Below are 230,686 nucleotides of genomic sequence, written 5' to 3' on the forward strand. Positions count from 1 at the left end.
TTAATAGAATATCAACCGTTCCAGCCTGCCGATTCCTTTATTTGCGACAATGAAATGACAGAAATGGTGATCACTTATCACTTCGGGATTGATGGCGGTGGCACTGGATGCCGTGCAATCGTTGCAGATCAGAACGGCAGAGTGCTGGGTGAAGGCGCATCTGGGCCTGCGAATATAGGGGCAGACCAAGAGAATAGCATTCTTCATATATGTAAGGCAGCAGACCGAGCGCGCAAGAATGCCGGTTTGGGCTCTTCTATATATGAATCGGCGAGCGCCGTGTTGGGGCTGGCTGGTGCCAACTCTCTTCCTGATCATACTCTTATATATGAGCGTCTACCGTTCAAAGTGAGCAGAATCGTTTCAGATACGCTCACAGCATTGCAAGGAGCGATGGGGGATGGCGATGCCGCCATCGCGATTCTGGGAACGGGATCAGCCTTTGTAAGGCGAACCGACGACACAATCCGCATAATCGGCGGGCGCGGCTTTATGCTGAGCGATCACGCTGGAGGCGCACGACTCGGTCGCGAACTACTGGAACAGGTACTGCTCACAGTTGACGGATTCGCGCAGCACTCAGATTTGTCTCGCGCGGTTCTTGCGAGATTCGACAGTAACCCGCGCGATATCACAGTTTTCTCCCGGACAGCTAGCGCCGCTGACTATGCCGCTTTTGCTCCAATGCTCTTCGAATTTGCAGTGCTGAACGATCCGCTCAGCTTACGAATCCTTGCCGACGCTTGTGAAATGATCCGTAGGGGATTGGATAAATTGGGAATCGAAGAGCTTCAACGTTTCAGCATTACGGGTGGGTTGGCGTCATCCTACGCTGCACTGCCATTCTTTCCTTATAAGGAGTTCTATCGGGAACCCCTCGGTGACAGCCTGCAAGGTGCGCTAGCACTGGCGTTAAAAAAGGCGACGCCGACATAGTGCGACGTGAAAGTAACTTGCCGGAATAGCCGTAACTCCCTAATTCTTATTATATATACGATCACCAGGGAAATTAGACCGTCCGTTGGACATTGCAGCAGGGATGCCATGCTAACCAAAAAAGGCAAATACGGCCTGAAAGCCATGGTGCACCTGGCCAATATATCGGACGGTCAGCTGGCTTCAGCGAGCGAGATTGCCGAAAGGCATCATATCCCGCGGAAGTTTCTCGATAATATTTTCATCGAGTTGCGAAACGCAGGCTTTGTATTGAGCCGCAAAGGCAAAGGCGGTGGATTTTGCCTTGCCCGCCCCGCCAGCGAGATCCATATCGGCAATATCATTCGGGCACTGGATGGGGCGCTTGCGCCTATCGCCTGCGCCAGCAAAACCGATTATCAGCCTTGCGACGATTGCGATGAAACCGAATGCGAAGTGCGACACATGATGTTGGACGTGCGCGAAGCGATCGCCAATGTGCTTGATCACCGCACCCTTGCCGACAGCAGGATATCTGAAATTACCGCGCTGTCGGCTGAATAGGATCTGGGTTAGGCTGCCGCTGACCAATTTGGAAACGGGTCAACCAGTTTTTGCCAGTTTTGCGGCATAAAGAACTGCTCAGGCACCAGACAGGTATCGAGTTCAGCAATCATATTAGCCTTATCCATCGGACTAACTCCGATAAATACAATTTCCTGCCTGCGGTCTCCCCACTCAGCATCAAGATAAGGCTGCATCGCCTGATGCCATTCCGGTTCGACCGGCCAATAGCTGCGAGGAACAGCCGACCACCAGCGACCGCGCTTGTTGGTGCGGACCAATGCGCCGGCCTGACTCAACTCGCCCACATAATCAGGACGCGTTGCCAGCCAGAAAAAGCCCTTTGCGCGAACCACACCCGGCCAGCTTCGATCAATAAAACTTTGAAAGCGTGCTGGATCAAATGGACGACGGGCACGATACACAAATGAATGGACGCCATACTCCTCTGTCTCCGGCACATGCTCGTGGAAACCGTGGAGTTCTTTATACCAAAGCGGATGTTCGTGGGCGCGATTGAAATCGAACAGGCGTGTGTCGAGAATCGAATCAAGCGAGACCTGTCCGAAATCGACTTCCTCTATTTTTGCGTCGGGATTGAGTGACTTGATCACCTTGCGCGCAAGATCACGTTCTTCCGCGCTTGAGGTGGAAACCTTGTTGAGCACGACAACATCTGCAAACTCAATCTGCTCGACCAGCAGATCAACCAGTGTCCGCTCATCCTCATCTCCTAGAGATTCGCCACGGTCGCGCAGGAAATCGCTGGAAGAGTAGTCTTTGAGCAAATTGGCGGCATCTACAACCGTAACCATCGTGTCTAGACGGGCAAGGTCGGAGAGACTTTCACCCTTCTCATCGCGAAATTCAAATGTGGCGGCAACTGGTAGAGGTTCAGATATGCCGGTCGATTCGATCAGGAGATAATCAAAACGATCCTGCGAGGCGAGTTGAGCCACTTCTTTCAGAAGATCATCGCGCAATGTGCAACAAATGCAGCCATTGGTCATTTCAACGAGTTGCTCTTCGGTGCGCGATAAATCGGCACCTCCCTCACGCACCAAAGCAGCATCAATATTGATTTCGCTCATATCGTTGACGATCACCGCGACACGCCGATTTTCGCGGTTGTTGAGCACGTGGTTAAGGAGCGTGGTTTTTCCTGCTCCGAGAAAGCCCGAAAGAACGGTGACTGGAAGCCTTTTCATGGCATCTCCTTTGCTGCGGTTGATACAAAAGCTGCTAGCGCAGTATGACTGGATAATTAATGTTATATCATTACATCTACTGGACTAAAAAGAGGCGGCAAAGCCACCTGATTGAGAAACTTAAACACGTCTTAGAAAAGCTGGATAGCTTTTCCAAAGTACGTTGAGAATCGTTGGGTCGGACCATCGGAGAAATCAAACAGCCCGACCCTAAGAACTGGCCACTTCCGGGTGGGGTTCCAGAACAAGGGCGCGACCAGTGCTACTCTGACAGACAGCTCTTCAGTGAAGCTGCCAGATTACGAATGAGTTGCGGATAGAGATCAGGACCGTCCTTCAATTCTGAACCGAGTGGATCAAGCACACCCGTTTTGGCCTCGGTGCCGTCAATCACAGTGTTGACCAGCTTTGGTTCAAACTGCGGTTCGGAGAACACGCATACAGCGCCGAGCGATTTGATCTTCTCATGGATGTCCTTGATGCGGGCTGCACCCGGTGCTTTGTCAGGGCTGACAGTAATCGAACCCGCAGCTTTTACGTCGAAGCGGTTCTCAAAATACTGATATGCATCGTGGAAGACGATAAACGGCTTGTCTTTGACAGGTTGAAGTTCGCTGTCAATATCTTTGGTCAGTACATCCAGCTTTTCGGCATAATCGGCTGCATTCTTTTCGTATTGCGCCGCATGTTCAGGATCGCTTTCGCTCAGAACCTTGGCGATATCACCAACGAGAACCTTGCCATTCTGCGGGTCGAGCCAGAAGTGGAGGTCGAATTCGGCATGGTGGTGGTGTTCCTCTGCCTTTTCAGCACTTTCCTTTGCGTGGTCATGGCCATCGTGAGAGCCAGCTCCCGCACTATGGTCATGACCCGCCTCACCATGCTTTTCGTGCTCATGACCTTCATCGCCATGATCATGTGCCTCGAATGGCCCCCCTTCGCGGAATTTGAGCTTCGTCAATCCATCGGCTTCGCCCAACGCTACAACTTTAGCGCCCTCGCCCAAGGTATCGAATGGCTTATCGAGAAAAGTCTCCATCGAAGGCCCGGCCCAGAAGATGACCTTCGCGTGCTCGATGGCTTGGGCATCAGATGGTTTGAGGCTGTAAGAATGTTCCGACCCTGCACCCTGAACGATCAGTTTTGGCTCGCCTACACCCTGCATTACAGCAGCAACCAGGGAATGCAGTGGTTTGATCGAAACGACAACGCCGCTGCGCTCGGCGGCAGAAGCCGCCCCACCCAAAACAGCCATAAATGCGGATGCCAACAGCAGGGATCGGAAGTGTTTCATGATATTTTCTCGGGTTCTCTCTTGAGAGTCAGCAAAAGCGAACAACATATACAAGTGATATGTTATTCTATTACATCATTTGCGTTATGCTATAACGTCTGCGATAAGGAGACACAACCTCTTTTTGGAGAATTGTTCACAGTGCTTAACCGGGCAACGCAAATGAACACGAATCGGCATATCGTTCACACATCTTGAGACAAGAATTTCGAGAGCGCCTTTTGTCCCTTAAGACAAAGTGTTGATGCTCTCATAAAGGCAGCGAAAGCTCATTTTATATGGCCCGTAAAACCGCCCCCCCCGTACATTCAAAGCGGGAACCATTGATCGACCTGAAAGGTGCCGGCGTTTATCGTGACGGGCGATGGCTTGTGCGCAATGTTGACCTGACGATCCATCGCGGTGAGATCGTCACACTTATCGGCCCCAACGGTGCGGGTAAAAGCACCACAGCCAAAATGGCGTTGCACATTCTCAAGCCCGATGAGGGCGAGGTGCATCATATAAAAGGTCTGCGGATCGGATATGTGCCGCAGAAGATCAATATTGACAGGACCATGCCGCTTTCTGTTGAGCGCTTGATGACACTGACCGGCCCCCTACCCAAAGCTGATATTGTGCGTGCACTGGATGCCGTCGGAATCACACATCTTCTCAAAGCAGAGATTACCAATCTGTCGGGTGGCGAGTTTCAGCGAGCATTGATGGCCCGTGCACTCGCACGCAAGCCCGATATCATGGTGCTAGATGAGCCAGTCCAAGGCGTCGATTTTTCCGGTGAAGCGGCCCTTTACGAGCTGATTGCTAAATTACGTGATGACACGGGCTGCGGTGTACTGCTGATCTCCCACGATCTGCATCTTGTCATGGCGGCAACCGACCGCGTCATCTGCCTCAATGGTCATGTCTGCTGCAGCGGAACGCCGCGCGATGTGACTGCCAGCCCGGAATATTTGCGCCTGTTCGGGAGCCGCGCAGTCGGGCCTCTCGCCGTTTATGAACATCATCACGATCACACACATCTGCCTGACGGTCGTGTCATGCACGCCGATGGCACGGTGACAGATCACTGCCATGCCGAAGATGGTCATCACCATGACGGTGAACATCATCACCATCATGAGGAAGGCAAACCCCATGCTTGACGATTTTTTCACCCGCGCTTTGATTGCCGGGATAGGCCTGGCACTGACCACGGGCCCGCTTGGCTGCTTCATCGTGTGGAGGCGGATGGCCTATTTTGGTGACACCATGGCCCATTCGGCATTGCTGGGCGTGGCCTTGGCACTGATCCTTGATATCAATCTGATGATCGGTGTTTTTGCCGTAGCCGTCGCCATTTCAGCCATCCTTTTGCTGCTGCAAAAAAGGCATTCGCTTTCGGCGGATTCGCTGTTGGGTATTCTTTCACACGCAACACTATCGCTGGGACTGGTCATCGTCGCCTTTATGACATGGGTGCGTGTCGACCTGCTGTCATTCCTGTTTGGCGATCTGCTCGCAGTTTCGCGTCTCGACATCGCTTTTATCTATGGCGGCGGAATTCTGGTGCTCGCCGTGCTTGCATGGTTGTGGCGCCCACTGCTTGCAGCTACCGTCAGCGAAGATATTGCGCGGGCTGAAGGCTTGAATCCCGCCTTGTCGCGCATCATCTTCATGCTGCTGCTGGCAATTGTTATCGCCATTTCAATGAAGATTGTCGGTATTTTGCTGATAACGTCGCTTCTGATTATTCCTGCCGCGACAGCCCGCCGGTTTGCTTCAACGCCTGAGCAAATGGCTATCATGGCTTCCATCATCGGGGCAGTTGGCGTTATCGGCGGGCTTTACGGTTCTGTTGAATTCGATACGCCATCGGGCCCATCAATCGTCGTTGCCGCACTGGCTATTTTCATTTTAAGCCTCCTGCCATTAAATAGGAGAGAGGCTTCACCGAAACGGACCGCTGGACAATGAGCAATCACCACGACCATCATCACGCGCATAGTCACCCATCGCATGATCTGACCCGCAATCAGACACTGGTTTTCGATGTGTTGTCCAAGGCGGATGGACCACTGAGCGCCTATACGATTCTCGACCAGCTCCGCGATGATGGCTTTCGCGCTCCGCTGCAGGTTTATCGCGCTTTGGAAAAGCTGCTTGATTACGGGATGGTGCACCGCCTCGAAAGCCTGAATGCCTTTGTTGCCTGCGCGCACCCGCAATGCCACCAGCACGGCCTTATTGCTTTTGCCATTTGCGAACAATGCGGACAGGTGACGGAATTTTCCGATCCAGCCATCGAAAATCTCGTCAGCGCGTGGAGCGTCCAAAGTGGCTTCAAATCACGCAAAACAACACTGGAATTGCGTGGTCGCTGTGAAAAATGCGGCGAACATTGAACTTAGGTAACGCTTACTAAAGTGATGCCTGCTATATTTTGCCTTCAAGGGGAAAATATAGCAGGCAAAATTTTATGGTGCGCAACAAGCCATCTCACGAGCGACGTAGGGAAGAGCGACAGCGCACGCGGCTGCGATCAGGTAAGATAATCGACCTTGATGGGCGCTTTATCATTGAGTGCCAGTTCTGCGACATTGCTCCGCATGGTGCAAGACTAAGGATAACTGACGTTCCGAGCCTCCCCGAACGCTTCTGGCTGTTTGACGACTTCTATGCGCGTGCGCTTCTGGCCCAGATCGTCTGGCGAGAGAAACGCGAAATCGGAGTCCAGCTCATCACAGACCCCTCCATACCCACGCTTGACGAAGAACGTTTGAGCCAGCTGGCGGGAAAATACTACTCGCTGTGAGATGAAGCGGCTGCCGCCTGCTTGCCAGCGATTTCCGACGAAGCACCGCCGCGCATATTCATGGCGCGAATCTCTGCCGCCGAAATGTAATTGAATTGTTCGACCAGCAGATCCTTGATCACTGGTTCTGGGAAGCGCGCATTCAAATCGGTGATGACCGATGCCCGCACAGCCTCGAAGTTCACTTTCTCGACTTCTTTGGTGTCCGAATAACTGCCGTAAAACTTACGGAAAATCTCATCACTGATGAAATATTCAAGCGGCACAGTGAGCTTTTTGCGAATGTTCGAATCGACCGTATAGACCAGCTGCGCCACGACATAGCCTGCAACGCTGCCATTGGAGATGATCGGCACACTCATCACGTCGGTCTTGACGTAATCGAGCCCGCCAAACGCGCCTCCATTCGCTTGCACCTCGCCTGAAGGCCCATCGTTCTGGCGCACAGCAAAGAACAGCGATCCGAGGGCCACTGCACATATCCAAAGGCCGATTGCGAATATGCGGATCATCGGGCGTGACCGAGCCTCGCGCTCTGCATGCTGTAGGTGCCGTCTGCATCCTGCGTTTCCAGCGCGCCACGGATAAGATCAGCCAGTTCACCAACCGCACGCAGGTGCAGTTGCAACGCTTCGCAATTCTTCTCCAGCTTCTGCTTGAGACTATCAAGCAATGGCTGCAATCCCTTCATCGTGGCAGGTTCGGCAAGGCTGGCAGCCTTTTTGATTGCCTTATTGAAGTCATACAGGCCACGGCTCTTGCGCGAGTTGATGTCGGCAAGGTCCGGATGTCCGCCCTCAAGCAAAAGACGGGTTTCCGTATCAATGACGTCCTCAAGACGCTGAATAGCCCGCACAACCGGCTTAAGTGCGGGCTGCTGCTCCAGTTCCTCTGCTGGATTGACATCCAGTGCTACTTCCGGCGCTTGCGGCAGCAGGCTGATTTCGGAGCTTGTGTCGGTCATGTTCGGGTTTCCTCAATTATATGTATCAGCGGGTCGCGCTCTCGTTCACTCGCTAGAGCGGTTTCGGTAAAGGCGGATCAGCCTTAAGCGCGTTCTCCACTTTCATTGTTTTCCAGTTGCTTCTGAATGAGTTGGCGTTCAAATCCGTGAATGATATCCTTCGACACGGCGTCCTTGCTCATTCCCTGTCCCAGATCGTTAACGACGTCTCCCAAAGCCAACGTTGCCGAATTCTCCGCTCGCTGCTTCATTGCTGCTTGCGCTTCGAGCATACGGGCGATGCCTACACCGCCCGTATCTGCCATTTTATTGGCCATGGCCTCAGCCATCATCGATTTCCAGTACTCACCTGCGATGCCCTTGCCAAAAGTGGCCGTTGTATCGCTGGTAAACATCGACTGGACGAAAGACTGCAGCATGAAAGCTTCAAACTTTCGATAGGCCGGGTTGGTTGCGTTCTGGCTTTCGGGATTGACCCTAACCCCTGAACCCAGACTTTCAGAAAAGCTCACAAAATTCCGCGGCAAACCTGTATCGGCACCAGCCCCCGTCGGACCTGTGTTAGCCGATATCGACTTCAGACGTTCCGCCGCCAGGCGATAGGCTTGCGGATCGGCCGCCCGCGCCACGTCCATCACCAGGTCTGACGGCGGATTGATCGCCATACAACTCGTCCTTCTTCATCTCTTGATTGCACCATAGTTTGCCAAACTTGACTGAAGCTTGCGGTACGAATCAGCGTCAGTTTTATGACAGACACAGGGTCAATGTCGCCTGGATAAGTCCACCAGATTTCTTGTAAATACTTGTTATAATAAGGAATTAACTGTCAGTACCCGCGATATCATCGATCAAGCCGTAGATGTTTTCCGGCAGATAAGCTCTTCAATGAGGCTTGCGAGTTCTCGTCTTTCGGTATCATTTCGTACCGTTTCCAGCCGATCTTCCAAAAGTTCTACCCGACGTTGTTCTTTCAGGAGACCGCTGCGCTGTGATTCGAGCTGCTGTTCGATGCTCTCGCTTTCTAAGGCATTGCCTCCAAGACGTTTGATAAGCAGTGCGGGGTCGACTGTGAATGAACTGCCATCGTATCGCCGATCCTGCATAGCGATCAGCGCTTCACGCTCTTCATCAAGCACAGCCTTGCGATTATTCGTGACCGCAAGAGATACTTCCAGCCGAGCGGCGCCCAGCTTTTGCAATGCAATCAGCTTTTTGAGATTACGGGCATTGGTTTGAGCCATGAAATCCTCAGAACAGATTGCGCATCTGCGTTGACGTTTCGCCGATAAAGAAACGCAGCAGTTCCGGCAAAATGAAATAGACGACCAGCAATCCACCGCCGAGGACAAATGGCATCGACACAAAATAGATAGGAATCGTCGGCGTCAGCTTGTTGATCAGTCCAATGGCGAAATTGACCAGAATCGCAAAGACAATAAACGGCGCTGCGATGCGCAAGGTTGCCAGAAATGCCCCGGAAAGCGCGTCGCTGATATCGATCATCGCGGCATCGGGTCTGAAATGACCTTCAACGGGTATCGCTGTGTAGGAACTCAGCAGCGCCCGCAGAATCTCAAGATGCATGTCCGTGACGAAAAACAGAAACAGCGCGCTGAAAGTGACAATGGTCGCAAGCGTTGCCTGCGGTTCAGGTTCAGTAATCGCATCGGCTGGAGTGCCGGAATAGCCCACTGCCATCGCCATCATATTGGCCATGAATTGCAGCGCCCAGAAATAAATATGCGCCAGAATCCCAATCACCGCACCAATAAACATTTCGCTCAGCATAAGGCGAAACATCGCCAACGGATGTGTGCCATCAAGGCTGGGTGTGATGGTCTCAATCACCAGTGGAAGCACGGCGAATGAGCAGGCGAGCGCGATGAACAACCGCACCTGCAGCGGTATCCGCCCGCTTGAGATGCCCGGCATCAGCATCAGACATGCCCCGACACGGCAGAATGCGAGCATGGCTGCGAAGACAAGCTCGTTGATCGGCAGTTGGGTGATGGGCAACGGGTTCTCTCCCCGTCAGGAAATCGCGCCAAGCGATTTCACTTCGACACCACGTGCGATCTCGACATGCGACAGAACAGGCAAGGTCGCGAAAAGGCGCTCGATGATCATGCGGATATATGGGCGCGCTTCAGGAGAAGAGACCAGCACAAACCGCTCGCCGCTATCAAAATGCTTGCGTATGGCTGCCGTGGCTTCGGTACCAAACTGCTCAAGCTGGCGCGGATCGATATCAAACTCGACGATTTCGCCCTTGTTGTCCCGCTTGAGGCTCTGATGGAAGACCAGATCCCATCGGTTGCCAAGGCGCAGGACGTTGAGCACGCCATTATCCGACAGATCACCGCATATCTGCTGCGCCATCCGCATGCGAACATGCTCGACAATCATTTCAGGACGGCGGACGAGAGGCGCAATCTCCGCAATCGATTCAAGAATCAGATGCAGGTTGCGGATTGAAACACGCTCCGCAAGCAGCAGCTTCAAAACAGCCTGAAGCCCTGAATAGGAGATATTTGCCGGACAGATATCCTCAAGAAGCTTGCGATATTCCGGCCCAAGACGATCAAGCAGAATCCGCATGTCTTTATAGGATAGGAGCTGCGCCAGATTGTTACGCACAATCTCGCTCAAATGTGTCAGCAACACCGACAGATTATCGACGGTCATATAGCCATCGCGACGCAGGTCGGACGTAAATGTTTCCGGCACAGAATAGGCACGCATACCAAAAGCCGGTTCGCGCACTTCTTCGCCCGGAATAGACGGGATTGGACGTTCACCCAACACGACGAGAATTTCACCAACCCGCAATTCATGGCTCGCAACCGCAGTACCGTGGATCTTGATACGATAGCTCTTTGGTGGCAGCGAAATATCGTCCGTTACCTTGATCTCAGGGATAACGAAGCCGTATTCCTGCGCAAACTTCTTACGCATCTTGGCGACGCGATGTGCCAGTTCCTGCTGCGATGCAATAAGGCGGGCGGAGAGCTGCTTGCCAAGGCAAAGCTCGATCTGTGTGGTTTCCAGCGAAGCCTTGACGGAATTGCGCTCCTGCTCTTCCACATCTCGCTGCTTGGACTGTTCTTCTGCTGCCTCAGCCTCGCGCTGGCGGGCCTGACGGCGCGGCACTGCGATACCGACAAACGCCATGGCGCCGCCCAACAGGAAGAACGGAAATGCTGGCAATCCAGGCATGATACCCAGCACAAACAGCAGGAATGATGCAATCAGAAGGGCTTTAGGATAAGCGCCAAGCTGTCCGAAAATCGCCTGATCGGCCGAGCCGCGTGTACCACCCTTGGAAACAAGAAGACCGGCTGCAAGCGAGACGATCAGCGCCGGGATCTGCGTAACCAGACCGTCGCCAACAGAAAGCTTGGTGAAAACGTCGGCTGCTTCGGAAATATCCATACCATGGCGGGTTACGCCAATGATGATGCCACCGAAAATATTGACCGCCGTGATGATCAGACCGGCAATCGCATCACCGCGCACGAATTTCGAAGCACCATCCATCGAACCGAAGAACGAGCTTTCCTCTTCCAGTTCACGACGACGATGCTGTGCCTGTTTCTCATCGATCAGACCAGAGGAGAGGTCGGCATCGATTGCCATCTGCTTGCCGGGAATAGCGTCGAGCGTGAAGCGTGCACCCACTTCTGCGATACGCGTCGCACCCTTGGTGATGACAAGGAAATTGACGATGATGAGGATCGAGAAAACGACAAGGCCGATGACGAAATCGCCACCCATCACGAATTGCGAGAAGCCGTGGATCACATGGCCCGCTGCCAGATAGCCTTCATTGCCATGTGTGAGGATCACACGCGTCGTCGCAATATTGAGAGACAGACGCATCATCGTTGCGATCAGCAACACGGTTGGGAAAGCCGAGAAATCGAGCGGGCGCTGAATCCACAGCGAAACCATCAGGATAAGAACGGAAAAGGCGATCGAGAAGGCCAGACCGATATCCAGCACAACTGCGGGCACAGGCAGGAAAAGCACGGTCAGAATAATGACAATGCCAGCAGCAAGCCCCAAGTCGCTGCCTGTCAGAATTCCACGCTTTGTTAATGGCTTAGCCGCTGCCTGCTGCACGTCCGTCTCCTATTGTCGGACGGAACATAAACGGCGAAGCTTGCGCGAGGGCTACGTCAGAAAAACAGCAGCCTCTTCTGGAATAGGTTCTAAAATCCTTTTTCGATGCGCGAATAGGCCAACAGCGTAAAGGAGTTGATCTGCGCTCCGACAAACGGCGCGGTAAAGGCCAGAACGACAAAAATGACGATGATTTTCGGCACGAAAGTCAGCGTCATTTCCTGAATCTGTGTCAAAGCCTGAAACAGCGCAATACCGATGCCCGCAAGCATTGCTGCAAGGACAGCTGGGCCGCTGGCCATAAGCACGGTCCAAACCGCCGAATTGACGATATCGAGCGCATCAGCTTCGTTCAAAACCGTTTTCCTTAGCTAATCTTGACGCCTTGGCCGATCAGCATCGTCTTGCCGTCTTCCAGTTCGGCGAGCATGCCCGACGACTGAATGGTCACGGATTTGACGACACCGGAAACTGTTCCGTCAGCGCTTGTCAATGTGCGGCCAATCCAGCCTTCCGCCTGCGATAGAGATGAATTGGCAATCAGCGTTTCAAGCTTGCTGTTCATCTGCACGGCCTGCTCCACATTGGAGAAGGTGGCAAGCTGGGAAACATATTGCGTCGCATCCATTGGCTGCGTCGGATCCTGATTCTGCATCTGCGTAACCAGAAGTTTCAGAAAGGAATTGTAATCCACACTGGCCTTGGCAGCAGCATTGCTGCTCGACGAGTTGGCTGTGTTGTTCGTCGTATTGTTCGCACCGACTGTCGATGTGGTGGTCATAGACTTGCCTCCGCAGGCTTTTCGGATTGTTTGACAGGCACGACCGGGACTGTTTCGCCCATCAGCTCGGCCTCGCGCTGATATTGCGCACGAATTGTCTTCAATGCTTCAAAAACACGTCCGTTGTGAACCAGCTCATCAACAAGCTTGAGTGCGTTGAGGATTTCCGCATCCTTGAATGCCGCAAACATGCCTTTCAGCATCTGCGCAAAGGTATTGCGGGCCTGTTCTCTCAGCGCTGGCTCGATCAGGATCATCTGTGCCGCAAAGTAGAGCTGGCGCAGCGGCGTCGTTGTCTCATCAGGTTGCAGAACATGGTTTTCCAGCAGAAAGGTCGCGTCGTTCAACAGCTCAAGCGATACTTTCCGGTCTGCTTTCAGAACCGCGCCGTTGATGTAGATCTTCTCACCCGCACGCAGCGAAAGACGAATTGCCGATTTGCCACTATTGGTCGTCATATCACAGACCATCCCGGATGGATTCGGTGATTTCGATCAAGGTATCGTAATCACTGCTTTCGCCCTGCCGAATGAGTTCCATTTCTTTGAGAATGAAGATGCCAACTGAAATGATGGCCGCCTTGAGTTCCTTCGGGAGCACATTCTCGTCCGACCCTAAATCGTCGATGATCGTGGTCCAGAGTTTGGTGGTGAAGTAGGCAGCATCGATGCCTTCGCGCGATCCGGCTCCATTGGCCCTGGCAGCGGCAAGCATCTCGATCGAACGGTCAAAAAGCATCCGCTCCCGTTCCTTGGCGCTCGCCATATCATCATTCATGACGTCTTCGTAGCGCAGCTGATACATGTAGTCTCCGTTCTCCGGCATCACACTTACAGGCCGCCTCATGCTGCCCGGTGCGTGATGTTCAACTTCGGGGCGGATAAGCGCCCCACAGCATCGCCCAAAAATCGGAACCGATTTTTGGAAAGAACAATGCGTCGATTTAATAGTCCAGAGCGTCATTTGTGCACCCTAAAGGGTGCACGGCGCTCTAATGATCTAACTATTTCAAATAGTTCAGCAGGCTCATATTCTGCAGCTGAACTGTCAGCGCATAGGATGTCTCGATCTGTGTCATCAATGCATTAACGCGTGTTGCAGCCTCGTAAGGGTCGACTTCCTCAAGATTAAGAACCGATTCATTGAGAATCTTCTGCTGGGCTGCAATGCGTGTTGTGGCTGCATTCGTACGCTGCTGCGCAAGACCAAGCGTCGTCTGCTCTGAGGTCATCCCCGTGACACCCTGCGTCGTTGTCTGCATAGCCTGTGTGGTGAGCGCCTGAAACGCGGAATTGTTCAGACCGATGGTCGCAAATTCAGAAACCATCACCGCCGACATGATTGTCTTGCGGAAACCGTCTGCGTTGGCAGAGATCGATGTCGCAGCCGTTTCGCTGGGTGAAATACGGCTCTTAATCACCGTGTCAGACGCATTCGACCAATTAGCATCCCAGTTGGCATCATTGAACTGTTCAGCAAAATCGCCTTCGAGAAAGGATTTCATTTCATCGCCGGTAATATTGGCAACCCGCGGATCATTCATGCCGAAACCGAAATGATCTTCAAATGCCTGGCGCACCGCTGTCTGGGCGGCACTACCTTCTGTATAGTCGGCAATCGGCTTCACATCGGTGTTCACACCAGAGAAAATATATTCGCCATTATAGCTGGTATTAAGCAAACCGGTGACGGAATCGAGCAAAGACTGCGCAGATTTTGCAGCCGTTTCAGCAGCTTCAACGGTGCTGTTGGCTCCCGTCAGATCGCCGAGAAAATCCTGCGTATTTTCGATAATGGTCGTGGTCGCACTCTGCGTCGTCGTCATCCGCTGCTGCAGCAGTTTGTTCATATCGGTCAGAACAGTCAGACGATCATATTCCTTGCGCAAGGATATGGTCTGGCCAGACTTGGAACCGAGCGCCAAACCAACATCGAACACCATACCAGTGGTTGCTTCCTGTTGGGCTTTCCCAAGCTCAGCCTTAGTCTTCGCTACGAGGACCTTGAGAGCTGAAGCTGCACCATAAGTGGAAATCGATTGCGCTTTCATAAGCCTCACACCGCGTTGAGAAGATCGTCGAGCATGGAGTTGATCGTCGTCAACACCCGGCTCGAGGCCTGATAGGAATGTTCAAGATCAAGAAGCAGCGCCATTTCAGTGTTGATATCGACACCATTGGCATTGGAAAGCGCCTGATCGGCCTGAACAGCGACAGTCTGATTGTAGGAGAAATTGGAATTAGCCGTTTTCCGCTTGCCTTCCAGCCAGCTGATCGAAGAAGCGCTGTAATCAATAAGGCTTGCACTGGAATTAAGCCCTGCAGACGACGCAAAAGTCAGTGGCTCCGTGAAAGCTTCGTTCAAAGCGCGCAGGCGATCACTAAAGCCGGCCGCACCAGTTGCATTATATTTATAATTGGCACCATTCGCACCGCCATCACGCAAGAGAAGCGAGCTGCCGCCTTCTGATGCAACAAATGCGGACGACACCTTGATCGTGCCCGCAAGGCCAGCTGTAACGCCCGTACCCGGAACAGCTGGCGATCCGGCCCAGCCGAACAGACCGGTCTGATTTGGGCCTGCTCCAGTCTGATCAGTTTCCGCGAACATCGACACCAGACCGCGTGCGATCTCATCAAGCTGCATCTGGTATTGCGGTGCAATCTGATCACGCAACTGCAAGAGTCCACTCAAGCGGCCTGTACCGTAAGGCTGATCGAATGTGTCGTGCGTCAGTGGCACACCGTCGACCAGAACAGCGTTGCCTGCAACACCCGCTGCGAGACCGCCGGAGGATTCGAAGCTGACTTTACGTGCCGTTGTTTCAAACAGCGTTACACCGTTTTCTGCGAAAATGACCATGTCATTGTCGCCGCGCACCATGGTCGTGATGCCCAGTTCGCCGGAAAGCTGCTTCAGCAGTGAATCGCGCTGATCAAGAAAATCAGACACATCACTGCCTGCACGCGTGCCGCTGACGATCTGCTGGTTCACCTTTTCGAACTTGGCCAGCACGTCGTTGATGTTGGCAACAGAGTCCGCGATTTCATTATCTGCATCGGTGCGCAGAGACTGGATCTGCTTCGTGCCATCGTTCAGGGCATCGGCCAGCGCCTGCGCAGTCGATACGACGCTATCGCCAAGTGTCGAATTGGAGGGCGAGGCAGCAAAGGTCTGGAGCGCATCGCGCAAATCGCCGATCAGGGCCGAAGGCGAACCTGAAAAATTATCCACCGAATAAAGCGACGAAAGGCGGTCAAGCCCGCCTGCAAGAATAGAAGAAGAGGATGCCGTGCTGTTCGACTGAATAAAGCGGTTGAACAACGCCTCATCAGCGGACCGGCTGATATTCACATAAAGCGAGCCATACGGCCCGGAAGCCAGCGAGGCCGTACGCCGCGAATAATCAGGATCATTGACTCCCGCAATATTGCGAGAGACGACTGACGTCTGCTTGGACGTTGCCGCAAGCGAACTTTTGGCCGTCAGAAGAGCAGAACTAAGCGACATCTTATCCCCATCCTACGTCGAACCGTTTTTGTTGCGAAAACAGTCCAGTTTTAAAACTGCAATTCCGGGGAGACTGACCACCTCCCCGGAACCGCTTCAATTTATCTTTTCAGGTTAACCAGTACGTCCATCAGTTCGGAACCGGTCTGGAAGACCTTCGAATTGGCGGTGTAGCTGCGCTGAGCTTCGATCATGTCGGTCAACTCTTGCGCAATATCAGCGTTGGATTCTTCCAACGCGCCGGACGAAATCTTGCCCATGCCGCCGCCTTCAGGGAACCCAAGCTGGATGTTGCCGGATTCGGCACTCGGCGAAAACACATTGCCGCTGATAACCGACATGCGATCAGGGCTGGCAACCGTTCCGAGCGGAATACGGTAAAGGAGCTTCTGCGCGCCATTCTCATAAAGCGCCACGACGGAACCGTCTTTGCCAATATCCACGCCCTTGATGGACGAAGGCGCCTGACCGTTGATAACGGCTTCACTGATCGTATAGTCTTTGGCAAGCTGCTTGGATGAACCAAGGTTAAGATCCAATGACTGGCCATTATAGGCGGTGAGATCAACAGCAACGTCGCCGCCGGAAAGCAGCTTACCGTTCGTGCCGTCAAAATTCAGAGTGGTTGTTCCGACTTCCACGCCATCCGCCGCATTCTTGATCGAAACGTCCCAGGTGTTGTCGCCGGTCTTGGTGAAATAGACATCCAGCGTGATCTTGCCACCAAGGTTGTCATAAGCGATCAGCGATGTTTTGTGATTAAACTCGCCGGTAGCAGGCACTGTATCCGTCGAAGGCAGATTGACCGTGAAATTGCCAGATGTACTTGGCGTAGCGACCAGATCGGACTGCTTGACGTTCACACGCTCCAGACCGTCGAAGCTGTTGGCCACTGTAGTAACATTGCCATTCGCGTCTGCTGGATAGCCCATCAGGTAGTAGCCGGACGTATTGACAAGATTGCCATACTGATCAGGAACGAACGAGCCAGCGCGCGTAAGGAAAGGCGTGCCGTCAGCATCGCTAACTACAAAATAACCGTTACCATCGATAGCAAGATCAGTGGTTGAAGACGTCGGACGAATGCCGCCCTGATCGGAAATACCGTAGCGAATATTGGTTTCCACGCTGCCAGAATTATATTGACCTGCGGTGTTGGGCAGAACCAGAGACGAGAACTGCGCATCAGCGCGCTTGTAACCGACCGTGCTCGCATTTGCGATGTTATCCGCGACTGCAGACAAGCGGTTGGCCTGCGCGTTCATACCCGAAACGCCGGTCCGCATCATACCGTAGAGGCTCATTGGCAACTCCTGAGAATTTGAGAATCCGCAGACAAGCTAACGGGCCACGCTTGCGTGAAACTGTAGCCTTTAGGATTTTTACGCTTTTACTGAGGACTCGATCAGTTTCAGGGGTGCCCGGAAGGGACTACCTTTAAAAACCGCGAATTACTGGATTTGAGCTTTTGAAAGCCCGACAGACCGGATACGAATCTCATTCGATATTGATTGAGTATCCAAGAAAACGTTTTGAATCAACAGGATCAAAACCAAGCTTTTCGCGCAATTTTTTGCGGAGCTTGCTGATATGGCTTTCGACGACATTTTCTTCGACTTCACTGTCGAAAATGCCGTAAATCGCACTGAAAATCTGCGCCTTGTTGAGGCGGCGACCACGGTTTGCGATCAGATATTCAAGGATGCGGCGCTCACGACGAGGCAACGGGAAATCCACACCATTTATCTGTGGATCACGACCATCGGAGAAAACCCGGATCGGTCCAAGCTCGGTCCCATCATTGCCTGATGAGCCAGACGCACCGGTACGGCGACGAATTGCATTGATGCGGGCGAGGATTTCGCGGACATGAACCGGCTTGCGGACCACGTCATCAACTCCGGATTGAAAAAGCTCCAGAGTGTGCTCCAGTGACGGGCGGTCATTTACCGCAATCACCGGCGCCTTACAGCGTTCACGAATTCGGGCTGGAAGTCCGTTCTGGGCTTCACATTCGCCGATCAGAAAGGCTTCAACTGCCAGAATATCCTGATGGGGGACGCTCTCGACCCATTCATTGAAATCATCTGGTGTAAAGCCGGTTGTCGTGATGCCTTCTCGACTGAACCAAGAGGAGTACCCCTCAGTCACAATATTCCGCTCATCTACGACTACGATCATCGGCCCGCCTTCCGAATCAATATGTTAACCCAAGCAAGACAGAAGTAACGGGCAGGAGGAGTCGGCGGCAATGACAAAAAGTTGCCCGCAATATATTGGGAGGTAATTTAGAAGTATCTAATTTAAAGGGAATCGCGATGATTGCATCGCCCGCCCACTCTTCGTCTGAAAACCTTAACGATTGGTTAATGCGCTCACGAAGTTTTACGATTCTTTACAAGCACTTAAAATTTTACTCTCTAAAACACCTCATCCAAACCTTTGCAACCAAAGATTGAATGCCAAATCCGCGCGTGTATAGAGCACCCCTCTACAACCGGCATTTTTCCTGGATTCACAATCAGCCTGCGCAAAAACCTTTTGCCTGCGGCGTCCAGTTTCCGAAGCCTGCAGCGATCATATTTGTCATCACGCGACAGACATACCGCTTCTGCGCAGGATCATTATTGGGACCTGCATGATAGCGCGCGACTGCCATCGTCCAGTTGCCTTCGCGTTCACGCAGACGCTTAAGGAAGCGTGCAGCATAATCAACATTGAGGCTTGGTTGCAGCATCGCGCCAACCGACGGAAATTCGCTCGAATGATAATAGTGATTGATCTGCATGCAGCCCAGATCGATCAGTTTTGCACCTTCGGCGTGTACCTGGTTAAAGCGCCTTAGAGCTGCAGCCTGAGACGGAAAAAACTCGGCCCTTCCTTCAATGTTCATTGCATAGGGCTGAAGCGAGTTTTTGCGCCCGGTTTCGGTTAAGCCAACGGCATAAAGAATACCAAGTGGCACGCCATAACGGGCGGATGCTCGATGCATTTCCCGTTCGCAAGTATTCTCTGCTTTAGCTATTGATAAATTAAACGACCAGGCCGCGATTACGGCCACCAGGACCGCCAGACATTTCACGCTCATTGGCTTCAGTCGACATGCGAGCGCGGGCATTATTGCTTTCTGCCTGACCGGATTCGCCATTCTGCCTGCCCTCTCCGCCCATGAACTGCGCTTGCGACTGTCCCTGCGCATTGCCCCGACCGTCCGAGCCGTTTTGCATGTCAAAGGTTTGCTGGCCTTGCTGTTGAGAGCTTGCCTGCTGATGCCCGGCGCTCTGACTTGCTGAACTATGCTGAACAGCACTGACTGCTCCTCGTTCTGTGACCGTCACCGAGATTTTAGCATCGTCGGCGATCCCAGCAACTTTGAGTGCCTTTTCAATCATTGAACGATCAGCTGCCAGCGCCTCCGCCCCATGAGCCTTGTCAGCCACAAGATGAACTTCGACGCTATTATCAGCGACTAAGCGAATACGCGCAGTCACAGCGCCAAGCTCCACCGGATCAAGCCTGATCTGCAAGGTCTTTACCGCACCGAAGCTCCGTTCCGATACCAGCTGAATGTCTGCTATGCGTGCTGCCGCTGTTGAAGCCGTTGGCAAAGGAGACTTAACATCAACCACGGAAGGCGATTTCGCGGACTGCTGTTGTGGCTGCACATTTGGACGGTCTGGTTCTGCGGCATTGTTCGACTGAGCCGAAAGCTCTGGCTTGGGTAACACGGACGAAGCTTCTTCCGGACTATCAGCCTGCTTAGCTGCTGTTGCAGCAGGCTGATTGTGACTGACAACATTTTCAGCCTTTGTAGCACCCTTGGGATCAACAGAAGCCGGGTTCTTCTTGCTTGCCTCAGCGCTGTCCTTCTGATCCTTCTCTGGCTGATCCTTCCCTGGCTGGCCCTTCTTTGACAGCGCTTCCGGCATTGGCATGTCGGATACGTTATCGACAGCCATTCCCTGATCAACCGCCGCCACATCAGCCAGTGCGGATATATTTGCCCCCGGCTTGGCCGCATTGCTGGCTGCTGCGACCTGACTATCTCCACTCGAACTGGTCAATCCTGCTGCCAAAACAAGCAGGTTCTGCGATGCGCCATAGACCGGAGATTGGGAAGGAGATTGCGCCTGTGCTTCGCGTTCTGTCTTATCGCTATCATCCGACCCTGTATCGCCGTCCTTCTGTTCGCCATCCGGCGACAGCTTGTTCTGGGGCTTTTCGAGAAGTGCGCCGAACAATTTTGCAGGCTCGGATTGTTCCTGATTTTCACCATTCACTTTCGCCACAGTGCCCTGCTGCGCACCATTTCCCTTGGCAAGCGAAGCCAGCCTTCCAGCCGCATTCAGCAAAACATCTACGCTCATTGAATGGTCTTCCCTAGCAAGGCATCAATCTCTGCAAGCTTGCGCCGCGCGTCATCCATGGTCTTCTGCAAATCGTCTTCGGGCTGTGCGGGCTGGGATGGCTTCCAGCCAACTGCTGGCGCAACTTCCTGAGCGGCAGCCGGCGCTGGCTCTTCTTCCGCATCCGCAATTGGCATTGCGGGGATGTCAGTCTCAGTCTTAACTGGCTTCGCCTTATCCGCCATGCTGGCAGGCGTACGCGTGACAACTGAACCGACAGCCTCGGCCGCTTGCAAAAGCTGCCTGTCGCGCTCCTGCAGTCGATCCGGTGAAATCTGCGACAGTTCCCGCAAAGCATTTCCGGCAGAATCAGATGCAACATCGCTTGCAGCCGCATAGAGATTGGCGCGACTTGGATCGGTCTTCAGATGATCCGCCAGTTTACGTGCCTCACCCGACATGAAACGGGCGCGTTCAGTCTGGCCATTTACCAGAGCACCACGCGCAATCTGCAAATACAGCGAATACTGCATAACGGGATCAGCCGTACCAATCAGCTTGGTCAGTTCGGCATTGCCGATCCGATCATTGAGTTTTAGCGCAGCATCGACGAACTGCTTCATGAAATCGCGCATATAGGGCGAGCGCGGGAAGCGCTGCAGATAATTGCGCGATAGCGTGCGTATCTTGTCAGCATCGCCCAGCTTGGCCGCAATCGGCATTGAGCGGCGAATAGCAGCTTCTTCAAAAAGCGTCCCTGGGCTCTCAAGCCGAACCTGATCAAGACGCAGAAGTGCGGTGGCAGGATCAAAGGCTGTCATCTGGCTTGCAGTAACCAGAATAATGGAGGATCGCAGCTCGGCCGGAAGCTGCTGCGACAACGGAACTGAAAACAGCTTCACAACCTCAATGTTCTGGCCCGAAGCATAAGCCAATGCGCCTTTGACAAGCTCTTGCGGGACTGTCTCGCCATCCAGACCAGCCAGCACCTTGCGCACTGCTTCCGGATTGCCGCCATTAAAGAGATAGATAATCGCCGCATAGATATTCTCAGGCTTTTCCCAGAGTTCCTTAGGAGCACGCTCCATGTCGGAACTGACGAAAATGAGAAGCCTGTTGAGCATGACGACTGCTTCAGGCTTCCCCGAAACCAGCTGATCCTGCAACATGCGCAGCGAACGAACGAGCTTATATGGCTCAAGCACCGGCAAGCTCTGCCGTTCTTCCGCTACCACTGTCTGGGCATAGGAAACCGCTCCCCCGCTTATCAGCGGCAGGCTCGCAGCAAGTGCCAGCAAAGAGCGCGTTACCAGTTTCTTCATGGGGTGGACTTGAGGAAGATGTCGATGCGACGGTTTTCAGCAGCGTTCGGATCGGCTGCATTTTTAGGCTGACGGTCTGAATACCCCTCAACACGCAACACGCGTTTTTCATCCAGCCCGCCACGCACCAGCATGTAGTAAGCCATTTGCGCACGTGCCGAAGACAGACGCCAGTTATCATAAGTCGCGCTCTTGAAAGGACGTGCATCGGTGTGGCCACTGATGATAACTTCGCCCGGCTGCCGCGAGATAACCTGCGCGATGCGTTCGAGCATCTGCACAACCCTTGCGTCGGGCTTGGCGGAGCCAATCGTGAACATACCAAAATCGACCTTGTCGGTCAGCTGGATCATGACGCCGCCTTCGACAGGAACAACCGTCACATCAGGCATAAGTTCAGCTTTCGCTGCCTCCCCGCGTTCTGACTGAGCCTCTCCGTCTGCAGCTTTCTTCAGATCCGCAATCAGCTGCTCCTGGCTTTCAGCAGGTTTTTCAGCGTCCTCTGGCTTTGTCTCGACCTTCGCGTCAGCAGTCTGCTGCGGCGGTGTTGCAGGCGCTGCTTCTGGCTGCGTCAGTTCTTCTGCAGCCTTGCTCGACCAATAGTCCGGGCTGAATGGATCACGATAAGCGTCGCCACCATCAGCGCCAGTTTGCATGCCAGCCTGAGAACTGCCGCCGTCGCCCTTGGTGGACTGGTTTTGCAAAACGCCCGTCTCATGTGCAAGTTCGGACAAGACCGCATAAGGCTCGCGGAACATGCGGCTCTCTTCCTGCTCAATCGGCAGAGAGGTTGTATTGTCGTTGATGACCTTGGTGCTGTTTTCTATCTGTTTGTCGCTCTCGAAGCGAACCTTGCCGTTTTTTCTCGTCAATATCCTGCACGCCCTTGGGACTCGAATGACGGTCCATCAGCTTGACAGGGTTGAAGTAGCTGGCAACAGCAGCCTTGCTCTCCTCGTTTGCGGCATTGATGAGCCACATGACGAGAAAAAAAGGCCATCATCGCAGTCATGAAGTCGGCATATGCAATCTTCCAGACGCCACCATGATGACCGTCATGATCATCGTGCCTGCCGCGACGAACGATAATGATTTCGCGTTTGCTTTCCGGATCGATGCTCATCTGGCGGCAGCCCTTAATTCTTCCAGAACCGGCGCAACACGCGTTTCAAGCACGCGCTCACCAAAGGAAAATGAGAGTTCGCCGGATGTGGTTTCTGTGAACCGGCATCCAGCTGGCAGGAGATCGGCATGCTCCCGGAGCGGCTCAAGAAGATGCAGCGGCCCTGCGATTTCCGGCGCGCGCGCCTCAAGAGCAATTGTGCTGATACGCTGCGCGAAACCGGAAACGGCATCCCGTTCCAGCTTGGCTGCAAGAAGCGGCGCCAAAACATCGGCAATCTGCGCAGAAAGGTTCTTTTCCAGTCCACTCAGAGCCTCGGTCAATGCGCCCGCCAGCAAAATTGCCTGTTCGCGGGAGAAGCTGGCGCGCAATGCCTCGGTTTCAGCTTCGTGTTCACGCAAAAGTCTGGCCTTTTCGGCCTCATACAGAGCCTCGGCTTCCTTGTGGCCGTCTTCTCGACCGGCCTCGAATGCGTTTCGCTTTTCTTCCTCAACAGCAATAGCGTGAGCGACTTCGGCCTGCTCGGTAAACGCCGCTTTTTCTGCCGCCGACGTCTCTGATGCATCTGCCCGCTTGGGGTGCTCGGAAAGCGGCAGGGGATGCGCAGGCGCCGCAATGATCTCGACCGCATCATCGGCAATCGGATGCGTTGAAAAATCGGGAAGGTAGCGGCTAAGCGTGAGCGTGCTCATAATCAGGCTGCCTCAAGCTCCGGCATCGCAGATCGCTGGGCCGACCGCTGCGTCGATGCGGCCTCCTGTTTGATGGCAGTTTCATGAATCCATTGCTTGAGAACGGCAGCCACACGCTCCTCGTCCATCTCGATCATCTGTTCGAGGCGCAACTTGGCAGGCATGCGCATGCGCTGACGCAGATCGCTGAGGCTCGTCTTCATCTGATCGGCATAGGCTTCCGGCCCACCGATCACCGCTTTGGCGCCCTCACCTGCGATGGCCTGCTGTGTATCGCCAACAAAGTTTGGCACACCAGCTTCACCGGCTTCGCGCAGAGCAACTTCAGTTCCTGTCGATTTGGCATTCTGATCGCGCAGCAGCGGACGCACGCCGAACCAGATCAGGAGGGCAACAGCACCGAGAATTGCCAGCGCATTAACGTAAGAACCGCTCTGACGCATCAGCTGTTCTGACCATGGCGTCGAAACCGGGTCCATATCCGCGCCTGCAGGATTGAGGAAATTGACAGCAGTCACGTTGATAACGTCACCGCGATCAGCGTTGAGACCGGCGGCGGTGGCAACGAGATCACGGATCTTCAGAATCTGCTGGTCAACAAAATCGGCGGGCGGCGGGGTCGTACCGGCAGTTTCAAGCAAACGCGCCTGATCAATAACGACAGCAATAGACAGACGTTTAACGGCATAACCATCGCTGACCGTAGACACCGTTTTGGTGTTCATTTCATAATTGGTCAGTTCTTCACGACGGTCGGTTTTTTCCGTGGAGCTATCACCATTACGGCTCTGAATTTCTTCCTGCGGAATATTCTGCTCAACACCCGTCGCGTTGTCATTGCGGGAATTGCGGGAATCGCCGCTTTCTCGAACCACACGCACGGAACGCTCGACGCGCGATTCAGGATCAAAGCTTGTCTCGTTGATCTGGCGGCGGTCTGTATCGAGTGACGCCTGAACGCTGCTCTGGAAATGGCCAATACCAAGATAGGGAGCGAGCGCCTTACGGATGCTTTCATCAACGTTCGCAGCCACCTGCTGCTCAAGCGATGCGGTCATAAGCGCTGCGCCATTGGCGGCTTCACCAGCGGATGCCAACAGGCGTCCATTGGTATCGAGAACGGTCACGGAAGATGCATCAAGCGAAGGAACTGCGGCTGCAACCAGCTGGCGGATCGATTGGGCAGATTCAGCGGCAAAGCCACCTTCAGCACGAATGACAACGGAAGCCGATGGTTTCTGATCACCACGACGGAACGAGCCTTTTTCTGCAAGTACGATATGAACGCGTGCGGCCTTCACGCCGCGAATTGCCTGAATGGTGCGGGCGATTTCGCCTTCAAGCGCGCGAACGTGAGTGATTTCCTGCATGAATGATGTGAGGCCGAGCGAACCCATATTGTCGAACAGCTCGTAACCGGCATTGTTCGAGGTCGGCAAACCTTTTTCAGCCAGATACATGCGTGCTTGCTCAGCCTTGCCAATCGGGACAAGGATCGACGAACCGTCGGATTTGACGTCAAAAGCAATACCAGCTTCACCAAGTGCCAGACCCATGCGGTTTACGTCATCGCGTGAGAGGCCAACATAGAGCGTTTCATAGGAGGGGCGGCTCAGATAAACGCTTGTGTACAGGATCGCGCCCATCAATGCCGCTCCCACAAGTCCGAGCGCTATAAGTTTTCGCGCGCCAAGCTTGCCGAGCGTTGCCTTAAGCTGTTCGAGTAATTGCTGGAAATTCTGCTGCATCAATACCACCGCCATCCTGATGCGAGCAAAATAGATCGCGAAGCTTGCGCGAAAGTGTCGGCTTGGATGACGGGGGCATTTTAAAAAAGAAGAAGGGCGCGGAATGAACCCCGCGCCCTCCAAATATAAGCCGTATCAGCTAAGCTATTAGCCGCGGAACAGCGACAGGATCGACTGGCTCGACGAATTAGCGATCGAGAGAGCCTGAACACCGAGCTGCTGCTGAACCTGCAGAGCCGACAGACGAGCCGATTCCTTGTTCATGTCGGCATCAACGAGCGTACCAACGCCCTTTTCGATCGAGTCGGAAAGACCCGAGAGGAAGCTCTTCTGGCTGTCGATCTGCGACTTGGCAGCACCAAGCTTAGCAGCACCGGTAGCCAGTTTGCCAAGCGAATCTTCAACAGCGTTCAGAGCGGTGTTGATGTCCGCGTCGGATACGGCTGTGCCTGCAGCTGGTGCAAAGAAGGTTGCTGACAACAGGCCGCCAATCATGCCGCCCGAAGCTGGCGTACCGGCAGTTCCTGCAGTCGTTGCAACTGCAGTGTCAGCTGCTTCGAGGCTGATGGTGTCAACAGTAACTGTTGCGCCTGTGCGGTTGTAAGAAGCAACGACATTGAGATCACCTGCTGGCGCGTTCAGAAGATTAGAACCAGCGTAGTTGGCATTGGAAATTGCCGAACCAATGGTCTTCTGAATTGCTTCGATTTCAGTTGAAATCTTCAGCTGATCTTCTGCGCTTGCGCCCATAGCGGAAACAAGCTTGGTCTTCATCTTGTCGACTTCTTCGCGGATCTTGTTGATCGCGGAGTATGCAGTGTCAACCTTGCCAGCGCCAAGGCCGAGAGCGTCCTGAACAGCCGAGTTGGCCTTGTTGTCGGACTTCATCGAGGTCGCAATCGACCAATACGATGCATTGTCAGAAGCTTCGCCGATCCGCAGGCCGGTCGAAATACGGTTCTGCGTGGTTTCCAGCGACTTGTTGGTCGAGGAAAGAGTCTGAAGAGCGGTGAGAGCTGAAGAGTTGGTAAGAATGCTAGCCATTGTATTGCCCCTTGGGAAAATAAACTGAGGGACAGGCCGGATTGAATATTACCGGCATAGGGGAGCGGCATCATGCCTGTCTCCACGAAACGCGTGGAGACCCACTATGGCTGCTAGCACTATAACCCAATTGTTAAGAATATATTAATATAATGCGGACGTTTTTAACGAACCACGGTTTTCGGGAGGCGCATCTCGTCAGGATGCTTAACGACCCGTTGAGATAGAACCACGGGCGCCCCGAAACACCCCTTTGCCCCAGGGCATCGTTTACGAGAATGATCGTATCAGGCTTCCCACGAGGATGTTCCAGCCATCGATCAGCACGAAGAACAATATCTTGAACGGCAAGGATATAACCGTCGGTGGCAGCATCATCATGCCCATCGACATGGTGAGTGTTGCAACCACAAGGTCGATCACCAGAAACGGCAGAACGATCAGAAAGCCTATTTCAAAGCCGCGACGCAGTTCCGAGATCATGAAGGCCGGGACCAGTACACGGAAATCCACAATGCCATCTTCACCTGTACGGAAAGCCGGGTCCGCGAGATCTTCAAACAGGCGCAAATCCTTGTCTCGCACTTCGCGCATCATGAATTCACGAAACGGAGTGGAAATTTCACGGAAAGCCACCTCTTGCGTGATCTCGTTGCGCATCAATGGCTGAACGCCATTGTTCCACGCGCGATCAAAAACCGGTGCCATAACGTAAAACGTCATAAACAATGCCAGCGAAATCATAACCATACTGGCGGGAGCAGTCTGTAGCCCAAGTCCCGAACGCAAAAGCGAGAACGCAATTGCGAAACGCGTGAAACTTGTAACCATGATCAACAAGCCAGGCGCTACCGACAGTACCGTCAGAAGCCCGAACAGCTGAACAATCTGTCCACTCGCCGTACCGCTTCCCGCAGGCAACAGATTATCCAGCGACAAGGCCTGCGCATGAGCGGCAGAAACAAATGCCAGCGTCAGCAGGCTTGTAAGATTGATAATCTTTTTCATTCTACTACCAGCGTCGAAATGAAAACGCGGTCCACCGCGCCTTCCGAACGCATGCGCGCCCTCTCTTCAAGATCAGCACGCAAATAAGCCAGCCCTGCCGCACCCTGCAATTGCATGAGATTGACGCTGCGCAGGAAGCTCATAAAATCATCGCCCACACTTGCCGCCACACCTGCAGGAATCTCTCGTCCCGGCTTCGCGACAAGAGAGGCTTCAAGCCGAACCCATGTGGTCTGCGGGATGCCGAGATTGGTGACAATCGGCGGCAACGGGACGATTGTACCGATGGAGCGGGATTCGAAGTCGCCCTGCTTCGGCTTGTCATCTTTCGTTGTCGATTTGGCGGCAACTTGCTGATCGGCAGAGATTACCCCGCCAAGATACCAGCCGCCGCCGCCAGCAATTGCGGTCAGCACAGCGACAGCAGCCAGCAGCCCCACTATGGAGGTCCTTGCTTTTCCGTCTTTATCAATTGCCGTATCGCTCATGCCTGCTCAACTTCAGAACGGAGAAACCTGATCGAGAATCTGCTGGCCATAGGGTGGCTGCTGAACCTCACTCAGACGCCCGCGCCCACCATAGGAAATGCGGGCTTCGGCTATTTTGTCATAGGAAATCGTATTGTTTCCGGAAATATCGCGCGGACGCACGACACCCACGACATTCAGGACGCGCAACTCGAAGTTTACGCGGACTTCCTGCGAGCCCCGAATAATCAGATTACCATTGGGCAGAGTGTCAGTGACGATGGCAGCGACCTGCAGGCGGATGTCTTCGCTGCGTTCAATCTTACCCTTGCCCTTGGACGCGCTGTTGGAACGGGTATTGACCGATGCATCAATATCGCCACCGCCTGCTGCGCCAGAAAGGCTGCTGGTATCGAATGAAGCGCCCGCTCCATAAAGGCCTTTCGACACACGCTCACGGTCGGTCTTGTTATCCATATTTGCCCGATCATTGATCGAGATGATGACGGTCAGCACATCCCCAGGCTCAGCCGCACGCGGGTCCTTGAAGAAATTGGTCGAACGCTGATCCCACAATGAATATGACGCTTTGCTCGGACGAATGGGGTAGCCGCTATATTGTGGATTGTTGTTCATGCCGAGATTGGCAGCCACAGGCGACAGGTCTGGCGCACGGCCGATTTCTTCGGGCTTGGTGGCACAACCAGCCAGAAGAGCCAGCATCGCAGTTGCAAGGATTGCTTTGTTCATGCTTCTCGTCATTGCACCGTATTCCCGGTTTCAGCCTGAGCGCTCTGAGCCCTGTTGGATTGAGGTGCCGCAGCCGTGCGCTGCGAACCAACAATGACCCGTGCAAGCTTGGCCGCCTTCTCAGGCGGCATTTCATTGAGAATGATACTCGATACCCGTGGGTTGAGTTTGAGGATCAGAGCGGCAGCAGCCTCGTCGCCGATAAGCGACATCTGAGCTGCCGCAGCATCGGGTTTCATCTTGGAAATGATATCGACCAGTGAATCCTGCGCCTTGCTGACGAACTCGTCACGACGCTTCAACCACATCTCATATTCCTTGCGCTTGTCTTCCAGCGCACGCATACGAGCTTCCACATCGGCTTTGAGGTCGTTGAGCTGCTTGGTCTGAAGTGCAAACCGCGCATCTGCCGCCTGATCATCAATATTGCCGCAAAACTTGCGGATTTCATCGAGGTTGCCGACCGGCGCAGAAGCCGCAAGCTGCTGCGCGGCAGTTGCCGACGCTTCTGCCTGTGCAGTCGTTGGGACAGGCGGAAGTGGCTGCTGTGCGAAAGCCGAAACGCTTGCACCTACGAGCATCGCAAAAGCTGAACCATAACGGATGATGTTTCTAACCATAGTCATTGCACCACCAGTTCTGCATGAAGTGCGCCGGACGTCTTGATGGCCTGCAGAATGGCAATGATACCGTTCGGCTTGACACCAATCTGGTTCAGGCCTTTCACGAGATTTTCGAGATTGGCCCCCGTCAGAATACCAATCTTGGCGTCAGCCTGATTGACTGCGATATCAGTATTCGGCTCAACTTCGGTCTCGCCATAGCTGAAAGGTTCAGGCTGTACGACCATGGGCGTTTCTGTGACCCGCACCGTCAGGCTGCCATGGCTGATTGCCACTTTGGAAATACGCACCTTCTCGCCGATAACGACTGTTCCAGTGCGCTCATCCACCACCACACGGGCCACTTCATCGGTCGTAATTGGCAGACCTTCAAGTTCGGCAAGGAAGCGCGCCGCGGGAACATTCTTCGGCCGTTGCAGGCGGATGGTCTTAGCATCACGCGCAATCGCCACCCCACGTCCGTAACGACGCTTGGCGAACACATTGATCGTATCGGCGGCGCGTACGGCGGTCGTGAAATCAGGATCACGCAACTCGACAACCATTTCGCTGTCTTTGCCGAAATTGCCAGCAACCTCACGCTCGACCAGCGCGCCATTCGGAATACGGCCCGATGTCGGAACGCCTTGGGTTATGCTTGCGGCCTCGCCCTCGGCTGAAAAGCCCGAAACGATCATGTTGCCCTGCGCCACCGCATAAATCTGATTATCAGCACCCATAAGGGGCGTCATGACCAGCGTTCCGCCCTGCAGCGACGTCGCATCGCCAAGCGACGAGACGGTCACATCGATACGCGAACCAGTTCCCGCAAATGCGGGCAGATTGGCCGTCACGATAACGGCTGCGGTATTCTTGGAACGGGTCGAATTGCGCGGTGCGCTGATGCCAAGATTATCGAGCATGGCACGCATGGACTGCTCGGTAAAAGGCGAATTGCGCAGACTATCGCCGCTGCCCTTCAGACCGATAACAAGACCATAACCGACAAGCTGGTTTTCACGTACGCCCTGAATGGTCGCAATGTCTTTCAGACGCGCAACCGCACTACCCCTGCCAAGTTCGGCATAAGCCATTTTCGACGGATCACCGCCAGAGCCAAGCCAGTCCGCGTCAGCTTCAACAGCGTTGCCAAACTCACGTGCGTTTTTCGAAGACTCGTCGGCAAAACCAGCGATGGGCTGGAGTGCTATGGCCAAAAGGGCGATCAGGGCTGCGCGCACTTTTTTCACTGCATCCCCACCTGAATGCGGCCATCGGCAAGCACTGTGCCAGACACGATGATGCCGCTGTCGATATTGCGGATTTTGATGAAGTCGCCAGCCGCACCCGATTCAAGCGGCGTTCCCATAGCGGTGATAACCAGCGTGCCGGACGTGAACACCAGCGGCGCGGGAACGCCGCGCTTCACCAGCGATGGTTCGCCAAGAGCGGAAACGAGAATGGGCTTGCCCGGAAGTAGCGTCTTGCGTGCGACTTTGCCCGTAGCCTGATCCTGCGAAAGGACGTATTGGCTCGCGGCAGGCGCACTGATGAAAAACTGCTTTTCGAGAAGTGCCGTATCACTCACAATCTGGCCGGGATAGACAGTCGCCGAAGGCATGACGAAGGCAATGCGGTCGGCAGCGCTCGCACCCGTTACTGCCGCCCCAGTGAGTGCGAACAGCAGAAGGCCGGCAGTGATTGCCAGCCTTGTATTCCGGGAAATTGCCTTCGTATAACTCATCGCCATCACCGTTGGAGCACATCCCGAAAAGTGGGAACCGGTTTTCGGACCAGGATGTGCGTAAAAACCAAAAGATAAAGCATTTCTATGCTTTAGCGAAGGTTCTTCGATACGGTCGCAGCCATTTCATCGGCTGCCTGAATGACCTTGGAGGTTCATCTCATAAGCACGCTGTGCCGTGATCAGATCGGTGATTTCCTTCACTGGATCGACGTTGGATGCTTCGAGATAGCCCTGCTTGATCGCGCCATAGCCGGGATCACCGGGAACACCGACAAGTGGTCCGCCAGATGCTTCCGTTTCGCGGTAAAGGTTGCCGCCCAATGGTTCCAGACCAGCTTCATTGGTAAAGTTTGCAAGTGTAAGCTGGCCAAGATCGACCTGATTGATCTGATCCTGCAATTTGGCAAAGACCTGTCCGGTTTCGGTAATCGTTACCTCAATAGCGTCAGGCGGAATAGTGATGGCTGGCTCTATCGCGTTGCCATCGAGCGTTACCAGCTGACCGTCAGCATTCTTGTTGAATGCGCCAGCGCGTGTGTAAAGCGTTTCACCTGTCGGGCTCTGAATCTGGAACCAGCCACGGCCCGTCAAAGCCACGTCGTATGGATTGCCGGTCTGATTGAAGCTTCCCTGAATATGAAGATTGCGTACCGCTGCAGTCTGTACACCAAGCCCGACCAAAGCACCTTCAGGCACAATTGCCTGATTGGCCTGATTGGGCACGCCCGCCGTCCGTTCCGATTGGTACAGAAGATCAGAAAACTCTGCGCGTGCACGCTTGAAGCCCGTTGTGTTGATATTGGCGATATTGTTCGCAATCACTTCCAGATTGAGCTGCTGGGCGTTCATGCCGGTGGCGGCTATCGTCAGGGCTTTCATGGCAGGTCCTTATTCAGTGAGAGCACTCAAACCGGCATGCGGCTGATTTCGAGATAGGCCTGCACGATCTTGTCACGGATGGCGATCGCCGTCTGAAGCGACTGCTCAGCTTCCATGACAGAGCTGACCACATCGCGCAGCGGAGCATCACCCTTGATGCCCTGAATAGAATTGGCTTCAGCGGCCTGCAGCTTCTGACCAACCGAATCCGTCATTTGCGACAGGACTTCACCAAATGAGGCACCCGGAGTAGTGGGAATAGCCTGCGGGGCAGAAGTCGAGCCAACGCTCTTTTCGGCAACTGTTTCAGAAAGGCGCGACAGGGCGTTGCGCGCCGAAACGCTCATAATTGAGTCGTACATTAAGTGCTCCTCAGGAGATCGATGGTCATCGAGATCAGCTCACGCGCTTGTTTGACGACCTGCAAATTAGCTTCATAAGAACGGTTGGCTTCACGCATGTCCGCCATTTCGACGACCATGTTGACATTGGGATATTTCACATAGCCGCGCGCATCCGCAGCCGGATGGCTTGGATCGTATTCTTCGATGAAAGCGGAGGTATCCTTGCCGACTTCTGCAACCCGCACCTCGGCAGCGCCTGTGCCCTGCTCGACTTCCGTGCGGAAAGATACAGTCTTGCGACGATAAGGATCGGCATCTGCCGTCTTGGCTGTCGCCTGCGCATTGGCGAGGTTTTCTGAAACAATGCGCAAACGGGTCGATTGTGCGGAAAGGCCCGATGCGGCAATCTTCAACGTATTCTGCAAAGCATCCGACATAGCTTACCCCCTCGCCACGGAGAGCATCATGCGGTGAAACGCCTTCACGATGCTTGTGTTGAGCGAATATTCACGGGCAACCTCGCCGGCCTTCATCATTTCACGTTCAACATCAACCGTATTGCCCGAATGGGTCTGCTCAGTGATATCTTCGGGACGCAAACGTGCACCAGCAATACCATTTGCTTCGGCTTCCAGATGCTGTGGACTTGTTGCAGCCATGGTGAGCTGGGTCTTGTCGAGCACATCCGCAAAGGGCTGAACATCACGCGCCCGGAAATCCGGCGTGTTCGCATTGGCAACATTGCCCGCAACAGTGGCCTGTCGTACCGACAACCACTGTGCCTGCCTTGCAGCCAGATCGAAAAGATGAATGGAGCTCATGGAGTTTCCCGCCTTTATAGTTTGTTAACTTAAAGGTCGGAACTTGCGTCAAGCTTGCGTAGCTTAAGCCATAAGACGTAGGCGGAAAGAGAAACTACCGCTTTTGATGAAACGCGCGCAGAAAACAGCCTGTCCCGCGCTCTATTTGCGCATCTCAATCACATCGCCAGCGGACGTCGTAAGCTTCCATGTTCCTGCTGAATTACCGCGCCCTATTGAAACGAGATGGCTACCATCAGGCAGAAGCGAGCCTTTTTCAACGAACCAGTAGCCTGATGTGTCTTCGATCATCGCCATGCCGCCAACCACTTCGCGCAGAGCGAAAACCGGCTTTGGAAGCGATTGACCTTCGCCATTACCATCGCCACCGTTACCAGCGCCTGTTCCGGGCAATCCCTTGCCATTGGACATGACCGAACCGGTTGTCGTGGTATCGATGCTCTCATTCGGCGCAACCTGATCATTCGGGCGAAACGATGGAAAGCTGCGCACAGTCTTCTGTCCCGAACGGTCGAGCGGATCGACAATTTTACTATCGGCCTTTTTGTCTGGGCCGAGATCGACACGTTGCAGATAGGTGATGAAAGGAAGCATCGCACAGCCAACAGCGAGCGTGATCGCCGCGATTTTCAGATAGCGGTCAACCTGACTTTGCGGCTTTTTGGTTTCACTTACGGTGGCGGCTTCTACCTCTGCCGCAAGATCGGCGAGAATATCCTCTTCCCGTCTGTTGCGAGAACCCTTCATCATGTTCTTCATGTCTGCTTTTCTCCGCGTAACGCTGCGGCAAGGTCATGATAAGGATCGTCCGACAGGCCCGTTTCGGGTGATTGTTGCAGCGCATCGTAAATGCGTGGAACCAAATCGACCGCCTGATCCAGCAACCCGTCATTGCCCTTCTGATAAGCGCCAATCGCGCGCAGATCGCGCGTTTCTTCAAAACGCGCCACCATGCTGCGCAACTGGCCCGCAAGCTTGCGCTGTTCCGGCGTCCAGTTGTGCTTGGCCAGACGCGATACCGACGCAGGAATATCGACAGCCGGAAAACGTCCCTGAGCGGCAATCGCACGGTCGAGAACAATATGCCCATCCAGCGTGCCACGAATGGTATCGGAGACTGGATCATTGTGATCGTCACCATCGACCAGCACCGAATAAATGCCGGTGATGCTACCACCCGCCTCCGTGATACCCGGTCCTGCACGCTCAAGAAGGCGGGGTAGCTGGCTGAAAACACTTGGCGGATAACCGCGCGAAACCGGCGGCTCTTCAGCGGCAATCGCCACTTCGCGCGCCGCATGTGCAAAACGCGTAACAGAATCCACAATCAACAGCACGTTCTGGCCAAGATCGCGAAAATATTCGGCTATCGCAGTCGCCGTATTCGGCGCAAGGCGACGCATCATCGGACTTTCGTCGCCTGTGGCAACTACCGTAACAGTCTTGTTGAGATGCCCGGCCATAGTCTCTTCAAGCATCTCGCGCACTTCACGACCACGCTCGCCAGTCAGAGCCAGAACCACAGTGTCAAAATCGCCAGCGCGGGTCATCATCGCAAGCAATGTCGATTTGCCCACACCAGAACCCGCAAAGATGCCGATACGCTGTCCGAAACAGAGCGGCGTGAAAATATCAATCACATTGACGCCAGTGCGCAATCCGCGATCCACGCGTGCGCGCCGCAATGCGGCTGGAGCAAGATTCTCGGACGCCATGGGCCGTGTGCCGGGCTGAAGAGCGCCTTTGCCGTCAACCGCTTCGCCAAGAGCATTGATAACCCGTCCACGCCATTCCGGCGCCGGGCGGATACGCAACGGGCCTTCCTCGAAAACAGCAGCTCCAAGTGAAGGGATGATGCGGTCGTCGAAAGGCTTCACCAGCACCTGACGGTCTGCCACACGGATGATTTCCGCCAGACTTTGCCCGCCATCAGCACGGATGGCCACCGCATCGCCCAAACGCGCATTGCGCGACAGCCCACGTACAGCAATTGCCGAACGTGACACATCACTCACCGTGCCACCAATGCCGGTCAGCGGCTTTGGCGCTATCGATTGCTGACGTGCAAAGGCGGCAAGCCGCGCGAGCGGAAGGTCAGGCGTCATCCGTTTTTGGAGCCCAGCGTTCTGATGGCCTCAGCGACTGTGTTTTCCTGCTGGCCAAGCAGATTGTTGACCTGCTCGAAAGCACGACTGACGCTGATCAGGCGCGTCATTTCCGTCATGCCATCAACATTGGAGCCTTCAATCATGCCCTGCACAACGCCTGCGCTCATATCGTCGACGACGGGCTGTGCCGGCTTGTTTGGCACAACGCCGGAATTGCCCGCATAACTCAAATCCGCATCGGCAGGAATTGAGAACAGACCAATTGCACCAATCTGCGCACCGTTCTGATAGACCGCACCATCGCTTGAAATTTTGGGCGCGCCACCATCCGGATTGAGCACAATCGGCGCGCCGCCGACATCCAGAATGGAGTTTCCGGTTACAGACACCAGCTCGCCAGTCGGCATCATTTTCATGCGCCCGTCACGCGTGTAGACCAAACCCTGTGGTGTATTCACGGACATCCAGACATTGCCTTTGACGGCAACATCGAATGGATTACCGGTTTCAAGCATCGAGCCAGCTTCGGTTCGGATGAAGCTCTTGCCAGCCGTGGCAAAGTTTACATCTTCGCTGGCTTTGTTGGAAACGATGGTATCGAACTTGGTGCCTTCGCCACGAAAGCCCGGTGTCGAAATATTCGCCACATTATGTGCAATGGCGTTCATCCGACGCTCGAGCGTTACGAGCGAAGAAAGCCCGACATAGATGGAATTATTCTGCATAGATCAGCGTCCGCCCGGCTTGAAGTTTTGCAATGTGGTCAGAATGCTGGCCGATATGCCAACTGACGACGTTCCACCCAACAAGAGTGACGCAATGGAAGCGGGGCTGCTTCCCGTTGGGTTGTTCATCTCATGCATGGCTGTAAAGCGTGAAATCAGCTTCGACACATAGTCTGGATCGGACATCTTGGAGAAATCGACCTTAGCTTCGATCATCTTGGCCTGCTTGTCGATGTCGGCATTCGACATGGCTGAAGGCCAGCCAAAGGTCGTCTGCATCATCGTAAGCAATGCTTTGTCGCCAAGGATTTCATAGGCATTGGTGATGGTAGATGCCTTGCGCTCGAAATAAAGCGCCAGACGAACACCTTCATTCTGACTGCCCGCTTCCGTTTCCAGTGTCTGGCGGAGATATTTATCCATCACGCCCTGCTGCGCATCAGTGCTTTCGGTCGCCTTGTCGCCTTTACCTTCAAAATCAAACGTTGTTGCAAATTCTTTATAACGTTTGTCCGTCAGCTTGTTCGCCATGGCGTCATCGCTTTTGACGCCTTCAGTGAGGATCTTGCGAACAAAAGCTTTTGCATAGGCCATGTCTTCGAGGCCAAACGCCTTCATCGCATAATTATAAAGCCGGGTATCGGACATGAAATCGTCAATCGATTTCACCTTGCCGATATTCTCTTTGTAGTAAGCCGTTTCCCGCTCAACCACAGGCTCCTTCGAGACGCGCTGCAACGACCGCGTCATATCGGACGCGATCAGCCGATAACTCATCATCGTGTTGACCATGCGAGAACCCCCTGCAATTTTTCTCTCCCTTTATGCGGTCTCAAGCTTGTCCGAAGCTGATGCATTCCGGTGTCATGTGACAAGCTTCGCGCAAGGCGCATTCCTTAAGGTGCAAAAATAAGTTCGAACCAACGGGAGTCTTGCGCTTTGGGTATTCTCATCGGCCTCGCCATCACACTGGGCTGCATGCTCGGCGGTTTCATCGCCATGGGCGGTCACGTCAGTGTGCTTATTCAGCCGTGGGAATTCGTCATTATTCTGGGCGCAGCACTCGGCACATTCTTTGTCGCCAACCCCCTTTCGCTTGTGAAGGATACGGGCAAGGCCTGCATGGAAGCCTTCACCAATAAGGTGCCAAAGCAGCGCGATTATCTCGACGTTCTGGGCCTGCTCTATAGTCTGATGCGGGAATTGCGCGCAAAATCGCGCAACGAGGTGGAAGTCCACATCGACAACCCAAAAGAGTCCGCAATTTTCCAGGCCTATCCAAGCGTTCTGAAAAACGACGACCTGATGCACTTCATCTGCGACTATTGCCGCCTCATCATTGTCGGTAATGTGCGTCCGCACGAAATTGAATCACTGATGGATGAAGAAATCCACACGCTCTCGCGTGACAAGCTGAAGCCATATCAGGCGATGGTGACGATTTCGGAAGCGTTGCCGGCGCTGGGCATCGTGGCCGCAGTCCTGGGTGTTATCAAGGCTATGGGGGCGCTCAATCAGTCACCGGAAGTGCTTGGCCATCTGATCGGTGCGGCACTTGTCGGAACATTTGCCGGTATTTTCTTCTCTTATGGTGTCGTCGGTCCAATCGCTACCAAGATCAAGTCGACCCGAGACAAACAAAACCGCCTCTATACCGTCGTAAAGCAGACGCTGCTTGCCTACATGAACGGTTCGCTGCCGCAGATCGCGCTCGAATATGGCCGCAAGACCATCTCGGCCTATGAGCGCCCAAGCATCGACGTGGTTGAACAGGAAACCATGGCGACCACGCCGATCCAGCAGGCGGCGTGATATGACTTCTCTGGACCAGAACCGCAAAAACGACGTGCTTGCAGAAAACCTTTTACGTGCGGCCGGACTTTCCGGCGACGATCTCAAATCGCTCGCACATGTCTTCAAGGATGCATCATCTCATTTTTGTGGCCGTCTCAAGCAGGGAAGCGCTGCTGCGTTTGATGCCGAAGCTGGTCAGGTAGAAACGGCTGATGATGCCGCGATCAATGCTATTCTCGATCAGGCTGCAATCATTGCACCGCTCAAAGCCGACCGCTGGGGCTGCACGCTTTATCTGACAGCCGACGCAACATTGGTGTTTTCTGTGATCGAAACCATGTTCGGCGCGCAGGGTAATCTTGGCAGTTTTGATCTTGAACGGCCCTTTGGCATGCTCGAACGCAAGATTTCCAACCAGCTGACATCCCATATGTCGGCGGCACTGGATCAGGTCTTTACAGGTGGTGGACAATCGCTTTTCACACCCGGCGAATGTATGGATACAGCCGAATTCAATAGTGAAGACCTTGACCGCTCGCGCCTCTTTGTCTGTCGCATCGATGTTGTCGCTGCGGGCAAGACCAGCGCACTGCATCTTCTTCTCCCCAGAGCCACACACAAGCCAATGCAGGATGCCGTCGCTGCTTTTCTGCGCCGTCCAGTGAACCAGGCTGACCCTGCCTGGTCGAAGAAGATGCGCAATGAAGTCAGCCGTGCACGCATTGAGCTTGAGACATTCATTCAACAGGGCAGCATGACGCTGGACGCCCTTTCAAAGCTTGAAATTGGACAGGTGCTGAAACTCCCCGTCGATGCGATGGAGCAGGTACGGCTGCGTGCTGGCGATCAGCAGCTCTTCAAATGCACGCTCGGCAAGTCCGGCATTCACTTTACAGTCAAGGTTGGCGATCCGGTCAATCAGGAAGAGGACCTCATCGATGAGCTTGTTGCTGGCTAATTTACTATCGACGCTTATGGCCCTCGGCTCGCTTGGCGCACTCATCATCGTGGGTCGCAAGGCCAACGAGACCATCAAGCTTGGCAAACTGTTGACGTTGCGTGTGGCTGCGGCCTCCAACGGTCTGGAGCGTGTGGCCAAATCGTTGCAGAACCAGCGCGCCGACTTGTCAGACGAGACACTCAAGCTGGAAGCCCGCCTTGCCGAGACAAGCCGTGTACGCCGCGAGATGGACGAAGCAATCGAAGAGTTGAACCGACTACGTAAAGCACTCACGCGCGATATACGTCAGGCTCGTAACGTCACGGAAACTACAGCACGTATCGATGAGAAGGTGTTTTCGCCCGCAAGCGAACCCGCACCAAAAGGAAAAAACGCCTTGCCGGTCTTCGTGCGCCGTGCGGTCAAGAAGGCAACCGTTGAAATTGCGGGGCAGGCATGAGCACCGAGAACAAGGACGAAAACATGCAGCATGAGCTGGAAGAGGCGATTGAAGAATTGCGCGAAGATAAACCGCGCAGCGCCAAAGCTGGTGCGTCAAAGCCCAATCTCGAACTGATCATGGGCATCCCGGTTGATGTTCAGGTGGTTCTCGGTGGCACGACCATGCCTGTCGCAAACCTCATGAAGCTCGGTCGCGGTGCTGTCATCACGCTCGACAAGCAAATCGGTGATCCAGTCGATATCGTCGTCAATGGACGTGTAATTGCGCGCGGTGAAGTCATCGTGCTCGAAGACGATTCCTCGCGGTTCGGCGTCAGCCTCACCGAAATCATCGGTAAGTAACGGATCGACCATGGCCGATAATGAAGCACAAAAGCCTTCCGACGACAGCGTAAGCGGATTGATCGATACACTCACCGGTCCACAGAAAGCGGCTGCAATCCTTGTCGCCATTGGCCGTCCATCCGCATCACGTCTGCTCAAGCATTTCAATGCGGAAGATTTGCGCAAGCTTGCCGGTCATGCCCGAACGCTTGAACCCATTTCGCCGCTTGATTTCGAACAGCTCGTAAAGCAGTTCGAAGATTCCTTTGCCGAAGGTGCGCCCGTCTCTGAAGCAGCTCAGCGCTTTGAAGGTCTGCTGCGCGAAGCGCTCCCACAGGATGAAGCAGACGCCGTGTTTGAAGAGCGCGTTCAGCCGCAGCTCGTTCAGGAATCTGTATGGGCAGGGCTTGCAAGATTGCCGATAGAAGGGCTGCAAGCCTATCTCGCGGATCAGCACCCGCAGATCATCGCCTACATCGTTTCCAAACTCCCCTCCGATCTCGCAGCACGCATTTTCGTCGGACTGCCTCCGCAGCTGCGGAGTGCCGTGGTCCAGCGTTCGTTGCATATCGGCAATGTTGCCCCTGCGGCAGCTGATCTCCTGGAAGATGTGCTCCGTCGCGATCTTCTCGGACGCAGTGATGCCGGCCCAGTCAAGGCTCATCACGGCCAGATTGCCAACATCTTCAACCAGCTCGACCGGCAGGAAATGGAAGAGCTCATGGCGAGCCTCAAAGATCTCAGCCAGGACGATATTTCCCGCATCAAGGCAAAGCTCTTCAACTTCGAGGATATCGAACGCCTGTCGCAACGTGCCCGTCTTCTGCTCTTCGATGACGTACAGACCGAGCAGATCGCAACAGCTTTGCGCGGCGCAGACGCAGCCCTTCAGGAAACCGTGCTCTCGTCACTTTCCGCGCGTGGACGCCGGATGGTCGAAAGCGAACTGGCCGCCGAACAGGGCAATATCACCAGCCAGAACATCGCAGATGCAAGGCGAGCGGTTGCCCGCATCGCAATCGATCTGTCAGAGCGCGGCATCATCACGCTCGATACAGGTGAAGGTACGGAATAGGCACTCCCGACTGTCCTGAAAAACTATAACTCTTTGTTTTCACGCATTATCCTCATGCCAAGCTGTTTCAAACTTTTGCAGGAAATGCTCCCAGAACGCGTGTGACACATGTCCGATGATACCGACAAAGAGAGTAAAACAGAGGAAGCGAGCGAGAAGAAAATCCGCGACGCTCTCGATAAGGGCAATATGCCCTTTTCCCGCGAAATGCCCATTCTTGCTGGCATCGCTTCCTTTCTGGTCATCGCTGTCTTTGTCGCCGCTCCCGCAACGACAAAACTCGCTGTCTTTTTGCGCGAGTTGATGGATCGTCCGGAGGATTGGACACTCAATAGTGCAGAGGACGCAAGCCATCTGTTTGGCATTCTGGCCCTGTCAGTTGGTATGGCGCTCATTCCGATCTTCATCATTATTCCGCTGGCGGGCATAGCGGCTTCAGCCTTTCAGAACGCACCGCGCATGGTGGGCGAGCGTATCCGCCCCCAGGCTTCCCGGATATCACTCATCAAAGGCTGGCAGCGCATTTTCGGCCGGGCTGGTCAGGTGGAATTTCTGAAGTCGCTGGCGAAATTTCTTGCCGCCAGCGTCATTGTTTTCTTCGTCTTCTTCAAGAGTAACAATCTTTTCACCGATGCCGTCGCGACCGATCCGAGCGCACTGCCAGAGTTTCTGCGAGAAAATCTGGTCAGGCTTCTCGTCGCCAATGTGCTGGCAATCACGGCAATTGCTGGTTTCGACCTTGCATGGTCGCGCATTCACTGGAAGCAGGAATTGCGCATGACCAAGCAGGAAGTAAAAGATGAGCACAAGCAGTCGGAGGGCGATCCGCTGGTAAAAGCACGTCTGCGTTCTCTGGGACGAGATCGTGCGCGCCGCCGCATGATCAACGCCGTGCCAACCGCTACACTTATTGTCGCCAACCCGACCCATTTTTCCGTGGCGCTACGCTATCGACCCAATGAGGACGCGGCCCCAATTGTTGTTGCGAAAGGACAAGATTTGATCGCTCTTAAAATAAGAGAAGTAGCAGCCGCAAATTCGATCCCGGTTTTCGAGGATATACAATTGGCACGCGCACTTTATAAACAGGTGAATGTCGATCAGATGATTGCACCTGAATTCTACAAGGCTGTTGCCGAACTCATCCGTGTCATCAATGCTCGCCATGCATTACATTGATAGGTTTTGAGATGACTTTAGGATATTCTGATATACTATATCCCTGTTCTTCCGGATCGGTGGTAGCAAGATGAAGAGCCTGCAATTCTCAAACGAACGTGAAGCAATCATTGCCGAGAACATTCGCGAAGTTGTTGCTGAACTTCGGCTGGTCGATCCGGCCGACTATATCGCTTTCATCCGCTGCGAGCTGTTCGCCAATATTGCAGATATCGTCCACTCGGCAACTGAGTTGCACTTTTTCCCCGGCACGCTCGAACTCGGACATGGCGGTGAGTTTCAATGTGACTGGTTCACAAATCCGTCCATCGTTCTCGACATGGAGTTTCGCAATAAGGGCGTCTACGCTTATTTCCGCCTGACACTATCAGGCAAGACGGCAAGCGTTGAACTAAGCCACATCGTATTTGAGAACCCGGATGACGATCCGGCACAGAATACCGCCCGTCTGATTGACGCCATAGACAATGCCCGGTTGCCTATGCTGAAGACGGCTTAACCCAAACCAGACTGTATTGCAGAAATTACACCGGAAGTTTTAAGCATCCGGTGTAATTGTGGTTCTCGTACAAGCGTGACATCACATCAAATGCTGCACTTCCGGCATTTCAATAATGCCGAGCGAAAGCGCTGTCGCCACCGCAGAGGTGCGGTTTGAACAGTTAAGCTTGATCTTCGCGTTCTGAAGGTAGGTTACGACCGTCCAGCGAGCGATGTTGAGAATTTCAGCGATTTCACCGTCGGTTTTGCCATTGGCCGCCCATCGCAGACAATCAATCTCACGTGGCGTCAGAAGAGATGCTGCTGATTTTGTATTCTCACAACCGCACAGCGTATTGTGAATAATACCTGAAACACTCAACAGACGTGGTCGAATCTTGAGAAGAAATTCTTCCTGTGTAGCTTGATCCTCAAGCTCAAAGCAGAAAAGTGTACAGCCGACAGCGCCCTTAGGATTGCGTGCCGAGACCGCTATAAAAGTATTTCCCAGTCCATGCTTTTCAGCATCCTGCAGCATGTCGGCGATATCGGGGCATGCTGCAGCATCTTCCTTCAGATCGCGAACGATGCCACTGGAATCATTTCGATAATAGGGAGCGTCATCCTGGAAAACAGGATCAATTGTGAAGTAATTCTTTGCTGAATATCGGGTCGCCCAGCTGGATGGAAAAGTCATCACTACAGTAAGATCGGACGAGTTTGTCTTTGTACAATCCCCCATACGCCCGCGATATGTGTGCATAATGTACTTGCACCCAATCTCATCACGGATCCGCGTTAGAAGCGCAAGCGTGTCGCCCTGGAACGAGGTGCCAAAGAAGGTCTTTTTAAAATTCGGAAAATGAATCAAGTCGAGAGTCATTGCGTAATATCCTTGGTAATAAAGGAAAAAGAGCTTCATCTGATGCCACAAAAAATGGGTGGCGAATCGACTCCTTCGGGCCTTCAATCACTTATAAGTCACATAAAAAATGGGTTGCGTTGCAACCCGCAATAAATTGATTGCTACCTATTACACACAAGAACCGTGCCTAAATATGGCTCCCGCAAATGAAAACTGCGTTACCGACATTATTATACGTGTTTAGCCCTTCGCTCGAAGGGCGGATGTACTATTTTGAAACATCCGGGCTTCGTTTGCCGTAAGCCCTGAAGAAAAAATCGAGAGCAGATTCGACATTTTTAACAATTGCCTGCCTCGAAGGAGGTTCGCTTAATACGCCAAAAAGGCGCGGCCGATAGAGGCCGGAAAGAAAAAGATCCGAAAGCTGATAAGCCTTCTCCAGTGGGTCAAATGGTTCCAGTTCGCCTGCCTCGATCATTTTGGAAAGATAATCCGCCATGATCAAATGACTGCGTTTGGGACCACGCTCATAAAAGCGTGCCGACAACTCAGGCTTGCGATCGCTCACACCGAGAATGATGCGTTGCGCACGAATTGCAGTGGTCGATGTTATGAGCGTAACCAGCGTGACACCGAAGTCAGCGAGTTCCTCGCGGGTCGAAAATCCCTGGTCTATTTTGTCGACAAGCTTGCTGAAAGTCGTCATGCGATAGTGTTCGCACAGGGCGACGAACAGATCTTCTTTGCTGTTGAAATAGACGTAAATTGTGCCCTTGGAGACGCCCGCTTCGCGCGTAATGTCGTTCATGCTCGCAGCATCAAACCCCATACGCAGAAACACATTTTGCGCACCCTCAAGAATCTGCTGGCGCTTTATTGGGTCTCGACCTGCGGCCAGACGGGTACGTCCGCCGTCCGCATCGGGTTCGACCGCAAATGCACTGGCCTCATTGCTATCCAAGGCAGCTGCAGCGCTCTGTTCTATCCGATGTTCACGATTCATTGTACAAAACTCATAATTTTCTCGAACCAATCGGTTCGATGTCACTTGATATGGTCAACTTATTGCTCTAAGTCAACATCGAACCAAGCGGTTCGTTGAAGCGGTTATAAAGAAAGTTTCCAAATGTCCGCCCATAAGTCTGTTGATACGGCTGATATCCGCCCATTCCCAACGCCTACGGCTCAGGGAGAACAGTCCAGAGTGAATACAGAACCCCTGGGCGAACGGCCAGCACCGCAAACAGCCCCGGATACAGCTGCACCTGGCGCAACACCTGACACCGCAAAGAGCAGCAAGAAAAAGGGCGTCGGCAAACGCGTTGTTCTGCCAGTCGTTCTTATTGCTGCTGTCGCAGGCGGCCTTTGGTATGGCTATGACTGGTGGACCGTTGGCCGCTTCATGGTTTCAACGGACGACGCTTACGTGCAGGGCGACATTGCGTCTATTGCGCCGAAAGTCACCGGCTATATCGACAACATTCCAGTTGTTGCAAACCAGCACATCAAGGCTGGCGATGTGATCTTCCAGCTCGATGCGGGGGATTATCAGATTGCGCTTGATGAAGCGGAAGCCAAGCTCGGTACACAGAAGCAGACACTTGCACGGATTAATGCTGAAATCGATGCAGCACAGGCCGTGCTGCAGCAGGCTCAGGCAGATAAACAGGCTTCACAGGCTGTTCTGAAAAATGCCGAAAGCACAATGGTCCGTATTCAGAAGCTCCACGACACACGGTTCTCTGCGCAGTCCGAACTCGACAATGCGCAGTCCGCGCTTGATCAGGCCAAGGCCAAGCTTGCCGGATCGGATGCACAGATTGCTTCGGCAAATGCCAATATCGAAGTCCTGAACGCACAGTACAAGGAAGCGGAAAGCGGCATGCGCTCTTTGGAGCTTGCACGTGACAAGGCTGCCCGCGATCTGGCCTTTACTACACTGCGCGCACCGTTTGATGGCGTTGTTGGCAATCTCTCCGGCAAGAAAGGCGATCTCGTTTCTGCGGGTCAAAAGATTGCAGCGCTTGTTCCTGTGAATGAGCTCTACATCGATGCCAATTTCAAGGAAACGCAGCTCGGCCACATCAAAACCGGTGAGACAGCACGTATCTATGTTGATGCCATCGATGGCCCTTACTTTGAAGGCAAGGTTGCATCGGTAGCCCCTGCATCGGGTGCCGTGTTCTCGCTGTTGCCTCCTGAGAATGCCACCGGCAACTTCACCAAGATCGTTCAGCGTGTTCCGGTTCGTATCACGATCCCTCAGGAAGCGCTCGATTCCGGCAAGATCCGCGCTGGTCTCAGCGTGACGGTTGACGTGGACACGCGCACAGCGCCTGAAGACAAGGCCAACTGACACGCGCGATAACGCTCTTCGGGATGCGTGTGAGAACTGATCATTAGAACATGTGGTGGCGCGGCAAACAGCTTTCGCGCCCCTTTCCTCTTCCTATTCGGAGTGCGCCTTCATGGCTGCAAACACCACGATGGGGCCAATGGCTCCTGCAGAAGATCGCATCGATCCCAAGAAGGCGATTGCTTTTCTTGCGATGGTGTTTGGCATGTTCATGGCCATTCTGGATATCCAGATTGTGTCTGCCTCGCTGTCTGAAATTCAGGCAGGCCTCAGCGCCAGCTCCGACGAAATCTCCTGGGTGCAGACATCCTATCTGATTGCGGAAGTCATCATGATTCCGCTGTCGGGCTTCCTCGGACGCCTTGTCTCCACCCGCGTGCTGTTTACCGTTTCCGCCGCTGGCTTCACGCTTGCCTCCATGCTCTGTGCGACTGCGACCAACATCGATCAAATGATCGTTTATCGCGCCATTCAGGGTTTCATTGGCGGCGGCATGATCCCAAGCGTGTTTGCAGCCGCCTTCACGATCTTCCCGCCATCCAAGCGCTCTATCGTTTCGCCAATGATCGGTCTTGTCGCAACCCTTGCACCAACGATTGGGCCAACCATTGGTGGCTATCTAAGCCACGCTTTCTCCTGGCACTGGCTGTTCCTGGTTAATGTCGGACCCGGCATCCTTGTCACCATTGCCGCATGGAACCTTATCGATTTCGATGAAGGCGACAGCTCGCTTCTGAGCAAGTTCGACTGGTGGGGCCTCGCCGGCATGGCGGCTTTCCTCGGTTCGATGGAATATGTTCTCGAAGAAGGCCCACGCAATGACTGGCTTCAGGATGACGCGATCTTCATCCTGTCTGGCGTCATGACAATTGGCGGCATCGTCTTCTTCTATCGCGCTTTTACAGCCGAAGAACCGATCGTGGATCTACGAGCCTTCAAGAACGTCAACTTCGCGTTTGGCTCCCTGTTTTCCTTTGTGATGGGTGTCGGCCTCTATGGCCTGACCTATCTCTATCCGCTCTATCTGAGCAGCATACGCGGCTATGATGCGCTGATGATCGGCGAAGCGCTATTTGTGAGCGGTCTTGCCATGTTCTTTACCGCTCCCCTTGCCGGTTTCCTGTCCACGCGTATGGACCCGCGCCTGATGATGATGATCGGCTTCCTTGGTTTTGCGGCTGGTACCTGGATGGTGACGGGGCTTACTGCAGACTGGGATTTCTACGAGCTTCTGCTGCCACAAATTCTGCGTGGTTGTTCGCTGATGCTCTGCATGGTGCCGATCAACAATCTTGCACTTGGCACATTGCCGCCGTCTCTCATGAAGAACGCTTCCGGCCTGTTCAACCTGACACGAAATCTTGGCGGCGCTGTCGGGCTGGCTGTCATCAACACGATCCTGATGCGCCGCAACGATATGCATTATGAACGGCTGGCTGAACATGTGCGCTGGGGCAATGCGGAAGCTGAGCAGATGCTCGCCAACCTGACTGCCAAATACAACGCGGCAGGCATGGATGGCGCAACTGTCGCCATTGCCAAAATGTCAGGCATGGTACGCCAACAGGCGACACTGATGTCCTTCATCGATGTCTTCTTCATCCTGACGATGATGTTCTGCACGCTCGCAGTCTGTGCAGTGTTGCTGCGCAAACCAAAACAAGCAGCAGGAGGCGGTGGCGGCGGGCATTAAGCTCGCTTCCCAAGCAACAAGATTCGATTTCAAACGAAACTGAATCTGCTTCGCCAGTATTTCACAAATTTTCGTTTATCAAGCACTAGCACGCATCATGCCGCGCGCAGGCAAGCCCCTGTCGTTTTGAGAAACGCGTCTTTTTAAAATGTGACAGTCACGAAACCTTTGTCATATTTATTGTCATAAAAATGCAGTTAACCCTTATGGATCAATTGCTAAGTCCCTGAAAACGTGTTTCACTTTCTGTCGTTGACATTTTGTGACAATCCGCAAACTGTCATCCAACCGTCATCTAGGACGGCTATCGGGAGTGCGCGAACACTGGAATCGACCGGGAGCGTTCGCCCGACTTTAACAGGGGAGTCAAACAATGCTTGCATTTACTGCGCGTCTGCTGTCGCTTTCGACGGCAATCGCCGTTGGTGGGGTTTCTATTGCTGCTGCTGAACCATCGGCCGAACTGATCGCTGCGGCGAAGGCCGAAGGCGAACTGACCACCATCGCTCTCCCGCATGATTGGTGCGGCTACGGCGAAATCATCAAGAGCTTCAAAGACAAGTATGGTCTCAAGGTCAACGAACTGAACCCAGATGCGGGTTCGGGCGACGAAATCGAAGCCATAAAGGCCAACAAGGATAACAAGGGTCCACAGGCTCCTGACGTTATCGACGTCGGCTTTGCTTTCGGCACCACCGCCAAGAAAGACGGTCTGATCCAGCCTTACAAGGTTGCAACCTGGGACGAAATTCCTGATAGCGCCAAGGATGCTGAAGGATACTGGTATGGCGACTATTACGGTGTTCTCGCTTTCGAAGTGAATAAGGACATCGTTAAGGACGTCCCACAGGATTGGGAAGACCTGCTCAAGAGCGATTATGCCAATTCGGTTGCTCTCGCTGGTGATCCACGCGTTTCCGCTCAGGCAATCCTCGGTGTTCACGCTGCAGGTATCGCACGCGGTTCGGAACCAGGTGTAGAAGCTGGCAAGAAGGGCCTTGAATTCTACAAGGAACTCAATGCCAATGGCAACTTCGTTCCGGTCATCGGCAAGGCCGCTTCGCTGGCACAGGGCTCGACCCCAATCGTCATCCGCTGGGATTACAACGCTCTCGCCGACCGCGATACGCTTAAGGGCAATCCGGAAATTGAAACCGTGATTCCAAAGACGGGCGTTATTGCTGGCGTTTACGTTCAGGCGATCAGCGCTTATGCACCGCATCCAAATGCTGCAAAGCTCTGGATGGAGCACATCTATTCGGATGAAGGCCAGCTCGGCTACCTGAAGGGCTACTGCCATCCGATCCGCTTCAACGCAATGGCGAAAGCTGGCAAGATCCCACAGGAACTGCTCGATAAGCTGCCACCAGCCGATTCTTATGAAAAGGCTATCTTCCCCACCTTGGAACAGATTGAAGCCGCTCAGGAAGAAATCACCAAGAACTGGGATAGCGTCGTCGGCGCAAACGTCCAGTAAGCGATTTCATCTCGCCCTGTTTATGCCTGCGACGACCAGAAATGGTCGTCGCAGTGTTTCCCGAACAGTCAGGCATTTGATTGAATCTTAGCCGACAGAGATACTCCGTCTCTTAATTTCACGCGTAGTCGCATCCGAAAACGTGTATGCTTTCGGGATTATGCTCTAAAGAAAGAACGCATGAGTTCATCAGCCGAAACAACCGCACCAATCAGCGGGGTGCGTAAGCGTCAATTGCCACTATCGTGGATTGGCGTCGCGCCTTTCTTTCTGTTTGCCATTCTCTTCCTGTTATGGCCGACGATGTATCTCATCATCGGCGCCTTTCAGGACCCTGACGGCAATTTCACGCTTCAGAATGTCCGTGATCTCTTCCAGCCTCAGATTCTGAGTGCCTATTGGATTTCGATCAAAGTAAGCCTCGCCTCCGCCCTTGGCGGCGCGCTGATCGGCTTTTTTCTGGCCTGGGCTGTGGTGCTTGGCAATCTGCCGCGCTGGCTGCGTCCTACCGTTCTGACCTTCTCAGGCGTTGCATCGAATTTCGCCGGTGTTCCACTGGCCTTCGCATTTCTTGCGACCCTTGGCCGTACCGGCTTCGTGACCATCCTGTTGCGTGAGTGGTTCGGCTTCAATCTTTATTCGACCGGCTTTAATCTTCTCAGCTTCTTCGGTCTGACCATCACCTATCTGTTCTTCCAGATTCCGCTGATGGTGCTGATTCTGACACCAGCACTGGACGGCCTGAAGAAAGAATGGCGCGAAGCTTCTTCGATCCTGGGCGCCACCAATCTTCAATACTGGCGTATGGTTGCGTTTCCAATCCTCTGGCCAAGCCTGCTCGGCACGACACTGCTTTTGTTTGCAAACGCTTTTGGTGCAATTGCTACTGCCTACGCGCTCACGGGTTCATCGCTCAACATCGTTCCGATCCTGCTCTTTGCACAGATCCGCGGCGACGTTCTGCATAACCAGAACCTTGGCTATGCGCTGGCGCTTGGTATGATCGTTATAACCGGGCTTTCCAACCTCCTTTACATCTGGCTGCGTATCCGGGCTGAAAGGTGGCAGCGATGAAAAAGGCCTTTAACGTTCAGAAGATCGGTGCATGGATCGCCTTCCTGATCGGCGCGATCTACTTCCTTGTGCCGCTGATTGGCACTTTCGAGTTTTCACTGCGCATGCGCCGCGGTGAATATTCCTTCGACGCTTACCGGGTTGTTTTCAGTGATCCGAATTTCCAGGCAACCTTTAGTTATTCGATTCTGCTTGGCATTCTGACCATCATTTTTGGCGTGCTGCTTGTGGTGCCGACAGCCTATTGGGTTCGCCTGCGCCTGCCGCATTTGCGCCCGCTGATCGAGTTCATCACACTGATGCCGCTGGTTATTCCGGCAATCGTCATCGTGTTCGGCTATCTGCGCATCTATAACTCGTCGTCATGGCTGCCGTTCACCTCATCAACGCGGGCAACTGATCTGCTTTTGATGTTCGGCTATATGACTTTGTCGCTGCCATATATGTATCGCGCTGTTGATACGGCCATGCGCACGATTGATGTCCGCACTCTCACCGAAGCAGCACAGAGCCTTGGCGCTGGCTGGGGACGAATCATGTTCAAGGTGATTTTCCCCAATGTAATGTCGGGCGTCATGAGCGGTGCCTTCATCACCTTTGCTATCGTCATCGGTGAGTTCACGCTGGCATCCCTGCTCAATCGCCCAGCCTTCGGCCCTTATCTCCAGCTCGTCGGCGCCAACCGCGCTTATGAACCGTCAGCGCTGGCGATTATCTCGTTTGGCATCACATGGCTCAGCATCATCATGCTGCAGCTTGTCTCGCGCCTCAACAAATTCAAGACAAACGCCGGGTAACATTCATGGCTTTTCTCAATCTCAAGCACCTGAAAAAGAGCTTCGGCGCCAATACCGTCGTCCACGATTTCAACCTCGCCGTCGAGAAAGGCGAGTTCGTCTCCTTTCTCGGCCCATCGGGTTGCGGCAAAACCACTGTCCTGCGTATGATCGCAGGCTTTGAAGGTGCTGATAACGGTGCAATCGAAATTGATGGCAAGGATGTAGTCGATCTCAAGCCCAATCAGCGCAATATCGGCATGGTCTTTCAAGCCTATGCGCTGTTCCCGAATATGACGGTTGCACAGAATGTGGCATTCGGTCTTCGCGTTTCAGGCAAGTCGAAAGCTGAAATCGACGCGACGGTCAAGGAAATGCTCAGCCTCATCAAGCTTGAGCATCTTGCGGATCGTTATCCGTATCAGATGTCCGGCGGCCAGCAGCAGCGTGTGGCGCTGGCTCGTGCGCTTGCAACCAAGCCGCAGGTGCTTCTGCTCGACGAGCCGCTTTCGGCACTTGACGCAAAGATCCGTATCTCGCTGCGTCAGGAAATCCGTGCGATCCAGCAGAAGCTCGGCATTACAACTGTTTTCGTGACCCACGATCAGGAAGAAGCCCTATCGATCTCTGATCGTATCGTTGTGATGCATGAAGGCCGGGCGGATCAGATCGGTACGCCGTTTGATATCTATAACCGTCCTGCCTCGCGTTTTGTTGCATCCTTCGTCGGTACGCTCAACATGCTCGAAGCATCTGTCAATGAACCGGGACAAAACAGCATCGATCTTGATGGCCGCACAATCAAAGTGAACGAAGAACTTGGGCAGCATCCGAAAGGTAAGGCAATCACGCTGGCTTTGCGTCCGGAAGCGGTCAGTCTGGAGGCACGAAAGAGCCACGATACGTCGCTCGATGCGACCATTGAGGATGTGCACTTCCTCGGCTCGGTTATTCGTACACGCGTGGCGCTTGGCAAGAACCAGCTGTCATTCGATACGTTCAACGATCCGACCCAGCCCCCGCCACAACGTGGTGACAAAGTGACGGTGCATTTTGCCTCACATGATCTGCTGGTGTTGGCTGATTAGAGCGCCGATCTGATCGATAAAACGTAACAAAAAAAGCCGCCCATTCGGGCGGCTTTTTTGTGAAACTTGTTTTCACGGAGCGTCAAGATTATGGCCCTGATGTGATTTTCCATCAAACAGAGCCAAAGCTTGTCAGAGCTTAATCACCCCAAGGGCCGTGGAAATCACCCTCTTTATCCACACGCTTGAAGCCGTGCGAACCGAAGAAGTCGCGCTGCCCCTGAATAACATTGGCCGTGCCACGCGACTGCGTGAAGCTGTCGAAGTAGCTCAATGCCGAACCAAGTGCCGGAAGCGGCAGACCAGCGAGAGCTGCCTGAGCCACGATCTTGCGAAGACCCTTCGATGCCTTGCCCATGCGTTCAACGAAAGCAGGGACCAGCAGAAGGTTTTCGATTTCCTGACCTTCAAAAGCCTGTGCAATGTCGTCCAGGAACAGCGAACGAATGATGCAACCTTCGCGCCAGATACGGGCAGTGGTCGCCAGCGGAATTTTCCAGCCATATTCCTTCGACGCTGCCGACATAACGGCAAAGCCCTGAGCATAGGCTGCGATCTTACCAGCCAAAAGGCCCTGTTCGAGATCAGCAAGGAACTGAGCCTGATCGGCAATGTCCAGCGTGCGCGGAGCAGGATTGTAAACCTTTTCTGCAGCCTGACGCTCGGTCTTCAGCGACGACAAAGAGCGTGCGTCAACTGCAGCCTCGATACCGGTTGCCGGAACGCCGAGCATCTGCGCTTCGATAGCCGACCAACGACCAGTACCCTTCTGTCCGGCTTCATCGAGGATCACATCGACCATCGCCTTGCCGGTTTCAGGGTCGGTTGCCTTCAAGACTTTCGCAGTGATTTCGATGAGGTAGGAATTAAGCGGGCCCGCATTCCACTTCTCAAATACATCACCGATCGCCGGAGCCGAAAGGCCGAGGCCATCACGCAGAATGCCGTAGATTTCGGCAATCATCTGCATGTCGGCATATTCGATACCGTTGTGAACGGTCTTCACGAAGTGGCCCGCACCATCCGGGCCGACCAGCGCGCAGCAAGGCTCGCCCTTATATTTTGCAGCAGCAGCCAAGAGGATTGGCGCGATGCGCTCATAGGCTTCCTCTGTACCGCCGACCATCATCGAAGGACCATGACGTGCACCTTCCGCGCCGCCCGATACACCCATACCCACAAAGGTCGGATCGTTTGGACCCAGCGCCTTCAAACGACGTACTGTGTCGCGGTAATCGGAATTGCCCGCATCGATCATGATGTCGCCCTTCTCAAGGTAAGCCTTGAGGCGGGTGGTTTCGGCATCAACTGGCGCGCCAGCCTTGATCAGGAAGATGATTGGACGTGGCTTGCGGATATTGTCAGCCAGTTCTTCAAAGGTGGCACAAGGGATGATCTTGTCACGCAGCGCGCCAGCTTTTTCGATGAATGCTTTCAGGACGGGCTCGTCGCGGTCATAGACGGCTACCGTGTAGCCCTTCTCGGCGATATTCAGCGCAAGGTTCGAACCCATGACGCCGAGGCCGACCATTCCGATATCTGCTTTTTCCATTTTTTGCCCTTTTGAAACACAGCCAACTGGCTTGTCATACAGAATTAGAGAGCCGACAGACTGGGCTGCCGCAATTGCTGCCGTCGCACTATTTAGCGCCAGCAAGCGCCAGTCTGTATCCTATTGTTGGATGATCTAGGGCATATGACGCAAATTTGATAGGCCTTTATCTAAAAAACTAACCGATTTAAATGCTCAGACGCGCTCCAGTTTCTCGTGCGGCAGCGGCGGCAGCTCGATCTCGATATTGTCGCCAGCCTGCACGTTTCCACCTGCAAGAACGATCGACATGACACCCGCTTTGCGCACCAGTTCGCCGTCTTCCGTTTTATCGAGAACAGCGCCCAAAAGCCCTTTCTCGAAGTTTTCAATCTGCGAGCATGGATTGCGCAGGCCGGTGAGTTCAAGAACAACATCGTGACCAATTTTGAGAATGGTCGACTTGGGCAGTGCGAGCAGATCAATCCCCCGTGTGGTGATGTTTTCACCCAACTGCGCTGGCGCAATGTCAAAGCCTTTCTCGGTCAGCTCGTCGAAAAGCTCTGCCTGAATAAGATGGACCTGACGCAGATTTGGTTGAGTCGGATCAGCCTTCACGCGCGAACGATGCTTGACCGTCACACCTTTATGCGCATCACCTTCAACGCCCTGCCCTGCAATGATACTGATCTCAGAAACCAGCTGTTTCGAGAAACGATGCTCGGCGTCGCGCGCAACGGCTACAACAATTCCACTCATATTTTTACCTTGATCACATGAAGAGGGAAACGGCAGGCAAAGCCGGTCGTAATCCCGCATATCATGCGATATACAACAGACAAATGACAAGGGTATCGCGAAGGGGTTGGCGGTAAAACCATGACGAGTAAGCAGCGCGACGGCAAAAATTTTCGTTGGGGCATCTGGGGAACGGGCACGATTGCCAGCGCCTTCGCAGCTGACATTCAGGCAAGTCACGATATGCGCGTGTCCGCTGTCTGCTCTCGTTCGCTCGATAGTGCTGAAGACTTCAAAAGCCGCATCGGTGCAGACAACGCATTTGACGATCCATCGGCATTTCTAAACAGCGCTGATATCGACGCCGTCTACATTGCCACACCCAATGCCATGCATGTCCCCCAGACATTACAGGCAATTGCCGCAGGCAAAGCGTGTCTCACGGAAAAGCCGCTGACGCTTGATGCAGACGGCGCAAACCAGATTGCAACCACAAGCAAAGCACACAATGTCTTTGCCATGGAAGCGATGTGGAGCCGCTTTCTTCCAGCGATTGCTGCGGTCCGGGAGCATATCAAAACCGGGCGAATCGGAACAGTAAAGCGTATCGAGGCTGACCTCTCCTATTTCCGTGCGGAAGATCCTGAAAGCCGGTTTTTCAATCCGGCACTTGGCGGTGGTGCTGCTTTCGATCTCGGTGTCTATCCGGTTTCGCTTGCGCTGAGTTTTCTGGGCCTGCCCGATGCCGTCAGCGGGCGCTGGACGAAAGCCAAAAGCGGCGTCGATATGCGTACGGAAATCACGCTGACATATGCGACGGCCAAAGCTGAGCTCTCATGCGGCTTTGATCACGACGGCAAAAACCAGATGCTGATTGAAGGCACAAGCGGCGCGATCCTCATCCACGCACCTTTTCTGAAAGCACAGCGTTTGACACTTTTTTCCGCGAATGTGCTGAATTCAGCCCTTGGTCCGAAAGGACCGGGCGGGCTGGTTGGCAAAATCCTCAACCGCCTGCCTCTGCCGGGCAGAACGGTTGAACACCACGCTTTTGCTGGAAACGGATTGCAGTTTCAGGCGCAAGCCGTGCGCGATGCGGTGACACGCGGCGAGATTTCGAGCCCGATCATGCCGCTTGAACACAGCGCTGCGGTGGCAAACATCGTCAGCACTGTGCTTGCGCAAAAGCCAACTTAGAATGTGCTCCGCACCTTATAGGGTGCAGCGTTTTCGCCCGCATTATTGAGTGCGAGGGCTACTTCGGTGATGTGCAGGGCCACCGCGCCGGAGAAAAAGGCCGTCATACCGGTTTCAATGGCGCGCGCCTGATCAGCCACGCCACGCATGAAATCAATCTGTGATGGGAATGACGGCAGGCTCACCATATCGCCTTTTGGATAGGCGAGCTTGCTGCCGACAGCCGGTTTCCATGGCAAAGTCTTGCCGAGTTTTGCTTCCAGACGACCAAAGACACGCGACAGGATAGAACGCTTTCTGGTGGTCGATTCAAGCCGCACAGCAGAACGGTTATCCCAGAGATCATCGACGGTGATGGAACCCTTGTCCGCCACGATTGTCAGGCTGCGATCCTTCGGCATTGCAAGGCCGGATGTCAGACGCGCGACAAGACCGGATTTGAAGCGCAGGCAACCGACGGAGAAATCAGGAGCCATGTGCAAATGCTCTGTTCCCGGCCCCTTGTTCTGGAACGTGATCGAAGAAAAAGCACTGACGCTTTCAACGGGGCCGAAAAGCGACACCAGCCATGAGAGTGCGTAGCCTGCATGTTCCAGCGTGCAGCCAATCTCAAACTCATGCAGACCCGGCCATGGCGCGCCCGATTGCGAGCGCCATGTCGCCCATTTGTCGCGAAAAACCGGGCCGTCTTCCATCTCCGCATAAACCAGACGCGGCGTGCCGATCTCGCTCATCGAGCTTGAAACGAGCTTTTGCGCGTCACTGAGGCCATTGGCCGGTGCGGCCGCCAGTGTCAGTTCGTTTGCCGCCGCAAACTCAACCAGCGCCTTGGCGTCGTTGAAATCCATGGCCAGCGGCTTTTCCGAATAGACATGCTTACCTGCCTCAAGGGCGGCGCGTGAAATGGCATAATGGCTTTCCGGCGTCGTCAGATTGAGGACGAGCTGCACGTCTTTATCGGCAAGGATTGCCTCAGAGCTCTCATAGGCGCGCACGTTATAATGCGCTGCAAACACCTTGAGCCGTTCACCCGAGCGATCAAAGGCACCCAGCAGCTTCAATTGTGGATAATTGCGCAGCGTGGTCATGTAGTAATCGGCGACGAAGCCCGTGCCAATGATCGCAATATTCATGGTAGCTCCAATTAGAGCATTTCCAGCAAAAGTGCGAAGCGGTTTTGCGTAGGATAATGCATAAAAACCAAAAGATAGAGCGGTTCCTACGATTCTTTTTCAACAGGAACCGCTCTAGACAGACCGTTTTGGGATGGTGACTTTAGCTGTCATGCGCAGGCCAAAAATCGCAAAGATGAGCATGAGCCAGACCGGGTCCATGCGACGGAAGAAGAAGCTTTCAAGCATCGCGTTGAGCGTGCCGAAAAACACAAACATCAGAAAGAAATCCGCGAGAAGCAGATTTTCGCGCGTCGGCCTGCACCGCATATAATTGACCAGCGGCATGATGATGATCACGACAATCGCGCAGATAAGACCAATGAGCCCCATCGAAAGCGTTATATCGAGATAGCCGTTGTGGCCGTGCACGATGCCGCGCACGTCCCAGTCGAGATAATAAGGTTTCGCTGCCTCCTTGACGCGCTCGGCACCCCAAAAGCTCTCATAGCCAAATCCGGTCCATGGGCGGTTATGCAATGCCTCTATCGCAAAGGCCCAAATCGATGTGCGCCCTGTAAATGTCGGATCGACCGAGAATTGCATAACAATCTGATGCAATGGCTCAAACAGCACTGTGCCAATGGTGAAGAGAGCAAACACCACCTGAAGAGCAAAAATCATCAGAGGTGCCAGTCCGCGCATACCAAACATGCCTGGGCCGATGACCAGCAGCATTGCGAATGGCACCAGAGCAGCAGTGGTCTTCGAACCTGTATGGACGACAAAGAACAACGCAAGCAATGCAATCAATGCCCCGCTGATCCGCCAGCCACGCCGCCAGAGATAAATGCCCGCAAAAGCGAAAATCGCCATGACGGGCCCGGCGATGTTCTTGTGGGTGAAAACACCACGCCACAGAAATGAATTCTGCGGCTCGCCAGCGTCAACACCATGCGTGCCAAGATTGGGCAAAAGCACTACACCAGCATAGGAAATGAGAATAACGATAGATGCCACAACAAGCAGCATCCACGAATAACCATCTGCATCCTGGGGCAGTGCAAGAACAGCGACGATAGCCAGAACACCGATCAGCGTCAGCATGATGCCGCGAATGGCGGTCGCCGGATCGGGACTGACGAAGGCTGAAGCCAGCAAAAGGCCGAACATCAGAAGCCAGCCAAGACTGACAAGCCGCAAAACCTTGCCAGGATCGGCAAACATTGCAAGCGACGCCAATGCAATGGCCCCGACAAGGCCAAAGCCGAGCTGATTGACAGCATCACCCGCCTGCTGTCCATCGGCAGGAACGGCCGGTGAAAACGGACGAAAAGAAATCAGCAGTATGCAGAATATGACCGTTGCGGTGACGAGCGCTATCTGGCGCATCGTCACTCGCATCGGATCGGACGAACCAGAACTAGTTCTTGTCCGGGTTGCGATACTGCTCATTCAAATATCCAAAATGCGCCATCACCCGGCCCAGACCGATATGGATGAAGTAGGTACCAACAGGTGCAAAACCAGCGGCAACACCTCTTCTCACAGCCTTGATCGGCGAATAAGCCAGAAGCGCGAGGCTCTTGAGGAACACGCGCACCTGACCGAGTGGCTCGTCCTTGCGCTTGCGCTGTTCAATCAAGGTCGAAAGAACGCCGTTGCGCAAGCCGCGTGATCTGATCCAGTCGTTTTCGAGACGACGTGCCGGAATGGTTTCGCGCACGATACCTTCCGCACACCAGGCAACTTTGAAGCCCTTAGCGATTGAGCGGGACAAGAAGTCAGAATCGCCGCCGCCGGTGAAGTTGAACTTCAGATCCATAAACGGATAACCATGCGCTTCAAGCACAGGGCGCGCAATCAGCAGATTGCCCGACGAATAGATAATCGGAACCGGGCCTGTCTTAGTATAATGCGGTAGGAAGACCGGATGCTTTGCCCACTGTTCCGAATTCGGCTTTTCAAAAATCGGATACTGCGGACCGCCAACCAGGCTAACGTTATAACGCTCAGCGGTCGAAACCATGTTTTCGATCCAGTCAGGATCAGCCAGTTCGTCATCGTCGATCACGATGACGTATTTAAAATTCGGGAAAAACTTAGTCGCGGTCAGCCAGCCAGCATTATAGGCGTTGCAGTTGCCGCGATGGGATTCACCGATCAGCATACCCCGATATTTACCGGCTTCGAAAAGCGGGGCAGCAACGGTTGCGCCTTCCTTCTTTTCGGTTTCGTTCTCGATCACAACGACAGCCCATTTACGCTTGGTGGTCTGTGCATTCAGCGTGTCCAGCGTGCGTATCAGATGCTCGGGCCGCATAAATGTCGGGAGCGAAACGACGATGTCGATCTCGTCATAGGCGAGACCAGGTGTTTTAGCGATTACTTCAATATGATCCGGTAAATCTGGCATCTCAGCTTCCGATTATTTCAGAGAATTATGATTTTATGTTTATCTTGCCACTATTGATAAACGCTTAAAGAAAAGTTCACCGCATGGCTGTAGACACTATCTTCAATAAACATTCATTAAGAGCCGTCAGGAGTTGAATTGCAACCGTTTCGTCTTGTCTTCGTGACGTCACTTGTTCCTCATACCGTCGCGTCAACGGGTTATGAAGTTGCGAATGCCGCTGTCATCGATGGTCTTCGTCGCGCAGGTGCCCATGTGACCGTGTTGGGTTTTACGTGGCCGGGACATAAAGCTGCCGAAAGTGCTGATACAATCGTGCTTGGTGAGGTAGAAGTACGCACGGAAGGTGCAGGCATCAAGCGCAAGATCGGATGGGTGCTGAAATCCTTTCTCACTGGGCTTACGGTCTCCTCGGCAAAATTGCGCGTGATTTCTGCTATCGAATTGCATAATGCGATCACCGAACTTGGCGAATTCGATGCCTATGTCCTCAACGGCGTCACACTGCCCGGTGCCTTCGAAGAAATCTTCAAGAACAAGCCATCGCTGTTTGTTGCACATAATGTCGAATATCGTTCGGCAGAAGAAAATGCTGCAGACGCCAAAGGCAAGGTTCAGAAATTCCTGTTCGGTCGCGAAGCCCGCATTCTGAAAAAACTGGAAAACAGGCTTTGCAAACAGGCGAGTTTCGTTTTCACATTCACGGAAGATGACGGTCCGGCGCTGGGCCTCAGCACCGAAAAATTTGCGACATTACCGCTTGTCATGCCAGGGAACGGTGCTGCCACAAAGGCGCCATCGGCGAAATATGATCTGGCGCTGATCGGGACATGGACATGGCACCCGAATCGCATCGGACTTGAATGGTTTTTGCGCGAAGTAAAACCATTGCTGCCGAAAGACATTTCAATAGCGATTGCTGGCAATACACCGGCTGATTTGATTGCGGCATGGCCCGGCGTCAATTTTGTCGGCAAAGTGCCTGACGCGACCGCGTTTGTAGAAAGTGGGAAGCTTGTACCACTGATCAGTCGTGCGGGTACTGGCGTTCAGCTCAAAACAATCGAGACATTTGAACTTGGCATGCCGAGCGTCGCGACTGCACATTCGGTCCGTGGCATTGGCAATATTCCGGCAAATTGCACGATTGCCGATAAGCCCGCGGAATTTGCAGCAGCTGTTATTGAGCGTCTAAAAGTAATAAGCGACGGTGACGGTCAAAAACTGGATGGCAAAGCCTTCAAACAGGCACAAATCAAAGGCATGGACAGCGCGATTGCCCGAGGCCTTAAAACACTTCAGGATGTGACAGGAAAAGCAGACTGACATGACGAATAGTTCACCCGAAAAACTCGAATATCGAAATATTCTCGGCATCAAGGTTGTCTGTTTCGACTGGGACAGTTCGTTCGCCTATTTCAAAAAGCGGATCGAAAACCGCGAATTCATGAAGCAGGGCTGGCTTAATGCCAACAATGCCAATATAGCGCATGAAGATCCGGCCTATATGACTGCTTTGAAAGATTTCCTGATTCTGCCTGATGGTATTGGCGTCGATATCGCCAGCAAAGTTGCCTATGGTGAGAAATTCCCGGCCAATCTGAACGGTACGGATTTCATCCCGGGCCTGATGGAACACATCAAACGTCCGATGAACGTCGCCCTTCTCGGTGGTGGTCCCGGCGTTGCTGCGGAAGCCGCACAACTTTTCAAACAGCAAATACCACAGCATGGTTTTCACGTGATCTCAGACGGATATTTCAAGCCAGCTGACATTGATGGCATCCTCAGTCAGCTCGCCGATTATCGTCCGGATATGTTGCTGGTCGCCATGGGCGTCCCACGGCAGGAACTATTTATCGACAAATACATCACGGCGGAACACTGCACAATTGCAAGCGCTGTCGGCGCCTTGTTCGACCTGCATACCGGTCGCGTACAGCGCGCACCACATTGGGTCCGCACACTCAAAATGGAATGGGTACACCGCCTGTTGCAGGAGCCTCGTCGTCTGGCAAAGCGCTATCTCGTCGGAAATCCGGTTTTCCTCTGGCGCGTTGCCAAGGAGAAGCTGTCAGGGGGTAAACCTTGAAGACAGCTATTGTCACTGCAAGCTGGGATCAGGACTTTGAACGTTGCAAGCTCCTGTGCGAAACCATGGACAAATATGTCACCGGTTTCACCAAGCATTACATTCTTGTCGATAGCAAAGATGTAGCCTTGTTCCGGCAGATCGAGAGCGCAAACCGCATCGTCATCGACGAACGTGATTTGCTGCCTTCATGGATTCGTCCATTTCCTGATCCGACCTATCTTGGTCGCCGTCGTGTCTGGCTTTCGTTTAAAACCAAGCCATTGCGCGGCTGGCATGTGCAGCAATTACGCCGCATTGCACTAGCCAGTAAGGTCGAAGAAGACGGTCTCCTCTATACCGATTCAGATACTGCTTTTGTGAAGCCGTTCGATTGCAGCACGCTCTGGCAGGATGATAAATTGCGCCTGTTCTATCGGCCCAATGCGCTGGCTAATCCCGAATGGCCGGAGCATCCGGTATGGGCGGAAAATGCCGGAAAGCTTCTTGGCGTCAAAAATGGTAAAAGCGCACTGAATGACTATATCGGCCAGCTTGTTTCATGGCGCAGAGATTCAGTTGTCGGCATGTGCGAGCGCATCGAAAAGCACACTGGTCAGCATTGGGTGGCGGCTATCGGCAATGTCCGCCGCTTCTCGGAATGCTTTATCTACGGCCACTATGTCGATGATGTTCTTGAAGGTGCAGGCCACTTTCACGACACACATGATCTGTGCCGTATGCAGTGGTTTGCACCACCACCAACGGAAGAAGAATTCCGGACTTTCATTGCCGAGATGGAACCGCATCAGGTTGCCATCGGAATGCAGTCCTTCCTCAGCCTGTCGGTCAATGATATCCGCCGCATCATAGGTGGTTGAAATCGTAGGAAACCGGAGCGCTCATCGTAAGCGTTCCGGCTTTTACACCCGCTTCGCGGGACGCTTGATGCTCGTATAGGTGAAAACCAGCGACAGGATATAGATCCCCACAAATACGAAATTGAGACCAGCAATCCAGTCATTGCTGTCACCATAGTAAATCAACAGAAGCCACACGAACAAAGCTTTGGCTGCAGTCATCAGCACCATGTTCAATGTGCGCAGACCAGACTGACCACGCGCATAGAGAATCTCTGTTTGATACTCGATCAGGTTACGGAACCCCGGCACCAGCAACACCAATGGCAGCAGCCCGACAATTGGCGCGACGCTGGCACCCAGCGCTTTCGGGAAGAATTGCAGGAAGATCACCATTGCGCCCAGACCTGCCACCGATATGGCAAAGACCGCAAATTCCAACCTGGCCCTGATGCGCAGCGATGCCAGCATATCGGGCGTGCGCATTAGCTTCTGCACAAGCATCATATTGAAGGAACGGATCGGCAGTGCCGTCAAATCGACAAGGCGCATGATAATCGCATAGATGCCCGCCGTCGTTGGCCCACCAATGCTCAGCACCAGAAGCTTGTCGAGTTCGCTCTGGATATAGAACAAAAGCTCGGCACCCATTACAGCAATGGAATCAGATATACGCCGGGCATAAAGGCGCGGTTCAAAACGCAATTTCACCCGTGGATAGAATCGAAGCGCGACAATCAGTGCCATGGCGTTGGCCGCCAGATACCACCATGCCCAATGCGCAACATCATGGGTTGTCGCCAGAAACATGAACAAGACCGCAGCAACAGCACGCGTTACAGTTCCGAAAATCACAAGCAACGCTGAAATGCCAAACCGACGCAGCCCGTTATTGACGATGATGATCATTTCCGTCGAGCGCCACAAAAGCGCTTCGGCGATGACAACAACTGCGAACGGCAAAAATGAAATGTCCCGGCTGAAGAAGACGAAGTAAACCAGCCACGAACAGAGCGCAAAAAGCGGCAGGGAAACAAGAACCGCCGCCAAATAACCGGCTGTATATGTGCCAAGCAACAGTGGCTTCACCGTCGAGATGCGATAAAGCGGCGAGCTGAACCCCAGTGAAACAAGGCGCGACAGAACCACACCAGTGCCTGAGGCGGTAGCAAAGATACCGAAGTCTCCAGTCGGCAAGGTGTTGGCAAGTGCGATAAAATAAAGAAGGGAAACAACCAGTCGCCCGGCAGAGCCAGAAAAGAGCGAGAAATAGTCCCGCACGACTGCGCCTCGGCTACCCGATAGTTTCTGGAGGGCTTTCGCGATCAACCAAGGGCCTCGTCTTTATATTACCTGTTGCTTGTTAAGCCGCATATGTCGACCATAGAGCGATACTTAGCGAAAAAGACTTAATTAAAAAGCACTAACCCGATAATCGGTACGTATTTTAACCATTTGTTCTCCATAAAAAACCTATAGTCGAAAGCATGTAGACTATTCTGGGGTACGGACATCTTTGACGATGAGCGGTAATGACAAGCGCAATAAGGGAAGAGAGGAAAAGCCTCTTCTCGCATTTTCAGACGCGCCCGAGACAAGCCGCGAAGAATCTGACACGTCCAAACGTGACCCTCAATCTATCACTCCACCCATCACTCCACCATGGACCCCGCCTGCCACTCCTGAGGAACGCGCAGAACTTTTCCGCTCCCAGCAGGAAAGCAAAGCTGCGGAAGAAAAAGAAGTTTCCGAGCTTCGCAGTCGTATGGCTTCGATAAAGGCGGAGCTGGAGCGCAAGATTGCGGAACGCGAACAGAGCGTCAGTTCGTCCACGGATGAAGTGGCCAAAGTCAGCGCATCGGAACCGAAAGCCATCGTCACGGATGATACATGGCCCGCAAAGCGCGATGCGTCGAACACCGAATGGAAGCCACTTATCGATCCACGCATAGCGATTGAAGTCGTCAAAGGCTCGCGCAAATTGCTGATTGCGACGACGCTGATCGGCGGCATTGCAGCAGCTCTCTACGCTATGACGATCCCACAAATGTATGTTGCTTCGACTGATATTCTGGTCGACCCGCGCAGCATCAAGACCGTCGGCACCGAACTGACCCCGGGACAATTGCCCACCGATGCATCGCTGGCAATTGCTGAAAGCCAGGCGCGATTGCTTGATTCGAGCAGTGTTTTGCTCAAGGTCATTAGTCAGGCCGATCTGACCAAAGATCCTGAGTTCAACGGCAGTTTTGTTCCCACCGGTATTGCCGGCTTTTTCGCGCAGCTTAAAAGCATGATTAAGCCAAATACTGCGAGCGAGGGTCAGGCACTTGAAACCCGCGTTCTATATAATCTTTACGACAGCCTTACGATCGGGCGCGACGCCAAGACCTTCATCTATTCGATTTCGGTCAAGACACGCAGCCCTGAGAAATCGGCTGAAATTGCCAATCTCGTCGGTTCCGTGTTCCAGACAGAGCTTGACTCCCTCCAATCCGATGCCGCTCGCCGTAATGCGGAAGAGCTTTCGAAGCGCCTCGCCGATATGCGTGCAAGCGTGGAGAAAGCGGAACAGGCCACAGCGGATTTTCGCGCGTCACGTGATCTGGTCGATGTTGATGGCAAGCTGATCAGCGATAACGATCTTACACGCCTGAATGATCAGCTCACCAATCAGCGCGCCGAAACCGTGCGTCTTCAGGCGCGTGTTCAGGTTCTCAATGATGCGACAACGGGCAGTGTCATTTCCGGTACATTGCCGGAGGATCTGCGTTCCAACACGCTGACGGCACTGCGTGCGCAATATGCGCTGGCCAGCCAGAGCGCGAATGGAGCGTCCACTCAGCTTGGGCCGCGCCACCCGCAACTCATTCAACTACAGTCGCAAAAGCAGACCGTCCTGAATGATATCGATGCCGAACTGCGCCGTATCCGTGCGTCCTTGCAGGTCGAAGTACAACGCTCTGCCCAGCAGGAACGCGATCTCAATACGCGCCTCGCACAGCTCAAGTCGCAGCAGGCCAACAGCAATGACGATCGGGTGAAATTGCGGGAACTGGAGCGTGAAGCTTCAACTCTGCGCTCCGTATATGAAGCATTCCTCCTGCGTTCACGCGAAACTACCGAGCAGCAGGGCATCACGACCACTAATGTCCGTGTAATTTCTGAGGCACGCCCACCGCTTGATCCTGCTGGATCTTCGCGCAAGCTGATTGTGATCACAGGCCTGATCGCAGGTCTTCTGGCAGGTCTTGCCATTACAGCCGTCCGCAACTTCGGACGGCTGGTGCGCTTGTCCTAGGATCAGTCTCCGCAAACCAGCGCTGCGTCAGGCTGTCTGACGCGTAGCTGTTTCAACACGCGGCAGCTTACGGCCGCTTGCGCGCAAAATGCCCTGCGCTCCGTCGAGATGGCCAGATTTCAGCTCAATTGCCAGAAAGCGCCGCTTTTCGAACGGCCCAGGCATCGCAAGTTCAGCGGTCTGTTCCGCTGAAAAACCGAAGCGTTCATAATATTCCGGATCACCAACAAGCAGAATAGCACCATGGCCGAGCCGTTTGGCTTCTGCGATCGCGTAGTTCATCAACCCCGAACCGATACCACAGCCCGCAGCCGATGGATCAACTGCAAGTGGACCAAGCAGCAAAGCTGGAACCGGAAAACCGAAAGCATCAAGCCCGGCTTGGACATTCCACAGGCGCACCGTGCCTGCCAGCGAACCATCCGCGCCAACAGCGGAAAAAGCCAGACCTTCCGCAGGCAGGCGACCACGGCGCAGCTTTTCAGAAGATTTTCTGCGACGGCCTTCGCCCATAGCGCGATCAAGCAGAGCTTCGCGCGCAATGATGTGCTCTACCGCCTCAACCGCAACGGTAAAGGCAGGGACAAAGAGCGGCGAAAGGCCGGTTACAATATTTTCCTGAATTTCCAGATTTGCGTTCATGACATCTCACCCCAAGCATGGGCAGCCGCACATCCTGCCCAGCACTTTGCAGCGCCAGGCAGATTGAGAGGATCAATTAGACTTAATAACGGTATGATCTCATCGGAAAACCGGTTCCCGCTTTTCGGGATCATACCAAGCCTAAAAGATCAGATGACGTATGATCGGAGCGGCTCAAAACCGTTGAAAGCCACCGCCGAATAGGTGGTGGTGTATGCACCTGTGCCTTCGATGAGAACTTCATCACCGATGGTCAGCGAAACCGGCAGCGGATACGGCGTCTTTTCATAAAGAACATCCGCACTGTCGCAGGTTGGGCCAGCCAGCACGCAAGGTTCGGTTTCGCCACCATCATGAGGAGTCACGATCTGATAGCGGATCGCTTCATCCATGGTTTCGGCGAGACCGCCGAATTTGCCGATGTCGAGATAGACCCAACGCACATTGTCGTTGTCCGACTTACGCGAAACCAGAACCACTTCGGTCTTGATGACGCCTGCATTGCCAACCATGCCACGGCCTGGTTCGATGATGGTTTCCGGAATGCGGTTGCCGAAATGCTTCGAAAGCGCATCGAAAATCGCCATGCCGTAAGCCTGAGCGGTCGGTACATCCTTGAGGTAGCGGGTAGGAAAACCGCCGCCCATGTTGACCATGCGCAGAACGATGCCTTCGTCAGCCAGCGTGCGGAATACCGATGCTGCATCGCCGAGCGCGCGATCCCATGCAGAGAGGTCTGTCTGCTGCGAACCGACGTGGAACGATACGCCGTAAGAGTCGAGGCCGAGCGACTTTGCATGACGCAGCACGTCGATAGCCATCGCAGGCACGCAACCGAACTTGCGCGACAGCGGCCATTCAGCGCCTTCACCATCGGTCAGCACACGGCAGAACACACGGCTACCGGGAGCAGCGCGAGCGACTTTTTCGACTTCTTCAACGCAATCAACTGCATAGAGGCGAATGCCCAGCTCGAAGGCGCGCGCAATATCGCGCTCCTTCTTGATGGTGTTGCCATAAGAGATGCGGTTTGGCGTTGCACCGGCTTCCAGTGCCATTTCGATTTCGGCAACCGATGCCGTATCGAAGCACGAGCCAAGCGATGCAAGGAGACGCAACACTTCAGGTGCTGGATTTGCTTTCACAGCATAGAAAATGCGCGAGTAAGGCAATGCCTTTTCAAAATTCTGATAGTTTTCGCGCACGACATCGGTGTCGACGACGAGGCAAGGGCCATCGGGACGGCGGGTGTTGAGGAAGTCGATAATACGCTGCGTTGCCATGGTCGTTCTCCCGCGCGGCTTGATCTGCCGCATCTAGAGCGCAATCCAGAAAAAGATTGCGCAGAAAAAACACTTAGGGAATCTAACCGAGCCCACCATGGGCCAAGAAATTCTCTAAGAGACAAAGTATGCATAAGCGCATTCGCGGTGAGGCCAGCCTTTGGAGATGCTGAGGTCACGCGAAAACTCATGCGGCGGTGGAACAACGCTAAACCCGCGTTACTCCGCTTTGTCTGCCTTGGATTGGAATTGGAGAACCGCATCCGCACTTTTGGCAATGAAGGTGTGCCTCTTCAGTAATTCCGGCTTTTGGACAGCCGAAAGACACCAGAAAGGCCCGCACCGTCGTTGCTTCAAGATGTCCTCGATCTGGCGGTTGGCCTACAGATCGACTGGAGCGGTTAGGTCCAGGTACCGTACCGAATTCCTCACCATTCGAGGATCGGCGGACACCCACAGGCACGTGCGACTTTGGGCAAGGGCGATATAATCTCAATCATGTGTTGATTCAATGACAAATGCGGGGTGCGCAAAAATAATTTTAAAGCTGACTCGCTGCTGCGTGCGCTTGCCATTGTTCAACATTAGTGAAACAATCCGTCCCGTTAATTTCCCTTTCTTTAACCATAAATGCTGATTTCGGCAGCAAGTCGTGAACAATGACCCGCCTCGATTCCTTCAACGCCATCATCGCGAAAACTGAGAATGCGCCTGCTCACGCAACTCATGGCGTCCTTCTAAGTGCAACTCTTGCGGTCAAAGACATCTATGATGTGGCCGGAATGAAAACCGGCTGCGGAAATCCGCAGATTTTAGCCGAATCACCTGTTGCCACCAGATCAGCGCCGACAGTTGAAAAACTGCTTGCAGCAGGCGCCGCTTTCATCGGCAAAACCCAGACCGACGAGCTGGCTTTTTCGCTGATGGGACAGAACTCCCACTACCCTTATCCCATAAATCCGTCCGCCCCTGACCGCGTTACGGGTGGCTCATCGTCCGGCTCTGCAGCAGCTGTTGCAGGTGGATTGGCGGATATTGCGCTCGGCTCCGATACGGGAGGCTCAATCCGCGCACCAGCCAGCTTCTGCGGTCTTGTCGGCCTGCGCACCACCCACGGACGTATTCCGCTTGAAGGTATCATGCCGCTTGCGCCTTCCCTCGACACGATAGGTTGGTTTGCGCGCGATATCGATCTTTATGAAAAGGTCGGCCAGATTCTGCTCGGCGAGGACAAGCAGACTTTCGCCTTCTCGCAGCTTCTTTATATGCCGCTGCTGGAGCATCTGCTGCTTGATCATCCTGAAACAGACAGCTATCGCGCCATGTTTGCGAAAGTGCGTCCACATTTTGCAAACCTCAAGGCCGCAAGCCAGCCAACGCTTTCGATAGATGAGTTATATCTCACCTTCCGCCAGATACAGGGCGCAGAAGCCTGGGCAACCCATGGCGCGTGGATTTCATCAGGTGACCGCAAGCTCGGCCCCGGCGTCGCCGACCGTTTTGCATACGGGTCAGAAATCACCCAAGAAACCCTGGCGCAACACCGCAGCCGTCGCACGCGGTTCACTCAGGAATTGGAAACAATCATCGGTGACAATGCGGTACTGGCGCTGCCAACCGTACCGGGCGCCGCACCTTTTGCCAAAGAGCCGTTCGAGACATTACAGGCCTATCGCGAACAGGCGCTACGCCTTCTCTGCCTCTCCGTTCTTTCAGGCTTGCCGCAGATCACAGTGCCGCTCGGAACCGTTCACGGCGCGCCCATGGGCATTTCCTTCATCGGACCACGCGGCAGTGACCGCGCACTGATCACACTCGCTCAAAAGATTCTTATTCAGACACAAGGCTGAGCCATGGACACCCTCACACGTATGCGCGCATTTATCGATGTGGTCGAAGCGGAAGGCTTTTCCGCTGCAGCGCGAAAAATCGGACGTTCCAAGGCACTGCTCTCCAAATATGTGCGGGAACTTGAAGATGAGCTTGGCGCACGCCTGCTCAACCGCACAACCCGACAGTTCTCGCTCACTGAAGCAGGCCATACCTACTATCATCGCGCTATCGAGATCATTCGTGAAATTGACGCGTTGCAGGATGCCGTCAGTGAAACCAGTTCCGATGCACGCGGCCGCATCAAGCTCTCAGCGCCGCGTACCTTTGCCGATGCGGTGATCGGGCAATCGCTGATCGATTTCTGTCTCTCTCATCCGGAAATCGTGCTCGACGTACGGCTGGATGACCGTTTTGTCGATCTGGTGGAAGAAGGTTTTGACCTCGCAATCCGTATCACGCGCCTGCAGGACTCCTCTCTGATTGCCAAAAGGCTCTCACCGTTCCATTCCGTGTTGTGTGGCGCACCTGAACTGATCGCGCGCGTGGGCAAGCCGGAACGCCCCGAAGATCTTGCCGATAAGCCGTGCATCATCGACACCAATGCACGCTCACGCAACAACTGGCATTTCCGCAATACGGACGGCTCGATGATGACCGTCAACGTTCACGGCCCGATCGAGGTCAATAGCCCTGTTGCTACCAAAACTGCAGCCATTGCCGGGCTTGGTTTCTGCTCCCTGCCAGCATTCATCGCCGAAGAAGAGATCGAGCGAGGCAGGCTCATTCCCTGCCTCGATGAATTCATTGTGAGAGATGGCGGCATCTACGCGGTTTATCCGCATCGTCGCTATTTGCCAGCCAAAATCCGCGCTCTGGTCGACTTTCTGACGCAGTGGTTCAAGGAACGCGAAATGCGCGAAGACACAAAACTGTAAAAGATCGCGGTATAAAAGGCGGCACCTGTATCACTTGTCCCACTTTCGCCGCCTTCACCCTTATGGCTTGCATAAGCTTTCACGGAATCCATATATGCTCAATTTGCGCTCATGGCTGAAAAGCCCCCTTGGCCTTGCCGTAACACTGGCGACAGTGTTTGCGCCTCTGGCCGCGAGCGCGCACCCGCATGTCTTTGCCGATGCAAGGCTGGAACTGACAATTGCACCGGACGGCACAGTCGAGAAACTTGCTCATATCTGGCGCTTCGATGATGTGTTTTCATCAACCGTGCTGATGGAGTTCGACAAGAATGGCGATTTGCAGCTCGACAAGAATGAACTGATCGACCTTGGCCACGTCATCAACAGCTCCATCGCCGAGTTCAAATATTTCCAGACCGTGCTTGCCGATGGTAAAGATGTAAAAATGGCACGACCGAATGATCTGGCAGCTGACTTCTCCGACAATCATCTGATGATCGTTTTCACCAGCAAGCCTGAAAAGCCGCTAAAGCTTGAACCCGGACACAAGGTCAGTTTCGGCGTTTACGATCCGACCTTTTACACGGCCATCGACTATGTGAGCGATAATGAGCTGGTCGTCAAAGGGCTGCCCGCAGGCTGCAAGTCTGAGGTCATTCGCCCTAACCCCGATGAAGCGCTTGCGCAAAATCAGGGGACGCTGACGGAAGCCTTTTTCAATGATCCGGCAGGCACAGACATGTCGAAGATTTTCGCCACGCGCCTTGAGATAGACTGCGAGAAAAAAGGATAATCAGCCTTATGAAGAAAACGGTCCGTTTCATTCTCACAGTCAGCCTTGTTATGATCGCCGCTCAGGCTTGGGCGCAATCATCTCTTGGCATCGGTGCCAATGAAGTCGCCATGAAACCGACCGGACCTTTTGCGCATATCATTCTCTGGATGAATGAACAGCAGCGCAGCTTCTATCTCGCCATGACCAACGCGCTCAAAGCCATGCGCGAAGACCCGTGGCAGGCATCGGTTCTTATCGGCCTTTCCTTCGTTTATGGTGTTTTCCATGCTGCTGGCCCCGGCCATGGCAAGGCGGTCATTTCGTCTTACATGATCGCCAATGAAACGGCGCTGAGACGCGGCATCTTCCTGTCCTTCATCTCGTCGCTTCTTCAGGCGATCATGGCGGTCTTCGTGGTCGGACTCGCATGGTTTTTGCTACGCGGCACCGGCATTTCGATGAACCAGACGGCGCGCTATATGGAGATTGCCAGTTTCGCGCTGGTGCTTTTCTTTGGCCTGTGGTTGCTGGCACGCAAATTGCCGCTTCTGTTCAAGAAGCGTGACAGTGCCGAGCCTTCCCCGACAAGCGCGCTTTTTGCAGCAGCGCCTCAAACGGCAATGGCCAGCGGTCCAGCCTGGCAGGGCAGCGTTTCACAAAGCACGCGTGCGCTCGCCGCAAGCAGCACGGTCAAGCTGAATTACAAGCCCGCCAATACCACGACAGATCACGTCTTCATCGGCGAAGGCGATATTTGCGCTGATTGCGGCAATGCCCATATTGCCGATCCATCGACGCTTGGCGACGATTTCAACTGGAAAACGGCTTGGTCGGCGATTCTCTCTGTCGGCCTGCGCCCCTGCTCAGGCGCGCTGATCGTGCTCACCTTTGCACTTCTCAATGGTCTGATGGTTGGCGGATTGCTCTCGGTCTTCGCGATGGCCTTCGGCACATTTCTAACCGTCGCCATACTCGCAACCCTGGCCGTAACCGCCAAGAACACGGCATTGCGCTTTGCAGGCAGCAGCGCCATGTCCGGTCGCTTGAAAGCAGCGATTGAAGTAGGCGCGGCACTATTTATTGCGCTGACCGGCGCTCTGTTGCTTAGTGCTGCACTCGTAGGTTAGTCCTTATTCTGGCGGCGCGAACGCAGCCAGAATATGCCAAAGAAACTGAGTACGAAGAGTATCCCGAAAATAACCGCTGCGATGTGCGAGCGTTCGCCAAGCGCGATCATGATGGTTGGCAAATAATAAGCGAGCACGCCAAAACCAACCAGGATAATGGCTGCGGCAATTGCCGGATTGCTCTTCTTCGGTTCAGCCGCCAATGCGAAAATCCTCTAATTTTCTGATCTGCTGACCGTCACTATCAAAGTTTGTCGGCGCAAGCCATGCCTGATAAGCTTGTTTCAGCGCTGGCCATTCGCTGTCGATGATCGAAAACCATGCGGTGTCGCGGTTTTTGCCTTTCGCCACCATATGCTGGCGGAAAGTACCCTCAAACTGGAAGCCGAAACGTTCCGCCGCGCGCTTGGATGGCGCGTTGCTATCGTTGCATTTCCACTCATAGCGGCGATAGCCCAGCTCATCGAAAATGTGCTGCATGAACAGGAACTGCGCTTCGGTGGCAGCGGGTTTACGCGAGATGAGCGGCCCCCAATAGATATTTCCAATCTCGATGGCACCATGAACCGGATCGATACGCATCAAGGCCTGACGACCGGCGACCTTACCGCTGGCCTTATCAATCACCGCAAAAAATAACGGATCTTCGCTGGCTGACACTCTTTCAAGCCACGGCTGAAAAGCTTCACGCGTTGCAGGTGGAACTTCGAACAGCCATGTGAAACGCTGATCGGCATCCGTTACGGAAGACGCCGCAAACAGCTCGTCACCATGCTTTTTCGCATCAAGCGGCTCAAGCCTGACATAGCGGCCTTCCAGAACCTTGCGTTCAGGCCTCGGGCGGGTGGTCCAGTTCTGCAAATCAGTCATTTCAATGCTCCCATTTTATAGCGACAGGAACATAAAAGGCGGATTACGCAAACAGGAAAATTGTCACCCTTATTTTTCTCTGATTGCGGCACGATCCACGGAAACAGCTTTGACGAGCGCCACGACCTGAACACCTACAGCAAGGCCCAGATCATCGACCGAACGCCGCGTCAGTCGCGCACCCAGACGCCGCCCCTGAAAGTCAAGCGCAACATGGGCATTGGGGCCCTCTCCCGCTTCAATCGCCACAATGGAAACTGGCAACACGTTGCGGATACTGATCGCATCAGGTGCCTTGCGCGCAATGGAGACATCGCGTGCGCGAACCCGAAGACGCACATGCATGTTCTGTTTAAGCCCGGCATCGCTGAGCTGGAATGTCGTCCCGCCAAGATCGATTTCCGCAAGCTTGTAGCGCTCATCATAAGTCGAAACCGAGCCTTCAAGCAGCACACCAGCGCCCTCACCGTCCCCATCAATCAGCGGGAAGATCTCGGCAGCCTCGCCACTAGCTTTCACCTTGCCAGCCGATAGAAGAACGATTTCATCAGCAAGCCGCGCAACCTCGTCGATTTCGTGGCTGACATAGATGATCGGCACATGGCTTTCATCGCGAAGCCGCTCGATAAAGGGCAAAATCTCCTGCCTGCGTGCATGATCCAGAGAGGACAGCGGCTCGTCCAGCAACAAAAGCGCGGGGTCAGACAAAAGCGCACGACCAATGGCCACACGCTGGCGCTCGCCGCCCGAAAGAGTTGCCGGACGACGATCCAAGAGATGATCGATACCAAGCAGCGCCACAACCTCATCAAAGCTGCGGCTGTTCTGGCGTTTTCCGGCCCAGCGCGCATAAGTGAGGTTTCGCTTCACGCTCATATGCGGAAACAGCCGCGCTTCCTGAAACACATAGCCGATACGGCGCTTTTCAGGTGGCAGGTTGATCCCCTTTTCGGCATCGAAAAGCGTGAAGTCACCAACTGCGATGCGCCCGCTTTCCGGACGCAGCGTTCCGGCAATCATCTTGAGAAGCGTTGTTTTGCCAGCGCCTGAATGGCCAAACAGAGCCGTGACACCCCAACGAGCAGCAAAATCTGCTTCGACCGCGAATTTGCCATTGCGGCCAGCGACGGAAACTTCAAGACCGCTCATTTCGCTTCTCCTGCAAGCCTGCGCTGTAACCATTCAGACAACACCACGGCAGCAATGGAAATGGCTGCAGAAATCGCTATCAGACGGAAAGCTTCGGCGTCGCCTGTGGGCGTCTGCAAAAGCGCATAGATCGCCAGCGAAAGCGTCTGCGTTTCGCCCGGAATGTTGGAAACAAAGGTGATGGTCGCGCCGAACTCGCCCAGCGCCTTGGCAAAGCCAAGCACCGCACCCGCCAGAATGCCCGGCAGCAAAGGCGGCAAAATCACCGTGAAAAAAGCAATGACCCTGTTGGCGCCGAGCGTGCGCGCTGCTTCTTCAAGCCCTCGATCAAGCCCCTCAATCGAAAGACGAATAGGGCGAACGAGCAGCGGAAACGCCATGACACCTGCAGCAAGAGCTGCACCGGTCCAGCGGAAGGAAAAGGAAAGGCCGAGCCATTCCTGCAACGGCACTCCAAGCGCGCCACGCGATCCAAACCAGATCAACAATAAATAGCCTGTCACCACCGGCGGCAGAACCAGCGGCATGGTGACAATGGCCTGCACAAGAGACTTGCCCGGAAAATTAAACCGGGCAAGAATCCACGCAACAAGAAAGGCAATTGGCAGAGCGACAACAATAGCGATCCCGGCAACCCGCAGCGACAGAGCAACAATCTGCCAGACATTACTTTCCATTGCTTGGGCCTTCCATCATTACTGAGCGGCCTCTACAGCGCCAACGAAGCCCTTGTCCTTGATGATCGCCTGACCGGCATCGCTTTCAAGGAACGCAAGGAATGCCTTGGCGGCATCATTTTCGTTCTTTGCAATCAGTGCTGCAGGATACAGGATCGGAGCATGGCTCGAAGCCGGGAAGCGATAGGCTTCAACGAGTTCAGGCGCAGCCGCACGATCGGATGCATAGACGATTGCCGCCTTCACTTCGGCGCGGCTCACATATTGCAGCGCAACGCGCACGTTTTCGGTGAAAACGGCATTCTTTTCGACGTCTTTCCAGATATCGAGCTTTTCAAGCGCTGCCTTGCCATATTTGCCAGCAGGAACGTTTGATGGATCGCCCATTGCGAAACGACCAGCGCTGAGTAGTTCCTTGGCTTCACCCTTCGGCGTTTCCTTCTGCGTTGCAATTACCAGCGCATTGCCTGCAATCACCTTGCGCGAAGCCTTGTCGATGGCATCGGCCTTTTCGACATAATCCATCCAGTCAAGATCGGCAGAAATGAAAATATTTGCGGGAGCGCCCTGCTCGATCTGCTTTGCCAGAACCGAAGACGAAGCAAAGGAAGCCACAACTTCCGTGCCGTCCTCGGCTTTGATCTGCTTGGCGGCTTCCTCGATCACATCCTTCATGCTGGCTGCAGCAAAGACCGTGACCTTTTCGGCGGCATGAGCAACCGATGCAGCACCAGCTGCAACCGTGATAAGAAACGCAGCGATAAGTTTTTTCATTGTCTACCTCCATAGAGCCCGTATTTCGGGCAAACACCATCACGCGCCGGAAAAAATCCGCCGCCGTTTGTTCGAGCATCAAGACCTGTCCAGATGCTCTAACTTGCGATGATGGGTATGATGGAGGCAAACGCGACCCGGATGCCGTCAGACCCTTTTCACACGGGCGTCCATGCAAAAGCCGCCCAGAATTTCCGTAACGAATTCAGATCGTTCCGAAAACATAGCCACCTTAAAGGGGAGTATTAGCTTTGGCTAGTGCTGATAAGAATGATGCGGCAAAAGAAACCCCAACATCCTATATTCTAGCGTCCAATGTGCTTGTGACTTGAGCCACGAAGCTTGGCGAGTTTTACCTGCTTTTCGCGCTCGGCAAAACGCGCGCGATCTTCCGGCGTGCGTTCGTCGTAGCAACCAGCGCAGGAAATGCCTTCCTCGAAGAACTGGGAAAGCTTGTCTTCAGCCGTAATCGGACGACGGCAGGCGCGGCAAAGCTCAATATCGCTTTCGGTCAGGCCATGACCAATTGCCACGCGTTCATCGAACACGAAGCATTCACCATTCCACATGCTTTCTTCGCTCGGCACTTCCTCAAGATACTTCAGAATGCCGCCTTTAAGGTGGAACACATCGTCGAAGCCCAAACCTTTGACGAAAGCAGTCGCCTTTTCACAACGAATGCCGCCGGTGCAGAACATGGCGATTTTCTTGCCTTCAAGCTTGTCGCGGTTCTGCTCCACCCATTCCGGAAATTCGCGGAATGTCTTGGTGTTTGGGTCAAGCGCGCCCTCGAACGTACCAATAGCATATTCGTAATCATTGCGCGTATCGACGACGACCGTGTCTTCATCGGCAATCAGCGCGTTCCAATCCTTGGGCGCAATATATGTGCCAACACTTTTCAGCGGATCAATGCCATCGACGCCCATGGTGACGATTTCGCGCTTCAAACGCACCTTCATGCGATAGAACGGCATTTCGCTGGCATGAGAGTATTTGAGTTCCGGATTGGCAAGCTCCGGGATCGACGTGATGTAAGCCACGAGCTTCTCAATCGCTGGCTTTGTTCCTGCAACTGTACCGTTGATGCCTTCCGCCGCCAGCAGCAGCGTCCCCTTGATGCCGTTAGAGCAGCAAAGTTCGGCCAGCGGCTCGCGCAGGCTTTCATATTGCGGCAAACGCGCAAAGCAATAAAGGGCAGCAACAGTAAAAGGCAGATTGCTCATCGTTCGATCTCTTCCAAATTTCCTCCGAACTAGTCCTCGAACGCGGCAAATTCAAGTTATTTATCCCCCTCCTCTCAAGACAAGCGAAAATCCGGCTTCGATAAACGCGGTTTGCAAGAGGAGAAACCTGATGTTCGATACGGAAAGTTTTGCAGAAATCATCTCATTGGCAAGGCAAGCCGGAATTGATCCGGCAGCGCTTCTGGCAGTGGCTGAAGTGGAAAGTGGCGGTCGCGCGCTTTTCGACATTAATGGCAAAAAAGAACCGGCAATACGCTTTGAAGGCCATTATTTCGACCGGAGGCTTGCAGGCCGTATTCGTGATCAGGCGCGTCAAGCCGGATTATCGGCGCCGGAAGCAGGGCGCGTGCGCAATCCGAAGACCCAGCGCGAACGCTGGCTTTTGCTTGAGCGGGCCGTGTCTATCCATAAGAAGGCGGCGCTTGAATCCACCTCATGGGGACTTGGTCAGGTGATGGGCGCCCATTGGGAATGGCTGGGCTATAGCAGCATTGATGAACTGATGGCGGAAGCGCGCAGTTCTGTCGGTGGACAGGTCAGACTGATGCTGAATTTCATCGACAAAGCCGGGTTGAAGACAGCACTGGAGCAGAAAGACTGGCGCAATTTCGCACGCCGCTATAACGGGCCAGCCTTCACACGCAATCAATATGATAGCCGCATGGCCGCAGCCTTTGAACGCTGGAACCGCAGCCTCGGCCGTATATTGCAAGCGGCATAACACTGCCGCGCCGCGCATCGGTTTTGATGTACGCGGTAGACAAACAAGGCCATGCACTTTAAATCGATTTTTACCCGCACACTCAAGCAGAAGAGCAAGCTCATGCCGCAGAAAACCGATCTTCTCGTTCCCGTCCTGCAAGGCCAACCAGTCATTCCCGTCTTGCTGATTGATAAGGTTGAACATGCGGTTCCGCTGGCACGCGCGCTGGCCAAGGGTGGATTGCCAGCAATCGAGATCACCTTGCGCACGGCTGCAGCACTCGACGCGATCCGCGCGGTCGCATCGGAAGTGCCGGAAGCAATCGTCGGTGCAGGCACTATTCTCAATGCAAAGCACTATGAAGACGCTGCCAAGGCAGGTTCACGTTTCATCGTCAGCCCCGGCGTTACGAAATATATTCTCGCTGCAGCCAACGACAGCGACGTGCCACTGCTGCCAGCAGCGATCACGCCAAGCGAAATGCTGGCGTTGCGCGAAGAAGGCTATACACATCTCAAGTTCTTCCCGGCAGAACAGGCAGGTGGTGCACCATTCCTGAAAGCCCTGTCATCGCCATTGGCCGGAACGATCTTCTGCCCGACTGGCGGCATCAGCCTTTCCAATGCGAAGACTTATCTTTCGCTGCCAAACGTCATCTGCGTAGGCGGCTCATGGGTTGCGCCAAAGGAACTGGTCGAAGCTGGCGATTGGGACGGCATTACCAAGCTCGCAGCAGAAGCCGCTGCCTTGAAAGGCTGAACTTAAGAAAGCGAAATAAAAAAGGGGCCTCAAAGGCCCCTTTTTTGATCTGTTGGAGGATCAGTTCGTTTCGGTGAACTTAGCCACGGTCAGGAAGGTGACAGCATTGCCACTGAACTGATTGGCGCGTTCACTTGGCAGGTCGCCACGCTGGAAACCTGCGGTGTAAACCATTGCGGGTGCAGTGCGCATCGCATCGTTACGCAGGACCGGATTGGTCGTTGGGGCGGTCTGTGAAACAGAATCGGATGACATAGCGACAGCAGAGGCTGGCATCGCAGCAGGCTGCACGACAGGACTTGGACGCGCATTTGCTCTGGCTACATGGCGATCACCTTTACCCGAAGAACGGGCGCTGCTTTTCGTTCCATGACCATTGGTTGCAACACGCTGACGCGCTGGAGCAGGAATAGCTCTGGCAACCGAAGCCGTCTTAACAGGCGCAATCTTCGCAGGCTCACGGTTTGCTGACGCTATAGGCTGCGTGTCGAAATCATCTTCCGGCGGCGCAATCAGCTCACCGATTTCATCCTTTTTGGAGAGCAAGGCCAGTTGCGTATTAGCGCGCGGCGCCTCTTTCGGCACAGGATAAGCTGCGGCAGCACCCGGCTGAATTGCATTTCCAGCATCGGCGACAGTCGCTGCACTATCCGGATTGTTATTCACAATCTGAGCGATCGCATCCTGCGGGTTCAGCTCATCACGTTCAGGCCGGGCGCTCGGAACTGCGGCAGCGGCGACCTGCGTAGCCACTTCCTGCTGCGGACGCATGGACGGAATTGGAACAAAACCGGTCATGAGTGGGTTAGGACTAGCGTCAGCGACTTCTTGCATTGTCGCGTCGGCTGGCTGTGCAGCCGCAAGTGCAATCGCATCCTGAGCAGCATTTGCCGGTTTACGAGCCGGGATCGGGACATTGAGGGCAACTACGGGCGCTTGCTCAGCTTGCTGTGGCACTTCAACAGTCGCTTCAGGACGTGGGGCCTGCATTGGTACCGGCGCCTCGCGGGTCGGCAAGGCCGCAATCATAGCTTCCGGCTGCTGCACAGGAGCAGGCGGCGCGACCGCTGGTGCCTGACGAGCAGGTGCAGCCCGGGCAGGACGAACCGTCGCCGGGGCTGGCGCGGCATCATTGCCATTATCTTCTTCTTCGTCAGCACCGCCACCACCGAACAATGCGCCAAACAACGTCTTGCTCTTACGAGGGGCTGAATTGCTGGCCATCATGACGCCACCACCGCCAGCTTTGCGCTTTTCGATCATGGCAAGCGCCTGCTCATAGCCCGGCAATGGCTTGCCATCAGCTGGAAGGTGAGCGGTCTTGCCATCCGGGAACAGAGCCAACAGCTCGCGGCGGCTCATACGTGGCCACGAGCGTACATTGCCCACATCCATGTGGGTGAAAGGCGAGCCGGAACGCGGATAATAGCCAACACCACCGATCTGATAGCGCATCCCGATACCGCGCAGTTTTGCAAGCGGTACACCGGGAATGAAAAAGTCCATAGCGCGACCCAGCGTATGCTGGCTCTTCTTGGCCACACCGCTGGATTTAGAGCGCAGCATGTTGTTGGTCGCAGGCGAACGGTAGGCAGAAACAACTGTGATGTACTGGTTGGAGCCGGTAGAGCGATAAACCTGCCACACAAGGTCGAACAGGCGCGGGTCCATTCTGGTCGGCTCGTTGCGACGCCAGTCGCGCAGGAAGACATTCAGTTTCTTCAAACCATCAGGCAAGAACTTACCGTTCTTTTTGAAGGTGATTTCTGCCTTCTCACCGGTATGGACATAATAGAGCTTCAGCGTACGGGTTTCAGCCGATGCCTGCGACGGCGCAAGTGCCGTAACGACTGCGGCTGCAACCAAAGATGCGGAAACAGAAGAGCGAACCCGAGATACGGAAGCAGACAATCCAGTCTGGCCAGTCTGGCCAGTCCAGCCATTCCAGACTTTCGCCAAGCGCGCTTTAATGGTCGATATCCTGCTCATTGAATTATATCGCCTTACCGTGTTGTCCGCCCAAAGGGCCATATCAGAGCTCGTAGAAACGAATATGCATGAGCCCCGATTGTCGGATTTAATGGTTAATGGACGCTTAGTGAACAACAAATGAGGAAACACCATGGCAAAAAAGACACACAGGCGCATCTATTTTCGTCATGGTAAAGAAACTATTAACAATCTTCGTCGATGCTTACATTCTGGCAACACCGACAGGCAGTGTTCGGTAAATTACTAAATTTCAATAAGTTAATGGTCATTTACCCGTTTATAACACGGCTCTGACCGGTATCATTTTCGTCATCTGCATCGTCATGCCCCTTGCCAGCTATGGATGCCACATCGATGCCATATTCCTTCAATTTTCGGTAAAGTGTGGTCCTTCCGATGCCCAGACGCCGCGCGACCTCGCTGATTTGGCCGTCATAATGCGCGATTGCGAAGCGGATCATTTCCTCTTCGGTGGCCGCAAGCGTGCGAACTTCCCCTTCGAGCGTGATGCCGCTGATCGACCCCGCACTGGAATTTTCTTTGATCCGAACTGGGAGGCTCTCGCCCGACATCGGGTTTAAGGCCGCATTCCTGCCAGAATGAGCCGCACTTCCTTCGCCCATATGACGGAAGTCGCGGACTGTCAGCGCGTGTTCATCGCACAAAAGGACGGCGTGATAGATCGCGTTCTTTAGCTCACGCACATTGCCGGGCCAATCGTAGCTCTTGAGGCTTTCCAAAGCATAGGGCGTAATGCCGGTGATATGCCCAAGTCGCTCTTCGCTGGCAAAATGCATCAGAAACTGATGCACCAGAATCGGAATATCTTCGAGACGATTTCTAAGCGACGGAACTTCAATCGAAAACGATGAAATCAGGTGATAAAGGCCGGGATGAAACCGGCCCATATGCACGAGCTCTGTCACGGAATGACTATTTGACGCAATGACGCGTGTGTCTGCCAAAAGATCGGCGCTGTCACCAGCGGCCGCATATTGCGATGCCTGCATGATTTCAAAGAGGCGAAGCTGCGTGCGATAAGACAGCGCGCTTATCTCATCAAAAAACAACGTTCCGCCCTGCGCCTCTGCGATCTTACCCGCGATCCGGATTGGGGCTTCACCAGAATTGGTCGATCCTGTTCCCGAATGCCCAAACAGCACCTGATCGGCATTGCCTTTTGCGAGAGACCGGCAATCGATAGCAACAAACGGTCCCTGCCAGCGTGTGCCACCGCTGCTGATCGCCCGCGCCAGCGTTTCCTTGCCCGTGCCGACTTCGCCTTCAATGAGCAATGGCGTATCAAGCGGCGTCACGCGACGCGCAAGCATGGCCACTTTCTCCATTTCCGGGCTCTTCGTCACCATTTCGGAAAGCAGGATATGCGACTTCTGCGAAGAACGCGTCCGCTTGAGTTCCTGCGTCAGCGAATCGAGTTTGAAAGCATTGGCGACGGAAACCTGCATCCGCTCGAACACGACAGGCTTGGTCATGAAGTCGACCGCACCCAACCTGATAGCCTGCATGGCTTTTTCGAGGTCGTCGTTCTGTACCAGCACGATGACAGGAATATTGATGCCCGCTTCACGCATTTTTGTAAGAACTGCGCAGCCGTCCATGTCGGGCATGGTCAGATCGAGAAGTATGAGCGCGATGTCTTTACGGTTACTGATGAAACCGAATGCACTTGTGCCGCCATCCGCAAGAATGGTTCTATGCCCCATGCGCAGCACAGCCGTTTCGAGGCTGCGGCGTTGAATCGGATCATCATCCGCTATAAGAATACGCGTACTCATGGGTGCTTCACTACCAGTGGTGTATGTGCCGGAACATCCCAATATTTAGTATGTGTCATATTTCAGGCGCGTCATTTGGAGCATCGTTCCAGATTAATGCAAGCCCAATGCTCAGACATTCACGCATCATCCTCAGAATAGTGTCGCACCTTCGAGCTCAAGCGCGCCCCCTTGGCGTCACGAAAAAGACATGCGAGAAGGGGGCAACAGGAGAATGCCAATGACCAATGCGATGAACCGTTTTTCAAAGCCCACCATGTTTGACGCTGCTCTTCATCTGCCAGCCGGTGACACCGGCGCCGCCAAAAAGCCGGATCTCGGCAAATTGCCGGAATGGAATCTGGCTGACCTTTATCCTTCTGCCGAGAGCGCTGAACTGAAAGCCGATCTCGAAAAAGCTGCAAAAGATGCGGCCAATTTTGAAACCCGCTGGAAGGGCAAACTCGGAGACGAAGCTGCAAAGGCCAATGGCGGCAATTTTGCTGAAGCAATCAAGGAATATGAAGCGCTCAGTGAACTGATGGGCCGCATCGCCTCTTTCGCGGGCCTGTATTATTACGGCGACACGACCGATCCTAAGCGCATGAAGCTTTTCGGCGATGTGCAGCAGAAACTGACAGACGCCAACACGCCGCTCATTTTCTTCAGCCTCGAAATCAACCGCATCGATGATGACGTGCTTGAAAAAGCGATGGCCTCCAATCCGGCCATCGGCCACTACCGCCCATGGCTGGAGGATCTGCGCCTCGACAAGCCATATGAGCTTGAAGACAAGCTCGAACAGCTTTTCCACGAAAAGTCGATCACCGGCTACAGCGCATGGAACCGCCTGTTTGATGAAACCATGTCGAGCCTGCGCTTTGATGTCGATGGCGAAGAACTGGCCATCGAGCAGACCCTCAACATGCTGCAGGATGCAGACGGTGCCGTGCGCAAAAAGGCATCGGAAGCGCTCGCCAAGACTTTTGGCGCAAACCTGCGTACTTTCACGCTGATCACCAATACGCTGGCCAAAGACAAGGAAATCTCCGACCGCTGGCGCGGTTTTCAGGATATTGCCGACAGCCGCCACCTTGCCAATCGCGTCGAGCGCGAAGTGGTCGATGCGCTCAGCAGTGCCGTTGAAGAAGCCTATCCGCGTATTTCGCACCGCTATTATGCGCTGAAAGCCAAGTGGCTCGGCCTTGAAAAGCTGGAAAACTGGGATCGCAATGCGCCGCTGCCGGAAACACCGCAGGCGCTGATCTCATGGGATGAAGCCCGTGAAACCGTACTTTCCGCCTATGGCAATTTCGCACCTGAAATGGCCGAGATCGCCAGGAAGTTCTTCGACAAAAACTGGATCGACGCGCCGGTTCGTCCCGGTAAAGCGCCAGGCGCTTTTGCGCATCCAACTGTGCCTTCCGCCCATCCTTATGTGCTGCTCAACTATATGGGCAAGCCACGCGATGTGATGACCCTCGCCCATGAGCTTGGCCATGGCGTGCATCAGGTTCTGGCTGGAGAACAGGGTGCGCTGATGGCATCCACGCCACTTACACTGGCTGAAACGGCTTCCGTCTTTGGTGAGATGCTCACGTTCCGCTCGCTGCTTGAACACACCACCAACAAGCGCGAACGCAAGGCCATGCTGGCCCAGAAGGCCGAGGACATGATCAATACGGTCGTGCGCCAGATCGCTTTCTATCAGTTTGAGCGTCGTGTTCACACCGAACGCCGCGAAGGCGAACTGACTTCAGAACGCATCGGTGAAATCTGGATGGATGTTCAGCGCGAAAGCCTTGGCGATGCGGTCCATCTCAATCCGGGTTATGAAACCTTCTGGACCTATATTCCGCACTTCATTCATTCGCCGTTCTACGTCTATGCCTATGCTTTCGGCGATTGTCTGGTAAACTCGCTTTATGCCGTCTACCAGAACTCGGAAAAGGGTTTCCAGCAGAAATACTTCGACATGCTGAAGGCCGGTGGCACCAAGCACCACAAAGAATTGCTGGCACCATTTGGCCTTGATGCAACCGATCCGAATTTCTGGAGCAAGGGCCTGTCAGTGGTGGAAGGCATCATCGACGAACTCGAAGCTATGGAAGACTGAGCAAATTCGTGACCCACAAGGGTTTGAATAGGGGTTTGAATAGGCCACACATCCTTTTTCGGGATGACAAAGCGGGTCGTGAAGTTTTCTTCACGAGCCCTTCTGCAATCATCCGTGCCGATGAGCCGGAAGAATTCGACGCAGCATGGGAGGCCATGCAACGCGCCCACGAAGCGGGCAAATGGCTTGCAGGCTACCTCTCCTATGAAGCGGGCTATCTGCTCGAACCCAAACTGAAAGAGCTTCTGCCGGAAGGTCGCAAAGGGCCGCTTTTATGCTTTGGTGTCTTTGACGGCCCCGCAGATACGGAACTGCATCATCGTAGCGACGACAACATCACTTTTCTGCGCGAGCCGGTGGCCCAATGGTCATTTGAGGACTATGCGCCACGGTTCGAACGGCTCCATCAGCATTTACGGGAAGGCGATTGCTATCAGGGTAATCTGACTTTCCCGGTTCATGCTGAGTGGGACGGTGACCCGCTCGTTCTGTTTAACGCGCTCGCAAAGCGCCAGCCGGTTCGCTATGCGACCTATTGCGATCTCGGCGGTCCCATCATCCTGTCCCGCTCGCCGGAACTGTTCTTTGAAGTCAACGATGACGGCTGGATGGAAACACACCCGATGAAGGGCACCATGCCACGCGGCGCGACATCTGAAGAAGATGAGAACAATCGCCAGTTTCTGATGCATGACCCAAAGAATCAGGCGGAAAACCGCATGATTGTCGACCTCTTACGCAATGACATTTCGCTGGTGAGCGAAGTCGGATCGCTCGACGTACCTGAGCTTTTCAGGGTGGAAACCTATCCAACCGTTCATCAGATGATCAGCCGTGTGCGGGCAAAGTTGAAGTCCAATGTTTCACTACGCACGCTTTTTACAGCACTTTTTCCATGCGGCTCCATCACTGGCGCCCCTAAAATTAGCGCCATGGAAATTCTGCGAAAACTGGAAACTGGTCCACGTGACATTTACTGCGGCTCACTGGGCTGGATTGAACCGGGCGGACGGATGCGATTCAATGTCGCCATCCGAACGCTCTCGCTTCACAGCCAAAATCGTGCGATTTTCAATGTCGGGGGCGGTGTGGTCTTCGATTCCACAGCGCAAGCGGAGTATGAGGAATGTCTTCTGAAAGCGCGGTTCGCGACGGGTCAAGTGCCAGCAATGCGCAACCCGATTACCAACTGATCGAAACAATGCGATGGGAGCCGTTATCCGGCATCCTGCGTTGCGGTCTGCACATGGCGCGGCTTGAAAACTCGGCGCGTGAGCTTGGTTTCCATTACAGTATGGAGACCGTGCATCAGAAAATTGCGGAAATCGGTGCGGGTGAAAACCCGCTCAAGCTGCGGCTTACACTGGCACCCGACGGACTGGTTACGGTTGCAGCCCTGCCCTATGTGCCACTGCAGCCTCAGAGCGTCTGGCGCATTGCCGTTGCACGCACACACCTCAACCATGATGATCCGCTGCTTCGTCACAAGACCACACGTCGCCAGGCCTATATCGCTGCCCGGGAAGAATATTCGACAGCAGAAGTCGATGAGGTCATCCTCCTCAATGATCGTGATGAAGTTTGCGAAGGCACAATCACCTCGATTTTTCTCGATATCGGCGGCACCACTTGCGTCACCCCTGCACTCTCCTGCGGGCTTCTCGACGGTGTTCTGCGACGCGAACTTTTGAACAATGGCGTGGTTCAAGAAGCCGTTGTCACCGTTGATGACCTCAGCCGCGCGCGCAACATTCTTGTCGGCAATTCCTTGCGTGGAATGATCCGCGCGCAACTGGTCACGATGTAAATTCGTTAAACACGTATTCATGTCATAGGCTTGTGACGTTTCTTTCTTTCTATGAACCTGTGCTATCGTGGCAAATTAGCATTGTCCAACTCGTGACAATGCCAAGCGCTGCACCTTGCAGCAGGAGAGAGAAAAAAATGGCGAAAGCGAAATGGCCAGTCTATGGCGAAATTACCGGCCCTCTTATCATGATCGGCTTTGGCTCGATCGGGCGCGGTACCCTGCCACTGATCGAACGCCACTTCAAATTCGACAAATCCCGCATGGTCGTTATCGACCCATCGGAGAAGAACCGTAAAATTCTCGATGAGAAGAATATCCGCTTCATCAATGAAGCAATCACCCCTGAAAATTACAAGGACGTGCTTGGCCCGCTTTTGAAGGACGGAGGCGGTCAGCCATTCATCGTCAACCTGTCGATTGATACCGGCTCGCTTGATTTGCTGCGATTTAGCCGCGAACAGGGCGCGCTTTACATCGATACAGTCGTCGAACCTTGGCTGGGCTTTTATTTCGACGAAAAGGCCGACAATGCCTCGCGCACAAACTATGCATTGCGCGAAACTGTACGTGCAGAAAAGCGCAAGCACCCCGGTGGACCGACAGCTGTTTCCTGCTGCGGAGCCAATCCCGGCATGGTGTCGTGGTTTGTAAAAAAGGCGCTGATCGATCTCGCAATCGAACTCAAGCTCGACTTTGAAGAACCTGCGACTGATGATCGTCAGGGCTGGGCCAAACTCATGAAAAAGGCCGGAGTGAAGGGTATTCACATTGCCGAACGCGATACCCAGCGCGCCAAAGAGCCAAAGCCGTTCGATACGTTCTGGAACACCTGGTCCGTCGAAGGTTTCATCGCGGAAGGCTTGCAGCCCGCCGAACTTGGCTGGGGCAGTCATGAAAACTGGAAGCCCAAGAATGCGCGCAAGCAGAAGAAGGGCAACAAGGCGGCAATCTTTCTTGAGCAGCCCGGCGGCAGCACTCGCATTCGTACATGGTGCCCCACGCATGGTGCGCAATTTGGTCTGCTCGTAACGCACAATGAAGCTATTTCGATCGCGGATTTCTTCACCATTCGCAACAAGAAGGGCAAGCTCGAATACCGCCCGACCTGCAACTATGCCTATCACCCTTGCAACGACGCCATCCTGTCACTGGATGAAATGTTTGGTGCCAATGGCAAGGCACAGCCAGCACAGCATGTGTTGGACGAATCTGAAATCCTCGACGGCTCGGATGAGCTTGGCGTACTGCTCTATGGTCACGACAAGAACGCCTACTGGTACGGCTCGCAGCTGAGCGTCGAAGGAGCACGCAAACTTGCTCCTTACCAGAATGCAACGGGATTGCAGGTCTCATCCTCAGTGTTGGCGGGCATGGTCTGGGCGCTGGAAAATCCTGATAGCGGCATCGTTGAAACTGACGAAATCGATTACCGCCGCTGCCTCGAAGTGCAGTTGCCTTATCTCGGCCCGGTCAAAGGCTATTACACCGACTGGACGCCGCTTGAAGGTCGTGGCAAGCTGTTTGAAGAAGATATCGACACCAAGGACCCTTGGCAGTTTCGCAACATTCTGGTGCGCTAATCGCAAAGACCAATCATTGGTCTTTGGTTAAGTCCGGGTAGCAATTGAACTTTTTCAAGGCTGATGCGTCAGCATCTCAGCGCCTTGATATGAAATAGCCAGATTGCCCGGCCATGGTCGGGTAATCGCGAATGCGGCAGTTTCGCAACATTCCTGCTATCCTCTTCAAAGGGGCTTGTATTCGTGTAAATTTCCATCCATCACACGGTAAACACTCGAACGGAGAAGATGGACATGAAACGCTTCCGCATCATTGGCTCTACGGCAATCGTATCGCTCGCGCTTGCAGGATGTGTTGCTACCGGCCCTGGCGGTGGTGGCAATGTCCCTGTCGTTAATCGTGCGCCATCCGGTATCGACGGCAAATGGGTCGATCCTAACGGCATCGTGTCGTCCTTTAATGGCGGCATTTTTGAAACCCGCTCAACCGACACCAATGAAAAGCTGGCAGAAGGTAACTATCGTTACCAGTCGCCTCAGCTTGTTGAGATCGACATGCGTTCGATCGTACGTGGCACCTCTTCGCGCGTGAATTGTGCGCTCGTTTCACAGAACCAGCTCAACTGCACGTCGTCGGCAGGCTCGCGCTTCTCGCTGACCCGCCGCGCTTAAAATGCGTTAAAACAGCATTCCAAACGGCATACGCATTTAGCGTGTGCCGTTTTTTTATGGGTTGTTTGATCGATTACCCGACAATTCGACTGCCGCCTCTATTGTTAGGATTGTAATTTGCCTGTTTTTGTCTAGTTTTCCGGCAAAGCAGGAGTCGGAATATGAGTGAGACGGAAAAAGTGACCGCCAATCTGAGCACCAGCGGAATAAAGCAACCTAAAGTGGGTGTTCTGCTTGTCAATCTTGGCACGCCCGATGGTACAAGCTACGCCCCGATGCGGCGTTATCTGGCTGAGTTCCTTTCCGACCGTCGTGTCATCGAATGGCCGCGCCTTTTGTGGTATCCGATCCTCTACGGCATCGTGCTCAACACACGCCCAAAGCGTTCCGGCGCGCTCTATGACCGTATCTGGAACCGCGAGAAGAATGAATCGCCCTTACGCACCTATACGCGTGCGCAAGGCGAAAAACTCGCCGTTGCGCTCAAAGATCATCCGAACGTCATCGTGGACTGGGCCATGCGTTATGGCCAGCCTTCGATTGAAGAAGTGACGGATCGCCTGTTGAAGCAGGGTTGCGAACGCATCGTCATGTTCCCGCTCTATCCGCAATATTCAGCGACCACCACGGCCACGGTGAATGACAAATTCTTCGAAGTGCTGATGAAAAAGCGCTTTATGCCAGCGGTCCGCACGATCCCTTCCTATGAAGTGGAACCTGTCTATATTGAGGCGCTTGCGCGCTCGATTGAGAAGCATCTTGCGACGCTCGATTTCAAGCCGGAAGTGATCCTCGCTTCCTATCACGGCATCCCCAAAAGCTATTCGGACAAGGGCGACCCTTATCGCTCTCAATGTCTTGAAACATCACGGCTTTTGCGTGCGCGCCTCGGCATGGATGACAAACAGTTCCGCTCCACCTTCCAGTCTCGTTTCGGCCCGGAAGAATGGCTCCAGCCTTATACGGACGAGACACTGGAAGAATTAGCCAAGCAGGGCGTCAAGTCAGTTGCCGTACTCAATCCCGGCTTTGTGGTAGACTGTCTGGAAACCGTTGACGAAATCGGTCACGAAGCGGCTGAGGCTTTCCACGAGGCCGGCGGCGAGAATTTCAGCCACATTCCATGCCTCAACGATAGCGAAGAAGGCATGAAAGTTATTGAGACGCTCGTACGGCGCGAATTGCAGGGCTGGGTCTGAGGCCATGGCGCAAAGGGGCATCATATTCGCCCTGCCCCCACTGCCTTACCGCCTTTACTAAGGGGACTACATAATGACTGGCTTTGATATCACGCTATTGATTTTGGCAGCACTTGTTCTGGCAACGCTATTTGCCGGGATCAAGACTGTGCCGCAGGGTTATAACTACACCGTGGAGCGCTTTGGCCGTTACACCCGCACTCTTATGCCTGGCCTCAATCTGATCGTTCCATTCTTCGACAGGATCGGCGCACGGCTTAACATGATGGAGCAGGTGCTTGACGTTCCCACACAGGAAGTTATCACCCGCGACAACGCCATCGTCGGTGTTGACGGCGTCGCCTTTTATCAGGTGCTGAACGCGGCTCAGGCTGCCTATCAGGTTTCCAACCTGCAATATGCAATCCTGAACCTCACCATGACCAACATCCGTACCGTCATGGGTTCGATGGACCTTGATGAATTGCTCTCCAACCGCGATGCGATCAACGATCGTCTGTTGCGTGTTGTCGATGAAGCCGCGCATCCATGGGGCCTCAAGATGACCCGCGTGGAAATCAAGGACATCAATCCACCTGCAGACATCGTCACTTCCATGGCACGCCAGATGAAGGCTGAGCGCGACAAACGTGCGCAAGTTCTGGAAGCGGAAGGCGACCGCAACGCACAAATTCTGCGTGCGGAAGGCCAGAAGCAATCGCAGATTCTGGAAGCAGAAGGCAAGCTTGAAGCCGCCAAGCGCGAAGCAGAAGCCCGTGAACGTCTGGCCGAAGCGGAAGCCAAGGCAACCACACTCGTTTCTGACGCCGTGTCTGCCGGTAATGTTCAGGCGCTCAATTACTTCGTGGCGCAAAAATACACCGAAGCGCTCGGCAACATTGCCAGCGCCAAGAACCAGAAAGTGGTTCTCATGCCGCTTGAAGCAAGTTCGCTGATCGGTTCGCTGGCTGGTATTGGTGCAATTGCCAAAGAAGTTTTTGGCGATAGCAGCTCCACGGTTGAGCCAACCCCGACTACACCAAACCCGCGCACCCGCAGCGTACCCACCACCAATCGTTAAAGAGGCAGGGCGTCATGATCATTCATTTCCTGTCACAGCTTGGGCTTTGGGGCTGGTTCGTTCTAGGACTTGTCCTGCTCATCCTGGAAATTATGGCGCCCGGCTTCTTCTTCATCTGGTTTGGCCTTGCAGCCCTTGTCACGGGCGGCCTCGCCTTCCTGCTCGGCTCATTAATCGGTTTTGGCTGGCAAGTGCAGACCGTGCTGTTTCTGGTTCTCGCCATTGCGTTCGTGCTGGCGGGCCGTCGCTTTTTCGGCGTCAACGATCAGCAGGACGAGCCGTTGCTCAACCGTCGAGGAGAGCAGCTTGTCGGGCAGCGCGCCACTTTGAATGAGCCTATCGTCAACGGGCGCGGACGTATCCATATCAACGACACAACATGGCGCATCAAAGGCCCCGACCTCCCTGCAGGCACGGAAGTGCGTGTGGTGTCCTTTGACCCAATCACTCTGGAAGTAGAAGTGGAAGTATAGGTGGCTTGTAGGGAATAAGCGTTCTTAAAACCCTATCCCCCTGATCCTATTCTATGCCTCAGGCAACCCCAATGCGCAGCAGATCGTGGAAATGCACGAGGCCGATCGGTCGATCGTCCTCAACCACGATCAATGCCCCGATATGTTTCTCATTGAGGATGCTCAAAGCAGCGCTGGCGAGCAGATTCTGATCTACCGTCTTGGGCTTGCGTGTCATGATATCATCGACAGCAAGTTCAGACAGATTACGGCTCAGATTACGTGAAATATCACCGTCCGTGATAATTCCAGCCAATGTGCCATCGTCATTGACGACAATCACGCAGCCGAAGCTCTTCTGAGCCTGAACCTTCATGGCATCCGGCATCAATGTGCCCGCCCTGACCAGCGGCAGACGTTCACCCCTATGCATGATCTCGCGAACATGGGTAAGGCTCGCACCAAGCGAACCGCCTGGATGGAAAGTCTTGAAATCTGTCGGGCTGAAGCCACGCGCTTCCAGAAGAGCGATTGCAAGCGCATCGCCAATAGCAAGCTGCATCATTGTCGATGTCGTAGGCGCCAGACCATGCGGACAGGCTTCCTGTGCCTTTGGCAGAATCAAAGCGATGCTTGCTGCCCTTCCGAGGGCCGATTCTTCGCCCGCCGTAATAGCAATCAGCGGAATGCGGAAGCGCTGCGAATAATTGACAATACCTTTGAGTTCAGCCGTTTCACCCGACCATGAAAGGGCGAGGATCACATCATCGCGGCCGACCATGCCAAGATCGCCGTGATTGGCTTCGGCAGAATGCACAAAGAAGGCTGATGTCCCGGTAGAGGCAAAAGTCGCTGCAAGCTTGGTGCCGATATGGCCACTTTTGCCAACGCCCGTAACAACCAGACGGCCTTTTGAAGCAACAATCGTCCTGACTGCTTCTGCGAATGGAGCCGAAAGGCCATTATTCAAGGCTTCTTCAAGCGCCACAAGGCCAGCATTTTCGGTCTTGATCGTGCGCAGAGCCGAGGCAATCAAATCCTCCGCGCGCGCGGTTTCATTTGTGGTGTCGAGCTTTGTCATATCGGACTGGGTCATGGCGCACAGGGTTAGCGCCTTCAAAGCCGGTTGTCCAAGCATTTGTTGCTGCACAATCCAGGCACTTGGAAAGCAATAATTAGTAAACAATTAACCATGTCCGTTTACCGTTCAATTACCACGTTGCAACGGTTTGAAGACAATATGCTTTTTGCCAATTCCTCATCCGGCGGATCATCGCCTTTTGCCCGCAGGTTGAGATGCCTGTTGCTGGCAGGGTGCGCCTTGGCAATCAGTCACTCGCCAGCCTTTTCTCAGGATGCCCAGCTGCGCGGCAGTGTGGATGAAGATAACCTCTCCGTTTCTTCACCTGACCAGACCGCCAATAGCGATACTGATCCGACAGATCCGAATGCGCCCGCATCAGTTGATTTCGCAGATAGTTCCTACACGCCGCCTGCCGACAGCACTTCCCAGTCACAGCCTACCGAACCGGCGCAGGCAGCACCAACTGTGGAGGAGGACGCTCAGCCCTTCCTTTCGACAGACAACATGCGCGTTGGTGCGATCACAACTGAAGATCAGGATGACACTGGTCGCGTACGTCGCGAAAACCTTCCCGCCATTCCTGAACAGGGTCGCCGCGCCACACCGGAAGCTGATCCCTTTGCGCCACTAGGCGTTCGCGTAGGCTCATTCATGCTGCGTCCGACGCTTGAGCAAGGCATTCGCGCTACAACGAATGGCGATAACAGTTCGACCGGCTCGAGCGCCATCCTCTCGGAAACGACGCTGCGCCTCAATACAGAATCCGATTGGGGACGCCATCAGGCAACATTGGATGCCTCAGGCACACTCAGCAAATCGATTTCCGGCCAGGACGTGTCGGAACCACGCGCCGATGTTCAGGGCAATCTTCGCTTTGATCTCAGTGACCAGACAACCGTCAATGCCGGTGCGGGCTACAAACTGCGCCGTGAAAGTGCATCAAGTCCCAACGGCGTAACCGATGCTCTCAAACGCCCGCTAGTTCACACCCTCAATGGCAGCCTTGGCATCGAACGCGACACTGGCCTGCTTTTCGGTCGCGCAACGGGCCGCGTCGAGCATGAAATCTATGGCGATGCAGAACTGTCTTCAGGCGGCACTGTCAGCCAGAAAGATCGCGATAACACCTATGCCAGCATAACACTGCGTGGTGGTTTTGCCATTTCACCCGCACTCAAGCCTTTTGCCGAAGTTGAACTGGGCCAGCGCATGTTCGATGAGCGGGTGGACAGCAACGGTTATGAGCGCAGCGGCTCGCAATATGCGGTGCGTGGTGGCCTGATGTTCGACCGGGGTGAAAAGTTCAATGGTGAATTCTCCGCTGGCTTCATGCGCGCCAATAGCGATGATTCCCGCCTGAGCGATGTCAGTGGACCATCACTTGCAGCTGCCATCAACTGGTCGCCGCTACGCGGAACCGATATGCAGCTCTATGCACAAACCATGGTCGACACCTCGACAACACCCGGCGTTTCCGGCGCGCTTCTGCATTTTGCGAGCCTCGAGGTCACGCGGCGCGTGCGCTCGGATCTGAGCCTCAACGGTAAGCTCGACCTCAATGTCCGTGACAATAAGGATGGCACCGGAACCGACTACACAATCGGGGCGCAGATCGGTGGAACATATTGGATCAATCGCTATGTCGGCATTGACGCGCGACTGCGTCATGAATTCCAGACCAGCCAAATCTCGGATCGAGAATATCGCGCCAACAGTGTCTATGTCGGCATGAAAGTGCAGCGTTAAACCAAACAAGAAAAAGGACGGCTTTCGCCGTCCTTCTTATTTTCAGTCCCACTGAGGGGCTAGCCCATCCGGACTGACAATACGGCCATCGGGTTTGACAAGCGCGTGGATTGCCTGCATTTCGGTCTCACTTAATGCAAAGTCGAAAATGGCCAGGTTTTCCAGAATTCGTGCCTCACTAACTGTTTTGGATAGTGCAATCACATTATCCTGCTGTACCAGCCAGCGAAGAACCACCTGCGCAACCGACTTGCCGTGGGCTGCGGCGATATCCTTGAGAACCGCATCGCTGAACACTTTTCCGTCGGCCATCGCATAATAACCAGTGATCGACATGCCAGCCGCATGAGCTGCTTCAATCACGCTGCGCTGGCTCAAATATGGATGATATTCGATTTGGTTCGTCACCAGCGGCAGATCGGAAAGCGCCTTTGCTTCTGCCATCAATGCCGTGTTGAAGTTCGACACACCAATGTGACGAACCTTGCCAGCTTTTGCCACTTCATTCAGTGCACCGATCTGTTCGGCAAGCGACACAGCTTCATTCGGCCAATGCAGAAGCAGCAGATCGACATAGTCGGTCTTAAGCTTGGTAAGGCTTTCATCGACAGATGCGATGAAAGCATCATGCTTATAATTATCTACCCAGACTTTTGTGGTCAGAAAGATGTCGCCACGCTGAACGCCGGAAGTCGCAATTGCTTCACCGACCTCGGCTTCATTGCCATAAATCTGCGCGGTATCGACATGGCGAAAACCAGCCTTGAGCGCGTAAGGGACGATGCGAAGCACATCTTCACCCGGCATACGGAAAGTGCCAAGGCCAAGGGCGGGAATGGAGGCACCATTTGTTGTTACGTTATGCATACTAGTTCCTTTGATTTTATGCGGTAGCGACACGGGTTTCGGTACGGCGATCAAGCACGCCGCTTAGGACTGTGAGAACCAGAGCGCCACCGACGAGAATTGCACCGACCCAAGGGGTTGCGATGAGACCAAGCTGGCTTTCAACGACCACCCCACCGAGCCAGGCACCGAGCGCAATACCGAGATTAAAGGCTGCAATATTGAGCGCGGAGGCGACATCGACAGCGCCCGGACGGTATTCCTTGGCGAGCTGTACGACATAGAGCTGCAGGCCGGGTACATTCGCGAATTGCAGGAAGCCAAGCGCTGCAAGTGTCATCAGTGTGAAGAATGGCGACACCGCACTGAAGCTGAACATCACAAGCACAATGGCCTGCAACACGAACAGCACCGTCAGGGCACGAACCGGATTGTCGTTAGAAATGCGGCCGCCAACGATGTTGCCAATAGCGATCGCAATGCCATAGAGCACCAGAATGTAGCTGACGGATCCTTCCGCAAAACCGGTAATGTCCTGCAGGATCGGTGTGAGATAGGTGAAGGCAACGAAAGTGCCACCGTAACCGAGCGCGGTCATGCCATAGACGATCAGCAGACGTCCGGAGCCAAGCACACGGAGCTGATCCATGAGCGATGCAGGTTCAGCCTTTTGAAGGCTGCGCGGCAGGAGAGCAGCAATACCGACAAGTGCGACGAGGCCGATTGCCGAGACAGCCCAGAAGGTTGCGCGCCAGCCGAAATTCTGACCAATCCAGGTGCCAAGCGGCACGCCGGTTACGATTGCAACCGTCAGACCCATGAACATCATGGCGATGGCAGAACCGCGCTTGTTTTCAGGCACGAGATCGGCGGCAATCGTTGCACCGACCGAGAAGAAGACGCCATGGGCAAAGGCCGAAAGCACACGTCCAATCATGAGGATTTCATAGCTTGGTGCTGAGGCTGCCACCATATTGCCTGCAATGAACAGCGCCATGAGGCCAAGCAACAATGGCTTGCGTTCAAGACGACCGGTCAGAGCAGTGAGGATAGGAGCGCCGAAGGTAACACCAAGCGCATAAACGCTGACGATCAGTCCGGCGAGTGGAAGAGTAATATGCAAATCCGAAGCAACCGTCGGCAGGAGACCAACGATCACAAATTCGGTTGTCCCGATCGCATAGGCCGCGATCGTAAGAGCGATAAGAGCGACAGGCATGGGAGGAGTTCCTGTTGTTTAATGTTGCCCTCATATCGCTCTCTGGATATCAAATGATAAGACTGATAATATTGTATATAGCTGTTCATTAGATTCACAGGTGATGGTTTGGATAATCGTTTCGGTGAAATGGAAGTTTTCGCGCGCGCCGTGGCGACAGGCAGTTTTTCCGCTGCCGCGCGTCAACTCAACATGACGCCTTCAGCAATCAGCCGCCTTGTCTCGCGGCTGGAAGATCGCCTGCAGGTGCGATTGCTGGTGCGGTCCACACGCAGTCTGACCCCAACACCGGAAGGCGAGTTCTATCTGGCGGAAGCACGCAGCCTGCTCGACAAACTCACAGAAATGGAAGCTCGGATTACCGATGGTGCACAGGCAGCCGTGCGCGGTCCGTTGCGGGTCAGTTCAACAGTTGGCTTCGGTGCAACGGTGATCATGCCGCTGGTGCCGGAGTTTCTGAAGCTTTATCCAGAGGTCGAACTCGACATAACACTCAACGACAGCATTATCGATCTCTGGCAGGAGCGCACCGATCTGGCAATCCGCTCAGGTGCGTTGAAGGATTCGGCTTTAAAAGCCCGCCCCATCACACTGATGCGACGGCTGGTGGTGGCCTCGCCCGACTATCTGGAAAAACATGGTACGCCTCAAAGGCCCGAGGATCTGAAAACGCATAATTGCCTGCGCTATAATTTCCAGCCGAGCGAATGGGAGTTTGCAGACCCCGAAACAGGCGAGAGCGTTCGACAGGTGGTTTCCGGCAATTTTCTTGGCAGTGACGGCACCATCCTCAGACGTATTTGCATCGAAGACGGCGGTTTGATGAAGACCGGCGAACATACTGTTGCCAACGATCTGGCAACCGGGCGACTGGTAGAGGTGCTTGCGGAATGGTCACCTGCGGAGCCCGAGAAAATCCATGCAGTTTTCCCCGGCCACCCTCACCTTGCCGCACGCATTCGCGCCTTTATCGACTTCCTTGCAGCAAAACTTTAAGCATGGAGCGCCATCCTTTCCGAAAATCATTCACGATTTCCGGGCCGATGCGAGAGCCCAGGCCAGGTAGGGCGCACCAACGAGTGCTGCAAAAAGGCCCAGAGGCAATTCATAGGGGAAAGTCACATTGCGCGAACCAAGATCGGCAATCACCATCAAAAGCGCTCCGAGCACGGCTGATGCAATCACATGCGATTGTGCCTGATCAAAGCCCATACGACGCGCCATATGCGGTGCCATCAGACCCACGAAGCTCAAAGGTCCGACCAGCAGCGATGCGGCGGCACTGGCAAGCGCGGCAAGCAGGATCGTCAGTATTCGCGCGGCCCGCACCGGCACGCCGAGCGAGACCGGAATAGTCTGACCGAGCGGCAGGATCGTCAGCCAGCGGGACGCAAGCAATGCCAGCCCAATCACACCGAATGTCAGCACGACAAGGAAACGCGAGCTTTCCGGCGTTGCCGTGGCCGATGAACCGCTAAGCCATGCAAGGATTTGCCATGAGCGCTGATCGCCGATGGACAGGAAGATACTCAATATGGCTGAAGCGAACGAACCCACCGAGATACCGGCAAGCAGCAGGCGTGCGGATGACAATCTTCTGCTGCTCGCAAAGCTCAAGACCACAAGCATGGCAATCAATGCGCCAATGCCCGCGCAAAGCAGCAGTTGTGCATTGTTCGGTGCCGCAAAAATCGTGAGTGCCATCGCAAAGCCTATGCCCGCTCCGCCGCTGACGCCTATCACTTCAGGGCTTGCAAGGGGATTACCGGTCAGACGCTGCAGGACGGCTCCCGCCATCGCAAGCAGGCTACCGGCAGCGGCGGCGGCCAAAAGGCGCGGCCAGCGCAGAGGCAAAATATCGCGGAGATTTTCACCCATCAGAAGCAGCCAGCCTTGCGGCGTTCGCGCCAGTGCGAGAGCAAAAAATGCTGCAACCAGCAACGCCGCGAGCAGCGCAGCTAGTTTCACATTGGATGCACGCTTGATGACATGTACAGGCGAAGACTGTTGCGATGTGGCTGTGCGAACACGCGGAATGAGCCACAGCAGCAAAGGCCCGCCTATCAGTGCTGTGACGGCACCTGTCGGGAACGTTTCGCCAAGATTAGCACCAAAAAATTGTACCGCTCCATCGCAGATCCAGAGCAGCACGGCACCAGCAAAGGGCGACGCCAGCAGGATTGAACCCGGCTTTCTGACGCCGAAGCCACGCACGATTGCAGGGGCCGCCAGACCGATGAAACTGACAAGACCGACATTGGCCGCAACGCCAGCGCTCAGCACCACCGCAACGGCAACGACCGCCACGCGAAGCCATGCCAGCGGAACGCCCAGCGAGCGCGCACTGCTATCGCCAAGGCCTGCAAGCGTCAGCGGACGGCTCAGCATGATTGCGGCAATGAGACAGACAAGGAATTGCAGGGCAAGGGCCACCGTAGACGACCAGTCCTGCTGGCTCAGCGAGCCACCATTCCATGTCACAAGTGACATGAGATACTGGCCCTGCGATAGCGTCATTGCAGCGGAGAGTGCGCTGCATGTGACACCGATCAGAAGGCCTGAAACGACCATCGTGACCGGCTCAAGCCTATTGCGCCAACCAAGCAGAAAGACGATTGCGGTCGCAATACCAGCACCCGAAAGTGCCACCACCCAACGAAACTGATCAAGCGCCGTTGGGAAGAAAAGCGTTGCCGCAACAATCGCCAGCTGTGCACCCGACGACACGCCAAGCGTCGATGGATCAGCAATTGGATTATTCAAAAGCCTTTGCAACAAGGCGCCGGCCAGTCCGAGTGCTGCACCGGCAAAAATCGCGACCGAGGCACGCGGAAACAGCACATAGGCCAGAATGACCTGTTCGGTGTTCATGTTCTGTGGATCGAACGGCAGCGCAGGCCACTCGCCAAATGGCAGGAACGCGTTGGCGTTCCAGAGGAACAATCCAAGAGCAATTGCAACGCCGATTAAGGCGCTCGAAATGAGTTTGCCAGTGGTCACAGGGATGTCTCCCCGCTTGCCTGCAAGGCATCTTTCAGAAGCCGGGCAAACCGCAATCCCGCAGTTATGCCGCCATAGGGATTGATGTTATCAAGCATATAAACCCGGCCTTCCCGAACGGGCTTAAGCGACCGCCATATCACGCTGTTGCGCAGACCATTGCGCGATTCAACCGGAATATCCGAGATGATTATGATGCGTGCATCAGGATTTGCCGCCAGATTTTCCAGCGGAACTGGTGCCGCAAATGTAAAGCGCGAACGATCCGTCCAGGCATTCGGCAAGCCTAGCCTTTCCAGCACATCACCGAACATGCTGTCATTGCCGAAAGCACGGAAGTGGCGCGCGTCGCCAACGTTGATGAGATAGGTCGGGCGGGATGCAAAAGGCTTTAACGCTTCTTTGGTCTCGGCGATAAACTTCGTCTGAACCTCAATGACACTTGCTGCTTTGGCGCTCAGTTCAAGCTTATCACCGAGTGCCGTTACAGCTTCCAGCGACTTCGCATAAGGCCCCTCGCCATGCACATAAAACGGCAACGACATGATCGGTGCTATCGATTTCAACGCATCCTCATGCTGCGTGTAAAAAGGAGAACTCAGGATCAAGTCTGGCTTGAGCAGATAGAGAAGCTCGAAATTTGGTGAACCGCGCAAACCAAGATCGACGACAGAAGAGGGTATTGGTGGCTCAACTGCATCTTCGCGAAACCGGATAAGCTCAGTTGCCGCTATTGGTGTAACGCCCAATGCCATCAGGCATTCCAGCATAGCCCAGTCGATGGCCGCAATGCGCGAAAATGGGTTGGCGCGCGCCACATTTGGCAAAGCCAAAGCCGCCAGAACGCCAAGGGCTTTCCGGCGGCTTATTTTCAGATCAGAGAATATCGATCCGCGCTGCGGGTCTGTTACCATGTAAATGTCAGCTTGCTCATATAGGTTCTGCCGTCACCATAGTCGCATCCGAAAGAACTGCAACGTGCGATATACTTGGGCGAAGCTCACAGGCGGTTAACAGCTTCATCGCCATGGGCTGACATAGGACGCTCTAACCGTTTGTTTTAACGCGCATCTTTTCCGAAAGCCGTTTCACACTTTTCGGGACGCACTCTAAAGATTACCGTTCTCCAGGATGAAATCCACAACGTCCTGCACGCCTTTACCGCGATGGAGGTCGGTAAATCCAAAAGGACGCTTGCCGCGCATCCGCGCTGCGTCACCCTCCATGACATCGAGATCCACATGGACATAGGGTGCAAGATCGCTCTTGTTGATGACGAGAAAGTCGGACCGCGTAATACCCGGCCCGCCCTTACGTGGTATTTCCTCGCCCTGACAGACCGAAATTACATAGAGCGTCAGATCAGCCAGATCAGGCGAGAATGTTGCGGCAAGATTGTCACCACCCGATTCGATGAAGACGATATCAAGATCGGGAAACCGCTTGTTCATCTCGGCAATTGCCTGAAGATTGATCGAAGCATCTTCGCGGATTGCCGTGTGCGGACAGCCGCCGGTTTCGACGCCCATGATGCGGTCTTCGGACAAAGCCTGATGCTTTGCGAGGATGAGTGCATCCTCACGCGTATAGATGTCGTTGGTGATGACCGCGACGGAATATTTATCGCGCAGCGCCTTGCAGAGTTTCTCCGTCAACGTCGTCTTGCCTGAGCCGACAGGGCCGCCAATACCAATACGCAAAGGTCCGTTTTTCTGTGTCATGAGCGGAAAAGCCTCGAATGCTGAGTTTCATGTTTCATGGCCGTGATATCGGCAAGGAACGTTGCAGAGCCAAGGTCATCAAGTGTGGATTGAGCAGCCCGTGCAGCCGTTATTATGAGAGCATTTTCCAAAGCGGCCATCAAGTCGGTCACGCCGCTCTGCCCGGTGACTGACAGCCGGATAGATGCTTGCAGAATATTAATGCAGTAAGCCTGAAGATAGGCGCTCAACGCTGATGTCAATGGAATGCCATGCACACCAGCGACGGCCCCAACTGCAACGGGGTAAGCACATTCGGACGGCAAGCGCTCGAAAGCCACATGACCCCAGCTTCCGGCAGCGACCATAAATGCAGAGCCTTGCAACATGGTTTCCATATGCCGCTCGCGTGAACCAGCAAGCGCCTCGGCAAGCTCTGCGACCTCCCGCAAATCGCCGCCTGAAACGGCCTGTCGCCAGCTTTCGGCAAACAGCACCGCATCATTCCAGCCGGAGCCATAGGTAACAAGCGATCGCAGCCACGCCTGCAGGCTTTCGACATCCGTGACCAGATCATCATGCACCGCGCGCTCCAGCCCATTGCTGTAGCTAAAAGAACCCACCGGAAAGACCGGCGACAGCCAGGCCATCAGACGCAGCAGTGCAATGTTCTGATCAGTCGTGATCGTGGTGGTGATGGTCATGATGATGATCGTGGTGGTGATCATGCGACGAATGCCCGCCGGAATAGGCCCCCCGCAATGGGCTGAAGATTTCGTTCGTATCCGTGACTTTCGCGTCAAGCCCTTCGAGCATGGCCTTGATCACATGGTCACGCAGAATGAAGATGCGATCAGGTTCGATCTGTGCAGCCAGGTGCCGATTTCCAATGTGCCATGCAAGTTCAGCAATATGGAGCGCATCACGGCCGTGGACTTCATAAAGAGCTTCGCGGGCAGCACGGATTTCGATTTCGCGCCCATCTTCCAGCACCAACCGGTCGCCATGGTCGAGAACCACAGGCTCGGCAAAATCGACGAAGATTTTCTCTCCATCCTCAAGCGCAATGGCTTTGCGGCGCAGATGACGCTCGTCGCGCTCAAGAATTGCGTGACCAGCAGGCACAGCATCTATCACTTCGTGAGCACGGATTATCGATTTTACTTTTATCATTTCAAACCTTCAATACAGGAAGTAGCGTTGTGCCATCGGGACGACATCGACCGGTTCGCAGGTCAAAAGCTCGCCATTGGCACGCACTTCATAGGTTTCTGGATCGACTTCCATTTGTGGCATCGCATCGTTCAAAATCATTGAGTGTTTGCCAATGCCATCGCGCGTATTCTTCACTGCAATCATTTGTTTGTCGACACCAATCATCTCACGCAATCCCGCACTCATCGCAGCATCAGATACGAATGTAACCGAGCTGTTGGTGCGTGCCTTGCCGAACGAACCGAACATCGGCCTGTAATGCATGGGTTGTGGCGTCGGGATGGATGCATTCGGGTCGCCCATCGGCGCGGTCGCGATCCAACCACCAAGCAAAACGAAGTCCGGCTTCACGCCAAAGAATGCCGGATTCCACAACACCAGATCAGCGCGCTTTCCAACTTCCACCGAGCCTATCTCATGCGACATGCCATGAGCGATTGCCGGATTGATCGTATATTTCGCCACATAACGGCGAACGCGATAATTATCATTACCCGGTGCATCGTCGGAAAGAGAACCACGTTGTCGTTTCATCTTATCGGCAGTTTGCCAACAGCGGATGACCATTTCGCCAACACGACCCATTGCCTGACTGTCGGACGAAATAATCGAGAAAGCTCCCATGTCGTGCAGAATATCTTCCGCCGCGATTGTCTCCTTACGGATACGACTTTCAGCAAAGGCAATGTCTTCAGGAATGGATGGCGACAGGTGATGGCAAACCATCAGCATGTCGAGATGCTCGGAAATCGTATTCACCGTATAAGGCCGCGTCGGGTTGGTCGATGCTGGCAACACATTCGGATATTGGCAGACGCGGATGATATCTGGCGCGTGCCCACCACCCGCACCTTCCGTGTGGAATGAGTGGATGGTGCGGCCTTTGAAAGCCGCAAGCGTGTCTTCGACAAAGCCCGATTCATTGAGCGTATCAGTGTGAATTGCCACCTGCACATCAAAACGATCTGCGACCGCAAGGCAATTATCGATAGATGCCGGTGTTGTGCCCCAGTCCTCATGCAGTTTCAGACCACAGGCGCCAGCAAGCACCATTTCCTCAAGCGCGCCCGGTAGCGAAGCATTGCCCTTACCAAAGACACCGAAATTCATCGCCATGCCATCAAAGGACTGAATGAGACGGGCAATATTCCACGGCCCCGGCGTGCAGGTGGTTGCAAGCGTGCCATGCGCAGGCCCTGTACCCCCGCCGATCATACAAGTGACGCCGGAAGTGAGTGCTTCTTCCACCTGCTGCGGCGAAATGAAGTGAATGTGCGAATCTATTGCGCCCGCCGTCAGAATACGGCCTTCGCCTGCAATAATCTCCGTACCCGGCCCGATGATAATCGTCACACCCGGCTGCGTGTCGGGATTCCCTGCTTTACCGATGCCCGCAATGCGCCCATCAAGCAGCCCGACGTCAGCCTTGTAGATGCCAGTGTGATCGAGGATCAGCGCATTTGTAATGACGGTATCCATCGCACCTTGCGCGCGTGACAACTGGCTTTGTCCCATGCCGTCACGGATCACCTTGCCGCCCCCGAACTTAACCTCCTCACCATAAACAGTCAGGTCTTTCTCAACTTCGATGAACAGTTCCGTATCAGCAAGCCGAACCTTGTCGCCGGTCGTTGGCCCGAACATCTGCGCATAGGTTGCGCGACTAATCCTGGCAGGCATGAAATTCCCCTTTTCCCGAGGTTAGAGCTTGCCCATGACAAGCTGACGGAAACCATAAATCTCGCGCTTCCCGCAGATCGGCACCAGTGTCACGTCACGCTCCTGCCCCGGCTCGAAGCGCACAGCCGTGCCCGCTGCAATATCGAGTCTTAAACCCCGTGCCTGTTCGCGATCAAAGGACAGCGCCGCATTGACCTCATAGAAATGATAATGGCTGCCCACCTGGATCGGCCGATCGCCCGTATTGGCGACTTTGATAGTTACAATCGGCTGCCCCTGATTAAGCTCCATCTCGCCATCAACCGTAATGATTTCTCCGGGTATCATCGCTCACCTCATCCAGCCATCAGCATGAGACCGCCAAGTGCCGTCGCACCACCTGCAACGCGCAGTGCAAGACGTCCGCTTTGCCCGGCCATCAAACGCCCGGCAGCAAGGCCAACGCCAATGCCTGCGGTATGAAGCAGGACCGTCGCCAATGCGAAACCACCACCATAGGAGAGGAAAGCCGCCCCACCGATTTCGCCGCCATGAGCATGACCGTGGAAGAATGCGAAGAAGCCGACAATCATGGCACTGACAACAGCCGAAACTGGAAGCGCCAAGGCGACCAGCAGACCAATCACAACCACCGAAGCGAGGATAACAGGTTCAACGAATGGCACTGGAAGGCCAGCGAGTGCCGCAACAAAGCCGAGCAGCATTAGGCCGACAAAGGCTGCAGGCACGGCGAACAGCGCTCGCCCACCGAGCATTGCCGCCCATAGACCAACCGCTACCATCGCCAGGATATGATCAGCGCCCGAAAGAGGATGCGTGAAGCCCGCAGCAAATGAGCCATGCTCCACGGGGTTCAAATGCGCGAAAGCCGGGCTTGCGGTGAGCGCCATTACTGCCGCAGGAAGTATTGATTTCTTCATTTTCATTCCCTCTTTTATGTCTTCTCGCTCTAGTATGGCGAACCCGAAATTCGTACAAACGGTTGCTTTATAGTGTGACGAATTTCGGGTTCGCCATACTGGTATAATATTGAATCTAGTGTGGTTTACGGATCTGAACTTCAAATCCACCACACTAGAGCATTTCCTGTTTTTCTTGAATCATTGGAAATGCTCTATCTCTTTGTTTTTCTCGCATTATCCGACGCAAAACCGCTTCGCACTTTTGCTGGAAATGCTCTAGCGAATTGGTTCGTGCACGGTGACTAGCTTGGTGCCGTCAGGGAAGGTCGCTTCGACCTGAATGTCGTGGATCATCTCGGCCACACCTCCCATCACCTGTTCACGCGTAATGACATGCGCTCCAGCTTCCATGAGATCCGCGACAGAACGCCCATCACGCGCGCCCTCCACCACGAAGTCGCTGATCAGTGCGATTGCCTCAGGATGATTGAGTTTCACACCGCGTTCCAGACGACGGCGTGCGACCGAAGCGGCCATGGCGATCAGAAGCTTGTCTTTTTCTCTTGGCGTCAAATTCATAACTTTGTTCCAAATCGTTTTTCATGAAAGGCGGCACAGCCGCACCCATCTTAAAGTGACCAAACTTTAGGCAACCCTGCCTTTCCATTAAGCAGCGCCAACAACGGCACCAATCGCTTACGCAGCTCATAGCTATCCGGGGCAATGAGCCGAACAATCAGCTTGGGCGCTTGGTTCGCATCCACAAGGCTGCAACCGCCATCCTCACCCGCAATCGCCCGCACCGCATCAAGATGCCGTTCGGCCTGCTCCGAAACCATCAAAACCGTGGCAATCGCCAACGCCTTATTTGCCACCGCCCGCGCCTGCAATTGCTCTGCAACGTCAGGCCCAAGGCGCAATTCTTCCGCATGGATCAATCGTCCCTCCTGCCGCACACGCCAGCCATCATGAAACAAGGCGCGCTCAACCGTTTCGCCCATGGCAAGACGCCCAAACACATTTGCTTCCACCACCAGAAGCTCCGCACCTTTCTCCATCTCGATATCGAGCCTGCGCGTGAGCGCAGACTGGTTGAACAGAATGGTCTCCTGTGGGAGCCATGCAAGACGTGTGCCTTTTGCAAGTTTAAGACTTGTTGCAATGCGGGCCTCGCCGCCGCCAGAACGATAGATCCGCTCGCAAGCTTGTGTGGTAACGACAGCAGATGCATTTCCGCTCAGTTCCACATCCCATCTCAGACGGTCGCCGCCGGTCAAACCACCCGATGTATTGATGAGGATAGCCTCAAGTGGATCAGTTGCCGTTCGCGGCATACGGATCTTGGCTGCACCCTCCTGATAAAGTCCTGCAACACGCGTGCGCCCATCCTTGAACTGAAGCGACAATTGCCCCAGCCCATTAGCGCGTTGCGTCGAAAGCGCTTTCAGATGATCATTTGCTATTGTCATGTTCCGATGATGCTCTCGCCTTGTCACTCTCAGGAAGCGAATTTCATGCCAAAGGAACTGCCGTCCATTTTGAACAAAAAAAAACCCGCCTTCATTTCTGAAAGCGGGTTTCATTTGGTTTTGAATGACGGTAGAGCGCCGTGCGTCTTTTCGGACGCACGGCGCTCTAAACTATTGAATCTACGCATCGTGCTTTCCAAAAAAATCGATTTCGATTATTGGGCCGATGCTGTAGGCCTATTCTGGCTTGATCGTCTTGAGAAGATCGGCAATCGAAACCTCGACCGTTGGGCGGATATCCTTCCGCCACAGGGCAAAAGCCACATTGGCTTCAATGAAGCCGGACTTTGAGCCGCAGTCGAAAGTCAAACCACGGTAGTCAAAGCCGTAGAACTTCTGTGCATCGGCAAGCTTCAGCATCGCATCAGTCAGCTGAATCTCATTGCCAGCACCCTTCTCCTGCTTGCTCAGCAGTTCGAAGATTTCTGGCTGAAGAATATAGCGGCCATTGATATAGAGATTGGAAGGTGCCGTGCCCTTGGCAGGCTTTTCAACCATCTGGTTGATTTCAAAGCCGTTGCCAATGGCATTGCCCTTGCCGACAATACCGTATTTATGCGCTTCTTCAGGGTCGCACTCCTGAACCGCGATGACATTGCCTCCGGTCTGCTCATAAAGCTCGACCATTTCCTTGAGGCAACCCTTCTTCGACTGCATGACCATATCCGGCAGAAGCAGTGCAAAAAGGCTCGTCGCCAACCAGTTCGCGCGCGCGCACCAGACCGCATGGCCAAGGCCAAGCGGAACCTGCTGACGGGTAAAGCTGGTAGTGCCGGGCTGTGGCTGCAATTCCTGCAGATGCTCCAGCTCTGCCTTCTTGCCACGCTCGGCAAGCGTGGAATAGAGCTCAACCTGTGCATCGAAATAATCTTCGATCACAGCCTTGTTGCGTCCGGTGACGAAAATCAGATGTTCGATACCCGCTTCGCGTGCCTCATCCACCACATATTGGATGACGGGTTTGTCGACAACAGTGAGCATTTCCTTGGGGATGGACTTGGTCGCTGGAAGAAAGCGGGTCCCAAGACCGGCGACGGGGAAAACTGCCTTACGGATTTTGCGGATCGAACTCATTCGTCTCCTCGATTTTTTCACGAATACGGTTGGGCTATCAAAGCATTGAAGCCATTGCATTTCAAATACGGCGTTTTCATTAACGAATGGCGAAGTTCCGTCTTTTCCCCCATCACATTCGATGACCTTACCTTAATCTTACTTGATTCAAAAATTCCTTGAAACTTTCTGCAATTTTTCCGCCAATCTTGCCATGGTAAACCAAATGCTAACCTGAAGCCTCTAATGTGAACCTGAAAAGGGTCGGCCCCAAATTCAACACTGGATAGTATTAACAACTTGATGCAATCTGATTGAAGCAGGCCCGGCATGACAGGCAACTCGCCGTTCGACACGGCAGAAACATGATTGCAGAAGGGAAACACAGAATGCTGCGATTTCCATTCACTCTGGGACGAGGAATGCGCGCCAGGATTACAGCGACCGTTGCGGTGGCAATGCTCGTATCTGGCCTGACGACAGGCAGCGCTTTTGCTGATGCCAATTTCCGAAAATGGGTTTCCAGTTTCCGCACCACAGCTCTCCAGAATGGCGTATCACCATCGACATTCGACCGCGCCTTCAGAGGTGTCGATTCGCCCGATCCTGAAGTGCTGCGCAAGGCCCGCTTCCAGCCGGAGTTCAGCGAGCCTGTCTGGAACTATATCGACAATCGCGTGAATGAGCATTCCGTGGCTGTCGGTCAGAGCATGGCGAAAAAATTGGGGCCATGGCTCCAGCGCATCGAACAGCGCTTTTCTGTTGACCGCAATATCCTGCTGGCCATCTGGTCGATGGAAAGCAATTACGGTGAGATTCTCAAGCGTGACGATGTCATGATGGACACGATCCGTTCGCTTGCCACGCTGGCCTATGCTGATCAGCGCCGTGCCAAGTTTGGTCGCACACAGCTCATTGCCGCGATGAAAATTCTCCAGACCGGCGATATTGACCGCGGCCACCTGACCGGCTCCTGGGCAGGTGCGATGGGTCACACGCAGTTCATTCCGACAAGCTATCAGGCGTATGCCGTCGACATGGATGGCAACGGCAAGCGCGACATCTGGAACTCGGTTCCCGATGCGCTTGGTACTGCCGCAAATCTTCTGCACCGCAATGGCTGGCAGCCGGGCCGCACATGGGGCTACGAAGTTGTCCTTCCTGCCGGTCGCAAATTCCCATCTGGTTCGCTCTCGGCCGCCGAATGGCAACGACTTGGTGTCGTTCGTGCCAATGGCCGTCCTTTCCCGGATGCCAATGAGAAGGTTACACTGAAAGTTCTCGACGGACGCCAGGGACCGGCTTTCCTGATGGCCAAGAACTTCTCAGTCATCAAGCGCTATAACAATGCCGATAAATATGCTCTTGCCGTCGGCCTGCTTGCGGATCGAATAGGTGGTTATCAGGGTCTGCGTCAGGACTGGAACCGCCCGTTCACCCCAATTACCATGAACGAGCGCGAAGAATTACAGACGCATCTCAAGGCGCTCGGCTATTACGATGGCAATATTGACGGCAAGATTGGTGCTACATCGCGCAAGGCAATTGAAGCCTTCCAGCAGCGCAATGGCCTGCAGCCTGACGGACATCCAAGCAAGGAAGTGTTGACAGTTCTTCGTCGCCGTTAAGCGTTTTGCGATACAATCGGGAGCGCACATCAGATGTGCGCTCCTTTTTCTTCTTGGCAAAGGGCGGTACAATCCTCAACGCAGGAAGGTGAAACCAATGCAGGCAAGCCAGTTCAAAAACAAAGCAAGCGGCGTTCTGATGACGATGCTCGTTGCCTTTGCGATGATGCTGACTGCCATGTCTTCCGCATCGGCACAAGAACGCCCACGCACGCTTTTCGATCTTCTGTTCGGCTCAAAACAAGCGCAGCCACAACGCCAATATGAACAGCCGAAACCCAAAAGAACACGCCCGGCCAAACCTAAGCGCACAGCAAAGCCTGTAAATGCCGCCGCCCGGTCAGCAAGCATTCCGGACATAAAACCCGAAGTGAATTTCGTTGAAAAGAATCCCGACGCCAAAAAGGTTCTGGTCGTCGGCGATTTTATCGGCAACGGTCTGGCGGAAGGGCTCGATATTGCCTTTGCACCCAGTGCCGGCATACAGATCGTGAGCCGCATCAATGGCTCATCCGGCTTTGTGCGCGATGACCATTTCGACTGGCCCGCCAGCATTGGCAAGATTCTCGAAGAGGAAAAGCCTGCAGCCGTGGTCGTGATGATTGGCTCAAACGACCGGCAGGCGATCACCGCAAAAGGGCAGAGTTTGGCCGCCCGCTCCCCAGAATGGACAGCGGAATATCAAAGCCGCGTTTCCAAATTCATGAAGGAAATCACGGATAAAAACTATCCACTGATCTGGGTTGGACAGCCGCCATTTCGTCCTCGTGGCATGTCGCAGGATATGCTGGCACTCAATGAAATCTACCGCTCAACATCTGAAAAAGCTGGCGCAAAATTTGTTGATGTATGGGATGGTTTTGTGGATGAAGAAGGCAATTTCAGCCAGACCGGCTTTGATATCAACGGCCAGACAGCGCGTCTGCGCGGCAATGACGGGATAAACACCACATCCGCAGGCAAACGCAAACTCGCTTTCTATGCTGAAAAGCCTTTGAAAGCGCTCTTCGGCGATGTTCGGGACAATGAGCAACTGTTGCCAACCGCTGGAAAACAAGACCCTTTAAAACCCGTGGATCGGATTGCTCCGGTGAGTCTGCGCGACATCGACCGCGACGATAGTGGGGTTTTGCTGGGGGGAGCACTGGCTTCTCGCAAGAAAGATGACAAAAAACCGTCCAACGAGCAAAAACCGACCCATGGTCGTGCCGATGATTTCTCGTGGCCGCCGAAAAACGTAAATCCCTGAATAATAAGATTAATAGCAATGAAGCAGCCCGCAATAGCCCGATAATACCGGGAAATATGCAGCATTTATCAGCCTAAATGCTATATTTCTCGTGGTTCACATTTCAGGTTTCCTCGTTTATCAGAAAGTCGCGCGGCCCGACCGGGTCTTCAGCGCGCATCGCTGCATTGCATAAGAGGCATCTGAATGAATATTGCATCGAAGCCTCCCGTTGATAACAACCGGGAGGAGGAAACCCATCTTGCACGCAATCTGTCCAATCGACATCTCCAGCTGATCGCCATTGGTGGTGCTATCGGCACCGGCCTTTTCATGGGCTCCGGCAAGACCATCTCACTGGCCGGACCATCCATTCTGCTGGTTTATGCGATCATCGGTTTCATGCTGTTCTTCGTGATGCGTGCGCTGGGCGAAATCCTTCTGTCCAATCTGGAATATCGATCTTTTGCCGATTTCGCAGGTGATTATCTTGGCCCTTGGGCGCAATTTTTTACCGGCTGGACCTACTGGTTGTGCTGGATTGTCACCGGCATCGCCGATGTGGTGGCCGTTTCGGGCTATGTATCCTTCTGGTACCCGGAATTGGCTCTGTGGATTCCGGCGCTGGGTCTGATCGGAGTGTTATTGCTGCTCAACCTGCCAAATGTCCGCAATTTCGGTGAAATTGAATTCTGGTTTGCGCTCATCAAGATCATCGCCATTGTTGCCCTGATCATTGCGGGTGTTTACATGCTTTCAACGAGCTTCATGCTGCCAAATGGCACGAGGGCATCGGTTGAACATCTGTGGGCACATGGCGGTTTCTTCCCCAACGGGTTCTTCGGCTTTGTCGCTGGTTTCCAGATCGCAGTTTTTGCATTTGTCGGTATCGAGCTGGTCGGCACAGCTGCCGCTGAAACCGAAAATCCGATGCGCAATCTACCAAAGGCGATCAACTCTATCCCGATCCGCGTCGTACTTTTCTATGTTGGTGCGCTGTTCGTGATCATCACGGTTATTCCGTGGGATCAGGTCGATCCAAACTCCAGCCCGTTTGTGGCCATGTTCTCGCTGGCGGGTCTTGGCATTGCCGCTCATGTCGTGAATTTCGTGGTGCTGACTTCGGCAACATCGAGCGCCAATTCCGGCATCTACTCGACCTCGCGCATGATCTATGGTCTGGCAACATCACGCCTCGCACCGCAGACACTCGGCAAGCTTAACAGCCGCAAGGTGCCGGTGAATGCGCTGTTCTTCTCCTGCATCTTCCTGCTTGCAGGCGTTGTGCTGCTTTATGCAGGCCAGAGCATCATTGAAGCCTTTACCATCGTCACGACGATTTCAGCGCTTCTTTTCATCTTCATCTGGTCGATCATTCTTGCGTCTTATCTTCAGTATCGCCGCAAGCGTCCTGATCTGCATGAAAAGTCGACCTTCAAGCTACCAGGCGGACGCGCTTCCGTTGTCATGGTCTTTGCCTTCTTCGCCTTCATTCTCTGGGCGCTGGCACAAGAACCTGATACCGCTGTCGCTCTAAAAGTAACGCCAGTATGGTTCGTGCTCTTGGGCATTATCTATCTGGCAATCCGCAAGAATCGTCAGCAGAGCTAACACGCATTCCGAAAAGTGGACACCGGTTTTCGGACCAAGATGCGCGTACAAAAAAATAACAAAAAAGCCCGGCTTAGAGCCGGGCTTTTTATTGAAATGCAGTTCGAATTAACGGGGAAGAACAGACGATCCCATCAGATCCGCATCAATTGCGTGGGCTGCCTGACGGCCTTCACGAATTGCCCAGACAACCAGCGACTGACCGCGGCGCACGTCGCCTGCTGCATAGAGCTTGTCGACATTGGTGCGATAGTCTTGCTCATTGGCTTTCACCGAAGTTCCGCCGCGGCGATCCGTTGCGATCTCCAGCTTCTCGCCAAGTTCTTTCACCACGCTGTTTTCAGCCGGACCGAAGAAACCGATTGCGATGAACGCAAGATCAGCCTTGATGTAGAATTCAGAGCCAGCAATCGGCTTGCGCTTCTCGTCAACCTGACAGCACTTCACATGGGTAAGCTTGCCGTCTTCGCCGATGAATTCAAGCGTAGCGACCTGAAACTCGCGGTTTGCGCCTTCAGCCTGACTGGAAGACGTACGCATCTTGGTTGCCCAATATGGCCAGACGCTGAGCTTGTCTTCTCTTTCAGGCGGCTGCGGACGAATATCGAGCTGCGTGACATTGACCGCGCCCTGACGGAAAGCCGTACCAACGCAGTCAGATGCCGTATCACCACCGCCGACAACGACGATGTGCTTGCCACCGGCAAGGATCGGCGCTTCGTGCCATGCGACTGATTCAATGTTTTCGCGCCCAACACGACGGTTCTGCTGGACGAGATAAGGCATGGCATCATGCACGCCTTCAAGGTCCGCACCCGGAATACCCGCTGGGCGCGGCTTTTCCGAACCGCCCGAATAAAGCACGGCGTCATAGGTATCGAGCAGACCGCGCAGCGGCTTGTCCACGCCGATATTGACGCCACACAGGAAACGAACGCCCTCGCCTTCCATCTGCGTGACGCGACGGTCGATCAGGTGCTTTTCCATCTTGAAGTCAGGAATGCCATAACGCAGCAGACCGCCCGGACGGCTTTCGCGTTCATAGACATCGACCATGTGACCAGCGCGTGCGAGCTGCTGTGCAGCAGCAAGACCCGCCGGGCCAGAACCGATGATCGCGACCGACTTGCCCGTCTTCTGCGCTGCTGGCTGCGGCACGATATGACCAAGCTCATAGGCCTTATCGCCCAGTGCCTGTTCAACGGTCTTGATCGCAACAGGTGTGTCTTCAAGGTTCAGCGTGCAGGCTTCTTCGCAAGGCGCCGGACAAACACGACCGGTGAATTCCGGGAAGTTATTTGTCAGATGCAGATTGCGGATCGCCTGATCCCAGTTGTTGTTATAGACGAGATCATTCCAGTCCGGGATCTGATTGTGCACAGGGCAGCCCGTTGGGCCATGGCAGAACGGAATGCCGCAATCCATGCAGCGCGCCGCCTGCTTTTGCACTTCACCATCCGTCATGGGAAGCGTGAATTCACGGAAGTGACGAATGCGATCCGATGCTGGCTGGTACTTTGCTACCTGCCGGTCGATCTCAAGAAAACCAGTAACCTTACCCATTATTCTATGCTCCTCTCGCGTCACCGTGCGCCATTTCAGGCGCACAAGTTCCGCGTTTCGATATAAGTTTACTCAGCTGCGACACCGATCTGCATGCGCTCCATCTCTTCCAGAGCGCGGCGATATTCAACCGGCATGACCTTCACGAATTTCGGGCGATAGCTCTCCCAGTTATCGAGAATGTCCTTGGCGCGCGTGGAGCCCGTGTAATGCAGATGGTTGGCAATCAGCTGCACCAGACGTTCTTCGTCGTGGCGCGTCATGTTTGCCGAGACATCCACACGGCCCTTGTGCATCAGGTCACCGCCGTGATGGTGCAGTTTTTCGAGGATATCATCCTCTTCCGGCACCGGTTCCAGCTCGACCATCGCCATATTGCAGCGCTGTGCGAAGTCACCGACTTCATCAAGCACATAGGCGACGCCGCCCGACATGCCGGCTGCAAAGTTACGGCCAGTCTGGCCGATAACCACGACGACACCGCCAGTCATATATTCGCAGCCGTGGTCGCCCACGCCTTCGACAACCGTAACCGCACCGGAGTTACGCACTGCGAAACGCTCGCCTGCCACACCGCGGAAATAGCACTCGCCTTCAAGCGCACCATAAAGCACGGTATTGCCCGCGATGATCGAGTCTTCAGCCACAATACGCGTATCTTCTGGCGGACGTATGACAATGCGGCCACCCGAAAGACCCTTGCCGATATAGTCGTTACCGTCGCCGATCAGTTCAAACGAGATACCGCGCGCAAGGAACGCACCAAACGACTGGCCAGCCGTACCGCGCAGGGTAACGGCAATGGTGTCTTCCGGCAGCCCCTTGTGGCGGAAACGCTTGGCCACTTCGCCCGAAAGCATCGCACCTGCAGAACGATCAACGTTCTTGATGTCGACATCGATCTTGACCGGCGTCTTGTTTTCCAGCGCAGGCATGGCCTGAGCAATCAGCGTGCGATCAAGAACATCTTCAATCGGATGATGCTGACGTTCAGTCCAGTAGATTTCATGCTTCTCGGCTTCCGGCTTGTAGAAGATACGGCTGAAGTCGAGACCCTTGGCCTTCCAGTGATCGATCATGGTCTGCTTTTCGAGCAGTTCCGTTTCGCCGATGATCTGCTCAAGCTTGGTGAAGCCCATGAGCGCCAGCAATGCGCGCACTTCTTCTGCCAGATAGAAGAAGAAGTTGATCACATGCTCAGGCGTGCCCTTGAAGCGCTTGCGCAGAACAGGGTCCTGCGTGGCAACGCCCACAGGGCAGGTGTTGAGATGGCACTTGCGCATCATGATGCAGCCAGCAGCAATCAGCGGAGCCGTCGAGAAACCGAACTCGTCGGCACCGAGCAGTGCACCGATAATCACGTCACGGCCGGTACGAAGGCCGCCATCGACCTGAAGCGCGATACGCGAACGAAGACCGTTCAGCACCAGCGTCTGGTGGGTTTCGGCAAGGCCGATTTCCCATGGTGAACCAGCGTGCTTGAGCGAGGTCAGCGGAGACGCACCCGTACCGCCATCATAGCCGGACACTGTGATGTGGTCAGCGCGCGCTTTCGCAACACCGGCCGCAACCGTACCAACGCCCACTTCCGACACCAGCTTGACCGAAATATCGGCAGCCGGATTGACGTTCTTCAGATCGTAGATCAGCTGTGCCAGATCTTCGATCGAGTAGATGTCATGGTGCGGCGGAGGCGAAATGAGGCCAACGCCCGGCGTCGAGTGACGTGTCTTGGCGATGGTCGCATCGACCTTATGGCCCGGCAGCTGACCGCCTTCACCCGGCTTTGCACCTTGCGCAACCTTGATCTGGATGAGATCGGAGTTGACCAGATATTCCGTCGTCACACCGAAGCGGCCCGATGCCACCTGCTTGATCGCAGAGCGTTCTGGGTTTGGCGTACCATCCGGCAGCGGATAGAAACGATCCGGCTCTTCACCGCCCTCACCCGTGTTTGACTTGCCGCCAATGGCGTTCATCGCACGCGCAAGCGTGGTGTGAGCTTCACGCGAGATCGAGCCGAACGACATGGCACCTGTCGAGAAGCGCTTGACGATATCGACAGCCGATTCAACCTCTTCGATTGCAACCGGCTTGCGACCGCTGGTTTCCGCAAAGCGAATATCGAACAGGCCACGAATGGTCTTTGCCTGCGCCGACTTGGAGTCGAGCATGGAAGTATATTCGGTGAACGTTTCCGGGTTTGATGTGCGAACGGCATGCTGCAGCTTTGCAACCGCATCGGGCGACCAGAGATGCGCTTCGCCACGCATACGGTAGGCATATTCGCCACCGACTTCGAGTGCGGTCAGCAGAACCGGATCGTTGCCGAATGCATCGGTATGACGACGCACGGTTTCTTCCGCAATTTCTTCCAGACCAACGCCTTCGATGCTGGTTGCTGTGCCGAAGAAGAACTGATCGACAAAGCGGGTCTGCAAGCCGACGGCATCAAAAATCTGCGCGCCGCAATAGGACTGGTAGGTCGAGATGCCCATCTTGGACATGACCTTGAGAATGCCCTTGCCGATCGACTTGATGTAGCGCTTGACCACTTCATATTCGTCAACTTCCGGCGGAAATTCGCGGCGGCGATGCATGTCGAGAAGCGTGTCGAAGGCAAGATATGGGTTGATTGCTTCCGCACCATAGCCTGCAAGGCACGCGAAATGATGCACTTCGCGCGGCTCACCCGATTCAACAACCAGACCGACCGACGTGCGCAGACCCTTGCGGATCAGGTGATGGTGGACAGCAGCCGTTGCCAGCAGAGCCGGGATCGGAATGCGGTCCGGACCAACCTGACGATCCGACAGGATGACGATGTTGTAGCCGCCATGAACAGCTGCTTCCGCACGGTCGCACAGGCGTTCAATCGCTCCATGCATACCGGCAGCGCCTTCACCCGTATTATAGGTGATGTCGAGCGTCTTGGTGTCGAAGCGATCTTCCGTATGACCGATGGAGCGGATCTTTTCGAGATCACCATTGGTCAGGATCGGCTGGCGTACTTCCAGACGCTTGCGGCGCGAGGTGCCAACCAGATCGAAGATGTTCGGGCGCGGACCGATGAACGAGACAAGGCTCATCACCAGCTCTTCGCGGATCGGATCAATCGGTGGGTTCGTGACCTGTGCGAAGTTCTGCTTGAAATAGGTGTAAAGCAGCTTCGACTTGTCGGACATGGCCGAAATCGGCGTATCCGTGCCCATCGAACCGATGGCTTCCTGACCGGTGGTGGCCATTGGCGACATCAGAAGCTTGGTGTCTTCCTGGCTGTAACCGAATGACTGCTGACGGTCGAGGAGGCTTACATCCTTGCGTAGCGCGCGAGGTTCAACCGGGTTCAGGTCTTCCAGAATGAGCTGCGTGTTGGCAAGCCACTGCTTGTAAGGATGCTTCTGTGCGATCTGTGACTTGATTTCCTCGTCCGAGACGATGCGGCCTTCTTCCATATCGATCAGCAGCATACGGCCCGGCTGAAGACGCCACTTCTTGACGACCTTCTTTTCCTCGACCGGCAATACACCTGCTTCGGAAGCCAGAATGACGAAATCATCATCCGTCACAAGATAGCGGGCGGGACGCAGACCATTACGATCAAGCGTCGCACCAATCTGGCGACCGTCGGTGAAAGCAACTGCGGCAGGACCGTCCCATGGCTCCATGAGCGCTGCATGATATTCGTAGAACGCGCGGCGTTCGTCCGACATCAGCTTGTTGCCCGACCATGCTTCCGGGATCAGCATCATCATTGCATGCGCAAGGCTATAGCCGCCCTGATGCAGGAATTCGAGTGCGTTATCGAAGCAGGCGGTATCCGACTGGCCTTCGTAGGAAATCGGCCAGAGCTTGGAAATGTCGTTGCCGAACAGCTCCGAATCCACCGATGCCTGACGGGCAGCCATCCAATTGACGTTGCCACGCAGCGTGTTGATTTCGCCGTTATGCGCAACCATGCGGTATGGATGCGCCAGACGCCATGAAGGGAACGTGTTGGTCGAAAAGCGCTGGTGAACGAGCGCCACAGCACTTTCAAAGCGTGGGTCTTTCAGGTCGTTGTAATAAGCGCCGACCTGATAGGCCAGAAACATGCCCTTATAAACAACGGTGCGTGCCGACATAGAGACGATATAGAAGCCCTTATCGTCGCCGTCGTTTTCCTGATAGATGCGATTGGAAATAACCTTGCGCAGCACAAACAGGCGGCGTTCAAAATCATCGTCCGTTTCAATGGTCGCGCTACGGCCGATGAAAACCTGCATATGAAATGGTTCGGTCGCGGCAATATCCGGCGCCTTTGACAGCGAAGAGTTATCGACCGGCACCTGACGGAAACCGATGAAAGTCTGGCCTTCAGCGGCGATGACTTCCTTGATGATCTCTTCGATATGTGCGCGCAGTTCAGCATCGCGCGGCATGAAGAGGTAACCTACGGCATAGTGGCCCGGCTGTGGCAGGTCGATGCCCTGACGCGCCATTTCTTCGCGAAAGAAGCGATCTGGAATCTGCACAAGCATGCCCGCACCGTCGCCCATCAAAGGGTCGGCGCCAACCGCACCGCGATGGGTGAGGTTTTCAAGCATCTTAAGACCGTTCTCTACGATCTGATGGGACTTCTGGCCCTTCATATGTGCGATAAAGCCAACGCCGCAGGCGTCACGCTCGTTACGCGGATCATAGAGGCCTTGGGCGGGGGGAGTGCCCGCCGAAGTTCGCGTTTTTCGGGTTGCTGTGGTGGAATTGGTCGCAGCTTTGACCGATCCGTTCTGACCGTTGTGTAAATCCACATGCGATACAGATGGCGTCAAATGCGGCATCGTCATTCCCTCCAGTGAGCGCGCAACCCTGCGCGCGATACGATAATGAACCGGAACGGCTATTCGTTCCTTAAGTGAACTTTTTGTGTGTGGGAGCCTTATCGAAAAGGCGTTGGACGACGTTCCGTGACCGATGGCTCAGCCATCGAAAGGAATATTGTTTTGGCGCCTTAGTCTTTCAGGCTCGGACAAGCGACCTCAGCCCGCCATATGGCGCACCAAACTCCCCTGCCTCTTTAAGTGCCGCATTCCGCCGGGTTATCCCGATCCGTGCGGCACCTTCTTTCTGCAACTGACGGAAGCTTTGATAAGAAACCTGACGATTACAGTGATGAATTGGACAGCAAGGGTGAATTAGTCAGCATTGCTGTCCTAATCACGTATGACAGAATTCAAATTCGCTCACAAGATGGAAACATGATTTTTTCGATGCTATTGCGAAACAAAGTGTCGCATATATTCATATTCTAGTTATTTAATTGCGTAACGCGCTTGTTGCGTCAGTTTGGCGCGGCCAAACACAAGCATCGGATGCTCCAAAAAGTGACACTGGCCTCTCGCTTTTTAACGCCCGCAGGCCTTACACCTGTAACCGAGTCCGGTTATAGACCTCTCCTATAAGGTCCCACTGCTGGCGGAGAACAACGTGCATTTTGCTTCAGACAACTGGGCAGGCGCCCATCCGAAAATCGCTGAAAGTCTTTCACTTCATGCCAACGGCTTTGCAGCCGCCTATGGTGCCAGCGAAATCGACAAGCGTGTAGAGCAGCGTTTTAACGAGTTGTTCGAACGGGAAGTCGCTGTCTTCTTCGTCGGCACAGGCACAGCGGCCAACTCACTGGCACTTGCAAGTGTCAATCGTCCCGGCGGCGTTTCGCTTGTACATAGAGAAGCCCATGTGATCGAAGATGAATGCGGCGCACCTGAATATTTTACCGGTGGCGCCCGTCTGCACCCGATTGATGGCGCGATGGGTCGTATCGATCCTGAGCTTTTGAAGCGCGAACTCAAACGTTTCAACCCTGCCTTCGTTCATGCTGGTCAGCCAATGGCGGTTAGTATCACGCAGGCGACCGAAGTTGGCACGCTTTATCAGCCTGAACATATCTCGACGATTTCGGAAATCTGCCGCGGTGCGGGCCTGCCGCTACATATGGATGGCGCGCGCTTTGCCAATGCGCTGGTGTCGCTCGATATGACTCCTGCAGAAATGACTTGGAAACAAGGCGTCGATATCGTTTCCTTTGGCGGCACCAAGAATGGTTGCTGGTGTGCGGAAGCGCTCGTGTTTATGGACCCTGCCCGCGCCAAGGATCTGCCTTTCATTCGCAAGCGTGCCGCACAGCTTTTCTCAAAAACACGCTTCATTGCAGCGCAGTTTGATGCCTATCTCGAAAATGGCCTCTGGATTGAACTGGCGAAGCATTCCAATGCGCTGTCTGCGCGCCTTGCCCGCCATATCGATGCATCAAGCCAGATGCGGCTTGCATGGAAGCCGGAAGCCAACGAGGTTTTCGCGATCATGAAGCAGTCGGTCTATGATCGCCTCCGCGATGCGGGCGCGATTTTCTACGACTGGAACCCTCCGCATTCGGAAGTCAATCGCATCAGCGAAGGCGAGATTTTCGCACGTTTCGTGACAAGCTTTGCCAACACGGAAGAAGAAGTCGATCAGTTCGGCAAGCTTATCGCTTAAAGCGTGCCTCCCAAAAGTCAAAAAAGCGGCGCTGAATGCGCCGCTTTCTTTATATGTCAGTCTCTACAGAGATTAGTGGGCGGTTTTCGCCTCAATCTGCTGGGCATCAGCCGTCGATGCCTGGCTTACTTCGATCTTGCGTGGCTTCATCTGTTCGGGGATTTCGCGCTTGAGATCGATATGGAGCAAGCCGTTTTTAAGGCTGGCACCGGCCACTTCAACAAAGTCTGCAAGCTGGAAGCGGCGCTCAAAAGCACGCGAAGCAATGCCGCGATAAAGCACTTCGCCTGTTTCAGAACCATCGTTCTCGGCCTTCTGGCCCTTGACGGTCAACTGATTGCGATGTGCTTCGATTTCAAGTTCGCTTTCCGAAAAGCCTGCAACAGCCATGGTGATGCGATAGGTGTTCTCACCGGTCCGCTCAATATTATATGGCGGATAGGACTGCGTACCTTCTGGAGATGCGAGTGTATCAAGCATCGAAGAGAAGAGACGGTCGAAACCAACGGTGGAACGATAGAGCGGGGAAAAATCAACGTGACGCATATGTAAGCCCTCCTTAAGAGCGACAAGAATGCATTATATTGGCGGCAGAATTCCCATTCTGGCGAATTCCTCGTGCCGGCGATCCCGTATTCGGCGACCGCAAAACTCATTTGGGAATGCTGCTTTTTCATTTCAAGGCTGATTTGAAAGTGCATTGCAGAAAACACCGCCAGCCATCCTCGTATAACCGGAGAATAGCGTTACACGGCTTATCACCTGACGTAACAACTCCTGATCGTTTGGGGCCTGCAAATTGGGGGATTCGCCACGCAATGAACCCAAAATGAACATCATCTTCGGCGAGCGTTCAGGTGCTTGGGAATAATCTTCCCCTATGCCTGCTGAGAGGCGGGTTCATCAAAGGATTACGGTTATGAAAAAAGCTTTTCTTGCTTTTGCCGCACTTGCCACCGTCGCGACAGGGATCGCGACGACATCCCACGCAGCCGACAATGGGCTGCGCGTTCAGGTTCAATATTACGACGATGATGGCTATCGTCCGCCTATGCCGCCACGCGGCGGACCACGCCCGGATTGGGATGGACCAGATCGCGGATATGACCGTGGCCCCAATCATGGACGGGGTCGCGGACCCGACTGGGGTGGCGACTATGGACGTCGCGACACACTTGGCCCCCGCCAGGTTGCCCGTTCACTGCAACGCCGCGGCTATGATGTTGGCGATATACGCCGTGATCGCGGTGCCTATTTCGTTAAGGCTACACGTCCGAGCGGTCGTCGCGTGATTGTGGTGGTTGACGCTTTCAGCGGCCGCATCATCGATGAGCGTCGGGCCGGTCGCGGCTGGTAATTCCAGCCAGAACCAACAGATCAACCTGTGTAACGTCCCTTGCACAGGTTGTTTCCTGAACCGGAAGTTTGCTCGCAAACTTCCGGTTACTTTTTATCATCCTTTATCCCATTATATTACGGTGCAGAATGTAACCTGGGATAACAGTCTGAATGCCAGATTTTCTTTTTGAGACCGATGCGAACCCCATACCGCCGGGGACGCGATCTGGCATGCTTGAAACACGGGACGGCAAGAGCTTGCGCTATGCGCTCCTCAAGTCGCAAACCAAGCCGTCACGCGGTACAATCATACTGCTGCAAGGCCGCAACGAGTTTATCGAGAAATATTTCGAGACCATGTCCGACCTTTCAGATCGGGGCTTCACCGTCGCCACCCTCGATTGGCGTGGCCAGGGCGGTTCGCACAGGCTGCTCAAGGATCGCCTGCGCGGCTATGTCGGTCGTTTCAGCGATTACACCGGCGATCTCGACCAGTTTCTGACAGACGTTGTTCTGCCCGACTGCCCGCCGCCCTTCTATATCTTTGCCCACTCCGCGGGGGCTTTGATTGCTTATTCGTCGATACCGAAGCTTGCTTCGCGAATTACCCGTATGGTGCTCTGTGCACCATTGATGGGGCTTGGGGGATCGAAGTCCAGCGATGACAAGATGCGCTGCATCACGACAGGCCTGCGCTGGTTCGGCTTCGGCAGGCTTTATGCTGCAGCAGGGCGAAAGATGATTGACCGGCCTTTCGCCAACAATCCACTGACCAGCGATCCGGCGCGCTTTACACGCAATATGGAAGTTGTTCGTAACAATCCTGATCTGGCACTTGGTGGTCCCACAGTGCGTTGGCTTGCGGGTGCACTTGAAACCGCATCCCTCATCAACCGGCCCGATTTTTATCAGGGCCCGGCAATTCCTGTGTTGATAATCGCGGCGGGTGCCGATCGGGTGGTTTCCACCCCGGCAATCGAGCGCTTTGCTGCAAGCACGCGCAATATCTCATTGGTCGTCGTCGATGGCGGACGCCATGAATTATTGCAGGAAGCCGACTTCTACCGGGAGCAGGTTCTGGCGGCTTTTGATGCTTTCATTCCCGGAACCTCGGAAATTGATGCGCCACCAGAAACCACAGAACCTGCAAATCCCGATCAGACGTAGTTACCCGTTTATAAGTTCAAGCGCCGCCTGATGCAGCGCGGGAGATGCAGCGGCAACAATATCGCCGCCCCTTTCTGCCGGACCACCATCGCGTTGCGTAACAATACCACCTGCCTGCTCGATAATCGGGATCAGTGCCACGATGTCATAAGGCTGGAGGCCCGCTTCCACCACGATATCGGCAAAGCCACCTGCAAGCATGGCAAAAGCGTAGCAATCGACACCATAACGCGACAGGCGCACCGAGCTTTCCAGTCGGTCAAAACCTTTACGCAGATCCCCCTTGAAGAGCGCGGGCGTTGTCGTGAACATGGTCGCGTCTTCAAGCTTTGCCTGAGAACGCACTGCCAGTCGACGTTGCTCTCCACCATCACGCACCAGATAAGAACCGTCACCGTCGCTGTAGAACAGCTCACCCGTAAAAGGCTGTGACATCATCCCAGCCTTGGCATCACCCTCAACTGTCAGGCCAACCAACGTTCCCCACACCGGCAGGCCGGATATGAAGGCACGCGTGCCGTCAACCGGATCGATGACCCATACATGACTGCGATCAATGTTTTCCGGGCCATATTCTTCGCCAAGAATGCCATGGTCTGGAAACTCGCGCCCGATCACCGCACGAATCGCACGCTCCGCTGCGCGATCAGCTTCCGTCACCGGATCAAATCCAGAGGTATATTTATTGTCGATCGCCGTGAACTGGCGGAATCGCGGCAAGGTTTCAGCTGCAGCCACCGAAGCGACTTCGGAAAAAAATGCCCTATCGATCAGCAATCCCAATCTCCCATTTCCATAAGATGATGCATTCATATGCAATCCGTACTAATATTGCCCATAATTTGATCTGTCTATTTTTTAGCTCAAAATTTATGCGTAATTCCTTGACGCACAAGGCATTGCAGCGTAGCTTAAAGGTCAGACAGGCTGTCCTGTCGGTGCCTTTCGGGGCATTTCCTCCCTAGTCTTTGGCCGCGCTTTCTTCATAGGAGCGCGGCTCTTTTTATCAGCATTTTATGTGAGATGTTCCGCAACCTTCGGCGATTGAAAAGCGTGAATTGCTATTCAGCTGCAAGCGGCGGCACGACCAGAAGCTCATCCGGCAACGATGTCAGATCGCTCAGAAACTGATAGAGGTCGGCACAAAGCGCATCGAAACCAACCAGCTTCTGCAAGCTCTGCTCATTCATATAGAGGCTGCGATTGATCTCGATCTGCAAAGCATAGCAAGCCGCTGCTGGTCTGCCATAATGCTCGGTGATGAAGCCGCCGGCATAGGGCTTGTTATGCGCAACCGTATAGCCAAGCCCCTGAAGCAGTTCGATAGCAGCTTGCGTCAACTGTTCACTGCAAGAGCGGCCAAAACGATCACCAATGATGAAATCGGGCCGCCCGCCGATATCACCTGATCGCGTGCCGCCCGGCATGGAATGGCAATCGATAAGCACCGAATAGCCAAAACGTTCATGGGTCGTCTGCAACAGAGTATCGAGCGTATTGTGATATGGCTTATAGAGGTCTTCAATCCGATAGAAGGCTTCCTGCAGCGATATGCGCCCCGGATAAATGAGCTGCCCCTCGCCAACCAGACGCGGAATGGTTCCAAGACCACCTGCCACGCGTGCAGACTGGCTGTTCGCAAAAGGCGGCAGCGGCTCCACGAACATACGCGGATCAAGTTCAAAGGGTTCGCGATTCACATCGAGAAATGCGCGGGGGAAATGCGCTTTAAGCAAAGGCGCACCCAAACGCGGCACGTCTGCAAAAAGCTCATCAACATAGCAATCTTCTGAGAACCGAATCGCCAGTGAGTCGAGCCGTGATTCTTCAAGAAACGACTTGGGGTAGGCGCGTCCGCTATGAGGCGAATTAAAAACGAAGGGAATTCGCTGCTGCGCAGGCGCGCAGACCTCATAAGGGGGTATCAGATGAAAATCACGTTCCAGACTCATACTTCAACCCGTCTTGACTGCTTTTTTCGACCGGCCAAATGATAGTTTTGCTTTAAAAGCAGCATCTTATGTCAGTCCGGCCAGATACAATACCCGAAATTGCAAAACCCGCCTCTCCCTCTATGGACTGGCTCGCAAAACTATAAAAAGCTGTAACACATAACAGCTTGTTGCCAAACAGTGGCCATAACAATTAACATTTGCGCGAGCATTCATTTCATATTTACCAAAAACGCGTTTTCTAGTGCGAGAGCTGAGTCGTTACCTGCGCCGAAATGCGCGAACGAACGACATGAAATTCGGACGGACCAATGAAAAGAATTCTGCTAGCTGAAGACGACAACGATATGCGTCGCTTCCTCGTGAAAGCACTGGAAAAAGCGGGCTATCACGTCACCCATTTCGACAATGGCGCCAGCGCCTATGAAAGGCTGCGCGAAGAACCATTCTCGCTGCTGCTGACCGATATCGTCATGCCGGAGATGGATGGCATCGAGCTCGCACGCCGCGCGACCGAAATAGACCCAGACCTCAAGATCATGTTCATTACCGGCTTCGCAGCAGTCGCACTCAACCCCGATTCGGACGCGCCGCGCGATGCGAAAGTGCTTTCCAAGCCTTTCCACCTGCGTGACCTGGTGAATGAAATCGAAAAAATGCTGATCGCCGCCTAAGGCGATCAGCGGCTTTCCCGGCCTCGATAAGCTATTCAACAACAAAGACGAATAAACTTCAAAAAAGAGCATTGACGGGCGCAGCGTGATATGGTGTATGCGCCACATCGAATGGGCGTATAGCTCAGCGGGAGAGCACTACATTGACATTGTAGGGGTCACAGGTTCAATCCCTGTTACGCCCACCATTCGATCCCCCAAACATTACAACATGTTGGATAGAACCAGAGAGACTAACGAATGGTCCTCTTCAGGTTCACTGAACCTCACTTGTGGAACAGGCCCAAATCTTCAGAGTGTTTTCGTATAGCGACGATGACCGGGAGAATGGTTATCGCCATTTGTTTCAAGACGTGCTCCATGCTTCGCTCCGTTGCATAAAACTTGATCGCATATTCCAGATTATCGATATCGTCATCATCAGGTTTGCAGGGAAAATCGTTCGGTGGTCCAGGCAACTCAACCATCCGCTGAGCGGTTGATGTTTCAATACCCCCCGCGAGAGCTTGTTGTGTAGAATCGGAATCAAGCTATGGTGAGGATCAGTCATCGAAAAATGGGAGGAAGTATGAAACCTCTGGCTATAGCCATTTGCATGATCCTGATTGCAAGCGCTGTTTCAGGATGCGCCAACCGTTCATGCCGGGATTGGCCCGGGTTATGCATTATTCAGTGAACCGAGGGTGACGCTGGAAAATGAAGCGCCTTTGAAAAGCGCAGCGATGGAAGAACTCGACGGCAATCCTGGTATGAAGGTCACAGTGACCAGGCCTATCGCGCATAGGCTCAAATGGCTGGAATGATCCAGCCATTTGATTTTCTCATTTGAAACAGATCAGAATTGTGTCGTGAGGCCGACCATAAAGGTACGGCCGCGACCAGTCTTTTCTGCCATTTCGCCCGATACTGCCGGGCTGTAAGCCACATCCGTCAGGTTCTCGACATTCATGAAAGCAGTCGCGTGCTTATTGAACTTGTAGGAGGCATAGAGGTTGTAAAGCGTATAGGCTTCCTTTTTCTCAGTATCGCCAAATCCAACAGCATAACGGCTACCGCCGACATGGTTCATTGTCCCGCCAACCGTTAAGGCTTCTTCAAGTGCCCGGACGCCGACATCGACGGTGACATAATCTTCAGGCAGAAATGTCGAGTCGCCATTGCCGATGCCTGCACCCCAGCCAACCGGTTGATCATTGCTTGCGTGGGTATAAGAGAGGTTCACATAGGCAAATCGCGCATCGTATCCGCCTTCGATCTCGAAGCCCCGCGACTTCGTGGTCCCGGGTACATTGACCCAGATCGCCCTTTCATAAGGATCGCCTGGCAAGGTCATGAGATTGTTCACGATGTAATTTTCGATATCATATCGGAAGTAATTGACCTTTAACCGCAACGCGTCGCCTGCGATCAGCAGATCGTCTTTGATGACATTCGTCCCAAATTCCCATCCCTTGGATTTTTCGGGATCGAGATAGAAATTGGAAAACTGGCCACCACCGATGCCAGCGCCAATCGGAACCAGTGCCCAAAGCGCTTCTCGCGCTGATGGCGGCCTGAAAGTATGGGCATAGGTCACATAGGGCTGCAGCCAGTCGACCGGCTTTGCAGACAGAGTGATCTTAGGGTTGAGCGCATTTTCATTGCGCGAAACATCCACATTACCGCCTGTTGGCGGGCAGAAACCAACATTGGCCGTGCATGGGCTTTGATGCCCGCTCAGCGTCCAATAATCGTAATTCAGCCCTGTGCTCAATTCGAAAATACCTTGCGACAAGGTAATATCAGTAAAAGCACGCGCCTTCTGCATTCTGCCGGGAGGATTTGCACCGCGGTAGTTGTTGACTTTGTAGTCGTCGGAGGAATAGGCCGCACCGTATTCCCACCGGGCACTAAGCTCGTCCGTAATGTCGAAGCGGCTCGTATTGGTCACATCGAACCCATAGCCGTTGTCCCGCGTCTGACGCTGCCGGTATGAGCCACCAGTTGTGGGGTCATAAGACATGTCCGTGCGATTATAATAAGCGTTGATCTTCAGATCGATCCAGTCACTGTCAGGGTTATAGGTATAGTTGGCGGTGTAAGTGGAATTCGTTACACCCCACTCATAACCTGAAACCAGGAAGTTGTTCTTGTACCAGCGCGCACCAAGCTTCAGATCATGCACATCGTCAGGCTGGAAATGGAACTTCAGCAATCCTGAACCCGGCTTATTGCTGGCGTCAGGCGTATTATAGACACCATCGCCTCTTCGGTAATTCTCATGGTCGCTATAGCTGAACGCACCCATGATCGACGCCGTTCCAGACCCCGGAATATTTGTCCGCGCTCCACCGGCAATCATCCCCGAAAGGCCATAGCCATTATTCCCAGCCTTCATGATAGTCTTGACGCCCTGATCCTGTCCTTCAAGAACAACGTCTTCGAAATCAATGGTTCTGAAGTTGACGGCACCTGCAAGGGAACCCATGCCATGCGCGCCATTGACGGCACCACGCTCTGCACCCACGCCTGCCAAAAGGTTCGTATCGATGTAAAGCAATTCGCCGCCCGTTGACGCGTGGCCCGCCGTATTTCTGAACATTTGCGGGACACCATCGATCATGGTGTTGACGCGACCATCCGATTCAAAACCACGAATGTTGACCGCCACACCCGGCTGGCTTGATGATATGCGTGTGAATGTGCCCGGCATGGAACGAACAATCGCGTTCGCATCACCGCCATATTTTTCCTGAACGATATTGCCATCGATAACACTGACACCGCCCGGCGTCAGATAAGGTGCGTCCATATCGATACCAGCGCTGATGATGATCGGCTGAAGTTCGACTGCGCCCGGCGCCTTCTTGTCCTGAGACTTGTCGCTCGCTTCTGCATTCCGCTGAGTAGTGCTGACTGATTGCGCATGAGACGCGATAGTGCCAGCCATGAACGCGCTGTACGCCACGCCGATTAAAAGAATGCCGCAGTGTTTGGAGTGTATTTTCTTCACTGTTTCCTCGCAAAAGTGGAAATCAGTGGCTGGCTACCTGAGAGCTATTGCTTGCTGCTGATATGCGTGGTCGGCCTGCAAACATTGCAGTTTACAGACTGACAATTTTCAAAGGTAAAGATTTGCGACGATGACAATCACCGCAAATAAACCAGCATAGGCTACCCAGAACCCGTCCCCTTCGACAAAACGATGGAGCGCCGACTTCTGACTATCTTTGTTATACATGACATTACCCGCCGTCAGGGATTTCCCCCGCCGCAACTTCTAGTTAACATGATAGTTTTAGTCAAGTTAAATTCGGATACAAAAGCAGTGAAATATTCAGCCTCAACAGACCACAAATAATATCCCGCTTTGTCAAAATTCGTTGCGGCCCGCCCCCCACTTATGAAATGAGTTAGAAACACATCCCGAAAAGGGTGAAACGATTTTCGAACAAGATGCGTATTATAAAGAGCGCGGGAATTGATGCTTTGCAGCATTCTTTCACAAGGGTATTCTGCCGCACGCGTGATTGTTAAGGGCCAGTGAATGAACGAGAATTTCGTGTCAGTCGATGAAGAACAGGAGCGCGCGCGCGTCGCCTGGCTTTACTTCATCGGTGGCCAGACCCAGCAGGAAATTGCGCAGCGGCTCAACATTACCCGGCTAAAGGTCAATAAAATCATTGGACAGGTGCGGGAGTCCGGCCAGATCCAGATCAGTGTCAGCTTGCCACTGTCGGATTGTGTCGAGCTGGCAGAAAAAGTTGCAGCGCGCTATGGCCTCGCAGATGCCGTGGTTGTTCCTGACCTTAATGATTTTCTGGAGCAAAAACGCGTTATTGGTGAAGCTGCCGGAACCATGGCGGGGGAGCTGATTGACGGGCGCGACATGGGTGTGGGAATAGCATCCGGGCGAACACTGAGCTTTGCTGTGCGGAGTTTGCGCGCAAAACCCAAGCCCGAAAGCTGGGTGGTTGGGCTGACCGGTGGCGTCACCAGCGGCTCATCAACCAACACATTTGAAGTTGCGACAGATTTTGCCCGTGCGCTTGGTGTCGAGTGTCACTATCTGACCGCACCGATTTACTGCGCCAATCGCGAAAGCCGCAATGCGATCCTGTTGAGCGACGAGCTGACGGACGTGCTCGCCAGAACTGAAATCGCCGACATCGGCCTCGTATCCTGCGGACCACTGACTTCGGAAACATCGCTCACGCATATTCGCGTCGTAAAGGACAATCTTGATGCGGTGCTGAAACTTGGAGCCGTTGGAGAATTTCTGGGATATTTTCTTGATGCTCAGGGGCGCCCGATTAATCATTTTCTCAATGATTCAATCATTGCCCTGCCACCGGACAAGCTCAAACTCAAGCCGGCATCGGTTCTGGTTTCGGGCGGGCTGAATAAAATCCCGATTATCCGTGCCATTCTGCGCGGTGGTTATGTCAATCGCCTCGTCACCAATGAAGGCGTGGCGCGCGCGCTATTACAGGGGCCGCGTTAAGATACGGCCCCTGTTCTATTTGATTAAGCCTTGGCTTGAAGCGTTTCGGTCATGGCGCGCAACGTGACGAATGTCGAGGCCGCACCCGGATCGATGTGGCCGATTGAACGCTCGCCAAGCTTCGCTGAACGTCCGCGTCGAGATTCCATTGCAGCTGTCGCCTTCATGCCAGCTTCGGCACCATCGCGTGCTGCAATCAGCACGTCGAGCGTGGATTTGCCAACCTTTGCGGCCTCGCTTGCAGCCTCAACTGCCGGAACCCACGCATCGATCATCGTCTTGTCACCCGGCTCGGCTCGGCCCCGATCCTGGATGCCTTGCGAGGCCGCTGCAAGCCATTCGGTCATGCCGTTCCCGTCAAGGTTCAGACGGTTGCTGACTGCTGTCCCGGCACGCAGGAATGCCGTTGCATAGAGCGGACCCGACGAAGCGCCAACCGCATCCAGAAACGCCTTGGCCATGCGCTTGCAAATGGCTTCAATGGTTTCGTCGCCCTGCTCATCTTCGAGCGCATGCTGAACAGCCTTCCAGCCGATTTCCATGGTGATGCCATGATCGCCGTCACCAATTACGCCGTCGAGTTCCGATAGCCAGTTCTTCTCGGCAATGATCTGGTTGCCGACATTCATCATCATCGCCTTGAAAAGCGCGGGCGTCACATCACCATCGGTGATGAGTGCGCGCGGCGCGTCCGATGCCGTTTCCTTGTGTTCGGCTGCGCGTGCAGCCTTGCGGTGAGACGTCGGCTCGCGGTCGCCTGCCTGCACAGCACCCACGGTCAGCGCTGGCGTATGACATGGATGATCCAGAAGCGCCTGCAAAGTTGCATCGAGCTTCATCAGCGTCACCGACGCACCAGCCATTTCGAGCGACGTCGCATATTCACCGACCCATGAGGCATGGATCTGAACGTCCTTACCATCCAGAATCTGTTTCACGCGACGGAAGATCAGGTAAAGTTCAATATGCGTGGTCGCACCAAGGCCATTGACCAAAACCGCAACGCGGTTCCCCGCCTTGAGCGCCAGTTCTTCCACAACCGAGGCCATCAGTTCGTCGGTCACTTCATCGGCAGGCGCGAGCTTCTGGCGGCGGATGCCCGGCTCGCCATGCAGGCCCATGCCGATTTCCATCTCATCGTCGCCGATGGTGAAATTCGGCTTTCCAGTCTGTGGTAGCGAGCAAGGGCTTAGGGCTACGCCCATCGAACGAGTGGCCTCGTTGGCTGCCTGCGCCAGCGCTTCAACACGCGACAGGGGTTCACCCAGATCAGCAGCAGCACCTGCAACCTTGAACACGAAGAAATCACCGGCAATGCCGCGACGCTCCGACTTGCGATCAAGCGGAGCCGAGGCCACGTCGTCCGCAACCGCGACATGGCGCACGTCCATGCCATCCTGCGCGAGTTCTTCCGCAGCCATGGTGAAGTTGAGAACGTCACCGGTGTAATTGCCATAGAGCATCAGCACGCCAGCGCCGCCATCCGCAGCCCGTGCCGCTTCTGCAATATGGGCAGGCGATGGCGAAGCAAACACATTGCCCACCGCTGCAGCATCCGCAAGACCGCGACCGACATAACCCGCAAAGGCTGGTTCGTGACCAGAACCGCCGCCCACAACGATGCCAACCTTGCCTTCACGCGGACCATCGACTGCAACAACCGCGCGGCCCGTTTCGCCTTCAACGCGTAGAATGTCGGGATGCGCGCCGACCATGCCTTCGATCATTTCTGCAATGATGTTTTCCGGCGCGTTGATCAGCTTTTTGGTTTTGACTTGTTCACTCATAGTTTTAACTTTCTTAAACGCGTCGCTTGATCAATGGGCATCCCGGCGCAGATAACGACGCGATATGGCATCAAACGAGATTGCCAGCACGACGATTGCACCCGAAACAATGCCCTGCCAATAGGGAGAGACACCAAACAGAACGATAATGTTTTCAATAATAGCGATGATACCTGCACCGAGGATCGCGCCAATCGGGCTACCGATACCACCTGTTGTGGCAACGCCACCAATGACGGAAGCAGCAATTGGAGCCAGAACCCAGCTGTCGCCAATCGACGGCTGTGCCGTACCAAGACGCGCAACCATCAGCACACCTGCAAGACCTGCAATAGCACCGGCAGCGCCGAACACCATGAGACGTACACGATCCACACGAATACCCAGCATACGGGCGCCGTCGCGGTTGTTGCCGATGGCATACATGTAACGACCGAACGGTGTTTTCAGCATCACGAAGGTCGCTATCAACAGTACAAAAAACATGATGATGAATGGCACCGGAATGCCAAAGAGATCGCCACGACCAAGGAAATGCACTTCACGTGGGATACCAGTGATGGCAACGCCGCGCGTCAGCACCAGATTGGCGCCGCCAAAGATGCCCGCCGTACCGATAGTCAGCACCAGCGAATGCAGGCGGAGGAAGGTGACGAGGAAGCCGTTGAAAAGTCCAAGGCAAAGCCCAAGCAAAATCGCGAGGAACATTGCGCTATAGGGTTCAAAACCCATCCGCATCATTAAAATACCGGAAACAACGCCGCTCAGCCCACCAATCACGCCGAGTGACAGATCAAGCTCACCCAGCACCATCAGCATCGACTGGGCAATCGTGATGAGGCCAACAAAGGCCAGACCACGAGCAACAACTGACAGATTGTAAGGCGTCAGGAAGTATGGCGACAGGATTGCCGAAAGGGCAAAGATCACCAGCAGGGCAATAAAGACACCGGCAAGCGGCGTACGAATGAGATTGGAAAGGGGGTTAGTTTGCATCGGCTTTTACCTCTGTTCCAAAGATCGCGCCCACGAGTGTTTCATTGTTGGTATCGGTGGTGGAGAACTCACCGGTGATATGGCCGTTATGCATTGTGATGATACGGCTTGCGCATTTCTGCAATTCGTTGAGTTCCGAGGAGACGAGGATGACGCCCACGCCTTCTTCGGCGAGATTTTTCATGATGCGATAAATCTCGGATTTGGTACGGATATCGATGCCCTTGGTCGGCTCATCAAAGATCAGCACGCGCGGGCGCGTGGCCATTGAGCGGCCGATAATCGCCTTCTGCTGATTACCGCCGGAAAGCTGCGAGATGCGCTTGCCCATTCCGGACGTGCGGATACCGTAATCATCGATGATCTTCTGCACGATATTGCGCTCACGACTATCGCTGATGCCCAGCTTGCCGCTGGTCAGCGACAGCACCGAAATACCAATATTCTCGCGCAGCGACAGTAACGGCAGAATGCCGTGATGTTTTCGCTCTTCGGAAAGATAGAGCATGCCGCTTGAAACCGAGCGCGATGTATCGTTGAGTGTCCAGCTTTCGCCTTCGACCTTCACGGTGCCTGCTTTGGCTTTGAGAAAACCGAAGATCGTCTGCATCACTTCGGAGCGTCCTGCTCCGACCAGACCGGCGAAGCCGAGAATCTCACCTTTGCGAAGATCAAAACTGATGTCTTCAAAACGCGATCCCGAAAGCCCGCGCACTTCCATAATGGTTTCAGTGGTAGGCTTGGACGGGCGGAAATGTTCGTCAAAGGAAAGATCGCGGCCAGACATGGCGCGGATCAGATCGGATTCGGTGACGTTTTTGATATGGCCGCTTTCAATCTTCGTACCATTACGAAGAACCGTATAATCATCGCCGATCTGAAAGACTTCTTCCATTTTGTGGCTGATGAAAACAATCGCATGATCGCGGTCAAGAAGACCACGAATGACCTTGAAGACACGCTCGACTTCAACACGCGTCAGCGATGAAGTCGGTTCATCAAGGATCAGTACCTTCATCTGTTCATTGGTGCAGGCGCGCGCAATCTGCAGAAGCTGCTGATCAGACACGGAAATATTCGTAACCAGATCGTCTGGCCGCGCTTCAATGCCGAAACGGTCGAGATAGGATTTCGCTTCTTCCATCAACGCCTTGCGGTTGACGATAAAGCCGCCATGACCGGTTCGGTTAAACGGCATGAACAGGTTTTCCGCAACGCTCATCTGTGGGAACAGCGTCAGCTCCTGCGGAACATAAGCGACATTCTTATAGAGCGAAGGATCGGCAACCGGATCGCGGCCATCGATCAGCACCTGACCGCGCGAAGCGCTGTCGGTTCCGGTCAGAATTTTTACAAGTGTGGATTTACCGGCGCCGTTTTCGCCAGCAAGAATATGCGTGCGACCCAGCTCGATTTTCAGGTCAACACCATCCAGCGCGGTTACGCCCGGAAAGTCCCGGCCTAATCCGCTTGTTTCAAGATAAGCCATGATGGACACCTTGGAAAACTATCGGTGCGTGTCCGGCATGCTGCCGGTCAAAGCCGATAGGACAGGAAAGAATGGAGCACGGGAGAACCCGTGCTCCTGCAACAAGATCGGACCTGAACGGGATCAGATCAGTTGCCTACATTTTCCTTGGTCAGGAATGCATTGCCGGTGTCGATATAACCCGGAACCGGAGCACCGGTTGCCTGTGCCCAGAGCGTCATCACCGACCAGTAACCCTGAAGTTCAGGCTGCGATGCGGACGAACTGTCAGCCACACCATTGCGGATCATTTCGAGCATTTCCGGCAGATTGTCGAGACCGACCAGCGTAACCTTGCCCTGCTTGCCAGCTTCAACGATTGCCTGACCGATACCAATCGGGCCAGCCGCATCCGAAGCAACCCAGCCCTTGAGGTTCGGGTTGGCCTGCATAATGGCCGCTGCCTGCTGCTGAGCGATTTCGATGCTGTCATTGTCGATGCCTTCAGCAACGACCTTGATGCCCGGATGCTCCTTGAACACTTCACGATGACAATCAGCACGGATCGAATGGTTTGGTGCAGTTGGCACGCCCATCATGATTGCGACTTCGCCTTCACCGCCCAGCACTTCGACCAGACGACGAGCTGCAATCTTGGCCTGCTCGCAGAAATCTGAACCGATATGGGTGATGCTCATGCCTTCAGGCGGCACGGAATCAAACAGCACCAGCGGAACTTTCTGGTTCTGCGCTTCTTCAAGCGAGGCGCGATTGCCCGATGGATCGAGCAGATCGAGTGCGAGACCGTCCGGACGGGTTGCAAGTGCACTGTCGATAATCTGGTTCTGCTGAACAACGTCTGCGCTCTGTGGTGCTGAGTAGACGATTTCAACATTGGCGCCGGTCTGCGCCTTAAGGGCGGCAGCGGCCTGCTGCGCGCCTTCATTCACCTTATCGAACCAGGGATGAACAACCTTTGGCACGATGACGAAGCGATAGCTGTCTTTTTTGACAGTACCCGGCGCGTCCTGCGCCATGACCGAAACAGGCAACGAAAAGGCAGCAACAGCCGCCAGCAAAGCAAGCTTTTTCATATATTCCTCCCTTGGAAATCAGACGAAACTTCCTCCCGCCTGACTGCTTGAAAGATCACCCGGGAAGGCTCCTCTGCCTCCAGCCCATAGCGAACTCGACTCCTGAATACAGATGTATAATTAAAATTACAAGAGTAATTATCTACTCAATGAGGAGGTGTGGATAGCCGCCCACGCGGCACTTTGAACAAAGCGCCGGAGGAGCTGATTGATCTCAAGGAGCAAAAAGAGACAAAAAGACGTGCGAAATCAGCGGTCGGCTTGCGCCCACCACCGATCAAAATTCATGGACTATTTTTACGGGATTAGCTCGTAAACGCGTCTGCTTTTGGGGTCACGACCTTTGCAGTAACGCCGGAATCGCTCGATCTGATGACCAGGTTCGCACCCACCAGGATTTTGACAGGCGGCTGCGTTTCAGCTGTGTTGATCAGATCGTCCAGAACAGTCACAGCAAGATTGCCGATCTTACGCTTGGAGACTTCAACGGTTGTAAGGCCCGGCTCCATGGTCGCACTTTGCGGCAAATTATCGAAGCCGATGACAGAAACGTCGTCTGGAATACGAAGGCCCTTACCCTTCAACGCCCGAATGAAGCCATAGGCGATGATATCATTCGTGCAGAAATAGCACTCGGCCAGATCGAGCCCCGAATGCAGCATCGCACAGGTATCACGATGCGCACCCTCATAAGTCGATTCGACCGAGAGAATGTCACGCTCCTGAACGTTCAGGTCCAGACGTTGCATATTCTTGAAAAACGCATCGCGGCGAAGACGGAAATTCGTCGTTTCAGTATGACTGGCAACAAAACCAATCCGCGAAAAGCCAAGCTGCTTGAAACGCGACAGAACCTTGAAGACGGCATCCTCATTGTTCATGTCGACGAAGTTGGCTTCAATGACTTCATAAAACGTATCGATGAAAACCGTGGGCAGACCGAGCCCCTGAATCATGTGGATATCTGCCGCCGAAAGCTCGGTCCCAAGCGCGATCACGCCTCGGATCGGTGCACCAGCCAGCGATTCAGCAACCGCACTGATCGGCTGCCCTTCAAAACTGACCACTTCAAGCGTGTAGTTGCGGCGCGTCGCTTCCGACGACATGCCATCAATATAATCAGAGACGAAAATGCTGTGATCGCGATTAACTGTTTCACCATGCTTGGCAATCTTCAGAAAGCGGATCGTCTCCCCACCGCCCGTCCCGGTTTTGGCCGCGCGCGGCACATAATTGAGGCGGGATACCGACTCAAGAACGCGCGCTCGCGTTTCTCCTGAAATCTCGCCTTTGCCATTCAGAACAAGCGAAACCGTTGCGGGCGAAACACCTGCGTTCTCGGCAATATCTCTGATCGTAAAGGACTTTTTCCTTTTCATGTTTTCCGGGTAACACTTCGATATTGGGGGCAAACTGAGTTGTCGTTTAGTAAACAGAAGCGCTGTGATTTAAAACGATTAGGGTAATTCCCTGTGTTAGGCAACCATAATTCCCCGACAATGCGCTTGACAACCCCCAAGCTTATGTTCATTTATTTAGTGAATAACAGTTTTGTTTACTAAACATGGGAGGAGGAGACCATGCAGAAAACAAGCAATCAGCTTGCTATGCTTGTTGTCATCAATCTCGGATTGCTCGTGCTTGGCGCGTATATTTCGGGAGGATCTTTCCTATCCCTGTTCAATCTGCAGTCGATGGCGGGTCAGGTGCCTGAACTCGGGTTGCTGGCAATCGGCGTCATGCTGGCTATGTGCGCTGGCAATGGCGGGATCGATCTTTCGGGTATTGCGCTGGCCAACCTTTCCGGTGTGCTTTCAGCCGTCATCGTTTCGATGTTCATCTCAAGCGCCGAAAACCAGCTTGGCTTCAGCCTTGCCTTCATTGGACTGGCACTGGTGATCGGTCTTGCGGGCGGCATCGTCAATGGAATCCTGATTGCGCGCTTCAACATCACGCCAATCCTCTGCACGCTTGGCACGCAGATGGCGTTTACGGGTCTTGCCGTTGTTGTCTCTGGCGGTCGCGCTGTCATGGTCGGCAGCCCCGATCTTCTGTCGCGCATCGGCAATGACATGTTCCTCGCCGTGCCAATCAGCTTCCTGATCTTCATAGCGGTTGCCCTGCTGATCGCAGCGGTCGTGCGCTTTACCCCATACGGCTACTGGCTGATGCTGATGGGCACCAATCCGAAAGCCGCTGTCTTCGCTGGTTTCCCGCGCAATGGCGTGCTGATTGCGACCTATGCAACGAGCGGATTTCTGGCAGCGATTGCAGGCATCATCATTGCAGCACGCAACGTCAACGTGAAGTTCGACTATGGCAGCTCGTATCTGCTGGTCGCCATTCTCATCGCCGTCATGGCGGGCGTGAAGCCTGAAGGTGGTTATGGCCGTGTCATCTGCGTGGTGCTGAGCGCTATTGCTTTGCAGCTTATGTCCAGCCTGCTCAACTTCGGCGGCCTTTCCAACTTCGTCCGCGATTTCGCCTGGGGCTTGCTGCTGCTCGCCTTCCTTGCAATCGGCAAATACGACATCGCGGGATTCTTTACCCTCGGCAATCGCCAAAAGGGAAATATCGGTGCTCAACCCTCAGGCACCCGAACATAGACATTGGGGGAATGTTAGCGTGGAGGAAATCATGAAATCAGTAACGAAGAAACTGCTCGCTGGAACCGTCATTGGCGCAGCGATTGTCGCTGGCAGCGCAAGCGCGCTCGTCGCACAGGAAAAGCCGGTTATCGCAACGGTCGTCAAGATCAGTGGCATTCCTTGGTTCGACCGTATGAACACAGGCGTTGAAGCCTATCAGAAGGCCAATCCTGATGTGGTCGCTACGCAGAGCGGACCAGCAACGGCAGACGCAGCACAGCAGCTTCAGATTGTACAGGACCTCGTTGCCAAGGGCGTTAACGCACTTGCAGTCGTCCCAATGGATCCGGCTGTTCTTGAAGGCACCTTCAAGCGCGCCATGGAACGTGGCATCATTGTTGTGACGCATGAAGCCGACAACCAGGTCAACACGATGGCTGACGTCGAAGCCTTCGATAATGCCGATTACGGCACAGCACTCAATGAGCGTCTCGCAGAATGCATGGGCAAGAGTGGCAAGTGGACCACTTTCGTTGGCTCGCTCGGTAGCCGTACGCATATGCAGTGGGTTGGCTCGGCTGAAGAAAATGCCAAGAAATATGCTGACATGCAGCTCGTCGATCCGAACAACGAATCCTTCGACGATGCCAACGGCACCTATGAAAAGGCCAAGGAAATCCTGCGCAAGCATCCTGACCTGAAGGGCTTCCAGACTTCTGCCGGTAACGACGTTCTCGGCGTTGGCCGTGCGATCGACGAAGCCGGCCTGAGCGGTAAGGTTTGCCTCGTCGGCACCGGCCTTCCGAACCCGTCGGCAGATCTGCTTGAATCCGGCGCCATCACCGCAATCGGCTTCTGGGATCCGCAGAAGGCTGGCATGGCGATGAATGCGGTTGCCAAGCTCCTGCTCGAAAAGAAGGAAGTTACGGAAGGCACCGATCTCGGCGTTGAAGGCTATAACAAAGTCAGCGTTAAGAAGGGTGCCGGTGAAGGCCTTCTCGTGATCGGCAACGGCATGGTTATTGCTGACAAGGCGACCTACAAGGAACACCTGTTCTAGGCGTTACGCACAGGTAGCCTGACCATCGTGCGTGGACATCGTTCAGCCTCGCGCGATGGTTTCAAAAACCCGGATGCAGCCCCCGCTGCATCCGGGCACCTGGACCAAACAAACCATCAAAAAATCAAGACATTAGCGCGTGGCGAACGAAAGCCAACCGGTCCTACAGCCAGCCCAATCGCTTTGGCGAGCGGTGCGGCGACAAAGGAATTTAACGTGTCAACTACAACGACGAATGGGACGAGCAACGACCGGTCGCCGGATCGTTTTCTCGAACTGCGCAACATCCATAAGCGGTTTGGCGGCGTTCACGCGCTGCGCGGCATTGATCTGACAATCGATCTTGGCCAGGCCTACCACCTGTTGGGTGAAAATGGCTGCGGCAAGAGCACGGTCATCAAGATCATGTCCGGCGCACATGCACCCAGCGAAGGCGAAATCATTCTTGATGGCAAAACCTATACTTCGCTGAACCCGATCCAATCGCTGGCAGCCGGTATTGAAACTGTCTATCAGGATCTGTCACTTATCCCCAATCTGACCGTCGCTGAAAACGTAGCGCTGAATGAGCAGCTCGTTGAAGGCAATGGCCGACTGTTCCGCAGCGTCAAGCTTTCTCAGCTCCGTGAGACTGCAGAACGGGCATTGAGTACGGTTGGTCTGCCAACCGACAAAGCCTTCCTGAACACAATCGTTTCCGAGCTGCCGCTTGCCATGCGCCAGCTGGTTGCCATTTCCCGCGCCATTGCAACGCGCGCCAAGCTTGTCATCATGGATGAGCCGACCACATCGCTGACCCGTCGCGAAGTGGATAATCTGATTGAAGTTGTAGAACGCCTGCGCGCAGAACGCGTCGCCGTACTTTTCGTGACCCACAAACTCGATGAATGCTATCGCATCGGCGGCAATGCGGTTGTCTTCCGCGATGGCCAGTGCGTGGCACAGGGCCCGATCGAAAACTACACCAAAAAGCAGCTCTCCGAGCTGATGATCGGCAGAGAAATTGATGCCGAGCGCTATCGCACGGCACAGCCCGGCGATGCCGAACTGCTTAAACTCGACAGCCTTACCGCATCGGGCTTCAAGGACATTGGCTTTACCCTTCGTAAGGGTGAAATCCTCGGCATTACCGGCCTTGCAGATTCCGGACGCAACGAGCTGGCCATGGCAATCACCGGCGTTGTACCTGCTGATAGAGGTTCAATCCGCCTCGAAGGTCAGAAGACCGAAGTTAAAAGCCCGGCGGAAGCCATCGAGCGTGGCATTGGCTATGTGCCGGAAGACCGCCTTGCAGAAGGCCTATTCCTCGATAAATCGATCTTTCAAAACGAGATCGCTCTGATCTTCAGAAAGCTCTGCAACAGCCTTGGCATCGTCGATCAGAAACAGGGCCGCAACATCGCCGCCTCGCTCATGAAAGAGATGCGGCTGAATACAACCAATCTCGACCTGCCAGTTGGCGCGCTTTCGGGCGGCAATCAGCAGCGCGTTTTGATTGGTCGCTGGCTGAGCATTGGCCCGAAGCTGCTCGTGCTGCACGGTCCGACCGTCGGCGTCGATGTGGGATCAAAAGACACGATTTACCGCGCAATTCAGGCGCTGGCCGAAGCTGGCATGGGCCTCATCATCGTCAGCGATGACCTGCCGGAGCTTCTGCAGAATGCCGATCGCATTCTCGTCATGAACTCAGGCAGCATCGTCGCAGAACTGGATGCTGCACAGGCCACCGAAGATCAGCTCTATCAAGCCATGATGTCGTCGCAGAAGGAAGTTGCCTAATGAGTGCGTCGCAGTATCAACAGGATCTGGGCCCAAATAACTTGGGGACCGCCCAATCCTTCAAGTTGGGTGACTTCATTCGCAGGCGCCCGGAATCGATCACCTTCTTCCTGCTCGTGGCAATCTGCACGATTGTCTCGATCATCAACCCTGCATTCCTGCAAGCCTCGACGCTGATCGATATTGGCCGTGCCAGTGTGGTGATGGGCCTGTTTGCGCTTGGCGTCTTCATCATTCTCGCCGCTGGCGGCATTGATGTTTCCTTTACGGCGATTGCCGCCACGACAGTCTATTCGCTGACGCTTCTGGTGCAGTCCTATATGCCGGAACTGCCGATCATCTTCATCATTCTGATGGCGATTGCTGGTGGCATTTTCCTTGGTGTTCTCAACGGTCTGCTGGTGCATTACCTCAATGTGCCGTCATTGATCGTCACCATCGGCACGCAGTATCTCTTCCGTGGCTTCCTGCTGGCTTTCGTCGGCACGGTCTGGATCATGTCCCTGCCTCCGACAATGGGTGCTTTCGGTCGCCTCCCACTGTTCCAGTTTGAATCGGCAACCGGCGCCACCATCACCATGCCATTCTACTTTCTGGTGCTGCCTGCGGCTGCAATCCTGACCTGGTGGATATTGAACCGCACTTTGATGGGCCGCGCGATTTTTGCGATGGGTGGTAACAGCCAGATCGCAAGCCGTCTCGGCTATAATCTGCGCACCATCCATATCTTCCTGTTCGGCTATGCAGGTGGTCTTGCCGGACTTGCAGGCATCATCCATGTCTGCGCCAATCGCCAGTCGAGCCCTTTCGACTTTGTTGGCACAGAAATTGCGGTTATCGCCGCTGTGGTTCTCGGTGGCGCGCGCATAACCGGCGGCACCGGCACCGTCTTCGGCACCCTTCTCGGTGTTCTGCTCATCACCGTCATCAACAGTGTTCTGGTGCTCGTCGGCATCCCCAGCACATGGCAGCGTCTCGTCGTCGGCTGCTTCATCCTGCTGGCTGCTGCCTTCTTCGTCACCCGCCAACGCAAGAAATAACCCGATACTCTCAAGAGGAAATCATGAAGAAATTCCTGAACGATCCCGTCAATTTCGTGGATGAGATGCTCGAAGGCATCTATCGGGCACATCCCGAGCTTACCTTTGTCGATAATGACAAGCGTTGCATGGTCACAGCCAATACCAAATCCGGCAAGGTCGGCATTGCAACAGGCGGCGGCTCCGGCCACCTGCCGCTGTTCTTGGGCTATATCGGCGAAGGCATGATCGATGGCGCGGCTGTCGGCGGCGTCTTCCAGTCGCCAAGCTCGGAACAGATGTATCAGGTCACCAAGGCTATCGATCAGGGCGCTGGCGTTCTCTACATCTATGGCAATTACAGCGGCGACATTATCAATTTCGATATGGCTGCAGAACTTGCCGATCTTGATGGCATTACCGTCAAGCAGGTTGTCGGCAATGATGATGTGGCGTCCTCGGTTGTCGGTGAGGAACACAAGCGTCGTGGCGTTGCCGGTATCTTCTTTGTTTACAAAGCAGCCGGTGCCGCCGCCGCCAACGGCCTGTCGCTTGATGAAGTGACGCGTCTTGCCGACAAGGCACGTTTGCGCACCCGCACCATGGGTGTTGCTCTTTCGAGCTGCGTTGTGCCGGAAATCGGTCACGCAACCTTCTCCATCGGCGAAGATGAAATGGAAATCGGCATGGGCATCCATGGCGAACCCGGCATCAGCCGCAAGAAGCTTGCCAGTGCAGATGCGGTTATCGACGAACTGATGGAACGCATTTTCGCCGAACAGACCTATGCCAAGGGCGATGAAGTAGCCGTGCTGGTCAATGGTCTCGGCGGCACGCCACTGGAAGAACTTTACATCATGTTCCGCCGCGTTTCGCAGCTGTTTGATGAGCGTGACGTCAAGGTCAAGCATGTCTGGATCGGCGAGTTTGCCACGTCCATGGAAATGGCTGGCGCATCGGTTTCCGTGCTGCATCTGGATGAAGAACTGGAGCCGTTGGTTGCTGCTTCCGCTAACACCCCATTCTTCAAGCATTTTGCGGGTTGAGGTGCAGTCATGAACGTCATTAAAGCATCTGATCTGATCAATCTCTTCGACAGCTGGAAGCAGCTTTTTGCAGAACAGCGCGAATTCCTTATCGCGCTGGACGGCAAGGTTGGCGATAGCGATCTCGGCATCACCATGAGCAAGGCCTTTGCAGCGGCTGCGGAAGCAGCACATGCGGAAGGTGAGGCTGCAGGCGTCGCCAAGCTTCTGCGCACCGCTGGCGCCACCATGGCCCGCGTCGCGCCATCAACCATGGGTACGCTGACCGCAACCGGCTTCCTGCGTGCAAGCAAGGCCTGTGACGGTATCGACGAACTGGGAACTGCAGAGATTGCCGCTTTCTGGCGTGCTTATCGCGATGGCATTGCCGAACGCGGCAAGGCAAAGGTTGGTGACAAGACGCTTCTGGATGTGCTTGATCCAATCGCCGTAACGCTTGAAGCACAAGCATCAGCGGGTGCCTCACTTACTGATGCGCTTGCAGCCGCCGCCAAAGCTGCCGAAGATGCGCTTGAAGCGACTAAAACGATGGTTGCCCAACACGGCAAGGCCGCAGCTTTTCAGGAAAAGACCATCGGTCTTCAAGACGCAGGCGCAACCGTCGGCATGCTGCTGATTACCAGCATGTCGGCTTTTGTCTCGGCAAACTAAAAGCGAATAGTTCTTAAGACAGAAGAAGCCCCGCGCTATGCGTTCGGGGCTTCTTTCATTCCATTACGGATTCGCTTGATGACGGTGAGGATCAGAAGCGCACACAGCACCGGCTGCAACCAGAACATCCATTGCGGCAGAATGCCATCAATGGCAATCCAGGCACCAAGCACACCAAAGACCACAGCGCGGTCGCTCTTGCCCATCGGACCATCATAGCGGCGACTTGATCCAAGCGAGGTTGCCGTCACACCGACAAATTCGGTCAAGGTTGCGATAAAGATAATCGCGAAAATCCAGAGCGCCGAAAACGGTGCGATGATTGCAAAAGGCGCATAGAGCGCCGCGTCGGAAATCACATCGCCGATTTCGTTGAGATAGGCACCCAGCATAGATTTCTGGCCATGCTCGCGCGCCAGCATGCCATCAACTGCATTGAGCGCCATGCGCAGAAAAAGCCAGACCGGCACCAGCGCAAACCAGATCGCATTCCCGTTCAGCCCAAGAAACGCACCAAGAACAATTGAAACCAGTGCAGCTGCAATCGTGACCTGATTGGCCGTCACACCTTTTGCTGCAAGCTGCACGACAAGAGGTCTCAACAAGTTCTGGAAACGGGACTTAAGTTGATAAACAGACATAAGAAACTTTCGGGAAACTTTTGGAAATGACGATTATGTAGAAATCAGCTATTTGCGACCGGCCTTAGCTCGTTTATTCAAACATTCTATTCTACTCAATAGTAATTGGGTCGAATAACCTGGAGTTCATCCCGAAAAATGGGAGAAGGCCTGTTGAGAGGAGAAATGATGAGCCAGCGCACAGAATTGCCGGGGCATGAAGCGGCGTCACATCGTGAGCCGCAAGAATCCCATTTCGTCACCCATGACGGCACTTCGCTGTTCTATCGTTTCTGGCCTGCCCGCTCTGAAAAGCCGAAGGGCGTTATCGTTCTGCTACATCGCGGCCATGAGCATAGCGGACGTGTGAGCCATCTCGTCGATGAGCTTGGCCTTGATGATTATGCGTTCTATGCCTGGGATGCGCGCGGCCACGGAAACTCTCCGGGCGTGCGCGGCTTTTCGCCGTCCTTCGGCGCGTCGATCCGCGATCTTGATAGTTTCGTTGCCCATATCCGCAATGAAACCGGCGTAAGAAACGAAGACGTGGCGCTGATTGCGCAGAGCGTCGGCGCCGTTCTGGCGAGCGCATGGGTGCATGACTATGCGCCCAATATCCGTGCGCTTGTCATGGCGTCGCCGGCCTTCGACATCAAGCTTTATGTGCCTTTCGCCAAAGAGGGCATCGCGCTTTGGCAAAAACTCAAAGGCACGTTCTTCGTCAATTCCTACGTCAAACCGCAGTTTCTGACCCATGATCGGGAGCGCATTGAATCCTATCGCACCGATCCGTTGATTACACGGCCAATCGCCTCGCATATTCTGCTTCAGCTTTATGAGGCGGCAAAGCGCGTGGTGGATGATGCGCGGGCGATTACCGTTCCGACACAGCTTCTCATTTCCGGCAGCGATTTTGTCGTGCGACCAACGCCACAGCATCGCTTTTTTGAGAACCTCGGCAGCCGCATTAAAGAGCGCCATGTGCTCAAAGGTTTTTACCATGACACGCTGGGTGAACGGGATCGCAAACCGGCTCTCGCGCTGATCCACGATTTCATCGAGGCGCGTTTTGCGGAAGCACCACAACGCGCCGATCTGACGGATGCGCATATTGCAGGCCATACGCGCGATGAGGCTGACAAACTATCAAGCCCGCTACCGCTGCTTTCACCGCGCGGGCTTTATTGGGCGTCGACGCGCGCGTCTATCGGCTTTGGCTCGCTTTTGTCGGAAGGTCTGAAAGTTGGTCGCCGCACCGGTTTCGATTCAGGCTCCACGCTTGATTATGTCTATGAGAATGAAGCACGAGGCTTGGGCCCCGGCGGCAAGCTCATCGACAAGCAGTTTCTGGAAGCCATCGGCTGGCGCGGCATTCGCCAGCGCAAAGTGCATCTTGAGGAATTAATCAGACACGCCATCAGGCGGCTTGAAAGCGAAGGTCGATCGACCAATATCCTCGACATTGCCTGCGGCCATGGCCGCTATGTGATTGATGCGGTGGTGCGTGCAGGCGAATTGCCGGACAGCATTCATCTTCGCGATTACTCGCCGATCAATGTGCTGGCTGGCCGCAAGCTCATCAAGGATCGCGGTCTTGAAGCAATCGCTCATATGGAAGAAGGCGATGCGTTCAACGAGGAAAGTCTGGCAACTGTCACACCACAGCCAGACCTTGCGATTGTTTCGGGGCTTTATGAGCTTTTCCCGGACAATGCGCTCATTAACCGGTCGCTTTCGGGCCTCGCCCGTGTGCAGAAGCCGGGCTCACTGCTCATTTACACCAATCAGCCATGGCATCCGCAGCTTGAAATGATTGCGCGCGCGCTCACGTCACATCGCGGCGGTGAGGCATGGGTGATGCGCCGTCGCGCGCAAGGCGAAATGGATCAGCTCGTCGAAAAGGCGGGCTATCGCAAAATCGAACAGCGCACCGATCAATGGGGCATCTTTACCGTATCGATTGCCGAACGCATCGGAGACGCTGAAGCGTGACCACGCAATTGACGGAGCTTGATGGTTTCTCGCGGCGGCCTGTGATCCACCGCGCAATCGCTTGGCTTCTGTTTCTTGGACCGTTTTTCTATCTGACCTATGGCACGGCCAACTGGCTCGCATCGCGGCAAGGTCATGTGCCGAACCTTGCTTTCGGATGGGAAAGCCAAGTTCCGTTCATCGCGTGGAGCATAGTTCCCTATTGGTCAGTGAATCTGTTTTATGTGATAGCGCTCTTCGTCAATGACAGTCCGGAACAGGTGGACCGGCTGGCAAAGCGTTATCTCACCGCACAGATTATCGCGGTTCTTTGCTTCGTCGCTTTTCCGTTGACCGCAACCTTCGTAAAACCGGCAACAGCCGGTCTTCCGGGTTTCATGTTCGACTTGCTGGGCGGCTTCGACAAACCCTTTAATCAGGCGCCCTCGCTGCATATCGCGCTGTTGATCATCATCTGGGATCAGATGCGCCGCGTGATGGGCGATGTAATGCTTGTGGTCTGGCATGTCTGGTGTCTGCTGATCGGATTATCGGTGCTAACCACCTATCAGCATCACGCCGTCGATATTCCGGCAGGGGCTTTGCTGGGGCTGTTTGCGCTGTGGCTATTCCCGCGCAGCGGTCCTTCGCCTCTAGCAGAGTTTCAGTTCACATCAGACCCCAAAGCCAGAAGGATCGGGTTCTGTTATCTGGCGGGTGCAATCCTGTTTCTGGTGCTCGCCATCCATGGCCTGACCATCACCGGCTATGCAGTTTTCTGGCTCTGGCCTGCAACTGCACTGGCCATCGTGGCGCTTGGCTATTTCGGTGCAGGTGCTGGCATTTTCCAGAAGCAGACAGATGGATCGGTCAGTCTCGCAAGCCGCTGGCTTCTTTGGCCCTACCGGTTTTTTGCCCGGCTGAATGTACGGTTCTGGACACACAAGCTGCCGCCGCATGTCGAGCTTGCCGACGGGGTGTTTCTCGGACGTTTTCCGAAAGCCGCAGAACTTTCTTCCTTTGCCGCCGTCATCGATCTTGCCGCTGAAATGGTGCCGCCATCCCATTCTATCGAATGGAAGAGTTTCGGCACGATTGATCTGATCGCGCCGTCATCCGAAAAAGTGCAACTGGCCTCCAATGCCGTTGAAGCAGCACGCCATCACGGCCCGGTTCTTGTCTGCTGCGCGCTTGGTTTTCAGCGTAGCGCAACGGTTGCGGTGGCGTGGTTCGTCTCTACTGGCCGTGTCGCCAATGCGCGAGAAGCCGAGGTGCTGATCCGCGCAAAAGGCTGGCCGGTGCATCTGCATTTGGCGGAGGAGCTGACATGAATTCTCCGGCAGCGTCCATAGCAATTGTTCTGCGCCGCAATGCCTTTCTCGGCATCGTTGTCGCCGTGGCTTTGCTTGCGGTCGTGCCCTTCATGCGCCCGGTGCATGATCTGGCCTTCTGGCTGATCTGGCCGCTTTTGTTGGTAAGCGCATTGATCGTGCTGGGTATCGCTGCGCATCTCCTGTTCGATGCAGCACTTTTCAAGCTGATCGCCGGTTCCGGTGAAACGGGCTTGGGTGAGGTAGACAGCATTCTTGAGCGCATGGGTTTGCGCTCCAATGACGGCGTGGTCCGTCCACTTGCAAAAAGGATAGAAGGCTCGCGACGCATCATGGGGCGTCTGCGGTTCTTCATGGGGCTGGGTATCGTACTTTTCATTCTGCTGGCCACGGTGCCATTGGGTCAGGGGCTGTAACATGCGGGAACTGATCCGCCATCAGGTGCAATCGACGTTCGGTTCATTTCTGGCAATCCTGTCGCGCGGGATTACAGGCGTGCGGCCCATCTGGAGCGGCACCGGTCCGTCGCGCAATCAGCGCATCTATTTTGCCAACCATACAAGCCATGGCGATTTCATCCTGCTTTCTTCCTGTCTTGATCAGGAAGAACGCGCGCGTACCCGTGCTGTTGCAGGCGCCGATTACTGGCGGGGCAACCGCGTGCGTCAGTTCATGGCCGAAGTTCTGTTGCGCACCGTGCTTGTCGAACGCAACTGGGTGGAACGCACGCAAGACCCGATGGAAGTGATGCTGAAAGCGCTGGCCGATGGTCATTCACTCATCATCTTTCCCGAAGGCACACGCAACATGACCGATGAAGCGCTGCTACGCTTTCGTTCCGGCATCTACAATCTGGCGCTGGCGCGCCCCGATGTCGAACTGGTGCCGTGCTGGATCGAAAACATGTCGCGCGTGCTGCCCAAGGGCGCCATGCTGCCGGTGCCGCTTCTTTGCCGTGTCATTTTCGGTGCGCCGGTGCAGCTTGGCGAGGGTGAGGACCGCAAGGAATTTCTCGCCCGCGCCCGTCAGAGCCTTCTCGATATTCAGCCCCAGAATGGTAATCACTCATGAGTGAAACGACCCGATTATTCCTTGGCCTCATGGGCGTTCTGATAACGGCAAGCGCCGTTGCCGGTGTTCTTTCATGGCGCGCGCCGAAGCCGCTTTCATCCACGCTGGTCAATCTCAATGCCCGCATCAAAGCATGGTGGATTATGGTCGGCGCTATGTGTATCGCCTTCCTGTTCGGGAAGGGTGGCGTGATCGTGCTGTTTGCGCTGATATCGTTTGCCGCCCTGCGCGAATATGCGACGCTGACGCAGACACGACGCGCCGACCATCGCGTGCTGCTCGGCATGTTCCTGCTGGTCATTCCGGTGCAATATTATCTGATCTGGATTGACTGGTATGGGCTCTATTCCATCTTCATCCCGGTCTATTGCTTCCTCGCCATGCCGGTTCTGACAGCCCTTTCCGGGGACACGTCGCGCTTTCTGGAGCGTATCAGCGAGCAGCAATGGGGCATCATGCTCTCGGTCTATTGCATCAGCCATGTGCCAGCGCTGATGACACTGGACATTCCGGGCTTTGAAGGCAAAAAATTGCTGCTGATCGCGTTTCTGGTGGCCACCGTGCAGGGCAGCGATGTGCTGCAGTATATTTTCGGAAAGCTGTTTGGAAAACATCGCATCGCGCCCAGCATATCACCGTCCAAAACCTGGGAAGGGTTTGTCGGCGGTGTCGCGAGCGCCTCTCTTCTGGGAGCCGGTCTAGCCTGGCTGACGCCGTTTTCCCCTGTGCAGGCTGGCGCCCTTGCGGCCACATCATGCATCATGGGTTTCTTCGGTGGGCTTGTTGCCTCCGCCATCAAGCGCGATCGCGGCGTCAAGGACTGGGGCCATATGATCGAAGGACATGGCGGAATGCTCGACCGTGCCGACAGTCTCGTCTTCTCGGCGCCAGTGTTCTTCCACATTGTGCGCTACTTCTGGGCGTAACTCTCACATTCCCGAATGTGACGAAACAAAGCCGCTGAAACCCCGGATACAGTAAAAACTTGTTACCCCGATTAGCAGGTCTTTATTTCGCGATGCCTTTTATGACCTTTAAGCCTTTCAGGGCGGGTTCCGTTTCGCCGGACTCGCTCTATCTGTTTGCCCGGATGGGAAATGCAAAAGAATTGAAAGGTTGAAACGATGAAAAATGCAGGTATCTGCGCTTTTATTCTGGCATCGGTCACCGCAGGCAGCGCCATGGCGCAAGGCCAGGCCACACAGCAGATGACACCGGAAGCGCTCTATAAAGCAGCACAGAACCAGCTGGGTATCGTCGAATATTGCAAGGACAAAGGCTTCGCGACACAGGACGACATCGACAGCCAGCAGTCCATCATGAAGATTATGCAGGCACCAGCCGACAAGTCTGGCCTTGAAGAAGCACAGGCGGCCGGCAAAAAGGGCGTTGTCCAGTCAATGGGTCAGGAAACCGACGTTGAAGACTATGCCAAGACGTCTGGCAAGAGCGTCGAGCCTTTCTGCCAGCAGATCACAACGGCCATCAAGCAGGCCGCGGCTCAGTTGCCGAAATAAGGCTTTGCTCCTTTTGTCGCTGCGGTGGAGTGCTCTCCATCGTTGCGGCAAAACGGGAGTTGTAGGCGAAATGCAACAGCCCCCACTTAAGATGAGTTTATTGCTCATATATTATTGCGTTTAAATAAGCGCGTAACTATGGTGCCGCCACGAAAATGTGGTGCCCGCCGTGAACCAATCTGACAAATCCAATCTGACTTCGGCCTTTCCTCTGCAGGAAATCGCTGACATCGATGCCGCCATTACAGATTATTATGACGAACTGTGTCGTGCAGTCCGTCGGCGCGGACACGTATCTTCAAACGCCAACGAAATTGTTCATGATCTCTATGTAAGGCTCAAAGAGCGCAGGACCGACCTGGAAGGCAAGTCGTCGTTACGCGCCTTTCTAACACGCGCTGCGATTAATCTCGGTCTCGATCGGTTCCGGCGCGAACATTTTGAAGCGAAGCTGTTTTCCGGCACGGAAGAAGAGGCCGCAAACATTGTTAGCAGGGACGCAGACCCCGATCTGACATTGGATATGCCGCGACGCCTCGCCTGTCTGCGCGATGCGATCATGGAGTTGCCATTGCGCCAGCGCCGCGTTTTCATCGCAAACCGGATTGGCAACCTGCAACCCGACGAAATAGCCATACGCTTTGGAATTACTCGCAATATGGTGGACAGGCATCTCCGGAAAGCGCTTATATACTGCCTCATACGGCTCGACGAACTGGATCAGGCATGAAGCGCGCGACCGTAAAAAAACTGGATAAGGCCGAGCGCCTCATCCAGGAACAGGCTGTCGATTGGCTGATGCAGCTTCAGGCTTCGCCCAAAGATACGGCAATCGTCGAAGCTTGCGCACTCTGGCGCGCCAGCGATGCACGGCATGAGCTGGCATTTGCCAAAGCTTCACGCGTTTTCAGCGACACGCGCTTTCTGCTCCTTCAAGATACAGATTTCGCCCGAACCGCTGCCCGAAAGCCGCGTTATCCGGTGCGCGCGGCTTTAAGTTCCATGCTTTTATTTGGTGCTCTCGCAGGTGGTTTTATCGCTTACGACGGCCCGATGCGGCTGCGCGCAGATGCCATGTCGGCCAGCAACGAAATGCCGATCATCAAACTTGAGGATGGCTCGACCGTCCAGCTTAATGCAGGCTCGGCAATCGCTTTCGATATAACGGACAGCGAACGTCAGGTTCAGCTGCTTCGCGGTGAAGCCTATTTCATCGTCGCGCCAGATCCACAGAGGCCATTCACGGTCAGAGCCGCCAATGGTGAGGTAACCGCGCTTGGCACCGAGTTTGACGTGAAGCTGAAAGACGGCGGTGCCGATGTGGTTGTCACGGAACATGCTGTTCAGGTACAGACCAGCGCCACGTCATCCGCCCTGAATCCGCTCGACATGCTTCAGCTTGAGCAGGGACACAGTGTCTTTTACGACAATAAAAATGGCATTGGGCAGGTCGCCATGATCGATCCAGAACTCGCTGCATCGTGGCGTCGTGGCCGTCTGGTTTTTGAGAACCAACCTCTGGAACATGTAGTCGAAGATATTGCACGCCACCTTCCCGGTCGGGTGATGATTGCGAGCAGCGATCTGGCCGAACGCCGGATTACCGGCACCTTCGATCTCTCTGCCCCATCGACAGCACTTGATGACTTTATCACAGCTTTCGATTTGAAGGTGGTGCGCGTGGGTTCATTGCTCACAGTGCTGCATAATTAATTTTCTGCCGAATGTCCCAAACATCTAATTTCATTCGTCCAGTCCATGAAAGGCAATTTGCGCAACCCGCGCGAGAGCCTCGGCACCAAAACGCCCAACGCCTTGAACGTTGAGACTGGAAACAACATGAAAAGCCCCGCTTCGCGCATTCTCACTGGCTGCGCACACCCCTTGTTTGCATCACTGCTTTTAAGCGGTACGGTTTTAAGCCCCATCCTGACCACACCTGCATTTGCACAGGCTGCAGCGCAATCCGTCGCTGTCAACATTCCGGCCGGTGCGCTTTCAACCGCGCTCAATCGTCTTGCTGTGCAAACGGGTCTGCAGATTGCATTTGATGCATCCGTGACCAGCGGGCTCAACACCTCGGGCGTTAGCGGAACCATGGCACCAGCCGACGCGCTTTCCACTTTGCTGCGCAACACCGATATCCAGTATCGCTTCACCGGCAACCGCACGGTGCGGCTGGAACGAGAAGCAACGGGAAACAACGCGGCTTTACCCGCTGTCGATGGTGCCGTGCAGCTCGACACGATCAGCTTTTCGCAGATCACCGGCGTAAATTTTTCTGATCTGGACCCACGCGTCTCTCAGATTACCCCTGAACAGATGCAGCAGGCACAGGCCTCGACAATTCCGGAACTTATCAAAAAGACACCCGGTGTCGCAATGCTGGGCGGGGTACGCACCGAAGGTCAGTCGATTTCGATCCGCGGCTTTTCGCGCCAAAGTGATGTTCGCGTTCTCCTCGACGGTGCCCCAAAGAACTTCGAAAAATACGATCAGGGCACCATCTTCGTCGAACCTGAACTGCTCAAGCGCGTCGAGATTGAAAAGGGTGCGACCTCGGTTCGTTATGGCAATGGTGGCTTCGGCGGCACCGTGAAACTTGAGAGCAAGGACGCAGCCGATATGCTGCGCGATGGCGAAAGCTGGGGCGCATGGGGGAAAACCGCCTACCAGACGGCCAACAAGCAGTTTCTGGAAACCGGTGCAGTTTATGGTCGCTCCAATCTCGGCACGGGCATGACTTTCGATGGCATTGCCAGTCTGACCTGGCGCAAGGGCGACAACATGCGCGTTGGCGGCGGTGAGACTTATAATTATTCAAGTTCCGAGTTGACTTCCTTCTCTGGCAAACTTTCCGGCGAGTATGGCGGACACAAGCTAAAGGCTTCGGTTCTTTATGGTGAAAGTGCCAATTGGGGTCCACTCGCTGCCATTCGCGGCCAGCTTCAGCCGACTAGCAACAGTCTCGTTCCGGGTACGCCCGCCTATAAGGAAGCAATGCGCAGGCTGCTTGCATGGCGTGAGCTGAAAGACTTCACTTCGGTATTCGAGCACACCTATGATGGCGATAGCGACCTCGTAAACACGCGTATCATGGCAAGCTATTCCTCAACCGACATGCATGCAGAACGTGCTACTGGTGTGAATGGGACAGCCTCTCTTGGCGGCACCGAGAATGATGCGAAATATTCGGATTTTCATATTGAGGCCGAAAACACCTCCAACTTCGAACTTGGCGGCATCGATCACAGCCTGAACTACGGTGTGCAATATAATCACCACGTTCGCGACGTGACGATGTTCGACATCACCAAGAAGAACGACAAGAGTTATAATTACGGCTATTACGCGCCGTGGATCATGCCAGGCGGCAAACAGGATGTGACGTCCTTCTTCATGCGTGATCGCATGGCTATTACTGACAAGCTGACCATCACGCCCGGCATCCGCTATGACTATGTTCGCTCCGAAGGCGAGCCAAATGCTGCTGCGATCTATAACGATCCAAAAGCCGGACACGACTATTCGTCGGCATCTCATCATGGTTTCACACCAGCCATCAGCGCATCGTATCAGATAACGCCGAGCACCCGGCTTTTTGCCGATTGGGCTTACGCCATGCGCGCTCCCAATATCGATGAAATCTACTCGGTACAGAGCGGGCGCACCCAGACATCAGGAACCAGCAGGGATCTTGCAGTCGAGCGCAACAACACGATCAACATCGGCGCGGATACTTCGTTCAGCGGTATCTTTACCAGTACCGATATGCTGATGGTGCGCGGTTCCTTCTTTAACAACCACGTCACCAATCCTGTGGCGCGGCGTGTGGGCAGCGCAAACAAGGTTGGCCTGAAAGACGGCGAAGTGCCATTTTACTGGAACATGCCGTCCTACTATTCGCGCGGTGTGGAACTGGAAGCCCATTATGAGAACGATTTCATGTTCGCAGACGCCAGCCTCACTTACATGATCGGCAGACGTCAGGGCACGGTCAACAATATCCATGGACCAGACAGCTATATCAATGACATCATGCCGACGACGGTTGTAACGACACTCGGCTATAAACTTCCCGATCAGGATATCAATTTTGGCTGGACGGGAACCTTTGTCGACAAGCAGGACAGAACCTCATACGTCAAAGGTGACCTCAGCTACAATCGACCAAAGACTCCCGGATATGCCGTACACGACCTGTTCTTCAACTGGACCCCGACGCAAGGTTTCATGAAGGATTCCGAACTGCGTCTCGCATTGGAAAACGTATTCGACAAAGAATACGAACCATATCTGACGGATGGCATTACAGCCATGCCGGGCCGCAATCTGAAAGTTTCTTTCAGCCGTAAGTTCTGAAAATGAAGATGCGCTGGAAAGTTTTCCGGCGCATCTTCTTATCGTCTGCTGAATTTTACAGGTGCCGTGATCGTCTTGTTGACGTCCGGTGGCGGAGTGGGAACGGGAGAGGCACGCTGGACCAGCGACAGCACCTCATTGTCAAGTTCTGGCCAGCCTGATGATCGTGCAAGTGAAGCGGACAGCACTTTGCCGGTATCGTCGATGCGGAAGCGGACATAGACAACGCCTTCTTCCCGACGAGACTTCGCACCAGAAGGATATTTCTTGCGGCGCTCAAGATGCGCCATCAGGCGCGACTGCCACCGCGCTGGCGTCATTGATGAGGCGAACAGACCCGATGCCGATTGCCGTGCCGCATTGCGGTTCGTTTGCGCAGCCTGAGCCTGTGCTTTGACGGCCTGTTTGGAAGATGCCTGTTCCTGCTGCCGCTGCTTGACCGGCTGCTTCTTCTGCTCTTTCGTCTTAACGATCTCTTTTTTGGGCTCCGGAGGTTTTGGCTTGGCCACTGGCAGCGGGACCTCGACCTTGTCGAGTTGCGTCAGTTCTTCCTGCTGCTCCTCTTCAACAGGCTCCGGTTCATCCTGAACCACTTCCTGCTCAACTTCTGGCTCATCGACCGGTTCTTCAACTTTCTCAGCCGCAGCACTCGCGTCCGACATCACCTCATCGGGCGTTATTTCATTTTCTTCGGTCTCTATTGCTTCCGGTGTTTCAGCCAGTTCGATCATGATGGCGGCTGGCGGCGCGTTGTCGGCCGCTATCATTTCCGGCTCACGCAGAAGCCAAATCGCAGCTCCTACATGCAAGGATAGTACGAGAATGCTTGCCCCCGCCCAAAGTGCAAGCTCACTTACGCCTCCACGCAGACCGTTGCTATCGGTAGCGCCGTTCATGATGCGCCCGCCCAGACAGGTGCATCTGCGTGATCGCTTCTGCGACGCAGCTCAGACAGCATCTGCCCGTGATGGATCAAACTGCGCAGATCGCAATCAAGACAGGCCAATCTTCCATCGCTGTTCTCAATCGCAAGATCGGCAATGGTGAAATCATCGAACGCCGCCACGAAGGAACGCATCGCAGCCTGTAACAACATGCCGAATGCGGAGCCTGATCCCGATTGCTTTGTCGATTGCTCGTCGAAGCCCGGCTGCATCAGCCGCAAAACCGTTCCTACGTTGATCATCTTTGCTGGACGCACAAGGCGAATACCGCCACCGCGCCCGCGTGAACCAACCAGAAAACCATGATGGATAAGTTCGGATACAATCTGCGCAGCGTGATCTTTCGTCGTACCCGTTGCTTCTGCCGCTGTGCGTGTCGTCACAGCACTCTCTGCCGATGCCCGGGCACAAAGAACGAGAAACTCAATCGAAAGCTCAGCCTGTCGGGTAAATCGCATGACAACAATCTTTATTCTGAAACATGTTTAAGTTGTCGGCGTTGAGGCCCCACAAAGAGCAACAGGCCCGCACAAAATATTCCGTTGATCGCAAATTCCAGACACAGCGCACGAGGGACAAACATGAGCGTCGCCAGACAGACCACGGCAAAGACGGCAAGCAGATAGACCCGATACAATCGCGGCCATGCATTGAGCCTTCGCCAGGCACCGATAAGACGGCGTGTGATCCTGTTCGTTTCCAGCCAGCACAAAGCTTTGGACGAAAGCTGCACGAAGCAAAGCAAGGCACCAAAGACAAACAAGGCTGATGGCATCAACCGTACCTGACAACCGACCAGGGCTGCAGCAATCAGCAAAAGCCCCAGTGCGAGATAGCCCGCCCGCTGACGTTCATCCGGATAGATGCTCTGTCGCGAAGACGGGGTAGCCCTGCCGCTCTCTGAAGCTACGTCAGAGACGGTCATGAAAGATTGTCCGCACCAGTGCGTGAACGCGGCGAAAGGCAGCTTCCGCACCAGCAACAACCCGCTCCTCTTCCGCATCCGTCAGCTCGATCTCATCAAGGGCTGCGGTAAAAGTGCGCCAGTGGAGACCACGGCCCTCCGGCGCACCAGCCAGATGACGTGCGCCGAGTTCTTCCGACAGGCCGAGTTTCAGCGCTTCCTTGAGCAAAAAGGCCGCGCCAAGGTTGGAGCCTTCCGCGACATAGAGCCAGCCGAGAGCGGTTGGCAGATCGACATCGCTACCAGCTGGGAAAGCAGGCACTCCATCTGCGACTGGCAGATCGAACCCGAGATCAGTCAGGTCCTGCCCCACCAGCGCGAAGCGACGACGACCAGCCAAGTCGGGCAGCAATCTATCCAGCACCGCAGCATCGTAGAGCGCATCAATATCGCGATGGAACTGATACTGAACCTCAACAAACAAAGCATAGCGCTCACGGCTGGCAAACGGATCGCCTGCCATAATACTCTGATCAAGGCGTTCATGCGTTCCGGTCGTGCGCGCCTTCAAGCGCTTCGAACGAGGAAGAGCAACCGGTTGCTCAAGGACAGTGGCGTCAGTCATGTGGTGTATCCCTATTGGCAAGCGGGGTCTGATCAATATGAGCAAGACGCTAGTGGATTGAATTTGACGTTTGATTCCCGACTGACACAAGTGTTGTTTCAAACGTCAAACTCGAAAAATCCACTAGATTCAAATGCTTGCTGGTGGTCTGGTTCCGACATTTGTTGAATGCCTGTATCGAGGGATGCAAATGTCGGAACCAGACCACCAGCCTCTCTCATTACTAAGACGTTTGAGGGAGCTGCTTTTTGCAATGCAAAGGCAAAAAAATCTGCCTTTGCACAAAATGCCGCACCTCAAATGAGTTAGAAGTGGAAGTTGAGGCCGAGCTTAACCGTGTGCGTATCCAGCGAATTGGAAGCTTTACGGCCATTCACGACACTCGAACCGCCCGAATGATCGATGTTTCCGTAGATTGGGACTTCATAGGGAATGCAAGCATCGGGATCAAAGTCGCATATCCAGGACATATTCGGGTCTTTACTGTAATCGATGATTTCAACACCAACTTGCTCCCGCGTCGTATAGTCAGCTCCTGTTCCCCCGCGTGCATTTTCGAAATTGAAGCTGCGGTTGCCGAAACGGCTATAGGTATAGTCAGCATTCAACGACCAGCGATCATTGATTGCATATTCCACACCGCCGCCAACCGTTACACCCGCACGCATTCCAGATTGTTTATCAACGAAGAAGAGGCTCGAGTTCGGCTGACCCATGATATCTTCCGCATAGCGATACTGGTCGCGGGTCTGTTTTTCATGGGCGAAGGCGATACCTGCCGTACCATAGACGAGCCAGCGATTATCCAATGCATAGCCAAGGCGCCCACGAACAGATCCGGTCCAGTCGATATCGTAGTGCGTATTGGCCTGAATACCGGCAATATCCTTCTGTGCGGCGATCCAGTCTTCCTGCATGAACGCTGCCTGCGCACCCTTCATTCGGGTCTTGCTCACATCGGCTTCAATACCCACCACCACGCGGTTGCTGAACTGATAATTATAACCAGCCTGCACACCGAAGAGCGCAGAGTTACCAAAGCCACGGTCGGCAGATTCACTGTTTGAAATCGGATCAGTGGAGCCGTCCAACGCTGTCGTGGTGCCCCATGTGCGACCTGATGTCATGCCTGCATGAACACCGCCATAGAAACCGGTCCAGTCGATGCCGGGCGCCCCGCCCTGCGAGCGCGAGAATGGTGAAAGCTGCGGCAAACGCTGATCGCCACCAAAGTTACTCGTCAGCCCAGCATAGAACGTGCGGCCTGGTCCCGGCTGGTTCACCAGACCAAGCGGGTCGACATAATACTGATCCGTCAGGTTCTCGATGCGCGCGGTCGCCGTCAGGCTGTCAGTGATCTTGTATTCGGCGAAAACATCGACCAGCGTATAAGGCTTCCAGCGGGTCAGCGAGATAAATTCACCTGCACCAACGGCTGTAACATCACCATGACCGATAGCGCGTGGACCGATATAAGAAACACGCCCGCCAAGGGTCAGTCTGTCTTCCAGCATCTTCTGCGAAACTGTGAGATCCACGCTATATTTTGGCGGCACCTGATTGGTTGCGTAGTCACCATAAAGCGATTTGGCGCCGCAAGTATCAGCGGTACGGCAGAACTCTACATCAAGATAATAGTTTGCCGAAAAATCGGCTGTGAACCCACCCGCCTCATAACGACTTGAGAATTCAAGACCTGAGAAGCGTGCGCGGTCGATATTATAGACCTGCATGCCGGAGAACGAAAATTTGCCGCTATCGTCGTAAAAGTCGCGGAATGCGCGTGCAACGTAGTCTTTGACGTTCCAATTGAAGTAACTGAACTTGACCATGCCACGGTCGTCGTCATTGAGCAGACCGTCTTTGGTGAAATTGGCACCCACTTCCCAATTGCTGGAACGTTCCGGCTGCAAAGCAGCATTCGGAACGATGGTGAATGCCGAGACGGATTCAAACAGGCTCGGATAGCGCAGCGCATTGGAATAGTTCACATAAAGCTGGCTGCCATCGAACGGTTCAACCGTCACGCCAACCGATGGGCTAAAGCCACCTGAATCGCGATTTGGCTCGGGGTTGAGCTGCACCGCATCGTTGGCCTGAGTGCGCCGGTCATGCGACCAGTAATGCGAGTAACGCAGGCCTGCATTCAGCGTCAGCCAGTCGACCGGCTTATAGGCAGCCTTGGTGAAGACACCCAATTCATCGCGATAAGCATCACGCAGATTAAGCCAGCCTTCCAGTTCATTCGTATAGGCGCTGGGTCGCGTATCCTCCCTGAGATAGGAAATGCCGTAATTGAGATCGAGATCGCCGTAATCACCAAACGAAAACTTCGATGTATTGGCAACGTCACCGCCCCACATGATCGTATTGGACCCCGTGCGGAAATCCGGCGAAAGACCGAGCGACTCCGATGTCGGTATCATGTTGCCGCGCCGTGGATTGCGCAGTTCCAGTTTTGTTACCCAAAGATTGGCTTTCAGATCAATCAGCTCATTGTCATCCGGGTTCCAATAGTAACGCATGGTGCCCGTATCGAGCTTGGAACCGGATGTCAGCTCCTGTTGCACCGGCTGACTGCGATCCCCTGTGAAGCGGGATGCCAGCAGATCGCCAGCCTCGCCACGGAAGCCCGTATAACCCAATTTAAGTGTGTGACCGCCATCAAAGCGCAGCGTCGCTTTTGTCAGGAAGGATTTTGTCTCAAGCTGCGTATTGAGAATTTCTTCGCCTGCACGGTAATTCGTAAGTCCGCCGTTTTCGATATATTCGGGCCAGTTCTGGCACCAGGAGCCGGAGGTATTACAGGTTCTCGCAGGTCCGATATTCACGGGATCAGCCGATGGACCATGCTTGCCTGCATGATAATTGCCGCGCTTGCGATAGGCATAGCCTGCGAAGATGTCGTAATTCTCTTCCTTTATCGCGGCAACAACACTCGCAGAACCATTGGTCGGCGTCAGGAAAGACGGGCGATCCATTCCGTCTGGCGATCCAACAACTTCCGGGACGTCGCGTGGCGAATAAGGCCATGCATATCCGCCTTTTGCACCTGCATGAGGCGAGGAGGAATTCGATCCATACTCACCTTTCACGCGCATACCCCAATTATCGCCTTCCTTGACGATATCGTCAGCATCAAGAGTTCGAATAGCGACGTTGCCAGCAATACCGCGTGAGGACGCATCCGAACCTTTATTGATATCAATGCCTGCAATCAGATCAGGATCAATATAGGTACGGTTGGAAAGGCCCTGATACCCCTGATAGACCGTCACACTGTTTTCAGCACCATCAATGGTAGTCGCAACACGGCCCATGCCCTGCATGCCGCGAATATTGACATCTACAGAACCTGCACCATTGCGCGCTTCACCTGACATAACACCCGGTGTGCCACGGAATATATCGGCTGGGCTTGAGCCACGAAAACGCTCGATGGTTTCCGAGGAAATATAGGATGTCGGAGCCGGAGTATAATATGGAGCATCGGCACCCACCACACCGCTTCCACCTGTGACGGTGATCGTATCAAGCAATGTTGTGCCGTCAGCTGCCAAAGGAACTTGCGGGGCTTGCATGGCTGCCGATAGTTCGGAAAGTGCTACCGTATTGCTTCCGGTGAAACGATAGGAAAGTCCTGATCCGGAAAGAATGCGCGACAAAGCATCTTGCGGCGACATTGTTCCCGATACAGCCTGCGCCTGCTTGGCAGCGGCGATTTGCGGCTGATAAGTAACCTGCATTCCGGCCTGCCGACCAAAGCTTGCCAGTGCCGAAGCGAGTGAACCTGCAGGAATATTGAATGAAACCTGTCTTTGGGCCTGTGCCTGAGCATTTATTGTCACCGAAAGTGACAAGGCATAAATGCATGTCGACCCCAAAAGCGTAGCGGTCAGAACCCGCATTCCCAGCCGCTGCACAACATTATTCCCGACACGAAGCCCCATCGCTCAACCACTCCATCAATTGGTGAAAAGGCGGTTGTATGGCAGCAGCTAACGTCCGACCCTGATGCTTAAAACGAATGGAGCGCGGCGATTTTCTCCCCCGGACCAAAAAAATCAGGAAAAAATACAATTCTCAAATTGATGATATGACAGTCAGCCAAGGCGATATCTGGCGGACCTTACCGCCATAGGGTTCGACAACAGCTTCAAGTGCGGAAACAGGATTTTTGAGATCAAAAACGCCACTGATCCTCTGCGCCCCAAAGCCCGGTTGAGCGAGAAGCACACGCCCCTGCTGCCAGCGCGCAATACGTGCCACAACAGAGGCTATCGTATCGCGTTCGGCAACGATAATGCCCTGACGCCAGGCCGCGATTTGCGATGTATCGCGATTGCCGCGTTCAAAATCATGGTTTCCTTCATTGAAAGTGAGCCAGTCACCCTCGCCAAGCGGTGTCAGCGTATCGTGCGCACCGGTTGGCCGGACCGCAACAAGCCCATGATCCACGGACACTGTAAGATAGCCCGCATCACTGCTGACATCAAAGGCAGTTCCCAAAGCGGTCGCAACGAGATTTCCGGTTTCGACACTGAAAGGGCGATCTGGATCGGGCTTCACGTCGAAAAACGCCATACCTGTAAGCAGCTCGACATGACGAGCGTTTGTATCGAACTTCAAGCGAATGGCGCTATCAGGGCCAAGGGTTACCTTGCTGCCATCTGAGAGTGAGACATCCTGCAATTGAGCGGAAGCGGTCATGTAATCGGCTTGCGCCTGCAAAATAAGCTGTGGTCCGAAGAGCGCTCCACTGGCGACAACGGCAAGCCCTGCCGCCCCGCCAGTCAAAATCGAGCGCCGCGTCATCTTCGGACGAACCGCACGGCGCTGATCCTGCATGACCTTGCCAGCCATGCCGTAAATCTCCATTGCCTCACGCCACGCTGTTTCATGCTCGGGACTGCGTGCACGCCAGCGACTGACAAGATCATGCGCGACCGGATTGTCGGGGTCATCCTGAATGCGGATGACAAGATCCAGAGCTTCCTCGAACAGCTTTTCGCTTTTCGATAGTTTGTCATCCATTCAGCGTCTATCCTCGTAATTCAGCCGTTTCACACAGCCGAACAGCTTCTCATAAAACAGGTCTTATTGATTATAACGAATGAAGGACGAGAATTTTCTCCCTCATAAGCCGGAAGAAACCTCCAGCAAACGTGCTCTTAAATGCACATAGCCGCGTTTGATAAGCGTCCATGTCCGCGACACGGAAAGCCCCAATTCACGCGCCACCTCGGCAATCGTCTTTTCTTCGAGACGATGAAGCTCGAAAGCCCGACGTGTCTGTTCAGGCAGCTCAAGCAGCGCTTTTTCGATAATCATAAGACGCTGCCTGTCATAGACGATTGTTTCTGGCGTCGGTGTTGCATCGGCAACGCGACCCCATTCCTCATCGGGCATATCAACATATTCGACAATACGTTCACGGCGATAAAGGTCGATGGACAGATTTCGCGCGATCTGGTGAAGATAGGCACGAGGATTGTTATCTTTGTCCGATGACCCGGATGACGTTGCAGACATAACCCGAACGAAAGTGTCCTGCGTCAGATCCGCGGCCGTTTCTGCATTATGTCCTCTACGCCGGAAAAAGCGGTTCAATTCCCGCGCATGGTTCTGGAAAAGGCGTTGCAGATTCCACATTAGAGCGCATCCCGAAAAGTGTGAAACGGTTTTCGGAAAAGATGCGCGTTAAAACAAATAGTTAGAGCGCCGATCTGTTTCAATCAGATCGAAACGCGCTCTAATCGAAACTCATTCGAAACGCGCAAATTTCTCGGCATCGGTCCGGCATGGGCCGATTACAAAACCCACTGGCAGGCCTGTTGCGGCAGTGTTCACCCTTACTGTTATATATGATTAAAATAGTCAACTTAATATTGCTATATTCCTGCCTGCAAGCGTTCAGGCAGCCGGGGGGAGCCCCCAGGCAGGCACTGGACGACCAAAGTGCCAACCTTGCCCCACCGCCTCTGGATGCAGTGCAAGAACGTAAGCCGCCTGCTCCTGCGTTTCCACGCCTTCAACGATCAGCTTAAGCTCCATTCGCCGCGCTATGTTGCAAATGTTCTCAACAATCTCGGCGCTGACTGCTTCGGTTCCGATGGCCTGCGTGAACATGCGGTCGATTTTAATGCCACTGATCGGCAGCTTTGCCAGATAGGCAAGATTGGAATAACCGGTCCCGAAATCATCAATGAAGAACTCGTAGCCCCGTGCCCGAAATGATTTCATGCTCTCAATGAGGCGCTCATGATGGGCGGTCGAGCGCTCGGTGATTTCCAGCACGATTTGTCGTGACGAAAGACCGTGTTTTTTGACCTCTTCATCCAGGAACTCAAGCGTGTTCGGATCAATCACATCATCCACCGACAAATTCAGACTGAGATAAAAGTCCCCGCTTTTCTGCAGTCGCATCTGCATGTCGTCCAGCGCTTTGCGCACAACGATACGAGTAATGTCTTTGATGACGCCGTGTTCCTCTGCAATCATAATGAACACATCAGGCGCGATCGGGTCTCCATGATCATCCGACAAACGTGCCAGCACCTCGGCACCATTCACGTGCCCGTCACGCAATCGCACCAATGGCTGATAGACGACGCTTACCCGCCCTTCCGCGATAGACCGCTTAACCTGTTGAGGAAGCGAGGAATGACCGCGCCGCCACTGGACGGCTGCCACGCCTAACCCGCTGCCCGCGAGGCCACCAAAAGCAACAAGTGCCAGTAAAACACCTGGCGCCTGTTGCAATATGCTGACGCCTGTGAGCGCTGCTATCACACATATATCAAGATCATTGGAGCAGCTTGACGCAAGTCGATGTGAGCGCAAATCATACCAGGCGAGTTTTTCTGGCCGCTGCGTCGTTAACTGGCTCGCATCACCAAATGTCCTATAGATATATTGGCCATCCTGACTGATGACATGCGCACTCAGATTGGATTGCGGGCGTTCGTATAAGGCAAAGGCGACCGGCGATGTGAAGACCACAGCTGTGCCATGCATGACCATATCGACCGCAGTCAGGTGGCTACCTATGCCTACGACCTGCCCCCATAAACGATGACCACCGTCCACTTCCCTGTCTGCAGTGGGTAGTTCAGCAGGTGGAGACAATCGTCCCCAAAGCGCAGTGCAGACGATATGATTGTTCAACACTCGTCCGATATCGCGCAAGTAGTGTGCTTTGAATGTGAGAAGGCGCAACTCTTTCAGATTGTCATCGGAGCACAAGGTTTGGCTCGTATCATTCACAACACTCAGAGTATCACGGCCAGATTTCGCAACATTCACTGAGTGGGACAAAAGATTGTCCCGATAGTCGTTAAGCCGGATATATGAAAGCCGGACAAGTTCCATCTGTCCTAAGAGAATGGTTATTGCGACGCCGATACACGCGACGAATGCAACAAACCACCGATCCCCGTTGGTACGCAGCTTTATCATTAGGATGAATGTCCCCAAGCAGCAAATCAACGCTCCCCGTTGTTTTAGCAAAGCTACACAAGTCCTGGTGCGAAGCCAATGCATAAGGCACCTAATTTATCAAGAAAATCAAACCAATCGGCAAACCTGTCCTACGAATAATATCGGCCTATTCTCGGGATTTCAGTTTAAATCCACGCCTGAGGTTGACGTTGCATATCCGGACCGTAGATTAACTGACCATGACAAATATTGTGATTGATCAAGATTATCTGCTCGAAAAACTAGGCGCCCTGCTGGCAATTCCAAGTCCAACGGGCTTTACAGATGAAGCAGTGCACTATGTTGCACGCGAACTGGAGAGGCTCGGTCTCGAGGTGATGCTGACACGGCGCGGTGCTATCCGTGCCCGCCGCAGCGGCGATTCCCGCAAACCAGCACGCGGCATCGTTTCCCATCTCGATACGCTTGGCGCACAGGTCAAATATCTCAAATCGAACGGGCGGCTGGAGCTTGTTTCAATCGGCAACTGGTCAGCACGTTTTGCCGAAGGGGCGCGCGTTTCGATCTTCTCATCCAAAGGCACTTATCGCGGTTCGATCCTGCCGCTGAAAGCCTCTGGCCATACTTTTAACGACGAAGTGGACACACTTCCTGTTGGCTGGACCTATATCGAGTTGCGCGTCGATGCCCTGGCCCGCAACAAGGAAGATCTAATCGAACTGGGCATCGATGTTGGCGATATCGTTGCCATCGATCCAATGCCGGAATTCATCGATAACGGTTTCATCGTTTCCAGACATCTGGATGACAAGGCAGGGGTTGCCATCATGCTGGCTTCTCTTGAAGCCATGCAACGCCTCAAGGTCAAAACACCGGTCGATACATACTGGCTTTTCACTATCGGCGAGGAGGTCGGCGTCGGCGCTTCTGCTGTTGTGGTGCCAGACATAGCCTCACTCGTGGCTATCGACAATGGCACCACCGCCCCCGGCCAGAATTCGTCTGAATTTGGCGTAACCCTCGCCATGGCCGACCAGACCGGCCCCTTCGATTATCACCTGACCAAGAAGCTTTACGAGCTTTGCGGTGAGCATGAAATACCCGTTCAAAAAGACGTTTTCCGCTATTACCGCTCTGATGCAGCCTCAGCCGTGGAAGCTGGTCACGATGTTCGCACGGCACTTCTCACATTTGGTGTCGATGCCTCGCACGGCTATGAGCGTATTCATTTGAGTGCTCTCACATCCATTGCAAAGCTCACTGTTCACTATGCAATGAGCGACGTTGAGATCAAGCGCGATGCCGAAGAAACCGCCAAGGGCCTCAAGGGCTTTACCCATCAGAAGTCGACAACCGCCGAACAGGATCTGAAGCCGGAAGACACACCGACAGAATAGCCGAAAACGGCACCGGGAATTTGAAGGCGGGTTCATCCCGCCTTTTATTTCATTCAAATTAATTATGATAATTTATTGATATACGTGAATTTCTCCCTATAAATTAAAGTCTGACAGATTTGGCCTAAACGAAAGGAACCGCTGATGAAGAGGTTATTTCGCGCCGTTTTGACAGCGGCCACTCTGGTTCTGGGTTCAGCGACATTTCACGCTGGCGCGCAGACACCGCCCGATGTTCTGATTGTCGGGCAGATTGCCGAACCGCAATCGCTTGACCCGCACACGGTCACGGCAACCAATGATTTCCGCATCCTTGTGAACATCTATGACGGTCTGGTCCGCTATAAGGATGGCACGCTGGAAATCGAACCGGCACTCGCTGAAAGCTGGACCATTTCGGATGACGGCAAGACCTATACATTCAAGCTGAGACAGGGCGTGAAGTTCCATGACGGTTCGGATTTCAACGCGGAAGCGGTCAAATTCAATTTCGAGCGGATGCTGAACAAGGATCATCCGTTCTATAATACCGGCCCGTTCCCCCTCTCCTTCAACTTTGAATCCATTGAAAGCGTCAATGCGCTCGATGCAAACACAGTCGAGTTCAAACTGAAAGAACCGTTCGCGCCTTTCCTGTCTAACCTTGCCTATCCGACCGGCCTCATCGTTTCGCCAGCCGCCGTCGAACAATATGGCACTGAATTTGGTCGCCACCCGTCGGGCACCGGCCCATTCAAATTTGCCGAATGGCAGTCTGGCCAGCGCGTGGTGGTCGAGCGTAATCCCGACTATTGGGACAAGGCTCCGACCTTGAACGCGATTGTTTTCCGTCCCATCACCGACGCCAACACCCGCGTTGCTGAAATGATGGCAGGTGGCATCGACATCATGGTCGAGGTGCCACCGGATAATCTCGCAACCTTCAAGCAGGATGCAAATTTCGCTGTCGCAGAACAGGCGGGACCGCATGTGTGGTTCAGCATTCTCAACACCAAAAGCGGACCTTTCGCCGACAAGAAAGTCCGCCAGGCTGCAAACTATGCCGTCAACAAACAGGGTCTGGTCGATAATGTCCTGCAAGGTTCGGCTACTGTCGCGGCCGGTCCCGTGCCACCTGCATTCAACTGGGTTGATGATAAAACCGAGCCTTATCCTTACGATCCGGAAAAAGCCAAGGCGCTGTTAAAGGAAGCAGGCGCCACCAATCCTGAACTCACTTTCTATGTGACAGAAGGTGGCTCGGGGATGCTTGACCCGATCAATATGGGCGCAGCTATTCAGGCTGATCTTCAGGCCGTCGGCTTCAAGGTGAAGATTGAAACCTACGAGTGGAACACCTTTCTTGGTCGCGTGAATTCCGGGCTCGATGGCAAGGCAGACATGGCTGAAATGGCGTGGATGACCAATGATCCAGACACGGTTCCATTTCTCACGCTTCGCACCGAAGCCCTGCCGGACAAGGGTGGCTTTAACTCAGGCTATTATTCCAATCCGAAAGTCGATGAATTGCTGACCAAGGCGCGCACATCGACCGATCAGGCAGAGCGCGGCAAGCTCTACGGCGAGATTCAATCTATCGTTCACGACGATGCGCCATGGCTCTTCGTGGCCAACTGGAAGCAGAATGCTGTCACAACAGCAGCGGTTCAGGGCTTCAAACTGCAGCCGTCATTCCTGCTGCATCTCAAAGATGTGACCAAGCAATAAAACATTGCGCCAGCATTAAAACCGCTGGCGCGGTTCTGCCAAAACGAAGCGAGGGAGGGCCAATGCCAGCCTATATCTTCAAGCGGCTCATCGCGGTCGTTCCCGTACTTTTCGGGCTGTCCATCATCGTTTTTCTGGTGATGGCATCAATTCCCGGCGATACCGCCACAGCGCTGCTCGGCTCTTATGCGACGCCGGAAAATGTCGAGCGTATCAATCGCGATCTCGGCCTCGACAAACCACTGGTCCAGCAATATTTCATCTGGATCGGCAATCTGTTGCAGGGCGATTTCGGCCGCTCCTTCGTGCTCAATCGCCCCGTTCTCGATGAGGTGCTGGAACGCTTTCAGGCCACGCTCATTCTGGCAGGTGTTGCACTCGTACTTTGCTCTATCTTCGGACTTTTCGCAGGTATTGTCTCAGCCGTGCGCCAGTTCGGCTGGGCGGACCGCACGATCACATTCATTGTATTGGCTGGCATTTCGATCCCGTCATTCTGGCTTGGCCTTCTGCTGATTTATCTCTTCGCCGTTCATTGGCGTATCCTTCCGGCATCGGGCATGTATGCGGTCTATGGCGGCGGTGATCTCAAAGACCTGATCTGGCATCTGATCCTGCCTGCGTCGACACTTGCAGTGGTTGCAGCTGGCGTGATTGCCCGGCTGACGCGCGGCGCAATGCTTGAAGTGCTGCGTCAGGATTATATCCGCACCGCGCGCGCCAAAGGGCTCAATGAGCGTCGCGTGATTTACGGCCACGCCTTCCGTGCAGCCCTTGTCAGTGTCATTCCCGTCATCGGCATTCAGGCAGGCTTTGTGCTGGGCGGTGCGGTCTATATCGAGACCGTGTTTCAATGGCCCGGCATCGGCGCCATGCTTGTAAAGGCAATTTCGACCCGCGACATCCTGCTTGTGCAGGGCGGTGTGCTAATCGTAGCAGCCAGCTATGTGCTGTTCAATCTGCTTGCCGATGTCCTTCAGACCATGCTTGATCCGAGGATAAGCACATGAGTGCCGTTTCGGAAACCTACACCCCAGCCGCTCCTGCACGCCTGTCGTCATGGCGTCTGCTGATGAGCAATCGTCTGGCAGCTTTTGGCTTTTTCCTGCTCGCATTGATCTGCGTGCTGATAATACTCGTGCCAATCCTGCCATTACCCAACCCGGATGCGACAGCACCCGCAAACCGGCTACAACCCGTCTTCTCTGCTGGCCATCTGCTTGGCACCGACCAGCTTGGACGCGATATTCTGAGCCGCCTTCTCTGGGGCGCACGCGTCTCGGTCGCGGTTGGCTTTGCAGCCACGCTGATTGCCGCCGTGATCGGCTCGGCTATCGGCATCGTCGCAGGCTATGCAGGTGGGCGCACCGACAACCTTATGATGCGCGGCATCGATATGCTGATGGCCTTCCCCTATATCCTGCTGGCTCTTGCAATCGTGGCCGCGCTCGGACCGGGATTGATGAATGCGCTTTATGCAATTGCCGTGGTCAATATCCCGTTCTTTGCACGTAATGTGCGCGGCACAACACTCGGCCTTGCCAATCGCGAATTTGTGGATGCCGCCCGGCTTTCCGGTAAAGGGCACATTTCAATCCTGCTTACCGAAGTGTTGCCCAATGTGTTGCCGGTTATCGTCATCACCATGTCGACAACGGCAGGCTGGATGATCCTTGAAACGGCAGGCCTCAGCTTTCTGGGTCTTGGCGCGCAGCCGCCACAGGCTGATCTTGGCTCGATGCTCGGCGAAGGCCGCGCGCAGATGTTCACGGCACCGCATGTTTCCATCGTGCCGGGCCTGATGATCTTTCTGATTGTCATCAGCCTCAATGTGCTGGGCGACGGCATCCGCGATGTGCTTGATCCCCGTTTGCGCTCTGGTGCTCTTGCCCGACCCGGCTCGGTAACGGCAATCGCCAAGAACAGAACCACCCCTAAAACCAAGACGCTGGATGCAGCCTTGGCCGTTGAGACACTTGAGACAGGCTTCGTCAACAATGACAGCTACACGCCTGCGGTGAGTAATGTTTCGTTGCATCTCAATCGCGGCGAATGTCTTGGCCTGATTGGTGAAAGCGGCTCAGGCAAAAGCGTGACTGCGCTTTCCATCATGGGGCTGGTCGCCTCCCCGCCCGGCTTGATCCGCAGCGGCGCTATCTATCTGGACGGTAAAGACGTGCTCGACATGACTGAAACCGAACTGACCGCAACGCGCGGCAGCAAGGTCGCCTATGTATTTCAGGACCCGCTGACCACGCTGCACCCGATGTACTCAATCGGCAAACAGGTGGAAGAGGCAATCGCTGCGCATAAGTCGATCAGCGCATCCGAACGCCGGGCAGAAGCCATCGCCTTGCTGGAAAAAGTGGGTATTCCGGATGCAACGGAGCGTGCAGATCATTACCCGCACCAGCTTTCCGGCGGTCAGCGTCAGCGTGTCGGCATCGCCATGGCACTTGCAAATGATCCCGACATCATCATCGCAGATGAGCCGACCACTGCACTTGATGTGACCGTACAGGCGCGCATTCTTGAGCTGTTACGCGATCTCCAGCGCGAACGCGGCATGGCGCTTTTGTTCATCACCCATGACTTCGGCGTCGTTTCCGAAATCTGCGATCGCGTTGCCGTCATGAAAGACGGGGTGATCGTCGAGACCGGGACCACCAGAGAGGTGCTCGCCAATCCGCAACACAGCTATACCAAGCGGCTGATTGCCTGCGTGCCAGAACTTGGCCACGGCAAAGACTTCTATGAGCGCGTGGCAAAGTTGTTCAGCCGCAAACAGACGGAGGCCGCCACATGAGCGAAGCTGCAATCAGTGTCCATAATCTGAGCAAAACCTTCGGCGGCGGGCGCACGTTTTTCGGCAAACAGCGCCATACTGTTGAAGCGGTCAAATCCGTGTCGCTCAACCTCGCACGCGGCGAAACACTGGCCATTGTCGGCGAAAGCGGCTCAGGCAAAAGTACATTGGCACGAATGCTGGTGGGGCTGACAGAGCCGAGCGACGGCACGATGAAAATCGCCGGACAGGATGCCAGCGCACTTCGCCGCTCTGGTCCGCGGGCTTTTGGCAAAGTGATCCAGTATGTGTTTCAGGACCCTGTGGCCTCGCTCAACCCGCGCAAGACCGTCCGGCAGATATTGGAAACACCACTGAAACTGCTTGGTGGGCTTGATCGTAACCAGCGCCAGAAGCGCATGGAAGAACTGCTAAATGCCGTGCAGATGCCAAAGGATACCTTGTTGCGCTATCCGCATGAGTTTTCCGGTGGGCAGGCCCAGCGCATCGCCATTGCCCGCACACTTGCGGCAGATGCCGAAATCATCGTGCTGGATGAGCCGGTGAGCGCGCTTGATGTCTCTGTTCAGGCGCAAGTGCTGCTGCTGCTCGATAAGCTCAAACAGCAGTTCGGCCTGTCCTATCTCTTCATCAGCCATGATCTTGCGGTGGTGGAAGCCATCAGCGACCGCGTCGCCGTCATGTATTATGGGGAAATCGTCGAGGAAGCCACAGCGGAGGCTCTTTTTGCCAAGCCGCAACATGCCTATACACGTCAGCTGATAGACAGCGCACCGCGTATGAAAAGAGAGTAGGCATGGCCCGGAACAGCCGCAGCAAATCGGAATCTGCATCGCTGACCAAATCAAAGCGACGGCCTGAGGTCATTGCGGACCGTATCAAGGACGTTATCCAGACGGATCATCTCAAACCCGGCGACCGGCTGCCGCAAGAAAAAGACCTGATCGACCAGTTCAAAGCCGCCAAGGGCACCGTGCGCGAGGCGATGAAGGCACTGGAAACCCAAGGCTTGCTATTCACGCGTACTGGACCCGGTGGCGGCGTCTTCGTAGCCGAACCATCCGCGCAACATGCAATGGAAATGCTCGGCAATTATTTCTTCTTCGACCAGCCGGGTCTTCAGGAAATCTATTCCATCCGCAAGCTGCTTGAGCCGGAAGTCGCGGCCTCCCTTGCGGGCAAACTGAGCCAGGACGATCTGAAGAAGTTAGACAATACGATGCGGTTTTATGATCGCCCACCGACCAATCTGGACGACCAGTTTCAGCAACGCGTGGCAGAGCTGGACTTTCATACACAGCTCGCGCAACTCTGTCCGAACCGGCTCTTGGGCTTCATGTGCGGCCTCACACATAATCTGCTGCGCAATATGCCGGTCGCCCGCTCAATTTATGCCGATCCGACGCCTGCAACGCGTGAAGAAGGTCTGCTCTTTCAGCATCGGCTTTTAACCGCTTTGATGGAGAATAGAGCCGAAGATGCGCGCAAAATCGCGCTGGAACATATGATTTCTGCCGAAAAATATATGATTTCCAAGGAAAATGAGCTGAAAAAGGCTGCAACCACATAAAAATCAGAAATTTCGGAACCATCCCGGCGCGCATGCATTAGCCAATATGCAGGCCGCCGCCAGAACTCACGCGACGGCCTTGCTTGTTGTGAATGACAATGGAGGTTTCGACCCTTTTTATGTGTGGAATTTGCGGAGAAGTCAGGTTCGATGGCGGTACGCCATCGGTTACGGCAATCTCGAAAATGGCAGATATTCTTGCGCCCAGAGGGCCAGACGCGTCTGGCATTGTTGTGCGTGGTAATGTCGGCTTCGGACACCGGCGGTTGAGAATTCTCGATCTGTCGGAGAAATCCCAGCAGCCCATGATCGACGCCGATCTTGGCATAAGCGTTGTCTTCAACGGCTGTATTTACAATTTCCGCGAATTACGCGCTGAGCTCGAAGCCAAAGGCTACCGCTTCTTTTCCGATGGCGACACCGAAGTCATCATCAAGGCTTGGCACGCCTGGGGCGAGGAATGCGTTTCCCGCTTTTATGGCATGTTCGCTTTTGCCATCCATGAGCGCGATACAGGCAGACTGATTTTTGCCCGCGACCGTTTTGGCATCAAGCCGCTTTATCTGGCAGAGGTTAGTGGCGCGCTGCGTTTTGCCTCGTCTTTGCCTGCGCTGGTAAAGACTGGCGGTGTCGATACATCAATCGACCGCGCGGCATTACATAATTATATGAGCTTTCATGCTGTGGTTCCGCCGCCGCGCACCATTTACAATGGCGTGCGGAAGCTGCCCGCTGCCACCATTCGTGTCTATCAGGCCAATGGCGAGTTTCGTGATCGCATCTATTGGCAGCCGCCGCATAGCCGTCTGGCTAGTGACAGCGTATTGAGCCGTGAAGACTGGCAGGAGCAGCTGCTCGACATGCTGCGCGTTGCCGTCAAACGCCGCATGATCTCCGACGTTCCGGTTGGCGTTCTGCTGTCGGGCGGCGTCGATTCAAGCCTCATCGTCGGTCTTTTGGCAGAAGCCGGCCAGACCGGCCTTATGAGTTTTTCGGTCGGGTTTGAAGAAGCCAATGGCGAAAAGGGCGACGAATTCGTCTATTCCGACCTGATTGCCAAGCATTTCGGCACCGACCATCACAAGATTTTCGTGCCCTCATCCGATCTGATGGATGCACTTCCCGGCACCATTGCCGCCATGTCGGAACCAATGGTTTCCTATGACAATGTCGGCTTTTATCTGCTGTCGAAGGAAGTTTCCAAGCATATCAAGGTCGTGCAATCCGGTCAGGGTGCCGACGAGGTTTTTGCCGGTTACCACTGGTATCCGCCGTTGGTCGATTCCAACGATGTGGTCAGCGATTACGCGAAGGCTTTCTGCGACCGCTCGCATGAAGTGCTCGGAACTCAGCTTGCGCCTGAATGGATGCCGGATCGCGACTATAGCCGCGAACTCATCGAAGAGCATTTATTGCGCGACGGCGCGGATACGCCGGTTGATCGCGCGCTTCGTCTCGACAGCAACATCATGCTGGTCGATGACCCGGTCAAGCGCGTCGATAACATGACCATGGCATGGGGACTGGAAGCTCGCGTACCGTTCCTTGATCATGAACTTGTGGAACTTGCAGCGCGTATGCCGCCGGAGGAAAAGCTGCGCGATGGCGGTAAAGGTATTCTGAAGGATGTGGCGCGCAAGATCGTTCCAAGCGCTGTGATCGACCGCAAGAAGGGTTACTTCCCGGTGCCACAGCTTAAATACATCGCTGGCCCCTATCTCGACATGTTGCGCGATGCGTTGTCATCGCAGAAAGCGCGTGAACGAGGACTATTCCAGCGCGATTATCTTGATCGCCTGTTCGCAAATCCTTCCGAACACATCACACCTCTGCGCGGTTCAGAACTCTGGCAGGCCGGACTTCTGGAAATGTGGCTTCAGACTCAGGAAGCGCAAGTTGGGGAAGCCTGAGGTGGGGAGATCTAGGATGAAAAAGTCAGGTGAGGTTGAAATGACCCGGCAGAAAGCAAGGGGGAAAAACGCTTTCTCGCATAGGCTGACAAGGCTGCGTACACCCGAAAGTGCGGGCTTCTACCAGGACCATCTGCATGGGGGTAATCAGGAAGAAGGTCGCTCCGCCAACCGCAATGTGGTTCTCGATTGCGGTTGGGGGCGGCTGCTTTTCGCGCAAACTTTTGAAAACAATGAAACAATCATCGAAGCATTGCGTGCAGAAGCCCCGGCCAGCCGCGATATCCTGTTCTATGTCAGCGATCCACATGTGCTGCTGTCGCAGGCACCACAGGAAATCTTCCTTGATCCGTCACACACTTTTCGGCTTGAACTTTCCAACTATCGCGCCGGTGGTCGCCGCACACGCGGTATCAGCATTCGCCGTGCGGCATCCGAAATAGACGCAGACGGCATCAATGCCGTCTATGCGGCTTGCGGTATGGTACAACTGCGTGCCGATTTTTTCTCGTCAGAACGCGATAATCGCGCCGTTACTTATTTTGTGGCACAGGATGATGCAACGGGCGAAATTGTTGGCACAGTTACAGGCATCAACCACCAGCGACTGTTCAACGATCCCGATCAGGGCGGCTCGCTCTGGTGCCTAGCCGTTCATCCGCAGGCACGCCAGCCGGGCATTGGCGAAAAACTGGTGCGCAAGCTTGCCGAACATTTTCAGGCACGCGGGCTCAATCACGTCGATCTGTCGGTTCTCTATGACAATGACAATGCGATCAGGCTTTATGAAAAGCTGAAATTCCGCCGCGTTCCGCTTTTTGCAATCAAGCGCAAGAATGCAATCAACGAGAAATTCTTCGCACTTCCAATCAGCTCGGTCGATGCGCTCAACCCTTATGCCCGCATCATCGTCGATGAAGCGTTGCGGCGCGGCGTGCATGTGGACATCACCGATGCCAAGGGTGGCTTCTTTCGTCTGTCTCATGGCGGGAGATCAATCCATTGCCGCGAGAGCCTGTCTGAAATGACATCCGGCGTCGCCATGTCGATCTGTGACGACAAGGCGGTCACGCGACGCACGGTCGCCAAGGCAGGACTTGTCGTGCCTGAACAAATTCCAGCTGACGGCTCAGACGAAACGCTCGGCGCTTTTCTTGAAAAACATGGAAAGCTGGTCGTGAAACCTGCACGCGGGGAACAGGGGCGCGGCATCTCCGTTGGCATTTCAACGATGAAAGACCTGCGGGCAGCGATCAGGCAGGCGCGCGATGTCTGCGATAATGTTCTGCTCGAAGCCTGTTTCGAGGGCGAAGATCTGCGGCTGGTGATTATCGATTACAAGCTGGTTGCAGCCGCCGTGCGCAGACCTCCACGCGTGATTGGCGATGGAAAATCGACCATACGTAAGCTTATCGAAACGCAGTCTCGTCGCCGCCTTGCCGCCACGGGTGGCGAGAGCCGTATTCCGATAGATGCTGAAACCAAGCGTTGTCTTGAGCAGCAAGGTCTGATACTTGATGATGTACTTGCAGACAGACGCGAAATTACCGTTCGTAAAGCGGCTAACCTTCACACCGGCGGCACGATTCACGATGTGACGGCGACCGTGGACAAAACATTGGTAGATGCTGCATGCAAGGCAGCGCGCGCAATTGAAATTCCGGTAGTCGGCATCGATTTCATGGTGAAGTCACCCGAGACACCGGAGTATGTGTTCATTGAAGCCAATGAGCGGCCTGGCTTGGCCAATCATGAACCGCAGCCCACAGCTGCGCGTTTTGTTGAATGTTTGTTTCCGCAATTGGGAACCAACATTCCATAACAAAAGTTTGTTTGTACTGAAAATGCCATTCACAATCCGGTAGCACAAACGTGACATCGGATTGTCGTGGATTTGGTCTATATTGCGACCTTCGCCCAAGATTCATCATTCGTGGAGCAAAATATATGCTGGCAGAAGCCAAAGTAGAACAGCTGGGTATTACGATCGATGTGTATCAGCGAGAAGCACGTCACTGGATTGCATCGGGTGTATTTGATGGAAAGCATATTGTTGTAGAAAATGCGACGCAGGGAACTGCAGTCAGTGCGTGGAGAGACTGCGCCCTGGCACTTTCAAACCAGACGGCCTAATCACTTATCTTCAAATTACTGAGCTAAATTATTGAGCGGCTTCTGTGATGATGGGTATCGCAGGGGGCCTTTTCTCAAGCGTCATAGTCTTGAGATTACCTGAAAAAAGAATGCCGGTGATCGGCAGAACTGGTTCCGCAGGCAGCGCTTCATGATGGGTGCTGTCTTTCGGAACATGCAACTTGTGCTCGGTTCCGTCTTCAGCACCCGACATGACAAGCGACACATTCCCGCGTGCTTCCAAAAGTTTCGCTCCATACAGAAACTCAAAGCTCAGCATTGAAACGAGGAATTTATAGGTTCCATCGCGCACGCCACCCTTCATCATGGCGGCGCGATGCACCTCCCCGCCCATCGCTACATCAAGCGGCGGAATACGCGGATCGCAGACATAGCCAAGCGCCAGCAGCTGCCCGTTATCAACCTCAAAACGCATTCTGTCTGAACCAAGATCGAGCGCCGAGATCGAGAATCGACGATTGCTGTATTGGACCGGCACGCGCCCCAGCCGCTTGCAAAGCTGCTCGCCGCTCAAGGCACGCGCATTGGCGAAATGGTCCGGATCGATGGCGAATGGCAGCGCCTTCGGACGATGCGGAACAGACAAGGCCGGTTCGAGAACATCTGCAATCAAATTCGCAACGAGGGTTGTCGAAACTGGGCGCGCATAATGACCCTGATCGAGATAGAAAGCCGGATTGCTTACGACATCACGGCCATATTGCTGCATCAGCATTCGCGAGACATCGGCTGAGATCGTTCCATACCATTGCGAAATGTAATTGATGCCTGCATCAATCGAGGAAACGGAATTCAGAAATGAGCCATTGCGTGCGCCGAACACGAGCGTTGCAATCCGCAGGTTCGGATTGCGTTCAAGCGCGTAACGAATGATCCCCTCGTAAAACCGTGCCCAATGGCGGAAGGGACGCCGCTCATCCCCATAAACAAAGGCATCATTGATGGCATATTCGATCAGCAACAGTTCACAATCTTCGAGCTGCTCAAACTGCTTGAGCTGATAAAGCCCGAGCGCGCTTGTTGTACCACCGACGGCCAGATCGGCCACGATATCCAGTTCCACGCCGCGTTTTGCCATGGTCGACAGAAGCGTCGGCAGATAGCCGGGCAGCATGACGGTGTTTGAACCACCGATGATTACAGTCTTGAGTTTCATTTCGTCACCGTTGCAGCTTTACCGGCTGGCGTCAGCGAACCGCAACGCCACACACCGTAAGTGCTTGCATCCCAATCAAAATAATAAGCGGCTGCTATCTGGCCGCTGTCCATCATCTGCCGAAAACGGTCGCGTGCCTTCTCGACCAGTTGTTCACGATTATTGTCATTGGCCGGACAGGCTTTTGAGGTATTTGCGAAGCCCCATTCGGTGATCCAGCAAGGCTTGCCATCTGCTCCACCGCAGAAAGAAAGTGCGCTGTTGATATGCTTCGCGCGCACAGCCCGCGTGCCGCTGCTGCCGGGATAGATGTGAATGCCGTAGCCATCAGCAGCGTCATTAAGACCATACTTCTTGAGGAGGTCGGTAAAGACGGCGGGGTCAACAGTGTCTATTCCGCGCCGGTCGGCATCGATGAAGGGGATATCGGACAAGCCCGCAGATACGACCTTTGCCTTGGTGCTGTGCCTGGTTTTCGCCAGCTCCGCCCGGACAATACGCAGAAGTTCGACGTATTTCTCTGCACCCTTTTCGACCAGAGGAAGCTCCTCCATCTCGCTTAAAGAGCGGGCAGTCTTCATCTTTTCCTTGGGCAGAATGGCAAGATCGCCATTATAAGCACCCCAATTGATCTCATTACCGGGTTCAACGGCGACCAGCGGCACCCCCAGTGCATCGATCTTCTGCAAGGCATCGCCTATTGCCTGCTGAAAGCGCTCGGGAGATGTGTCGGAAAGCCGATACATATCCCAGATGCGCCCGCGACCGGAACGAGGCTTCGTTCCTTCGGGATAAAAATCCGCATTGTTGAGCGAAATTTCGAGCAGGATCGCGAGACCTTTTTCATGGGCAAGACGCACGGCATCTATACTCTGATCAACCGGTCGTGTGAGTGACAGCCGAACCGCCACCACACCGTTTTCGACCATCTGATCGAAGATTTTCTCGCGCTCTGCCGGCTTGAGCCAGGCCATGTTGACCCTGTTGACGCCAAAGCGCGTATCCGCAAGGGCACCAATGGGGGCGATGGCAAGCAGGGCAGCGCCAAGCAAGGCTGCGACTGCCTGTTTCCCACTCCCGATGCTCTTGCGCGTTTCCATCATCGGATACCGATATCCTTCAGCGCGCCGTTAAAATTGGCTTCACATTCCGAATAGCGATTGATGGCTGCGGGCACATCGATCTTGGAAAGGAAGTCGCGCAGATAGGCTTTTTTCTGCGGCTCGCGGTTCCAGACGCTCGCATCGATATGCGGAAAGCCGACAAAGCCCAACATTTCGCGCATACGGTCATCGACCGCGATCATCAGCCCCGGAACACCCGATTGCATTCCGATGATCGTGCCGTGGAAGCGGCGGCTCAGACCGAAATCCTGACTGGAAATCCAGCTGCGCCATTTGTGCGTATCAAAGAACACCAGCAGCTCGTTCTTGCGCTGCCATTTTTCCATGTGCTTGTAATCGACCGGTGCCGTGATGCGGCTTGCGGCCTGATCATAGGCTTCGGAATGATCTTCACCCGCCATGTTCATGTTATAGACGATCACCTCGTCCTGAATGACATAGCTTGCAACACTATCTTTTTCGAGCAGCGCGTGGGCGTCGACAATCGTATCTGCAACGCTGCCGAGATAACCGCCAAACGAGATCTTCTGCGCGTCTGCAAGGCTTGGATCGGCAAGGCGGCTCAGCGAGAGCTTCATCTGATCAGGTGCATAGTAAAGCGACGGGCAGCCCGTCGGGCGGACATATTTCATGCCCGCATCTTTCAGGAACTCTTCGGTGAAATGTCCGCGCGTGAGGAAGAAGCTCTCCTTGCGGCGCAGAATTTCAAGGAAACGGCGCGTGCCTTCCGGCAGTTCAGCCTTCAGGTTTTCCTTCTTCTGAATTCCGATGCCCATGACCACAATCGGCATGTTCAGCTTTTCAAAGACGAAGGATTCCGTCGTTGCCGCATAACCGGGCCGCAGAAGGTTGGCTGAGGCAAACAGGCAAAGATCAAAGCTTTCGTTGAGCTTCGCATAGGTGTCGGGTGAATTGAGACTATTGGCCAGATGCCAGAACGGCACATAGGTCACATCATGGCCGCGCACGGCGTTGGCTGCACCCTCACCGATGAGATAATTGCCCGTATTGGCAATCTTCTTGACCTGATCGATCACATCCTTCTTGGTGCGGATGGGCTCGAAATAGGGGCGATGCTTTACGCTCGCCCCGGACACACTTTCGACTGTCCGCATCAAATAGGACGGAATGCCGGTGATCATTATGCGCATGGTGATCCATCTTCGCTGGAGTTAAGGCATGTCTCCCAAAAGTGGGAACCAGTTTTGGGACAAAGACATGCGAACAATAAAAATCTGAAGCCTGCTTCAGACCGGGTTGGATTGGGAGTTATCCAACGCCAATCTCGGAAAGCACGCTTCGGAAATTGCGTTCGCGTGCGGAATATTTTTCGATGACTTCCGGGATATTCATTGCCGCGATATGATCGCTGACGAAGGCCCGGCGATCATTGGCAGCGTTGAGATCGCGCGCATCGATTTTCGGAAGGCCTGAGAAATTCAGCATCTCACGCATACGATCATCAACCGCGACCATCAGGCTTGGAACACCTGCCTGCATCGAGATGATATTGCCGTGGAAGCGACGACCAAACGAGAAGTCCATCGTCGAACACCACGCACGCCATTGATTGGTATCAAAGAAGGCGTGAACACCGATCTTCTTCTTGAGATCACCTGATCCCTTATAAGTGAGTGGACCAACCAGTTCGCCGGTTGTGGAATCGTAAGCGCGGCCGTTTGCGTCCTCTTCGATCTGCATGTCAAAGTGCAGAAGCTCATCCTGAATGACGTAGGCTGAACGCCCGTCGTCAGCACTCAGCGCGTTCATATCGCCAATTGTTTCAAGCTCCGCACCCATATAGCCGGTGAAAACGGTACGGCCCTCGCCCACCTTCACATCCGGCAAACGACTGATGGCCTTGCGCATATTGTCCGGGCGGAAATAAAGCGACGGACAGCCGACCGGACGGACATAGGAAAAGCCCTGATCGCGGAGATATCCGGCTGCATTTTCTCCGCGCGTGAGGAAATAATGCTCGCGGGATTTAAGCACTTCCAAAAGCTTCTTCGTACCAGCAGGCAGGCCGTCTTCACCCTCAATATCAGGGCGGTTCTGGATGCCGATACCGAGCATCACGACGGGCATATCCAGTTTAGACAAGACGAGGGCTTCCGCATCTGCCGACAGGCCCTTACGCAAGAGATTGGCGCAGGTGAAGACGCAGATATCGAATTCCTTGTTGATCTCCTCCATGCCGGTGCCGTTGTTGACGCAATTATACAGGTGCCAGAAGGGAACATGCTTCGCCGATGGCAGAAGGGCTGTCATCGCACCCTCACCGATCAGATAATTGCCGGTATTGCTGATGTTTTTCAGCTCCTGAATAAACTTTTCCTTTGGCTCTGAATTCGGCTGCTTTTCGGAATAGTAAATCTGCGCCTTGTCCGCGCGCTGGATAAAACGCGTCAGATAGCTTGGAATACCGGTGACAAGAATACGTGGGCTCTTGCTCATGAGGCGGCCTTTCTGAATTTCAATTAAGTGCACTTAGGCGACTGCGCGACCCGGGAGGATGGCGACAGAGCGTGCATCATTGGGTGTCTCCGGCTGGGAGGGCCGGGATTGCGGGTAAACCGGGCTGATTTCATTGGCCCAGTCCGTGAATTCGGAAAATGCGGAAGACCATGTGCGATGTGCTGCCGAAGCGAGTGCACCCTCCGCAGTTCGCTTCAAAGCCTCACGGTCCTGCGCAAGGATGGTCAGGATGCGGGTCATATCGGCCACGATCTGCGCATCATTGCCATTGCGTATGAGAATACCGTCGCGACCATGATTGATGAGTTCATCGACAGCACCCACCGCAGTTGCAACCGGCACACAGCCGAGCTGCTGCGCTTCAGCGATCATCAAAGGCGCGCCTTCCCATCGCGACGGCATCAAGAGAACATCAGCCCATGCGAGATGGTTCGCGATGTCTCTGCCGTCGAAAACCGGCGGTGAAACCTTCACACCTGCATCCTTGAGACGTGTCATCCATGAGGCACTTGGATCGTCAGAGAGAATTTCGCCACCGATGGCCTGCGCCTCAAACGGGATGCCTTGTTCTTTCAGCTTCACAATCGCATCATGCAGACGGTCGATACCTTTCTGGCGATCAAGGCGACCCATATAGAGCAGGCGTATCGGCTTACCCTTGCGCTCTTCCTTGCGCGCCGATGTGACTTGCGCACGCAGCTTCGCATCAATGGAGAAGCTCGCACCATTGGGCACCGAAAACACTTTCTCGAACGGCACACCAAAGCTGTGCAGATAGATTTTGAGCTGATCCGAACAGGTCAGAAAAGCGTCATAGGCATGTTCAAAGGCAATCGCCGCATAGGGTTGCCCTGCCTGACGGCGGAAAACCGTCTCATCGACCACATGGAGATAACACGCAGTTCGCGTGCCTTCGGAGCGAAGCTTGCCCATCAGAGGATGCGCTGCCATCACGTGATTGTTCACCACCAGATCAAAGCCTGAAAGCTGGCCGCGCAATATGCCCCAATCAAGCGGATGATCGTCTGTGATAAAATCCTGTCCCAAAAAGCGATTGGTATCGCCCCATGCCGGAATGCCATCTTTCCAGAAATGCAGATAGTCGAAGGACTGGTCGAACTCGTCCAGCACATCCATGCGTTCATTGCCGAGCACGAAGAGGTGGGTTTCAAAACCCTGATTCTTCAATTCGCGACCGGCGGCATAGGCGACCTTCTCGGCACCACCAAACGACGCGTTCGGCACCAGAACAGCTGCTGTCTTTGTCCTTGCCGCATTATGCGCAAGCGGCAGCACCGGCCCGCCGCCAAGTTCGTCGCGTAGCACCTGATACATTTCAGAAAGAGCGGGCAGACGACGCGGACGCCATGTCCAGCGCATGGCTGCACTTTGCTTGAGCGGGCTTGTGGCAATCGACGTCACCAGATTGAGCATCGACTGCTCAGGCCGTGACAAAGCTCTGCGTTGACGCACGCGTGGAAACGGGAACCGCACCTTCATGCGCGCGGATGTCGGCCACAATTGCTGCGTGCCGAGCGAGGCAAACCAGCTCAAAGCATCGTTTTCGATAATCTCGCGCATGAGCCGCGTTGAAACAAAAATCAGATCGGCAGGTGCCTGCCGCGCACCTGATGGCATGATTTCTGTATCGATGCGCCGCTCGTCCTCGACATTGATTAGTTCGACGAAAACGATATTGGCCTCCTCGGCCAGTTTCTCCAGTCGCGATAAAATATTTGGCAGCAATCGCGAGCGCGCCAGAAGCTTCAAGGTCTCCGTGTTCGAGGAGGCCAGAAACGGTGGGAAGTGAAAATTGTCTGGTTCGGAAACACTGCCCCAGAAGGCGCGAATTGCGTCATCAAACTTGAGATCACTCGTACCAAGGCTGAGATCGCTGAAAAGACTGACAGTCCCTTCACCTGCGCGGATCACACCGTAGCGCGGGCATTCCTCGTGCTCAAAGCCCACGAGCGTCGGACGGCGAAACAATGCTTTGTGACGCTTGCGCAGGAAGTTGATTGAGCCTGAGCGGTCGCGATTGGCTTCCTTGAAGCGGCTCTCGGCGCGCAGACGATATTCAAATCCGGTATCGTGGCAAGGTGTCCCGACAAAGCCCGCCTCAATGGCAGAAAGCCAGAATTCCCAATCCTCGAATCCGTTTTGGCGATCATCGTCAAAGCGTACACCGTTTCTGAAAACCTCCGCCGAGATCATCGATCCGGTATCGCAGATATTGTCGGTGATGCAGTGGATCAGGCGCGAATAGCTGTCGCCATAATGCGCACGCCAGTTGACCGAGAAAGTGTCGATATTGGTGTAGACCCAGCCCGCATTCGACGCCAGAAGCTTACGATAAAGCGTATCGATGGTGTGCGGTTGCACCCGATTGTCGGCATCCACGAAATAGACCGCTTTAACATCCGGCATCTCTTCGAGAATATAGTCGACAGCACGATTGCGAGCGCCCCCCGGACCAGCATTCTCTCCGAAGATAACGTGGACATTGGGATGCGCTGCCGCATAAAGCGCGAGGCTATCAAAAACCTCGCGGCGTGGATCTCCATCCACCGAAACCACGATCTGTGTGCGGAATACCGTTTCCGATGCCAGAAGAGTTTCCAGCGCCTCAAGTGCCAGTGCCGCGTGGCCGTAAAGCGGCATTGCGACAACGATCAAATCCCTGGACCTATCGTACATTCGCAACCTCTTTGACTATTGTCTGAACAGGGCGGGCTTCAACATGTTTCACGAGGCGGAAATTGAAGATTTTCAGCCAGGAGAAATCGACAGAATCTCCTGCAGCCTTGCTCAGCACGATCAAATCCATCGTTCGATCAATCGGCTCTTCAAGCATGAAGTTGATATCAATCGGACGGTTGGGTGCCACTTCCGACCAGCCACTGAACAGGACCTGCTGGCGGCGGCGATCAAGATTGGAAATCGCGTCGATTTCCTCTTTCACATCGGAAGCAAGGTTGACCAGCAGCAGCCCCGCCACACAGGGCTGGCCTTCCGGATGATCAATGACTGCACGCGCCGAAATACGCACTGTTCCGGGTGCTACGACCCTGCGGATCGCTGCTGCGGTAATGCCCTCCTCGAGCGGATGGCAACCGATGGCATCTTCATGCTCCAGAAACCGCACAGTCGGAAAATCCGGTGTAAGTGGGGTAACGGATACATTGGCCACATTGCGCAGCAGCTCGATGGGCATGCGATAATCATCGACCTTGCGGCCATTGATGAGCGAGGTCGGCACGATTGCGTTGGGCAATGATGCTGGCCGAACGCCCGGAAGCCCCGTAAAAATACGAAGTGCCAGCGGACGCATATCAAGATCGCCATGCGGGATGCGGGCACGTGCCGCATAGCGTTCATTGGCAATCACATTGCCCAACGAGAGTTCTGGTGGCACACCGCCGGTCGCCGAAATGCGCAGACGCAGGGTACGGTGGCTACCATCGCAAGCCTTAGGCAGCGAGAAGAAATTCCATTCTGAATGTAGCGTGGCATAAGGTACGAGCCATTCGGCAATGCCCTCACCATTTTCAAGATAGTCGAGCGTTACGATCAACTGACCGTTGCGATTGGCGGGCAGATCACGAAAATGCAGTGCAAAGCCGGAGACGGCATAGCTCGAAACCGGGAACAGCTGTTCAATTTCCGATTCGCGCAGCAACTTGGCAAAGCCCTCATCCTTCGGATCAACCAAAGGCGCATGAGAGAAAAGCTCTGTCGAAGAGTCCCAGTTGCGCGCGTGAAATGCATCTTCGATGGCCCGGTAATTCTCGAACATGGTTTCGCGCTCACGCCGCAACATGGCAAGCTCGGTATGAACTTTGCTGACATGGCTGACGAGGCGATCAAGGCTGCTCTCAAGCAATTGCGAAACCAGCAAAGGAACGCTTTCCGGTGATGCCTCATCAACACGTATGACAGGCACCTCAGGAATGGTGCGCATCCGGTAGAGCTGCTGCAAGACGGAACTCAGATCTTTTGCACCTTCATCAGAGGCCGCGACAGCAACAAGGGGAAACGTGTTCGCCATCCGCAGCAACTTGCCGTCATTTTCGACAAAAGTAGTCAATGCGCCAAGAGCAGTCGATTCCAGCGCTTCACGATCACGCATCGAAGCAATGGCATAACGGCGGGCTTTCCGCGCCGAGATCGCAGGAAGTGGTGTGCTCAACATAGTCATCCATTGTGTAAGAGCCAACTTGGGAGGTTCGGCTTCTATGCACAATCAGAAAATACAGACCATGTATTGTCAACAGTAATATAACGAAGACTATATGATAATATTACGAATATTTGGAACTGGTTTAATTCAAAATTTGAAACAATATGAATGCATATTGGATATATGCCATAAACACGCAGAAATACGGGCTTTTATATTATATCATCAGGCCTTGAATGCCCGATTGTCGCCACATACTACTTATCTGCCGTTCAATACTGCATCGATCAAGGTTTTTTGCTGCTGTAAACATTCCGACAACCGAAAGCGTTTTTCGACCGTTCTGCGTGCCGCTGCGCGCATCTGAAGGCAAGCATCAGGATCTCTGAGGACATTCAGAATAGTTTCTGCCAGCACATCCGTATCATAGAAAGGCACAAGCAGACCGTTCTGACCCGACCGGATGACTTCACGCACCGGCGGTGTGTCCGAGCCGATAATGAGTGCCCCACAGGCCATGGCTTCCACCACAGACCACGACAGAACAAACGGATATGTCAGATAAATATGTGCAGTGGATATCTGGTAGAGTTTGCGCAATTGCGCATGGGACACGGTGCCGGGAAACACAATGCGATCAGCTCGATCAGGTGGCAAATCCATCTTGCTCAGCAGATGCTCCCGCCATGAGCCGCCTCCGGGCGGTGGCGTGCCGTAGCTTACGCCATCGCCACCAACGAAAACAAAAATCGCGTCGTCATTTTGCCGGATAACCTTTGCCGCAGCTTCAAGCGCTTGCGGGAATCCTCTGTAGGGTTCGAGATCACGAGCGACGAAGGTGATGACGCGTGAAGAACCTGCCTTCAACGTCCGCCCGTCTGGCAACAGGATTGAAGCATGCTTGTCTGGATAGAACAGCTTTGTATCGACGCCTTCATGCACAACAGCAATCCGGTTTTGAACGGCTTTTGGATAAAGGCTCTTCTGCCAATGTGTCGGGCTGAAACCGCCATCCATACCATCAAGTGTCACCAGCTGAGCCATATTGCGAAGACGCAGCCGCTTGCGCGTTTCGGCATCTGGCCGGTCATCCGGTGCAAAACCGACATCGGCACCGTGAGCACGATAGAAGAACTCGCAATAGCCCAGTGCGGGCGTTGTGGGCAGTACGTCTTTGACGAACATCATACTGCCCCAACCTATGTGACCGATTACAATGTCAGGCGCTTGTCCATGCTGTGCCATGGTTTCAAATGTTTCAGCCACCCGATGCCCGATCCTTGTGTGATGATCGGGCACCTCCAGATATCTGGCCATCGCACCTTTGGTGCGAGGCGCAGATTCTACTCGGTGGCGGATGACGCGGACCGCTGGGAGGCGACGGTCCACTGTCTCGCAAATCAGGCTGACATCATGTCCACTGGTAGCCAGATGCTTGGCCAACGCAGCAAACTGACCAAAACCGCGCCTGTGCACAAAAGCTATACGCATGTCACAAAATGTGTCCGGTTATTGGCCAAAAACCTGCCGCTATGCATCAGATGCCATAACGAGCAGCATTGCCCCACACGAGCTCAAGCCGGTGTAAGGTCTGGTAAGCAATCTCCAGATTTCGGAGATCATCGTCATCACGGGCAAGCACATGGCTGTAGGTTCTGCTCGCATTTCGCAAGCTTGTGCACAGCCGTTCACCCTTGTCCGTCAGGCGAATTCGCGCTGATCGTTTGTCCCTCTGAGAGGCAACACGATCGACATATCCGCCATCCGTAAGTTGTTTAAGATAATAGGAAATGTTGGATCCGACATAATGCCCGCGATCCAGTAGTTCACCCACAGTGAGCTCGACATCACCAATAGCCATCAGAACCAATGTCTGAGCAGGCCCGATATCTTCCACGCCCAACTTGGTAAGCTCCGTTTTCAGAAGGCTTACAAAGCGGCGGTTCACTCGCTCTATCATCCGCGCCAGTTCGAAATGCGTAATTACGACAGTATGGACTGGATGTCTGCGTTCCTGTTTTTCGGCGGTAACTTCAGGAAAGTCAACGGAAGTAAATCCATCAACTGATGTTTCGACTTCCACTCCCTCGTGCAGAAGTTTTTGCATCTCTTGCTCTCCATTTTTCAATTTTACTTCAAATTTTGAAGAAATTTGCAGTTATATTTATTTGTCTCCTTTCGCATTTCCCCGCCGCAAAAACCTTTTTCTGTCACATTCTCTGCAGTATTACTTTACTGAACTTGAGAACTAGACCACACTTTTTAGGGATATCCGCCACCTGTGACCATTACAAGGCAGATCGCGTATGAATGATACTCGCGAAAACAATCCAATTGGCAAGAGCCCAGCGGATAAAAAAAGGCCAGACGATTCTGTAACTACGTCCAAAAGCCTTATTTTCAAGGCCCGGCGCGTTTTCCTGTCAGGTCTTCTTTATGCAGTGCTTTTGAGTGCCTGTATCAATTTGCTACAACTCACTGTGCCCCTCTATATGTTGCAGGTGCATGATAGGGTGTTGAACAGCCGAAGCATGGACACACTGACCATGCTGACGATTCTTGCGATCGGGGCCATGCTGGTGTTTGGTGTGCTGGAGTACATCCGGGCCCTGTCATTTCAGGCCATGGGCAGTGCATTGGTTCGCCGGCTAAACCTCGCGGTTCTCACCGCAGCCGTTCAGGCTTCCGTCAATCAGGGACTGCCAAAAGCGACCCAGACACTGCGCGATCTGACGGAACTGCGCAGCTTTCTGACCTCGCCTGCAATCAATGCGCCGCTCGACGCGGCCTGGTCACCAATCTTCCTTGGTGTGCTGTTCATGTTGCATCCGATGCTCGGTCTGATCGGGCTTGTTGCAGTGATCATCCTGGTAGCTTGTGGCGTGTTGACCGATCTTCTGACCCGCAATCTCATTCAGGAAGCCAATCAGGCCAATGTCGAAGCTGTTGCAAAAATCGGCAGCAGTCTGCGACATGCGGAAGCGATTGAAGCTATGGGCATGCTTCCCGCACTGGCCCGGCGCTGGCGTACGATGCAGGTACAGGCGCTTGACGTGCTTGATCTCGGCGGAACACGCGCCCGCGCCATGTCGTCCATCGCACGTACCGCACGTTTCATCGTGCAGATCGGCTCACTGGGTGCCGGCACACTTCTCGCCATGCAGCAGGAAATCACGGCTGGCGCAATGATCGCAACCAGTATCATCATTGGCCGCTTGCTGATGCCTTTCGACCGCATTGTCGAAAACTGGCGCCAATGGGTGAGCGCAATCGCAAGCTGGAAACGTGTTCAGTCGTTGCTTTCCGAAAATCTTGCTGTCCGTCAGACCATGCCAACCCCGCGCCCCAACGGCGATCTGGTCGTCGACAAGCTGATTTATGCCGCCCCCGGCGTCGATGTGCCGATCATCAAGGGGATTTCTTTCGCCATTTCGCCCGGCGAGGTTCTCGGGATCGTTGGGCCTTCTGCTGCGGGCAAATCCACCTTGGCACGACTGCTGATCGGCATCGTCAAACCAACCTCAGGCGGCGTCTTTCTGGACGGCAACAATGTCTATCTCTGGGAACGAGGCTCATTCGGCGAGATTGCTGGCTATCTTCCGCAATCGGTTTCTCTGCTGGACGGAACGATCAAGGACAATATCGCACGCATGGGCGACAGCGATCCGCAACGGGTTCTCGAAGCAGCGCGCCTTGCCGATGTGCATGAAATGATCGGGCGAATGCCGCTCGGTTATGACACCCCGGTTGGTGATGGACGCTTGACACTCTCAGGCGGTCAGCGTCAGCGCATCGGACTGGCACGCTGCCTTTACAATCGACCCCGACTGATCGTTTTAGATGAGCCGAATTCCAATCTCGATGCGGTCGGTGAACGTGCGTTGATGCGCGCCATCGAACATGCGCGCGACGACGGCGCTATCGTCATCATGATTGCACATCGCCCATCTATCATGCAGGTCGCAGACAAGCTTCTGGTGCTCGACAATGGACGTATCACGCAATTCGGTCCACGAACGGACGTGGTCTCCTCACTCACTCCGGCCGGTACTGGCCCTCAAATGGGAGCGGCAAGCGCATGATAGGCAAGTCCGTTATTCCGCGTCGTGTTTCCAGCCTGCTCGCGCCGCGTGCAGAATCATCCGATCACAAGTCTCTCACCCGATTTGGCTCTGTTAAACCTGAATGGGCACACGACATTGAACAGGAAGATTCCAAATCACCCTTGCGGGGTCTCATCATTGCAGGCCTTGCCACGATAGGCGTTGCTTTTGGCGGCTTCTTCGCCTGGGCTTATTCGGCAAATCTCGGCAGTGCCGCAGTGGCACTCGGCACGGTAATCGTTGATTCCAAGCGCAAGACGATCAGCCATCTCGAAGGCGGAATTCTCGATCGATTGCTGGTGCAGGAAGGCGACATCGTTACCGTTAACCAGCCGCTGCTCCAGCTTGATGCAACCAAAGCACGCTCCGAACTGCAATCGCTGGAAAGCCGTCGTATTGGATTGATTGCCAAGCTTGCACGCCTTCGGGCCGAACAATCAGGCGACAAGGAAATCACCTTTCCGGACCAGTTTTCCGAGGGTGGGGAAAATGCGGAAAACGCAATACGAGCCGAGAATATCTTCTTTCAAAAGCGCCTTGCGCAGAAGCTGAGCAAAATCGACATTCAACAAAAAACCATTGAGCAATATACCGAACAGGAGAAGGCCTCGACCTCGCAGATTGCCGCCACAGATCGTCAGATTGAGCTGATCAGCGAACAGCGTCGGGCGATTGCAAGCCTTGTTGAAAAAGGCTTCGCTCAAAAGTCGAAGCTCACTGAAATCGATACACGCTTGAGCCAGCTTGCAGGTGATCGCGGCGAATATGCTGGTGACAAGGCCAAAGCCGGACAGGCAAAAGCCGGTGCAGAATTTGCACTCACTGGCATCGAGAGCGACCTGCAGTCAGAAATTGCCGGCGAAATCACCTCAAGTCAGGTCGAGCTTTCAGACGTGCAAGAGAGGATCGTTGCAGCCAGGGATGTCATGCGCCGTGTCGAAGTTCGATCCCCACAGCAAGGCATTGTCGCCAATATCAGGCTGCGCACACCGGGTGGCGTTGTAGCTCCGGGCGAACCGATTATGGATATCGTGCCTGAGAACGAACCAATGGTCGTCGAAATGAAAATAAGCCCACGAGATATCGACAGCATCTCGGTGGGAGCAGGCGCACAAATTCGTCTAACCGCATATAATCAGCGCTCAATGCCACCTCTGGATGGCAGGCTTACCTATATTGCGGCCGATCAATCGCTCGATGAAAAGACAGATTCAGCCTATTTCGTGGCGCGCGCCGAGATTACACCCGAAGCAATCGCCGCCAATCCGACGGCAAGGCTTTATCCGGGGATGCCTGCTGAAATCATCATCGTTCACAAAGAACGCAGAGCAATCGACTACCTCGTTTCGCCTATTACAGACAGCCTCAACAGGGCCTTCCGCGAAGACTAACTTCAACCAGGCTACTGATTTGAGCTTCAGATCAGTAGCCCGCCAGGAAGAGTATTTCGCAATATAGATCATCCATAGGTTGAAATTCTCCAACAGGTTCATTTAACGCGAGGCACGATGTGCCTGCTGCCATACCATTGAAATATATTAATTATTATTTCTCATGGGCGATGTTTCAAATTTGGAATTAATTTGCAGTCAAATAAAATGTAAATAGAAATTATAATGATTATAAATATATATTATATTTCTGTTTATAAAACTGTAATATAAATTATTCGTAATAATTTGTTACTTATGGCTGCCAAATTTATACCAACTAATAATGTTGCAATTGTAATTGATGCGGCGCAGACTACTACAAGCATAATGGTCGGACCATTTTCCGGCCTTTTTGTAAATCCATACAGGAACACCCCATACAGGAACACAAGGAGAAGCAGATGGCCACTTTAGAAGGCGGCGCCTACGACGACGTGTTGTTCGGTTCCCGCTTTGACGATTTCATCCGCGCTCATGGCGGTGATGATCTCGTATTCGGAGGTGATGGCAATGACACCATCTTCGGCGATAACGGGAATGACATCCTTTTCGGCGGAAACGGTGATGACCTCCTTTTCGGCGGAAATGGAAATGACGTTCTGTTCGGTGATGCAGGAAACGACGTCCTAAGCGGCGGCAATGGGAACGATGTGCTGTTTGGCGGCGCTGGAGACGATGTTCTCCAGGGCGGCAATGGCTCAGACCTTCTCTTTGGCGGCGATGGGAACGATATCCTGCAAGGTGGAAACGGCAACGACATCCTCGATGGCGGCGCCGGCGATGACATCCTTATCGGCGGTGCCGGTAGTGACGTCTTCTTGTTCAATGGCGGCGGCGGAAACGACGTCATCCTTGATTTCAACCCAGGTGAAGACATCCTCCAGATCCAGCAGGGCATTAACGGCCTTGATGTCAATTCGGCGGATGACCTTGCAGATCGTGTCACGCAGGTTGGTGGAAATGTTGTTGTCGACCTCGGCAACGGCGACACCGTTACCCTCGTGAATACCAGTGCAGACGACGTAACGGCCCATCCCGACCAGTACTTCACTGTTCACTGATTGAACGATTGAGTGCGTGCCCGACATCCTCCCGTCGGGCACGTTCCTTCTTCAACTGCCTTTTGACCTCAATCTTTGGCCTGCCGCATTCTGCTTAGCAATGCGTCCGGGTTTGCATTTCCAACAAGAATGAAAGGGCGCTCACATTGAACCTCGACCATTCGGCGGACACTGAAAGCAAAACTGAGAACCTCTCCATTTGCCGTCTTTGCGCCGATGTGGCTGTGGTCATCTGGGATATTCCCGGCCCGGCTCGCTCAACGACCAAATGCACGCTGGACATGCCTGTCCAGCCCGTCCCCCTGCTCAGCATCGGCATTCCGCTCGAAAGTGGTGGCGTGCGCATGTTCTGGGCCATGCGGACCGGCATCGAACCAATCGAATTATCGCTGTCCGCAGGCTCACTCGGACCTACGGCGCAAGCAATCCTTTATCCGGCGAACGAACTTGCGGCTTTCGACGTGCATCACGTCGTCAGCGATCTCACTTTGCCCGGTCATATCAAGCTTCTGACCAATATCCTCACGACATGGCGCAGCACATTCAGGCTCTCGCGCAATCAGACATTTGCATCCCTCGTGCGTGATCTGACTTTCGCGTTAACACCAGAACCGCGTGAAGCGCAATATTGCGGCGAACCCGTTCAAGGCCATCATCTGCTCGAAACAGCCGTCGATCCGATGCTCGGCGACGTTTCAGCTATTTACGGCGTCACACCGGGCAGTGTGATGGTGATCCCTCCGCGTTTCGTCGCAGGCAAGCAAGCGCGCAACGCGTGGCAACCGTGCCACTTGCTGGTGGAAGCCCCGCAGGATCTGCCATCTTCCCTGTTACTGATCTTAGCCGGTCAAAAAGGCGTCGCTGTCCGCAAACTGGCGGCGCGCTCACCTGAACAGACGGACTTCGCCAAATGGTGGAGCAAATGGCAGGGAAATGGCGATTTACGCGAGTTCCTTGTTCGCCAATTGGGAAAACTCAGTGCTGCAGGCACTGCGGTGGCGATTGATTTGCAGACACGCTCTCCGCTCCCTGTTCGTCAAATCGCACAATCAGCCACCCATCCGGCAGCCGAAATCGACCTCGCACTGGCACTGGATGGCGGGCTGATCGTTGGTGGCTGGATGCACGATCCTGCCAATTTGCTTGCTGATATCGAATATCTGCCCGAAAGTGGCAGCGCAGTTTCCCTGAAGCCGCATTTTCATAAATTTGCAGGCAAGGTCGCAAAGCGTGAAGATACGCCACAGCAAGATGTAACGGGTTTTGTTGCCTGGCTGCCATCCGCAAAAAACCTCGGACCGCTACTACAGCCGCGGTTTCAGATGCGCCTTTCGTCTGGCACAACAGCACCTCTGGTGCCAGCGCCGCAACCTTTTGAACCATCCGCGCAACGCATGCGAATCTTACGATCTGTTCCGCCACAGCAAGCGCGGCCGCATGTGTTTGAGCAAATATTGGCTCCAGCCCTGACAGAAGTTGAAAAGAAGCTCGGCGCGACAGTGCGAATTTCTGAGATCAAAGAGTTTGGAGAGACGCCCGCCTCTCCGCTCGCTTCCATCGTCATCCCACTTTATCGCAATCTCGATTTTCTGCGGTTTCAGTTCTCATCAATGGCAACCGATCCCTGGCTGATGGAAAACGCCGAGTTCATCTTCGTGCTCGATTCTCCTGAAATTCAGGACGACACAGAGCATATGCTGGGTGGCCTGCACATCCTTCATGATATGCCCTTCAAGCTCGCGATCATGAACCGCAATAGCGGTTATGCCCGCGCCTGCAATGCGGGTGCAAGCCTTGCAACCGGCGCCACCATCGTCATGCTGAACTCCGATGTGGTGCCGTCTGAACATGGCTGGTTGCAGCAGCTCATCCAGCCCTTGTTTGATGAACCGAAGCTTGGCGCGATCGGACCGCGTCTTCTGTTCGAAGATGGCTCTCTGCAACATGCCGGGCTCTATTTCGCCCGTGATCGTCAGGGTATCTGGCTTAACCATCATTATCACAAGGGCATGCCCGGTAATTACGCACCGGCGCGCCGTGCCCGCGACGTTCCGGGTGTCACCGGCGCATGCTTGATCACCCGCAAGGATATCTTCGATCTCGTGGGCGGCTATAGCGAGGATTACGTCATCGGTGACTACGAAGACAGCGATCTGTGTCTGAAGATCCGCCAGCTTGGCTTCCAGATATTCTACGAACCAGATGTCGCCCTTTACCATTTCGAGCGCCGCTCAATCCGCCGCAGTGCGGATTATATGCGCGGTCTCGCCAGCCAATATAATTCCTGGCTGCACACACAGCGCTGGGATGAAGAAATCACAGAACTGATGACGCCGCCCCAAGAAGAGAACCCAATGATGGCTCCTTCGAATGTGATCGTGGCCAAATCTGAAAGGAGCGCCGCTTGACCGAAGTGGTAATGCTGAAACAGCCAGAACTTAAAGCCAAACCAGCAATACCCGAAGAACAGATTGACTGGCTGACACAATCTGTTTTGAAGAACCGCTTTCTGCCTTCGCCCGACCCGAACAGCGTTTTTGTCGGCGATGGAGATTATCGTGCGGTTGGCGCTGAGTTTCTCGGCCATTTCATCCGCAAAGGTGGCTTGAAACCCGATGCACGCGTGCTTGATATTGGATCAGGCATTGGCCGCATGGCGGTGCCGCTGACACAATATCTCGATATGGCGAAAGCGCGCTATGCCGGTATCGATCCGGTATCAGGCGGCGTCAATTGGTGCCGACAGAATATCACCGCGCGTTACCCGAATTTCGAATTCCGTCATATTGATATCGCGCATGACCTCTACAATCCGAAAGGCACTGTGAACGGCTTGAGCCTGACACTTCCCTTTGCCGACAAAAGCTTTGACTTTGTCATCATGACGTCTGTGGTCACGCATCTGCCATCTGATGAAGTGAAGACCTATCTTGAGCAGGTATCACGCGTGCTTGCACCGGGCGGAAAACTCTTCATGACAGCATTTGTTGTTGATGATGTTGCAGCCCGCGACCGCTTTGGCAAACGCGACAAGCGCCTCGCCTTTGAACGTCATGGAGCCGGGCCATGCTGGTTTGTGCCGGAACTTCCACCCCTTGCAGCTGTTGGTTTTGAGAACGGATTTCTCGACCGTGCTCTTGCAGGCGCCAGGCTGGAACTTGAGACCAAATCCTTCGGTCATTGGCGTGGCATCAATGCCGATCATTATCAGGATATCTTCATCGCTTCGCGCGGAGGTGTCGCCTGATGGCTCCTCGTGTGCTCATTGCAGCTCATAATCATCCATCGCTTCATCCGGGCGGAACGGAAATTTTCGCCCATGACCTGTTTCGTGCCTACCAGCGCGCGGGATGCGAAGCGATGTTCATGGGTGCTACCAACAAGGTGCATCGTGAAGCACGTCCCGGCACAAGCTTCCAGAGCATCGGCAATGGCGGCGACGAAATTCTGCTGTGGTCGGGGCACTTTGATCGCTTCTATATGAGCCAGATCGATCTTTACGGCATTGTGCCGGATATCGTCGAACTGCTGCGCGATTTCAGGCCCGATGTCGTGCATCTGCATCATCTGTTGCTTTTGGGCGCAGAATTCCCACATATCGTGCGCCGCACACTGCCCGATTGCCGCATCGTCCTGACACTGCATGATTATTATCCCATCTGCCACCATGACGGCCTGATGGTTCGCACCACCGGCAAGGAACTTTGCTATGGTGCAAGCCCTGACCGTTGCCATGCCTGCTTCAAAGACATTGCGCTCGATAAATTCGTATTGCGTGAAAGGCACATCAAATCGCTGCTCAGCGCCGTCGATGCCTTCGTCTCACCGAGCGAATTTCTCAAACAGCGCTATGTCGAATGGGGTCTTGCAGAAGATCGCATTGAGGTCATTCCCAATGGCCAGCCCGAACGGCCAGCAGTCGAATTTCGACGGCAGGAACGGACAAAGCCAACCTTCGGCTATTTCGGCAATCTCAATCCATGGAAGGGCGCAACAGTCCTGCTTGAGGCGGCCCAACAACTCATTTCCGAAGGCTTTGATTTCGAGCTGCGTGTTCACGGAGCAGCACCTTTTCAGAGCGAAAGCTTTGTCAACGAAATCGACCAGCTTTTTACGAATACATGGCCGGTCGTGCAGCGTCGCGGCGCTTATCGCCGCGAAGACATCGCTCAACTCATCCAGTCTGTCGATTGCGCAATCATGCCTTCGATCTGGTGGGAGAATGCACCGCTCGTCATTCAGGAAGCACAGGGGCAGAACCGCCCTGTCATTTGCAGCAATATTGGCGGAATGGCCGAATTGATCACTGATGGCATCAATGGCCTCACCGTTCCGCCCAATGATCCGCTGGCGCTTGCCCAAGCAATGCGACGCATGGCGGAAAACCCGGACCTGCGCCAATCGCTTGGCGAAAACGCACGACACCCGGACACCATCGACACCACAGCAGCCCGCTATCTCGACATGATCGGGTCATTGCGCGCAGCCCGTGTCGAGGCAGCATAAGAGGTAGATCATGAACATCGCGACCAAAATTCCATCCGAGGGGGCACAAAAGCCGGCTGAAGCGCAGAGCGCTTCGCCGACACCTCAAAGGGCTGAAGCCATGAAAGGACGCGTTGACGCCATCGAAGAAGGCCGCCTTTACGGCTGGGCGTTCGATCCTTCCTACCCGACAGAGCGGCTCATTATTCGCGTTCTGCTCGATGACAAGCCAATTGCCGAAGCGCCTGCAGATAAGGACAGACCCGACCTGAAGCGCAATGGCATCGGCGACGGCATGCATGCGTTTGAGGTGATGCTGCCGCAGTTTGCAGTCGCTCGCGCAGGCGAACTGGTCGTGGTTGCCGCCAATGCAGCAGGCATAGAACAGAAACTGCGTGTGCCAAAACCCGATGAACAGGCCGCCGAAGCGCTGATCGCAGCGCCGATGACCCGCATCCTCGACAAGCTCGACATGCTGATGGCATCCCAGCGTCAGTTGCAGGTGAACCAGCGTTCGCTGCAGCGCGCGGCCCCCACCATCGACAGCACTGGCGACGCTTCGCCCACGGACCTGCTCGACATTGCCGGTTCGGTCGATAACCTGCGCACAGACCTGCACCAGCGCATGACCGAGCTTGATGTGCATATCATGCGTATGGACGGCGTGGTGGCCGGTCTTGAACAGCGTATGGAAGACGTACGCAAGCGGAGCAGCGGCGACATCAAAGTTCTCTTCGTGCTCGCCGCCGTCTTGACCGGCTTTGTCGCTGGCACTCTCCTCACACTCGCCGTCATGCCCTGAGGGTCGCCGCATGACACAGGATGAAAGGCCAAATATACAATCCGCAGCCAGAAATGGCCGCACGACCGAGCGCCCTCCCATGATCATGGAAGGCGAAATGGTGGTGGGGTGCGTGATTGAGGACACGCTCGTCCTGGTGCTCGGCATTGGAAGTGCCACCACTGATCAGGTTACAGCGTTTCTCAATGGCGACCCGGCGATGAGCGTGAAAACGAACCTCATAACCTGGCCCTTGAAAGAGCCATCGCCCGCCGGAACACATGGCTTTGTCGCCATCGTGCCGACGAATGTGTTGCGTCGTGGTATCCTCAAGACCATCATGTTCCAGCATCGGGCAAAGGTTGCGCGCTATAATTTTGCATCGCGCTCGGCGTCTGTTCCAGATTTCGTGGCGATGATCGGGGATTTATCCGGGGCGAGCCTTTCAGGCGTCATCGATGAACTCGTTGAGGGCTTGATATCGGGGCCCATCAGCCGGAAGAAATTATCCGCGATCACCGTTCTGCTGCAGGCGGGTGCACGTTCGGATGGATGCATTGAACTGATTGGCGGCAGCGACGAAGGCGATATTTTCGTCCAGGGCTGGGCACAGGATTTAACGCCTGCGGTAACACGGCTTCTGATCAGCGGTAAAAACTCATCACTCGCCGAATGCTCCATCAGTGTTTTTGCGCGCCCTGATCTTGAAGAACAAGCCTCTGGTTTTGCCGGGCTTCTTCTCGCCAATGAGCCGGTCGAGGCCAACGATATTGAGCGTATTTTGTTTCGCGGCCGACGCGGCTGGCGCTTTACCGAAGTTTATGATCGCAGACTTCTCTCAGGCTCGCGCGAAACACCGGCCCATATCCGCGCTATCCTGCCGCGCGTACGCAGTTCCACCGATATTCTTCTGCGCCTGCGTTCTGCAGCCAATCGTTTCGATGGTGCTGATACCGTCTCCGCCCTGCCTTTTCCCGTTCGCATGGGCATCGACAATGTCTTTCGGGTTGAAGGCAGTGGCATATTGATCTCGGGCTGGTTGCTTGATCCCGACAATCACGTTGAAAGCGTGCGGCTTCGGCGCCATCGCGGCGACATCCAGATCGACACGACGTGGACGCGCATCGACCGCTCCGATGTGACCCGCGAGTTTGACAATCATCCGCCCTTCAATGCGGGCCTTGATCCAAGCCGCCATGCCCATGGTTTTGTAGCTTTTGCGCCGGAGCTTGCAGGCGACAGCACGTCTCCTTTCTATCTGGAACTGGCAATCAGCGATGGTCGCCGCGCATTCTTTCCGCTCACCCCAACCCGTGTAACGTCGCGCGATGCCATCGTTCGGCAACTGCGTGCTACCGATCCGAATGCATGGGCGTTGCGCCACATCGTCGATCAGCAGCTTGTGCCATTGTTGCGTGGCGTCAATCGTCCCGCCCCGGAGGTCTTTGGCGTGGTCGATCTTGGCCCCTTTGAGGATGCAATCGGCCCGGCTATTATCATTGGTATTGACGAACGCGTCGAAGAAATCGAACCGCTGCTTGCTCTGCTGGCACTTGATCCTGAAACGCGGATCGCGCCAATTGTGATTGCGGCTGCGACCGAAATCATCGACCGTATCGGCGTACAGATCAGGCGGCTTGCTGACTTTTATCGACTACGTATCCGACTGGTTTCGGCCAACGGCTCGGAAGATCTTTATGATGCGTTTGAAGTTGGCGCACGAACAGTTTCCACTGATCAGGTCATCTTTCTCGCTGGCTCTTTGTTGCCGCGCCGTTCGGGCTGGCTCAACAAATTGGTCAGCGCCTATGAAACGCATAAAGATTGCGTGCTTTCGCCGACACTTGCCTATGAAGATGACTCGATCCGCTGGGCGGGAACATGGGTGGCAGGCCCGCAATCGGATCGTGCCCTTATCAGCCGCTATGCTGGTTATCCGATTGATGCCATATCGGGCATGCAATTGACGGAAGTGGCAACTGCAACCTTCGAATGCTGCATCATGCCCCGCGAAGCTTTATTCACCGCTGGTGGTTTTACCCGCGGTTATCTCGGCACCCATGAAAAGGGTCTCGACCTCGGCTTGAAACTCAAGCAATCCGGCCTGCGCTCCTATTGGCTGCCTTCCGCACAGATGCTCGGCGCGGATGACGTTTCGGTAACGGATAAAGCATCCACCATCGCGCTTATTGAGCGCATAGATCGTCAGGTTTTTGATGCACGCTGGTCTGCAATTCTTGCAGGCAAGCGCAAGGTCGCGCTGGAGGAGCCCGCATGAGCGAAAAACTCCGTGTTCTCGTCATTTCCCATGCCCACCCATCGATCTCACTCGGCGGCGGTGAAATCGCATCCTACAATCTACACAAGGGATTGAATGCGACACCGGGCGTTCAGTCGGTTTATCTGGCACGAGCCAGCCACCCTATCCCCCGCCACGGCACCACAGCACTGATGAGCATGCGGCGTGCGAGTGACGAGATTCTGTTTCACGCCGACGAATATGATCACTTTTATCTGTCCAACAAGAACACCGACGAAATCCGCCGCGATCTTTTGCGGTTCGTGCGCGATTTCGACCCGGATATCGTTCACTTCCATCATGTGCTCGGTCTCGGTCTCGAAACGCTTTATGCCATCCGCGAGACTTTGCCGGATCGCATCATTCTGGTGACTTTCCACGAGTTCCTTTCCATCTGCAACAATGACGGGCAGATGGTGAAAGCGGGCACATCAAAGCTCTGCAATGAAGCTTCCCCGATTGATTGCCATGCCTGCTTTCCGCAGATACCGCCTGCCCGCTTTTTGAAGCGCGAACGCTTTGTGCGTGGCATGCTGGAACTCGCTGATGCTTTTGTGTCGCCGAGTGAGTTTCTGGCAAATCGTTATCGCGAATGGGGGATCAATCCCGAAAAGATGACAGTCATTGAAAATGGCATCGCGATCACGCAGACAACGCCACCCCGAGAACTGACTGGCCCTGACCCGCGGCGCAGCCGCTTTGCGTTCTTCGGACAGATCAATCCGTTCAAGGGTATCGATGTGCTTATCGATGCAGTGTCGCGCGTCCCCGAACAGGTCTGGGGCGAGGATTCCCGCCTGATGATTTTTGGCGGCAACCTTGAAAAGCAACCGCCAGCCTTTCAGGAACGCATGCAGAAGCTGATTGAGGAGGCAGGTCCGCGCGTTCGCTTCTATGGCGCTTATCAGAATGCCGAAATGCCACGCCTTATGCAGTCAGTCGATTGGGTTGTTATGCCCTCGATATGGTGGGAAAACTCACCCATCGTCATTCAGGAAGCGCTGCATCATCGGCGACCCGTCATCTGCTCCAACATTGGCGGCATGGCTGAAAAAATTCGCGATGGAGAGGATGGTCTTCATTTCCGCGTCCGCAGTGCTGAAGATCTGGCCGATCGCTTTACCGAAGTGCTGAGCGATCAGAATATCTGGAACCGCTTGCATCAATCCATCCGCAAACCGGTTCATTATGTCGATTGTGCGAGCGCGCATCTCGAACTTTACAACCAATTGCGCGAGGCCAAACCTCGCAGACTGAAACCAGCGGTCACAGAAACCGCACTTTCTCAGGCAAGCTGAGCCTGGCTTGTTTGCATTTACTTACAAAAGAAGGAATAGCCTATGGCACGCGCCCTCGTCATGATCCCGGCAGGAGAAGTGTACGATCACGACAATGTCCGCTGGTATCGTCATACTGACGTGCAGGGCAGCATCAACCACTATCACAATATTGGCGATGCTTTCGTTTTTGAATCCTCACTGAAACTCATGAATTACGAGAAGGCGTCCGAGCTGCCGATCACCAATTTTTCACCCGAAAAGATTGATCAGCTGCGGGAAGAATATGATTATGTGATCCTTCGCGGCTCGAACTACATCAACAAAGACATGAACTGGCGCGACACGATCCCGGTGCTCCAGCGGTTGAAACTGCCTGTTATTGCCTTTGGCGTTGGTGCGCAGGCGCCGGTGCGCGGCGAAATCCAGCTTTCAGAAGAAACAAAAGCGGTTCTGCGCATGATCGCCGATTCAACTGTTTCTGTCGGTGTACGCGGAGCTTATACAGCGCAAGTGCTCAACGATATTGGCATTCAAAATGTCCGTATCATTGGCTGTCCGACCGCGTTTCGTCGCAACAATCAACATCTGCGCATCAAACTGCCGCCGCTCGAAGACGTTAAACAGGTCGGCGTCACGGTCCGCCGCGAGGTTTCGCCAGCCTACGCGCAGGACATTGAACAATATCTGACCCGCCATCGCGATCTTATCCGCACAATGGCTGGACGCTTCGATGTGACATTGATGGCGCAGGGCGAAATAGAAGAAAAGAAGTTGATGTTCGGCACGCCCGAACAGAAGGAAGAAGCGATAGAAGCTCTCAAAGCACATCGCTGGACGGCTGACTGGTATTTCGATGACGAGATCGAGAACCTTTATCGCCATCGTATGTTTTATTCCGATGTCGTGGCCGATTACGAAAATCTTGTGCGTGAGCAGCAACTGGTCCTTGGCTATCGCCTGCACGGTAACCTGATGGCGCTCGCCAATGGCATTCCATCAATCTACTTTACCTATGACAGCCGAACTGCCGAGTTTGCCGAAACCTATAAAATCCCGAGTTATGATGTCTTCAGCGAGAAAGCATTTCGTCTGGAGGACTATTGGGACCAGTCGTTATTCGACAAATATAACCGCGCATGGTTTGAAACCTATGCTGAGATGAAACAGTTTCTCGATGAAAACGGTGTCGATAATAAAATGACCGACACCGGCTTGCCGATTGCAGAGCTGAAGGTCGCCTGATTTCTCATTGCGTCATAGATGTAAGCTATAGTGAGCGTCCGGAATGCTAAACCAGTCTGGTCACGACATCTCGCAATGACGATTGCCAATGCGGCGCAGACCAGTTGAACACCTTCTGGAATTTTGCAGTCGACAGGCGCGAATTGGCAGGCCTTGTAGCCTTGGTTGGATAATCGGCTGTCGCGATATCTGTAACAGTCGCAGTCGGCCCGCCAAGCTTGGTGCTTTCATCGAAGATTGCACGTGCGAAGCCGCTCCAGTTCGTGTCACCTGTACCAACCAGATGATAAACGCCATAAGCGGAGAAGTCCGGCGTTACCGCCAGATGATCCGCCACCTGAATAATCGCATCAGCAATATCAAGCGCACTGGTCGGATTGCCCTTTTGGTCAGAAACGACCGAGAGAGCATCGCGGGTTTCAGCGAGCTTCAGCATCGTCTTGACGAAATTTTTGCCGAAGGGACTATAGACCCACGCCGTTCGCAAAATGATGTGCCGTGGATTGGCTAGTGCAACGAGACGCTCGCCTTCGAGCTTGGAGCTTCCATAAACGCTGCGAGGTCCGGTTTTATCCGCTTCGACATAGGGTTCTTCGGCATCACCCGCAAAAACATAATCTGTCGACAGGTGGATGATGGGAACACCGCAGGCCTTTGCTGCTTCGGCAACGGCTTTAGCGCCCGTTGCATTCACCGCAAATGCCAGTTCGCGCTCATCTTCAGCCAGATCCACTGCCGTATAGGCGGCAGCGGAGACAACGAGGTCGGGCTTGAGCGCCTCAATGGCACTTCGCACGGTTTCCGGCTTCGTCAAATCCAGTTCCGGGCGACCCAGCGCAATCACCTGCAGATTGGGTTGTTGAGATGCCTTCTCAAGAAGGCTCAGGACAACCTGCCCTTCCCGCCCGGTGACGAGGATTTTCATGCGTTGGCCTCTTTGTCTGGCGTGCTGCCCAGGCGCTCACCAGCATAGGTACTACTGCGGATCGGTTCCCACCACCAGCTATTGTCGAGATACCACTGAATGGTTTTATCCAGACCTGTCTCGAAAGTTTCCTGTGGCTTCCAGCCCAGCTCGCGCTCGATCTTCGAAGCGTCGATCGCATAACGACGGTCATGACCGGGACGATCCGTCACGAAGGTGATCAGGTCGGCATAGCTCTTGCCGTTTGCACGTGGCCGCTTCTTGTCGAGAATGGCGCAGATTGTCTCTACAACGTTCAAATTGGTACGTTCTGCCCGTCCGCCAATGTTGTAGCTCTCACCCAGCTTGCCTGTAGTCGCGACCAAAGCCAACGCGCGTGCATGATCCTCAACGTAGAGCCAGTCACGCACATTCGCACCTGCACCGTAAACCGGCAAAGGCTTCTCATCGAGCGCGTTAAGAATAACAAGCGGGATCAGCTTTTCAGGGAAATGGAACGGGCCATAATTGTTTGAGCAATTAGACAGGACCACCGGCAATCCATAAGTTTCATGCCATGCACGAACCAGATGATCGGACGCAGCTTTCGAAGCCGAATAAGGCGACGACGGCTGATACGGAGTTTCTTCCGTGAAAATACCGCTGTCGAACGGCAGATCGCCAAACACTTCATCCGTCGAAATATGATGAAACCGGAAAGCCGATTTGCGCGGCTCCGGCAGCTCGCGCCAGTAAGCGAGTGCGGCATTGAGCAGGCGGAACGTTCCCACAATATTCGTTTCGATGAATGCACCTGGACCATCGATGGAACGGTCAACGTGGCTTTCCGCAGCCAAATGCATGACCACGTCGATTTCATTGGCGCGCAAGGCTTCCAACACACCGGTATCATCGCAGATGTCAGCCTGAAGAAAGCTGTAATTCGGATGGTTTTCGATCTGACGGAGAGACGCCAAGTTGCCCGCATAGGTCAGCTTATCGAGATTGACGACGTTGACCTTTGGATCAGAAGCCAGATGCCGACAGACGGCCGAACCAATAAACCCTGCTCCACCGGTAACGAGAATATTCATATCATTTCCTCAAGCAAAAACTTCTGCGTCAGCAAAAAGCGGGGCCTTCTGATCCTTGTCCGAAAGCTGGACGCCTGAAGAAGGAAGTGGCCATTCAATACCGATAGCCGGATCGTCAAAACGGATGGACCGGTCGTGTTCGGGAGAATAATAATTTGTCACCTTGTAGATAACTTCAGTGTTCTCCACGAGCGTCATGAAGCCGTGTGCAAAACCTTTCGGCACCAAAATCTGGTTCCACTTTTCAGCGGAGACTTCCAGCGCCACCCACTTGCCAAAAGTCGGCGAGCTTTTGCGAATATCGACCGCAACATCAAGGATCGCTCCCCGGATCACGCGGACCAGCTTATCCTGTGCAAAGGGCGGCAACTGATAATGGAGACCACGCACCACGCCCTTTGCAGCGGAATAAGAATGATTATCCTGAACAAAAGTCAGATCAATACCGGCTTCGGCGAATGATTTCGCATTGTAGGTTTCGGAGAAAAATCCACGGTCATCGCCGAATTTACGCGGGCTGATTTCTAGAAGACCTCCCAGTCCCTGAGCTCGAACGATCATTGGGCACTCCCAATTTCCTCAACCCGTCGCCGCAGATAGGCGGCATATTCGGTCTGCCCAAGTTTCTCCGCCCGTTCAAGAACGGCTTCGCTACTCAGCCAGCCATTTTCAAGACCGATCTCTTCAGGGCAGGCTATCTTGATCCCCTGCCGCTTCTCGATTGTGCGCACAAACGATGAAGCATCCTGCAAACTGTCATGCGTTCCGGTATCAAGCCAGGCATAACCCCGTCCTAACTGCTGGACCGTCAGATCACCGCGCTGAAGATAGATATTGTTGATGGCTGTGATCTCCAGTTCGCCACGCGCGGAGGGCTTTAAAGAAGAGGCTATTTCAATGACGTCGTTATCATAGAAATATAGCCCCGTTACAGCCCATGAAGATTTAGGTTTAACCGGCTTTTCTTCAATAGAGATTGCTTGACCCGTTTCGCGATTAAACTCTACCACACCATAACGCTGGGGATCTTCAACACGATAAGCAAAGACTGATCCGCCTTTTTTTATCTGCGCAGCCGTTTGGCAAAGATAGGAAAGACCGTCGCCGAAGTAGATATTGTCGCCAAGGATCATCGCTACGTTATCATTGCCGATAAACTCGCGTCCAATGATAAAAGCTTCAGCAAGACCATTTGGGTTAACTTGTTCCGCGAACGAGAACTTCACACCGAATTCGTCACCATTGCCAAGCAGCTTCCGGAAAAGCGGTAAATCGTGTGGTGTGGAAATGATCAGTATATCCTTTATTCCCGCAAGCATCAGAACACTTAGCGGGTAGAAGATCATTGGCTTGTCGTAAATTGGCAAGAGTTGTTTCGAGACGGCTACGGTGAGTGGATAAAGACGCGTACCGCTCCCACCGGCGAGAATAATTCCCTTCATCAAAACCTCATTCGCATTCTGACAGGATGTTCCATCATATTGAGAACTTAGAGTACCTCAGTAGCTTTACATACGAATGATAAAATTGCATGGCGGCAATAAGACTGCCGCTATAGAATCCCGCTTTCATTGCAAACGCTTCCAATTGTAAGCTAATTGTTGCGATAAGAGTCTGCTGTGCCTAGTTAGTTGAGTTTGGCTTTGGCTGCGTATATGCAGTAAAACTAGTACCGCCGAATACCCGTCCTCCCACCGGAAAACCGATATGAGTGAAAAGAAAATATATAATACAATTCAAAGGGTTATCTTCCCAACAGTCGCAGAAATAGATAAATCGTCGCTGTTCGTAAGATGGCCTGATGGTGGTGCTACTGCTTCAGCCGATATGTTCGGAATCAATCTTTCCAAAGGAACAGTGTTAGATTTATCGACCTTTTTCAACTCTTTCAGCCATAAAAAATGGCTCGACCTAACTGGTCTGCAAAATCTTAGCGTTAGATTTGAAGGGACAGGAAAATTTTTGATTAAGATTCTCTGCTATACAGAGACAGCGGCCGCTTCGAATATACTGGAGAAAGAATTAATACTGTCGGGTGAGGAATCTATATTAGAACTACCAAATCTTGATGGAATAGATGGAAATATTATCGCATTAAATATACGGTCTCTGCAGGAAGACTCACATATTAAATGTCTTGAATGGGTAACTTTAGAAGTACCTAAACGTGCCGTTAAACTCGCCGCTGTAATTACAACTTTCAAACGCGAATTGCCTGCTCAGCGGGCCATTGATAAATTTAAAGATGTTATTATTCCCCATTCACCGCACACGCCGATTGAATTATTCGTTATCGACAACGGCCAATCCCTCGATATTTCAATCGAAAATACTGCCATCCACCTGATCCCCAATCCAAACTTGGGAGGAGCGGGCGGTTTTGCTCGCGGTCTGAAAGAAGTACAGGACAGAAACCAGTTTACACATACTCTGTTCATGGATGACGACGCAGCATGTGAACCAGAAAGCGTCTGGCGCACTTGCGCATTGCTTTCATATGCTCACGACACAAAATTAAGCGTGGCAGGAGGGATGTTTCATACTGAAACACCAACCGTTCAGTATGAAAAAGGCGCAACGCTTTTGTTGAACGGTAACGGGCCTGTTTGGGCGACCCATTATCATAACCGCGACCTTTCCGACATCGCCGTTGTCGCAAGCAATGATTATGGGGACTGGGCAAATTATGGCGCGTGGTGGTTCTTCGCATTCCCCCTTTCGGAAATTTCACAATATCCATTTCCGTTTTTTGTGCGTGGCGACGATACAGATTTTAGCATTGCAAACAATTTAAGAATTGCAACGATGAACGGTATTGCCACTTGGTGTGAGAATTTTGGATATAAGGTTTCGCCTTCAGTGGAATATCTCGCTCATCGGAGTTGGCTAGCTTTAGCATTACTTCATGGAGACGCTGAGAAGGTAAAGAGCGTTTACAAGCATTGCTTGAAGCATGCACTCCTGATGACGCTAAGATTCCAATACGCATGCGCGCATGCTGTGTTAGACGCAATTGAGGATGTATCTAAGGGGCCGGAGTTTTTCTCAAATAATCCAGCACCGATAGAAAAACTAAGCTCCTTTAAAAACATATATCCGCCGTTAAAAGTAACTGCGGAAGATTTTCTTAAAATTGTTCCAGTACCTAGAACGTCTCCCGGCGCTCGCCGTCTTATCGGACTGCTTACCCTAGGCGGACTTTTGCTACCCAAATCCAAGTTGAGAGACAAATACGCACATACACGGATACCTTGGGAAGCTGGGCAATGGAATCTACTAAGGTTAAATGGAGCGGTGTATGGAGTTGGGGAAAATCTGTCGTTGTTTAAGCGTGACAGAACTGCTCTGGCAAAAGTTATGCGTCGTATATTGAAGGCCAGAGTAACAGTTTTCAGAAACTTATCCCACCTTCAGTCAGATTATAAAGCAGCGGGTGTAAAAATTCGCACAAAGGAATATTGGGAAAAGCTGTTTACAGCTAAAAAGGGATAAACATGGAAAGTATTCAAAACAAAAAAATCGCGATTCTGATGCTGGCCTGCAAAGATTATGAAGCTACGGAACTCGCCTTGGCTTGTCATATGTCCTACGGCAACCCAGATATTCCTTTTTTTATACTTCAGAATTGTCGTGGAAGCTATGATGCAGAAAGAACGTTGCAAGTAGCCAAGCGGTATCAATCTCTTTACCCAAAGCAGATACGGGTAATTGACAATATTGGACCTGCTTATCCTTATAAATCCATTTCGGAGCTTTTGACATCCGAACAGTTTATGGAATTTGACCTTATCTGCAAGGTCGATGATGACGCCTTTCCAATCACGCCTGGTTGGATTGAAAATCTTCTGACGCTTTGGGATCGAAAGTACGCAGAACATGGTGATCAACTGGCGTATGTTACCCCACTCATAAACAATAACTGTTGGGGATTCCCCGAAATTCTTAAAGTGATGAATCTGGAAGAGGAATACTTCAAGAAATATGCTCGCGATCATTATGCTGGAGCAGGCAGCGATAAGAAGATTCATCCGGCGAAAGAGATTGTTACGGGAACTGACGGTACAATCTGGCAGCTCCCGTATCTGGCGCGTTGGATTCACGAAAAAACAACCCTCAAACCAGATGAGTTTGTCAACGCTACAAAAGAATTAACGGCTGTTGAAATTCCATCCGTCGACAGATATTCGATTGGTTGCATTCTTTTCAAAAAGAGTTTTTGGCAAAAAATAGATGACGGAGGGCGCGATGACGAACACATGATGCATCAATATTGCAGAAAGAATAATCTACTAATCTTCTGCCAACGTTCAATACCATTCTCACATATGGCATATTTTAACCAGAGAGAAGAGAACCGGGATATAGTTTCTGCCGCTCAAGAAGTATACCAGAAGCGACTTTCTCTCTACCCTATCCTATCGGTCTTCGTAAAACGCGTGAACTAGAAATAGAAGCTCGGCTACGCTGGATGGAATCAAACAGCATCGGTAGCAAAGATCCAAATTTCCAGGCTGCAGTAGGTGGCCTCGGCAGCTCTAATCTCTCTCTCCAGAAGAGTTTGGGGTTCGTGCATTCAAGGGAGTTGTACGCGCCATTCTTTATAAGCTGAGGCTATCGTCACGGCGACCGTAGAAAAATTCTGACGTGTTCACTTATCTCATCTAATGGAATATCCAGGGCTATAATCTATTTAGCCTTGGATGTTCTTTAAAGAATTCAACCTTATCCCGTTTTATTTAAACAGCGCAAAAAAAACCACCTCAAAGGCGCGGTAATTTTCCAGGCCCGACTATTGAGAATCAAATTTCTTGCTGTTTTCTCTTGCTTGAGCTCTTCACTAATTCGCTCAACTTCCGCCAACATTGCGTCGAGCTTAGCTTGTAAATTATTCAACTGACTTAACAATTCGGAATTAGATTCAAGCTGTTGGGCATATAGTTTTTGGGTTTCCTCCCGCTCAGCTCTAATATCCTCACAATGGCGGTTCGAATTTTCGAGTAAACGGAGATTATTTGACCAAATATCAATGAAGTCAATTGGCAGAGCATTTGGCTTTTCATGCGGGGCGAAAATCGCATGCTCCATTTTTTTTTCTTCTTACTTACGAATGAATCCCGAGCCGTCTTATTGAAGGTTGGCAACTTACGATTCAATTCGTTTGACATGGCACTGTAAATATCCTCATCAAGATCGTTATTTAGTACAGGCCAGTTGCTGCCCATCTTGCGGACAGCCTTATGCTTGGTGTCATAGTAACCAGTTGTGCTAAGCGCCACCCCGCTGTACCCTGACAGGGATGCCAAAAAATGCGGATGGTATCGTGATGTGATAACCAATCCACCATCACTTACCGGGAATCCGCTTTCAGTGAGCTGCCTTGGATCCAGAGAAGAAATACTGAAGCCGTGATTTTCGAGTACGCTTCGGAGTTCAGTGCTTGGGCCGGCAACATCAGCAGACATCGCAGCTGCATACACGATGTTATGAATCCCATGTGTTTTCAACAGCTCCATTGAAGCCGGACTAAACAGATCTGAGACAATATGATCGCCTGGGAATAGATCATTCTGAAGGCAAATCACGAGCGTGGGCACACCTATATTCTGAAGCGGATATTTTGGGGGGCCATCATGAATAAACAGGAGCGCGTCATCACCTGAAAAACTTAAATGCTCAGGCACCGACATCTTCAATAATTCGTATGATTCGGTATCCCTTACATCCACATAGTCAAAAGTAGACAAGATACCAGTTAATCCGGAAATGTCCTCCGATTTGACCGGCGAAAGTCCAAGGCCTGTTGCTATGATACGCGCAGCTGATCTCCACGCGAGGAGACGAGCGAGCAACAAGAGGATGTAGTTTGCCGGCCATAACGCATTCAGATATCCACCGCCAATGATATGGATTTGATCAATATTATAATGCGCAAGCGCATCGACACAGTTGATTGCCTTCCAAGCTCGACTTGGTTCCCGAAAACCATCATGAATACTACGCCACGAACTCGATGATTTCTGCTCTTGGTCGGGAACGACAGAATATGTGCAAGCCCATAGACTTTCATCCGATTTTAACGTGTAGACGTCGCCTCCGACAAACTGGGCAACATTATCTGGATTGTACCCGTCGCACAGTATTTCTGCATCATTATCTGCTTCTCTAATTGCTTTTATCCAAGCAGACAGTATAATTTCGTCGCCGAAGTTTGGGCCGCCGACCGCACCAATTAATAAGTATTTAGCCATCAGACAACTTACTTTCACATTGTTTTTCGACGAATAATGCTGATGCTTTATTTAATCCAAGTAAACGATAAAACACCGGTCTATCGGATTGTAGTTAATTGTCGATTATATTAGCAAGAACGATTAAAAAGAAAATCTAGACTTCGATGTCGAGATCACGATCAACCCACCCTCTGTCATATTTTTAAGAGATTGATGGCCTCGAAGACTACACATCACACAATGTATGGCTAAGAAATGAACACACCACAACAAAAAAATCACCTTCTCTTTTGCAGGAAAGACTACCTTATTATATTCTGATACTAAACCTCCATGCTTAGTACAAACTTCATCAGAAGCATTCACAACGGCTAGTGACGAGCTTTCATGATACTGTCATTCGAATTACCTCGATATAGCGCTCATCAGTTCTTTCAATATATCAAAGTTTACGCGCGCTAAATCCCTTCAAAAGACTAGGTAACCCTTTCATGCTTTTCTCTACGACCAGCATCCTAACGAATTCTTTGACAAAAACTAAAAAAGAGCCAAATTCAAACAGTACCGGCGTATAACTATCATTTTTTCTGTAGTATTCTTTAATAATTCTCCTGTTTCTAATCGCATAGTAGCGCGACAGATCACTAGAGTCATTCAAATGCCTCAAGCCAAGGCTAACCTGCTTTTGCTTTCTGACTTTTTGCAGACACTCATCAGCAATGAATGCAACATCTGTATGCTTTGACGCGAGCCAGCCATAAATTGCATCATCCCAAACGATGAAAAACCGTTCATCAGGGATTCCAATCTTATTTACTATATCACGATGAATCATCATTCCTTCGAAACAACCATAATTCGTTAGGAAATAGCTTTTCCCTTGATATGGATCTTTGAGAAACGGCACTTGTACGGCAAGGCTATTGCAGACCCACTGCTCGCAAAAGAAATGTTCTCCGTTGGGATCTTTTCTACCCGCGTGGAAGCATTTAAACTGACCTGACCAACGCATCATATTGTCTAAACCATCGGGAAGAACAATAACGTCATCATCCATGAGCCAGAACCAGTCTGCTGCGGTCTTCAACGCCTCACTTACACCGACAGAAAACCCACCGGCTCCCCCAATATTCTTATCGAGACTTTTGATTATAAGCTCGAATCCGAGATATCTACTGGAAAATTCTATTAAAATATTCTTGGTTGGTTCGTTACTGTTATTATCTATAACGATAACAAATTCCGGCTTACGCTCCAGAGAACATATGCTATGCAATAGCCCCTCTAATAGATCAGGTCTATTATAAGTTACTATTACAATAGCCACGCTTTGACTGTCTATTATATCTGCAACCATTATTATATATTACTTCCAGTCGAGTATTTAAGGCTTTCGGTCAAATCTGTAGCACAGTCCATCACAAAAGGCGCGTCGCCATTGATGGAAACCATCCCAATCTAGCTTCTTAGTAATTAGAAAATAATAGGGGTAGAGAACGATGTCGGCACAAAAGCTCAAGGGGCGACGATGTCGCCGGGCCAAATAGCCTCTATTTCTGAAGAAATAATACTTCTTAAAGCTCGTTTCTGGCACGAGCAATTGAACTCTACCTTCAACAATAGAGACGATTTCACCCCAAACAGGTGGGTGACTTACTAAAGCTGTTGTTAAAGTACCAAACCGCACTCCATTCCGTCTCAAGCGTAGCAGGAAATCAACCTCGTCGCCACGAATAAACAATCTAATATCTGGAATGCCGATTTTGAAGAAGACATCGCGTCTAACAAGCGCCCCATTAAAAAAATGAGCTAGGTTCGGAATAAACTCCCTTTCCTGTACCGCTTGCCGATCAATTGTTAATCGGCCGTTTACCTTAAATGGGAACGCCGTCTTCAGGTCATCCTGAGGTGCTACAATCAAGGGGGAGATAACATCGAGGTTATATTTCTCGGCACCATGAATAAGCATTCTGAGACAATCCGAACCGATAGGACAGGCATCATCATCCATAATCCATATCCACTCAGCACCAGAAGCCAGCGCTGATAGAATTGCCAGTGAGAAACCTCCCGCGCCGCCAAGGTTGATCTCTGATTTGAGGTACGTTAAATCCTCACCGGCATAATCTAGACGACCACTCTGACCCGCGTCGACGAGATGAATAGATAAAAGTTCCGGCTTCAATTGTTTGGATGCATTAAGAAGACGACTAATGTCATCGGGACGATTGCACGTCAGCACGGCCATTGCGACAGACAAATCAAATCCTTCCTCTGCGAATTCCAAAGCCAATATAGAGAGAGCGATTGAAAGTTTCCAAATCAATCGCTCTGCTTAACAATATTACACTGCGGTGTTAACCAACTGCCAAGCGCGGCTGAATAGTAGTTTCATAACACTTCAGCGCAGCACCAATTGCCTGATGCATATCGAGATAACGGTATGTTCCGAGTCGGCCACCGAAAATCACGTCATTTTCAGCATCAGCCATTTCCTTATAAGCAAGATATGTCTTCTTATCCTTCTGCGTATCGATTGGATAATAAGGCTCGTCACCGCGCTGAGCGAAGCGTGAGTATTCACGAACTATAACGGTCTTGTCTTTCTGATAGTCACGCTCTGGATTGAAATGCCTGAACTCCAGGATACGAGTGAAGGGCACGCTTTCGTCAGCATAATTCATAACAGCTGTGCCTTGGAAATCACCGACTTGCAAAACTTCTGGTTCGAAGTCGATCGTACGCCAACCCAATTCACCTGCCTTGTAATCAAAGAACTTGTCGATCGGCCCGGTGTAAACAACTGGCTTTCCGGCGGGAATCTGGTCTTTCAAGTCGAAATAATCGACACCTGTCTGGATATGAATGAGCGGATTTGAAAGCATTTTTTCGAAGATGGCCGTGTAGCCATCAACCGGAAGACCTTCATAAGCATCATTGAAATAGCGATTGTCAAAATTATAGCGAACAGGAAGACGCGTAATGATACTTTCCGACAGTTCGCGCGGATCCGTCTGCCATTGCTTCGCGGTATAGCCACGAATAAATGCCTCATAAAGCGGGCGACCAATTAGTGAGATTGCCTTTTCTTCAAGATTAGCAGGCTTATTCTCACCTAACTCACGCGATTGCTCCAATACGAGTTGCTGAGCTTCCAATGGGGACATACGACGACCGAAGAACTGACATATCGTACCGAGATTGATCGGCATCGAATAAACCTGATCCTTATAAGACGTATATACGCGGTGCTTATAATCAGTGAACTTCGTGAAATTGTTCAAATAGTCCCAAACGAGCCTGTTCGGTGTATGAAAAAGATGCGCGCCGTATTTATGCACTTCAATGCCCGTCTGCGCATCGTTTTCACTATATGCGTTGCCACCAATATGATTTCGACGATCAAGGATCAGCACCTTGCGCCCCAACTCATTGGCAGCACGCTCAGCTATCGTCGCACCAAAAAATCCAGCACCGACGATAATTATATCGTAATTCTCAAAATTCACGGCAAGCCATCCAGTTCGTTAAAATTATTAGCGATTGAGTTACTCAATAATCGATCTTTATCTCCAGCTCAAGATCAAGATCAACGCGCTCAGGTATTATGTTCGCTCGCCACGATTTAGATTAAAAGTAAATCGAAGCACACAATATAATAAAAAACATAAACTCTGATATATTGCGTTATAGTTGTACTTATGTAATTGAGCCAGATTGAAAAAATTATAAATTTTGTTGCACATAAGAAACTTAAAGTGATTTATCTCTCATCTTTTTCGCCATTCGTTAATGAAAACGCCGTATTTGAAATGCAATGGCTTCAATGCTTTGATAGCCCAACCGTATTCGTGAAAAAATCGAGGAGACGAATGAGTTCGATCCGCAAAATCCGTAAGGCAGTTTTCCCCGTCGCCGGTCTTGGGACCCGCTTTCTTCCAGCGACCAAGTCCATCCCCAAGGAAATGCTCACTGTTGTCGACAAACCCGTCATCCAATATGTGGTGGATGAGGCACGCGAAGCGGGTATCGAACATCTGATTTTCGTCACCGGACGCAACAAGGCTGTGATCGAAGATTATTTCGATGCACAGGTTGAGCTCTATTCCACGCTTGCCGAGCGTGGCAAGAAGGCAGAGCTGGAGCATCTGCAGGAATTGCAGCCACAGCCCGGCACTACCAGCTTTACCCGTCAGCAGGTTCCGCTTGGCCTTGGCCATGCGGTCTGGTGCGCGCGCGAACTGGTTGGCGACGAGCCTTTTGCACTGCTTCTGCCGGATATGGTCATGCAGTCGAAGAAGGGTTGCCTCAAGGAAATGGTCGAGCTTTATGAGCAGACCGGAGGCAATGTCATCGCGGTTCAGGAGTGCGACCCTGAAGAAGCGCATAAATACGGTATTGTCGGCAAGGGCAATGCCATTGGCAACGGCTTTGAAATCAACCAGATGGTTGAAAAGCCTGCCAAGGGCACGGCACCTTCAATCTCTATATCAATGGCCGCTATATTCTTCAGCCAGAAATCTTCGAACTGCTGAGCAAGCAGGAGAAGGGTGCTGGCAATGAGATTCAGCTGACTGATGCGATGCTGAAGCTTGCCGATGCACAGAAGTTCTACGGCTTTGACTACCGTGGTTTGACTTTCGACTGCGGCTCAAAGTCCGGCTTCATTGAAGCCAATGTGGCTTTTGCCCTGTGGCGGAAGGATATCCGCCCAACGGTCGAGGTTTCGATTGCCGATCTTCTCAAGACGATCAAGCCAGAATAGGCCTACAGCATCGGCCCAATAATCGAAATCGATTTTTTGGAAAGCACGATGCGTAGATTCAATAGTTTAGAGCGCCGTGCGTCCGAAAAGACGCACGGCGCTCTACCGTCATTCAAAACCAAATGAAACCCGCTTTCAGAAATGAAGGCGGGTTTTTTATGTGAAACTATATCTATAAAGTCTTATTTTCGAGCATCCCCGAAATAGGTTGCCAATACCTCTTCAGGAGCACCATCCATTTTTAGATGCCCATGCTCCAACCAGACAATACGGTTACAATTCTTCATCAGTAGCTCTCTGGAGTGGCTCGCCAGAACCAAAATCTTCGTTGATCCGACGAGGTCGTGCATACGTTTATTCGCACGCTCTTTGAAATCTTCATCGCCAGTCGACAACCATTCATCCATAATCAAAATCTCTGGACGAACCGAAGTGGAGGTAGCAAATGCCAGCCTGAGTTGCATACCCGAAGAATATGTTCTGAATGGCATATCCAGGAAATCTCCCAGGCCTGAAAATTCAGCTATTGCATCGAATTTTTCATCGATCTCTTTTGGGTGCATACCCATCATTGCAGCTCGAAGACGAATATTTTCGCGCCCCGTCGCATCTGGATCAATACCCAGCTGAATATTGATCAATGAAACACAGGTTCCATCAATAAAGGCGCCTCCTTGCGTCGGCGTATAAATGCCAGAAAGAACACGTAGCAAGGTCGTCTTTCCGGAGCCATTATGACCGATCAACCCAATGCGATCACCGTCATTTAGGGTTAATGATACCCCCTCAAGACCGCGAATTACGACCAGTCGATCGCTCTTCCGCTCAATCTTTCCACCGGTCGCAATGCTCAGAACACGGTTCTTTAGGGATCGGCTTGATGAGTTATAGATTGGGAACTCAACGCTAACATTATCTAATTTAATCAAACTCATATCATTACAACCAATACGCTACGCGCCAGCGATATTTTCCAAAGAACACCAGTGCAACTGCCCAACCGAGAACGGCAAGCCCGCCTGCAAAAAACCAGCTAATGCTCTCAGGAGCATGGCCAAAGAGGGGGGCCCTCACCAACTCGATAAAGTGGTAGAACGGGTTGAGCTCAATGAATGCCTTTGAAACATGGTCCGGCAAAATCTTGACCATCCACATGATAGGTGTCGCATAAAAGAGTATCTGCAAGACATTCGTTACAACCTGCGTCATGTCGCGAAACCGCGCGCACAAAACAGCAAGAATAAGCATAATCCAAGCCAAATTCAGACAAACAAGAAGAAAACCGGGAATTGCCAAAAGGGCGTAAAAATTTATAGGATGACCCAAGATCAAAGCAATAACTGGGAATATTACAATATTATGCAGAAATATTATCACATTCCTCCACATGGTACGCAGTATATGCGTAAACAGTGGCATCCGTACTTGCAGAATAATGCCATCTGATCCGCTGAATGTAGTGCACCCCTCGGACAAGCAGCTTGTTATAAAGCTCCACATGATGACGCCTGCACATACGTGAGGCAAATATTCGTGCATCTCAGATTGGAAAAGCGTTCCAAAAATCGCACCGAGCGCACCAATCAAGACAGCCATGTTCAAAGTGAGCCAAAAAGCTCCAAGCCTTGAACGGCGATATCGCTGTGCTACATCCTGCCAACCAAAAATCAAAGCCAGACGATACTTGGCAAAAGCCTCAATAATATCGTTCAATGCTACACTGACGCCTGTCTTCGGCTTCAAGCGGTATGCAACCAGCTCGGCGTTCTCATCTAAAGCTTCAACGCTCATAAAGACCTAATCCTAGTTGAACATCGCGCAACCACTTCGTGTGGCTTGGCACATAGTTCGTCAGCCTGACCGTGCGTAGTAATGGAAACATTTGAAATGAGTCAACCGTTTCCGCCAACCAAATGAACTCCCAATGTGGCCAAACTCGGATCTACGTATTCTAGAAACTTTTCATAAAGCCTTCATTTGCCGGCGTCTATTAGAAAACTCTTATATAGAAAACGTAATTCTCTCAATTTGCTGTTGGTAATTCAGGCGTTTCTGGCTCAGTCTTGTGAAGACGAACCTCGAACGGCGCAATGAGCTTTTTGGGTTTGTCACTCGCCATATCCGGAGTGAATGCTGGAAAGGCCGCGCCAGCGGTCGGCACTTTCAAAGCCGCCGCGTCAACCAGATCATCGCCCGACCTTTCGACAAGCTTAACGTCCGACACGGTTCCCTCAGGAGAAAGATAAAAGCTGATCTTTGGCTTGAAGACGCCATCAAGTTCCAGAGGAGCAAGCTCGCGTGCAAGAAGCTGTCCATAGCGTTGAAGAATAAGCGCGACAGCGTTCTGCCATTCTGCCTGATTGGTGATTGAGAGCACTTCAGCGGTTTGAGGTGCGGCGGGTGTAGTCGTGATACGTGGTCCAGTCTGCGCAACGGACGGCATGGTGTATGCCGTCACAGCCAGTACAGACCCGAGCATCATGATAAGGCGGAAACTTGTACGGTCTTGCATTCTCATGATCCTCAAGTTCTCAATCGTTCAATGTTTTGTGGTCGGCGACAACCAGACTGTCCAAGAATTTGGGCCGCGATGTTCAATCACGAAGCGGCCAATCCAAAAACCGCATCAGCGATAGCCGACGTGTCGGCTGTCTCGGGCGTCGATGGTGCTTCATTTGCATCTTCTGTCAGAAGAACACCCACTTGATCAATGCCAAGATCATCGAGTTGGTCAGGCGTGCCAAAGCCATATTCCATATGCCCACTTCCGATGATACCGACAACCAGTGCTTCGGGCTGTTCATTGAGATAAGCTGCAATGTTACAGGCGAAGGCCCGATCCCACGTCTGTTGCGCGCGGACGAAGCGATCAAACTCAGGTGCATCAGCAGGTTTTCCCTGCATCGCAGGTGGCCCGCCATTGGTCAGACGCAGGAGATGTTCGCGATGTGCAAGACTTGCAGGACGCGCTGGCGTCAGGCCGTCACGCTCTTCTTGTGGAATTGCATCCCAGCCTTCCTTGCCAACACGGGTAACAAGATCGCGACGGCAGTTTAGCGCCAGCATTTTAACGCGAAACTCGCGGCAGAAATGAAACAACGGCCAATAGAGATCGGCAGCAAAGCCCCAGACTTTTCCCCACTCTGCACGTTCCAGAAATGTCTCAGCATCGAGCTTGCCCGCGACCCATTCGTCAAGCACAGGCTGGAGCCGTAGTGGAAACATTTCAAAGCCGACGGCAAGATCGTCACGAAGAGCGAGCAGAGAGGCGCAGATATGCGTCTGCCAGCGGTGAATATCATACCTATCATGGCGTTCGCCCAAGAGAACAACCCGCTTTTGCGCCACATACCGCATGACCGATTGGTGTGTGCGAATTTCAGCAGATTTTGGATCAATCCACTGTCCGATCAGGAGTTCTGATGTCTTGGAACTCATAGGAAAGCGTCCTTTGTACCCGAAACGATAAGGCCTGTTTCCTCGCCTGCTTCGTTAAGCGCATAGAACGTGAGAGCGTCATCCGTCCCGACCTCACGCCATGAAGCAACGTGGCCTGCCTTAAGATGCAGATGGAAATCAGGCTTCATCACATTGATAAAACCGCGCGATGGCCGCACTTCCGGCATCTCACCGTTCCACTCCTGTTTGAAAGTGGGCAATTCGAGCGCAATGCGTATCTCGGCCTTATTGCGCTGAGCTGCCGCAAACGGAGCAAGACCCGGATCGTCTTCGCCAACTTCCTGCTTTTCCATTCCGCCTTGCTCTTTGGCTTTAGGCTCAAGCGTTGCGAATTCGAAGCTATCCAGTGCCTTGTCGAACGGTTCAGCACCTTCAAAACCAATGACACTGCCGATAACACTGTCATCCGACGCAAGCAGATCGATACGCGGATAGACTTTTTCCTGCATCACACTGCTGCGGTCAGCGATAAGCGACGCAATTGCTGAAAGATCGATGCGCGAATGGTGCTCCGCGCCGGAGAAGTAAATCCAGCTATCGCGAACTTCGACCTGTTCCACAACACCGATACGTTCATGCGTCGCGCCACCACTTTTGGAATTGATCATCAGCTTGCCCATGGCTGGCAACGTTTTGAGAACATCAGCGGCATCGGCCAGAAGTTTTACGCGGATTGGTTGTTCGCTCATAATTTCCTCATGCTGTTTGGAGATCAGACATCTCGGACCGCTTTTGCGTAGTGCTAAAAGTTTCAAGATTGATGATGTTGTCGATGACAAGATTTGCAGGCTCGCGATGAGCCAGAATGACGATTGTTGAAGTGGGAAGTTCTTTGCGCAAAAGGCCCAGCAGCTCGGTCTCGGCTATCTTATCCAGTGCACTGGTGGCTTCATCGAGAAACACCCAATCTGGCTTAATCAGGATGGCGCGCGCAAGAGCCAGCCTTTGCATCTCGCCACCAGAGAGTGTTCCCGGCGCGATATGTTCGCCAGAACATGCTTTTAGCGAGAGCTTCGACAGCCCGACCTTTGCAAGCGCTTCAGCGATTTGGGTCTGAGCGAAATTCTCTGTCGGAAGCGGATAGGAGACCGCATCATATAGTCCGGCATTCGGCAGGTAAGGCTTTTGCGAAAGCACAAGCATCGAGGTATCAGGTCGGTGAATTGTTCCGTCTGCAAAATTCCAGGCGCCAGCAATCAGACGAAGCAACGTCGTCTTTCCAAGGCCTGAGCGGCCACGCAGCCATACAGTTTTGCCGGGTTCGATTTCAAGCTCGGATATGTTCAGAAGGTTCTGTCCATCAGGCGTTTTCAATGAAACGTCACGCAATTGCAGCGATGAGTGTGTGGGCTGGGCGATGGAGAGACTGCCCTCATCACGAACATTTCGTGCTGCATTCATGAAGCCCGACAGACGCGAAATTGCTGATACGAGTTTTGCCAGCTTTTCGTAGTTGAAAATAAACCAGGAGAGATTGGTCGAGACCTGAGCGAAGGCCTGTCCCAGCTGCATCAGACCGCCGAAAGTCAGCGCACCTGCAAAATATCCGGGCAAGCCGAAGAACGTTGGAATGCGAAAAACACTGTGCCGATAAGGGAAAGTGAACAATCCCAACTGCACCTGTCGCGCCACGAGACGAAACCAGTTTTCTCGGACTGCAGAAAACTTGTCTGAAAGTATTTTTTTCTCGTGTTCTTCCCCATTCATCACAGCAATATCACCCGCATGTTGACGAATATGCGCCATTGCAAAACGGAAATTTGCTTCTCTCTTCTGCTGTTCTACGAAGGTAGCCTTAAGACGATGCCCGAAAAAATGCGTTATGAATGAAGAGACGAACACATAAAGAAAAGCTGCCCATAGCATGTAACGGGGGATCGTGACGTCAATTCCAAAAAGATTGAAACTCAGCACATAGGTGGAAAGGCCCCACAGCACAGCAATATAGGAAAACAATGCAATGATTGTTGTGATTAGTCCCAGACCCTCAGCCAAAGTATGGTGAACGAACAACTCGCAATCTTCTGCGATACGTTGATCCGGGTTATCGGGGGTCTGTCCATCCTTGCGGATAGCCAGATGCCAATATGCTTTGTTCGACATCCACGTAGAAATAACGGTCTCTGTAAGTTTCTGCCGCCAGCGGATTTTGAGCGTTCCCTGAAGAGCCTCACCTGACAGATTAACGCACGTATTGACCAGAACGATCAGAGCGAAAATGCCTATCTGATTGACGGCGACAAAAACATTGCGCTGTTCCAGAGCATTATAAAAATCTGCTGTCCATTTGACGAGCCACAAACCTGTATAAATGCCCACCAGTTCCAAAGCGAAAATTACGGCGAGCAGCGACCAACTGAGCACCTTTCCCGGGCCTGCATTGCAATATTTGAGTAGCTGCCAAAACTGTCTGAGAACAATAAGCATAATTAACCGATACTGACATGAGAAAACCGGAGCCGTTTTTCAAACCGCCCCGGCATGTTGATCATCGATGACGATCAGAAGCGCATCGTTGCACCCACCTTGAAGGTACGGCCCGGTGCCACCTGCATTTCCAGCGGATTGACATTGGCGACTGACGACGTCTCCGGCGAATTGGCATAACCTGTCAGCGTATTTGGGAAATAGCGCTTGTCGAAGATATTCTCGACACCGAAATTCACGTCAATATGCTTGGTCGGGGACCACTTGGCATAGGCATCAAACACCGAATAATTCGACGGTTTGAAAGCATTTTCATCAGCGCGGCGCTTCACGCCCGATGCGAAAGTGCCTACAAACTCTGTTTCCAGATTCCAATCGGGGATGATGTAACGCAGTCCCAGAACCGTGGTCAGCGGAACTGCACCATCAAACGGCGTCTTCTCAGATCCGGCATCCACACGCTGATCGCCACGCATATAAGAAAGCGCCGCATTGGCGAAAACGTTGTTGTAAACCTCGTATTCGCCGCCGAACTCAATACCCCAGACCTTTACACTCTCGACGTTGTCAGAGGTGTACTTATCGGTGGTTCCAGGAACCTGTTGCAGGCCCCTAATGAAATCCTTGTAATCGGAATAGAAGGCAGAAGCGCTGAAATAGCCGCGATCATACTCGCCACGCAGACCCGCTTCATAGCTGCGGACAAATTCTGGCTTCAAGTTCGGATTGGGAATGACCTCTACCATGCTTGTCGCACCGATTGAGGTGGAAGATACGAAGAGCTGCTGTGCGGTCGGCATCTTGAAACCTTCGCCATAGGAGGCAAACACCGAATAAGTATCGTCGAGCTTATAAATCGCACCCAAGCGCTTAATCAAACGGGTCTTGTCGGTCTTCTCAGGATCAAAACCTTCGAGCGGAACATAGTCACCATCCTGGGTCGGATCGATTGAGTAAGTTGCAAGACGCAGGCCCGGCGTAAGCGTCAGACGCTCATCCAACAGCTTGATTTCATCCTGAACATAGAAATCGGCGCGTATGGTCTCAACTTTGGGGAAATTGAACCCTTGTCGCAACGCAACAGTCGTAACGCCCGTATTCAGATTGGTGGTGATATTTTCACCATCATAATTACTCTTGGTGATGTCACCCGCAAAGCCATAAATGAGTTTGTGGCTGGTTTGACCGAGATCAAATGACGAGGTCAGCTGAACATCAGCCTGCAGAAAGTCTTCGCTGTAATTGCGGATCTGAATGCGCTTTTCACGTCGCGGCGTTGCCAGAAGCGGATAATTGCGGATCTGAGTGCTGGTCGTATCGCGCTTTTGCGGTGAATAGGAAATGTTCCATTTCACCTCATCCAGCCACGATGCGCCCACCGTCCAGCGATGATCCAAAGCAAAGCGAGCGCGCTGCATTTTCAGCGAACGATCCCAGCTCTCGTTCTCATAATAGAAACTGTAATAAGCAGGCATGCTTGCATAAAGCGAATTGGCAGCACCGGAATCGTATTTCTGATCCACATCAGTGTTGCGCTCGAACCATTCGCCAGTCAGCTTGAACTCATGATCAGCCGACGGGCTCCACTGAAGTTTCAACAGGCTGTTATAGGAATCCGTATCCATCGGTGATGCTTTATTGCATGGCCAGATCGCTTCACGCGGACAGCCCCAGATACCGCCATCTGCACGTGCTTTACGCATGTCCGGCTCAGATGCACTCATATGTCCGAAACTGCCTAGAACCTTAAAGTCTCCGGCTTCGGCCGCACCGGTGATCTGTTTGCGGAACGATTTATCGAAGCTGTCATAGCTGAACTTGGTTTCGACAGCCCATGGCTTGGTACCATCCAGAAGATCGTCGGCATCAAGCGTCCTGAAAAACACGACTCCACCCAGAGCATCAGCTCCCCACAGAACCGAATTCGGGCCACGTGTGATTTCTACCGACTTCATATTGAAAGGATCAACGAAGTCTCGGCTACCATCGGTAATGCGCTCCTGAACGCGTGCGCCATCGACCAGGATTTGCACACGATTGCCACCTACACCACGAATATTGAAGCTATTGAGCTGGCCGAAAGGATTGGTCAATGACGTTTGACGATCAACACTTATGCCCGGCTCATACCGTACCATATCCTGAATATCGCGCACTTGATGACGGTCCAGCGTGTCGCGATCAATCACACTGATCGACATCGGAACATCAAGCAGGTTCTTGGCAGCGCGCTCGGCAGAAAGCGTAATCGTCTTGAGCTTGATAGGCTCAGAACTTTCGCCTTCAGTGTTCTGGCTTTGCTGGACGGCATCTGTTTTTAGTGCTGTTTGAGCGGATGCCTCCGAAGCGACGCAGAGCACCACAGAGACAGAAAGCATATTCAACCAATGACGATTGACGGATTTTTGGAAAGCGGTAGTCCCCAGCATGATGGCCCCGAGATAAGCATTGCATGATCGCTGGCTTGCCTATCGGGACTTGCTGGCTAAAAGTTGAGTAGATTACTCAATATATTATTTGGGACTGTATTCAACGGTTGCGGAGTGTTTCCAACAGCAATTAGCGCGCTGATACTGAGACAGCGGCAATTATGCAACACTTATAACATGTCACGTTTGTATACGACGGCAATAAGAAAAAAGAGTATGTGTTGGGAAAATGGCTGGGGCGCCTGGATTCGAACCAGGGGATGCCGGTACCAAAAAACCGGTGCCTTACCGCTTGGCTACGCCCCAACAAATCAGATCAAAGTGATCGATTGCGCGGGCTTATAGCCGCTCCCTGCGCCAAGTGCAATCGCCTATTGTCGAATTCTGGTAAGCTTTACAAGGAGAATTTCCGCAGTGCATAACAAGCGGCTCAAATCAGCTAAGTACAGGGATTTGCCTTCGCGTCCAAAGCTGGTAATCCGATAACAGAGTCATTTTTTTGGTTATTGCAATGATCTTGCTACTGGTTTCCTTTCTTGCAAGCGCTATTCTTTGCGGCGTCGGCCTTTATGTTTTATCCGCGCTTCTGCCAGCAAGCTTTCTTGCGGCCAAATTCAATGCACGCTCCAACCATAGCGTAGCTGCCAGGCAAATCGGCGGCCTTGCGCTCATACCGGCCATTATAGTCTCGCTTTTAATGTTCGGCACAGATCTTGGGCTGACTATTGATCTGGTCCTCAGTCTCAGCGGAGCCTGTTTATTACTCTGGGTTATCGGTGGTCTGGATGATCGTTTCGAGCTTTCCGTCACAACACGCTTTGGCTCGCAGTGCGTGGCCGCATGCCTGGTGGTTTATGGGCTCGGCCCCGATTTCCGACTATTACCCGAGCTTTTGCCCCATTGGGCAGAGATCGCGCTGATTGTCATCACGCTTGTCGCGGCAATCAATGTTACAAATTTCATGGATGGTCTGGATTGCATGACCGTTGCAGGCATCGGCGTGCCCATGGTTGGAATTGCGCTGCTGGCAACATTTCAGCTTGCAGGCGTTGAAAGCGGCACAATCGCTGCAATCACGGCAGGCGGGCTTGTGGGTTTTGCTTTTTACAACCGCCCACCCGCAAGCGTTTTTTTGGGCGATTCCGGGAGCTTTCCGCTGGGGCTTATTGCCGGAACCGCGCTTCTACTTCTGGCACGGGAAACGCATATAGCCGTCGCGCTTATTCTGCCGCTCTATTACGTGCTTGATGCCGGCACGACAATCATCTTACGCGGTCTGGCAGGCGAGAACATTCTGAAAGCACATTCAAAACATGCCTATCAGGTCGCCAAACGGGCCGGGTGGAGCGTGTCGAAGGTGGTGAGCCACGTCGCACTGCTCAATATCATTCTGATAGCATGTGCGGCAGCAATTATGGTCTTCGACCATATGCTTTCGCAAATCATCTTCGTGCTTATTGCCGCAGTCGCAGTGCTTTTGCTGCTGCTCGATTTCCGTGGACGTTTCAGGAAGTTATAACGTCAAACAGAACCTTGCGGACCGCGTTGACATCTTCTGTCTCCATCGCAGCCCGGAGAGTATCAAGGCTTTTAGGGACGTCCACAGCAACCTTTTGCCCCTTGGGGGCACGCATAATTTTGGGGTGACGCGTCGTCTGAGCCTGAGAAGGATCGTAGAAAAGCTCTTCATACATCTTCTCACCTTCGCGAATGCCCGTCACCTCAATCGCAATATCGCCGTCGGGATTGTCTGCGCTACGCACCGTCAGCCCCGCAAGCAGGATCATATTCTCGGCCAGGTCACGAACCTTGACCGGATCGCCCATTTCGAGAAGCACCGTATCGCCGGATTTGGCAATTGCACCGGATTGCACGATGAGTTCTGCTGCTTCCTTGATCGACATGAAATAGCGCGTCATGTCTTCGTGCGTGAGCGTGACGGGTCCACCATTGGCGATCTGTTCGCGGAAAAGCGGAACCACTGAACCGTTGGAGCCCAGAACATTGCCGAAGCGGACGGAATAGAATGACTTATGATGGCCCGCCTTTTCAGCGAGTGTCCCGTAGTAGTAGACGACAAGTTCGGCCCAGCGCTTTGTTGCGCCCATGACATTCGTTGGCCTCACGGCCTTATCGGATGAAATCAGCACCAAACGTTCGACATCGGTTTCAAAGGCTGCGGCAGCCACGTTCAGCGTGCCGAACACGTTGTTATAGATACCGACAAGCGGGTTCTTTTCGACAAGCGGCACATGCTTATAAGCTGCGCAATGATAGACCGTATCAACGGTGTGGGTGCGGATAGCTTTTTCAACACATTGCTGATTTGCCACCGTGCCGAGCACTGGAATGACATCGCATTGCGCAATCTGCCGTAACTGTCGCTCGATCTGATAAAGCGCGAATTCGCTCGATTCAAAAAGCACGATGCAGCTTGGGTTCCACTGCGCAATCGTGCGGCAGAGCTGGCTGCCAATCGACCCGCCAGCGCCCGTAACCATAATGCGTCGCCCTTCGACAACTTCGCGGAGCAAATCGACATCTGGCGGTACAGGCGAGCGCCCAAGCAAATCGTCAATTTCGACATTGCGCAGAGCACTGACAAGATATTTGCCAGCCGTCAGATCAGCGATTGGGGGTAGAATGCGGGTGCTAACCGGCAGACGCCCGAGCAGGCGTGCAAGTTCCTGCCGCTGCTTCTGATCGATTTCCGGTTCGGATATGACAACCTGACCAACGCCAAAATTCTCGATCAAACGTGGGATCGCTGCAATGTCATAGACCCGGAGACCAATGATATCCATGCCGCCAAGCTGGCCCGTGGGATCAACGAAACCAATGACATGCGTATCGCTATGGCTTCTGAGTGCTGTTGCCAGCTGACGCCCGGGTTCACCCACACCAATAATAAGAGCCGTGCTTGTATAAGCCCTGCTGGCTTCGGCACTGCGCAGCAGCCATTTCGCACCAAATCGGCTGGCAGAAATAAGCACCGTGCTCAAAAGCCAGTAGAGAAGAGGAACCGAACGCGGCAAACCAGCGCCGCCGTATGATTCCATAAGAAAGACCAGCGCCACCCAGAATAGGGCTGCAATAGCGGTCGCCTGAAAGATTGGCCAGATGGCTCGCTCGGCCAGATAGCGAATAATTGCCCGATAAAGACCAAAACGAATAAAGACGGGGATTGCGAGAGCCGGAGCGATGGCGATCAGGAAAATCTGCGTCTGCGTCGGGACAAAAACAAAGCCAAGCCGCATGACAAAGGCGAGATAGGCGCTGAGCAGCAACAACAAGCAGTCGCTCAGCAGCAGTATGATCTGCTTACCAACACGCGGTAATAAAGCCAGCCTCTGCCAGGGATATCTGAAACTCATACGAACATATCCTGCCCCCCTCAAGGCGAAAATGCGAATAATCGCCGTTGAGGATTCGGCTAAACCCACTCTTTTTTAATCAGTGAAATCAGATATCTAGCTCAGATATCCGACCATATAACCAGCCCAATAGTGGCACCGTTAGCACGAGTCCCCGCGCAGGGCCATATCAATTGATATTTCCCACGCTCACGGAGATTACGCGCTGATCCCTTAATTATCTGTTTTTATTCAATTTCTCTCACACAAGCCATCCGATCTTCGTTCTGAGCACTTAGTACTTTCGGCTAAGCAATAAGTGCGGGCAATTTTTAGACATAAACACATAAACATTTCTTTATGTAATATTGACAAGCAGTGAAGCTTCCGGCAGACTGAGCGGCGTTATGGTTCTTTCGTCAGACTTCAGATGAAAGCTAAGAGGGAAACCGGTGCGTTGAAGACAAAACCGGTGCTGCCCCCGCAACTGTAAGCGGCGAGCCTTGATCCATCATGCCACTGGAACGAAACATTCCGGGAAGGCGGATCAGAGCGCCGATCTGATTTAATCAGATCGAAACGCGCTCTAAGGTGCTGACCCGCGAGCCAGGAGACCTGCCATGGCAAAACAACGTCCACGGGCGGGGTGTCCCGGAATGTCGCAGGTCTGGCTGTAATGAACAGCCTTTTCGCGCACGTCTGCAAACCCGCGCCCCCATCTATATCGGGGTATATATAGCCATGTCACAAACCACCGTCGCTACCGCCACCCTTGGTGTGCCGCGCATCGGCCGTCATCGCGAACTGAAGTTTGCACTCGAAGCTTTCTGGGCGGGTAAATCGTCTGAGGCAGAACTGCTCACTATTGCCAGCGCCTTACGCGCGGCCAATTGGGCCGAACAGCGCGATCACGGTATCACGAAAATTCCGTCAAACGATTTCTCCCTTTACGATCATGTGCTTGATACTGCCGTGATGGTCGGCGCGATCCCTGACCGCTATGGCTGGACGGGCAGCGACGTATCGCTCCAGACCTATTTCGCTATGGCGCGCGGTCGTGAAGGCAAAGCGAACAGCGATTGCGGTTGCGGCAATCATAAGCATGGTCATGGCGTGACCGCGCTTGAAATGACCAAGTGGTTCGACACCAATTATCACTATATGGTGCCAGAACTCACCGACGATCAGGAATTCAAACTTTCGGACCGCAAGCCGGTCGAGCATTTTCTTGAAGCAAAAGCGCTCGGCATCCACACACGCCCGGTCATTCTGGGACCGGTGACGTTCCTGAAACTGGCAAAATCCACTGCCGAAGGTTTCAACCCGATAGCGCTACTGCCAAAACTGCTGCCCGTTTATGAAGAGCTGTTGCAGGAACTGGCGGAAGCCGGAGCCGATTGGGTGCAGATTGACGAGCCAGCGCTGGTTCTCGACCTCATCCCCAATGAGCGTGCAGCTTTTGAACTTGCCTATCAGCGTTTGAACACAGCAAGCCCGGTCAAAATCCTGGCTGCGACCTATTTCGGAGAACTGGGCAACAATCTCGAAACCGCTCTTTCTCTGCCGGTTGCAGGTTTGCATGTCGATCTCGTGCGTGGGGCAGACCAGCTTGTGGAAGTTGCCAGCAAAGCGCGCGGAGATCAGGTGCTTTCGCTCGGCATCATTGACGGACGCAATATCTGGCGTGCCGATCTCAACGCGATCATCGACCGTGTCCAACCTTTAATCGACAAGCGCGGGCTGGAACGCATTGAAATTGCGCCATCTTGTTCGCTCCTGCATGTGCCGATTGATCTTGAACTGGAAACCGGTCTCGATGCAGAACTTAAAAACTGGCTCGCTTTTGCAGCACAAAAGATCGATGAGATTGCTATCCTCGGACGTGCGCTTTCGTCAGGAAAAAGCACGGTTCTTGCAGAACTGAAAGCCGCCAGTGAGGCCATTGCAGCCCGCCGCACATCGCCAAAGGTCCATAGTCTGGTTGTTGAACAGCGCGTTACCGCTGTTACCGAGACTCAGAAAAAGCGCAATAGCGTGTTCACCGAGCGACGCAAAATTCAAAGCGACAAGCTCAGCCTGCCCACTTTCCCCACCACGACAATCGGCTCTTTCCCGCAGACGCCGGAAGTGCGCAAAGCACGTGCAGCGGTCAACAAAGGTGAGATCAGCACTGCGCAATATGAAGGTTTTATTCAGCGCGAAACCGAAGCTGCCATCCGCTGGCAGGAAGAAATCGGCCTCGACGTGCTGGTGCATGGCGAGTTTGAGCGCAACGACATGGTGCAATATTTCGGCGAGCAGCTTTCGGGCTTTGCTTTCACAAAATACGCCTGGGTGCAGAGCTACGGTTCGCGCTATGTCCGCCCTCCCATCATTTTCGGTGACGTTTCCCGTCCGGAACCGATGACGGTCGCATGGTGGAAATATGCGCAATCACTGACAGACAAGCCCGTCAAAGGCATGTTGACGGGGCCAGTTACGATCCTCAACTGGTCGTTTGTTCGCGATGATATTCCACGTGCTGCAACCTGTCGTCAGATCGCTCTCGCCATCCGTGACGAAGTGAGCGATCTGGAGGGTGCAGGTGCTACCATGATCCAGATCGACGAGGCGGCCTTGCGCGAAGGCTTGCCGCTGCGTCGCGCTGACTGGTCGATCTATCTCGATTGGGCTGTCGAAAGCTTCCGTCTGTGTTCAAGCGGCGTGACCGACCAAACACAGATCCACACCCATATGTGCTATTCGGAGTTCAATGACATCATCGATGCCATTGCTCATATGGATGCCGACGTGATTTCGATTGAAACCTCGCGCTCACGCATGGAACTGCTTGATGCGTTCAAGTCGTTCAAATACCCGAACGACATCGGCCCGGGCGTTTATGATATTCACTCACCACGCGTGCCGGAAGTCAGCGAAATGACGGACCTGCTGGCGCTTGCCCGCAAGCAGCTTTCCGATGGACAGCTCTGGGTCAATCCCGATTGCGGCCTGAAAACCCGCAAATGGGACGAGGTGCGCCCTGCCCTCGTCAACATGGTGGCGGCAGCGAAAGCGCTACGCGCAGAACTGGCCTAAACGAAAAAACCCATGCCGGATTAAATACCGCATTTCCGGCATGGGTTATCCGCCGTTCACCAACGCCAAAATAAGCTGCTCGACGTTGCCGCCGGATCCCATTTCAACGCGGTCGAAATCACGGCCCTGCTGGCGCTGGATATCGACCAGCGCAGTAATGCGATTAATCAGTTCCCGGCGCATTTTCTGGCACTTCGGGTCGTTCGGGATGGAAAGCCCAACCGTCGTGCGGACGATCTCGCGCGTCATATCCTTGGCTGTGTCGCCATGAACGAGCTCGTGCTTGTAGATGCCATCATAGAAGCGCTCCCAGTTCTCTTTCACTGGTGAGGTAAGCTTCTGTGAAGGCTTCGGCAGCGTATAGGTGATTTTCAGTTTGGGCCTGGCCGAAACAATTGTGCAGCCATTGTTGGAATTGTCGAACTTGCGATCCCAGGTCAGCACAAAGGTCGTGTGCGCTATCACGCGGGATTTGCCGGCTTTAGGGCCGCGCTCGCCGATGGATTCATAGAGCTCAGGACCGGTGCGGCCGGTAATCGCGTAGGGCTTTATGACTTCAACGGCTTTCCAGTCATCCTCTGCAAAGGCCTGCCCCGAAAACAAAACACCGAAAACAACACTCAATACAGCTATGCGCACGACAACTCCAGCCCCAAAAACAGCAATGCGCGAAGGCTACAATATCATTGCCCCAGACAGAAGCGCTTTCACTACCCCTCGCAATTTGAACCAGAAATCGGAATAAATTTCCTGATTAACGGTTTTCAGAGCAAGATTGACTATATCTTCATAGTTTCGTAGATACGTAGTTATGAACGAAAATGACCCAATCGACCCGGGTGTAAAAACCCACCTCGCGGCCGACAAGGCAAGTGAATTTCTCAAGACAATCGCCAACAATCACCGGCTTATGATCCTTTGCCGGCTGCACGGCGGTGAGAAGTCAGTGGGACAGCTTGCTGAGTTGATCGGCCTGCGTGACTCCACTGTCTCTCAACATCTGGCATTGTTGCGGCGCGAGGGCATTATTGCCGGGCGACGTGACGGACAAACGATCTGGTATCGCGTTGAAAGTGATATAGCGCAGCAAGTGATGGCGGTGATCTGCACACATTTCCAGGTGCCGGTCGGCTAAGCCGGCATCCGTTACAATCACCAGAATAACTTTGAAGAAGTGCGGACATGACTGACCAGACCATCGCCAGACGCAATACTTTCGTGCTTACCGCAGCACAGGCTTTGGGGGCTGCAAGCCCGCCGATCATCATTTCGCTGGGCGGACTGGTCGGACAGCAGCTTTCCTCCGATCCGGCACTGGTCACACTGCCCGTCAGCCTGTTCAGTCTTGGTCTGGCGCTTGGCACCCTGCCTGCAGCCTTCATTATGCGCGCATTCGGACGGCGTAACGGCTATCTGCTCGGCGCTGGCTTTGGCATGACAGCCGGTCTGATAGCCGCTTTCGGCATCTTCACAAGCTCCTTCATCATCTTCTGTCTTGGCACCTTCATTGCGGGCTTTTATGCCGCCTATGTTCAGAGCTATCGCTTTGCGGCAACCGATGCCGCGACAGGTGCGCTCAAAGCCCGGGCCATTTCATGGGTGATGGTCGGAGGTTTGATTGCAGCCATTATCGGGCCGCAGCTTGTCATCTGGACGCGTGATGCCCTGCCCGATACGCCCTATGCGGGTAGCTTTATAAGTCAGGCTGCTCTCGCATTGCTGGCGATCCCTGTCTTGTTGCTGTTTCGCTCGCCCAAGGCGGCGAAAGCTGCGAATACAGGAGATGGTGGCCGTTCGTTGAAAGAGATATTGCTAAGCCCGCGTTACATACTGGCGGTGGCTTCTGGTGTTGTCTCCTATGGCCTGATGACATTTGTGATGACAGCAGCCCCGATCGCCATGGTTGGCCATGGCCATTCCGTCGACCATGCGGCTTTGGGCATTCAGTGGCATGTGCTTGCCATGTTCGGGCCAAGCTTCTTCACAGGATTGCTGATTACCCGCTTTGGCAAGGAACGTGTAACAGCTGTTGGCCTGCTGATCATCGCTCTATCGGCAATTGTTGCATTATCGGGGCTTGATCTCACGCATTTCTGGATTTCGCTGATCCTGCTCGGCATCGGCTGGAATTTTGGCTTCATTGGTGCGACCGCTATGGTTGCCGAATGCCATACGCCAGAGGAACGCGGCAAGGCGCAGGGTGCAAACGACTTTCTCGTCTTCGGCACGGTCGCCTGCGCATCTTTCTTTGCCGGTTCACTGCTGCATTCGTCCGGCTGGCAGACGATCAACTGGCTGATCTTCCCGGCAGTTGCACTCATTCTTGTGCCGCTGGTCTGGCAATCCGCCAGAAAACAGAGAGCCAAAGTCGCAGCATAACAAAAAGCCCGCCTTGATTTCTCAAGGCGGGCTTTTCTTTAAATCAGAGCGCATCCCGAAAAGTGTGAAACGGTCTTCGGAAAAAGATGCGCGTCAAAACAGGAAGACGATCTTACTGTTCGATTGTGCGGTTCCAGCGGTTGTTGAGCTGCTGGCGACCTTCGTTCACTGCATCCCAGTCAAGCGTATTGGCTGTTTTCATGTAACCATTGAAAGCATCGAGCTTGGCCTGCGCTTCAGGCGAACCGGCCTTGGCCTTCTGGTTCGATGGGATCACATTCCCATGATCAAGCGCCTTGCTCTGTGCATCAGCCGAAAGCAGATAATGCGCGAGCTTCTGGCTCAGTTCTGGTTCGTTGTTGCCAGCCAGTACACATTCGGTGACTGCGAGAACAACCGAGCCTTCCTTTGGCTGTGCGTATTCAACCGGAATACCCTTGTCTTTCAGGTTATTAACGCCGGTTGGGGTCAGCGGGAAGATTGCTGCTTCGCCGGTCTGAACCATTTCCGAAATCTTTGCCGACGATGGAATGAATTCCAGAACGTTCTTGCCGATGGTGTCCGGGAACTTTTCAAAACCTGGCTCAAGATTCTTGTCGTCACCGCCCTGAATGCGGTTGAACATCAGAAATGCATGCAGGCCGAAGGTCGAAGCGGACGCAGACTGGAACACAACAGCCTTGTTGAATTTCTCATCCGCGAAATCCATCCACGAGGTCGGCGCTGCCCAACCCTTTTCGTCGAAAAGCTTCTTGTTATAGGCGATACCGGTCATGCCCATATCGACGCCGATTGCCATATCGCCTTTCAGACGCGCAGCTGGCTGAATGTCAGCCAAAACCGGATTATCAGAGATTTTCTGGCAAAGACCCGCATTGATGGCGCGGACCATCACGCCGTCATCAAGCAGCATGACGTGCATCTGAGGATTGTCCTTCTGCGCGGTTGCCTTC

202 protein-coding genes, 2 tRNA genes, 3 pseudogenes and 1 riboswitch (1 of these 208 cut by a window edge) are annotated in these 230,686 nt (G+C 53.6%); of the genes and pseudogenes, 91 read left to right on the top strand and 116 right to left on the bottom strand.

The features are described 5' to 3' along the window. Window positions 1–54: 54 nt before the first annotated feature. Window positions 55–936 carry a glucosamine kinase nucleotide-binding domain-containing protein gene (locus C9380_RS16925; protein WP_128094104.1) on the top strand — a complete coding sequence of 294 codons (882 nt, stop codon included), beginning with the start codon at window positions 55–57 and terminating at the stop codon, window positions 934–936. A 108-nt stretch (window positions 937–1,044) separates the two neighbouring features. Continuing rightward, the gene (locus tag C9380_RS16930; RefSeq protein ID WP_024895869.1) at window positions 1,045–1,479 is read left to right on the top strand and encodes an RrF2 family transcriptional regulator; all 435 of its coding nucleotides are present in this window, start codon (window positions 1,045–1,047) and stop codon (window positions 1,477–1,479) included. Between the two features lie 8 nt (window positions 1,480–1,487). Here the strand turns inward: C9380_RS16930 and zigA are convergent, their stop codons facing one another. Together zigA and znuA are read right to left on the bottom strand one after the other, a co-directional pair. Continuing rightward, entirely contained in the window at window positions 1,488–2,687 is a 1,200-nt protein-coding gene (gene zigA, locus C9380_RS16935; protein WP_100557350.1) for a zinc metallochaperone GTPase ZigA, read from the bottom strand. A gap of 262 nt (window positions 2,688–2,949) precedes the next feature. Then, complete coding sequence (gene znuA / locus C9380_RS16940; protein WP_100557351.1) at window positions 2,950–3,981, bottom strand: zinc ABC transporter substrate-binding protein ZnuA; 1,032 nt, start codon at window positions 3,979–3,981, stop codon at window positions 2,950–2,952. 278 nt (window positions 3,982–4,259) lie between these two features. On the opposite strand from znuA, the gene C9380_RS16945 reads away from it, so the two are divergent. The 4 genes from C9380_RS16945 to C9380_RS16960 all read left to right on the top strand — a co-directional run bounded on the left by C9380_RS16945 (window position 4,260) and on the right by C9380_RS16960 (window position 6,775). Beyond that, window positions 4,260–5,126 carry an ATP-binding cassette domain-containing protein gene (locus C9380_RS16945; RefSeq protein WP_100557352.1) on the top strand — a complete coding sequence of 289 codons (867 nt, stop codon included), beginning with the start codon at window positions 4,260–4,262 and terminating at the stop codon, window positions 5,124–5,126. Next, a complete protein-coding gene (gene znuB, locus C9380_RS16950) occupies window positions 5,077–5,937 on the top strand; it encodes a zinc ABC transporter permease subunit ZnuB (protein WP_024895873.1) in 861 nt (286 codons plus the stop codon). The genes C9380_RS16945 and znuB overlap by 50 nt, the downstream gene beginning before the upstream one ends. Then, on the top strand, window positions 5,934–6,365 hold the full coding sequence (locus tag C9380_RS16955; protein WP_024895874.1) for a Fur family transcriptional regulator: 432 nt from the start codon (window positions 5,934–5,936) through the stop codon (window positions 6,363–6,365). The genes znuB and C9380_RS16955 overlap by 4 nt, the downstream gene beginning before the upstream one ends. Before the next feature lie 74 nt (window positions 6,366–6,439). Beyond that, window positions 6,440–6,775 carry a PilZ domain-containing protein gene (locus tag C9380_RS16960; protein ID WP_105707980.1) on the top strand — a complete coding sequence of 112 codons (336 nt, stop codon included), beginning with the start codon at window positions 6,440–6,442 and terminating at the stop codon, window positions 6,773–6,775. Here C9380_RS16960 and C9380_RS16965 read toward each other — a convergent pair. The 35 genes and pseudogenes from C9380_RS16965 to C9380_RS17135 all read right to left on the bottom strand — a co-directional run bounded on the left by C9380_RS16965 (window position 6,763) and on the right by C9380_RS17135 (window position 36,673). Continuing rightward, window positions 6,763–7,287: a hypothetical protein gene (locus tag C9380_RS16965; protein ID WP_024895876.1), complete on the bottom strand. Its 525-nt coding sequence runs from the start codon at window positions 7,285–7,287 to the stop codon at window positions 6,763–6,765. The genes C9380_RS16960 and C9380_RS16965 overlap by 13 nt on opposite strands. Further along, entirely contained in the window at window positions 7,284–7,739 is a 456-nt protein-coding gene (locus C9380_RS16970; RefSeq protein ID WP_024895877.1) for a hypothetical protein, read from the bottom strand. The genes C9380_RS16965 and C9380_RS16970 overlap by 4 nt, the downstream gene beginning before the upstream one ends. A gap of 83 nt (window positions 7,740–7,822) precedes the next feature. Beyond that, window positions 7,823–8,404 (bottom strand): rod-binding protein, encoded by a 582-nt coding sequence (locus C9380_RS16975; RefSeq protein ID WP_100557354.1) that lies wholly within the window; start codon window positions 8,402–8,404, stop codon window positions 7,823–7,825. A 186-nt stretch (window positions 8,405–8,590) separates the two neighbouring features. Then, window positions 8,591–8,983: a hypothetical protein gene (locus C9380_RS16980; protein ID WP_128094105.1), complete on the bottom strand. Its 393-nt coding sequence runs from the start codon at window positions 8,981–8,983 to the stop codon at window positions 8,591–8,593. Between the two features lie 7 nt (window positions 8,984–8,990). Then, the gene (gene fliR, locus C9380_RS16985; RefSeq protein ID WP_111787528.1) at window positions 8,991–9,758 is read right to left on the bottom strand and encodes a flagellar biosynthetic protein FliR; all 768 of its coding nucleotides are present in this window, start codon (window positions 9,756–9,758) and stop codon (window positions 8,991–8,993) included. 15 nt (window positions 9,759–9,773) lie between these two features. After that, window positions 9,774–11,864, bottom strand: coding sequence for a flagellar biosynthesis protein FlhA (gene flhA, locus C9380_RS16990; RefSeq protein WP_100557356.1), 2,091 nt, complete (start codon window positions 11,862–11,864; stop codon window positions 9,774–9,776). Between the two features lie 89 nt (window positions 11,865–11,953). Then, complete coding sequence (gene fliQ, locus C9380_RS16995; RefSeq protein WP_024895881.1) at window positions 11,954–12,220, bottom strand: flagellar biosynthesis protein FliQ; 267 nt, start codon at window positions 12,218–12,220, stop codon at window positions 11,954–11,956. 11 nt (window positions 12,221–12,231) lie between these two features. Continuing rightward, on the bottom strand, window positions 12,232–12,645 hold the full coding sequence (flgD, locus tag C9380_RS17000; protein ID WP_024895882.1) for a flagellar hook assembly protein FlgD: 414 nt from the start codon (window positions 12,643–12,645) through the stop codon (window positions 12,232–12,234). Continuing rightward, entirely contained in the window at window positions 12,642–13,103 is a 462-nt protein-coding gene (gene flbT / locus C9380_RS17005) for a flagellar biosynthesis repressor FlbT (protein WP_024895883.1), read from the bottom strand. Before flbT ends, flgD begins: the two co-directional genes overlap by 4 nt. Window position 13,104: 1 nt before the next feature. Beyond that, window positions 13,105–13,449 carry a flagellar biosynthesis regulator FlaF gene (gene flaF / locus C9380_RS17010; RefSeq protein WP_024895884.1) on the bottom strand — a complete coding sequence of 115 codons (345 nt, stop codon included), beginning with the start codon at window positions 13,447–13,449 and terminating at the stop codon, window positions 13,105–13,107. Window positions 13,450–13,648: 199 nt separating this feature from the next. Continuing rightward, window positions 13,649–14,695 carry a flagellar hook-associated family protein gene (locus C9380_RS17015; protein WP_105534776.1) on the bottom strand — a complete coding sequence of 349 codons (1,047 nt, stop codon included), beginning with the start codon at window positions 14,693–14,695 and terminating at the stop codon, window positions 13,649–13,651. Between the two features lie 5 nt (window positions 14,696–14,700). Further along, window positions 14,701–16,155 carry a flagellar hook-associated protein FlgK gene (flgK, locus tag C9380_RS17020; protein ID WP_128094106.1) on the bottom strand — a complete coding sequence of 485 codons (1,455 nt, stop codon included), beginning with the start codon at window positions 16,153–16,155 and terminating at the stop codon, window positions 14,701–14,703. Between the two features lie 101 nt (window positions 16,156–16,256). After that, window positions 16,257–17,459 (bottom strand): flagellar hook protein FlgE, encoded by a 1,203-nt coding sequence (locus C9380_RS17025; protein ID WP_024895887.1) that lies wholly within the window; start codon window positions 17,457–17,459, stop codon window positions 16,257–16,259. Window positions 17,460–17,652: 193 nt separating this feature from the next. Continuing rightward, complete coding sequence (ftcR, locus tag C9380_RS17030) at window positions 17,653–18,336, bottom strand: flagellar transcriptional regulator FtcR (protein ID WP_024895888.1); 684 nt, start codon at window positions 18,334–18,336, stop codon at window positions 17,653–17,655. A 340-nt stretch (window positions 18,337–18,676) separates the two neighbouring features. Beyond that, window positions 18,677–19,243 (bottom strand): transglycosylase SLT domain-containing protein, encoded by a 567-nt coding sequence (locus C9380_RS17035; protein WP_128094107.1) that lies wholly within the window; start codon window positions 19,241–19,243, stop codon window positions 18,677–18,679. Further along, on the bottom strand, window positions 19,188–20,522 hold the full coding sequence (fliK, locus tag C9380_RS17040) for a flagellar hook-length control protein FliK (RefSeq protein WP_247877673.1): 1,335 nt from the start codon (window positions 20,520–20,522) through the stop codon (window positions 19,188–19,190). Before fliK ends, C9380_RS17035 begins: the two co-directional genes overlap by 56 nt. Then, a complete protein-coding gene (locus C9380_RS17045; protein WP_128094108.1) occupies window positions 20,519–21,823 on the bottom strand; it encodes a chemotaxis protein in 1,305 nt (434 codons plus the stop codon). Before C9380_RS17045 ends, fliK begins: the two co-directional genes overlap by 4 nt. Next, window positions 21,820–22,946 (bottom strand): annotated as a pseudogene (locus C9380_RS17050) (flagellar motor protein MotB). Before C9380_RS17050 ends, C9380_RS17045 begins: the two are co-directional and overlap by 4 nt. Continuing rightward, the gene (locus C9380_RS17055) at window positions 22,943–23,638 is read right to left on the bottom strand and encodes a hypothetical protein (protein WP_128094109.1); all 696 of its coding nucleotides are present in this window, start codon (window positions 23,636–23,638) and stop codon (window positions 22,943–22,945) included. Before C9380_RS17055 ends, C9380_RS17050 begins: the two are co-directional and overlap by 4 nt. 2 nt (window positions 23,639–23,640) lie before the next feature. Next, window positions 23,641–25,401: a flagellar basal-body MS-ring/collar protein FliF gene (gene fliF, locus C9380_RS17060; RefSeq protein WP_128094110.1), complete on the bottom strand. Its 1,761-nt coding sequence runs from the start codon at window positions 25,399–25,401 to the stop codon at window positions 23,641–23,643. A gap of 132 nt (window positions 25,402–25,533) precedes the next feature. After that, window positions 25,534–26,430 (bottom strand): flagellin N-terminal helical domain-containing protein, encoded by an 897-nt coding sequence (locus C9380_RS17065; protein ID WP_024895895.1) that lies wholly within the window; start codon window positions 26,428–26,430, stop codon window positions 25,534–25,536. A 270-nt stretch (window positions 26,431–26,700) separates the two neighbouring features. Beyond that, window positions 26,701–27,438: a flagellar type III secretion system pore protein FliP gene (gene fliP / locus C9380_RS17070; protein ID WP_128094111.1), complete on the bottom strand. Its 738-nt coding sequence runs from the start codon at window positions 27,436–27,438 to the stop codon at window positions 26,701–26,703. Continuing rightward, window positions 27,435–27,926, bottom strand: coding sequence for a flagellar basal body-associated FliL family protein (locus tag C9380_RS17075; protein WP_024895897.1), 492 nt, complete (start codon window positions 27,924–27,926; stop codon window positions 27,435–27,437). The genes fliP and C9380_RS17075 overlap by 4 nt, the downstream gene beginning before the upstream one ends. A gap of 12 nt (window positions 27,927–27,938) precedes the next feature. After that, complete coding sequence (gene flgH / locus C9380_RS17080; RefSeq protein WP_024895898.1) at window positions 27,939–28,667, bottom strand: flagellar basal body L-ring protein FlgH; 729 nt, start codon at window positions 28,665–28,667, stop codon at window positions 27,939–27,941. Then, window positions 28,664–29,281: a MotE family protein gene (locus C9380_RS17085; protein ID WP_128094112.1), complete on the bottom strand. Its 618-nt coding sequence runs from the start codon at window positions 29,279–29,281 to the stop codon at window positions 28,664–28,666. Before C9380_RS17085 ends, flgH begins: the two co-directional genes overlap by 4 nt. Next, entirely contained in the window at window positions 29,278–30,609 is a 1,332-nt protein-coding gene (locus C9380_RS17090) for a flagellar basal body P-ring protein FlgI (RefSeq protein ID WP_374844486.1), read from the bottom strand. Before C9380_RS17090 ends, C9380_RS17085 begins: the two co-directional genes overlap by 4 nt. After that, the gene (flgA, locus tag C9380_RS17095) at window positions 30,504–31,001 is read right to left on the bottom strand and encodes a flagellar basal body P-ring formation chaperone FlgA (protein ID WP_128094113.1); all 498 of its coding nucleotides are present in this window, start codon (window positions 30,999–31,001) and stop codon (window positions 30,504–30,506) included. Before flgA ends, C9380_RS17090 begins: the two co-directional genes overlap by 106 nt. A 92-nt stretch (window positions 31,002–31,093) precedes the next feature. Beyond that, window positions 31,094–31,883: pseudogene (flgG, locus tag C9380_RS17100) on the bottom strand (flagellar basal-body rod protein FlgG). 26 nt (window positions 31,884–31,909) lie between these two features. Continuing rightward, complete coding sequence (fliE, locus tag C9380_RS17105) at window positions 31,910–32,245, bottom strand: flagellar hook-basal body complex protein FliE (RefSeq protein ID WP_007877059.1); 336 nt, start codon at window positions 32,243–32,245, stop codon at window positions 31,910–31,912. Continuing rightward, the gene (flgC, locus tag C9380_RS17110; protein WP_024895904.1) at window positions 32,245–32,664 is read right to left on the bottom strand and encodes a flagellar basal body rod protein FlgC; all 420 of its coding nucleotides are present in this window, start codon (window positions 32,662–32,664) and stop codon (window positions 32,245–32,247) included. The genes fliE and flgC overlap by 1 nt, the downstream gene beginning before the upstream one ends. A gap of 3 nt (window positions 32,665–32,667) precedes the next feature. Continuing rightward, on the bottom strand, window positions 32,668–33,048 hold the full coding sequence (gene flgB / locus C9380_RS17115) for a flagellar basal body rod protein FlgB (RefSeq protein ID WP_024895905.1): 381 nt from the start codon (window positions 33,046–33,048) through the stop codon (window positions 32,668–32,670). Window positions 33,049–33,189: 141 nt separating this feature from the next. Next, complete coding sequence (locus tag C9380_RS17120; protein WP_128094460.1) at window positions 33,190–33,798, bottom strand: hypothetical protein; 609 nt, start codon at window positions 33,796–33,798, stop codon at window positions 33,190–33,192. A 5-nt stretch (window positions 33,799–33,803) separates the two neighbouring features. Then, window positions 33,804–35,153: a flagellar protein export ATPase FliI gene (fliI, locus tag C9380_RS17125; RefSeq protein WP_128094114.1), complete on the bottom strand. Its 1,350-nt coding sequence runs from the start codon at window positions 35,151–35,153 to the stop codon at window positions 33,804–33,806. Next, window positions 35,150–35,881 carry a flagellar basal-body rod protein FlgF gene (gene flgF / locus C9380_RS17130; RefSeq protein ID WP_024895908.1) on the bottom strand — a complete coding sequence of 244 codons (732 nt, stop codon included), beginning with the start codon at window positions 35,879–35,881 and terminating at the stop codon, window positions 35,150–35,152. The genes fliI and flgF overlap by 4 nt, the downstream gene beginning before the upstream one ends. A gap of 3 nt (window positions 35,882–35,884) precedes the next feature. After that, window positions 35,885–36,673, bottom strand: coding sequence for a DUF1217 domain-containing protein (locus C9380_RS17135; RefSeq protein ID WP_100557367.1), 789 nt, complete (start codon window positions 36,671–36,673; stop codon window positions 35,885–35,887). A 147-nt stretch (window positions 36,674–36,820) separates the two neighbouring features. On the opposite strand from C9380_RS17135, the gene motA reads away from it, so the two are divergent. The 7 genes from motA to C9380_RS17170 all read left to right on the top strand — a co-directional run bounded on the left by motA (window position 36,821) and on the right by C9380_RS17170 (window position 42,154). Then, window positions 36,821–37,693: a flagellar motor stator protein MotA gene (gene motA / locus C9380_RS17140; protein WP_024895910.1), complete on the top strand. Its 873-nt coding sequence runs from the start codon at window positions 36,821–36,823 to the stop codon at window positions 37,691–37,693. A gap of 1 nt (window position 37,694) precedes the next feature. Further along, complete coding sequence (locus C9380_RS17145; protein ID WP_024895911.1) at window positions 37,695–38,633, top strand: FliM/FliN family flagellar motor switch protein; 939 nt, start codon at window positions 37,695–37,697, stop codon at window positions 38,631–38,633. Beyond that, window positions 38,614–39,075 carry a BAB2_0123 family type IV secretion system effector gene (locus tag C9380_RS17150; RefSeq protein ID WP_128094115.1) on the top strand — a complete coding sequence of 154 codons (462 nt, stop codon included), beginning with the start codon at window positions 38,614–38,616 and terminating at the stop codon, window positions 39,073–39,075. The genes C9380_RS17145 and C9380_RS17150 overlap by 20 nt, the downstream gene beginning before the upstream one ends. Continuing rightward, a complete protein-coding gene (fliN, locus tag C9380_RS17155) occupies window positions 39,072–39,419 on the top strand; it encodes a flagellar motor switch protein FliN (RefSeq protein ID WP_100557370.1) in 348 nt (115 codons plus the stop codon). The genes C9380_RS17150 and fliN overlap by 4 nt, the downstream gene beginning before the upstream one ends. A 10-nt stretch (window positions 39,420–39,429) precedes the next feature. Next, window positions 39,430–40,476, top strand: a complete 1,047-nt coding sequence (locus C9380_RS17160; RefSeq protein ID WP_128094116.1) for a flagellar motor switch protein FliG — start codon at window positions 39,430–39,432, stop codon at window positions 40,474–40,476. A 108-nt stretch (window positions 40,477–40,584) separates the two neighbouring features. After that, window positions 40,585–41,655: an EscU/YscU/HrcU family type III secretion system export apparatus switch protein gene (locus tag C9380_RS17165; protein ID WP_111787518.1), complete on the top strand. Its 1,071-nt coding sequence runs from the start codon at window positions 40,585–40,587 to the stop codon at window positions 41,653–41,655. A 70-nt stretch (window positions 41,656–41,725) separates the two neighbouring features. Continuing rightward, the gene (locus C9380_RS17170; RefSeq protein WP_024895916.1) at window positions 41,726–42,154 is read left to right on the top strand and encodes a BspJ family T4SS effector nucleomodulin; all 429 of its coding nucleotides are present in this window, start codon (window positions 41,726–41,728) and stop codon (window positions 42,152–42,154) included. A gap of 81 nt (window positions 42,155–42,235) precedes the next feature. Here the strand turns inward: C9380_RS17170 and C9380_RS17175 are convergent, their stop codons facing one another. Together C9380_RS17175 and C9380_RS17180 are read right to left on the bottom strand one after the other, a co-directional pair. Next, the gene (locus tag C9380_RS17175) at window positions 42,236–43,018 is read right to left on the bottom strand and encodes a helix-turn-helix transcriptional regulator (RefSeq protein WP_024895917.1); all 783 of its coding nucleotides are present in this window, start codon (window positions 43,016–43,018) and stop codon (window positions 42,236–42,238) included. A 250-nt stretch (window positions 43,019–43,268) separates the two neighbouring features. After that, window positions 43,269–44,003: a TetR/AcrR family transcriptional regulator gene (locus tag C9380_RS17180; protein WP_024895918.1), complete on the bottom strand. Its 735-nt coding sequence runs from the start codon at window positions 44,001–44,003 to the stop codon at window positions 43,269–43,271. A gap of 123 nt (window positions 44,004–44,126) precedes the next feature. On the opposite strand from C9380_RS17180, the gene C9380_RS17185 reads away from it, so the two are divergent. From C9380_RS17185 to C9380_RS17210, 6 genes are all read left to right on the top strand, one after another. Then, window positions 44,127–45,356, top strand: coding sequence for an HlyD family secretion protein (locus C9380_RS17185; protein ID WP_024895919.1), 1,230 nt, complete (start codon window positions 44,127–44,129; stop codon window positions 45,354–45,356). A gap of 112 nt (window positions 45,357–45,468) precedes the next feature. After that, window positions 45,469–47,049, top strand: coding sequence for a DHA2 family efflux MFS transporter permease subunit (locus tag C9380_RS17190; protein WP_024895920.1), 1,581 nt, complete (start codon window positions 45,469–45,471; stop codon window positions 47,047–47,049). 373 nt (window positions 47,050–47,422) lie between these two features. After that, entirely contained in the window at window positions 47,423–48,526 is a 1,104-nt protein-coding gene (locus C9380_RS17195) for an ABC transporter substrate-binding protein (protein ID WP_024895921.1), read from the top strand. Window positions 48,527–48,706: 180 nt separating this feature from the next. Further along, on the top strand, window positions 48,707–49,600 hold the full coding sequence (locus C9380_RS17200) for an ABC transporter permease (protein ID WP_100557373.1): 894 nt from the start codon (window positions 48,707–48,709) through the stop codon (window positions 49,598–49,600). Further along, complete coding sequence (locus C9380_RS17205; protein WP_036566622.1) at window positions 49,597–50,397, top strand: ABC transporter permease; 801 nt, start codon at window positions 49,597–49,599, stop codon at window positions 50,395–50,397. Before C9380_RS17200 ends, C9380_RS17205 begins: the two co-directional genes overlap by 4 nt. A gap of 5 nt (window positions 50,398–50,402) precedes the next feature. After that, complete coding sequence (locus C9380_RS17210) at window positions 50,403–51,464, top strand: ABC transporter ATP-binding protein (protein WP_111787517.1); 1,062 nt, start codon at window positions 50,403–50,405, stop codon at window positions 51,462–51,464. A gap of 139 nt (window positions 51,465–51,603) precedes the next feature. Here the strand turns inward: C9380_RS17210 and gnd are convergent, their stop codons facing one another. Beyond that, the gene (gene gnd, locus C9380_RS17215; RefSeq protein WP_036566624.1) at window positions 51,604–53,016 is read right to left on the bottom strand and encodes an NADP-dependent phosphogluconate dehydrogenase; all 1,413 of its coding nucleotides are present in this window, start codon (window positions 53,014–53,016) and stop codon (window positions 51,604–51,606) included. Window positions 53,017–53,211: 195 nt separating this feature from the next. Next, the gene (locus C9380_RS17220; RefSeq protein ID WP_128094117.1) at window positions 53,212–53,754 is read right to left on the bottom strand and encodes an MOSC domain-containing protein; all 543 of its coding nucleotides are present in this window, start codon (window positions 53,752–53,754) and stop codon (window positions 53,212–53,214) included. Between the two features lie 120 nt (window positions 53,755–53,874). Between C9380_RS17220 and C9380_RS17225 the strand changes: the two genes are divergently transcribed. Next, the gene (locus C9380_RS17225; RefSeq protein ID WP_128094118.1) at window positions 53,875–54,930 is read left to right on the top strand and encodes a Gfo/Idh/MocA family protein; all 1,056 of its coding nucleotides are present in this window, start codon (window positions 53,875–53,877) and stop codon (window positions 54,928–54,930) included. Here the strand turns inward: C9380_RS17225 and C9380_RS17230 are convergent. The 3 genes from C9380_RS17230 to C9380_RS17240 form a co-directional block, all read right to left on the bottom strand. After that, window positions 54,927–56,063, bottom strand: coding sequence for a Gfo/Idh/MocA family protein (locus C9380_RS17230; RefSeq protein WP_128094119.1), 1,137 nt, complete (start codon window positions 56,061–56,063; stop codon window positions 54,927–54,929). The genes C9380_RS17225 and C9380_RS17230 overlap by 4 nt on opposite strands. 114 nt (window positions 56,064–56,177) lie before the next feature. Then, the gene (locus C9380_RS17235; RefSeq protein WP_128094120.1) at window positions 56,178–57,497 is read right to left on the bottom strand and encodes an O-antigen ligase family protein; all 1,320 of its coding nucleotides are present in this window, start codon (window positions 57,495–57,497) and stop codon (window positions 56,178–56,180) included. Continuing rightward, complete coding sequence (locus C9380_RS17240; protein WP_024895930.1) at window positions 57,466–58,458, bottom strand: glycosyltransferase family 2 protein; 993 nt, start codon at window positions 58,456–58,458, stop codon at window positions 57,466–57,468. The genes C9380_RS17235 and C9380_RS17240 overlap by 32 nt, the downstream gene beginning before the upstream one ends. 138 nt (window positions 58,459–58,596) lie before the next feature. Between C9380_RS17240 and C9380_RS17245 the strand changes: the two genes are divergently transcribed. The 3 genes from C9380_RS17245 to C9380_RS17255 are packed head-to-tail and all read left to right on the top strand — an operon-like array spanning window position 58,597 to window position 61,410. Then, a complete protein-coding gene (locus C9380_RS17245; RefSeq protein WP_128094121.1) occupies window positions 58,597–59,784 on the top strand; it encodes a glycosyltransferase in 1,188 nt (395 codons plus the stop codon). A 1-nt stretch (window position 59,785) separates the two neighbouring features. Beyond that, window positions 59,786–60,550: a WecB/TagA/CpsF family glycosyltransferase gene (locus C9380_RS17250; RefSeq protein WP_128094122.1), complete on the top strand. Its 765-nt coding sequence runs from the start codon at window positions 59,786–59,788 to the stop codon at window positions 60,548–60,550. Continuing rightward, window positions 60,547–61,410, top strand: a complete 864-nt coding sequence (locus C9380_RS17255) for a DUF6492 family protein (protein WP_100557380.1) — start codon at window positions 60,547–60,549, stop codon at window positions 61,408–61,410. The genes C9380_RS17250 and C9380_RS17255 overlap by 4 nt, the downstream gene beginning before the upstream one ends. A 42-nt stretch (window positions 61,411–61,452) precedes the next feature. Here C9380_RS17255 and C9380_RS17260 read toward each other — a convergent pair whose 3' ends face one another. Next, on the bottom strand, window positions 61,453–62,718 hold the full coding sequence (locus C9380_RS17260) for a lipopolysaccharide biosynthesis protein (RefSeq protein ID WP_128094123.1): 1,266 nt from the start codon (window positions 62,716–62,718) through the stop codon (window positions 61,453–61,455). A 193-nt stretch (window positions 62,719–62,911) separates the two neighbouring features. Here C9380_RS17260 and C9380_RS17265 point away from each other — a divergent pair, with 193 nt between their 5' ends. After that, the gene (locus C9380_RS17265) at window positions 62,912–64,690 is read left to right on the top strand and encodes a GumC family protein (protein WP_128094124.1); all 1,779 of its coding nucleotides are present in this window, start codon (window positions 62,912–62,914) and stop codon (window positions 64,688–64,690) included. A 27-nt stretch (window positions 64,691–64,717) separates the two neighbouring features. On the opposite strand, the gene C9380_RS17270 is transcribed toward C9380_RS17265, so the two are convergent. Both C9380_RS17270 and odc2 read right to left on the bottom strand, forming a co-directional pair. Next, complete coding sequence (locus C9380_RS17270) at window positions 64,718–65,332, bottom strand: GNAT family N-acetyltransferase (RefSeq protein WP_100557383.1); 615 nt, start codon at window positions 65,330–65,332, stop codon at window positions 64,718–64,720. A 149-nt stretch (window positions 65,333–65,481) separates the two neighbouring features. Further along, window positions 65,482–66,615, bottom strand: coding sequence for an ornithine/lysine decarboxylase (gene odc2 / locus C9380_RS17275; RefSeq protein WP_128094125.1), 1,134 nt, complete (start codon window positions 66,613–66,615; stop codon window positions 65,482–65,484). 659 nt (window positions 66,616–67,274) lie between these two features. Between odc2 and C9380_RS17280 the strand changes: the two genes are divergently transcribed. The 4 genes from C9380_RS17280 to C9380_RS17295 all read left to right on the top strand — a co-directional run bounded on the left by C9380_RS17280 (window position 67,275) and on the right by C9380_RS17295 (window position 71,267). Continuing rightward, window positions 67,275–68,465: an amidase gene (locus tag C9380_RS17280; protein ID WP_128094126.1), complete on the top strand. Its 1,191-nt coding sequence runs from the start codon at window positions 67,275–67,277 to the stop codon at window positions 68,463–68,465. Between the two features lie 3 nt (window positions 68,466–68,468). Then, window positions 68,469–69,383, top strand: a complete 915-nt coding sequence (locus C9380_RS17285) for a LysR family transcriptional regulator (protein ID WP_024895939.1) — start codon at window positions 68,469–68,471, stop codon at window positions 69,381–69,383. Between the two features lie 94 nt (window positions 69,384–69,477). Next, window positions 69,478–70,158: a DUF1007 family protein gene (locus tag C9380_RS17290; protein ID WP_024895940.1), complete on the top strand. Its 681-nt coding sequence runs from the start codon at window positions 69,478–69,480 to the stop codon at window positions 70,156–70,158. An 8-nt stretch (window positions 70,159–70,166) separates the two neighbouring features. After that, complete coding sequence (locus C9380_RS17295) at window positions 70,167–71,267, top strand: nickel/cobalt transporter (RefSeq protein ID WP_128094127.1); 1,101 nt, start codon at window positions 70,167–70,169, stop codon at window positions 71,265–71,267. Here C9380_RS17295 and C9380_RS17300 read toward each other — a convergent pair. The 6 genes from C9380_RS17300 to trhO all read right to left on the bottom strand — a co-directional run bounded on the left by C9380_RS17300 (window position 71,264) and on the right by trhO (window position 75,963). Then, the gene (locus C9380_RS17300) at window positions 71,264–71,470 is read right to left on the bottom strand and encodes a hypothetical protein (RefSeq protein WP_007877114.1); all 207 of its coding nucleotides are present in this window, start codon (window positions 71,468–71,470) and stop codon (window positions 71,264–71,266) included. The genes C9380_RS17295 and C9380_RS17300 overlap by 4 nt on opposite strands. Further along, entirely contained in the window at window positions 71,460–72,137 is a 678-nt protein-coding gene (locus C9380_RS17305) for a GNAT family N-acetyltransferase (protein WP_128094128.1), read from the bottom strand. The genes C9380_RS17300 and C9380_RS17305 overlap by 11 nt, the downstream gene beginning before the upstream one ends. A 69-nt stretch (window positions 72,138–72,206) precedes the next feature. Next, window positions 72,207–73,286 carry a molybdenum ABC transporter ATP-binding protein gene (gene modC, locus C9380_RS17310; RefSeq protein ID WP_128094129.1) on the bottom strand — a complete coding sequence of 360 codons (1,080 nt, stop codon included), beginning with the start codon at window positions 73,284–73,286 and terminating at the stop codon, window positions 72,207–72,209. Then, the gene (gene modB, locus C9380_RS17315; RefSeq protein WP_100557389.1) at window positions 73,283–73,963 is read right to left on the bottom strand and encodes a molybdate ABC transporter permease subunit; all 681 of its coding nucleotides are present in this window, start codon (window positions 73,961–73,963) and stop codon (window positions 73,283–73,285) included. The genes modC and modB overlap by 4 nt, the downstream gene beginning before the upstream one ends. A gap of 18 nt (window positions 73,964–73,981) precedes the next feature. Continuing rightward, window positions 73,982–74,737 (bottom strand): molybdate ABC transporter substrate-binding protein, encoded by a 756-nt coding sequence (modA, locus tag C9380_RS17320; protein WP_128094130.1) that lies wholly within the window; start codon window positions 74,735–74,737, stop codon window positions 73,982–73,984. A gap of 305 nt (window positions 74,738–75,042) precedes the next feature. Beyond that, window positions 75,043–75,963, bottom strand: coding sequence for an oxygen-dependent tRNA uridine(34) hydroxylase TrhO (trhO, locus tag C9380_RS17325; protein WP_024895947.1), 921 nt, complete (start codon window positions 75,961–75,963; stop codon window positions 75,043–75,045). 130 nt (window positions 75,964–76,093) lie between these two features. On the opposite strand from trhO, the gene C9380_RS17330 reads away from it, so the two are divergent. After that, a complete protein-coding gene (locus C9380_RS17330; protein ID WP_100557391.1) occupies window positions 76,094–76,705 on the top strand; it encodes an N-acetylmuramidase family protein in 612 nt (203 codons plus the stop codon). A gap of 102 nt (window positions 76,706–76,807) precedes the next feature. Next, entirely contained in the window at window positions 76,808–77,446 is a 639-nt protein-coding gene (locus tag C9380_RS17335) for a 2-dehydro-3-deoxy-phosphogluconate aldolase (protein WP_128094131.1), read from the top strand. 60 nt (window positions 77,447–77,506) lie between these two features. Here C9380_RS17335 and C9380_RS17340 read toward each other — a convergent pair whose 3' ends face one another. Together C9380_RS17340 and C9380_RS17345 are read right to left on the bottom strand one after the other, a co-directional pair. Beyond that, entirely contained in the window at window positions 77,507–79,435 is a 1,929-nt protein-coding gene (locus tag C9380_RS17340) for a peptidoglycan L,D-endopeptidase MepK (protein WP_024895950.1), read from the bottom strand. 272 nt (window positions 79,436–79,707) lie between these two features. After that, window positions 79,708–81,234, bottom strand: coding sequence for a sigma-54-dependent transcriptional regulator (locus tag C9380_RS17345; protein WP_024895951.1), 1,527 nt, complete (start codon window positions 81,232–81,234; stop codon window positions 79,708–79,710). Between the two features lie 232 nt (window positions 81,235–81,466). On the opposite strand from C9380_RS17345, the gene C9380_RS17350 reads away from it, so the two are divergent. From C9380_RS17350 to C9380_RS17385, 8 genes are all read left to right on the top strand, one after another. Further along, window positions 81,467–83,329 carry a M3 family oligoendopeptidase gene (locus tag C9380_RS17350; RefSeq protein WP_128094461.1) on the top strand — a complete coding sequence of 621 codons (1,863 nt, stop codon included), beginning with the start codon at window positions 81,467–81,469 and terminating at the stop codon, window positions 83,327–83,329. A gap of 35 nt (window positions 83,330–83,364) precedes the next feature. Further along, on the top strand, window positions 83,365–84,522 hold the full coding sequence (locus C9380_RS17355; RefSeq protein WP_374844485.1) for an aminodeoxychorismate synthase component I: 1,158 nt from the start codon (window positions 83,365–83,367) through the stop codon (window positions 84,520–84,522). Beyond that, window positions 84,456–85,136, top strand: coding sequence for an aminotransferase class IV family protein (locus tag C9380_RS17360; RefSeq protein WP_128094132.1), 681 nt, complete (start codon window positions 84,456–84,458; stop codon window positions 85,134–85,136). The genes C9380_RS17355 and C9380_RS17360 overlap by 67 nt, the downstream gene beginning before the upstream one ends. A gap of 137 nt (window positions 85,137–85,273) precedes the next feature. Continuing rightward, window positions 85,274–86,719, top strand: a complete 1,446-nt coding sequence (locus C9380_RS17365; protein ID WP_128094133.1) for a homospermidine synthase — start codon at window positions 85,274–85,276, stop codon at window positions 86,717–86,719. A gap of 234 nt (window positions 86,720–86,953) precedes the next feature. Further along, complete coding sequence (gene omp10 / locus C9380_RS17370; protein WP_024895956.1) at window positions 86,954–87,331, top strand: outer membrane lipoprotein Omp10; 378 nt, start codon at window positions 86,954–86,956, stop codon at window positions 87,329–87,331. Window positions 87,332–87,492: 161 nt separating this feature from the next. Then, entirely contained in the window at window positions 87,493–88,530 is a 1,038-nt protein-coding gene (hemH, locus tag C9380_RS17375) for a ferrochelatase (protein ID WP_024895957.1), read from the top strand. Between the two features lie 73 nt (window positions 88,531–88,603). After that, entirely contained in the window at window positions 88,604–89,590 is a 987-nt protein-coding gene (locus C9380_RS17380; RefSeq protein WP_024895958.1) for an SPFH domain-containing protein, read from the top strand. A gap of 14 nt (window positions 89,591–89,604) precedes the next feature. After that, window positions 89,605–90,063 (top strand): NfeD family protein, encoded by a 459-nt coding sequence (locus C9380_RS17385; protein WP_024895959.1) that lies wholly within the window; start codon window positions 89,605–89,607, stop codon window positions 90,061–90,063. Window positions 90,064–90,121: 58 nt separating this feature from the next. On the opposite strand, the gene C9380_RS17390 is transcribed toward C9380_RS17385, so the two are convergent. Then, window positions 90,122–91,123, bottom strand: a complete 1,002-nt coding sequence (locus C9380_RS17390; protein WP_111787535.1) for a KpsF/GutQ family sugar-phosphate isomerase — start codon at window positions 91,121–91,123, stop codon at window positions 90,122–90,124. Window positions 91,124–91,282: 159 nt separating this feature from the next. Here C9380_RS17390 and C9380_RS17395 point away from each other — a divergent pair, with 159 nt between their 5' ends. Beyond that, window positions 91,283–92,872 (top strand): outer membrane beta-barrel protein, encoded by a 1,590-nt coding sequence (locus C9380_RS17395; RefSeq protein ID WP_128094463.1) that lies wholly within the window; start codon window positions 91,283–91,285, stop codon window positions 92,870–92,872. 42 nt (window positions 92,873–92,914) lie between these two features. On the opposite strand, the gene C9380_RS17400 is transcribed toward C9380_RS17395, so the two are convergent. Together C9380_RS17400 and C9380_RS17405 are read right to left on the bottom strand one after the other, a co-directional pair. Next, the gene (locus C9380_RS17400; protein ID WP_128094134.1) at window positions 92,915–93,739 is read right to left on the bottom strand and encodes an aldo/keto reductase; all 825 of its coding nucleotides are present in this window, start codon (window positions 93,737–93,739) and stop codon (window positions 92,915–92,917) included. 16 nt (window positions 93,740–93,755) lie between these two features. Further along, complete coding sequence (locus C9380_RS17405; protein WP_128094135.1) at window positions 93,756–94,937, bottom strand: MFS transporter; 1,182 nt, start codon at window positions 94,935–94,937, stop codon at window positions 93,756–93,758. Window positions 94,938–95,045: 108 nt separating this feature from the next. Between C9380_RS17405 and C9380_RS17410 the strand changes: the two genes are divergently transcribed. Further along, the gene (locus C9380_RS17410) at window positions 95,046–95,933 is read left to right on the top strand and encodes a LysR family transcriptional regulator (RefSeq protein ID WP_164844678.1); all 888 of its coding nucleotides are present in this window, start codon (window positions 95,046–95,048) and stop codon (window positions 95,931–95,933) included. Between the two features lie 30 nt (window positions 95,934–95,963). On the opposite strand, the gene fhuB is transcribed toward C9380_RS17410, so the two are convergent. From fhuB to galU (C9380_RS17465), 11 genes are all read right to left on the bottom strand, one after another. Further along, window positions 95,964–97,937, bottom strand: coding sequence for a Fe(3+)-hydroxamate ABC transporter permease FhuB (fhuB, locus tag C9380_RS17415; protein ID WP_128094136.1), 1,974 nt, complete (start codon window positions 97,935–97,937; stop codon window positions 95,964–95,966). Continuing rightward, entirely contained in the window at window positions 97,934–98,851 is a 918-nt protein-coding gene (locus C9380_RS17420; RefSeq protein WP_128094137.1) for an iron-siderophore ABC transporter substrate-binding protein, read from the bottom strand. The genes fhuB and C9380_RS17420 overlap by 4 nt, the downstream gene beginning before the upstream one ends. Before the next feature lie 195 nt (window positions 98,852–99,046). After that, window positions 99,047–99,658, bottom strand: a complete 612-nt coding sequence (gene ureG, locus C9380_RS17425; RefSeq protein ID WP_100557400.1) for an urease accessory protein UreG — start codon at window positions 99,656–99,658, stop codon at window positions 99,047–99,049. Further along, complete coding sequence (locus C9380_RS17430; protein ID WP_128094465.1) at window positions 99,655–100,341, bottom strand: urease accessory protein UreF; 687 nt, start codon at window positions 100,339–100,341, stop codon at window positions 99,655–99,657. The genes ureG and C9380_RS17430 overlap by 4 nt, the downstream gene beginning before the upstream one ends. Further along, entirely contained in the window at window positions 100,313–100,810 is a 498-nt protein-coding gene (ureE, locus tag C9380_RS17435; protein WP_128094138.1) for an urease accessory protein UreE, read from the bottom strand. Before ureE ends, C9380_RS17430 begins: the two co-directional genes overlap by 29 nt. A gap of 9 nt (window positions 100,811–100,819) precedes the next feature. Next, window positions 100,820–102,532, bottom strand: a complete 1,713-nt coding sequence (ureC, locus tag C9380_RS17440) for an urease subunit alpha (RefSeq protein ID WP_128094139.1) — start codon at window positions 102,530–102,532, stop codon at window positions 100,820–100,822. 21 nt (window positions 102,533–102,553) lie between these two features. Next, window positions 102,554–102,859, bottom strand: a complete 306-nt coding sequence (locus C9380_RS17445; RefSeq protein WP_024895971.1) for an urease subunit beta — start codon at window positions 102,857–102,859, stop codon at window positions 102,554–102,556. Window positions 102,860–102,867: 8 nt separating this feature from the next. Further along, window positions 102,868–103,452, bottom strand: coding sequence for a HupE/UreJ family protein (locus tag C9380_RS17450; protein ID WP_128094140.1), 585 nt, complete (start codon window positions 103,450–103,452; stop codon window positions 102,868–102,870). Between the two features lie 258 nt (window positions 103,453–103,710). Then, window positions 103,711–104,013 (bottom strand): urease subunit gamma, encoded by a 303-nt coding sequence (locus C9380_RS17455; protein ID WP_024895973.1) that lies wholly within the window; start codon window positions 104,011–104,013, stop codon window positions 103,711–103,713. 50 nt (window positions 104,014–104,063) lie between these two features. Beyond that, window positions 104,064–104,903, bottom strand: coding sequence for an urease accessory protein UreD (locus C9380_RS17460; protein WP_128094141.1), 840 nt, complete (start codon window positions 104,901–104,903; stop codon window positions 104,064–104,066). Between the two features lie 237 nt (window positions 104,904–105,140). Next, window positions 105,141–106,037 carry a UTP--glucose-1-phosphate uridylyltransferase GalU gene (gene galU / locus C9380_RS17465; RefSeq protein WP_128094142.1) on the bottom strand — a complete coding sequence of 299 codons (897 nt, stop codon included), beginning with the start codon at window positions 106,035–106,037 and terminating at the stop codon, window positions 105,141–105,143. Between the two features lie 368 nt (window positions 106,038–106,405). On the opposite strand from galU (C9380_RS17465), the gene C9380_RS17470 reads away from it, so the two are divergent. The 3 genes from C9380_RS17470 (at window position 106,406) to C9380_RS17480 (ending at window position 110,483) form a co-directional block, all read left to right on the top strand. Then, window positions 106,406–107,644 (top strand): lytic murein transglycosylase, encoded by a 1,239-nt coding sequence (locus C9380_RS17470; protein ID WP_128094143.1) that lies wholly within the window; start codon window positions 106,406–106,408, stop codon window positions 107,642–107,644. 97 nt (window positions 107,645–107,741) lie between these two features. Next, a complete protein-coding gene (locus C9380_RS17475; protein WP_128094144.1) occupies window positions 107,742–108,893 on the top strand; it encodes an SGNH/GDSL hydrolase family protein in 1,152 nt (383 codons plus the stop codon). A 186-nt stretch (window positions 108,894–109,079) separates the two neighbouring features. Then, complete coding sequence (locus C9380_RS17480) at window positions 109,080–110,483, top strand: amino acid permease (RefSeq protein WP_128094145.1); 1,404 nt, start codon at window positions 109,080–109,082, stop codon at window positions 110,481–110,483. A gap of 108 nt (window positions 110,484–110,591) precedes the next feature. Here C9380_RS17480 and C9380_RS17485 read toward each other — a convergent pair whose 3' ends face one another. Together C9380_RS17485 and gltB are read right to left on the bottom strand one after the other, a co-directional pair. Next, window positions 110,592–112,046: a glutamate synthase subunit beta gene (locus tag C9380_RS17485; RefSeq protein ID WP_100557407.1), complete on the bottom strand. Its 1,455-nt coding sequence runs from the start codon at window positions 112,044–112,046 to the stop codon at window positions 110,592–110,594. 68 nt (window positions 112,047–112,114) lie between these two features. After that, a complete protein-coding gene (gltB, locus tag C9380_RS17490; RefSeq protein ID WP_105534781.1) occupies window positions 112,115–116,866 on the bottom strand; it encodes a glutamate synthase large subunit in 4,752 nt (1,583 codons plus the stop codon). A 646-nt stretch (window positions 116,867–117,512) separates the two neighbouring features. Between gltB and C9380_RS17495 the strand changes: the two genes are divergently transcribed. After that, complete coding sequence (locus tag C9380_RS17495) at window positions 117,513–118,562, top strand: threonine aldolase family protein (RefSeq protein WP_111787495.1); 1,050 nt, start codon at window positions 117,513–117,515, stop codon at window positions 118,560–118,562. Window positions 118,563–118,634: 72 nt separating this feature from the next. Here C9380_RS17495 and C9380_RS17500 read toward each other — a convergent pair whose 3' ends face one another. Further along, window positions 118,635–119,108, bottom strand: a complete 474-nt coding sequence (locus C9380_RS17500; RefSeq protein ID WP_100557410.1) for an Hsp20 family protein — start codon at window positions 119,106–119,108, stop codon at window positions 118,635–118,637. A gap of 373 nt (window positions 119,109–119,481) precedes the next feature. Here C9380_RS17500 and C9380_RS17505 point away from each other — a divergent pair, with 373 nt between their 5' ends. Together C9380_RS17505 and C9380_RS17510 are read left to right on the top strand one after the other, a co-directional pair. Further along, window positions 119,482–119,919 carry a PepSY domain-containing protein gene (locus tag C9380_RS17505; RefSeq protein WP_024895983.1) on the top strand — a complete coding sequence of 146 codons (438 nt, stop codon included), beginning with the start codon at window positions 119,482–119,484 and terminating at the stop codon, window positions 119,917–119,919. Window positions 119,920–120,071: 152 nt separating this feature from the next. After that, complete coding sequence (locus C9380_RS17510; protein ID WP_128094146.1) at window positions 120,072–121,067, top strand: alpha/beta fold hydrolase; 996 nt, start codon at window positions 120,072–120,074, stop codon at window positions 121,065–121,067. Here C9380_RS17510 and hisN read toward each other — a convergent pair whose 3' ends face one another. Then, window positions 121,068–121,844 (bottom strand): histidinol-phosphatase, encoded by a 777-nt coding sequence (hisN, locus tag C9380_RS17515; protein WP_100557411.1) that lies wholly within the window; start codon window positions 121,842–121,844, stop codon window positions 121,068–121,070. It lies immediately after the preceding gene. 284 nt (window positions 121,845–122,128) lie between these two features. Beyond that, complete coding sequence (locus C9380_RS17520) at window positions 122,129–123,019, bottom strand: N-formylglutamate amidohydrolase (protein ID WP_024895986.1); 891 nt, start codon at window positions 123,017–123,019, stop codon at window positions 122,129–122,131. Between the two features lie 311 nt (window positions 123,020–123,330). Between C9380_RS17520 and cpdR the strand changes: the two genes are divergently transcribed. The 3 genes from cpdR to C9380_RS17540 all read left to right on the top strand — a co-directional run bounded on the left by cpdR (window position 123,331) and on the right by C9380_RS17540 (window position 124,496). After that, the gene (gene cpdR / locus C9380_RS17525) at window positions 123,331–123,693 is read left to right on the top strand and encodes a cell cycle two-component system response regulator CpdR (protein ID WP_007877205.1); all 363 of its coding nucleotides are present in this window, start codon (window positions 123,331–123,333) and stop codon (window positions 123,691–123,693) included. A 113-nt stretch (window positions 123,694–123,806) separates the two neighbouring features. After that, window positions 123,807–123,881 (top strand) — tRNA-Val (locus tag C9380_RS17530). Between the two features lie 417 nt (window positions 123,882–124,298). Then, complete coding sequence (locus C9380_RS17540; RefSeq protein WP_024895988.1) at window positions 124,299–124,496, top strand: hypothetical protein; 198 nt, start codon at window positions 124,299–124,301, stop codon at window positions 124,494–124,496. Window positions 124,497–124,528: 32 nt separating this feature from the next. Here C9380_RS17540 and C9380_RS17545 read toward each other — a convergent pair whose 3' ends face one another. Beyond that, window positions 124,529–126,622, bottom strand: coding sequence for a TonB-dependent receptor domain-containing protein (locus C9380_RS17545; protein WP_247877671.1), 2,094 nt, complete (start codon window positions 126,620–126,622; stop codon window positions 124,529–124,531). 597 nt (window positions 126,623–127,219) lie between these two features. On the opposite strand from C9380_RS17545, the gene C9380_RS17550 reads away from it, so the two are divergent. Next, window positions 127,220–128,176 (top strand): sugar-binding transcriptional regulator, encoded by a 957-nt coding sequence (locus C9380_RS17550; protein ID WP_128094148.1) that lies wholly within the window; start codon window positions 127,220–127,222, stop codon window positions 128,174–128,176. Between the two features lie 23 nt (window positions 128,177–128,199). Here the strand turns inward: C9380_RS17550 and dhaL are convergent, their stop codons facing one another. From dhaL to C9380_RS17575, 5 genes are all read right to left on the bottom strand, one after another. Then, window positions 128,200–129,963: a dihydroxyacetone kinase subunit DhaL gene (dhaL, locus tag C9380_RS17555; protein WP_105731391.1), complete on the bottom strand. Its 1,764-nt coding sequence runs from the start codon at window positions 129,961–129,963 to the stop codon at window positions 128,200–128,202. A 30-nt stretch (window positions 129,964–129,993) separates the two neighbouring features. Beyond that, complete coding sequence (locus tag C9380_RS17560) at window positions 129,994–130,959, bottom strand: ABC transporter permease (RefSeq protein WP_024895992.1); 966 nt, start codon at window positions 130,957–130,959, stop codon at window positions 129,994–129,996. Then, window positions 130,949–132,448, bottom strand: coding sequence for a sugar ABC transporter ATP-binding protein (locus tag C9380_RS17565; protein WP_128094149.1), 1,500 nt, complete (start codon window positions 132,446–132,448; stop codon window positions 130,949–130,951). The genes C9380_RS17560 and C9380_RS17565 overlap by 11 nt, the downstream gene beginning before the upstream one ends. A gap of 128 nt (window positions 132,449–132,576) precedes the next feature. Further along, window positions 132,577–133,521: a substrate-binding domain-containing protein gene (locus C9380_RS17570; RefSeq protein WP_024895994.1), complete on the bottom strand. Its 945-nt coding sequence runs from the start codon at window positions 133,519–133,521 to the stop codon at window positions 132,577–132,579. Between the two features lie 305 nt (window positions 133,522–133,826). After that, the gene (locus C9380_RS17575; RefSeq protein WP_128094150.1) at window positions 133,827–134,900 is read right to left on the bottom strand and encodes a LacI family DNA-binding transcriptional regulator; all 1,074 of its coding nucleotides are present in this window, start codon (window positions 134,898–134,900) and stop codon (window positions 133,827–133,829) included. Window positions 134,901–135,101: 201 nt separating this feature from the next. Here C9380_RS17575 and C9380_RS17580 point away from each other — a divergent pair, with 201 nt between their 5' ends. The 6 genes from C9380_RS17580 (at window position 135,102) to C9380_RS17605 (ending at window position 141,664) form a co-directional block, all read left to right on the top strand. Then, a complete protein-coding gene (locus C9380_RS17580) occupies window positions 135,102–136,127 on the top strand; it encodes an ABC transporter permease (protein ID WP_024895996.1) in 1,026 nt (341 codons plus the stop codon). 31 nt (window positions 136,128–136,158) lie between these two features. Beyond that, window positions 136,159–137,169 (top strand): substrate-binding domain-containing protein, encoded by a 1,011-nt coding sequence (locus C9380_RS17585; RefSeq protein ID WP_024895997.1) that lies wholly within the window; start codon window positions 136,159–136,161, stop codon window positions 137,167–137,169. A gap of 216 nt (window positions 137,170–137,385) precedes the next feature. After that, on the top strand, window positions 137,386–138,948 hold the full coding sequence (locus C9380_RS17590) for a sugar ABC transporter ATP-binding protein (RefSeq protein ID WP_128094151.1): 1,563 nt from the start codon (window positions 137,386–137,388) through the stop codon (window positions 138,946–138,948). Next, on the top strand, window positions 138,948–139,988 hold the full coding sequence (locus tag C9380_RS17595) for an ABC transporter permease (protein ID WP_128094152.1): 1,041 nt from the start codon (window positions 138,948–138,950) through the stop codon (window positions 139,986–139,988). The genes C9380_RS17590 and C9380_RS17595 overlap by 1 nt, the downstream gene beginning before the upstream one ends. Before the next feature lie 23 nt (window positions 139,989–140,011). Further along, on the top strand, window positions 140,012–141,013 hold the full coding sequence (locus tag C9380_RS17600) for a dihydroxyacetone kinase subunit DhaK (protein ID WP_024896000.1): 1,002 nt from the start codon (window positions 140,012–140,014) through the stop codon (window positions 141,011–141,013). A 9-nt stretch (window positions 141,014–141,022) separates the two neighbouring features. Beyond that, window positions 141,023–141,664: a dihydroxyacetone kinase family protein gene (locus tag C9380_RS17605; RefSeq protein WP_105706491.1), complete on the top strand. Its 642-nt coding sequence runs from the start codon at window positions 141,023–141,025 to the stop codon at window positions 141,662–141,664. A 35-nt stretch (window positions 141,665–141,699) separates the two neighbouring features. Here C9380_RS17605 and C9380_RS17610 read toward each other — a convergent pair whose 3' ends face one another. After that, on the bottom strand, window positions 141,700–142,305 hold the full coding sequence (locus tag C9380_RS17610; protein ID WP_128094153.1) for a CDP-alcohol phosphatidyltransferase family protein: 606 nt from the start codon (window positions 142,303–142,305) through the stop codon (window positions 141,700–141,702). A 168-nt stretch (window positions 142,306–142,473) separates the two neighbouring features. On the opposite strand from C9380_RS17610, the gene C9380_RS17615 reads away from it, so the two are divergent. The 9 genes from C9380_RS17615 to C9380_RS17655 all read left to right on the top strand — a co-directional run bounded on the left by C9380_RS17615 (window position 142,474) and on the right by C9380_RS17655 (window position 152,536). After that, window positions 142,474–144,276 carry a bifunctional alpha/beta hydrolase/class I SAM-dependent methyltransferase gene (locus C9380_RS17615; RefSeq protein ID WP_128094154.1) on the top strand — a complete coding sequence of 601 codons (1,803 nt, stop codon included), beginning with the start codon at window positions 142,474–142,476 and terminating at the stop codon, window positions 144,274–144,276. Next, window positions 144,273–145,586, top strand: coding sequence for a phosphatase PAP2/dual specificity phosphatase family protein (locus C9380_RS17620; protein ID WP_128094155.1), 1,314 nt, complete (start codon window positions 144,273–144,275; stop codon window positions 145,584–145,586). The genes C9380_RS17615 and C9380_RS17620 overlap by 4 nt, the downstream gene beginning before the upstream one ends. Next, entirely contained in the window at window positions 145,583–146,002 is a 420-nt protein-coding gene (locus tag C9380_RS17625; RefSeq protein ID WP_128094156.1) for a hypothetical protein, read from the top strand. The genes C9380_RS17620 and C9380_RS17625 overlap by 4 nt, the downstream gene beginning before the upstream one ends. Before the next feature lies 1 nt (window position 146,003). Next, complete coding sequence (locus tag C9380_RS17630) at window positions 146,004–146,657, top strand: lysophospholipid acyltransferase family protein (RefSeq protein ID WP_011982634.1); 654 nt, start codon at window positions 146,004–146,006, stop codon at window positions 146,655–146,657. Then, a complete protein-coding gene (locus tag C9380_RS17635) occupies window positions 146,654–147,583 on the top strand; it encodes a phosphatidate cytidylyltransferase (RefSeq protein WP_105706498.1) in 930 nt (309 codons plus the stop codon). Before C9380_RS17630 ends, C9380_RS17635 begins: the two co-directional genes overlap by 4 nt. Window positions 147,584–147,781: 198 nt before the next feature. Then, window positions 147,782–148,174 carry a hypothetical protein gene (locus C9380_RS17640; protein WP_128094157.1) on the top strand — a complete coding sequence of 131 codons (393 nt, stop codon included), beginning with the start codon at window positions 147,782–147,784 and terminating at the stop codon, window positions 148,172–148,174. 169 nt (window positions 148,175–148,343) lie between these two features. Further along, the gene (locus C9380_RS17645; protein WP_321191684.1) at window positions 148,344–148,904 is read left to right on the top strand and encodes an RNA polymerase sigma factor; all 561 of its coding nucleotides are present in this window, start codon (window positions 148,344–148,346) and stop codon (window positions 148,902–148,904) included. After that, a complete protein-coding gene (locus C9380_RS17650; RefSeq protein ID WP_024896008.1) occupies window positions 148,901–149,887 on the top strand; it encodes a FecR family protein in 987 nt (328 codons plus the stop codon). Before C9380_RS17645 ends, C9380_RS17650 begins: the two co-directional genes overlap by 4 nt. Window positions 149,888–150,013: 126 nt before the next feature. Further along, window positions 150,014–152,536 carry a TonB-dependent receptor gene (locus tag C9380_RS17655; RefSeq protein ID WP_036566647.1) on the top strand — a complete coding sequence of 841 codons (2,523 nt, stop codon included), beginning with the start codon at window positions 150,014–150,016 and terminating at the stop codon, window positions 152,534–152,536. A 38-nt stretch (window positions 152,537–152,574) separates the two neighbouring features. Here the strand turns inward: C9380_RS17655 and C9380_RS17660 are convergent, their stop codons facing one another. The 8 genes from C9380_RS17660 to C9380_RS17695 form a co-directional block, all read right to left on the bottom strand. Continuing rightward, complete coding sequence (locus tag C9380_RS17660) at window positions 152,575–153,432, bottom strand: TonB family protein (protein ID WP_128094158.1); 858 nt, start codon at window positions 153,430–153,432, stop codon at window positions 152,575–152,577. Next, a complete protein-coding gene (locus C9380_RS17665) occupies window positions 153,429–153,938 on the bottom strand; it encodes an Rrf2 family transcriptional regulator (protein ID WP_128094159.1) in 510 nt (169 codons plus the stop codon). Before C9380_RS17665 ends, C9380_RS17660 begins: the two co-directional genes overlap by 4 nt. 11 nt (window positions 153,939–153,949) lie before the next feature. Then, on the bottom strand, window positions 153,950–154,405 hold the full coding sequence (locus C9380_RS17670; protein WP_111787479.1) for a DUF454 family protein: 456 nt from the start codon (window positions 154,403–154,405) through the stop codon (window positions 153,950–153,952). Next, the gene (locus tag C9380_RS17675) at window positions 154,392–155,009 is read right to left on the bottom strand and encodes a biliverdin-producing heme oxygenase (RefSeq protein ID WP_100557431.1); all 618 of its coding nucleotides are present in this window, start codon (window positions 155,007–155,009) and stop codon (window positions 154,392–154,394) included. Before C9380_RS17675 ends, C9380_RS17670 begins: the two co-directional genes overlap by 14 nt. 305 nt (window positions 155,010–155,314) lie before the next feature. Then, window positions 155,315–158,959, bottom strand: coding sequence for a TonB-dependent receptor domain-containing protein (locus C9380_RS17680; RefSeq protein WP_128094160.1), 3,645 nt, complete (start codon window positions 158,957–158,959; stop codon window positions 155,315–155,317). A gap of 133 nt (window positions 158,960–159,092) precedes the next feature. Then, window positions 159,093–160,043 (bottom strand): FecR family protein, encoded by a 951-nt coding sequence (locus C9380_RS17685; RefSeq protein ID WP_111787476.1) that lies wholly within the window; start codon window positions 160,041–160,043, stop codon window positions 159,093–159,095. A gap of 102 nt (window positions 160,044–160,145) precedes the next feature. After that, the gene (locus C9380_RS17690) at window positions 160,146–160,661 is read right to left on the bottom strand and encodes an RNA polymerase sigma factor (RefSeq protein WP_024896016.1); all 516 of its coding nucleotides are present in this window, start codon (window positions 160,659–160,661) and stop codon (window positions 160,146–160,148) included. Between the two features lie 261 nt (window positions 160,662–160,922). After that, on the bottom strand, window positions 160,923–162,467 hold the full coding sequence (locus tag C9380_RS17695; RefSeq protein WP_024896017.1) for an EAL domain-containing protein: 1,545 nt from the start codon (window positions 162,465–162,467) through the stop codon (window positions 160,923–160,925). Window positions 162,468–162,688: 221 nt separating this feature from the next. Here C9380_RS17695 and C9380_RS17700 point away from each other — a divergent pair, with 221 nt between their 5' ends. The 9 genes from C9380_RS17700 to C9380_RS17740 all read left to right on the top strand — a co-directional run bounded on the left by C9380_RS17700 (window position 162,689) and on the right by C9380_RS17740 (window position 173,972). Next, window positions 162,689–163,846 carry an osmoprotectant NAGGN system M42 family peptidase gene (locus C9380_RS17700; protein ID WP_100557436.1) on the top strand — a complete coding sequence of 386 codons (1,158 nt, stop codon included), beginning with the start codon at window positions 162,689–162,691 and terminating at the stop codon, window positions 163,844–163,846. Window positions 163,847–163,990: 144 nt separating this feature from the next. After that, entirely contained in the window at window positions 163,991–165,553 is a 1,563-nt protein-coding gene (locus C9380_RS17705; protein ID WP_105706507.1) for an ABC transporter substrate-binding protein, read from the top strand. Between the two features lie 62 nt (window positions 165,554–165,615). Beyond that, window positions 165,616–166,563, top strand: coding sequence for an ABC transporter permease (locus tag C9380_RS17710; protein WP_128094161.1), 948 nt, complete (start codon window positions 165,616–165,618; stop codon window positions 166,561–166,563). After that, on the top strand, window positions 166,560–168,359 hold the full coding sequence (locus tag C9380_RS17715; RefSeq protein ID WP_105706508.1) for a dipeptide/oligopeptide/nickel ABC transporter permease/ATP-binding protein: 1,800 nt from the start codon (window positions 166,560–166,562) through the stop codon (window positions 168,357–168,359). Before C9380_RS17710 ends, C9380_RS17715 begins: the two co-directional genes overlap by 4 nt. Then, on the top strand, window positions 168,356–169,153 hold the full coding sequence (locus C9380_RS17720; RefSeq protein ID WP_105706510.1) for an ATP-binding cassette domain-containing protein: 798 nt from the start codon (window positions 168,356–168,358) through the stop codon (window positions 169,151–169,153). The genes C9380_RS17715 and C9380_RS17720 overlap by 4 nt, the downstream gene beginning before the upstream one ends. 2 nt (window positions 169,154–169,155) lie before the next feature. Beyond that, window positions 169,156–169,929 (top strand): FadR/GntR family transcriptional regulator, encoded by a 774-nt coding sequence (locus C9380_RS17725; RefSeq protein ID WP_105706512.1) that lies wholly within the window; start codon window positions 169,156–169,158, stop codon window positions 169,927–169,929. 119 nt (window positions 169,930–170,048) lie between these two features. Then, entirely contained in the window at window positions 170,049–171,839 is a 1,791-nt protein-coding gene (locus C9380_RS17730) for an N-acetylglutaminylglutamine amidotransferase (protein ID WP_128094466.1), read from the top strand. A gap of 16 nt (window positions 171,840–171,855) precedes the next feature. Next, window positions 171,856–173,661: an N-acetylglutaminylglutamine synthetase gene (gene ngg, locus C9380_RS17735; RefSeq protein WP_128094162.1), complete on the top strand. Its 1,806-nt coding sequence runs from the start codon at window positions 171,856–171,858 to the stop codon at window positions 173,659–173,661. 125 nt (window positions 173,662–173,786) lie between these two features. Beyond that, window positions 173,787–173,972, top strand: coding sequence for a hypothetical protein (locus C9380_RS17740; protein ID WP_024896026.1), 186 nt, complete (start codon window positions 173,787–173,789; stop codon window positions 173,970–173,972). A 28-nt stretch (window positions 173,973–174,000) separates the two neighbouring features. Here C9380_RS17740 and C9380_RS17745 read toward each other — a convergent pair whose 3' ends face one another. The 8 genes from C9380_RS17745 to C9380_RS17780 form a co-directional block, all read right to left on the bottom strand. After that, window positions 174,001–175,149 (bottom strand): SGNH/GDSL hydrolase family protein, encoded by a 1,149-nt coding sequence (locus C9380_RS17745; protein WP_128094163.1) that lies wholly within the window; start codon window positions 175,147–175,149, stop codon window positions 174,001–174,003. Then, window positions 175,146–176,252 (bottom strand): glycoside hydrolase, encoded by a 1,107-nt coding sequence (locus C9380_RS17750; RefSeq protein WP_128094164.1) that lies wholly within the window; start codon window positions 176,250–176,252, stop codon window positions 175,146–175,148. The genes C9380_RS17745 and C9380_RS17750 overlap by 4 nt, the downstream gene beginning before the upstream one ends. Beyond that, the gene (locus C9380_RS17755; RefSeq protein ID WP_024896029.1) at window positions 176,249–177,424 is read right to left on the bottom strand and encodes a polysaccharide pyruvyl transferase family protein; all 1,176 of its coding nucleotides are present in this window, start codon (window positions 177,422–177,424) and stop codon (window positions 176,249–176,251) included. Before C9380_RS17755 ends, C9380_RS17750 begins: the two co-directional genes overlap by 4 nt. A 118-nt stretch (window positions 177,425–177,542) precedes the next feature. Further along, the gene (locus C9380_RS17760; protein ID WP_128094165.1) at window positions 177,543–178,730 is read right to left on the bottom strand and encodes a polysaccharide pyruvyl transferase family protein; all 1,188 of its coding nucleotides are present in this window, start codon (window positions 178,728–178,730) and stop codon (window positions 177,543–177,545) included. A 33-nt stretch (window positions 178,731–178,763) separates the two neighbouring features. Continuing rightward, the gene (locus C9380_RS17765) at window positions 178,764–181,448 is read right to left on the bottom strand and encodes a glycosyltransferase (RefSeq protein ID WP_128094166.1); all 2,685 of its coding nucleotides are present in this window, start codon (window positions 181,446–181,448) and stop codon (window positions 178,764–178,766) included. Further along, window positions 181,438–182,943 (bottom strand): DUF6212 domain-containing protein, encoded by a 1,506-nt coding sequence (locus C9380_RS17770; RefSeq protein ID WP_128094167.1) that lies wholly within the window; start codon window positions 182,941–182,943, stop codon window positions 181,438–181,440. Before C9380_RS17770 ends, C9380_RS17765 begins: the two co-directional genes overlap by 11 nt. A gap of 249 nt (window positions 182,944–183,192) precedes the next feature. Further along, the gene (locus tag C9380_RS17775) at window positions 183,193–184,422 is read right to left on the bottom strand and encodes a glycosyltransferase family 4 protein (protein ID WP_128094168.1); all 1,230 of its coding nucleotides are present in this window, start codon (window positions 184,420–184,422) and stop codon (window positions 183,193–183,195) included. Between the two features lie 46 nt (window positions 184,423–184,468). Beyond that, a complete protein-coding gene (locus C9380_RS17780; protein WP_100557449.1) occupies window positions 184,469–185,038 on the bottom strand; it encodes a MarR family transcriptional regulator in 570 nt (189 codons plus the stop codon). Window positions 185,039–185,237: 199 nt separating this feature from the next. On the opposite strand from C9380_RS17780, the gene C9380_RS17785 reads away from it, so the two are divergent. From C9380_RS17785 to C9380_RS17830, 10 genes are all read left to right on the top strand, one after another. Then, window positions 185,238–187,013 carry a type I secretion system permease/ATPase gene (locus tag C9380_RS17785; protein ID WP_100557450.1) on the top strand — a complete coding sequence of 592 codons (1,776 nt, stop codon included), beginning with the start codon at window positions 185,238–185,240 and terminating at the stop codon, window positions 187,011–187,013. Continuing rightward, complete coding sequence (locus tag C9380_RS17790; protein WP_024896036.1) at window positions 187,010–188,425, top strand: HlyD family type I secretion periplasmic adaptor subunit; 1,416 nt, start codon at window positions 187,010–187,012, stop codon at window positions 188,423–188,425. Before C9380_RS17785 ends, C9380_RS17790 begins: the two co-directional genes overlap by 4 nt. Before the next feature lie 443 nt (window positions 188,426–188,868). Beyond that, on the top strand, window positions 188,869–189,528 hold the full coding sequence (locus C9380_RS17795) for a calcium-binding protein (protein ID WP_024896037.1): 660 nt from the start codon (window positions 188,869–188,871) through the stop codon (window positions 189,526–189,528). Between the two features lie 146 nt (window positions 189,529–189,674). Further along, window positions 189,675–191,936: a glycosyltransferase family 2 protein gene (locus tag C9380_RS17800; protein WP_128094169.1), complete on the top strand. Its 2,262-nt coding sequence runs from the start codon at window positions 189,675–189,677 to the stop codon at window positions 191,934–191,936. Next, window positions 191,933–192,775 carry a class I SAM-dependent methyltransferase gene (locus tag C9380_RS17805; protein WP_105534797.1) on the top strand — a complete coding sequence of 281 codons (843 nt, stop codon included), beginning with the start codon at window positions 191,933–191,935 and terminating at the stop codon, window positions 192,773–192,775. The genes C9380_RS17800 and C9380_RS17805 overlap by 4 nt, the downstream gene beginning before the upstream one ends. Then, window positions 192,775–194,034: a glycosyltransferase family 4 protein gene (locus tag C9380_RS17810; protein WP_128094170.1), complete on the top strand. Its 1,260-nt coding sequence runs from the start codon at window positions 192,775–192,777 to the stop codon at window positions 194,032–194,034. The genes C9380_RS17805 and C9380_RS17810 overlap by 1 nt, the downstream gene beginning before the upstream one ends. A gap of 10 nt (window positions 194,035–194,044) precedes the next feature. Continuing rightward, a complete protein-coding gene (locus C9380_RS17815) occupies window positions 194,045–194,815 on the top strand; it encodes a hypothetical protein (RefSeq protein ID WP_128094171.1) in 771 nt (256 codons plus the stop codon). A 10-nt stretch (window positions 194,816–194,825) separates the two neighbouring features. Further along, window positions 194,826–197,072: a hypothetical protein gene (locus C9380_RS17820; protein ID WP_128094172.1), complete on the top strand. Its 2,247-nt coding sequence runs from the start codon at window positions 194,826–194,828 to the stop codon at window positions 197,070–197,072. Then, window positions 197,069–198,391, top strand: a complete 1,323-nt coding sequence (locus C9380_RS17825) for a glycosyltransferase family 4 protein (protein WP_128094173.1) — start codon at window positions 197,069–197,071, stop codon at window positions 198,389–198,391. Before C9380_RS17820 ends, C9380_RS17825 begins: the two co-directional genes overlap by 4 nt. A gap of 42 nt (window positions 198,392–198,433) precedes the next feature. Continuing rightward, window positions 198,434–199,615, top strand: a complete 1,182-nt coding sequence (locus tag C9380_RS17830; RefSeq protein ID WP_105706527.1) for a polysaccharide pyruvyl transferase family protein — start codon at window positions 198,434–198,436, stop codon at window positions 199,613–199,615. A 46-nt stretch (window positions 199,616–199,661) separates the two neighbouring features. On the opposite strand, the gene rfbD is transcribed toward C9380_RS17830, so the two are convergent. The 4 genes from rfbD to rfbA are packed head-to-tail and all read right to left on the bottom strand — an operon-like array spanning window position 199,662 to window position 203,055. Beyond that, on the bottom strand, window positions 199,662–200,540 hold the full coding sequence (rfbD, locus tag C9380_RS17835) for a dTDP-4-dehydrorhamnose reductase (RefSeq protein WP_128094174.1): 879 nt from the start codon (window positions 200,538–200,540) through the stop codon (window positions 199,662–199,664). Further along, complete coding sequence (gene rfbB, locus C9380_RS17840) at window positions 200,537–201,613, bottom strand: dTDP-glucose 4,6-dehydratase (RefSeq protein WP_128094175.1); 1,077 nt, start codon at window positions 201,611–201,613, stop codon at window positions 200,537–200,539. Before rfbB ends, rfbD begins: the two co-directional genes overlap by 4 nt. Window positions 201,614–201,622: 9 nt before the next feature. Continuing rightward, window positions 201,623–202,174, bottom strand: coding sequence for a dTDP-4-dehydrorhamnose 3,5-epimerase (gene rfbC, locus C9380_RS17845; RefSeq protein WP_128094176.1), 552 nt, complete (start codon window positions 202,172–202,174; stop codon window positions 201,623–201,625). Beyond that, a complete protein-coding gene (gene rfbA, locus C9380_RS17850) occupies window positions 202,171–203,055 on the bottom strand; it encodes a glucose-1-phosphate thymidylyltransferase RfbA (protein WP_128094177.1) in 885 nt (294 codons plus the stop codon). Before rfbA ends, rfbC begins: the two co-directional genes overlap by 4 nt. A gap of 265 nt (window positions 203,056–203,320) precedes the next feature. Here rfbA and C9380_RS17855 point away from each other — a divergent pair, with 265 nt between their 5' ends. Both C9380_RS17855 and C9380_RS17860 read left to right on the top strand, forming a co-directional pair. Continuing rightward, a complete protein-coding gene (locus C9380_RS17855; protein ID WP_128094178.1) occupies window positions 203,321–205,105 on the top strand; it encodes a glycosyltransferase family 2 protein in 1,785 nt (594 codons plus the stop codon). Between the two features lie 2 nt (window positions 205,106–205,107). After that, window positions 205,108–206,058: a hypothetical protein gene (locus C9380_RS17860; RefSeq protein ID WP_128094179.1), complete on the top strand. Its 951-nt coding sequence runs from the start codon at window positions 205,108–205,110 to the stop codon at window positions 206,056–206,058. A 453-nt stretch (window positions 206,059–206,511) separates the two neighbouring features. On the opposite strand, the gene C9380_RS17865 is transcribed toward C9380_RS17860, so the two are convergent. The 4 genes from C9380_RS17865 to glf form a co-directional block, all read right to left on the bottom strand. After that, window positions 206,512–207,861: a polysaccharide pyruvyl transferase family protein gene (locus C9380_RS17865; protein WP_128094180.1), complete on the bottom strand. Its 1,350-nt coding sequence runs from the start codon at window positions 207,859–207,861 to the stop codon at window positions 206,512–206,514. Between the two features lie 424 nt (window positions 207,862–208,285). Beyond that, complete coding sequence (locus C9380_RS17870) at window positions 208,286–209,200, bottom strand: glycosyltransferase (RefSeq protein ID WP_128094181.1); 915 nt, start codon at window positions 209,198–209,200, stop codon at window positions 208,286–208,288. Between the two features lie 27 nt (window positions 209,201–209,227). After that, window positions 209,228–210,169, bottom strand: a complete 942-nt coding sequence (locus tag C9380_RS17875; protein ID WP_210249795.1) for a glycosyltransferase — start codon at window positions 210,167–210,169, stop codon at window positions 209,228–209,230. A 31-nt stretch (window positions 210,170–210,200) separates the two neighbouring features. Continuing rightward, on the bottom strand, window positions 210,201–211,352 hold the full coding sequence (gene glf, locus C9380_RS17880) for a UDP-galactopyranose mutase (protein ID WP_100557466.1): 1,152 nt from the start codon (window positions 211,350–211,352) through the stop codon (window positions 210,201–210,203). Between the two features lie 363 nt (window positions 211,353–211,715). Here glf and galU (C9380_RS17885) point away from each other — a divergent pair. Then, window positions 211,716–212,608, top strand: a pseudogene (galU, locus tag C9380_RS17885) (UTP--glucose-1-phosphate uridylyltransferase GalU). Between the two features lie 182 nt (window positions 212,609–212,790). Here galU (C9380_RS17885) and C9380_RS17890 read toward each other — a convergent pair. From C9380_RS17890 to C9380_RS17925, 8 genes are all read right to left on the bottom strand, one after another. Next, window positions 212,791–213,543: an ABC transporter ATP-binding protein gene (locus C9380_RS17890; protein ID WP_128094182.1), complete on the bottom strand. Its 753-nt coding sequence runs from the start codon at window positions 213,541–213,543 to the stop codon at window positions 212,791–212,793. A 4-nt stretch (window positions 213,544–213,547) separates the two neighbouring features. Next, window positions 213,548–214,399, bottom strand: a complete 852-nt coding sequence (locus C9380_RS17895) for an ABC transporter permease (RefSeq protein ID WP_100557552.1) — start codon at window positions 214,397–214,399, stop codon at window positions 213,548–213,550. Window positions 214,400–214,631: 232 nt separating this feature from the next. Then, window positions 214,632–215,120 carry an energy transducer TonB family protein gene (locus tag C9380_RS17900; RefSeq protein ID WP_100557553.1) on the bottom strand — a complete coding sequence of 163 codons (489 nt, stop codon included), beginning with the start codon at window positions 215,118–215,120 and terminating at the stop codon, window positions 214,632–214,634. 86 nt (window positions 215,121–215,206) lie between these two features. Further along, window positions 215,207–216,046 carry a ChaN family lipoprotein gene (locus tag C9380_RS17905; protein ID WP_128094184.1) on the bottom strand — a complete coding sequence of 280 codons (840 nt, stop codon included), beginning with the start codon at window positions 216,044–216,046 and terminating at the stop codon, window positions 215,207–215,209. Continuing rightward, on the bottom strand, window positions 216,043–216,756 hold the full coding sequence (locus tag C9380_RS17910; protein ID WP_128094185.1) for a hypothetical protein: 714 nt from the start codon (window positions 216,754–216,756) through the stop codon (window positions 216,043–216,045). Before C9380_RS17910 ends, C9380_RS17905 begins: the two co-directional genes overlap by 4 nt. 7 nt (window positions 216,757–216,763) lie before the next feature. Beyond that, complete coding sequence (locus tag C9380_RS17915; protein WP_164844679.1) at window positions 216,764–218,431, bottom strand: ABC transporter ATP-binding protein/permease; 1,668 nt, start codon at window positions 218,429–218,431, stop codon at window positions 216,764–216,766. Window positions 218,432–218,568: 137 nt separating this feature from the next. Beyond that, window positions 218,569–220,923: a TonB-dependent hemoglobin/transferrin/lactoferrin family receptor gene (locus C9380_RS17920; protein WP_128094187.1), complete on the bottom strand. Its 2,355-nt coding sequence runs from the start codon at window positions 220,921–220,923 to the stop codon at window positions 218,569–218,571. A gap of 230 nt (window positions 220,924–221,153) precedes the next feature. After that, window positions 221,154–221,229: transfer RNA gene (locus C9380_RS17925), tRNA-Lys, on the bottom strand. A 205-nt stretch (window positions 221,230–221,434) separates the two neighbouring features. Here C9380_RS17925 and C9380_RS17930 point away from each other — a divergent pair. After that, window positions 221,435–222,442: an MraY family glycosyltransferase gene (locus C9380_RS17930; RefSeq protein WP_100558053.1), complete on the top strand. Its 1,008-nt coding sequence runs from the start codon at window positions 221,435–221,437 to the stop codon at window positions 222,440–222,442. Here the strand turns inward: C9380_RS17930 and C9380_RS17935 are convergent. Beyond that, window positions 222,429–224,297 (bottom strand): polysaccharide biosynthesis protein, encoded by a 1,869-nt coding sequence (locus C9380_RS17935; protein WP_100557558.1) that lies wholly within the window; start codon window positions 224,295–224,297, stop codon window positions 222,429–222,431. The genes C9380_RS17930 and C9380_RS17935 overlap by 14 nt on opposite strands. A 370-nt stretch (window positions 224,298–224,667) precedes the next feature. Next, a riboswitch (cobalamin riboswitch) is annotated at window positions 224,668–224,913 on the top strand. Between the two features lie 104 nt (window positions 224,914–225,017). On the opposite strand from C9380_RS17935, the gene metE reads away from it, so the two are divergent. After that, window positions 225,018–227,354, top strand: coding sequence for a 5-methyltetrahydropteroyltriglutamate--homocysteine S-methyltransferase (gene metE / locus C9380_RS17940; RefSeq protein WP_128094188.1), 2,337 nt, complete (start codon window positions 225,018–225,020; stop codon window positions 227,352–227,354). Window positions 227,355–227,399: 45 nt separating this feature from the next. On the opposite strand, the gene C9380_RS17945 is transcribed toward metE, so the two are convergent. Then, window positions 227,400–227,993 carry a DUF922 domain-containing Zn-dependent protease gene (locus tag C9380_RS17945; RefSeq protein ID WP_374844444.1) on the bottom strand — a complete coding sequence of 198 codons (594 nt, stop codon included), beginning with the start codon at window positions 227,991–227,993 and terminating at the stop codon, window positions 227,400–227,402. Between the two features lie 172 nt (window positions 227,994–228,165). Between C9380_RS17945 and C9380_RS17950 the strand changes: the two genes are divergently transcribed. Next, window positions 228,166–228,489 carry an ArsR/SmtB family transcription factor gene (locus tag C9380_RS17950; protein WP_111785825.1) on the top strand — a complete coding sequence of 108 codons (324 nt, stop codon included), beginning with the start codon at window positions 228,166–228,168 and terminating at the stop codon, window positions 228,487–228,489. A gap of 47 nt (window positions 228,490–228,536) precedes the next feature. Then, window positions 228,537–229,733, top strand: a complete 1,197-nt coding sequence (locus C9380_RS17955; RefSeq protein ID WP_128094189.1) for an MFS transporter — start codon at window positions 228,537–228,539, stop codon at window positions 229,731–229,733. A 112-nt stretch (window positions 229,734–229,845) separates the two neighbouring features. On the opposite strand, the gene C9380_RS17960 is transcribed toward C9380_RS17955, so the two are convergent. Further along, window positions 229,846–230,686: the 3' portion of an ABC transporter substrate-binding protein gene (locus tag C9380_RS17960; RefSeq protein ID WP_128094190.1), read on the bottom strand. The gene runs 227 nt beyond the window's last position; 841 of the gene's 1,068 nt are visible here — the last part of the coding sequence; the start codon falls outside the window, past its right edge — the gene reads right to left on this strand; its stop codon occupies window positions 229,846–229,848.

Origin of the sequence: Brucella pituitosa, assembly GCF_003049685.1 — a bacterium.
GTDB classification, from domain to species: domain Bacteria; phylum Pseudomonadota; class Alphaproteobacteria; order Rhizobiales; family Rhizobiaceae; genus Brucella; species Brucella pituitosa.

What these genes read in the sequence shown, in the direction of transcription:
- C9380_RS17820 (WP_128094172.1), top strand. Translation starts at nt 194,826, where the DNA reads ATGACACAGGATGAAAGGCCAAATATACAATCCGCAGCCAGAAATGGC.
- flgA (WP_128094113.1), bottom strand. Translation starts at nt 31,001, where the DNA reads ATGAGTTATACGAAGGCAATTTCCCGGAATACAAGGCTGGCAATCACT.
- C9380_RS17195 (WP_024895921.1), top strand. Translation starts at nt 47,423, where the DNA reads ATGCTTGCATTTACTGCGCGTCTGCTGTCGCTTTCGACGGCAATCGCC.
- C9380_RS17340 (WP_024895950.1), bottom strand. Translation starts at nt 79,435, where the DNA reads ATGAGCAGGATATCGACCATTAAAGCGCGCTTGGCGAAAGTCTGGAAT.
- odc2 (WP_128094125.1), bottom strand. Translation starts at nt 66,615, where the DNA reads ATGGCAACGCAGCGTATTATCGACTTCCTCAACACCCGCCGTCCCGAT.
- C9380_RS17075 (WP_024895897.1), bottom strand. Translation starts at nt 27,926, where the DNA reads ATGAGCGATACGGCAATTGATAAAGACGGAAAAGCAAGGACCTCCATA.
- fliF (WP_128094110.1), bottom strand. Translation starts at nt 25,401, where the DNA reads ATGGCGGTGGTATTGATGCAGCAGAATTTCCAGCAATTACTCGAACAG.
- C9380_RS17775 (WP_128094168.1), bottom strand. Translation starts at nt 184,422, where the DNA reads ATGCGTATAGCTTTTGTGCACAGGCGCGGTTTTGGTCAGTTTGCTGCG.
- C9380_RS17205 (WP_036566622.1), top strand. Translation starts at nt 49,597, where the DNA reads ATGAAAAAGGCCTTTAACGTTCAGAAGATCGGTGCATGGATCGCCTTC.
- C9380_RS17165 (WP_111787518.1), top strand. Translation starts at nt 40,585, where the DNA reads ATGTCCGATGATACCGACAAAGAGAGTAAAACAGAGGAAGCGAGCGAG.
- C9380_RS17225 (WP_128094118.1), top strand. Translation starts at nt 53,875, where the DNA reads ATGACGAGTAAGCAGCGCGACGGCAAAAATTTTCGTTGGGGCATCTGG.
- C9380_RS17635 (WP_105706498.1), top strand. Translation starts at nt 146,654, where the DNA reads ATGAGTGAAACGACCCGATTATTCCTTGGCCTCATGGGCGTTCTGATA.
- C9380_RS17500 (WP_100557410.1), bottom strand. Translation starts at nt 119,108, where the DNA reads ATGCGTCACGTTGATTTTTCCCCGCTCTATCGTTCCACCGTTGGTTTC.
- C9380_RS17150 (WP_128094115.1), top strand. Translation starts at nt 38,614, where the DNA reads ATGAGCTTGTTGCTGGCTAATTTACTATCGACGCTTATGGCCCTCGGC.
- C9380_RS17385 (WP_024895959.1), top strand. Translation starts at nt 89,605, where the DNA reads ATGATCATTCATTTCCTGTCACAGCTTGGGCTTTGGGGCTGGTTCGTT.
- ftcR (WP_024895888.1), bottom strand. Translation starts at nt 18,336, where the DNA reads ATGATCGTAGTCGTAGATGAGCGGAATATTGTGACTGAGGGGTACTCC.
- C9380_RS17585 (WP_024895997.1), top strand. Translation starts at nt 136,159, where the DNA reads ATGAAATCAGTAACGAAGAAACTGCTCGCTGGAACCGTCATTGGCGCA.
- C9380_RS17900 (WP_100557553.1), bottom strand. Translation starts at nt 215,120, where the DNA reads ATGCAAGACCGTACAAGTTTCCGCCTTATCATGATGCTCGGGTCTGTA.
- C9380_RS17760 (WP_128094165.1), bottom strand. Translation starts at nt 178,730, where the DNA reads ATGAGCAAGAGCCCACGTATTCTTGTCACCGGTATTCCAAGCTATCTG.
- C9380_RS17470 (WP_128094143.1), top strand. Translation starts at nt 106,406, where the DNA reads ATGCTGCGATTTCCATTCACTCTGGGACGAGGAATGCGCGCCAGGATT.
- C9380_RS17430 (WP_128094465.1), bottom strand. Translation starts at nt 100,341, where the DNA reads ATGACCATCACCACCACGATCACGACTGATCAGAACATTGCACTGCTG.
- C9380_RS17640 (WP_128094157.1), top strand. Translation starts at nt 147,782, where the DNA reads ATGAAAAATGCAGGTATCTGCGCTTTTATTCTGGCATCGGTCACCGCA.
- C9380_RS17755 (WP_024896029.1), bottom strand. Translation starts at nt 177,424, where the DNA reads ATGCGCATAATGATCACCGGCATTCCGTCCTATTTGATGCGGACAGTC.
- C9380_RS17630 (WP_011982634.1), top strand. Translation starts at nt 146,004, where the DNA reads ATGCGGGAACTGATCCGCCATCAGGTGCAATCGACGTTCGGTTCATTT.
- C9380_RS17765 (WP_128094166.1), bottom strand. Translation starts at nt 181,448, where the DNA reads ATGTACGATAGGTCCAGGGATTTGATCGTTGTCGCAATGCCGCTTTAC.
- C9380_RS17615 (WP_128094154.1), top strand. Translation starts at nt 142,474, where the DNA reads ATGAGCCAGCGCACAGAATTGCCGGGGCATGAAGCGGCGTCACATCGT.
- C9380_RS17695 (WP_024896017.1), bottom strand. Translation starts at nt 162,467, where the DNA reads ATGATAAAGCTGCGTACCAACGGGGATCGGTGGTTTGTTGCATTCGTC.
- flbT (WP_024895883.1), bottom strand. Translation starts at nt 13,103, where the DNA reads ATGACGACCAATAGTGGCAAATCGGCAATTCGTCTTTCGCTGCGTGCG.
- znuA (WP_100557351.1), bottom strand. Translation starts at nt 3,981, where the DNA reads ATGAAACACTTCCGATCCCTGCTGTTGGCATCCGCATTTATGGCTGTT.
- C9380_RS16975 (WP_100557354.1), bottom strand. Translation starts at nt 8,404, where the DNA reads ATGGCGATCAATCCGCCGTCAGACCTGGTGATGGACGTGGCGCGGGCG.
- C9380_RS17240 (WP_024895930.1), bottom strand. Translation starts at nt 58,458, where the DNA reads ATGCCAGATTTACCGGATCATATTGAAGTAATCGCTAAAACACCTGGT.
- C9380_RS17025 (WP_024895887.1), bottom strand. Translation starts at nt 17,459, where the DNA reads ATGAGCCTCTACGGTATGATGCGGACCGGCGTTTCGGGTATGAACGCG.
- C9380_RS17685 (WP_111787476.1), bottom strand. Translation starts at nt 160,043, where the DNA reads ATGGATGACAAACTATCGAAAAGCGAAAAGCTGTTCGAGGAAGCTCTG.
- C9380_RS17235 (WP_128094120.1), bottom strand. Translation starts at nt 57,497, where the DNA reads ATGAGCAGTATCGCAACCCGGACAAGAACTAGTTCTGGTTCGTCCGAT.
- C9380_RS17955 (WP_128094189.1), top strand. Translation starts at nt 228,537, where the DNA reads ATGACTGACCAGACCATCGCCAGACGCAATACTTTCGTGCTTACCGCA.
- C9380_RS17790 (WP_024896036.1), top strand. Translation starts at nt 187,010, where the DNA reads ATGATAGGCAAGTCCGTTATTCCGCGTCGTGTTTCCAGCCTGCTCGCG.
- gltB (WP_105534781.1), bottom strand. Translation starts at nt 116,866, where the DNA reads ATGCCGCATTTGACGCCATCTGTATCGCATGTGGATTTACACAACGGT.
- flgH (WP_024895898.1), bottom strand. Translation starts at nt 28,667, where the DNA reads ATGACGAGAAGCATGAACAAAGCAATCCTTGCAACTGCGATGCTGGCT.
- fliE (WP_007877059.1), bottom strand. Translation starts at nt 32,245, where the DNA reads ATGTACGACTCAATTATGAGCGTTTCGGCGCGCAACGCCCTGTCGCGC.
- C9380_RS17390 (WP_111787535.1), bottom strand. Translation starts at nt 91,123, where the DNA reads ATGACAAAGCTCGACACCACAAATGAAACCGCGCGCGCGGAGGATTTG.
- C9380_RS17700 (WP_100557436.1), top strand. Translation starts at nt 162,689, where the DNA reads ATGACAAATATTGTGATTGATCAAGATTATCTGCTCGAAAAACTAGGC.
- C9380_RS17580 (WP_024895996.1), top strand. Translation starts at nt 135,102, where the DNA reads ATGCAGAAAACAAGCAATCAGCTTGCTATGCTTGTTGTCATCAATCTC.
- metE (WP_128094188.1), top strand. Translation starts at nt 225,018, where the DNA reads ATGTCACAAACCACCGTCGCTACCGCCACCCTTGGTGTGCCGCGCATC.
- C9380_RS17220 (WP_128094117.1), bottom strand. Translation starts at nt 53,754, where the DNA reads ATGAGTGGAATTGTTGTAGCCGTTGCGCGCGACGCCGAGCATCGTTTC.
- C9380_RS17045 (WP_128094108.1), bottom strand. Translation starts at nt 21,823, where the DNA reads ATGAAGAAACTGGTAACGCGCTCTTTGCTGGCACTTGCTGCGAGCCTG.
- C9380_RS17400 (WP_128094134.1), bottom strand. Translation starts at nt 93,739, where the DNA reads ATGCATAACGTAACAACAAATGGTGCCTCCATTCCCGCCCTTGGCCTT.
- flgC (WP_024895904.1), bottom strand. Translation starts at nt 32,664, where the DNA reads ATGTCGGATGCTTTGCAGAATACGTTGAAGATTGCCGCATCGGGCCTT.
- omp10 (WP_024895956.1), top strand. Translation starts at nt 86,954, where the DNA reads ATGAAACGCTTCCGCATCATTGGCTCTACGGCAATCGTATCGCTCGCG.
- C9380_RS17210 (WP_111787517.1), top strand. Translation starts at nt 50,403, where the DNA reads ATGGCTTTTCTCAATCTCAAGCACCTGAAAAAGAGCTTCGGCGCCAAT.
- flgF (WP_024895908.1), bottom strand. Translation starts at nt 35,881, where the DNA reads ATGCAGAATAATTCCATCTATGTCGGGCTTTCTTCGCTCGTAACGCTC.
- C9380_RS17560 (WP_024895992.1), bottom strand. Translation starts at nt 130,959, where the DNA reads ATGCAAACTAACCCCCTTTCCAATCTCATTCGTACGCCGCTTGCCGGT.
- C9380_RS17750 (WP_128094164.1), bottom strand. Translation starts at nt 176,252, where the DNA reads ATGATGGAAACGCGCAAGAGCATCGGGAGTGGGAAACAGGCAGTCGCA.
- C9380_RS16965 (WP_024895876.1), bottom strand. Translation starts at nt 7,287, where the DNA reads ATGATCCGCATATTCGCAATCGGCCTTTGGATATGTGCAGTGGCCCTC.
- C9380_RS17015 (WP_105534776.1), bottom strand. Translation starts at nt 14,695, where the DNA reads ATGAAAGCGCAATCGATTTCCACTTATGGTGCAGCTTCAGCTCTCAAG.
- C9380_RS17650 (WP_024896008.1), top strand. Translation starts at nt 148,901, where the DNA reads ATGAAGCGCGCGACCGTAAAAAAACTGGATAAGGCCGAGCGCCTCATC.
- C9380_RS17270 (WP_100557383.1), bottom strand. Translation starts at nt 65,332, where the DNA reads ATGAACGCAAATCTGGAAATTCAGGAAAATATTGTAACCGGCCTTTCG.
- ngg (WP_128094162.1), top strand. Translation starts at nt 171,856, where the DNA reads ATGAAAAAGTCAGGTGAGGTTGAAATGACCCGGCAGAAAGCAAGGGGG.
- C9380_RS17265 (WP_128094124.1), top strand. Translation starts at nt 62,912, where the DNA reads ATGAGCGGTAATGACAAGCGCAATAAGGGAAGAGAGGAAAAGCCTCTT.
- C9380_RS17815 (WP_128094171.1), top strand. Translation starts at nt 194,045, where the DNA reads ATGAACATCGCGACCAAAATTCCATCCGAGGGGGCACAAAAGCCGGCT.
- C9380_RS17825 (WP_128094173.1), top strand. Translation starts at nt 197,069, where the DNA reads ATGAGCGAAAAACTCCGTGTTCTCGTCATTTCCCATGCCCACCCATCG.
- C9380_RS17565 (WP_128094149.1), bottom strand. Translation starts at nt 132,448, where the DNA reads ATGGCTTATCTTGAAACAAGCGGATTAGGCCGGGACTTTCCGGGCGTA.
- C9380_RS17890 (WP_128094182.1), bottom strand. Translation starts at nt 213,543, where the DNA reads ATGAGTTTGATTAAATTAGATAATGTTAGCGTTGAGTTCCCAATCTAT.
- C9380_RS17730 (WP_128094466.1), top strand. Translation starts at nt 170,049, where the DNA reads ATGTGTGGAATTTGCGGAGAAGTCAGGTTCGATGGCGGTACGCCATCG.
- C9380_RS17605 (WP_105706491.1), top strand. Translation starts at nt 141,023, where the DNA reads ATGAACGTCATTAAAGCATCTGATCTGATCAATCTCTTCGACAGCTGG.
- rfbD (WP_128094174.1), bottom strand. Translation starts at nt 200,540, where the DNA reads ATGAAAATCCTCGTCACCGGGCGGGAAGGGCAGGTTGTCCTGAGCCTT.
- C9380_RS17600 (WP_024896000.1), top strand. Translation starts at nt 140,012, where the DNA reads ATGAAGAAATTCCTGAACGATCCCGTCAATTTCGTGGATGAGATGCTC.
- C9380_RS17475 (WP_128094144.1), top strand. Translation starts at nt 107,742, where the DNA reads ATGCAGGCAAGCCAGTTCAAAAACAAAGCAAGCGGCGTTCTGATGACG.
- C9380_RS17705 (WP_105706507.1), top strand. Translation starts at nt 163,991, where the DNA reads ATGAAGAGGTTATTTCGCGCCGTTTTGACAGCGGCCACTCTGGTTCTG.
- C9380_RS17135 (WP_100557367.1), bottom strand. Translation starts at nt 36,673, where the DNA reads ATGGTCAACACGATGATGAGTTATCGGCTGATCGCGTCCGATATGACG.
- C9380_RS17200 (WP_100557373.1), top strand. Translation starts at nt 48,707, where the DNA reads ATGAGTTCATCAGCCGAAACAACCGCACCAATCAGCGGGGTGCGTAAG.
- C9380_RS17085 (WP_128094112.1), bottom strand. Translation starts at nt 29,281, where the DNA reads ATGACTATGGTTAGAAACATCATCCGTTATGGTTCAGCTTTTGCGATG.
- C9380_RS17710 (WP_128094161.1), top strand. Translation starts at nt 165,616, where the DNA reads ATGCCAGCCTATATCTTCAAGCGGCTCATCGCGGTCGTTCCCGTACTT.
- C9380_RS17065 (WP_024895895.1), bottom strand. Translation starts at nt 26,430, where the DNA reads ATGGCTAGCATTCTTACCAACTCTTCAGCTCTCACCGCTCTTCAGACT.
- fliN (WP_100557370.1), top strand. Translation starts at nt 39,072, where the DNA reads ATGAGCACCGAGAACAAGGACGAAAACATGCAGCATGAGCTGGAAGAG.
- cpdR (WP_007877205.1), top strand. Translation starts at nt 123,331, where the DNA reads ATGAAAAGAATTCTGCTAGCTGAAGACGACAACGATATGCGTCGCTTC.
- ureC (WP_128094139.1), bottom strand. Translation starts at nt 102,532, where the DNA reads ATGCCTGCCAGGATTAGTCGCGCAACCTATGCGCAGATGTTCGGGCCA.
- C9380_RS17510 (WP_128094146.1), top strand. Translation starts at nt 120,072, where the DNA reads ATGCCAGATTTTCTTTTTGAGACCGATGCGAACCCCATACCGCCGGGG.
- fliI (WP_128094114.1), bottom strand. Translation starts at nt 35,153, where the DNA reads ATGACGCCTGACCTTCCGCTCGCGCGGCTTGCCGCCTTTGCACGTCAG.
- gnd (WP_036566624.1), bottom strand. Translation starts at nt 53,016, where the DNA reads ATGGAAAAAGCAGATATCGGAATGGTCGGCCTCGGCGTCATGGGTTCG.
- C9380_RS17920 (WP_128094187.1), bottom strand. Translation starts at nt 220,923, where the DNA reads ATGCTGGGGACTACCGCTTTCCAAAAATCCGTCAATCGTCATTGGTTG.
- C9380_RS17745 (WP_128094163.1), bottom strand. Translation starts at nt 175,149, where the DNA reads ATGAAACTCAAGACTGTAATCATCGGTGGTTCAAACACCGTCATGCTG.
- C9380_RS17545 (WP_247877671.1), bottom strand. Translation starts at nt 126,622, where the DNA reads ATGGCTGGCACTATCGCGTCTCATGCGCAATCAGTCAGCACTACTCAG.
- C9380_RS17930 (WP_100558053.1), top strand. Translation starts at nt 221,435, where the DNA reads ATGATCTTGCTACTGGTTTCCTTTCTTGCAAGCGCTATTCTTTGCGGC.
- C9380_RS17145 (WP_024895911.1), top strand. Translation starts at nt 37,695, where the DNA reads ATGACTTCTCTGGACCAGAACCGCAAAAACGACGTGCTTGCAGAAAAC.
- modC (WP_128094129.1), bottom strand. Translation starts at nt 73,286, where the DNA reads ATGAGCGGTCTTGAAGTTTCCGTCGCTGGCCGCAATGGCAAATTCGCG.
- modA (WP_128094130.1), bottom strand. Translation starts at nt 74,737, where the DNA reads ATGAAAAAACTTATCGCTGCGTTTCTTATCACGGTTGCAGCTGGTGCT.
- zigA (WP_100557350.1), bottom strand. Translation starts at nt 2,687, where the DNA reads ATGAAAAGGCTTCCAGTCACCGTTCTTTCGGGCTTTCTCGGAGCAGGA.
- C9380_RS17655 (WP_036566647.1), top strand. Translation starts at nt 150,014, where the DNA reads ATGAAAAGCCCCGCTTCGCGCATTCTCACTGGCTGCGCACACCCCTTG.
- znuB (WP_024895873.1), top strand. Translation starts at nt 5,077, where the DNA reads ATGACGGTGAACATCATCACCATCATGAGGAAGGCAAACCCCATGCTT.
- C9380_RS17660 (WP_128094158.1), bottom strand. Translation starts at nt 153,432, where the DNA reads ATGAACGGCGCTACCGATAGCAACGGTCTGCGTGGAGGCGTAAGTGAG.
- C9380_RS16930 (WP_024895869.1), top strand. Translation starts at nt 1,045, where the DNA reads ATGCTAACCAAAAAAGGCAAATACGGCCTGAAAGCCATGGTGCACCTG.
- C9380_RS17720 (WP_105706510.1), top strand. Translation starts at nt 168,356, where the DNA reads ATGAGCGAAGCTGCAATCAGTGTCCATAATCTGAGCAAAACCTTCGGC.
- C9380_RS17740 (WP_024896026.1), top strand. Translation starts at nt 173,787, where the DNA reads ATGCTGGCAGAAGCCAAAGTAGAACAGCTGGGTATTACGATCGATGTG.
- C9380_RS17895 (WP_100557552.1), bottom strand. Translation starts at nt 214,399, where the DNA reads ATGAGCGTTGAAGCTTTAGATGAGAACGCCGAGCTGGTTGCATACCGC.
- C9380_RS17230 (WP_128094119.1), bottom strand. Translation starts at nt 56,063, where the DNA reads ATGAATATTGCGATCATTGGCACGGGCTTCGTCGCCGATTACTACATG.
- C9380_RS17795 (WP_024896037.1), top strand. Translation starts at nt 188,869, where the DNA reads ATGGCCACTTTAGAAGGCGGCGCCTACGACGACGTGTTGTTCGGTTCC.
- C9380_RS17120 (WP_128094460.1), bottom strand. Translation starts at nt 33,798, where the DNA reads ATGATGAAGGGTTCTCGCAACAGACGGGAAGAGGATATTCTCGCCGAT.
- C9380_RS16955 (WP_024895874.1), top strand. Translation starts at nt 5,934, where the DNA reads ATGAGCAATCACCACGACCATCATCACGCGCATAGTCACCCATCGCAT.
- flaF (WP_024895884.1), bottom strand. Translation starts at nt 13,449, where the DNA reads ATGTATCAGCTGCGCTACGAAGACGTCATGAATGATGATATGGCGAGC.
- C9380_RS17520 (WP_024895986.1), bottom strand. Translation starts at nt 123,019, where the DNA reads ATGAGTCTGGAACGTGATTTTCATCTGATACCCCCTTATGAGGTCTGC.
- C9380_RS17350 (WP_128094461.1), top strand. Translation starts at nt 81,467, where the DNA reads ATGAACCGTTTTTCAAAGCCCACCATGTTTGACGCTGCTCTTCATCTG.
- C9380_RS17480 (WP_128094145.1), top strand. Translation starts at nt 109,080, where the DNA reads ATGAATATTGCATCGAAGCCTCCCGTTGATAACAACCGGGAGGAGGAA.
- C9380_RS17285 (WP_024895939.1), top strand. Translation starts at nt 68,469, where the DNA reads ATGGACACCCTCACACGTATGCGCGCATTTATCGATGTGGTCGAAGCG.
- C9380_RS16970 (WP_024895877.1), bottom strand. Translation starts at nt 7,739, where the DNA reads ATGACCGACACAAGCTCCGAAATCAGCCTGCTGCCGCAAGCGCCGGAA.
- C9380_RS17935 (WP_100557558.1), bottom strand. Translation starts at nt 224,297, where the DNA reads ATGAGTTTCAGATATCCCTGGCAGAGGCTGGCTTTATTACCGCGTGTT.
- C9380_RS17715 (WP_105706508.1), top strand. Translation starts at nt 166,560, where the DNA reads ATGAGTGCCGTTTCGGAAACCTACACCCCAGCCGCTCCTGCACGCCTG.
- C9380_RS17690 (WP_024896016.1), bottom strand. Translation starts at nt 160,661, where the DNA reads ATGTGGAATCTGCAACGCCTTTTCCAGAACCATGCGCGGGAATTGAAC.
- C9380_RS17055 (WP_128094109.1), bottom strand. Translation starts at nt 23,638, where the DNA reads ATGAGCACGCTCACGCTTAGCCGCTACCTTCCCGATTTTTCAACGCAT.
- C9380_RS17680 (WP_128094160.1), bottom strand. Translation starts at nt 158,959, where the DNA reads ATGGGGCTTCGTGTCGGGAATAATGTTGTGCAGCGGCTGGGAATGCGG.
- C9380_RS17870 (WP_128094181.1), bottom strand. Translation starts at nt 209,200, where the DNA reads ATGGTTGCAGATATAATAGACAGTCAAAGCGTGGCTATTGTAATAGTA.
- C9380_RS17595 (WP_128094152.1), top strand. Translation starts at nt 138,948, where the DNA reads ATGAGTGCGTCGCAGTATCAACAGGATCTGGGCCCAAATAACTTGGGG.
- C9380_RS17335 (WP_128094131.1), top strand. Translation starts at nt 76,808, where the DNA reads ATGCCGCAGAAAACCGATCTTCTCGTTCCCGTCCTGCAAGGCCAACCA.
- hemH (WP_024895957.1), top strand. Translation starts at nt 87,493, where the DNA reads ATGAGTGAGACGGAAAAAGTGACCGCCAATCTGAGCACCAGCGGAATA.
- C9380_RS16945 (WP_100557352.1), top strand. Translation starts at nt 4,260, where the DNA reads ATGGCCCGTAAAACCGCCCCCCCCGTACATTCAAAGCGGGAACCATTG.
- ureE (WP_128094138.1), bottom strand. Translation starts at nt 100,810, where the DNA reads ATGATAAAAGTAAAATCGATAATCCGTGCTCACGAAGTGATAGATGCT.
- fliP (WP_128094111.1), bottom strand. Translation starts at nt 27,438, where the DNA reads ATGAAAAAGATTATCAATCTTACAAGCCTGCTGACGCTGGCATTTGTT.
- C9380_RS17450 (WP_128094140.1), bottom strand. Translation starts at nt 103,452, where the DNA reads ATGAAGAAATCAATACTTCCTGCGGCAGTAATGGCGCTCACCGCAAGC.
- C9380_RS17360 (WP_128094132.1), top strand. Translation starts at nt 84,456, where the DNA reads ATGTCTTCTGAAAGCGCGGTTCGCGACGGGTCAAGTGCCAGCAATGCG.
- C9380_RS17780 (WP_100557449.1), bottom strand. Translation starts at nt 185,038, where the DNA reads ATGCAAAAACTTCTGCACGAGGGAGTGGAAGTCGAAACATCAGTTGAT.
- C9380_RS17345 (WP_024895951.1), bottom strand. Translation starts at nt 81,234, where the DNA reads ATGAGTACGCGTATTCTTATAGCGGATGATGATCCGATTCAACGCCGC.
- C9380_RS17250 (WP_128094122.1), top strand. Translation starts at nt 59,786, where the DNA reads ATGACGAATAGTTCACCCGAAAAACTCGAATATCGAAATATTCTCGGC.
- C9380_RS17950 (WP_111785825.1), top strand. Translation starts at nt 228,166, where the DNA reads ATGAACGAAAATGACCCAATCGACCCGGGTGTAAAAACCCACCTCGCG.
- C9380_RS17445 (WP_024895971.1), bottom strand. Translation starts at nt 102,859, where the DNA reads ATGATACCCGGAGAAATCATTACGGTTGATGGCGAGATGGAGCTTAAT.
- C9380_RS17785 (WP_100557450.1), top strand. Translation starts at nt 185,238, where the DNA reads ATGAATGATACTCGCGAAAACAATCCAATTGGCAAGAGCCCAGCGGAT.
- dhaL (WP_105731391.1), bottom strand. Translation starts at nt 129,963, where the DNA reads ATGAGTGAACAAGTCAAAACCAAAAAGCTGATCAACGCGCCGGAAAAC.
- C9380_RS17570 (WP_024895994.1), bottom strand. Translation starts at nt 133,521, where the DNA reads ATGAAAAAGCTTGCTTTGCTGGCGGCTGTTGCTGCCTTTTCGTTGCCT.
- flgK (WP_128094106.1), bottom strand. Translation starts at nt 16,155, where the DNA reads ATGTCGCTTAGTTCTGCTCTTCTGACGGCCAAAAGTTCGCTTGCGGCA.
- C9380_RS17665 (WP_128094159.1), bottom strand. Translation starts at nt 153,938, where the DNA reads ATGCGATTTACCCGACAGGCTGAGCTTTCGATTGAGTTTCTCGTTCTT.
- C9380_RS17830 (WP_105706527.1), top strand. Translation starts at nt 198,434, where the DNA reads ATGGCACGCGCCCTCGTCATGATCCCGGCAGGAGAAGTGTACGATCAC.
- C9380_RS17855 (WP_128094178.1), top strand. Translation starts at nt 203,321, where the DNA reads ATGAGTGAAAAGAAAATATATAATACAATTCAAAGGGTTATCTTCCCA.
- C9380_RS17770 (WP_128094167.1), bottom strand. Translation starts at nt 182,943, where the DNA reads ATGTTGAGCACACCACTTCCTGCGATCTCGGCGCGGAAAGCCCGCCGT.
- C9380_RS17365 (WP_128094133.1), top strand. Translation starts at nt 85,274, where the DNA reads ATGGCGAAAGCGAAATGGCCAGTCTATGGCGAAATTACCGGCCCTCTT.
- C9380_RS17175 (WP_024895917.1), bottom strand. Translation starts at nt 43,018, where the DNA reads ATGACTCTCGACTTGATTCATTTTCCGAATTTTAAAAAGACCTTCTTT.
- flgB (WP_024895905.1), bottom strand. Translation starts at nt 33,048, where the DNA reads ATGAGCTCCATTCATCTTTTCGATCTGGCTGCAAGGCAGGCACAGTGG.
- rfbB (WP_128094175.1), bottom strand. Translation starts at nt 201,613, where the DNA reads ATGAATATTCTCGTTACCGGTGGAGCAGGGTTTATTGGTTCGGCCGTC.
- C9380_RS17395 (WP_128094463.1), top strand. Translation starts at nt 91,283, where the DNA reads ATGCTTTTTGCCAATTCCTCATCCGGCGGATCATCGCCTTTTGCCCGC.
- C9380_RS16925 (WP_128094104.1), top strand. Translation starts at nt 55, where the DNA reads ATGACAGAAATGGTGATCACTTATCACTTCGGGATTGATGGCGGTGGC.
- C9380_RS17180 (WP_024895918.1), bottom strand. Translation starts at nt 44,003, where the DNA reads ATGAATCGTGAACATCGGATAGAACAGAGCGCTGCAGCTGCCTTGGAT.
- C9380_RS17725 (WP_105706512.1), top strand. Translation starts at nt 169,156, where the DNA reads ATGGCCCGGAACAGCCGCAGCAAATCGGAATCTGCATCGCTGACCAAA.
- C9380_RS17170 (WP_024895916.1), top strand. Translation starts at nt 41,726, where the DNA reads ATGAAGAGCCTGCAATTCTCAAACGAACGTGAAGCAATCATTGCCGAG.
- rfbC (WP_128094176.1), bottom strand. Translation starts at nt 202,174, where the DNA reads ATGATCGTTCGAGCTCAGGGACTGGGAGGTCTTCTAGAAATCAGCCCG.
- C9380_RS17420 (WP_128094137.1), bottom strand. Translation starts at nt 98,851, where the DNA reads ATGGTAACAGACCCGCAGCGCGGATCGATATTCTCTGATCTGAAAATA.
- C9380_RS17185 (WP_024895919.1), top strand. Translation starts at nt 44,127, where the DNA reads ATGTCCGCCCATAAGTCTGTTGATACGGCTGATATCCGCCCATTCCCA.
- C9380_RS17290 (WP_024895940.1), top strand. Translation starts at nt 69,478, where the DNA reads ATGCTCAATTTGCGCTCATGGCTGAAAAGCCCCCTTGGCCTTGCCGTA.
- C9380_RS17160 (WP_128094116.1), top strand. Translation starts at nt 39,430, where the DNA reads ATGGCCGATAATGAAGCACAAAAGCCTTCCGACGACAGCGTAAGCGGA.
- C9380_RS17860 (WP_128094179.1), top strand. Translation starts at nt 205,108, where the DNA reads ATGGAAAGTATTCAAAACAAAAAAATCGCGATTCTGATGCTGGCCTGC.
- C9380_RS17190 (WP_024895920.1), top strand. Translation starts at nt 45,469, where the DNA reads ATGGCTGCAAACACCACGATGGGGCCAATGGCTCCTGCAGAAGATCGC.
- ureG (WP_100557400.1), bottom strand. Translation starts at nt 99,658, where the DNA reads ATGACACAGAAAAACGGACCTTTGCGTATTGGTATTGGCGGCCCTGTC.
- C9380_RS17670 (WP_111787479.1), bottom strand. Translation starts at nt 154,405, where the DNA reads ATGACCGTCTCTGACGTAGCTTCAGAGAGCGGCAGGGCTACCCCGTCT.
- flgD (WP_024895882.1), bottom strand. Translation starts at nt 12,645, where the DNA reads ATGACCACCACATCGACAGTCGGTGCGAACAATACGACGAACAACACA.
- C9380_RS17810 (WP_128094170.1), top strand. Translation starts at nt 192,775, where the DNA reads ATGGCTCCTCGTGTGCTCATTGCAGCTCATAATCATCCATCGCTTCAT.
- C9380_RS17295 (WP_128094127.1), top strand. Translation starts at nt 70,167, where the DNA reads ATGAAGAAAACGGTCCGTTTCATTCTCACAGTCAGCCTTGTTATGATC.
- C9380_RS17610 (WP_128094153.1), bottom strand. Translation starts at nt 142,305, where the DNA reads ATGTCTGTTTATCAACTTAAGTCCCGTTTCCAGAACTTGTTGAGACCT.
- C9380_RS17625 (WP_128094156.1), top strand. Translation starts at nt 145,583, where the DNA reads ATGAATTCTCCGGCAGCGTCCATAGCAATTGTTCTGCGCCGCAATGCC.
- C9380_RS17675 (WP_100557431.1), bottom strand. Translation starts at nt 155,009, where the DNA reads ATGACTGACGCCACTGTCCTTGAGCAACCGGTTGCTCTTCCTCGTTCG.
- galU (WP_128094142.1), bottom strand. Translation starts at nt 106,037, where the DNA reads ATGAGTTCGATCCGCAAAATCCGTAAGGCAGTTTTCCCCGTCGCCGGT.
- modB (WP_100557389.1), bottom strand. Translation starts at nt 73,963, where the DNA reads ATGGAAAGTAATGTCTGGCAGATTGTTGCTCTGTCGCTGCGGGTTGCC.
- C9380_RS16980 (WP_128094105.1), bottom strand. Translation starts at nt 8,983, where the DNA reads ATGGCTCAAACCAATGCCCGTAATCTCAAAAAGCTGATTGCATTGCAA.
- C9380_RS17910 (WP_128094185.1), bottom strand. Translation starts at nt 216,756, where the DNA reads ATGAGCGAACAACCAATCCGCGTAAAACTTCTGGCCGATGCCGCTGAT.
- rfbA (WP_128094177.1), bottom strand. Translation starts at nt 203,055, where the DNA reads ATGAAGGGAATTATTCTCGCCGGTGGGAGCGGTACGCGTCTTTATCCA.
- C9380_RS16960 (WP_105707980.1), top strand. Translation starts at nt 6,440, where the DNA reads ATGGTGCGCAACAAGCCATCTCACGAGCGACGTAGGGAAGAGCGACAG.
- C9380_RS17305 (WP_128094128.1), bottom strand. Translation starts at nt 72,137, where the DNA reads ATGACTGATTTGCAGAACTGGACCACCCGCCCGAGGCCTGAACGCAAG.
- C9380_RS17575 (WP_128094150.1), bottom strand. Translation starts at nt 134,900, where the DNA reads ATGAAAAGGAAAAAGTCCTTTACGATCAGAGATATTGCCGAGAACGCA.
- C9380_RS17485 (WP_100557407.1), bottom strand. Translation starts at nt 112,046, where the DNA reads ATGGGTAAGGTTACTGGTTTTCTTGAGATCGACCGGCAGGTAGCAAAG.
- fliK (WP_247877673.1), bottom strand. Translation starts at nt 20,522, where the DNA reads ATGAGCGTAGATGTTTTGCTGAATGCGGCTGGAAGGCTGGCTTCGCTT.
- C9380_RS17505 (WP_024895983.1), top strand. Translation starts at nt 119,482, where the DNA reads ATGAAAAAAGCTTTTCTTGCTTTTGCCGCACTTGCCACCGTCGCGACA.
- C9380_RS17405 (WP_128094135.1), bottom strand. Translation starts at nt 94,937, where the DNA reads ATGCCTGTCGCTCTTATCGCTCTTACGATCGCGGCCTATGCGATCGGG.
- C9380_RS17865 (WP_128094180.1), bottom strand. Translation starts at nt 207,861, where the DNA reads ATGGCTAAATACTTATTAATTGGTGCGGTCGGCGGCCCAAACTTCGGC.
- C9380_RS17905 (WP_128094184.1), bottom strand. Translation starts at nt 216,046, where the DNA reads ATGAGTTCCAAGACATCAGAACTCCTGATCGGACAGTGGATTGATCCA.
- C9380_RS17280 (WP_128094126.1), top strand. Translation starts at nt 67,275, where the DNA reads ATGACCCGCCTCGATTCCTTCAACGCCATCATCGCGAAAACTGAGAAT.
- C9380_RS17035 (WP_128094107.1), bottom strand. Translation starts at nt 19,243, where the DNA reads ATGAGCGTGAAATGTCTGGCGGTCCTGGTGGCCGTAATCGCGGCCTGG.
- C9380_RS17380 (WP_024895958.1), top strand. Translation starts at nt 88,604, where the DNA reads ATGACTGGCTTTGATATCACGCTATTGATTTTGGCAGCACTTGTTCTG.
- C9380_RS17460 (WP_128094141.1), bottom strand. Translation starts at nt 104,903, where the DNA reads ATGACAATAGCAAATGATCATCTGAAAGCGCTTTCGACGCAACGCGCT.
- trhO (WP_024895947.1), bottom strand. Translation starts at nt 75,963, where the DNA reads ATGAGCAATCTGCCTTTTACTGTTGCTGCCCTTTATTGCTTTGCGCGT.
- C9380_RS17550 (WP_128094148.1), top strand. Translation starts at nt 127,220, where the DNA reads ATGAACGAGAATTTCGTGTCAGTCGATGAAGAACAGGAGCGCGCGCGC.
- C9380_RS17455 (WP_024895973.1), bottom strand. Translation starts at nt 104,013, where the DNA reads ATGAATTTGACGCCAAGAGAAAAAGACAAGCTTCTGATCGCCATGGCC.
- C9380_RS17330 (WP_100557391.1), top strand. Translation starts at nt 76,094, where the DNA reads ATGTTCGATACGGAAAGTTTTGCAGAAATCATCTCATTGGCAAGGCAA.